At 63.5% G+C, this 228686-nt stretch carries 206 protein-coding genes and 2 tRNA genes (2 of these 208 cut by a window edge); 87 read left to right on the top strand and 121 right to left on the bottom strand.

All coding sequences use genetic code 11. The annotated features are described in order from the left end of the window. Nucleotides 1-323 carry the 3' end of a putative bifunctional diguanylate cyclase/phosphodiesterase gene (locus DKK67_RS16390; protein ID WP_111497576.1) on the top strand. The gene continues 1690 nt to the left of window position 1, outside the view, so only the last 323 of its 2013 coding nucleotides appear in the window; its start codon lies off the left edge, out of view; its stop codon occupies nucleotides 321-323. Here the strand turns inward: DKK67_RS16390 and DKK67_RS16385 are convergent. Together DKK67_RS16385 and DKK67_RS16380 are read right to left on the bottom strand one after the other, a co-directional pair. Continuing rightward, nucleotides 292-2307 carry a metallophosphoesterase family protein gene (locus tag DKK67_RS16385; RefSeq protein ID WP_228160678.1) on the bottom strand — a complete coding sequence of 672 codons (2016 nt, stop codon included), beginning with the start codon at nucleotides 2305-2307 and terminating at the stop codon, nucleotides 292-294. The two genes, DKK67_RS16390 and DKK67_RS16385, sit on opposite strands and share 32 nt — an antisense overlap. Before the next feature lie 84 nt (nucleotides 2308-2391). Then, nucleotides 2392-3171, bottom strand: a complete 780-nt coding sequence (locus DKK67_RS16380) for a pseudouridine synthase (RefSeq protein ID WP_228160677.1) — start codon at nucleotides 3169-3171, stop codon at nucleotides 2392-2394. A gap of 92 nt (nucleotides 3172-3263) precedes the next feature. On the opposite strand from DKK67_RS16380, the gene DKK67_RS16375 reads away from it, so the two are divergent. Further along, nucleotides 3264-5168: a DUF294 nucleotidyltransferase-like domain-containing protein gene (locus tag DKK67_RS16375; RefSeq protein WP_111497575.1), complete on the top strand. Its 1905-nt coding sequence runs from the start codon at nucleotides 3264-3266 to the stop codon at nucleotides 5166-5168. A gap of 9 nt (nucleotides 5169-5177) precedes the next feature. Then, a complete protein-coding gene (locus tag DKK67_RS16370; protein WP_111497574.1) occupies nucleotides 5178-5906 on the top strand; it encodes a 3'-5' exonuclease in 729 nt (242 codons plus the stop codon). Between the two features lie 13 nt (nucleotides 5907-5919). Here the strand turns inward: DKK67_RS16370 and DKK67_RS16365 are convergent, their stop codons facing one another. Then, nucleotides 5920-6321: a thiol-disulfide oxidoreductase DCC family protein gene (locus tag DKK67_RS16365; RefSeq protein ID WP_111497573.1), complete on the bottom strand. Its 402-nt coding sequence runs from the start codon at nucleotides 6319-6321 to the stop codon at nucleotides 5920-5922. Nucleotides 6322-6473: 152 nt separating this feature from the next. Between DKK67_RS16365 and DKK67_RS16360 the strand changes: the two genes are divergently transcribed. Both DKK67_RS16360 and DKK67_RS16355 read left to right on the top strand, forming a co-directional pair. Next, complete coding sequence (locus tag DKK67_RS16360; protein WP_111497572.1) at nucleotides 6474-7409, top strand: alpha/beta fold hydrolase; 936 nt, start codon at nucleotides 6474-6476, stop codon at nucleotides 7407-7409. A 144-nt stretch (nucleotides 7410-7553) separates the two neighbouring features. Further along, nucleotides 7554-9179 carry a methyl-accepting chemotaxis protein gene (locus DKK67_RS16355; protein WP_111497571.1) on the top strand — a complete coding sequence of 542 codons (1626 nt, stop codon included), beginning with the start codon at nucleotides 7554-7556 and terminating at the stop codon, nucleotides 9177-9179. Nucleotides 9180-9231: 52 nt separating this feature from the next. Here the strand turns inward: DKK67_RS16355 and DKK67_RS21635 are convergent, their stop codons facing one another. The 3 genes from DKK67_RS21635 to DKK67_RS16340 all read right to left on the bottom strand — a co-directional run bounded on the left by DKK67_RS21635 (nucleotide 9232) and on the right by DKK67_RS16340 (nucleotide 11296). Then, nucleotides 9232-9399: a hypothetical protein gene (locus DKK67_RS21635; RefSeq protein ID WP_162628855.1), complete on the bottom strand. Its 168-nt coding sequence runs from the start codon at nucleotides 9397-9399 to the stop codon at nucleotides 9232-9234. 219 nt (nucleotides 9400-9618) lie between these two features. Continuing rightward, nucleotides 9619-10059: a cyanase gene (gene cynS, locus DKK67_RS16345; protein ID WP_111497641.1), complete on the bottom strand. Its 441-nt coding sequence runs from the start codon at nucleotides 10057-10059 to the stop codon at nucleotides 9619-9621. Between the two features lie 178 nt (nucleotides 10060-10237). After that, nucleotides 10238-11296: a proline racemase family protein gene (locus DKK67_RS16340; RefSeq protein ID WP_111497569.1), complete on the bottom strand. Its 1059-nt coding sequence runs from the start codon at nucleotides 11294-11296 to the stop codon at nucleotides 10238-10240. A 298-nt stretch (nucleotides 11297-11594) separates the two neighbouring features. On the opposite strand from DKK67_RS16340, the gene DKK67_RS16335 reads away from it, so the two are divergent. Next, the gene (locus tag DKK67_RS16335) at nucleotides 11595-12269 is read left to right on the top strand and encodes a hypothetical protein (RefSeq protein ID WP_111497568.1); all 675 of its coding nucleotides are present in this window, start codon (nucleotides 11595-11597) and stop codon (nucleotides 12267-12269) included. Between the two features lie 40 nt (nucleotides 12270-12309). Here the strand turns inward: DKK67_RS16335 and DKK67_RS16330 are convergent, their stop codons facing one another. From DKK67_RS16330 to DKK67_RS16305, 6 genes are all read right to left on the bottom strand, one after another. Further along, nucleotides 12310-13416: an AI-2E family transporter gene (locus DKK67_RS16330; protein ID WP_111497567.1), complete on the bottom strand. Its 1107-nt coding sequence runs from the start codon at nucleotides 13414-13416 to the stop codon at nucleotides 12310-12312. Nucleotides 13417-13737: 321 nt separating this feature from the next. Continuing rightward, nucleotides 13738-14625 carry a 3-hydroxyisobutyrate dehydrogenase gene (mmsB, locus tag DKK67_RS16325; protein WP_111497566.1) on the bottom strand — a complete coding sequence of 296 codons (888 nt, stop codon included), beginning with the start codon at nucleotides 14623-14625 and terminating at the stop codon, nucleotides 13738-13740. A gap of 160 nt (nucleotides 14626-14785) precedes the next feature. Then, nucleotides 14786-15859, bottom strand: a complete 1074-nt coding sequence (locus DKK67_RS16320) for an enoyl-CoA hydratase/isomerase family protein (protein ID WP_111497565.1) — start codon at nucleotides 15857-15859, stop codon at nucleotides 14786-14788. 14 nt (nucleotides 15860-15873) lie between these two features. Continuing rightward, the gene (locus DKK67_RS16315) at nucleotides 15874-16653 is read right to left on the bottom strand and encodes an enoyl-CoA hydratase (protein WP_111497564.1); all 780 of its coding nucleotides are present in this window, start codon (nucleotides 16651-16653) and stop codon (nucleotides 15874-15876) included. A gap of 14 nt (nucleotides 16654-16667) precedes the next feature. Then, nucleotides 16668-17834 (bottom strand): acyl-CoA dehydrogenase family protein, encoded by a 1167-nt coding sequence (locus tag DKK67_RS16310; RefSeq protein WP_111497563.1) that lies wholly within the window; start codon nucleotides 17832-17834, stop codon nucleotides 16668-16670. A gap of 11 nt (nucleotides 17835-17845) precedes the next feature. Beyond that, nucleotides 17846-19336: a CoA-acylating methylmalonate-semialdehyde dehydrogenase gene (locus tag DKK67_RS16305; RefSeq protein ID WP_111497640.1), complete on the bottom strand. Its 1491-nt coding sequence runs from the start codon at nucleotides 19334-19336 to the stop codon at nucleotides 17846-17848. Between the two features lie 174 nt (nucleotides 19337-19510). Between DKK67_RS16305 and DKK67_RS16300 the strand changes: the two genes are divergently transcribed. Together DKK67_RS16300 and DKK67_RS16295 are read left to right on the top strand one after the other, a co-directional pair. Further along, entirely contained in the window at nucleotides 19511-20386 is an 876-nt protein-coding gene (locus DKK67_RS16300; protein ID WP_111497562.1) for an AraC family transcriptional regulator, read from the top strand. A 111-nt stretch (nucleotides 20387-20497) separates the two neighbouring features. Then, nucleotides 20498-20923 (top strand): SRPBCC family protein, encoded by a 426-nt coding sequence (locus DKK67_RS16295; protein ID WP_111497561.1) that lies wholly within the window; start codon nucleotides 20498-20500, stop codon nucleotides 20921-20923. A 10-nt stretch (nucleotides 20924-20933) separates the two neighbouring features. On the opposite strand, the gene DKK67_RS16290 is transcribed toward DKK67_RS16295, so the two are convergent. Beyond that, nucleotides 20934-22784, bottom strand: a complete 1851-nt coding sequence (locus tag DKK67_RS16290) for a bifunctional sugar phosphate isomerase/epimerase/4-hydroxyphenylpyruvate dioxygenase family protein (protein ID WP_111497560.1) — start codon at nucleotides 22782-22784, stop codon at nucleotides 20934-20936. A gap of 230 nt (nucleotides 22785-23014) precedes the next feature. Between DKK67_RS16290 and pcaQ the strand changes: the two genes are divergently transcribed. From pcaQ to DKK67_RS16260, 6 genes are all read left to right on the top strand, one after another. Continuing rightward, the gene (gene pcaQ / locus DKK67_RS16285; protein ID WP_111497559.1) at nucleotides 23015-23965 is read left to right on the top strand and encodes a pca operon transcription factor PcaQ; all 951 of its coding nucleotides are present in this window, start codon (nucleotides 23015-23017) and stop codon (nucleotides 23963-23965) included. 86 nt (nucleotides 23966-24051) lie between these two features. Next, entirely contained in the window at nucleotides 24052-25239 is a 1188-nt protein-coding gene (gene pcaDC, locus DKK67_RS16280) for a bifunctional 3-oxoadipate enol-lactonase/4-carboxymuconolactone decarboxylase PcaDC (RefSeq protein ID WP_111497558.1), read from the top strand. Further along, nucleotides 25236-25934 carry a protocatechuate 3,4-dioxygenase subunit beta gene (gene pcaH / locus DKK67_RS16275; RefSeq protein ID WP_111497557.1) on the top strand — a complete coding sequence of 233 codons (699 nt, stop codon included), beginning with the start codon at nucleotides 25236-25238 and terminating at the stop codon, nucleotides 25932-25934. The genes pcaDC and pcaH overlap by 4 nt, the downstream gene beginning before the upstream one ends. 4 nt (nucleotides 25935-25938) lie before the next feature. Continuing rightward, nucleotides 25939-26538, top strand: coding sequence for a protocatechuate 3,4-dioxygenase subunit alpha (gene pcaG, locus DKK67_RS16270; RefSeq protein WP_111497556.1), 600 nt, complete (start codon nucleotides 25939-25941; stop codon nucleotides 26536-26538). A gap of 88 nt (nucleotides 26539-26626) precedes the next feature. Continuing rightward, complete coding sequence (locus DKK67_RS16265; protein ID WP_111497555.1) at nucleotides 26627-27952, top strand: class-II fumarase/aspartase family protein; 1326 nt, start codon at nucleotides 26627-26629, stop codon at nucleotides 27950-27952. Between the two features lie 168 nt (nucleotides 27953-28120). Further along, a complete protein-coding gene (locus DKK67_RS16260; protein WP_111497554.1) occupies nucleotides 28121-29056 on the top strand; it encodes an AEC family transporter in 936 nt (311 codons plus the stop codon). Between the two features lie 46 nt (nucleotides 29057-29102). Here DKK67_RS16260 and DKK67_RS16255 read toward each other — a convergent pair whose 3' ends face one another. Then, the gene (locus DKK67_RS16255; RefSeq protein ID WP_111497553.1) at nucleotides 29103-29768 is read right to left on the bottom strand and encodes a GntR family transcriptional regulator; all 666 of its coding nucleotides are present in this window, start codon (nucleotides 29766-29768) and stop codon (nucleotides 29103-29105) included. Between the two features lie 83 nt (nucleotides 29769-29851). Continuing rightward, on the bottom strand, nucleotides 29852-30706 hold the full coding sequence (locus DKK67_RS16250) for a shikimate dehydrogenase family protein (RefSeq protein ID WP_111497552.1): 855 nt from the start codon (nucleotides 30704-30706) through the stop codon (nucleotides 29852-29854). Nucleotides 30707-31371: 665 nt separating this feature from the next. On the opposite strand from DKK67_RS16250, the gene DKK67_RS16245 reads away from it, so the two are divergent. From DKK67_RS16245 to aroQ, 4 genes are all read left to right on the top strand, one after another. Continuing rightward, nucleotides 31372-32397, top strand: coding sequence for a DctP family TRAP transporter solute-binding subunit (locus DKK67_RS16245; protein WP_111497551.1), 1026 nt, complete (start codon nucleotides 31372-31374; stop codon nucleotides 32395-32397). Between the two features lie 75 nt (nucleotides 32398-32472). Continuing rightward, a complete protein-coding gene (locus tag DKK67_RS16240) occupies nucleotides 32473-32943 on the top strand; it encodes a TRAP transporter small permease (protein ID WP_111497550.1) in 471 nt (156 codons plus the stop codon). Nucleotides 32944-32947: 4 nt separating this feature from the next. Further along, nucleotides 32948-34216: a TRAP transporter large permease gene (locus DKK67_RS16235; protein WP_111497549.1), complete on the top strand. Its 1269-nt coding sequence runs from the start codon at nucleotides 32948-32950 to the stop codon at nucleotides 34214-34216. A 27-nt stretch (nucleotides 34217-34243) separates the two neighbouring features. After that, the gene (gene aroQ / locus DKK67_RS16230) at nucleotides 34244-34684 is read left to right on the top strand and encodes a type II 3-dehydroquinate dehydratase (RefSeq protein ID WP_111497548.1); all 441 of its coding nucleotides are present in this window, start codon (nucleotides 34244-34246) and stop codon (nucleotides 34682-34684) included. Between the two features lie 270 nt (nucleotides 34685-34954). Here aroQ and DKK67_RS16225 read toward each other — a convergent pair whose 3' ends face one another. Then, complete coding sequence (locus DKK67_RS16225; protein WP_407657868.1) at nucleotides 34955-35620, bottom strand: class I SAM-dependent methyltransferase; 666 nt, start codon at nucleotides 35618-35620, stop codon at nucleotides 34955-34957. Nucleotides 35621-35830: 210 nt separating this feature from the next. On the opposite strand from DKK67_RS16225, the gene DKK67_RS16220 reads away from it, so the two are divergent. Beyond that, the gene (locus tag DKK67_RS16220; protein ID WP_204355855.1) at nucleotides 35831-36310 is read left to right on the top strand and encodes a MarR family winged helix-turn-helix transcriptional regulator; all 480 of its coding nucleotides are present in this window, start codon (nucleotides 35831-35833) and stop codon (nucleotides 36308-36310) included. Between the two features lie 13 nt (nucleotides 36311-36323). Here the strand turns inward: DKK67_RS16220 and DKK67_RS16215 are convergent, their stop codons facing one another. The 5 genes from DKK67_RS16215 to DKK67_RS16195 form a co-directional block, all read right to left on the bottom strand. Then, a complete protein-coding gene (locus DKK67_RS16215) occupies nucleotides 36324-38291 on the bottom strand; it encodes an FAD-binding monooxygenase (RefSeq protein ID WP_111497546.1) in 1968 nt (655 codons plus the stop codon). Nucleotides 38292-38574: 283 nt separating this feature from the next. Next, nucleotides 38575-39684: a dihydrolipoamide acetyltransferase family protein gene (locus DKK67_RS16210; RefSeq protein ID WP_111497545.1), complete on the bottom strand. Its 1110-nt coding sequence runs from the start codon at nucleotides 39682-39684 to the stop codon at nucleotides 38575-38577. Continuing rightward, nucleotides 39681-40658 (bottom strand): alpha-ketoacid dehydrogenase subunit beta, encoded by a 978-nt coding sequence (locus DKK67_RS16205; RefSeq protein WP_111497544.1) that lies wholly within the window; start codon nucleotides 40656-40658, stop codon nucleotides 39681-39683. Before DKK67_RS16205 ends, DKK67_RS16210 begins: the two co-directional genes overlap by 4 nt. Beyond that, entirely contained in the window at nucleotides 40651-41727 is a 1077-nt protein-coding gene (pdhA, locus tag DKK67_RS16200) for a pyruvate dehydrogenase (acetyl-transferring) E1 component subunit alpha (RefSeq protein ID WP_111497543.1), read from the bottom strand. The genes DKK67_RS16205 and pdhA overlap by 8 nt, the downstream gene beginning before the upstream one ends. A 222-nt stretch (nucleotides 41728-41949) precedes the next feature. Continuing rightward, on the bottom strand, nucleotides 41950-42543 hold the full coding sequence (locus DKK67_RS16195) for a histidine phosphatase family protein (RefSeq protein WP_111497542.1): 594 nt from the start codon (nucleotides 42541-42543) through the stop codon (nucleotides 41950-41952). 125 nt (nucleotides 42544-42668) lie between these two features. Between DKK67_RS16195 and DKK67_RS16190 the strand changes: the two genes are divergently transcribed. Together DKK67_RS16190 and DKK67_RS16185 are read left to right on the top strand one after the other, a co-directional pair. Further along, nucleotides 42669-43118 carry a YaiI/YqxD family protein gene (locus DKK67_RS16190; RefSeq protein WP_111497541.1) on the top strand — a complete coding sequence of 150 codons (450 nt, stop codon included), beginning with the start codon at nucleotides 42669-42671 and terminating at the stop codon, nucleotides 43116-43118. A gap of 138 nt (nucleotides 43119-43256) precedes the next feature. Continuing rightward, on the top strand, nucleotides 43257-45056 hold the full coding sequence (locus DKK67_RS16185) for an ABC transporter ATP-binding protein (protein WP_111497540.1): 1800 nt from the start codon (nucleotides 43257-43259) through the stop codon (nucleotides 45054-45056). On the opposite strand, the gene DKK67_RS16180 is transcribed toward DKK67_RS16185, so the two are convergent. Continuing rightward, nucleotides 45038-45787: a ZIP family metal transporter gene (locus tag DKK67_RS16180; RefSeq protein ID WP_111497539.1), complete on the bottom strand. Its 750-nt coding sequence runs from the start codon at nucleotides 45785-45787 to the stop codon at nucleotides 45038-45040. The two genes, DKK67_RS16185 and DKK67_RS16180, sit on opposite strands and share 19 nt — an antisense overlap. Before the next feature lie 48 nt (nucleotides 45788-45835). Beyond that, a complete protein-coding gene (locus DKK67_RS16175; protein WP_111497538.1) occupies nucleotides 45836-46051 on the bottom strand; it encodes a dodecin in 216 nt (71 codons plus the stop codon). Between the two features lie 177 nt (nucleotides 46052-46228). On the opposite strand from DKK67_RS16175, the gene DKK67_RS16170 reads away from it, so the two are divergent. Next, nucleotides 46229-47374: a PQQ-dependent sugar dehydrogenase gene (locus DKK67_RS16170; RefSeq protein WP_111497537.1), complete on the top strand. Its 1146-nt coding sequence runs from the start codon at nucleotides 46229-46231 to the stop codon at nucleotides 47372-47374. Here DKK67_RS16170 and DKK67_RS16165 read toward each other — a convergent pair. The 6 genes from DKK67_RS16165 to DKK67_RS16140 all read right to left on the bottom strand — a co-directional run bounded on the left by DKK67_RS16165 (nucleotide 47366) and on the right by DKK67_RS16140 (nucleotide 54057). After that, nucleotides 47366-48499 carry a glycerate kinase gene (locus DKK67_RS16165; RefSeq protein ID WP_111497536.1) on the bottom strand — a complete coding sequence of 378 codons (1134 nt, stop codon included), beginning with the start codon at nucleotides 48497-48499 and terminating at the stop codon, nucleotides 47366-47368. The two genes, DKK67_RS16170 and DKK67_RS16165, sit on opposite strands and share 9 nt — an antisense overlap. A gap of 113 nt (nucleotides 48500-48612) precedes the next feature. Next, nucleotides 48613-49725: a lipocalin-like domain-containing protein gene (locus DKK67_RS16160; protein WP_111497535.1), complete on the bottom strand. Its 1113-nt coding sequence runs from the start codon at nucleotides 49723-49725 to the stop codon at nucleotides 48613-48615. Further along, the gene (locus tag DKK67_RS16155) at nucleotides 49722-51956 is read right to left on the bottom strand and encodes an FtsX-like permease family protein (protein ID WP_111497534.1); all 2235 of its coding nucleotides are present in this window, start codon (nucleotides 51954-51956) and stop codon (nucleotides 49722-49724) included. The genes DKK67_RS16160 and DKK67_RS16155 overlap by 4 nt, the downstream gene beginning before the upstream one ends. Continuing rightward, on the bottom strand, nucleotides 51956-52657 hold the full coding sequence (locus DKK67_RS16150) for an ABC transporter ATP-binding protein (RefSeq protein ID WP_111497533.1): 702 nt from the start codon (nucleotides 52655-52657) through the stop codon (nucleotides 51956-51958). The genes DKK67_RS16155 and DKK67_RS16150 overlap by 1 nt, the downstream gene beginning before the upstream one ends. Then, a complete protein-coding gene (locus DKK67_RS16145) occupies nucleotides 52623-53036 on the bottom strand; it encodes a GFA family protein (RefSeq protein ID WP_111497532.1) in 414 nt (137 codons plus the stop codon). Before DKK67_RS16145 ends, DKK67_RS16150 begins: the two co-directional genes overlap by 35 nt. Nucleotides 53037-53073: 37 nt before the next feature. Next, entirely contained in the window at nucleotides 53074-54057 is a 984-nt protein-coding gene (locus tag DKK67_RS16140; RefSeq protein ID WP_111497531.1) for a zinc-dependent alcohol dehydrogenase family protein, read from the bottom strand. A 314-nt stretch (nucleotides 54058-54371) separates the two neighbouring features. Here DKK67_RS16140 and dkgB point away from each other — a divergent pair, with 314 nt between their 5' ends. Then, a complete protein-coding gene (gene dkgB, locus DKK67_RS16135) occupies nucleotides 54372-55181 on the top strand; it encodes a 2,5-didehydrogluconate reductase DkgB (RefSeq protein WP_111497530.1) in 810 nt (269 codons plus the stop codon). Here dkgB and DKK67_RS16130 read toward each other — a convergent pair whose 3' ends face one another. From DKK67_RS16130 to DKK67_RS16120, 3 genes are all read right to left on the bottom strand, one after another. Next, nucleotides 55182-55826: a hypothetical protein gene (locus DKK67_RS16130; RefSeq protein WP_111497529.1), complete on the bottom strand. Its 645-nt coding sequence runs from the start codon at nucleotides 55824-55826 to the stop codon at nucleotides 55182-55184. Beyond that, a complete protein-coding gene (locus tag DKK67_RS16125) occupies nucleotides 55827-56744 on the bottom strand; it encodes an aldo/keto reductase (RefSeq protein WP_111497528.1) in 918 nt (305 codons plus the stop codon). It abuts the gene before it with no gap. A 99-nt stretch (nucleotides 56745-56843) separates the two neighbouring features. After that, on the bottom strand, nucleotides 56844-57614 hold the full coding sequence (locus tag DKK67_RS16120; protein ID WP_111497527.1) for a glutathione S-transferase N-terminal domain-containing protein: 771 nt from the start codon (nucleotides 57612-57614) through the stop codon (nucleotides 56844-56846). Between the two features lie 369 nt (nucleotides 57615-57983). Here DKK67_RS16120 and dacB point away from each other — a divergent pair, with 369 nt between their 5' ends. Next, nucleotides 57984-59516 (top strand): D-alanyl-D-alanine carboxypeptidase/D-alanyl-D-alanine endopeptidase, encoded by a 1533-nt coding sequence (gene dacB, locus DKK67_RS16115; protein ID WP_111497526.1) that lies wholly within the window; start codon nucleotides 57984-57986, stop codon nucleotides 59514-59516. 28 nt (nucleotides 59517-59544) lie between these two features. Here dacB and DKK67_RS16110 read toward each other — a convergent pair whose 3' ends face one another. The 5 genes from DKK67_RS16110 to DKK67_RS16090 all read right to left on the bottom strand — a co-directional run bounded on the left by DKK67_RS16110 (nucleotide 59545) and on the right by DKK67_RS16090 (nucleotide 64235). Continuing rightward, on the bottom strand, nucleotides 59545-60315 hold the full coding sequence (locus tag DKK67_RS16110; protein WP_111497525.1) for an SDR family oxidoreductase: 771 nt from the start codon (nucleotides 60313-60315) through the stop codon (nucleotides 59545-59547). Between the two features lie 80 nt (nucleotides 60316-60395). Further along, on the bottom strand, nucleotides 60396-61085 hold the full coding sequence (locus DKK67_RS16105; RefSeq protein ID WP_111497524.1) for a histidine phosphatase family protein: 690 nt from the start codon (nucleotides 61083-61085) through the stop codon (nucleotides 60396-60398). Continuing rightward, nucleotides 61085-62149 carry a phosphotransferase family protein gene (locus DKK67_RS16100; protein WP_111497523.1) on the bottom strand — a complete coding sequence of 355 codons (1065 nt, stop codon included), beginning with the start codon at nucleotides 62147-62149 and terminating at the stop codon, nucleotides 61085-61087. Before DKK67_RS16100 ends, DKK67_RS16105 begins: the two co-directional genes overlap by 1 nt. A gap of 28 nt (nucleotides 62150-62177) precedes the next feature. Beyond that, the gene (locus DKK67_RS16095) at nucleotides 62178-62993 is read right to left on the bottom strand and encodes an SDR family oxidoreductase (RefSeq protein ID WP_111497522.1); all 816 of its coding nucleotides are present in this window, start codon (nucleotides 62991-62993) and stop codon (nucleotides 62178-62180) included. Between the two features lie 30 nt (nucleotides 62994-63023). Next, nucleotides 63024-64235, bottom strand: coding sequence for an acyl-CoA dehydrogenase family protein (locus DKK67_RS16090; RefSeq protein ID WP_111497521.1), 1212 nt, complete (start codon nucleotides 64233-64235; stop codon nucleotides 63024-63026). A 138-nt stretch (nucleotides 64236-64373) separates the two neighbouring features. On the opposite strand from DKK67_RS16090, the gene DKK67_RS16085 reads away from it, so the two are divergent. Beyond that, nucleotides 64374-65267: a LysR family transcriptional regulator gene (locus tag DKK67_RS16085; RefSeq protein ID WP_111497520.1), complete on the top strand. Its 894-nt coding sequence runs from the start codon at nucleotides 64374-64376 to the stop codon at nucleotides 65265-65267. 24 nt (nucleotides 65268-65291) lie between these two features. Here the strand turns inward: DKK67_RS16085 and DKK67_RS16080 are convergent, their stop codons facing one another. Continuing rightward, entirely contained in the window at nucleotides 65292-65648 is a 357-nt protein-coding gene (locus tag DKK67_RS16080; protein ID WP_111497519.1) for a hypothetical protein, read from the bottom strand. A gap of 161 nt (nucleotides 65649-65809) precedes the next feature. On the opposite strand from DKK67_RS16080, the gene DKK67_RS16075 reads away from it, so the two are divergent. Next, nucleotides 65810-66967, top strand: coding sequence for an isocitrate/isopropylmalate dehydrogenase family protein (locus DKK67_RS16075; protein WP_111497518.1), 1158 nt, complete (start codon nucleotides 65810-65812; stop codon nucleotides 66965-66967). 27 nt (nucleotides 66968-66994) lie between these two features. Here the strand turns inward: DKK67_RS16075 and DKK67_RS16070 are convergent, their stop codons facing one another. Then, entirely contained in the window at nucleotides 66995-67978 is a 984-nt protein-coding gene (locus tag DKK67_RS16070) for a D-2-hydroxyacid dehydrogenase (protein WP_111497517.1), read from the bottom strand. A gap of 328 nt (nucleotides 67979-68306) precedes the next feature. Here DKK67_RS16070 and DKK67_RS16065 point away from each other — a divergent pair, with 328 nt between their 5' ends. After that, nucleotides 68307-69536, top strand: a complete 1230-nt coding sequence (locus tag DKK67_RS16065) for a pyridoxal phosphate-dependent aminotransferase (RefSeq protein WP_111497516.1) — start codon at nucleotides 68307-68309, stop codon at nucleotides 69534-69536. A gap of 45 nt (nucleotides 69537-69581) precedes the next feature. After that, a complete protein-coding gene (locus DKK67_RS16060; RefSeq protein WP_111497515.1) occupies nucleotides 69582-69767 on the top strand; it encodes a CPXCG motif-containing cysteine-rich protein in 186 nt (61 codons plus the stop codon). Between the two features lie 10 nt (nucleotides 69768-69777). Here the strand turns inward: DKK67_RS16060 and DKK67_RS16055 are convergent, their stop codons facing one another. Then, nucleotides 69778-70371 carry an HAD family hydrolase gene (locus tag DKK67_RS16055; RefSeq protein ID WP_228160675.1) on the bottom strand — a complete coding sequence of 198 codons (594 nt, stop codon included), beginning with the start codon at nucleotides 70369-70371 and terminating at the stop codon, nucleotides 69778-69780. 120 nt (nucleotides 70372-70491) lie between these two features. On the opposite strand from DKK67_RS16055, the gene DKK67_RS16050 reads away from it, so the two are divergent. Further along, entirely contained in the window at nucleotides 70492-71058 is a 567-nt protein-coding gene (locus DKK67_RS16050; protein ID WP_111497513.1) for a DUF1439 domain-containing protein, read from the top strand. Next, the gene (locus DKK67_RS16045) at nucleotides 71055-71792 is read left to right on the top strand and encodes a sulfite exporter TauE/SafE family protein (protein ID WP_111497512.1); all 738 of its coding nucleotides are present in this window, start codon (nucleotides 71055-71057) and stop codon (nucleotides 71790-71792) included. Before DKK67_RS16050 ends, DKK67_RS16045 begins: the two co-directional genes overlap by 4 nt. Here DKK67_RS16045 and DKK67_RS16040 read toward each other — a convergent pair. From DKK67_RS16040 to DKK67_RS16020, 5 genes are all read right to left on the bottom strand, one after another. Beyond that, nucleotides 71778-72881 carry a fatty acid desaturase family protein gene (locus tag DKK67_RS16040; RefSeq protein WP_111497511.1) on the bottom strand — a complete coding sequence of 368 codons (1104 nt, stop codon included), beginning with the start codon at nucleotides 72879-72881 and terminating at the stop codon, nucleotides 71778-71780. The two genes, DKK67_RS16045 and DKK67_RS16040, sit on opposite strands and share 15 nt — an antisense overlap. Nucleotides 72882-73328: 447 nt before the next feature. After that, nucleotides 73329-73994 carry a LuxR C-terminal-related transcriptional regulator gene (locus DKK67_RS16035; protein WP_111497510.1) on the bottom strand — a complete coding sequence of 222 codons (666 nt, stop codon included), beginning with the start codon at nucleotides 73992-73994 and terminating at the stop codon, nucleotides 73329-73331. A 239-nt stretch (nucleotides 73995-74233) separates the two neighbouring features. Then, entirely contained in the window at nucleotides 74234-76186 is a 1953-nt protein-coding gene (gene acs / locus DKK67_RS16030) for an acetate--CoA ligase (RefSeq protein WP_111497509.1), read from the bottom strand. 431 nt (nucleotides 76187-76617) lie between these two features. Further along, nucleotides 76618-78144 (bottom strand): fatty acyl-CoA reductase, encoded by a 1527-nt coding sequence (locus tag DKK67_RS16025; RefSeq protein WP_111497508.1) that lies wholly within the window; start codon nucleotides 78142-78144, stop codon nucleotides 76618-76620. 381 nt (nucleotides 78145-78525) lie between these two features. Beyond that, nucleotides 78526-79863 carry a MinD/ParA family ATP-binding protein gene (locus DKK67_RS16020; protein ID WP_111497638.1) on the bottom strand — a complete coding sequence of 446 codons (1338 nt, stop codon included), beginning with the start codon at nucleotides 79861-79863 and terminating at the stop codon, nucleotides 78526-78528. A gap of 276 nt (nucleotides 79864-80139) precedes the next feature. Between DKK67_RS16020 and DKK67_RS16015 the strand changes: the two genes are divergently transcribed. Then, entirely contained in the window at nucleotides 80140-82200 is a 2061-nt protein-coding gene (locus DKK67_RS16015) for an HDOD domain-containing protein (protein WP_111497507.1), read from the top strand. Continuing rightward, complete coding sequence (locus tag DKK67_RS16010) at nucleotides 82197-84371, top strand: putative bifunctional diguanylate cyclase/phosphodiesterase (protein WP_111497506.1); 2175 nt, start codon at nucleotides 82197-82199, stop codon at nucleotides 84369-84371. The genes DKK67_RS16015 and DKK67_RS16010 overlap by 4 nt, the downstream gene beginning before the upstream one ends. Here the strand turns inward: DKK67_RS16010 and DKK67_RS16005 are convergent. After that, a complete protein-coding gene (locus DKK67_RS16005) occupies nucleotides 84333-85163 on the bottom strand; it encodes a substrate-binding periplasmic protein (protein WP_162628854.1) in 831 nt (276 codons plus the stop codon). The genes DKK67_RS16010 and DKK67_RS16005 overlap by 39 nt on opposite strands. A gap of 315 nt (nucleotides 85164-85478) precedes the next feature. Here DKK67_RS16005 and DKK67_RS16000 point away from each other — a divergent pair, with 315 nt between their 5' ends. Both DKK67_RS16000 and DKK67_RS15995 read left to right on the top strand, forming a co-directional pair. After that, nucleotides 85479-86132 carry a class I SAM-dependent methyltransferase gene (locus DKK67_RS16000; RefSeq protein WP_111497504.1) on the top strand — a complete coding sequence of 218 codons (654 nt, stop codon included), beginning with the start codon at nucleotides 85479-85481 and terminating at the stop codon, nucleotides 86130-86132. Nucleotides 86133-86188: 56 nt separating this feature from the next. Beyond that, a complete protein-coding gene (locus DKK67_RS15995) occupies nucleotides 86189-87196 on the top strand; it encodes a DUF2156 domain-containing protein (protein WP_111497503.1) in 1008 nt (335 codons plus the stop codon). On the opposite strand, the gene murI is transcribed toward DKK67_RS15995, so the two are convergent. Together murI and nudC are read right to left on the bottom strand one after the other, a co-directional pair. Then, a complete protein-coding gene (murI, locus tag DKK67_RS15990; protein WP_111497502.1) occupies nucleotides 87193-88008 on the bottom strand; it encodes a glutamate racemase in 816 nt (271 codons plus the stop codon). The genes DKK67_RS15995 and murI overlap by 4 nt on opposite strands. Next, complete coding sequence (gene nudC / locus DKK67_RS15985; protein ID WP_111497501.1) at nucleotides 88005-88811, bottom strand: NAD(+) diphosphatase; 807 nt, start codon at nucleotides 88809-88811, stop codon at nucleotides 88005-88007. The genes murI and nudC overlap by 4 nt, the downstream gene beginning before the upstream one ends. A gap of 169 nt (nucleotides 88812-88980) precedes the next feature. Between nudC and plsB the strand changes: the two genes are divergently transcribed. Beyond that, nucleotides 88981-91446: a glycerol-3-phosphate 1-O-acyltransferase PlsB gene (gene plsB / locus DKK67_RS15980; protein ID WP_111497500.1), complete on the top strand. Its 2466-nt coding sequence runs from the start codon at nucleotides 88981-88983 to the stop codon at nucleotides 91444-91446. Nucleotides 91447-91474: 28 nt separating this feature from the next. Here plsB and DKK67_RS15975 read toward each other — a convergent pair whose 3' ends face one another. The 7 genes from DKK67_RS15975 to ppc form a co-directional block, all read right to left on the bottom strand. Further along, a complete protein-coding gene (locus DKK67_RS15975; protein ID WP_111497499.1) occupies nucleotides 91475-92266 on the bottom strand; it encodes a class I SAM-dependent methyltransferase in 792 nt (263 codons plus the stop codon). A gap of 11 nt (nucleotides 92267-92277) precedes the next feature. Beyond that, complete coding sequence (locus DKK67_RS15970) at nucleotides 92278-92598, bottom strand: UDP pyrophosphate phosphatase (protein ID WP_111497498.1); 321 nt, start codon at nucleotides 92596-92598, stop codon at nucleotides 92278-92280. A 41-nt stretch (nucleotides 92599-92639) separates the two neighbouring features. After that, nucleotides 92640-93437 (bottom strand): undecaprenyl-diphosphate phosphatase, encoded by a 798-nt coding sequence (locus DKK67_RS15965; protein ID WP_111497497.1) that lies wholly within the window; start codon nucleotides 93435-93437, stop codon nucleotides 92640-92642. 175 nt (nucleotides 93438-93612) lie between these two features. Further along, nucleotides 93613-94308, bottom strand: coding sequence for a tRNA (adenosine(37)-N6)-threonylcarbamoyltransferase complex dimerization subunit type 1 TsaB (gene tsaB / locus DKK67_RS15960; protein WP_111497496.1), 696 nt, complete (start codon nucleotides 94306-94308; stop codon nucleotides 93613-93615). A gap of 39 nt (nucleotides 94309-94347) precedes the next feature. After that, nucleotides 94348-95001: an adenylate kinase gene (adk, locus tag DKK67_RS15955; protein WP_111497495.1), complete on the bottom strand. Its 654-nt coding sequence runs from the start codon at nucleotides 94999-95001 to the stop codon at nucleotides 94348-94350. A gap of 415 nt (nucleotides 95002-95416) precedes the next feature. Next, nucleotides 95417-96793: an HDOD domain-containing protein gene (locus DKK67_RS15950; RefSeq protein ID WP_111497494.1), complete on the bottom strand. Its 1377-nt coding sequence runs from the start codon at nucleotides 96791-96793 to the stop codon at nucleotides 95417-95419. A gap of 91 nt (nucleotides 96794-96884) precedes the next feature. Continuing rightward, entirely contained in the window at nucleotides 96885-99527 is a 2643-nt protein-coding gene (gene ppc / locus DKK67_RS15945; RefSeq protein WP_111497493.1) for a phosphoenolpyruvate carboxylase, read from the bottom strand. 210 nt (nucleotides 99528-99737) lie between these two features. Between ppc and DKK67_RS15940 the strand changes: the two genes are divergently transcribed. Continuing rightward, the gene (locus DKK67_RS15940; protein ID WP_111497492.1) at nucleotides 99738-99974 is read left to right on the top strand and encodes a hypothetical protein; all 237 of its coding nucleotides are present in this window, start codon (nucleotides 99738-99740) and stop codon (nucleotides 99972-99974) included. A gap of 126 nt (nucleotides 99975-100100) precedes the next feature. Here DKK67_RS15940 and DKK67_RS15935 read toward each other — a convergent pair whose 3' ends face one another. The 5 genes from DKK67_RS15935 to cysM form a co-directional block, all read right to left on the bottom strand. Continuing rightward, nucleotides 100101-100445, bottom strand: a complete 345-nt coding sequence (locus DKK67_RS15935; protein WP_111497491.1) for a pilin assembly protein — start codon at nucleotides 100443-100445, stop codon at nucleotides 100101-100103. Nucleotides 100446-100657: 212 nt separating this feature from the next. Beyond that, nucleotides 100658-101515 (bottom strand): nucleoside triphosphate pyrophosphohydrolase, encoded by an 858-nt coding sequence (gene mazG, locus DKK67_RS15930; RefSeq protein WP_111497490.1) that lies wholly within the window; start codon nucleotides 101513-101515, stop codon nucleotides 100658-100660. Between the two features lie 30 nt (nucleotides 101516-101545). After that, the gene (gene relA / locus DKK67_RS15925) at nucleotides 101546-103786 is read right to left on the bottom strand and encodes a GTP diphosphokinase (RefSeq protein WP_111497489.1); all 2241 of its coding nucleotides are present in this window, start codon (nucleotides 103784-103786) and stop codon (nucleotides 101546-101548) included. Nucleotides 103787-103909: 123 nt separating this feature from the next. Further along, nucleotides 103910-105256, bottom strand: coding sequence for a 23S rRNA (uracil(1939)-C(5))-methyltransferase RlmD (gene rlmD, locus DKK67_RS15920; protein WP_111497488.1), 1347 nt, complete (start codon nucleotides 105254-105256; stop codon nucleotides 103910-103912). A gap of 66 nt (nucleotides 105257-105322) precedes the next feature. Next, nucleotides 105323-106216 (bottom strand): cysteine synthase CysM, encoded by an 894-nt coding sequence (gene cysM, locus DKK67_RS15915; RefSeq protein WP_111497487.1) that lies wholly within the window; start codon nucleotides 106214-106216, stop codon nucleotides 105323-105325. Nucleotides 106217-106595: 379 nt separating this feature from the next. Between cysM and DKK67_RS15910 the strand changes: the two genes are divergently transcribed. Then, the gene (locus DKK67_RS15910; protein ID WP_111497486.1) at nucleotides 106596-109481 is read left to right on the top strand and encodes a response regulator; all 2886 of its coding nucleotides are present in this window, start codon (nucleotides 106596-106598) and stop codon (nucleotides 109479-109481) included. Between the two features lie 12 nt (nucleotides 109482-109493). On the opposite strand, the gene pdxJ is transcribed toward DKK67_RS15910, so the two are convergent. From pdxJ to rpoE, 13 genes are all read right to left on the bottom strand, one after another. Next, complete coding sequence (gene pdxJ / locus DKK67_RS15905; RefSeq protein ID WP_111497485.1) at nucleotides 109494-110237, bottom strand: pyridoxine 5'-phosphate synthase; 744 nt, start codon at nucleotides 110235-110237, stop codon at nucleotides 109494-109496. Then, on the bottom strand, nucleotides 110227-110955 hold the full coding sequence (gene recO, locus DKK67_RS15900) for a DNA repair protein RecO (protein WP_111497484.1): 729 nt from the start codon (nucleotides 110953-110955) through the stop codon (nucleotides 110227-110229). Before recO ends, pdxJ begins: the two co-directional genes overlap by 11 nt. A 61-nt stretch (nucleotides 110956-111016) precedes the next feature. Beyond that, the gene (era, locus tag DKK67_RS15895) at nucleotides 111017-111934 is read right to left on the bottom strand and encodes a GTPase Era (protein ID WP_111497483.1); all 918 of its coding nucleotides are present in this window, start codon (nucleotides 111932-111934) and stop codon (nucleotides 111017-111019) included. Further along, nucleotides 111934-112605, bottom strand: a complete 672-nt coding sequence (gene rnc, locus DKK67_RS15890; RefSeq protein WP_111497482.1) for a ribonuclease III — start codon at nucleotides 112603-112605, stop codon at nucleotides 111934-111936. The genes era and rnc overlap by 1 nt, the downstream gene beginning before the upstream one ends. A 17-nt stretch (nucleotides 112606-112622) precedes the next feature. After that, on the bottom strand, nucleotides 112623-112988 hold the full coding sequence (locus DKK67_RS15885) for a DUF4845 domain-containing protein (protein WP_111497481.1): 366 nt from the start codon (nucleotides 112986-112988) through the stop codon (nucleotides 112623-112625). A gap of 57 nt (nucleotides 112989-113045) precedes the next feature. Next, entirely contained in the window at nucleotides 113046-113849 is an 804-nt protein-coding gene (gene lepB / locus DKK67_RS15880; RefSeq protein WP_111497480.1) for a signal peptidase I, read from the bottom strand. A 12-nt stretch (nucleotides 113850-113861) separates the two neighbouring features. Further along, on the bottom strand, nucleotides 113862-115661 hold the full coding sequence (lepA, locus tag DKK67_RS15875) for a translation elongation factor 4 (RefSeq protein WP_111497479.1): 1800 nt from the start codon (nucleotides 115659-115661) through the stop codon (nucleotides 113862-113864). Between the two features lie 177 nt (nucleotides 115662-115838). Continuing rightward, entirely contained in the window at nucleotides 115839-118556 is a 2718-nt protein-coding gene (locus tag DKK67_RS15870; protein ID WP_111497478.1) for a bifunctional diguanylate cyclase/phosphodiesterase, read from the bottom strand. A gap of 214 nt (nucleotides 118557-118770) precedes the next feature. Continuing rightward, nucleotides 118771-120180 carry a DegQ family serine endoprotease gene (locus DKK67_RS15865; protein WP_111497477.1) on the bottom strand — a complete coding sequence of 470 codons (1410 nt, stop codon included), beginning with the start codon at nucleotides 120178-120180 and terminating at the stop codon, nucleotides 118771-118773. 105 nt (nucleotides 120181-120285) lie between these two features. Next, nucleotides 120286-120777, bottom strand: coding sequence for a SoxR reducing system RseC family protein (locus DKK67_RS15860; RefSeq protein WP_111497476.1), 492 nt, complete (start codon nucleotides 120775-120777; stop codon nucleotides 120286-120288). A 15-nt stretch (nucleotides 120778-120792) separates the two neighbouring features. Then, nucleotides 120793-121887: a MucB/RseB C-terminal domain-containing protein gene (locus tag DKK67_RS15855; protein WP_111497475.1), complete on the bottom strand. Its 1095-nt coding sequence runs from the start codon at nucleotides 121885-121887 to the stop codon at nucleotides 120793-120795. Nucleotides 121888-121899: 12 nt separating this feature from the next. Continuing rightward, nucleotides 121900-122487 (bottom strand): sigma-E factor negative regulatory protein, encoded by a 588-nt coding sequence (locus DKK67_RS15850; protein ID WP_111497474.1) that lies wholly within the window; start codon nucleotides 122485-122487, stop codon nucleotides 121900-121902. 46 nt (nucleotides 122488-122533) lie between these two features. Beyond that, nucleotides 122534-123271, bottom strand: coding sequence for an RNA polymerase sigma factor RpoE (gene rpoE / locus DKK67_RS15845; protein ID WP_228276823.1), 738 nt, complete (start codon nucleotides 123269-123271; stop codon nucleotides 122534-122536). Between the two features lie 141 nt (nucleotides 123272-123412). On the opposite strand from rpoE, the gene nadB reads away from it, so the two are divergent. The 5 genes from nadB (at nucleotide 123413) to DKK67_RS15820 (ending at nucleotide 127721) form a co-directional block, all read left to right on the top strand. Continuing rightward, nucleotides 123413-125017: an L-aspartate oxidase gene (gene nadB / locus DKK67_RS15840; protein WP_204355854.1), complete on the top strand. Its 1605-nt coding sequence runs from the start codon at nucleotides 123413-123415 to the stop codon at nucleotides 125015-125017. Between the two features lie 30 nt (nucleotides 125018-125047). After that, complete coding sequence (locus DKK67_RS15835) at nucleotides 125048-125299, top strand: FAD assembly factor SdhE (RefSeq protein WP_111497471.1); 252 nt, start codon at nucleotides 125048-125050, stop codon at nucleotides 125297-125299. After that, entirely contained in the window at nucleotides 125283-125747 is a 465-nt protein-coding gene (locus DKK67_RS15830; RefSeq protein WP_111497470.1) for a hypothetical protein, read from the top strand. Before DKK67_RS15835 ends, DKK67_RS15830 begins: the two co-directional genes overlap by 17 nt. A 12-nt stretch (nucleotides 125748-125759) precedes the next feature. Then, entirely contained in the window at nucleotides 125760-126734 is a 975-nt protein-coding gene (gene ygfZ, locus DKK67_RS15825) for a CAF17-like 4Fe-4S cluster assembly/insertion protein YgfZ (RefSeq protein WP_111497469.1), read from the top strand. 153 nt (nucleotides 126735-126887) lie between these two features. Beyond that, nucleotides 126888-127721 (top strand): HDOD domain-containing protein, encoded by an 834-nt coding sequence (locus DKK67_RS15820; RefSeq protein WP_111497468.1) that lies wholly within the window; start codon nucleotides 126888-126890, stop codon nucleotides 127719-127721. A gap of 46 nt (nucleotides 127722-127767) precedes the next feature. On the opposite strand, the gene ung is transcribed toward DKK67_RS15820, so the two are convergent. From ung to ffh, 13 genes are all read right to left on the bottom strand, one after another. Continuing rightward, the gene (gene ung / locus DKK67_RS15815) at nucleotides 127768-128508 is read right to left on the bottom strand and encodes a uracil-DNA glycosylase (RefSeq protein WP_111497637.1); all 741 of its coding nucleotides are present in this window, start codon (nucleotides 128506-128508) and stop codon (nucleotides 127768-127770) included. 12 nt (nucleotides 128509-128520) lie between these two features. Beyond that, entirely contained in the window at nucleotides 128521-130032 is a 1512-nt protein-coding gene (lysS, locus tag DKK67_RS15810; RefSeq protein WP_111497467.1) for a lysine--tRNA ligase, read from the bottom strand. A gap of 64 nt (nucleotides 130033-130096) precedes the next feature. Then, nucleotides 130097-131192, bottom strand: a protein-coding gene (prfB, locus tag DKK67_RS15805) for a peptide chain release factor 2 (protein WP_111497466.1) whose coding sequence is annotated in 2 segments (ribosomal slippage) — nucleotides 130097-131119 and nucleotides 131121-131192 — 1095 coding nt in all. Because the reading frame shifts where the segments join, the coding sequence is not laid out codon by codon here. A 65-nt stretch (nucleotides 131193-131257) separates the two neighbouring features. Then, nucleotides 131258-133009 (bottom strand): single-stranded-DNA-specific exonuclease RecJ, encoded by a 1752-nt coding sequence (gene recJ / locus DKK67_RS15800; RefSeq protein WP_111497465.1) that lies wholly within the window; start codon nucleotides 133007-133009, stop codon nucleotides 131258-131260. A 59-nt stretch (nucleotides 133010-133068) separates the two neighbouring features. Further along, nucleotides 133069-134469 carry a threonine synthase gene (gene thrC, locus DKK67_RS15795; protein WP_111497464.1) on the bottom strand — a complete coding sequence of 467 codons (1401 nt, stop codon included), beginning with the start codon at nucleotides 134467-134469 and terminating at the stop codon, nucleotides 133069-133071. 70 nt (nucleotides 134470-134539) lie between these two features. After that, nucleotides 134540-135841 carry a homoserine dehydrogenase gene (locus DKK67_RS15790; RefSeq protein ID WP_111497636.1) on the bottom strand — a complete coding sequence of 434 codons (1302 nt, stop codon included), beginning with the start codon at nucleotides 135839-135841 and terminating at the stop codon, nucleotides 134540-134542. A 129-nt stretch (nucleotides 135842-135970) separates the two neighbouring features. After that, nucleotides 135971-136726 carry a DsbC family protein gene (locus DKK67_RS15785; protein ID WP_204355853.1) on the bottom strand — a complete coding sequence of 252 codons (756 nt, stop codon included), beginning with the start codon at nucleotides 136724-136726 and terminating at the stop codon, nucleotides 135971-135973. Between the two features lie 92 nt (nucleotides 136727-136818). Continuing rightward, the gene (xerD, locus tag DKK67_RS15780; RefSeq protein WP_111497463.1) at nucleotides 136819-137730 is read right to left on the bottom strand and encodes a site-specific tyrosine recombinase XerD; all 912 of its coding nucleotides are present in this window, start codon (nucleotides 137728-137730) and stop codon (nucleotides 136819-136821) included. A gap of 129 nt (nucleotides 137731-137859) precedes the next feature. After that, entirely contained in the window at nucleotides 137860-138216 is a 357-nt protein-coding gene (gene rplS / locus DKK67_RS15775; RefSeq protein WP_111497462.1) for a 50S ribosomal protein L19, read from the bottom strand. Nucleotides 138217-138241: 25 nt separating this feature from the next. Then, nucleotides 138242-139000, bottom strand: a complete 759-nt coding sequence (trmD, locus tag DKK67_RS15770; protein ID WP_111497634.1) for a tRNA (guanosine(37)-N1)-methyltransferase TrmD — start codon at nucleotides 138998-139000, stop codon at nucleotides 138242-138244. A gap of 3 nt (nucleotides 139001-139003) precedes the next feature. Continuing rightward, nucleotides 139004-139531: a ribosome maturation factor RimM gene (gene rimM, locus DKK67_RS15765; RefSeq protein ID WP_111497461.1), complete on the bottom strand. Its 528-nt coding sequence runs from the start codon at nucleotides 139529-139531 to the stop codon at nucleotides 139004-139006. Between the two features lie 37 nt (nucleotides 139532-139568). Beyond that, on the bottom strand, nucleotides 139569-139814 hold the full coding sequence (rpsP, locus tag DKK67_RS15760; protein ID WP_111497460.1) for a 30S ribosomal protein S16: 246 nt from the start codon (nucleotides 139812-139814) through the stop codon (nucleotides 139569-139571). A gap of 198 nt (nucleotides 139815-140012) precedes the next feature. Beyond that, nucleotides 140013-141395 (bottom strand): signal recognition particle protein, encoded by a 1383-nt coding sequence (gene ffh, locus DKK67_RS15755; RefSeq protein WP_111497459.1) that lies wholly within the window; start codon nucleotides 141393-141395, stop codon nucleotides 140013-140015. Nucleotides 141396-141562: 167 nt separating this feature from the next. On the opposite strand from ffh, the gene DKK67_RS15750 reads away from it, so the two are divergent. From DKK67_RS15750 to DKK67_RS15735, 4 genes are all read left to right on the top strand, one after another. Then, on the top strand, nucleotides 141563-142366 hold the full coding sequence (locus tag DKK67_RS15750) for a cytochrome C assembly family protein (RefSeq protein ID WP_111497458.1): 804 nt from the start codon (nucleotides 141563-141565) through the stop codon (nucleotides 142364-142366). Between the two features lie 105 nt (nucleotides 142367-142471). Beyond that, nucleotides 142472-143755 carry an HlyC/CorC family transporter gene (locus tag DKK67_RS15745; RefSeq protein WP_111497457.1) on the top strand — a complete coding sequence of 428 codons (1284 nt, stop codon included), beginning with the start codon at nucleotides 142472-142474 and terminating at the stop codon, nucleotides 143753-143755. A 747-nt stretch (nucleotides 143756-144502) separates the two neighbouring features. After that, nucleotides 144503-146725: a DUF1631 domain-containing protein gene (locus tag DKK67_RS15740; protein ID WP_111497456.1), complete on the top strand. Its 2223-nt coding sequence runs from the start codon at nucleotides 144503-144505 to the stop codon at nucleotides 146723-146725. A gap of 38 nt (nucleotides 146726-146763) precedes the next feature. Beyond that, nucleotides 146764-147609, top strand: a complete 846-nt coding sequence (locus DKK67_RS15735; protein ID WP_111497455.1) for an energy transducer TonB family protein — start codon at nucleotides 146764-146766, stop codon at nucleotides 147607-147609. Between the two features lie 151 nt (nucleotides 147610-147760). Here DKK67_RS15735 and grxD read toward each other — a convergent pair whose 3' ends face one another. Beyond that, the gene (gene grxD, locus DKK67_RS15730) at nucleotides 147761-148096 is read right to left on the bottom strand and encodes a Grx4 family monothiol glutaredoxin (RefSeq protein WP_111497454.1); all 336 of its coding nucleotides are present in this window, start codon (nucleotides 148094-148096) and stop codon (nucleotides 147761-147763) included. Between the two features lie 318 nt (nucleotides 148097-148414). Here grxD and DKK67_RS15725 point away from each other — a divergent pair, with 318 nt between their 5' ends. The 3 genes from DKK67_RS15725 to DKK67_RS15715 are packed head-to-tail and all read left to right on the top strand — an operon-like array spanning nucleotide 148415 to nucleotide 151653. Next, the gene (locus tag DKK67_RS15725; protein WP_111497453.1) at nucleotides 148415-149641 is read left to right on the top strand and encodes an aspartate aminotransferase family protein; all 1227 of its coding nucleotides are present in this window, start codon (nucleotides 148415-148417) and stop codon (nucleotides 149639-149641) included. 24 nt (nucleotides 149642-149665) lie between these two features. Beyond that, the gene (gene argF / locus DKK67_RS15720; RefSeq protein WP_111497452.1) at nucleotides 149666-150574 is read left to right on the top strand and encodes an ornithine carbamoyltransferase; all 909 of its coding nucleotides are present in this window, start codon (nucleotides 149666-149668) and stop codon (nucleotides 150572-150574) included. Nucleotides 150575-150576: 2 nt separating this feature from the next. Further along, complete coding sequence (locus tag DKK67_RS15715; protein WP_111497451.1) at nucleotides 150577-151653, top strand: ABC transporter ATP-binding protein; 1077 nt, start codon at nucleotides 150577-150579, stop codon at nucleotides 151651-151653. Between the two features lie 246 nt (nucleotides 151654-151899). Here DKK67_RS15715 and DKK67_RS15710 read toward each other — a convergent pair whose 3' ends face one another. Both DKK67_RS15710 and DKK67_RS15705 read right to left on the bottom strand, forming a co-directional pair. Then, entirely contained in the window at nucleotides 151900-153480 is a 1581-nt protein-coding gene (locus DKK67_RS15710) for an ATP-binding protein (protein WP_111497450.1), read from the bottom strand. An 85-nt stretch (nucleotides 153481-153565) separates the two neighbouring features. After that, a complete protein-coding gene (locus DKK67_RS15705) occupies nucleotides 153566-154294 on the bottom strand; it encodes a response regulator (RefSeq protein ID WP_228160674.1) in 729 nt (242 codons plus the stop codon). A 339-nt stretch (nucleotides 154295-154633) separates the two neighbouring features. On the opposite strand from DKK67_RS15705, the gene DKK67_RS15700 reads away from it, so the two are divergent. Continuing rightward, entirely contained in the window at nucleotides 154634-155413 is a 780-nt protein-coding gene (locus tag DKK67_RS15700) for a GNAT family N-acetyltransferase (protein WP_111497448.1), read from the top strand. Then, a complete protein-coding gene (locus DKK67_RS15695; RefSeq protein WP_111497447.1) occupies nucleotides 155407-156225 on the top strand; it encodes a lysophospholipid acyltransferase family protein in 819 nt (272 codons plus the stop codon). The genes DKK67_RS15700 and DKK67_RS15695 overlap by 7 nt, the downstream gene beginning before the upstream one ends. Before the next feature lie 6 nt (nucleotides 156226-156231). Here DKK67_RS15695 and DKK67_RS15690 read toward each other — a convergent pair whose 3' ends face one another. The 4 genes from DKK67_RS15690 to DKK67_RS15675 form a co-directional block, all read right to left on the bottom strand. After that, nucleotides 156232-156693, bottom strand: a complete 462-nt coding sequence (locus DKK67_RS15690) for an FKBP-type peptidyl-prolyl cis-trans isomerase (RefSeq protein ID WP_111497446.1) — start codon at nucleotides 156691-156693, stop codon at nucleotides 156232-156234. Between the two features lie 50 nt (nucleotides 156694-156743). Further along, on the bottom strand, nucleotides 156744-158906 hold the full coding sequence (locus DKK67_RS15685) for an acetyl-CoA hydrolase/transferase C-terminal domain-containing protein (protein WP_111497445.1): 2163 nt from the start codon (nucleotides 158904-158906) through the stop codon (nucleotides 156744-156746). A gap of 118 nt (nucleotides 158907-159024) precedes the next feature. Further along, entirely contained in the window at nucleotides 159025-159339 is a 315-nt protein-coding gene (locus DKK67_RS15680; RefSeq protein WP_111497444.1) for a hypothetical protein, read from the bottom strand. Between the two features lie 275 nt (nucleotides 159340-159614). Next, entirely contained in the window at nucleotides 159615-160652 is a 1038-nt protein-coding gene (locus DKK67_RS15675) for an NADP(H)-dependent aldo-keto reductase (protein ID WP_111497443.1), read from the bottom strand. A gap of 229 nt (nucleotides 160653-160881) precedes the next feature. On the opposite strand from DKK67_RS15675, the gene DKK67_RS15670 reads away from it, so the two are divergent. Next, nucleotides 160882-162090, top strand: coding sequence for a glycosyltransferase family 4 protein (locus tag DKK67_RS15670; RefSeq protein ID WP_111497442.1), 1209 nt, complete (start codon nucleotides 160882-160884; stop codon nucleotides 162088-162090). Next, nucleotides 162059-162619: a phosphatase PAP2 family protein gene (locus tag DKK67_RS15665; RefSeq protein ID WP_111497441.1), complete on the top strand. Its 561-nt coding sequence runs from the start codon at nucleotides 162059-162061 to the stop codon at nucleotides 162617-162619. Before DKK67_RS15670 ends, DKK67_RS15665 begins: the two co-directional genes overlap by 32 nt. 20 nt (nucleotides 162620-162639) lie before the next feature. On the opposite strand, the gene dinB is transcribed toward DKK67_RS15665, so the two are convergent. After that, the gene (gene dinB / locus DKK67_RS15660) at nucleotides 162640-163704 is read right to left on the bottom strand and encodes a DNA polymerase IV (protein WP_111497440.1); all 1065 of its coding nucleotides are present in this window, start codon (nucleotides 163702-163704) and stop codon (nucleotides 162640-162642) included. Between the two features lie 158 nt (nucleotides 163705-163862). Between dinB and DKK67_RS15655 the strand changes: the two genes are divergently transcribed. From DKK67_RS15655 to minE, 5 genes are all read left to right on the top strand, one after another. Continuing rightward, complete coding sequence (locus tag DKK67_RS15655; RefSeq protein ID WP_111497439.1) at nucleotides 163863-164147, top strand: DUF1244 domain-containing protein; 285 nt, start codon at nucleotides 163863-163865, stop codon at nucleotides 164145-164147. After that, entirely contained in the window at nucleotides 164147-164560 is a 414-nt protein-coding gene (locus tag DKK67_RS15650) for a HopJ type III effector protein (protein ID WP_111497438.1), read from the top strand. The genes DKK67_RS15655 and DKK67_RS15650 overlap by 1 nt, the downstream gene beginning before the upstream one ends. Further along, on the top strand, nucleotides 164560-165324 hold the full coding sequence (minC, locus tag DKK67_RS15645) for a septum site-determining protein MinC (RefSeq protein ID WP_111497437.1): 765 nt from the start codon (nucleotides 164560-164562) through the stop codon (nucleotides 165322-165324). Before DKK67_RS15650 ends, minC begins: the two co-directional genes overlap by 1 nt. Before the next feature lie 134 nt (nucleotides 165325-165458). Next, nucleotides 165459-166268 carry a septum site-determining protein MinD gene (minD, locus tag DKK67_RS15640; RefSeq protein ID WP_111497436.1) on the top strand — a complete coding sequence of 270 codons (810 nt, stop codon included), beginning with the start codon at nucleotides 165459-165461 and terminating at the stop codon, nucleotides 166266-166268. A 6-nt stretch (nucleotides 166269-166274) separates the two neighbouring features. Next, nucleotides 166275-166532, top strand: coding sequence for a cell division topological specificity factor MinE (gene minE / locus DKK67_RS15635; RefSeq protein ID WP_111497435.1), 258 nt, complete (start codon nucleotides 166275-166277; stop codon nucleotides 166530-166532). A gap of 33 nt (nucleotides 166533-166565) precedes the next feature. Here minE and DKK67_RS15630 read toward each other — a convergent pair whose 3' ends face one another. Then, nucleotides 166566-167561, bottom strand: a complete 996-nt coding sequence (locus tag DKK67_RS15630; protein ID WP_111497434.1) for a DUF2804 domain-containing protein — start codon at nucleotides 167559-167561, stop codon at nucleotides 166566-166568. Nucleotides 167562-167744: 183 nt separating this feature from the next. Here DKK67_RS15630 and DKK67_RS15625 point away from each other — a divergent pair, with 183 nt between their 5' ends. The 3 genes from DKK67_RS15625 to DKK67_RS15615 all read left to right on the top strand — a co-directional run bounded on the left by DKK67_RS15625 (nucleotide 167745) and on the right by DKK67_RS15615 (nucleotide 170591). Beyond that, a complete protein-coding gene (locus tag DKK67_RS15625) occupies nucleotides 167745-168470 on the top strand; it encodes an START domain-containing protein (protein ID WP_228160673.1) in 726 nt (241 codons plus the stop codon). Nucleotides 168471-168654: 184 nt separating this feature from the next. Continuing rightward, nucleotides 168655-169143, top strand: a complete 489-nt coding sequence (locus DKK67_RS15620) for a CBS domain-containing protein (protein WP_111497433.1) — start codon at nucleotides 168655-168657, stop codon at nucleotides 169141-169143. A gap of 92 nt (nucleotides 169144-169235) precedes the next feature. After that, on the top strand, nucleotides 169236-170591 hold the full coding sequence (locus DKK67_RS15615) for a PhoH family protein (RefSeq protein ID WP_111497432.1): 1356 nt from the start codon (nucleotides 169236-169238) through the stop codon (nucleotides 170589-170591). 229 nt (nucleotides 170592-170820) lie between these two features. Here the strand turns inward: DKK67_RS15615 and DKK67_RS15610 are convergent, their stop codons facing one another. From DKK67_RS15610 to DKK67_RS15590, 5 genes are read right to left on the bottom strand one after another with little or no spacing between them, the layout of a single operon-like run. Then, complete coding sequence (locus tag DKK67_RS15610) at nucleotides 170821-171885, bottom strand: succinylglutamate desuccinylase/aspartoacylase family protein (protein ID WP_111497431.1); 1065 nt, start codon at nucleotides 171883-171885, stop codon at nucleotides 170821-170823. Between the two features lie 2 nt (nucleotides 171886-171887). Next, nucleotides 171888-172796 (bottom strand): 30S ribosomal protein S6--L-glutamate ligase, encoded by a 909-nt coding sequence (gene rimK / locus DKK67_RS15605; protein WP_111497430.1) that lies wholly within the window; start codon nucleotides 172794-172796, stop codon nucleotides 171888-171890. Next, complete coding sequence (locus tag DKK67_RS15600) at nucleotides 172793-173275, bottom strand: ATP-dependent zinc protease family protein (RefSeq protein ID WP_111497429.1); 483 nt, start codon at nucleotides 173273-173275, stop codon at nucleotides 172793-172795. The genes rimK and DKK67_RS15600 overlap by 4 nt, the downstream gene beginning before the upstream one ends. Further along, on the bottom strand, nucleotides 173262-174134 hold the full coding sequence (locus DKK67_RS15595; protein ID WP_111497428.1) for a mechanosensitive ion channel family protein: 873 nt from the start codon (nucleotides 174132-174134) through the stop codon (nucleotides 173262-173264). The genes DKK67_RS15600 and DKK67_RS15595 overlap by 14 nt, the downstream gene beginning before the upstream one ends. Before the next feature lie 39 nt (nucleotides 174135-174173). Further along, the gene (locus tag DKK67_RS15590) at nucleotides 174174-174977 is read right to left on the bottom strand and encodes a hypothetical protein (RefSeq protein WP_111497427.1); all 804 of its coding nucleotides are present in this window, start codon (nucleotides 174975-174977) and stop codon (nucleotides 174174-174176) included. Between the two features lie 225 nt (nucleotides 174978-175202). On the opposite strand from DKK67_RS15590, the gene phrB reads away from it, so the two are divergent. After that, entirely contained in the window at nucleotides 175203-176603 is a 1401-nt protein-coding gene (phrB, locus tag DKK67_RS15585; protein ID WP_111497426.1) for a deoxyribodipyrimidine photo-lyase, read from the top strand. Between the two features lie 3 nt (nucleotides 176604-176606). Here the strand turns inward: phrB and DKK67_RS15580 are convergent, their stop codons facing one another. The 6 genes from DKK67_RS15580 to hemA form a co-directional block, all read right to left on the bottom strand. After that, complete coding sequence (locus DKK67_RS15580) at nucleotides 176607-178322, bottom strand: bifunctional protein-serine/threonine kinase/phosphatase (protein ID WP_111497425.1); 1716 nt, start codon at nucleotides 178320-178322, stop codon at nucleotides 176607-176609. Beyond that, the gene (locus DKK67_RS15575) at nucleotides 178319-179788 is read right to left on the bottom strand and encodes a NarK family nitrate/nitrite MFS transporter (RefSeq protein ID WP_111497424.1); all 1470 of its coding nucleotides are present in this window, start codon (nucleotides 179786-179788) and stop codon (nucleotides 178319-178321) included. The genes DKK67_RS15580 and DKK67_RS15575 overlap by 4 nt, the downstream gene beginning before the upstream one ends. A 311-nt stretch (nucleotides 179789-180099) precedes the next feature. Further along, nucleotides 180100-180870 carry a HesA/MoeB/ThiF family protein gene (locus DKK67_RS15570; RefSeq protein WP_111497423.1) on the bottom strand — a complete coding sequence of 257 codons (771 nt, stop codon included), beginning with the start codon at nucleotides 180868-180870 and terminating at the stop codon, nucleotides 180100-180102. A gap of 24 nt (nucleotides 180871-180894) precedes the next feature. After that, nucleotides 180895-181734 (bottom strand): peptide chain release factor N(5)-glutamine methyltransferase, encoded by an 840-nt coding sequence (prmC, locus tag DKK67_RS15565; protein ID WP_111497422.1) that lies wholly within the window; start codon nucleotides 181732-181734, stop codon nucleotides 180895-180897. Then, complete coding sequence (gene prfA, locus DKK67_RS15560; RefSeq protein ID WP_111497421.1) at nucleotides 181727-182812, bottom strand: peptide chain release factor 1; 1086 nt, start codon at nucleotides 182810-182812, stop codon at nucleotides 181727-181729. The genes prmC and prfA overlap by 8 nt, the downstream gene beginning before the upstream one ends. A 48-nt stretch (nucleotides 182813-182860) precedes the next feature. Then, the gene (gene hemA / locus DKK67_RS15555) at nucleotides 182861-184225 is read right to left on the bottom strand and encodes a glutamyl-tRNA reductase (RefSeq protein ID WP_111497420.1); all 1365 of its coding nucleotides are present in this window, start codon (nucleotides 184223-184225) and stop codon (nucleotides 182861-182863) included. Between the two features lie 418 nt (nucleotides 184226-184643). Between hemA and DKK67_RS15550 the strand changes: the two genes are divergently transcribed. From DKK67_RS15550 to DKK67_RS15480, 14 genes are all read left to right on the top strand, one after another. Then, a complete protein-coding gene (locus DKK67_RS15550; RefSeq protein WP_228160672.1) occupies nucleotides 184644-186410 on the top strand; it encodes a tetratricopeptide repeat protein in 1767 nt (588 codons plus the stop codon). A 35-nt stretch (nucleotides 186411-186445) separates the two neighbouring features. Then, nucleotides 186446-187057 carry a lipoprotein insertase outer membrane protein LolB gene (gene lolB / locus DKK67_RS15545; RefSeq protein WP_111497631.1) on the top strand — a complete coding sequence of 204 codons (612 nt, stop codon included), beginning with the start codon at nucleotides 186446-186448 and terminating at the stop codon, nucleotides 187055-187057. Further along, nucleotides 187054-187908: a 4-(cytidine 5'-diphospho)-2-C-methyl-D-erythritol kinase gene (ispE, locus tag DKK67_RS15540; RefSeq protein WP_111497419.1), complete on the top strand. Its 855-nt coding sequence runs from the start codon at nucleotides 187054-187056 to the stop codon at nucleotides 187906-187908. Before lolB ends, ispE begins: the two co-directional genes overlap by 4 nt. A 19-nt stretch (nucleotides 187909-187927) precedes the next feature. Further along, a tRNA-Gln gene (locus DKK67_RS15535) sits at nucleotides 187928-188002 on the top strand. A gap of 52 nt (nucleotides 188003-188054) precedes the next feature. Beyond that, complete coding sequence (locus DKK67_RS15530) at nucleotides 188055-188999, top strand: ribose-phosphate diphosphokinase (RefSeq protein WP_111497418.1); 945 nt, start codon at nucleotides 188055-188057, stop codon at nucleotides 188997-188999. A 194-nt stretch (nucleotides 189000-189193) separates the two neighbouring features. Then, nucleotides 189194-189841: a 50S ribosomal protein L25/general stress protein Ctc gene (locus DKK67_RS15525; RefSeq protein WP_111497630.1), complete on the top strand. Its 648-nt coding sequence runs from the start codon at nucleotides 189194-189196 to the stop codon at nucleotides 189839-189841. A 21-nt stretch (nucleotides 189842-189862) separates the two neighbouring features. Then, the gene (gene pth / locus DKK67_RS15520) at nucleotides 189863-190453 is read left to right on the top strand and encodes an aminoacyl-tRNA hydrolase (protein ID WP_111497417.1); all 591 of its coding nucleotides are present in this window, start codon (nucleotides 189863-189865) and stop codon (nucleotides 190451-190453) included. Between the two features lie 116 nt (nucleotides 190454-190569). Then, complete coding sequence (ychF, locus tag DKK67_RS15515) at nucleotides 190570-191661, top strand: redox-regulated ATPase YchF (RefSeq protein ID WP_111497416.1); 1092 nt, start codon at nucleotides 190570-190572, stop codon at nucleotides 191659-191661. A gap of 21 nt (nucleotides 191662-191682) precedes the next feature. Beyond that, nucleotides 191683-192417 (top strand): 4'-phosphopantetheinyl transferase family protein, encoded by a 735-nt coding sequence (locus tag DKK67_RS15510; protein WP_111497415.1) that lies wholly within the window; start codon nucleotides 191683-191685, stop codon nucleotides 192415-192417. A gap of 144 nt (nucleotides 192418-192561) precedes the next feature. Next, nucleotides 192562-192638, top strand: a tRNA-Met gene (locus DKK67_RS15505). A gap of 348 nt (nucleotides 192639-192986) precedes the next feature. Beyond that, nucleotides 192987-193268, top strand: coding sequence for a hypothetical protein (locus DKK67_RS15495; RefSeq protein WP_111497413.1), 282 nt, complete (start codon nucleotides 192987-192989; stop codon nucleotides 193266-193268). A 139-nt stretch (nucleotides 193269-193407) separates the two neighbouring features. After that, complete coding sequence (locus DKK67_RS15490) at nucleotides 193408-193860, top strand: protein tyrosine phosphatase family protein (RefSeq protein WP_111497412.1); 453 nt, start codon at nucleotides 193408-193410, stop codon at nucleotides 193858-193860. Between the two features lie 162 nt (nucleotides 193861-194022). Next, nucleotides 194023-195546 carry an arylsulfatase gene (locus DKK67_RS15485; RefSeq protein ID WP_111497411.1) on the top strand — a complete coding sequence of 508 codons (1524 nt, stop codon included), beginning with the start codon at nucleotides 194023-194025 and terminating at the stop codon, nucleotides 195544-195546. 230 nt (nucleotides 195547-195776) lie between these two features. After that, nucleotides 195777-196238, top strand: coding sequence for a PACE efflux transporter (locus DKK67_RS15480; RefSeq protein WP_111497410.1), 462 nt, complete (start codon nucleotides 195777-195779; stop codon nucleotides 196236-196238). A gap of 126 nt (nucleotides 196239-196364) precedes the next feature. Here DKK67_RS15480 and DKK67_RS15475 read toward each other — a convergent pair whose 3' ends face one another. The 9 genes from DKK67_RS15475 to DKK67_RS15435 form a co-directional block, all read right to left on the bottom strand. Continuing rightward, nucleotides 196365-197321, bottom strand: coding sequence for a porin (locus tag DKK67_RS15475; protein ID WP_111497409.1), 957 nt, complete (start codon nucleotides 197319-197321; stop codon nucleotides 196365-196367). Nucleotides 197322-197459: 138 nt separating this feature from the next. Then, complete coding sequence (locus DKK67_RS15470; protein WP_111497629.1) at nucleotides 197460-198404, bottom strand: LysR substrate-binding domain-containing protein; 945 nt, start codon at nucleotides 198402-198404, stop codon at nucleotides 197460-197462. Nucleotides 198405-199105: 701 nt separating this feature from the next. Beyond that, the gene (locus DKK67_RS15465) at nucleotides 199106-200323 is read right to left on the bottom strand and encodes an MFS transporter (RefSeq protein ID WP_111497408.1); all 1218 of its coding nucleotides are present in this window, start codon (nucleotides 200321-200323) and stop codon (nucleotides 199106-199108) included. A gap of 35 nt (nucleotides 200324-200358) precedes the next feature. Then, a complete protein-coding gene (locus DKK67_RS15460; protein ID WP_111497407.1) occupies nucleotides 200359-201885 on the bottom strand; it encodes an aldehyde dehydrogenase (NADP(+)) in 1527 nt (508 codons plus the stop codon). 87 nt (nucleotides 201886-201972) lie between these two features. After that, nucleotides 201973-202500: a carboxymuconolactone decarboxylase gene (locus DKK67_RS15455; protein WP_111497406.1), complete on the bottom strand. Its 528-nt coding sequence runs from the start codon at nucleotides 202498-202500 to the stop codon at nucleotides 201973-201975. A gap of 126 nt (nucleotides 202501-202626) precedes the next feature. After that, complete coding sequence (locus DKK67_RS15450) at nucleotides 202627-204669, bottom strand: tripartite tricarboxylate transporter permease (protein ID WP_111497405.1); 2043 nt, start codon at nucleotides 204667-204669, stop codon at nucleotides 202627-202629. A 133-nt stretch (nucleotides 204670-204802) separates the two neighbouring features. Next, nucleotides 204803-205657 (bottom strand): amidohydrolase family protein, encoded by an 855-nt coding sequence (locus DKK67_RS15445; RefSeq protein ID WP_111497404.1) that lies wholly within the window; start codon nucleotides 205655-205657, stop codon nucleotides 204803-204805. A gap of 133 nt (nucleotides 205658-205790) precedes the next feature. Further along, on the bottom strand, nucleotides 205791-206831 hold the full coding sequence (locus DKK67_RS15440) for a Bug family tripartite tricarboxylate transporter substrate binding protein (protein ID WP_111497403.1): 1041 nt from the start codon (nucleotides 206829-206831) through the stop codon (nucleotides 205791-205793). A gap of 274 nt (nucleotides 206832-207105) precedes the next feature. After that, nucleotides 207106-208098, bottom strand: a complete 993-nt coding sequence (locus DKK67_RS15435; RefSeq protein WP_111497628.1) for a LysR substrate-binding domain-containing protein — start codon at nucleotides 208096-208098, stop codon at nucleotides 207106-207108. A 223-nt stretch (nucleotides 208099-208321) separates the two neighbouring features. On the opposite strand from DKK67_RS15435, the gene DKK67_RS15430 reads away from it, so the two are divergent. The 7 genes from DKK67_RS15430 to DKK67_RS15400 are packed head-to-tail and all read left to right on the top strand — an operon-like array spanning nucleotide 208322 to nucleotide 215893. Beyond that, nucleotides 208322-209287: an ABC transporter substrate-binding protein gene (locus tag DKK67_RS15430; protein WP_111497402.1), complete on the top strand. Its 966-nt coding sequence runs from the start codon at nucleotides 208322-208324 to the stop codon at nucleotides 209285-209287. Between the two features lie 17 nt (nucleotides 209288-209304). Next, complete coding sequence (locus DKK67_RS15425) at nucleotides 209305-210330, top strand: amidohydrolase family protein (protein WP_111497401.1); 1026 nt, start codon at nucleotides 209305-209307, stop codon at nucleotides 210328-210330. A gap of 15 nt (nucleotides 210331-210345) precedes the next feature. After that, nucleotides 210346-211191, top strand: a complete 846-nt coding sequence (locus tag DKK67_RS15420; RefSeq protein WP_111497400.1) for an amidohydrolase family protein — start codon at nucleotides 210346-210348, stop codon at nucleotides 211189-211191. Nucleotides 211192-211227: 36 nt separating this feature from the next. Continuing rightward, the gene (locus DKK67_RS15415) at nucleotides 211228-212085 is read left to right on the top strand and encodes an HpcH/HpaI aldolase family protein (protein WP_111497399.1); all 858 of its coding nucleotides are present in this window, start codon (nucleotides 211228-211230) and stop codon (nucleotides 212083-212085) included. Nucleotides 212086-212088: 3 nt separating this feature from the next. Then, a complete protein-coding gene (locus DKK67_RS15410; RefSeq protein ID WP_111497398.1) occupies nucleotides 212089-213639 on the top strand; it encodes an acetolactate synthase large subunit in 1551 nt (516 codons plus the stop codon). Between the two features lie 29 nt (nucleotides 213640-213668). Then, nucleotides 213669-214547: a substrate-binding domain-containing protein gene (locus DKK67_RS15405; RefSeq protein WP_111497397.1), complete on the top strand. Its 879-nt coding sequence runs from the start codon at nucleotides 213669-213671 to the stop codon at nucleotides 214545-214547. Between the two features lie 14 nt (nucleotides 214548-214561). Continuing rightward, the gene (locus DKK67_RS15400) at nucleotides 214562-215893 is read left to right on the top strand and encodes a LysR family transcriptional regulator (protein ID WP_111497396.1); all 1332 of its coding nucleotides are present in this window, start codon (nucleotides 214562-214564) and stop codon (nucleotides 215891-215893) included. A 40-nt stretch (nucleotides 215894-215933) separates the two neighbouring features. Here DKK67_RS15400 and DKK67_RS15395 read toward each other — a convergent pair whose 3' ends face one another. Then, nucleotides 215934-216956, bottom strand: a complete 1023-nt coding sequence (locus DKK67_RS15395) for an ABC transporter substrate-binding protein (protein WP_111497395.1) — start codon at nucleotides 216954-216956, stop codon at nucleotides 215934-215936. Nucleotides 216957-217276: 320 nt separating this feature from the next. On the opposite strand from DKK67_RS15395, the gene corA reads away from it, so the two are divergent. Beyond that, nucleotides 217277-218233, top strand: coding sequence for a magnesium/cobalt transporter CorA (gene corA / locus DKK67_RS15390; RefSeq protein WP_111497394.1), 957 nt, complete (start codon nucleotides 217277-217279; stop codon nucleotides 218231-218233). Nucleotides 218234-218244: 11 nt separating this feature from the next. Here corA and DKK67_RS15385 read toward each other — a convergent pair whose 3' ends face one another. The 3 genes from DKK67_RS15385 to DKK67_RS15375 form a co-directional block, all read right to left on the bottom strand. After that, complete coding sequence (locus tag DKK67_RS15385) at nucleotides 218245-219297, bottom strand: HAD family hydrolase (protein WP_111497393.1); 1053 nt, start codon at nucleotides 219295-219297, stop codon at nucleotides 218245-218247. A gap of 153 nt (nucleotides 219298-219450) precedes the next feature. Then, a complete protein-coding gene (locus DKK67_RS15380; RefSeq protein WP_111497392.1) occupies nucleotides 219451-220323 on the bottom strand; it encodes an oxygenase MpaB family protein in 873 nt (290 codons plus the stop codon). Nucleotides 220324-220427: 104 nt separating this feature from the next. Beyond that, nucleotides 220428-220781 carry a tRNA-binding protein gene (locus tag DKK67_RS15375; RefSeq protein WP_111497391.1) on the bottom strand — a complete coding sequence of 118 codons (354 nt, stop codon included), beginning with the start codon at nucleotides 220779-220781 and terminating at the stop codon, nucleotides 220428-220430. Between the two features lie 458 nt (nucleotides 220782-221239). Between DKK67_RS15375 and DKK67_RS15370 the strand changes: the two genes are divergently transcribed. Further along, nucleotides 221240-223444 (top strand): TonB-dependent receptor, encoded by a 2205-nt coding sequence (locus DKK67_RS15370; RefSeq protein ID WP_111497390.1) that lies wholly within the window; start codon nucleotides 221240-221242, stop codon nucleotides 223442-223444. A gap of 100 nt (nucleotides 223445-223544) precedes the next feature. On the opposite strand, the gene fhuB is transcribed toward DKK67_RS15370, so the two are convergent. After that, nucleotides 223545-225539, bottom strand: a complete 1995-nt coding sequence (gene fhuB, locus DKK67_RS15365) for a Fe(3+)-hydroxamate ABC transporter permease FhuB (protein ID WP_111497389.1) — start codon at nucleotides 225537-225539, stop codon at nucleotides 223545-223547. Next, nucleotides 225536-226405 (bottom strand): ABC transporter substrate-binding protein, encoded by an 870-nt coding sequence (locus DKK67_RS15360; protein ID WP_111497388.1) that lies wholly within the window; start codon nucleotides 226403-226405, stop codon nucleotides 225536-225538. The genes fhuB and DKK67_RS15360 overlap by 4 nt, the downstream gene beginning before the upstream one ends. Before the next feature lie 269 nt (nucleotides 226406-226674). On the opposite strand from DKK67_RS15360, the gene DKK67_RS15355 reads away from it, so the two are divergent. Together DKK67_RS15355 and DKK67_RS15350 are read left to right on the top strand one after the other, a co-directional pair. Then, a complete protein-coding gene (locus tag DKK67_RS15355; RefSeq protein WP_111497387.1) occupies nucleotides 226675-228036 on the top strand; it encodes a glycine cleavage T C-terminal barrel domain-containing protein in 1362 nt (453 codons plus the stop codon). 30 nt (nucleotides 228037-228066) lie between these two features. After that, nucleotides 228067-228686: the 5' portion of a methylenetetrahydrofolate reductase gene (locus tag DKK67_RS15350; protein ID WP_111497386.1), read on the top strand. Its footprint extends 304 nt past the window's final position; only the first 620 of its 924 coding nucleotides appear in the window; it begins with the start codon at nucleotides 228067-228069; its stop codon lies off the right edge, out of view.

The following is a 228686-nucleotide window of genomic DNA, read 5'->3' as shown; positions in this document are numbered from 1 at the left end:
TGGACGATTTCGGCGCCGGTTATTCCTCCATCGGCCTGCTCGACACCCTGCCCCTGGACGCGGTCAAGCTGGACCGCATCTTCACCATGGACATCGACAAGCCCAGCAAGCGCGCCATCATCAGGGCCATCGTCATGCTCGCCGAGCAGCTGGGGTTGGACGTTATCGCCGAAGGGGTGGAGCTGGAAGAAGACATCGAATACCTGACCGAGCTGGGCTGCTTCGTCATGCAGGGCTTCTACTACAGCAAGCCGCTGAAATCCGACGGCATTCAGGCCTGGACCGACCGCATCAACGCCCGCCACCGTGAACTGAGCGTCTAGCGTCCCCGCTGCTTTCGGCTTCCCGCCGGACGGGCGCCTCGCGCCGGAAGTCGGTTTCCGAGCCGCTGGCGTTCAACTGGGCGATGCGCGTCGGGCGCCCCTGGCGATCCAGCTGCACAAACCCCATCCCCGCCGCATTCCAGAGCCGCTCACCAGCGTCCCGATTCTCCGGATACCAGGGCGACACCCGCATGCGCCGGCGTTTGGTGAACCAGTTCAGCGGCGACCAGGGCGCGTAGAGCCAGCGATTGAGCCGGTCCAGCAGACTGAGCAGGCGGTCGGGAAACTCGTTCTTGATACCGCTGCTGGTGATCTGCCAGATGTCCGGCCCGCCTCGTCGGCGGCGCAGGTGCACGTCGTAGACAAACGAGTAGTGCACATCGCCGGAGAGGATCACGAAGTTCTGCGGCGTGCGCGCATGCCCCAGGATGTTGAGGATGACGCTGGCCGCCCCGCGGTGGGCCATCCAGTTCTCCGCATCCACCAGCAACGGCTTGCCGAACCAGGTGAACAGCGCCTGGATACCCTCGATCAGCTTGACCCCGAACACCGGTGTCGGCGACACGATCACCGCCGCCGGCTCGTGCAGAATCGCCTGCTGGAACTCGGTCAGCGCCTCCCAGTCCATCAGCCCCGATGGCTTGCGCCGGCGCACTTCACTGCGCCAGCGCCGGGTGCGGGTGTCCAGCACGATCACCTTGGGCTGCGTGTCCACGACGTATTCCCAACCCTCGAAGCGTAACAGCCGGGTGATGAACTCATCCTGGCGCTGGCGTGGCAACAGGCCGCCCTCGACGCCCCCGAACAGGTCCCCCGCGCTGTCCAGCAGATCGTGCAACCGCTCCGGCGTGTTGCCCCAGCCCTGGCACAGCAGGTAGGCCACCAGCGCATTGCCGACAATCCGGCGTGAAAACGGATGACCGTAGACCGTCTCTTCCCACAGCGCCGACAGGTTCCAGTCGTCGGTGACGTCGTGATCGTCGAAGATCATGTAGGTGGGCACCTGAGCCATCAGTCGGGCAGCCTGGCCCACCTGGCGTTCGAAAGCATCGATCTGCGCCTGCTCGGCACGGTAGGTGGCGCGGGTGTCGTCGTCCAGATCCGGTTCCGGCAGGCGTTCCAGACGCCAGGGCTGGGGCGACCAGGCCAGCAGGTACATCGCCAGCACTTCCGCCAGGGTAACGGTGTGGTTGCGGGCGTTGGCGGTGGAAAACACCGGTTTGCGCACGCCGCCGAAGAAACGCTCGGTAAGCGCTTCGTTGTAGTGGGTTTCCGGCAGCAGATGCTCACGGCCGTAATAGGTATCGCGGTCCGAGCGCAGTTCTTTGCTGTCGCGGATGCGGGATTCCGCCAGGGTCTCGCCGTAGAGTCCCAACTGATCCATGACCCCGTGGATGGTCCGCAGCATCGGGCCAGCCACATCGTCGGCGTAGATCTGGTCACCGGTCAGCAACAGCAGCGATGGCCGTGCCGCCGCATCGGTCGCACGCTCCGCCAGCCAACTATCGGCCCGCGCCATGCCGTCCCCGGAGGTGTGATGAGGTCGCCGACAGGAACCGTGCAGAAGCTGTCCCAGTTGCCGGCGCAACACGAACGCCGGGCGCGACTGGCCCGGATACAGCAGGTGTGGCGCCCAGTCGGCGATGCCCTGCCCGGCGCTGGCCCCGTCGTCGATCCGCAGGTCGTAGCCGATCAGCGTGTCGAGCGGTATCGCCGCGTCCAGCGCCACGTCGATGCAGTGGATGAACGCGCGCTCGCCGACGGGAATCACCCGACAGGCCTCGGCCGACACGTCCTGCGCCAGGAATGGCGCCGGGGCATCGTCGCCGTACAGCTCAAGCCGCAAGGACAGGGGACGGACCGACACCAGCCAACAGGCGAGACGATCCGCCTTCACCCGGCGCAGGATGGGGCCGGCCAGTACCTCGCTGTCGAGCCCGGCCGGCAGGGGGGCGTGGGGTTGGCGCTCTTGGTCGGACGGCAAACGGTCACCTCGCGGTCGATCGATCCATCCCTACAACATAGCCTGCCCCGGCGCCCACGAACAGCGTGGGCAATGACGATTTTGTCACTGGAAACAGGGATCTGGACGGTCGTATGCGGCCAGTTCAGCGCCCCAACCCAGTGCTTCGGCCACCTCCCGGAAGCTGTTCTCCGGCGGCGCCGACAGGGTCAGGGCCGCGCCGCTGAGCGGATGTTCGAAGGCCAGGCTCAGCGCCGCCAGAAACAACCGAGCCTGGCCGAAGTGGCTGGCGAAAAAGCGGTTATGACGGCCCCGACCGTGATTGGCGTCACCGATGATCGGATGGCTGATGTACTTCATGTGGCGGCGCAGCTGATGTCGCCGGCCGGTCAGCGGCTGCAGCTCGACGAGGGCATAGCGGCTGGTGGGATAACCTTCCACCTCATAGGGCAGCTCCGCCGTGGCCAGGCGGCGGAAGACGGTCTCGGCCTCGCGCACGACCTGGATCTGGCCCTTGAGCCGACGGTCGTCCGGTTCCTCCTTCAGCGGGTGGTCGATGCGTCCCCGCTCCGCCGGCCAGCCCCGCACGATCGCCAGATAGGTCTTGCGCACCCGGTGCGACATCAGCTGTTCCCCCAGGGTCCGGGCAATGTCCGGATCCCGGGCGAACAGCAGCAGGCCGGAGGTGGGCCGGTCCAGGCGGTGCACCGGATAGACGTGGCGCCCGCCGTTCAGGGCGCGGGCGTACTGCAGGGCAAATTCGGTCTCGTGCCGGTCGATCGGGCTGCGGTGAACCAGCAGGCCGGCCGGTTTATGCACCGCCAGCAGGGCGTCGTCCTGGTAGACCAGGTCCAGGGGATTGATGACATTGGAAGGGTGAGTCAAGCGCGTGATCCTGTTAAGAAGAATCCCTGATTTGAGCGGCCGCTCGAAACTCTGCCAGAATATCCATAAACACAGGTCGGAAGCGGAATGCCATGGAAGTCGAGCAGATTGAAATCAGGGATCATATCCGGCGTTTCGCGCCGTTTGACGGTCTGCCGGAAGACACCCTGAACTGGCTGGCCCAACAGGTGGAAGTGGCCTACTACCGGGCCGGTTCGACCATCCTCACCTACGGCCAGCCCCTGTCCGATCTCTACTTCATCCGCAGCGGCGCGGTGGAAGTCTACCGGCGCAACGGCGAACTCTACAACCGCCTGAGCGAGGGCGACCTGTTCGGCCAGCTGGGTCTGATGATGAACAAGAAGACCCGCTACCCGGCCAATGCGCTCGAAGACACGCTGATCTACCTGATTCCCGACGCCGTCTTCCAGGAACTCTGGGAAGCCGGCGAACACTTCGCGGATTTTTTCGACATCGAGGACCAGGGGCGTCTGCGCGCCGCCGTCTCCCGGCAGGAGAAATCCAACCCGCTGATGACCTCACGGGTGCGCAAACTGATTACCCGTACGCCGGTCACGGCCGTCTCCAGCACGTCCATTCAGGACGCCGCCAAAGTGATGACCGACGAGGGCGTTTCGGCCCTGGTGCTGACTCACCCCGGCGCCCGCATCGACCAGGACTGGAAGCCCGGTGACAACCCGATGGTGGCGGGCATCATCACCGACCGTGACCTGCGCACCCGGGCCCTGGCCACGGGACTGGCCTACGACACGCCGGTCAGCGAGATCATGTCCACCGACCTGGTCTACATCCAGTCCGACAAGTACGTGTTCGAAGCCATGCTCACCATGCTGCGCCATAACGTGCACCACCTGCCGGTACTGCACCGGCACAAACCGGTGGGCGTGGTGGCCCTGTCGGACATCGTCAAGTACGAATCCCAGAGCAGCCTCTACCTGGTCAGCAACATCCACCACCAGGTGGACGTACGCGGCCTCAAGCGCCTGAGCAAGGACACCGCCGCCACCTTCGTGCGCATGGTCAACGAGGACGCCAACTCCCATATGATCGGCAGCGCCATGGCGGGCATCGGCCGGGCCATCACCCAGCGCCTGCTGGAACTGGCGGAAGAGAAACTGGGGCCGCCGCCGGTGCCCTACTGTTTCATGGCGATGGGGTCCATGGCGCGGGACGAGCAGCTGATCGTCACCGACCAGGACAACGCCCTGGTGCTGGACGACAGCTTCATACCGGAGCAGCACGACGACTACTTCAAGGCTCTCGCGACCTTCGTCAGCGACGGTCTGGACCAGTGCGGCTACACCTACTGCACCGGTGACATCATGGCCACCAACGAGCAGTGGCGGCAGCCGCTGCATGTGTGGAAGGCGTACTTCACCGACTGGATCGAGAACCCCAACGCCAAATCCCTGCTCAACAGCGCGATCTTCTTCGACCTGGACGGCGTGGCCGGGGAAACCCAGTTCGCCGAAACGCTCAAGGACCTGATTGCGGAAAAGGCCAAGAACACGCCCAAATTCCTGGCTTACCTGGCGCACGCCGCCCTCAACCGCAAACCGCCGCTGGGTTTCTTCCGGGATTTCGTGATGGAGAACGACGGCAAGCACAACAACTCCATCAACCTCAAACGCCGCGGCACGGCGCCGCTGTCCGACCTGATCCGGGTGCATGCCCTGGCCTGCGGCTCCCGCGCCCAGAATACCTTCAACCGCATCAACGCCATCGCCGAAACCCAACTGCTGGCCGACGGCGTGGCCAACAACCTGCGCGACGCGCTGGAGCTGCTCTCGATCACCCGTATCCGCCATCAGGCCCTGGATATCGAGGCCGGCCGCGATCCGGACAACAACATTGAACCGGAAAACATGACCCGATTCGAACGACGCAACCTCAAGGAGGCGTTCCAGGTCATCAGCAGCGCCCAGAAATTCCTGCGCTACCGCTATCACGCCAGCGGCGGCGGCAGCATCAACTAGGGCTCGCCCATGAATCAGCGCACCGCCATGGTGGAACAACCGGCCACACCGGACTGGCCGGCCCGCATGCAGATACTGGCCGAGACGGCCCAGTCACCTGCCCTGCGCGACTATTACGAACACGGGGCGCCGTCCGGAGACACGCCGATGAGCGAGGTGCCCATGGTGGCGCTGGATTTCGAGACCACCGGACTGGACGCCGACACGCACTCGATTGTCAGCATCGGGCTGGTGCCCTTCACCAGCGAGCGCATCCGCTGCCGTGAAGCCCGCCACTGGGTCGTGCGGCCGGTGTTGCCCCTGCACCGGGAATCGGTGACCTACCACGGCATCACCCACTCCGAAATCCGCGAGGCACCGGACCTGCGGGAAGTCCTCGACGACCTGCTGGCGTCCCTGGCCGGGCGCATCGTGGTGGTTCACTTTCGCAACATCGAACGCAGCTTCCTGGACCGGGCCCTGCGCTGGCGGCTGGAGGAAGGCATCGAATTTCCGGTGATCGACACCATGGAGCTGGAGGCGCGCTGGCACCGGCAAAAGAAGCCGGGGCTGTGGGACCGGCTGCGCGGACGCAAACCGGCTTCCATTCGCCTGGCCGACAGCCGCACCCGCTACGGTCTGCCCTACTACGCGCCCCATCACGCCCTGACCGATGCCCTGGCCACGGCGGAACTGCTGCAGGCCCAGTTGCAGCACCATTTCTCCCCGAACACCCCGCTGCGGGATCTCTGGCACTGACGCCCGATACCGCTCAGTCAATAAAGCGCCAGCGATCGGCTTCCGCCGGCAGCGGGCATTGGTCATAGCGCCCGAACACCCGATAGCGGAACCGGCCGACGATGTCGTAGACCGCATCCCGCAGCGGACGCGGTACCCAGCGCAGGCCACGCAGCCAGCACCAGGGCCGGGGCAGTCGACTCACGATGCGCAGGATCGCGTCGCTGCGCAGGTGGGCATCGCCGTCCTGGATCAGCACCACGCTGTCCATCCGCTGCGGATCCACACCGGTCCGGTGGCACAGGGCCTGTCCCGCGGACGATTGCAGGGTTCCCAGCCGGAAACGTCCACTGTGGTCGTGGCGCACCACGAAGCGCGCCCAGAACTGGCACAGCGCGCAGACACCGTCGAACAGGATCACCGGTTCGTCTGTCATCGGCCTTGCTCCTTTCCGCTTTCGCTGCTCCATCTCCCCGCCCTCTCCGAAAGCCCGCCCGGCATGGTCTTAGGCCCCTCCGGCCATCGTATCGCCTTTGACCGGCGGCTACAGTACCCCTGCTATCGAGACCAGGTTGCAGGAGCATCATCATGGCCAGCGAACATCGAATCGAAGGTTGCGGCGTGCAGCTTCAGGTCACCACACGCGGCCCGCAGGACGCCCCGGCCATCGTGCTGGTGCACGGCTACCCGGACAACCAGACAGTCTGGAACGCGGTCGCCGAACACCTCGCCCGGGACTGGTTTGTGGTGACCTACGACGTGCGCGGCGCCGGTCGCTCGCAGCGCCCGCAACGAACCCGCGACTACCGGCTGCCCCTACTGGCCCGGGACCTGGAAGCGGTGGTCGATACCGTGCTGGCAGACCGCGCCTTCCATCTGGTCGGCCACGACTGGGGATCGATCCAGTGCTGGGAGTCGGTGACCGGCGAGCGTCTGAGGGCGCGCATTCGGTCATTCACCTCGATTTCCGGCCCCTGCCTGGACCACGTCGGCCACTGGTTCCGGCACCGCCTTGGCGGCCGCTCGTTACGGGAGCACTGGAAAGTGGCCCGGCAAGCGGCCAGTTCCTGGTACATCGGCGCCTTCCACCTGCCCTGGCTGGCCGCAACGCTGTGGCGTTCCCGACTCGGCGGGCTCTGGCCACAGTACCTGGCCGCCAGCGAAGGCATCCGCCCGGGCGCGGACAACCCCTGGCAGTCCGCAGACGGTCGCGACGGCATTCGCCTGTACCGCGCCAACATGCTGCCGCGGTTGCTCAACCCACGCGTGCGCTACGCCCACTGCCCGGTCCAGGTAATCGTTCCCGAACGGGACCGCTACGTCGGCGCCCAGCTGTTCGACGACCTGCACGAGTGGGTCCCGGCCCTGTTCCGGCGCGAGCTGGACGCCGGTCATTGGGCGCCACTCAGCCATCCGCGGGACCTGGCCTGTGACATCGACGAGTTCGTCGCCAGCATCGAGAGCCAGCACACCACGCCCCGCCTGGAAGCCAGTCGCGTCACCACCCGCGCCGACGCCCGATGAAATCCCGTTATTGGTCCTGGACCGCGACAGTTTCATAAAACTTTAACCTAATCGTCATACAATCCCTCCCCAATTGGGCCCTTCCGGGGGCTCCACCCATTTTTCTGTCTTTACCTCAGACTGGACACTAGAGAGGGTCTACTGATGCAGTGGTATACGCGGAGCATTCTCAACCGGGTGCTGACGATCATCATCGGCGCCAACCTGGTGGTCGCCATTGTGGCCGGCCTCTATTTCAGCCATTCACTGCAGGTCAAGGACGATCTCTACGCACTCGGTTCGGAGGACCTGGGCCAGGCCATGGAGGTTCAGGACGTTCTGAGCCAGTTCAAGACCCAGGTGCAGGAATGGAAGAACGTCCTGCTGCGCGGGCACAACAGGGACGACCGGGACAAGTACTGGCGCCAGTTCCAGGCCCAGGAAGACCGCATCCAGTCAAACCTGGACGACCTGATCCCGCGGCTAGGCAACGCCGACGCCCGTGATTTGCTGGAGCGTTTCCAGGCCGCGCATGAGCAAATGGGCCGGGCTTACCGCCAGGGTTATCAGGATTTCGTCGACGCCGGCTTCGACCACAAGGCCGGTGACGCCGCCGTGCGCGGGATCGACCGCGAGCCCAGCGATCTGATCGAGCAGGCCGCCACCGATATCCGCGCCGACGCCATGGAACGGCTTGAGGCGCTGGATGCCGAGGTGACCGCCCGCGCCCAACTGCTGGGCAGCATCCTGATGCTGGCGATCCTGCTGGGGACGGTAGCCTGCGTGATCGTGCTGCTACGCGCGGTGATCCGCCCCACCCAGAAACTGATCGATAATATCCAGCGCCTGGGCGATGGCGACGTCAGCGAGACGGTCAGCATCCGGCGTAACGACGAGCTGGGCCGTCTGGCCGACGCGGCGCGCAAGCTGCACCAGTTCCTGGTGGACACCAGCGAGCAGCTGTCACGCAACGCCAGCCAGCTGGAAGGCACCCGCGACATCATCCGTGACAACGCCGACGAAGTGTCCAATCGGGCGGACGACGCCCATCAGCGCATCGACCAGATCGCCACCGCCATGAACGAAATGTCCGCCACCGCCCAGGACGTGGCCCAGCATGCGGCGACGGTGGCCAGCGAAGTGCGCGAAACGTCGGAGCAGACCGATACCGCCGACCGTCAGATTGAATCGGCGGTGGAGAGCATGGAACGGCTGGTGTCGCAGATCCGCAGTTCCAGCGAGACAGTGTCGAGCCTGGCCGAGGACGGCCGCAAGGTGGGCAAGGTGATGGAAGTGATCCGGGAAATTGCCGACCAGACCAACCTGCTGGCGCTGAACGCCGCCATTGAAGCCGCCCGGGCCGGCGAGGCCGGACGCGGCTTCGCGGTGGTGGCGGACGAGGTGCGCTCGCTGGCGTCTAAAACACAGGAGGCCACGGTGGAAATCGACAAGATCATCGAAACCATCCACTCGGGCTCGCAGGATGCCATGGAGTACATGCAGGCCAGCGAGATTGTCGGTCAGGAAAGCCGTGAGGCCGTGGGGACGGTCCGCGCCAGCCTGGGCGACATCCAGGGGCGGATGGCGCAGGTCAACGACGCCACCACCCAGGTGGCGACCGCCGCCGAGGAACAGACCAGCGTCTGCGAGGACATCAACCGCAACGTGTCCGGCGTGGCGGAGATTTCCGAAGCCATGAGTCAGGCCGCCCGCAACAATCTGGCGACGGTGCCGGAACTGGAAGCCATGGCCGCCGAAGCCAACCGGCTGGCCGCCCGCATCCGCGCCTGACGAGGGTCATGACGGCCGGCGCCGACGCTTCGGCGCCGGCCGCCTTCCGGCATCAGAGGATGCCGCCTGTGGCAGACAACAATCCCGCCAGGAACGCGACGCCAAGGGCAATCCCTGCCACCTTGAGGCCTTCCAGGATTTCCCGGTCGCGGGGCTCCGCGCCGTCCACGGGGATATCGATCTCCCGGGGCGCATCGTTTCTTCGCAGTACCAGCAGCATGATCCTTCCCCCTTCAGTCGCCTGTACGGTGCCAATGAGCACCGACGTGACGCGTTGCCAGAGCGTGATTCGAAACTCGTTCCAATCAATCGAGACGATACACATTCACAATATGAGAATAATTCTCATTTGTAAACAGCAAAGGTCAGTTCGAGGCGAAGGGCGATCAACAAACGAAAGTTGCCGGTGTCCGATGCCGCCGGGTCAGGACGCCCCGCCCTACCACTTCTTGTAGGGCAGGAATTTCCCACTCATGGTCACCACCACCCGGTCGCCAGCCGGGTTTTCCTCCTTGTCCACCGCCATCTCGAAATCGATGGCGCTCATAATGCCGTCACCGAACTTCTCGTGGATCAGCGCCTTTAGCGTATCGCCATAGACGCCAGTCACTTCGTAGAAGCGGTAGATCAGCGGATCCTGGGGTACGGTCCAGTCCCAGCTTTTGTACGGACAGGCCTGGAGGGCGTCTGCGACCTCCCTGTCCAGCTCCAGCATTTCACACACCGCCAGTGCCTTGTCCTCGGTCAGGCTGTTAGAGCCGAAGCAGGCCGAGGTGGTGAATACCGGCGACATGCCAATGGATTGCGCCATCGCTTCCCAGGTCAGCCCTTTGGCGTTCTTTGCCTCGAGGATGCGTGCGGTCATCAGTTCCTTGTTCATGCTGGACTCCCCATAGTTGATCGCCTGCACCGGCGTGGTGCCGGCGATTGGCGACTGGTTGCGTTCGACGCCGGAACGACGCCGTTTCGGGGAAGTTCAGTGCAAGAGCTGCGCCACGGGCGTTGACGCCAAGCATGCCGGGGCAGGACGCCCCGGCGTGACGGGATTGTCGGTGTTGCTACTCCGGCCGCGTATCCAGGACGCCTTCCAGGTCGGAACTGTCCACCAGCGGATCATCCAGGTCCACTACCACTTCCGAGCGCGCCAGGGTCCAGGCGCGGCCGGTGATGTCACTGTTCATGGCCCGATGCCCGGCGACAGTGGCCTCCCCCAGCACCTTGCCTATAAAGGAGCTGCCGCGGGGCGAGACCGTTTCGATCCACTGGCCATCCTGGATCTCGCCGGCATCGTACATCAGCGCCAGCCGCGCCGAGGTCCCCGTCCCCGTGGGGCTGCGGCAGATCACGCCCGGATGCACGTAGGTGGCGGAGGGCGTGCGATAGCCGTCCGTGCCCACCGGGTCCAGCGGCCCCATGAAATGGGCAAAGGGCAGTGGCCCCACTTCGCCCAACTCCGGATGCTGCCGGGTCACCTGGGGCCGTGCGGCCGTCACCAGGGCGTGGCCGAAGGCGGTCAATGCCGGGATTTCCTCGGCCGTCAGATGGAAGCCGTACTGGGCCGCGTCCACCAGCGCAAAATAGGCGCCGCTCCAGACCAGGTCGAAGCGCACCCGGCCGTAATGCGGCACCTCCACTTCCTGATCCCGCGCTTCCACGTAGGCGGGTTCCCCCTGCGTCGTGATCGACTGGGTGCGGCCGTTCTCGTTATAGGCCTTGATCCGCGCCAGGCCAGCGGGGGATTCCAGCACCAGCGACTGCTCGCCCTCCTCCATGGGCACGATGCCGCTTTGCAGGATCGCGGTGGCCGTGCAGATGGTGTTGGAGCCCGAATACAGCGGGTAGCCCATGGCTTCCATGATGATGTAGCCCGCCTGGGCTTCCGGGTGCGACGGCTCCACGATCAGGTCCAGGGACATGAACGGATCGCCGTAGGGTTCGGACAGCAATAGCCGGCGGAACCCATCGCCGTGTTCCTGGATATAGCGCATCTTCTCCAGCACCGAGGCGCCTGGCAGATGCGCGACGCCGGAGGTGATGATGCGACTCACATCGCCACCCGACTGCATGTCGATCAGGCCAATGGAGCGCATCCGGTGGTGGGCATGATCATCCGGCATAAGTTACTTCCCCCTCTATCACCTTGGGTGTCTGGCACGGCCACTCTGAGCGCGTTACAGCGCGATCAGGCCATGTCGACAGGTTAGGCCATTTTGCCGGTTGCTTCATAGCGTGCGACGACAATCCCGGGCCCGGCGTCGGGCAGCCAGCTCACCCGCGCCATGTTGCCGGCAAAGGCCATCATCAGGACTGGCTCACTTATTGCTGAATCGTCTAACGGATGTGAAAAACCGCGCGCTCGCTGCAAACCTTTGCCGCTTGTCGCCACCCGGCCCAGGCCGTGCCCGGAGAATGATCATGGAAATCAGCAGTTTCTTCAGCAACCCCGATGTCACAACCAGCGCCTCCCCGGCGACGGGCAATGACGAGGACAGCACCGGCGTATCGACGGATTCCTCCAACGCCGGCCAGTTCGACCAGATTTTCTCCGATCTCATGAGCGACGCCGTGGCGGACGGATTAAGCGGCAGCAGCGCCGCTTCGGCTACCGGAGAACTGGCCGACGCCAGCGGCGACCAGGCCATGACCGCCCTCAGCCAGGGCCTGTTCAGCGGCCTGACCGGGGCCATTGGTCCGTTGCTGAGTGCATCCGCCGAAGCCAGCACTGAGGCCGAAACCACGGCACAGACCCTGGCCGGCAGCACCGCCACCGAGAGCGGAGAAGAGGCACTGCCAAGCAGCCCGCGTACCCTGTTCGACGACGGCAACAATGCCTCCTGGAGCGATCTGGTGGATGTGGTGAACCCGCTGCAGCACCTGCCCATGGTAGATGTGCTCTACCAGAAGATGACCGGTGACGAGCAGGGCTACCTGGCCCAGGTGGCGGGAGGCACGCTCTACGGCGGCGCGTTGGGGGCGGCCCTGTCCCTGGCTGGTGCCAGCTTTGACATGGTGACCGGCAAAAGCCCGCTGGAATACACGTCGGACCTGTTTGCCGGCGAAGGCAGCCTCGACAGCATCGGCAAGGGATAAGGCGGCAGGCAATGCCTTGCCGCCCGAACGGCATGTCTGTCTAGCGGGCAATCACCCGGTAAACCGGCCGCAACCGGGGAATCTGCCTGAGCACCACCTGCAGCACGGTCATCAGCGGTACCGCCATCACCACGCCGATCGCACCCCACAACCAGCCCCAGAAGAAGATCGACAGGAAGATCACCACCGGGTTGATCGACATACGGAAGCCGTGAATGTAGGGCTCGATGAAAAAGCCCACCAGTGAGGTGAGCGCGACGTAGCCAAGCGGCGCGATGGCCATCATCCACAGGGTGTCGAGGCTGGTCAGGGACACCACGCCCAGCAGACCGACCGTCACGATCACGCCCAGGTAGGGCACGAAGCGCGCCAGCCCGGCGATCAGTCCCCACACCGCCGGCGACGGCAGGCCCACCGCCCAGCACATGAGGCCAGTCAGCAGCCCTACCAGCAGATTACTGGCGCTGATCACCACCAGGTACTGGGCAATCTGGCTTTGGGAATCCCGCACCACTTTGAGCATGAGTCGACGGTTGGGCTTGCGCAGCTGCTTCACGAAGTTACGTATCAGGCTGTCGCCGCTGACCAGCAGGAAGTAGCTCAACGCCAGGGCGAGCGCCAGACCGCTGACACCGTTGCGCAGCTTGGTGAACATGGTCTGCTGCCACGAATTGGATTCCACGACGACCTGGGTCGGCGCGTCATCGTTGGGCGACAGCTCGTCCATTTTCTTTTCCACCTCGCGGGCGGATTCGGTGACCCGCTCGATACTGGCGGTAATCCCCTGACCGCCCACCAGCAGACGCGAGATGCCTTCCGGCGCTTTCTCCGCCCATTCCAGAATGGGTTTGGACACCGCCCAACCGACGCCCGCCATACCGGCCAACAGCCCCAGGATCAGCACCAGCGCGGTCACCCCACGCGGAATATGCCAGCGCATCCGCGCCGCCCTTACCGCCGGTTCCAGCAGCAGGCTGGCCAGGATCGCCAGAGTGATCGGCAGGATGATCTGGTGCGCAACGTACAGGGTGTAGAGAATTCCCAGAATGAACAGCCCGTAGATGGGGGTGGTCATGTTGGCGGGAATGGCAAGACGTGATGGTTTGTCGCTGCGCGCGCTGTCCGCGGATGGTGGCGTGTCGGCCATTCAGGGTGCTCCGGTCTCGGAATGAGCGTCCAGTCTATGGAACCTGTCGTCAAAGTTCACGTTACACCCAGATTTTCAGAGGGTTGCGATGGCATTTGCGACCTTGTGGGCGAGAATAATTCAGCGGCGTATCAAGGCGGAGATCTCAAGCGAGAAGCGAATGGAAGCCCTTGCCTCCGCCGTAATACACCGCCGTCCCTGACCGGTTATACCGGTCGGGGCATCCCTGCCCCTTCTCCGGCAGAGGCTTCCATCCGCTTCAACCAACCCCGGGGCAATCGCATGAGGCCAGCGATTACCGAGCACCGTCGATAGCGGCGGTCACTCCCCTCGATAGAACCGCTGGATGCTGGAGAAATCCAGCCGCCCGTTGCCTTGCTGGCCGTGCAGCGCGTACATGTTGCGCGCCAGCGCGCCCATGGGAATCGGCGCCTTGTTCTTCACCGCGTTATCGAACGCCAGCCCCAGATCCTTGTTCATCAGGTCCACCAGGAAACCGCCCTGGTAGTCGTTGCCGGCCGGCGCCCCCTCCATCACCCCCGGCCAGGGATTGTAGACGTTCAGGGCCCAGTTGCCGCCCGAACTCTGGCGCATGATTTCCGACAGCACCGCAGGGTCCAGGCCGTTCTTCACCCCCAGGGCCAGGGCCTCACAGGTGCCGTTCATCAGCACCGCCAGCAGCATGTTGTTGCACAGTTTGGCCACCTGCCCGGCGCCGTGAGGGCCGGCGTGAAAGATGTTCCTGCCCATATCCTGCAGGATCGGTTTAGCTTTCTCGAACGCGGCGTCCTCACCGCCGCAGATAAAGGTCAGGGTGCCCGCTTTGGCACCGCCCACACCACCGGACACCGGGGCGTCCAGAAACTCGATGCCCTTCTCCCGCGCCGCGTCGGCAACACCGCGCGACGTCTCCGGCGCAATGGTGGAGGAATCGATCACCAGGGTCGACGTGGACAGGCTGTTGAGCAGACCGTCCTCGCCCAGGTAGACCGCCTCGACGTGCTCGCCGGCGGGCAGCATGGTGATCAGGACCTCCGCGCCCTCGGCCGCCGCGTGGACTGTGTCCGCCGTCCTGGCGCCATCGTCGGTCACCGCCTTGACCGCATCGGCGGACAGGTCGAATACCGTGACCGTGTGTCCGGCCTTGAGCAGATTGTGGGCCATGGGGCCGCCCATGTTGCCCAGTCCGATGAAGGTAATGTTGGCCATGTTTTTTGCTCCTGTTGTTTTTGTTTGGGAATTGGCAGCTACCCCCTCTCCCCAACCCTCTCCCGCAAGGGGAGAGGGAGCTATTCCTCGAGAGTGCCTTCAAGCTCCCCTCTCTCCTCACGGAAGAGGGGTCGGGGGATCCCACGTGATCCAGGTAAACCTACTCGAAAAAACCCGCCACCCAGGCCGGGTCCATACTCTCCAGCGACGGATAACGCCAGCGCGGGTTCTTGTCCTTGTCGATCAGCAGCGCCCGGATGCCTTCGGCGAACTCGCCTTTCTCCAGGCAACGGATCGACAGCTTCAGCTCCTTGTCGAACACCGCTCTCAGGCCGTCCAGCCGCGTCTCCCGCAACTGGCGTTCGAGTATCGCCATGGTGGTGGGCGAGCCGGTCCGCGCGGTTTTGGCCGCCCGCTGGAACCAGGCATCGTCGCCGTCGTAGTCCGCGATGCGTTTGACCTGGCTGGCGAGGCCTTCGACGTCCATCAGCTCGTCGATCGCTTCCCGGCGCGCCTGGACCGCCGAGGTCGGCATGACCGCCACCGACTCCCGCTCGAACGTGCGCAGGACGCCGTTGACGGCCGCCTGCGGCGCCGCCGCCAGGTCATCGGATTGCAGCAGGCCGTCGAGCACGGCGTCCCGGTGTTCATGGGCGATGCGGCGATCCGCCAGCCCCAGGTAGCAGGCATCGGCGGCATTGAGATGCACGCCGGTCAGGCCGATAAACAGCCCCAGGTGTCCCGGCATGTGGTTGAGAAACCAACTGGCTCCGACGTCCGGATAGAGCCCGATGGTGACTTCGGGCATCGCCACCCGCGAGTGCTCGGTCACCACACGGTGGGAGGCGCCTGCCAACAGGCCCACGCCGCCGCCCATCACGAAACCGTTGCCCCAGGCCACGATCGGCTTGGGGAAGGTGTGGATCTGGTAGTCGAGGGCGTATTCCTCGGTGAAGAACTCGACGCCTTCGTCCGGCCCGCTGCTACCTTCGGTCATCGAACGGTACAGTGCGACGATATCGCCACCGGCACAGAACGCCTTGTCCCCGGCGCCTTCCAGCCAGACGGCCGCGATGGCGTCGTCCGCCGCCCAGCGCTCCAGCTGCGCTTCCAGCGCCCGGATCATCGGCAGGGACAGGGAATTGAGCGCCTTGGGCTGGTTCAGGCAAGCCACGCCGACGCGCTTGCCGCCCGCTGCGGGCTTTTCCTCAAACACAATCGCTTGTTCAGACATGCTCACTCCAGGACTTACCGGTTTTTCCACTCGGGCGCGCGCTTTTCCAGGAACGCGTTGACGCCTTCGCGCTGGTCCTCGGTGGAGAAGAGTTCCACGAACAGCTCCCGTTCCATGCGCCAGCCATCGTCGTGGGAACGGCCATCACGGGCGCTCATTACCAGATTCTTGCAGCGGGCAATGGACGACGGGCTCTGCTTGCAGGCCATTTCCGCCAGTTCGATGGCCTTGTCCAGGGACGCGCCCGTCGCCACCACTTCCTCGACCAGGCCAATGGCCAGGGCCTTGTCCGCCTTGACCCGCTCGCCGCACAGGATCATGCGCTTGGCCCAGCCCTCGCCCACCAGCCACGGCAGGTTCTGGGTGCCGCCGGCACAGGGCAGCAGGCCGACGCCGGCTTCCGGCAATGCCATCTGCGCCTGTTCCTCGGCGATGCGGATGTCGCAGGCCAGGGCACACTCCAGGCCACCGCCCATGGCGTAGCCGTTGACCGCGGCGATGGACACCCCGCGGAACCGGCTCAGGGTGGCGAAGGCGTGACCGAACGCCTGGGCCATGCGGTTGGCCCGACCCTCGTCGCCGTCGGCAAAGGTCTTGAGGTCGGCGCCGGCGGAGAAGAACTTCTCGCCCTCACCGGTGATCACCAGGGCGAAGATGTTGCGGTCGGCATTGAGGGACTCGACGATGTCCGCCAGGTCGCCCAGGGACTGCTCGGTCCAGGTGTTCGCCGGTGGGTTGGCGATGGTCAGGACCGCCACATGGCCACGATTTTCCAGCCGGATGAAATCGCTCATCGGTGTTGTTCTCCTTATTGAATGGCTTCGGCAACGCCGGATTCCAGCACCCGGCGCGCGATGATCAGTCGCATGATTTCATTGGTGCCTTCCAGGATCTGGTGCACCCGCAGGTCCCGCACGTAGCGCTCGAGCGGGTATTCACGGATGTAGCCGTAACCGCCGTGCAGCTGCAGCGCCTGGTTGCACACCTCAAAGCAGGCGTCGGTGGCGAAGCGCTTGGCCATGGCGCAGTGCAGCGTGGCCTCCGGATCGCCGTGATCCAGCTTCCAGGCCGCCAGGCGTACCATCTGCCGCGCCGCCACCAGATCGGTGGCCATGTCCGCCAGCTTGAACTGCAGCGCCTGGAACTGGGCCAGGGGCTGGCCGAACTGGCTGCGTTCATGCAGGTAATCCCGCGCCCGCAGCAGCGCCGCCTGGGCACCGCCGAGCGAGCAGGTGGCGATGTTCAGACGCCCGCCGTCCAGCCCCTTCATGGCGAAGCGGAAGCCTTCGCCCTCCTCCCCCAGCCGGTTTTCCAGCGGCACGTGGACGTTGTCGAAACTGACCTGACGGGTGGGCTGACTGTGCCAGCCCATCTTGTCCTCGGATTTGCCGTAGTGAACGCCCTCGGCATCGGCCGGCACCACGAACGCGGAAATACCCCTGGCGCCGCTGTCCGGCGCACCGGTGCGGGCCATCACCAGCAGGATCTGGGTCGCCCCGGCGCCGGAGATGAACACCTTGGAACCGGTCAGGCGATAGCCGTCGCCGTCCCGCACCGCTTTGGTCTGCAGGTTGGCGGCGTCGGAGCCGGCGCCGGGCTCGGTCAGGCAGTAGGACCCCAGGTACTCGCCGCTGGCCATGCGCGGGGCGATGGTGTCGCGCACCGCATCCGATCCGAAGCAGGCCACCATCCAGGTGGCCATGTTGTGGATGGTGATGTAGGCCGCGGTCGACGGACAGGCCGCCGCCAGCTCCTCGACGATGATCGAGGTGTCCAGCCGCGACAGCCCCAGCCCGCCGCTATCCTCGGGGGTGTAGATGCCGCAGAAGCCCAGCTCGCCGGCCTCGCGGATGACGTCAACAGGGAAAGTGTGGTCGATGTCCCAGCCGGCAGCATGCGGGGCCATCGCCTTGTCGGCGAAAGCCCGTGCTGCGTCCCGATAGGCCAGCTGGTCTTCGTTCAGCGCGAAATCCATACCGGCGCTCCTCAGTGCATCCGGATGGAGAAGTTCGGGCCGGCCACCGCGTCACTGGAGAACCAGCGGGCGGTGATGGTCTTGGTCTCGGTGTAGAACTTCACCGCCTGTTTGCCGTAGGCGTGCTGGTCGCCGTAGAACGAGCCCTTCCAGCCGGTGAAGGAGAAGAACGGCAGGGGCACCGGAATCGGGATGTTGATGCCCACCTGCCCCACTTCGATGTCGTGCTGGAAGTGACGCGCGGCGCCGCCGGAGCTGGTGAAGATCGAGGTACCGTTGCCGTAGGGGCTGTTGTTGACCAGCTCGATGGCGTCATCCAGCGAATCCACTTCCATGCAGCTCAGCACCGGGCCGAAGATTTCTTCCTTGTAGATGCTCATCTCCGGGGTCACGCCGGCGAACAGCGTCGGGCCCACCCAGTTGCCGTCCGGCAAGCCGTCGACGGTGCAGCCGCGACCGTCCAGCAGCAGCCGTGCGCCTTCCTGCTCGCCCTGGCCGATAAGCTGCTCAATTCGGTCTTTGGCTTTCGAGCTGATGACCGGGCCGTAGCTGGCACCGGAGTCGTTCCAGGCGCCCGGACGTACCTTCGCCAGCGCCTCTTTCACTTCCGGAATCCACTCCTGGGCCTCGCCCACGAACACCGCCACGGAAATGGCCATGCAGCGCTGGCCGGCGGCGCCGACGGAAGCACCGACCAGGGCGTTGACCACCTGTTCCTTGTCGGCGTCCGGCAGGATCACCATGTGGTTCTTGGCGCCGGCGAAGCTCTGTACCCGCTTCATGTTGCGGGTGCCGGTCTCGTAGATGTAACGGCCCACCGGGACGGAGCCGACGAAGGACACCGCCTTGATGGCGGGATCGGTCAGCAGCGTGTCCACCTGCGGCTTGGCGCCGTGGACCACCTGCAGCACGCCCTTGGGCGCGCCGGCCTCGACGAACAGCTCGGCCAGGCGGGTCGGCGTCAACGGGTCCTGTTCGGAGGGCTTGAGGACAAAGGTATTACCGGCGGCGATGGCCATGGGGAACATCCACAGGGGAATCATGGCCGGGAAGTTGAACGGCGTGATGCCGGCGCAGACGCCCAGGGGCTGGGTGTAGGAGTAGGTGTCGATCTCGCGGGCGACGTTCTCGACGGTCTCGCCCATCATCAGGGATGGGATGTTGGCGGCGTGCTCCACCACCTCGATGCCGCGCCAGACATCGCCCTTGGCGTCCTCGAAGGTCTTGCCGGTTTCCTGGGACAGGATCTCGGCGATCTCGTCGTGGTGCTCCTTGAGCAATGCCTGGTAACGCATCATCAGGCGCGCCCGTTCGGAGACCGGCGTCTCCTTCCAGCTTTTGAAGGCTTCACCGGCGTGAGCGATGGCCCGCTGCATCTCGTCCTCGGTGGCGCAGGGCACCTGGGCGATCACTTCGTTGGTGGCCGGGTTGGTGACGTCGATCCAGTCGTTACCGGCACTCTGGCAGAACTCGCCCTCGATAAAGAGTGGCACTTTTTTCATGGTCATTCCCCTGTTGTTTTTGTAGGCAAGGAACGGCCGCTGATGCGACATGACGCGCTTCAGCGCCGACTTTCCATTGATGCTAGCACAGGGATTCACGCACCAAGATTGACTAAATTTCGCGCGTGATGGATTATTTTTCGAAAACAATGACAAGACCGACAGGACTCAAGCATGAGCCGGACTTCCCAGTGGCCGCTGCCACCCGACAGCGTCCGCTACGTGGTGCCCTCGCGCCTGGTGCGCATGCTGGCCGAACACCCCCTGACCCGCGACCTCTACCCGGTCGCCTTCGGCCATTACCGCCAGGCCGGCGGGCACCACATGCACCGCCAGCACCACGACGACGAACTGTTGATCTACTGCACCGACGGCGTCGCGCACCTGAACGTGGAAGGCGAGGCCCATCGCATTCACGCCGGCGACCTACTGCTGCTGCCACGGGGCGCCGCCCACCGTTACGTCGCCGACACCGATCAGCCCTGGTCCCTGCATTGGGTGCACTACGCCGGCGGCCTGGCCCCCGCGTTCCGAGAACACATGGGCTTTTCGCGCCAGACGCTGGTGCGCCATGTCGGACAGCAGCCGCGCCTGCTGGTGGATTTCAACGGACTGCTGGCGGTACAGCAGACCGGCTTCCGACCGGCGGGACTGATCCACGCCGCCAACCGGCTGCGCCAACTGCTGACCGCCGTCACCCTGTGCACCGAGCCGCTGGCCCACCGCCAGCCGCTGGATCTGGACAGCATCCACAGCTTTATGAAAGAGCGCCTGGACGAGCGCCTGACCCTGGAGAACCTGGCGGAGCTGGCCGGCCTGTCACCGGCCCATTTCGCCACCCGCTACCGCAGCCTGACCGGCGTGGCGCCGATCCAGCAGTTCCTGCACCTGAAGGTGGAGCGGGCCTGCCAGCTGCTGGACAACTCCGACCTGACCTTTCGCCAGATCAGCGACGGGCTGGGCTACGAGGACAGCTATTACTTTTCCAGGCTGTTCAAGAAGGTGATGGGGCTGTCGCCACGGGATTACCGCCACACACGGCGGCACTGAGTGCGGCGCAACGGCTGGCACTTTGCCGGAGCGAGGCCACGGCGATGCGGCCACTTTTGTTCGCGGAAAAAGCTGATACGCTGAGTCCTCATACAACAACAAGGAACCCACATGGCCAGCTACACCATTGAAATACAGGAACAATATGACCTGCCGCGGGAACGCGTATTCAAGCTGTTCGCCGATCACAACCGGATTGGCGGCATCCTGGGGGCGCCGGTCAAACGCATCAAGGACAGCGACCAGGCCGACCCCAACGGTCTGGGATCAGTGCGCAAGGTGGGCATCGGTCCGATCGGACTGGAAGAGACGATCATTGCCTTCGAGCCGGATTCACTGATCGAGTACACGGTCACCAGCATCAGCCCTATCCGCAACCATCTGGGCCGCCTGCGCTTCGACGACCTGAACGGGCAGACGGTGGTCAACTACACCATCCGCTTCGACGACCTGGTGCCGTTCAGCGGCCGCGTTATCAGCGCCGGGCTGGAACAGGCCATTCGCCGCGGCATGAAGAAAGTGCCGCGGCTGGCCTGATCAGGCGCGGTTACTGGTCGGCGGAGTTGCGGTATTCCCGCGCCTGGGAGGCCAGACGGATGTGGGCGTTGGCCTCGCCGTAGCGGCCGTAGCCGTCGATCCGCTGTACCACTTCGAAGAATACGCCGTGCACTTCCCGGGTGTAGGCATGGAAGAACTCGCCGTCGTCGTTGCGATCGTAGAGGATGTTCAGCGCCTGCATCCGCTCCAAAAGCTCCGGGTCCAGCCCGAAGCGGGCGTCCAGGTCGCGGTAGTAGTTGTCGGGAATCGGTAGCAGACTGTCCTCACCGATGGCTTCGGCGGCGGCGAAGATGTCCTCGCAGTCGAACGCAATCTGCTGTACCCCGGAGCCTCGCGAACGGCTGATGAAGCGCTGCGCCGAGGCTTCCCGGGCGGCGCTCATGTTGATCGGGATACGCACCCGACCATTGGGGCTGGTCGCCACCCGGCTCACCACCAGGCCGTACAGGTCCGGCAGGTCGGTGCTGGCTTCCACGTTGAAGTCGAACAGCGACTTGTAGAAGAACGAGGCGGACAGGAAATCGGTGTTGGAAACCGCCTGCCCGACGTGGTCGATGGCGGTCAGGCCGATACCGCCGGTTGAACCGTCATCCACCGGCACGAAGTCCACATCGAAAAAACGCACGCCCTCGCGACGCTCCACCAGATACACCAGGCTGTCGCCGATGCCCCGGATGGCGGGAATATTGAGCTCGCCCGGACCGCTCTGGTTGGCGAAGCGGCGACTGCGGAAACGCTCGGTGCGGCGCAGCATCCGATTGAGGTCGGAGGTCGCGAACGCCAGCGCGCACACCGATACGCCATGGGCTTCGAAGTGCTCGTGGGCCTGGCTCTGCGGCTCACGGTTAAGCACCAGGTTGATGTCGCCCTGGCGCATCAGGCTGACCTGCTTGGAGCGGTGACGATGGGTTTCGCGGAAACCCAGTTTCTGCAGCAGGGCCAGCAGTTCCTCACCGCTGTCGCCGGCTACAGCGAACTCGATGAACTCCACATCGGTGATCTCCGGCACCACCGGCGCTTCTTCCTTCGGAGCCGTCTGCTCTTCCAGCCAGATCAGCGAACGCATGCCGTCCACCGCCTTCTCCAGCGGCGACGACGCGCGGAACTCGTCGTTGAAGATCTCGTGGGACAGGTAGTCGTCGAAGCCCTTGTCGCGCAGGCACTGCACGAACTCGGTCACGGGCATGTCACCCTGACCGGGGAAGCAACGGAAATGGCGGCTGTAGTGCAGCACGTCCATCTGCAGGCTGGGGGCGTCCGCCACCTGGACCAGGGCGATGCGGTCGACGGGGATCTCGTCGCGCAGCAGGTCCAGGGTGTTGCCCCGGGCGAACATGTGGAAGGTGTCGAGAATGATGCCGACGTTGTCGTGGTCGGCGCGTTTGACGATGTCCCAGGCCACGTCGTAGTCGGCCACGTGCCGGCCCCAGGCCAGGGCCTCGTAGCCAATATGAAAGCCTTCCTTCGCCGCCAGTTCGCCCAGTTCGTGCAAGTCATCCGCGGCGCGATTGCGGTCGTCGATGACGTGAGGCGATACGTTGCTGCAGATCAGCAGGCGCGAGGTGCCAAGCTCGTGCATCAGCTCAAACTTGCGGCGCGCCCGATAGAAATTCTGCGAGCGATAGGGCTCGGGCATCGCCTCGAAATCCCGGAACGGCTGCAGGGCGATGATTTCCAGGCCCAGATTCTCCGCCATGCTGCGCACTTCGGCTGGCGTGCCGTCGAACTGGGTCAGATCGTTCTCGAAGATTTCCACACCGTCGTAGCCGGCCCGGGCGGCCGCCTGCAGCTTGTCTTCCAGCGAACCGGAAATGGAAACCGTTGCCAGTGCCTTCTTCATGAATGAGCCCCCAAATCGCTCGTGTCCTGACCGCCTGCCGGGCCAAAGGCCCGGCGGGCGCGCGGCTGATCATTCCACCGTAGAAGCAAAGCCCGACGGTGAACAATGAATAAACGAATGGCCTTTATATCGTTTTCAATATGCAATAATGGAATTCGACGCCCATACTATCCAAAATAGCTATCCGTTCAACCAAATCGAAAATACCCTATATTTTAGGTAAAGCGACCATGCTTGAGAACCGGATCAAGTACCGCCACCTGCAGTGCTTCCTGGAAGTCGCCCGCCAGGGCAGCGTGGGCCGGGCCGCCGACGTGCTGGCCCTGACCCAGCCGGCGGTGTCGAAGAAGCTGAAAGAGCTGGAAGAAATGCTCGACGTGCGCCTGATGGAACGCAGTAAGAAAGGCGTGGAGCTGACCCAGTTCGGCGAGGTCTTCCTGCGTTACGCCGGGGCCAGCGTGGCGGCCCTGCGGGAGGGCACCAACAGCATCGCCCAGGCGCAGCAGCGTGGCCAGACCCAGCTCACCATCGGGGTCCTGCCCACCGTCGCCACCAGCGTGCTGCCACGGGCCGTGCAGCGTTTCCGTCAAGGTGGCGTCGATGCCACACTCAAGCTGGTCTCCGGTCCCAACAAACTGTTGCTCAGCCAGCTCCGCGTGGGCGAACTGGATCTGGTGGTGGGGCGTCTGGCGGAACCGGAACTGATGTCGGGGCTGTCGTTCCAGCACCTGTACTCGGAGCGCGTCGCGTTCGTGGTGCGTCCGGGCCATCCTCTGCTGCGTTCCCGTCCGCTGGACCTCAAGGACATTAGCGCCTACACCGTGCTGTATCCGCCCAAGGATTCGATCATCGCCGCCTCGGTGGAGCGATTTCTGCTGGCTCAGGGCATCGGTGCCCTGCCCGATCGCATCGAAACGATCTCCGACGCCTTCGGCAAGGAATACATCCGCCAGACCGACGCCGTCTGGATCATTTCCCGCGGCGTGGTCGCCCGGGAGATCGCCACCGGTGAGTTCACCGAGCTGGCCCTGGACACCAAGGAAACCCTGGGTCAGGTGGGCCTGACCACCCGCGCCGATACCTTACCGTCGCCGGCACTGCAGCTTTTCATGAACGCTGTCCGGGACAGTTCCGGCAGCGCGGATCGCACGGCCAACCATTCCATACCGAAAACGGTATAACAAAACAACAAAGGCTCATTTTACATAACGGAAAGTCTGTTAAAGAGTAAGAGGACAGCCGTCACCAACAAATAAGGCCAAGATTCATGCAAACGCTTTCCGTCAACGGACAGATCCTCCATTACCAACTGGAAGGCCCCGCTCACCTTCCCCTGCTCGTCTTCTCGAACTCTCTGGGTACGGACCTGCGCGTCTGGGAGCCGCTGCTGCCCCACCTGCGCGACCAGTTCCGTTTCCTGCGCTACGACAAGCGGGGCCACGGCCTGTCCTCCTGCCCGGAAAGCCCCTACCAGCCGGATGATCACATCAACGACCTGATCGGCCTGCTGGACGGCCTGGACCTGAAAGCCGTCAGCCTGTGCGGCCTGTCCGTGGGCGGCCAGATCGCCCAGGGCGTCGCCGCCCGCCGCCCGGACCTGGTCAGCCACCTGATCCTGTGTGACACCGCCCACAAGATTGGCCAGGCCGACATGTGGAACACCCGCATCGATGCCATCCGCGAGAACGGCATCGAAAGCGTCGCCGACGCCATCCTTGAGCGCTGGTTCGGCCCCAGCTTCCGTCAGCAGCAGCCGCAGGCGGTCGAACTCTGGCGCCATATGCTGGTACGCACCCCGAAAGAGGGCTACCTGGGTACCTGCACCGCCCTGCGCGACAGTGACCTGACCGACGAAACCCGCGGCCTGACCCAGCCCACCCTGTGCGTGGTCGGGGCCGACGACGGCTCCACGCCGCCGGAGCTGGTGCGTTCGATGGCCGAGCTGATCGACGGCGCGCGTTTCGAAGTCGTCGCCGACGCCGGCCACCTGCCCTGCGTCGAGCAGCCCAAGGCCCTGGCCGACCTGATTGTCGATTTCCTCGGCCAGCAGGCACCGGAGCCAAGCCGTTTCGACCTGGGCATGAAGGTGCGCCGCTCGGTGCTGGGCAACGCCCACGTGGACCGCGCCGAAGCCAACAAGACCGACTTCGACCTGCCGTTCCAGACATTCATCACCGAAGGCGCCTGGGGCACCGTGTGGAGCCGCCCCTTCCTCAGCAAACGCGACCGCAGCCTGCTGACCATCGCCCTGATGGCGGCACTGGGTCACGAAGAGGAACTCGCCATGCATATCCGTGCCACACAGAACACCGGCGCTACCCTGGAAGAAGTACGCGAAACCCTGTTGCACCTGGGCGTCTACGCGGGCGTTCCAGCCTCGAATACCGCGATCCGCATCGCCAGGGAAACCTACAAGAAACTGGGCATTGCCATTGATGGAGAGACAGAAAAATGAGCAAGATCACCCCTCGTGACTGGGCCAGCCATCCGGCCTATCTGAGCCCCGAGTACAAATCCTCGACCCTGCGCGGCGTGTCCCGCAACCTGGTCGAGATCGATCCGGAAATGGCCGAGCTGACCGGCCCGGCCTACGGCGAGGAAGTTCTCGGCGAGCTGGACAACGACCTGACCCGCAACGGCCGCGTCAACGGCGAACCCCTGGGCGAGCGCATCATCGTCACCGGCCGCGTGCTGGACGAGAACGGCAACCCGGTGCCCAACACGCTGGTGGAAGTGTGGCAGGCCAACGCCGCCGGTCGCTACGTGCACGAGCGGGACCAGCACGACGCGCCACTGGACCCAAACTTCCTGGGCTCCGGCCGCTGCCTGACCAACGACAAGGGCGAGTACCGGTTCATGACCATCAAGCCCGGCGCGTACCCCTGGGGCAACCACCCCAACGCCTGGCGTCCGAACCACATCCATTTCTCGCTGTTCGGCCCGACCGTCGCCACCCGTCTGGTGACCCAGATGTACTTCCCGGGCGATCCGCTGCTGGCGCTGGACCCGATCTTCCAGTCGGTGCCGGAGCAGTCCCGCGATCGTCTGGTCAGCGAATTTTCGATCGACGTCACCGAAGAGAATTACGCCCTGGGCTACGTCTTCGACATTGTTCTGCGTGGCGTGAACGCTACTCCCATGGAGGCCTGACATCATGACTCTGAAACAGACCCCGTCCCAGACCGTCGGCCCCTACTTTGCCTACTGCCTGACGGCCCAGCAGTACCATTATCCGTTCAGCCAGATTGCCAGTGACGTGCTGGTCAACGATGACACCCGCGGTGAGCGCATCCGCATCGTCGGCCGGGTGTTCGACGGCAACGGCGCTCCCATCGACGACGCCATGATCGAAATCTGGCAGGCCAATGCCGAGGGGCGCTTCGACCACCCCAACGACGCCCGCGCGGACCGGCCTCTGGACCCCAATTTCAAGGGATTCGGCCGCTTCGGCACCGGCACCACCGCAGACAACAGCTACCGTTTCGAGACCATCAAGCCGGGATCGTCCCAGGAGGGCGCGGCGCCCTTTATCAGCTTTGTGGTGTTTGCCCGAGGCCTGATGAACCACGCCTACACCCGCCTGTATTTCGCCGATGAGACGAACGCCAACAACGCCGATCCGGTGCTGGAGAAGGTCCCTGCCGACCGTCGCGATACCCTGATCGCCCAGCGCAGCGAGACCGCCACCGGTGTCGAGTACCGCTTCGATATCCACATGCAGGGCGACCAGGAGACCGTTTTCTTCGACTTCTGATCGAGCCCTCCCCGCAACGCCCGCGAACCCGCTATCATGGTCGCGGGCGTTTGTTTTTCCTGCCACTGCAACGGGACGCATTGACGACATGTACCAGGTTTCTCCCTTCGATTCGCAACTCTATGGCCAACTGCTGTCCGATCCGGCCACCGCCGAACGGCTGGGTGACAACGGCCAGCTGCGCGCCATGCTCGCCGTCGAGGGGAAACTGGCCCTGGCCCAGGCGGATGCCGGGCTGATCCCGCAGGACGCCGCGCGGGACATCGCCAATACCGCCGAATCCCTGACGCTGGTCCCCGCCGATCTGGCCGGCGGAGTGGCCTCGGCCGGGGTGCCTGTCCCGGCCCTGGTCAAGGCGCTGAAAGCCGCATTGCCGGAAGACAGCGCCCGCTGGGTGCACTTCGGCGCCACCAGCCAGGACATCGTCGATACCGCGCTGATCCTCAATGTCCGGGAGGTACTGGCTATCCAGGAGGAGCGCCTGCGTCAGGTCGTCGGTGCGCTGGCCGACCTGGCCGAGCAGCACCGCTCGACCCTGATTGCCGGCCGTACCCGCACCCAGCAGGCGGTGCCCATGAGCTTCGGCCTCAAGGTGGCCCAGTGGCTGGCGCCGCTGCTGCATCAGCTGGACCGCCTGGACGAAATGCGTCCGCGCCTGCTGCGCGTGCAACTGGGCGGCGCGGTGGGCACCCTGGCCGCCATGGGTGACCAGGCCGCGGCGATTAATGAGGGGCTGGCCCAGCGCCTGGACCTGACCGCCGGCCCCTGCTGGCACACCCAGCGCGACACCCTGGTGGAGCTGTCCGGCTGGCTCAGCCTGACCACAGGCACGCTGGGCAAGATGGCCCAGGACTGGCTATGGCTGGCGCAATCGGAAGTCGGTGAGCTGCGCTTCACCAACGGCGGCGGCTCCTCCACCATGCCGCAGAAATGCAACCCGGTGGACGCCGAAGTGATCGTCGCCATGGCCCGCACCTGCGCCAGCGCCACCGGCCAGATGCACCAGACCATGCTGCAGGAACACGAGCGCAGTGGCAGCGCCTGGACCCAGGAATGGTTCCAGTTGCCCCAGCAGCTGATGGCGGCCTCCGTCGCCCTGAACCATGCCCGGGAAGGCCTGCGCTTTATCGAAGTCCACGACCAGCGCATGCGCGACAACCTCGACGCCTACAACGGCGTGATCTACGCCGAATCCGCCACCTTCGCCCTGGCGCGCACCATGCCCCGCGACCAGGCCGCGGCACTGGTCAAGGAAAGCGCACAGGAGGCGCTGAATGGCGACCGCCATCTGCTGCAGATCATCCAGGACAAGACCGGCGAAACCATCGATCTGGAGCAGCTGCGCCAGCAACTGGTCGCCGGGGGCGCGACCGATAGGTGGCTAACTGATATCCTGTTTCACGCCCGACCCTGAACCGGCGCCCCGTACACCTTCATGTTTGCGGCGGCATAGCGCCCGCCCCGACACGCGAACACGCCATTTTATGCGCCTGTAACGAGGCTGTGAGACGGTGTGCCGGCTCGGTGGCGAGCGCCGCGAACCGGGCGGCGCCGTTTTTCATGCGACCCCGTAGGAGCGCCTTTGCTGTCCATCCTGTCCACCACCGCCCCCATCTTTATCCTGATCGCCCTGGGTTTCGGGGCGGTCCGGTTGAAACTGTTCCCCGCCAACGCCGTCCACGGCCTGGGCCAGTTCGTCATCTACTTCGCCCTGCCCGCCCTGATCTTCAGCACGGTGTCGCAGATGTCGTTCCACGAGGTCATCGATCCCGATTACCTGCTGGTCTACGGCCTGGGTTCCCTGCTGGCGTTCCTCGGCGGCCTGGCGCTGACCCGGGTGTTCTACAGAGACCCGCTAAGTACCGGCGCCATCAAGGGCATGGGGATGGCCCTGTCCAACAGCGCCTTCGTGGGTTATCCGGTTCTGTTGCTGGCGTTCGACGATCCGCCGACCAACGCCTTTGCCATGAACCTGATCATCGAGAACATGATCATCATGCCCCTGGCCCTGATCGCAATCGAGTACAGCCTGGGACGGCGCAGTGGCGAGCCCCTGGCCAAAGTGGTGCGGCCGCTGGCGCGGCGGATCGCTCGCAACCCGCTGATCATCGCCATTGTGGCGGGCGTACTGGCATCGTTGCTTGAGCTGGAGGTGCCCGACGTATTGCAGGCCAGTCTGGATATGCTCGGCCGCACCTCGGCCACGGTCGCCCTGTTTTTCGTGGGCGCGTCGCTGGTGGGCAGCTCTATCCGGGGCAACATCGGCGAAATCGGGATGGTCGCAGTGGGCAAGCTCACGCTGCACCCGTTGATGATGGTACTTCTGATCTGGCTGCTGCCGGATTTCGACCCGCAGTTGCAGAAAGCGGCCATCCTGCTCGCCGCCATGCCGCTGGCCAGCGTCTACCCCATCATCGGCAGCCTCTATGGCCAGCGCCAGCTCTGCTCCAGCATCCTGCTGGCGTGTACGGTGCTGTCTTTCTTCAGCATCAGCATCGCCCTGGCCGTGCTCTTCTGAGCCGGCGCGACGACTGACAAGGCGGGACAGGAAAAGACAAGACGTCTCAGAGCGGCAGTTCGCGGCCGGCGACGATGTGATGGGTCAACAGGCCGACGGCGCCTTCCACATCGTCCGTCATGATCAGGTCGAGCAGTGCCTGGTGATCGTCGATGCTGGCCTGGCCCCGGAACGGGCGTTTTTCCAGCGCCAGCACCTGGTAGCGCATGAACAGCTCAATGATTGAGGCGTGGTAACGGATCAATTGACGGGAACCGCAGTTGGCGACCAGCGCCAGGTGGAAACTGCGATCGGCCAGCTCCCACTCCTCCACATTCGCCGCCTCGTCTTCCATCATCAGCTGCTCCATGCAGGTCAGCCGGTAATGGCTGCTGAGCAGACCGGATTTCCAGTCCATCAGGCGATCCTTGTCCGCCATGGACTGACGCAGCCCCCGGGTTTCCAGCATCACCCGCAGATCGACCAGCTCTTCCAGGTCGCGTTTGGACACCGGGTTCACCCGGAATCCCTTCTGGTCCTCAAACTTGACGAAGCCGTCGGACACCAGCCGCATGAGGGTTTCACGCAGCGTGTTGATACTGGCGCTGTAACGCTCCTTAAGCTCGTTCAGCTTGAGCTTGTAGCCAGGCTCCAGGCGGCCGGTCACGATGTCATTACGCAGGCTTTCGTAAACGGTTCGGCCTACCAGTTTGCGGTCAACGGCGATATTCATAGCGCTTTCAGGATCACCTCGGTTTCGGACAGGCCCGATTTTACATCAACGGATGCACCCTGTATGCCCGGGCGATCGGCCACTCAGCCGATCAGCTCGCTGGTGATCTCGTAGCGCGCCAGGAAACGCTCGATCACCGGCGCCGGGTCGGTCACCTCGATCCCGGTGAAGATTTCGAAGGCGTCGATGCCCTGGAAGATGAACAGGTCAAAACCGGACACGATGCTCAGCCCCCTGGCATGAGCGGTTTGCAGGAACTCGGTATCGATCGGCGTATAGACCGCATCGAACACCCATTGCTGGGAGCCGATCCAGTCCGCCGGCACCGGCATGCCCGGCGACTTGTAATGGCCCACCGGCGTGCAGTTCACCAGGCCGTCGGCACCACGCACCGCATCTTCCACCTCGATGGGCTCCAGCACTCGGGACGTGCAGCCGGAGGCATTCAGGGCGACAGCCAGCGAGTTCGCGCTGTCGCGATTCAGGTCCGAGATCAACACTTCGGTGGCACCCACCTCAAACAGTGCAAACGCCACTGCGCGGCCCACGCCGCCGGCGCCCACCAGCACCACGCGGCCAGCCGCCCGTTCGCCGTTACGACGGCGGTAGCCCCGGATAAAGCCGGTGTAGTCGGTGTTATAGGCGACGACGCGCTCCCCCAGAGCCAGGGTGTTGGTGGACCCGACCCGCTCCACCGACGGCTTGATAGTATCGACTTCCGCCACGGCCAGCTGCTTATAGGGGAAGGTCACGTTCGTTCCGCGGTAGCCCTGATCCCGCAGCTGCTGCAGGGTGGCCCGGAAGGCCTCCGGCGAACTGTCTTCAGGCTCGTGCAGAACGTAGCTGACCGGCAGGCCGTGAATCTCGCCGAGCATTTCATGCAGTGCCGGCGAGCGGGACTGCGCGATGGATTGGCCAATGAGCCCAAGCTTGAACATGGTGAATCTCCGGATCGGGCGACGGAATCCACCGGCAGACGGCGCCGCCGGAGATCCCGCCCTGCCATCAAACAGGGTGACGGGCAGTCGTGGCTACCCGCTTGCTGGTGACATTGATCATACTCACAGCCAATCGCGAAACTCAATCTGTAGGCTAATAACAAAAGTATAGGATACTTTATTTTTTACCCTTTAAAGTTTGCGTGGTGCCGACATATCTCGCACAGAAATAATTCATAAAAATCTTTTTTTTCAATCTACTACAACACATTCCAGGGCTTTCCGGCAGGCTCGGTACGGGGTCGTTCCGGCCGCTTAACATATTCAATTCGATATACCAAAACGACAAAACCTCATTTTTCATGCCATATGCATTGAGACACAGTGAGGAAAATGCGTAATCCTCCGGATGGCGCGTGGACGGCGTCCGGCAGTCTTTCGGGGGATGACGGATCAACGGGCGGGGCCTTGAGTGGCCAGCGCCAGAATCCGTCCGGGTCAAAATATAGGGTATTTTTGATTTAACCCTATTAGATTGACTCGATTGAATGCCGTTGCTAGCCTCGGCCAACCTCTTAACGCCCGCCACAGGCCTCAGAGGCGGTCGCAGGCTCACAAAAACAATCAACCCGTTAGCGGTTTCGGCCGCGAGGTGGAGTCAAACAATGAAGCTCACGACAACAACAATGGGGCTGGCCCTGTCGTTCGCCCTGTCGATGTTCAGTCTGCCCGGCCACGCGGCCGACACCGAGATCGAACTGTCGTTCGGTCACGTGGACCCCCAGGAATGGACCACCTCCAAGAAGGGAGCCGCGGCCAAGGTCTTCAAGGACATGGTCGAAGGCCAGACCGGTGGTCGCATTGCCGTGAACGTTTACCCCTCCAGCCAGCTCGGCGGCGAGATGGACATGCTGCAGACCGCCCAGGAAGGCGTGCTGAGCATGGTCATGGCCTCCGGCAGCTTCACCCAGCTGTGCCCGGAAGCCTCGGTGCTCAATATTCCCTACCTGTTTCCCTCCGCCCCGGTGGCGTGGGACGTCCTCGACGGCCCCTTTGGCCAGGCACTGAGCGATCACTGCCTGGAGGAAACCGGTCTGCGTATCCTCGCCTACGGCGAGACCGGGTTTCGTAACTTCACCAACTCCAAGCGCCCGGTTGCCGAGCCCAAGGACCTGGACGGCCTGAAAATCCGCGTCATGACCACGCCGCTGTTCGTGGAGATGGTCCGTGCCCTGGGTGCCGAACCCACCCCGATTGCCTGGCCGGAAGTACCGTCCGCCCTGGCCACCGGCGTGGTGGACGGCCAGGAAAACCCTATCGGCACCATCTACAACATGAAGTTCTACCAGATGCAGGATTACCTGACCCTGGACGGCCACGTCTACGGCACGGATTTCCTGGTCATCAACGACGATCTCTTCCAGAGCCTGTCCGCCGAGGACCAGCGCCTGGTGCGCAACGCCGCCAGGACCGCCGGTCTGGTGGGGCGCGCCATCCAGCAGGTGAACTCCGCCGAGGGGCTGGCCCGCTTGTCCGATGAAGGCATGACCATCACCACGCCCACCCGCGAGCAGTTGGGCAAGTTCCAGCAGGCCGCCCAGCCGGCGGTGATCGAGTGGCTGAAGGGTGAGCTGGATCCCGCCTGGATCACCCGGGTGCAGGACGCCGTCGAGCAGGCCACCGCCGACTGACGGCCACTGCGCTGACTCATGCGGGCGTAATGGCGCCCGACACTCATCGTGTATCAGCTACTGGGAAGAGAACTCATGAAACGGCTCTACAAGCAATTGATGGCCTGGCTGACCGGCAGCTCGCTCCTGCTCATTTTCACCGTGGTCCTGGTCAGCAGTCTGATGCGCTACCTGTTCGATGCCCCGCTGCAGTGGAGCGAAGAAGTGGCGCGCTACGGCATGATCTACGGCGCCCTGTTCGGTACGGTGCTGTGCTATCTCGACGACCTGCACATCAAGTTCGAGCTGCTCGAGAACCTGCTGTCCGACGGTGCCAAACGGGTGTGCAAGGTTCTCACCGACCTTTCCGCCCTGGCCTGCGGTCTGGTGCTGACCTGGGCCGGCTTTGGCTTCACCGCCAGCCGTGGTGAGCTGGAAGCCCCCGGCACGGGCCTGCCCATGTCCCTGTTCCAGTCCGCCATGTGGATCGGCGGCATCTGCCTGACCATCGCCGCCCTGTTCAAGTTGGCGGACTACCTGCACACCAACAGCCAGCAGAGCGAATAACAACATGGTTGCCTTTATTGTCCTGATCGTCCTGCTTGCCATCGGTGCGCCGATCGCCTTCGCGATCCTGCTGTCGATGGTGGGCTACCTGACCCAGGTGGATTATCCGCTGAGCCTGATTGCCACACGGATCTTCTCCGGCCTGGATTCGTTCGCCATCCTGGCGATTCCCCTGTTCGTCCTGGCCGGCGAACTGATGAACGAGAGCGGCATCACCGGTCGCATCATCAAGTTTGCCAACGCCCTGGTGGGCCACATGAAAGCCGGCCTGGCGCAGGTCAACATCTGGGCATCGGTGATTTTCGCCGGCCTGTCCGGTTCCGCCGTGGCCGACACCTCGGCCCTGGGCCGCATCTTCATTCCGGAGATGGAGAAAGACGGCTACCCGCGCGACTTCGCCGCCGCCCTGACCGCCGCCTCGTCGGTGATCGGCCCGATGATTCCGCCCAGCATTCCGGTCATCATCTACGCCCTGATCACCGCCGGCTCCTCAGTGCCGGCGCTGTTCCTGGCCGGTGTGGCGCCGGGCATCCTGCTGGCGGCGGGCCTGTCCCTGTACGTGCGTTTCCGCGCCGGACATTACGCCGAGGTGCATCCGAAGAAGACCGTCCGCGAGCGCTTCCAGGCGTTGGGCGAAGCCTGGATTCCGCTGTTCATGCCGGTGTTCATCGTCGGCTCGATCCTGACCGGGATCGTGACGCCCACCGAGGCCGCCGCCCTGGCCGCCGGTTACGCGCTGATCGCCGGCATGTTCGTGATGCGCAGCCTGCACATCAACCAACTGCCCGGCATCTTCGTACGCGCCATGCGCGACTCCTCGGTGATCCTGATCATCATCGGCGTGGTGGCCGCGGCCAACTGGCTGCTGACCTTCGCCCGCGTGCCCCAGAGCCTGAGTGCCCTGGTGCTGGACCAGATCTCCGATCCCTGGGTGTTCCTGCTGCTGGTGAACGTGATCCTGCTGGTGGTGGGCCTGTTCCTGGAAGGCATCGCGGCCATGCTGGTGCTGCTGCCGATCCTGCACCCGATTGCCATGAGCATGGGCATCGATCCGACCCACTTCGGCATCGTGGTGATCTTCAACCTGATGATCGGCCTGGTAACGCCGCCGATGGGCATCTGCCTGTTCGTGTCCAACTCCATCGCCAACGTCGGCATGGGCGCCATTTCACGACGCATCATGCCCCTGTTCCTGGTGGAACTGGCAGTGCTCGCCATCATCACCTTCATCCCGCAGACCGTGACTTTCCTGCCACGGCTCTTCGGCTACTGACCTGAAAGCATTCGTTAAGAGGACCGCATGAGCAGAGTGATTGACGTGCTGAACGGCCCCAACCTCAACCTATTGGGCCAACGCCAGCCAGAGATCTACGGCCACGAGACCCTGGCTGACATCCGCGCCATGCTGGAAAACCGGGCGACCATCTCCGGCATTGAGATCGGTTTTTTCCAGAGCAACCACGAGGGTGCGATCATCGATCGCATCCACGCAGCCCGTGGCAAGGCGGACGGCATCATCATCAACCCTGCGGCTCACACTCACACCTCAGTGGCGATCCTCGACGCCCTGAAGACGTTCGAAGGCCCGGTGGTGGAAGTCCACCTCTCGAACGTCCACCAGCGCGAAGCCTTCCGTCACCACTCCTACGTGTCTCAACGTGCCGACGGCGTGATTGCCGGTCTGGGGACCCTGGGCTACCGGGCCGCCCTGGATTTCCTGATCCAGCGCCTGGAAGCCTGAAACCTCCCCTTACGCCCGGTGTGCCCGCTTCGGTGGCCACCGGGCCTTTTTATTCCCGCGTCCCCCTGCTCAACCCGCGCCGCAGTCACCCGATACCTTTCCAGAGTTACCAGACCACTCCGTCAATGTCGCGGGAGCTTCAGCTTCCGAGCTGGCCGAAGGACCGCCATTAATAGCAGCGCAGGCAAGGGTATCCATTCGCTTCGGACTCGAGATCCCAGTCTTGCGATCAAACAACGAGATCAGGCAAGGCGCCGTTGTGCCGGAAGTTCAGACCACCGCCGGCTTGCGAAACAGCGCCACGTCCTTCACCGGCACGTCCAGCTCCCAGCCGAGGGCGTCGGCCAGCCAGCGCAGCGTCGTCTCCCGGTAGAACACGATGTGGGTCGGATCGCGGCGGTAGTGCCAGTTGGCGAAACGGGCGTCGTCGGTCTGGAAGCAGGTCATCACCCCCAGCCAACCACCCGGCTTGAGCAGGTCGTCCAGTTGGTGGAACACGGCATTGGGATCGTGCAGATGCTCCACCACCTCGGTGCAGGTGATGAAGTCGTAGCGCTGCGCCAGGGTCTCGGGATTGGCCGCGTAGAACGGGTCGTACAGTGACACCTCCATGCCCCGGGCCGCCAGCATCCGCGCCAGGGCCGGGCCCGGCCCGCAGCCGAAATCAAGACCATGGGCTTCGTCCGGCACACGCGCCAGCAGCGGATCGGCCAGTTTGGCCAGGAAACGCTGATAACCGTCGTCTTCCGGGTTGTTGTCGTGCAGGTCGTAGACGCGCTTCTCGGCCTCGGCATCCAGCCAGTGGCTGGATGCCATCAGGGTCGCCTCACACCGCGTGCAGCGCCAGTAGGGAACGTCGCCCACCTTTTCCAGCAGACGCATCTCGCCGGCGTGGCAGACGGAACAACGTGTGGGGGCGATAGCGAGTTCGGACATCACGGCACTCCCTGGGCAAACCGCCGGTCAAGGCAGGCCCGGTTGATGGACGATTCAGAAACAAAGCATTGCGGGGAACGGTCTCAACCGCTGTTGTCGTGCAGTGTCCATGGCGCTCGCGCCGGATGCAATACGTCCAGACCACGATTCAGGCATAATGAGCCCGCAATACCCCCATCGCGTCAACGCGAGCACGAGCAAGGAGGCGAGGTGAAAAAGGCATCCAGACCACTGAGTGAAAGCAGCGTCTTTCCGGGCAACCTGTTGCGCCGCTGCCACCAGATCAGCGTGGCCATCTTCCAGCGGGAAGGCAGGGAAGCGGGACTCACCCAGCTGCAGTACATTGTGCTGTGCGCGCTGGAGGAAAAAGGCACCCTGGACCAGAGCACGCTGGTCGGGCTCACAGCCCTCGACCGCAATACGATTGCCGTCGTGGTGCGCAAGCTGGAAACGAAGCACTGGGTGGCGCGGGAGCGCAATCCGGAAGACCGCCGCTCGGTGCTGGTGACCATCACCGAAGACGGTCTGGCGGTGCGCCAGCAGGCCGAAGCCGCCGCCCTTGCCACCCAGGAGGCGTTGACCGCCCCCCTGGATGACGAGGAACGCGAGACCCTGAGCCGGCTGCTGGGCAAGATCGCCAACGAGAATAACGCCCTCAGTCGCGTGCCCCTCAAGACCGAAGCCGACTAGGAAGCCTCCCTGCCTAGCGGACCTCGACCGGCTGCATGAAACCGGCGAAGAAGTCCGCCAGTGCCTGATGCGCGTCCAGCGGCAAGACGTGAGCCACATGCTGGTCCGGCCGCACGATGACCAGGCAACCTTGCTCGCGATCCACCCCGCGCATGTCGTAGATGTCCTGGCCGTTCTTCAGGTCCGGGCAGAAGGATTTCTCGTGATCCACCAGACCGTAGCGGCCCTTGTGGGGGTGCAGCAGCTCCGGCAGGTCGGACGCGTCCATGTCGCGGTGGGACGCCTGAAACACCGCCCGCACGTCAATCACCGAGTCGATGTCGGTGCCCGCCGGCGTGTAGCGGCGCACCGGCGATTCCGGCGCATCCGCCAGGAAACGGCACAGCTTGTGGATACCGGAGTCCGTCGCAGCCGGGTCCTGAGCGTCGGCAAAGGCAAAGATCCGCCAGCGTCCGTCCGCTTTGACCGTGTGCCCGAGGTGAACCGGCTTGGCGTCGGACATACGGATAACCGGCGCCGAGTGGAACCGGGTGCCGATCTCGAAACCGGTGGCCAGAGCCTGATGCGTCGGCGCGCCGGTGATTGCCGACGGCCGGTACCGGGTCGCGGTGCCCGCGGTGAAGCGGCCGTGCTGGACAAAGTATTTCTGGAACTCGGCTGGATCGACGCCATCGCCCCTGTCTTCCGGCGAGCCCTTGGGCGGGGCGCTGAACATCTTGGCGAACTCGCGATCGAAATCGATCAGTTGCTGGGCCACCGCCTGACGCTCCACGGAATAGGTGTGCAACAGCTCCGGTTCGCTTTGGCCGCGCAGCACCGCCGCCAGCTTCCAGCCCAGGTTGAAGGCATCGCGCACGGACACGTTCATGCCCTGCCCCGCTTTCGGACTGTGGGTGTGACAGGCATCGCCGGCGATGAACACGTGGGGCAGTCGCGCGTCCACGACCTCCGCCGGTACGTCGTCGAACTTGTCGCACAGGCGCTGGCCGATCTCATACACCGACCACCAGGCGATTTCCTTCACGTCCAGCGTGTAGGGATGCAGGATACGCTGGGCCGCCGCCACCAACTGGTCGGACGTGATGTTGCGGTTGGCCACCCGCTCGTCGGCTTTCAGCTTGTCCAGCTCGATGTACAGGCGCACCAGGTAACCGCCCTCGCGCGGGATGATCAGGATATTGCCCTCGTTGGCGGAATGGATCGCCGACTTCATGCGGATGTCCGGAAAATCCGTGTCCGCCAGCACATCCATCACGCCCCAGGCCTGGTTGGCGGAGTCGCCGCGCAGTTCCCGACCCAGGGCTCGCCGCACGTTACTGCGGGCGCCGTCGCAGCCCACCACGTAGCGCGCCCGCACGGTTTCGGTCTGGCCGGCGTGGGCGGCGTCGGTGCGCTCCAGCGTCACCGTGACCGGATGCGCCGCACGCGGGCCCCGGGCCTTTTCGTCGGTCGCCGCCAGCGGCGTCACCTGGAGATCGGCCAGTTTGCGCGAGTAGTAGGGCTCCATGCGGGTCGGCGCGTTGCGCATGGACTCCAGGAAGAAGTCGTGGACCCGCGCCTGGTTGAGGATCACGTGCGGGAACTCGGACAGGCCATCCTCGGTATCCTGGATACGCCCGGAACGCCTGATGCAGTCGCGTCGGGCGTCGTCCGGTTTCCAGAAGGTGGTCTCGTTCACCCAGTAGGCTTCTTTCAGCACCTTTTCGCTGAAGCCGTAGGCCTCGAACATTTCCAGCGTGCGGCAGGCGATCCCGTCCGCCTGCCCGAGTTCCAGGGGCCCGTCCTTCTGCTCGACGATGCAGGTGGTGATATCCGGGAACGCAGCCAGTTGGGCCGCCAGGGTCAGACCGGCCGGGCCACAGCCGACGATCAGAACATCGACGTCGTCGGGCAGTCGGTCCGGTGTGCGCGTAGAGACGGCATCGGCGGCAGGATGGACGGCGGGATCGCCGGTACGAAAACCATTGAGATGGAATTGCATAAGTCACCCTCTCAAGAGCCAGGACGGTGCACTCCCGGTGTCATAAACAGGCGAACGCCGTGCGGCGCATCGCGTCTGTGGCGGGCCTTGTGAGTGCGTGCGGACGACAGACTGGGTCGTCGCTCACCTGGATCTCTTTTTGTTCAATTGTGATTTGCTCAGTATTGTGATCATCACTATTGTGATTGTTTACGTAGCAAACAATACTCCGATCACGCACCGGCGTCCAGCCCACCGTGGCCACTCTCTGTTGATGGCGGCACTGCGCACCCCGGAAACCTTGTCAGGGCTGGGCCAGGGCCTCGATCATGGCCGCCAGGAATCGCGCCGCCTCGCCGCCGGTACAGGCCCGGTGATCGAACGTCAGCGACAGGGGCACCACCCGATGCACCGCCGGTTTGCCATTGAACGGCACCACCTTTTCCCGGATCTGCCCGGCGCCGACAATGGCCACCTGGGGTGGCGTCACCACCGGATTGGCGTACTGCCCAGACAGCGTGCCGAAGTTGGACAGGGTGATGGTCGCTCCCTGCATTTCCTGGGGCGGGATCTTGCGCTCCACCACGGCCTTGCGCAGGTTCTCCAGCCCCTTGCGCAGATCCTTCTGCGGGCGATGGTTGACGTCGCGCAGCACGGGCACGAACAGGCCATCCGGCGTGTCCACGGCGATGCCCACGTGCACTTCGTCCAGCAGCCGGCGGCTCAGGCCGTCGCCGTCGAACCAGGCGTTAAGGGCAGGCGAGGCTTCGCAGGCCGACGCCATGGCCTGCACCAGACGCATGGTGATGTCGGTGCCCTTCTTCCAGCGATGGATGTCGGCGTCCTCGAAGATCGAAACCGGCACCACCTGGGCGTGGGACACCGCCATGTTGCGGGCCATGGTCCGGCGCACGCCGCGCAGGGGCTCGGCATCCCCCAGCGCCTTGTGATGGCTGGCCTTGGCGTGCACGTCGTCGCTGGTGATCAGGCCGCCCGGGCCGCTGCCCTTGAGGGTTTCCAGGTTGACGCCCATGCGCTCAGCCAGGGCGCGCACGCCCGGCGTTGCCTTCTGATGGCGGGCGCTGCGGCTTGAGGCGGCGGCGCCGACGATGAAGTCGTCCTTCGCCTGGCTGTCCCGGGAGCGTTTGAGCTCGCCGACCACCGTCCCGCTGTCTTCGTCCTCGCCTTCGAACGCCAGCAGTGGCTCGCCGGTGTGGATGATGTCGCCGGGCTCGCCGAACAGCTTGGCCACCACCCCGTCGAACGGCGACGGCACTTCGACGATGGCCTTGGCGGTTTCCACCGACACCAGCACCTGATCCACGCTGACGCTGTCGCCGACCTTGACCTGCCACTCCACGATCTCCGCTTCCGGCAGGCCTTCTCCCAGATCCGGTAACTTGAAATGTTTCATAGCGCTATCACCTGTTCCACGGCTTCAACGATGTCCGCCACTTGCGGCAGGTACGCCATCTCGTTGCGGGCGTAGGGCATGATGGTGTCGTAGCCGGTAACCCGGACCACCGGCGCCTGCAGGTCCAGGAACGCCGCCTCGGCGATGCTGGCGGCGACCTCCGCCCCGACGCCGCCGTTGCGGCAGGCTTCGTGGACGATCACACAGCGACCGGTCTTGGCCACCGAGCACAGCAGGGTCTCGCGATCCAGCGGGCTGACGGTGGCCACGTCGATCACTTCCGCCGACACGCCCTGCTCCGCCAGTTGGTCCGCCGCCTCCAGGGTTTCGGCGATGGACGCGCCCCAACTGACCAGGGTGACGTCGTCGCCCTCGCGCAGGGTGAAGCAGGTGTCCAGCGGCAGGGCCTCGCCGTCATCCTCGACGCTCTGGGTCACCGCCCGGTAGATGCGCTTGGGCTCCAGGAACACCACCGGGTCATTGTTGCGGATGGAGGCCAGCAGCAGGCCGTAGGCCCGCTTCGGTGAACTGGGAATCACCACCCGCAGGCCGGGGATGTGGGCAAACAGGGCCTCGGTGCTTTCCGAATGATGCTCCGGGGCGTGGATGCCGCCGCCGAAGGGCGCCCGGAACACCGCCGGGCAGCTCAGCCGGCCGCGGGTGCGGTTACGCATGCGCGCGGCATGGCTGATCATCTGCTCCATGCCGGCGTAGATGAACCCCATGAACTGGAACTCCGCCACCGGGCGCAGCCCCTGGGTGGCCATGCCCACGGCGGTGCCGGCGATCAGATTCTCCGCCAGCGGCGTGTCCATTACCCGCTTGAAGCCAAACCGGTCCTTGAGCCCGACGGTGGCGCGGAAGACACCGCCGTTGGTGGCGATGTCCTCGCCCAGCACCACGACGTTATCGTCGGCGGCCATCTCGTAGGCGAGCGCCATGTTGACCGCTTCCACCAGGGTCACGTCAGCCATGCTTCACCTCCCGGCGCTGCAGGCGCGCGTACTGCTCGGCGAATGCCGCCGGCAGGGTTTCGAACAGATGGTCGAACATGGCCGTCGCCGGCTCGGGCGCCGTGGCCAGGTAATCCTTCACGCCGGCGTCGACCCGGGCCTTGCACTCGTCCTGCAGGGCCTGCTCGCGCTGGGCGTCCCAGAGTCCGGCGCGGTGCAGCCAGTTTTGCAGGCGCTTGATCCCTTCGCGCTCCCAGGCCTGTTTCAGTTCCTCGGCGGAGCGGTAGCGGGTGGCGTCATCGGCCGTGGTGTGGTCGCCCAGCCGGTAGGTGATGGCTTCGATCACGGTACCGCCCTTGCCGCTGTGGGCCCGCTCCAGCGCGTACATCAGAGCATGGCGCACGGCGAAGTAGTCGTTGCCGTCGCAGATGATGCCGGGCAGGCCTCCGCTGATGGCCTTCTGGGCGATGGTTTCGGCGCCGGTCTGCAAGTGGCGCGGTGTGGATATCGCCCATTGGTTGTTGGCCACCAGGAACACCACCGGCAGGTGCCAGGCGCCGGCCAGGTTGACGCTCTCCAGAAAATCCCCCTTGGAGGTGGCGCCGTCGCCCAGCGAACACAGCACCGCCCGCTTTTCCTCGCGGATGCGGAACGCCGCCGCCACACCCACCGCATGGCAGCACTGGGTGGCGATGGGCACGGAGATGGGCAGATCTTCCGGGCAGTTCGCGTAGCGGCTGCCGCGCTCGTCGCCGCCCCAGTAGAGCAGCATCTCGGTCAGGCTCACCCCACGCAGGAACTGGGCGGCGTGGTCGCGATAGTAGGGCACCAGCACGTCCGAAGCTTGCAGCGTCTGGCCGATGGCGGTACCGATGGTTTCGTGACCCAGCACCGATGGGTAGGTGCCGCATTGTCCGGTGCGCTGCAGGGCGATGGTCTTGTTGTCGAAGGTCCGGGTCAGGACCATGTTGCGGTAGGCGTCGAGCAGGGTGTCGTGGTCGTCCGCCCAGTCGGGCAGATCGCCCACGGCGTCGCCTTTGTCGTCGAGGTAGGCGATGCTGTCTACGTGAAAGGCGTAGCGGTCTTTCATGGCTCCACTCTCTCCTTACACCGCCGTGATCCAGTCCCGCTTGTGGCGGGCCTTTTCCGGCCGGCGTTCGGGGAGCCCCGGTGCCGTGGGTGGGCGGATCGGGACTTCCTGGTTTTGGGTGCGCGCCCGTCGCCGGGTAGGCTTGGGACGCAGGAACCTTCACCTTCTTTTTTAGACCCCGATCATTCTTTGCACAAGTCGATTCGTTCGTCGGCGGAACCTTCAGTTCTGCACCGACGGCGGCATCACCTGCGCCAGCACCTCGCTGCCCTCGCCGAGCGGCAACGACAGGATCAGACCCTCCCCGGAACTTGTGTAACTCCCTGTCAAAGCGGAGATATTGACCTGGTGGGAGACCATGACCACGGGCACCCCCGACGGCAGGGCGTTGACGTTGTCGATGGTGGCGGCGGTCTGCTCGGAGCGGTTGCCCTGGCCGCCGAAGAAGGAATTGAGGGAGGCCATCGTGGATACCGCCCCCAGATCCATCAACTCGGCAGTCTCCCGACAGCGGCACCAGGCGCTGCTGAAAACCCGCGCCTGATCAACGCCCTGCTGCGCCAGGAAACGCCCCCAGTCGCGAGCCTGCTGGCGGCCCACGTCGTTCAGGTTGCGCTGGGTGCTGCAGTCGTTGACGTCGAAGTGATCCGGATCGCCGATGCCCGGCGCCAGGGCATGGCGCAGGATCAGCACCGCCTCGCCATCGCGCAGGGCCTGCCAGGCTCCCGCCTCGTCGGCCCAGGCATTGGGTGATGTCAGGAGCGCCCCGACGATAAAGAGACCGGAAACCCGTTGCAGCCATTGCCCCAAACGCATGATGAAACCCTCCGCGGAGATCCTTTCTCCAATCCTACGCCGCCGCGGTCCGGATCGCTCACCGCCCCTGCCCTTCCGCCGTGAATCGCGGTATCCTCGCGGCACGACACACTGGAGAAGTTGCCATGCCCATCTGGGTCGACGCCGATGCCTGTCCCGTTCCCGTTCGCGAGATCCTCTGCCGCGCCGCCAACCGCTGGAAAGTGACGGTGACCTTTGTCGCCAACCAGCGGGTCAACGTGCCGCCGTCGCCGTTCATCCAGACCCGCCAGGTGCCGCAGGGCTTTGACGTGGCGGACAACGAGATCGTCGAGCAACTCAGCAGCGGCGACCTGGTCATCACCCAGGACATCCCCCTCGCCGCCGAGGCCATAGAGCGTGGCGGCGCGGCCCTGAGCCCACGCGGCCAGCCGTTCACCCCGGACAACATCCGCCAACGCCTGGCCATGCGCAATTTCATGGAAGAGCTGCGCAATGCCGGACAGGTGACCGGTGGCCCGTCCGGCTTCTCCCAGACCGACCGCAAGGCCTTCGCCGACCAGCTCGACCGCTGGCTGCAGAAGCACGCGCGATAGCCCGGGCCGGGCCGCCTGACGGCCACCCCGCGCGATAGTGATTCGCTTTCAAGCCCCTGCAAATTCCGCTAGGCTGTGCGCCTTTTCCCCTGCCCGACCCACACCCTCCGGGCACGGCTTCCGCATCGGAGAAATGGCATGTCCAGCACCAACAGTTTCCAGGCCCTGGGGCGACTGCTGCGTTACGCGCGCGGCTATCGGCGCCAGATCATCACGGCCACGTCCTTTTCCATCATCAACAAGCTGTTCGATATCGCGCCGGAGATCCTGATCGGGATCGCCATCGACGTGGTGGTGAACAAGGAAGAAAGCTTCGTCGCCGCCCTCGGCTTCACCACCGCCGAATCCCAGATCATGGTGCTCGGGGCGCTGACGTTCTTCATCTGGGCGGGCGAGTCGCTGTTCGAATACCTGTTCCAGCTGGCCTGGCGAAACCTGGCCCAGCGCCTGCAGTCGGACCTGCGTCAGGACGCTTACGAACACGCCCAGCGGCTGGACATGAACTTCTTCGAGTCCAACAGCTCCGGCCAGCTGGTGGCCACCATGAACGACGACGTCAACCAGTTGGAGCGCTTCCTGGACGGCGGCGCCAACGCCATGATCCAGATCCTGGTGACCGTGGTGGCGGTCGGTGCGGTGTTCTTCGTGATCTCACCTAAGGTGGCGTTGATGGCGTTTACGCCGATCCCGGTGATCATCTGGGGGGCCTTCTACTTCCAGCGCAAGGCCGGCCCGCTCTACGCCGACGTGCGCCAGAAAGTGGGTGACCTGTCCAACCGCCTGGCCAACAACCTGGGCGGCATCGCCACCATCAAGAGCTTTACCGCCGAGGCCCGCGAGGCCGAACGCCTGCGCGAGTCCAGCGAGGCCTACGTGCAGGCCAACCGCCGCGCCATCCGCATCAGCTCGGCGTTCATCCCGCTGATCCGTATGGCGGTTCTGGTGGGCTTCCTGGCCACCTTCACTATCGGCGGCATGATGGCGATCAGCGGTGAGCTGAACGTGGGCGCCTACGGCGTACTGGTGTTCCTGACCCAGCGTCTGCTGTGGCCGGTAACCGGCATGGCCGAGGTGGTGGACCTGTTCGAACGCGCCATGGCCAGCACCCGCCGCATCCTCGACCTGATCGCCGAACCCATCCACGTGCGTGACGAAGGCAGCGGCGAGCTGGCCCAGCCGGTGAAGGGCGCCGTGCAGTTCGACGACGTGCACTTCGAGTACGGCGCCAGCGGCGCCGGCGTCCACGGCATCAGCCTCGACGTGCCCGCCGGCCACACCCTGGCTCTGGTCGGCTCCACCGGTTCCGGCAAGTCCACGCTGATCAAGCTGCTGCTGCGCTTCTACGACGTGCAACAAGGCGCTATCCGCATCGACGGCCAGGCCATCCAGGACGTGAGCCTGCGTTCGATCCGCCAGACCATCGGCCTGGTGAGCCAGGACGTCTACCTGTTCGACGGCAGCATCCGCGACAACATTGCCTATGGCCGCCCGGACGCCTCCGATGAGGACATCATCGACGCCGCCCGAACCGCAGAAGCCTGGGGGTTCATCCAGGCGTTGCCGGAGGGGCTGGATACGGAAGTCGGTGAACGCGGGGTGCGGCTGTCCGGTGGCCAGCGCCAGCGCCTGTCACTGGCCCGGGCCCTGTTGAAGGATCCGCCCATCCTGGTACTGGACGAAGCCACCAGCGCGGTGGACAACGAAACCGAGGCGGCGATCCAGCGCTCGCTGCAGCGCATTGGCCACAACCGCACGGTGATCATGATCGCCCACCGTCTGTCGACCATCGTCCACGCCGACCAGATCGCCGTGGTGCAGGACGGCGAAGTGCTGGAGCGCGGCACCCATCGGGAGCTGATCGACAGGGACGGCAACTACGCGGCCCAGTGGCGAGTGCAGACCGGGGCGATTGAGGCGCTTCAGCCCACCACCGTCTGACCCAGCACCCCGAACAGGAAGCCTATGACGGCGCACAACGAGGGCGCCCAGTGCTTCTCCAGTTTCGCCTGCGGCGCGATGTCCTGGAACACCAGGTAGAGGATACCGCCGGAGGCGAACAGCATGATAAAGCCCAGCACCGCCGCGTGCTGGGCCAGCCACAGATGGCCAACCAGCCCCGCCAAAGGCCCCAGCGGCACCAGGCAACAGAACAGCACCAGCACCATATTGCCCTCCAGGGCCTGGGCCCGGCGCTTGCGGTGCAGCCGTTCCGGCGGCTCGGTCGCCACCAGCTCGCGGTAGGCGTTGAAGCCCTCGGGCAGGTTCTGCACAGCCACCAGCAGCGCCAGCAACACGCCACCGGCGCCGTCCACCGCCAGCAACGCCCCCAGCGCCAGGGATTCGGGCAGGAAGTCCGCCAGCATGGCGAGCAGTTGCGACACCGAACCGCGAAAGCGGGTCAGCAGCGCATCCAGGTAACCGAAGAAAGCTCCGCCGAGGATCATGGCCAGGGCAATCCAGTGCGGCGCCAGCACGGCCATTCCTTCGGGCACCAGGACCAGCGCCACGGCGGAGAGCAGCGCGCCCCCACCGAATGCGATCACCGAATGGCGAAATTCGGAATCAAGCCAGCGGGGGACCAGTTGTTCGGCCCGTCCAAACAGGGCACCGGCCGGCATGGCGGCGCCGGCCAGGGTGGTCAGTACCACCGTCATCCAGATTGACGTCATCGGGTTACGGCGCCCTCACTGCCTGGGTGGGCATCAGACGATGCGTGCTCAACTCCCCTGGATACGGAAGCCGACCTTCATCACCACCTGGTAGTGCCCGACCCGTCCGTTATCGACGTGACCGCGGGTCTCGGTCACCTCGAACCATTCGATATTCTTGATGCTTTTGCTGCATTCTTCCAGCGCATTATTGATGGCATCTTCAATGCTGTCCCTGGACGATCCGACAATCTCGACTTTCTTGTAGATATGATGATCCGACATGGGTCGTCTCCTTCCGTTGTGCAACCAAACGCGGTGGATGGAAAGCGAAATGTGGATGCGGTCAGTATGGCACAGGATGCAAGTGACTCCGGTCATGCATCTGAACCTTTTGCCATGGGGTATATCCAACACCACACTGAAAGCTATCACCGTTAGACGTGCAGGAGGCAGCAAACGATGAGCAATGCGCAACCCCGCCACCCGGTCACACCGGCCCTCGCCCTGGCCGCCAGCCTTTGTCTGGGCAGCCTGGCTGAGGCCGAGACCTTCGAGTCCCGCCATCACAACTACGAGGTGGAGAGCGTCGCCGATGGCCTGGAATACCCCTGGGGCCTGGCGTTCCTGCCGAACGGCGACATCCTGGTTACGGAGAAACCCGGCCGCCTGCGCATTTTGCGCGCCGGGCAGTTGCTGGACGAACCGGTCAGCGGTGTGCCCGAGGTTGCCTACGGCGGCCAGGGCGGGCTGCTGGACATCATCCTGCACCCGGAATTCAAACAGAACCGGCTGCTGTTCCTGAGCTACGCCCACGACGACGCCGGCGGACGTACCACCCGCGTGGCCCGCGCCCGTTACCAGAACGGCGCGCTGAGCGATGTGGAGGTCATCTTCGAGGCCCTGCCCCGTTCCAACACCACCCGCCACTTCGCCGGACGCATGGCGTTCGACCGGGACGGTTACCTCTATGTGCCCGTGGGCGACCGCGGCGACAAACCCCGCGCCCAGGATCTGGGGGACGACGCCGGCGGCGTGCACCGCATCACCGTTGACGGCAAACCGGCACCGGGCAATCCGTTCTTCGACCGCAACGGCGCCAACGCCACCTTCTTCACCTACGGCAACCGCAACATCCAGGGCATGACCACCCACCCGCAGACCGGCGAGATCTGGAGCCACGAGCACGGTCCGCGCGGTGGCGACGAGGTCAACGTCATCCGCGCCGGCACCAACTACGGCTGGCCGGAGATCACCTACGGCATCGGCTACAGCGGCCTGCCGATCACCGACAAGACCCAGGCGCCGGGCATGGCCCAGCCACTGCACTACTGGGATCCTTCCATCGCACCCTCCGGCTTGGCGATCTACGACGGGGAGATGTTTCCCGACTGGCAGGGAGACCTGTTCGTGGGCGCCCTCAAGTTCCAGAAAGTGGTGCGACTGCGGGTCAATGAGCGCGAGCAGGTGGAGGAAGAAGAAGACCTGCTCACCGAGATGGACGCGCGGATTCGCGAGGTCAAGGTCGGGCCGGACGGCGCCCTGTGGCTGCTGACCGACGACTCGGACGGCCAGGTGTTGCGCATCACCACAGCCGGCTCACCCTAGTCCATAAAGCGCGCCCACATTGCGGGCGGTGCGGCGAAGGTTCTGTTCCGCCTGCGCCAGGGCATCCTCCAACGCCATGGGCGTGGGCGTGATGCCGAAGATGGCGCTGATGCCACAGGCCAGCGCCTCTTCATAGTCGTCGCCAAGACTGCCCGCCAGCGCCACCACCGGCACGCCGGCCTGGGCCGCCTCCCGGGCGAGGCCGGCCAGGGTCTTGCCGTGGGCCGTCTGGCCATCGATACGACCCTCGCCGGTCACCACCAGATCGGCTTCCTTGAGATGGGCGCGCAGCCCCACCGCGTCCATCACCACATCCACGCCGGGCTCCAGCCGGCCGCCCAGGAAACCGCAGGCCGCCATGCCAGTGCCACCGGCCGCACCGGCCCCGGGCAGGCTGACCAGCTTGCGACTGACCACCTGTTCCAGCAGCGCCCCGTAGCGGGCCATCCCCTGATCCAGGGCAATCAGCATTTCCGGCGTCGCCCCCTTTTGGGGCCCGAACACGTAGGTCGCCCCGGCGGGGCCGGTCAGCGGATTGTCGACGTCGCAGATCACCCGGAAGCGGGTCGCCGGAATGCGTGTGTCCAGCTCATGCAGGTTGAGGGACGCCACCTCCAGCAGGCCCTGGCCCCCGGCAGCCACCGGCTTGCCGGACGCGTCCAGCGCCTTGACGCCCAGCGCCTGCGCCATGCCCAGCCCGCCGTCGTTGGTGGCGCTGCCACCCAGAGTCAGGATCACCTGCTCGACGCCCAGATCCAGTGCATCCAGGATCAACTCGCCGGTACCCCGGCTGGTGGTTTTCAGCGGATTGCGCCGGGCCAGCGGCAGCTTCTGCAGACCACTGGCCTCGGCCATCTCGATCACCGCGGTCCTGTCGTCATGGATCAGGCCGAAGCGCGCCTTGAGCGAGTTGCCGTCGGGGCCGGTGGCTTCGGTTTCCTCATAGCGCCCGCCGGCGGCGGTGACCAACGCCTCCATGGTGCCTTCGCCGCCGTCCGCCAGGGGCAGTTCGGTATAGCGCGCGGCGGGCAGGACCTCGCTCAGCCCCTCGCGAATCACGCGGGCCGCCTCGGCGGCGGTCAGGCTTTCCTTGAACGAATCGGGGGCAATCAGGATGTGGGGCACGGGCGTTCCTCTCTCGCAGGGCCAAGCACGCAGGACAAAGGCATTCTCACTGGGCAAGGGCGTTTGTTGTTCAGTGACCTGTTGAAAGTAAAGCAACAACCGCGCCTGGGTGCTCAGTCCGCCTCGTAACCGGTCAGTTCCAGGTAGCCGCGTCCGCTGTGGGAGCCGGAGACCGACACCGGGCTTTCCCAATAGGGATACAGCCCGCGGTTCCAGAAGTTACCGGGCATGGCCTCGACGTTCAGGTCCACCGCCTGCGCCGGAATGGTCAGACGCCAGCCCGCCGGCACCGTGCCGGTCGCGAACGCACGCCGCTGGTCGGGCTCCAGGGTAAAATCGTCGCCGGTCAGGGCCTGCACATCGCCGTCCGGACCGATCCAGGTGCCGGACAGGAAGGCTCCGTCCGCTTCCCGCAGTCGAAACGCCATCACCCGGGCGCCGCTGTCCAGCTGCAGCGCCATCCAGTCCCAGCCGCGCTGGTCGGAGCGCAGGAACTGGCTGCTCCACTCGCGATCGAACCAGCCCGCCCCCTCTACCGACTGGGTCACCCCGTCGACCGTCACCTGCCCCTCGATGGCCAGGTCCAAGTAGCTGAAGTACATCGAGCCCTCGCCGCTGGCGGACTTGGCACTGAAACCGTGATCGCCGTGCCGCACGGGCGCGCGGCGGGGACGCAGCGTCAGGTCATAGGACCATTCGTCGGCGGCCACCGACAGCTGCCAGACGCGGCCATTGTCGGTGGTGCGCAGCGACCAGTCGTCCAGCCACACCGCAAACGGCTCGGCGCGGGCGCCGGCATGGCCGATATCGCCCCGGGCCACGCGCTCGCTGAAGTGATGCTCATCGGGGCGTGACAGCGCCGCGTGCGCCATCCACACCGACTGCAATGGCCAGGTCTCCGCCGCCGGCGCGCTGTCCCCGGGAGCCCGAGGCGCCAGGGCCTGGCGGAACTGGGTCCACTGCAGCCCCAGCGGCTGGCCGTCGGCGGTGGTCAGGTTGGCGGTCAGATACCACCATTCGATGCGCACATCGGGATGCGGCCCCAGATCCCGCGGCAGACGGATGCGATCCCCCGCGCGGGGTTGCCGGAAATCGTCCGCCTCGGCACTCGACAGCGCGTCGCCCAGACCGGCAAAGCCCGCCGGCTCGGGCGCCTCGCGTCCGCATCCCGCCAGCACGCCCCCCCAGCCGATCAGCACGACCATCCACACAGTCCGGACACTCATCGGTCGGCTCCCTGCACCTGATGCACGCCCACCGGTTCCGGCGGCCGGTCGCCAACCTGACGCTGGATCAGCCAGCCGACCAGGCCGCCGATCGCGGCCGCCAGCCCCAGGATCTGCAACCAGAACAGCGGGTAGACCGTCATCGGCAGGGACCAGCCAAACGCCGCCGGATTGATCCGCTGCACCAGGGCCCAGGTGAGCAACACGCCCAGCGGCAGCGCCGCGAGCGTGGCCAGCATCGTCAGACCGAGCGACAGTCCGCACAGCCGCCAGCCCAGGGCGCGCCGCCCCAGCCCCCAGACCCGCAGCAGGTGGAAGTACCAGCGCCGCGTGCCGAAGAACACCCAGCCCAGTACCAGCAACGAAACGCCGGCCAGCACCAGGGTCAGCAGGCTGATGGCGCGGGTCAGCACGAACGTCTGGCGAAAGATGCGCTCGGCGAGGCCGCGTACGGTGGCGTTGTCCCGCACCTCGAAGGCGGCCGGCGGCAGTTCGCCGGCGAGCGAGGCGCGCACCGGCGCCACCTGCGCGTCCGGTGCAAGCGTCAGGGTCAGGCTGAGAAAATCGGGACGAAACGCCGGCGGCAAGGCATTCGCGGCCAGCAGGATCTCGCCCCGGGGCCGGCCGTAATCGGCGTAGATCGCCGCGACGGAGGCGTCCCGGCGCTCACCCGCCAGTTGGAAGGCCACTCGGTCACCGGGGTCGATTCCCTCTCGGCGGGCGAGCTGTTCGTTGACCATCACCGCACCATCCGCCAACGCCGCCCAGGGTTCGGGAACGGCTGCGATAAACGTCCAGCGTTGCAGCTGGGGCGTCCCGGCCGGCAGCGCCAGCAGATCGACCGACGGGCCGGACGCCAGCTCGCCCTGACCGCGCCGCACCGGGTACCCGTCGAGCACCGCCGGGTTCCGCTCCAGGGCAACCAATGCCGGCGCCAGATCGGACGGATCGACCAACTGGACAAAGGCATCCCCCTGCAGCCGCTGGTCGAGCCACTGCTGGAAGGTGCTCTCGAAACTGGTTACCAGCGCCTGGATGGCCATCACCGTGGCCGCGGCAAACTGCAGCGCCACCACCGGCAGGGCCAGGCGACGCAGCATCACCGCCAGCTCGCGCAGACTCCACTGGCGCAGCGGTTGGCGCGTGCGCTGCGCGCCGCGATCCAGCAGGCGTGCCAGGAGGGTCGGGGTCAGCAGCCCCGTGCCAAGGAACACCGCCGCGAGGGCCAGGAAGATCACGGACAACCGCTGCCCGGCCAGCAGCCCCACGAGACCGGCGAGCAGCATCAGCACTGCCACACCCAGCCCAACGCGATGGGAGCGACCGGGCGCCTGCCGATCCCCCAGCAGGCCCCAGAGCATGACCATCCCCGTCACCACCAGCACCGGCAGGAAGCGCATCGGTGACAGATCGGCGGCGAACAGGCTGACGTCGAACAGGCCCGCCATGATGCGGCCGAAGCCGCTGGCGAAGCCCGACGCCAGCATCAGCCCCAGCAGCGTGCCCGGCAGGGCGCCGACGACCGCGATCAGCCCCAGTTCCAGCAGGCGCTGGCGTTGCAGCGCTCGCCCGGGCACGCCGTAACGCTGCAGCAGCAGAAAACTGCTGCGTCGCTGCGACAGCCCCAGCAGGTAGACGCTGCGCACCAGCAGACCGGTGATCAACAGCACCAGCACGCACAGGGCATCCAGGTTGAACAGGAAGCTGTCCGCCAGCTCACCGGTCTGCAGGCGCTGTTCCGCCGGCGCCAACCGGTAGCCCGGCGGCAGCGCCGCATCCCCGTTCGGGGTCAGCAAGCGCAGCGCCGCGTCGCGCCCGGCCGCCTCTGTCTGGCGCACCGCCTCGCCGATATCGATAAACGGCCCCTCGCCCGACAGGGCGTCGCCGCGGGTCAGGGACCGGGGAAAGCAACCCATGGCCAGGCCATCGATGCCGATCCGTTGATCGCCCCCGTCGTCGGCCACCGCCAGCCACGGCGCGACGCACACCCCGGCCCGGCGCAGACGCACGAAATCGTCGACGCGCAGCGGCGCGCCGTCATCGCGCTGGATGTCGTGCAGATCGGAAAGCCATTGAGAGGATTGCTGCAGACTGTCGCGGGCCTGGCGGGTCAGGTCCCAGACGCCGCTCCACAGGGCCGTGGACAGCAGGATGATCAGCAACAGGGCGAGCAGTTGACCGGGATGGCGCCGGTAGTGACTGAGCGAGGCTCGCCACAGGGCGCCGCGCATTACGACCCGGCCCCCAGCCGCAGCACCCGGTCGCAGCGTTCCGCCAGCGCCGGATCGTGGGTGGCGAGGATCATCGGACAGCGCTGCTCATGCTGGAAATCGAACAGCACGTCGGCGACGTCATCGGCGGTGTGGCGATCCAGACTGCCGGTGGGTTCGTCCGCCAGCAGCAGTTTCGGCTGCATCGCGAAGGCCATGGCCAGGGCCGCACGCTGGCGCTGGCCGCCGGACACCTGATCCGGATAACGATCGCCCAGTCCATCCAGCCCCAGACGCGCCAGCCAGCCCGCCGCGTCCACCGACGCCTGGCCGGCCAACTGCGCCCGCAGGCGCACGTTTTCCGCCAGGGTCATGGCGGGCATCAGGTTGGCTTCCTGGAAGACCGTGGCGATATGGGCGCGCCGCAGCCCGCTCCAGGCTTCGGCAGAAAGGGCGCCGCCGTTCTGGCCGAACAGACTCAGCTCACCGGCATCAAGTGGCTCCAGACCGCAGAGCAGGTTCAGCAGCGTGCTCTTGCCGGAGCCGGAGCGTCCCATGAGTGCCAGCGATTCGCCGGGCGCCAGCTCCAGGTCGAGGCCGTCGAATACGGGCACCGCCCCGGCCGCCGAACGGAAACGCTTGACCAGCTGCCGGGCGCGCACCACCGGCCCGGCGCCGTCCGGCGAATCAGTGGGGATCGTTGGTCCTGTCGGTCTTCTCATACTGGGGCAGGTCGTCGGTGATGGTGAACCAGTCGGACTTGGAGCCGACGTACACATGGTACGCCGGCGCCTGGTCCAACGGACCATCGAGGGTGCCGACCCGCAAACGCAGGATGCCGGGGATGGCGTCCACACGGCTGTAAAGCGGGCTGCCGCATTCGCGGCAGAAGGCGCGGTACTTGCCCGGGCGGGACTCGAACTCCTTGACCAGGTCCTGGCCCTGGACAATCTCGAAGTGCACTTGCTGCACCGGGCTGTTGGCGGCAAAGGCACTGCCCTGGGCGCGACGGCACTGGCTGCAGTGGCACAGGGCAATCGGTCCCAGCCGCCCCCGGTATTCGAACTTTATGCCACCGCACAGACACTGACCGGTTTTCATGCTGCTTGTCTCCAACGTGACCGGGCGGTGGGCGGCCCTATTCCGGGACAATCAGGATCTTGCCATCCCGCTCACCCGAGGCCGCTGCGGCCACCGCCGCCTTGATTTGGGAGACATCATACTCGCCCGCGACCCGGGCCTGAAGCTGACCGGTCGCAATCCGTTTCGTCAGCTCGCCGAAGACCTGCATCTGTTGCTCGCGGCTGGCCTGCTCGAACCACTTCGCCAGCCAGAAACCCTTGACGGTGACGTTGCGGAAGACGATGTTGCGCGGCGACACCTGACAGGGCTCGCCGCTCATCATGCCGTAGTTGACCAGGGTGCCGCCCTCGTCCAGGCAGTCGGCGATGTGGTCGGTGCTGGCGCCGCCCACCGCGTCGATGGCCAGCTTCACGTGACCGTCGCCGACCGCTTCGCGCACCCGTTTCGCCAGGTCCGGACCGTCCACCACGACCACGTCCGCGCCCTGTTCGCGCACGCCCGCCACGGCGGATTCGCGCCGTACCACGTTGACGGTACGCAGACCACGGAGCCTGGCCAGCTGGATCAGGTAACCGCCCACACCGGAGTTGGCCGCGTTCTGGATCACCCAGTCGCCGTCGCTCAGGTCAACGAACTCCGACAGCATCAGCATCGCGGTGGGCGGGTTGATGGTCATCATCGCCAACTGGCGCGGGTCAGCCTCATTGGGCAGGGGCACCAGTTTGCGCGCGTCCACCACGGCGTGGCTGACCCAGGTGCCGATTCCCACCGGCAGCAGCACGGTCTGGCCGACCTCGGGGCCGTCGGTCTCCGGCCCCAGCGCTTCCACCCGGGCCACGCCCTCGTTGCCGCCAATCGCCGGTAGCGGTGGCAGCATGCCGTACTCACCAGTCAGGGTCAGCACGTCCGACGGATTGATCGGCGCCGCCAGCACCTTGACCAGCGCCTGCCCCGGACCCGGCTCTGGGGTGTCCACCTCGACCGCATCGATCACATCCTGCGGCACCGGGCCGCGACGCTCGTACTTAGCCTGCAACATCGTTGTGTCTCCTTGTGGGTATACGGCCCAGCTTAGGCCGCACCAGGGCGTGGCAACAGGGGGAGATCGGTCAGGACGCTGGTGAATTCCGCCAACATCACCCAGCTCAAAAAAGTTTGCGGCGGGGCGTAAAAAGGACTTGAAGAATGGGGCGAATCCCCCCAACGTAGAAGATAGCCAGAGATCCTCTGGAAGCGTCCCGGCACTCGCGCGGACGCCATCTTTTCCGATTGCCTGTGGGCAGGCGGGCTCTTCCAGAGGCTCCCTGAACCTCACCATCTTTATTTTCGTTTAACGTTACTGAGGGAGTTGCCATGGCACTGGATACCTTGCCGCCCATTGGCATGGGCACGTTTCGACTCAAGGGCGATATCGCGCGCGACGCGGTACGCAGCGCCCTGTCCCTGGGCTACCGGCACATCGACACCGCCCAGATCTACGGGAACGAGGCGGAAGTCGGTGATGGCATCACCTCCAGTGGCATTCCGCGGCGTGATATTTTCCTGACCACCAAGGTCTGGCACGACCGCCTGCGCGCCAGCGATCTGATGAACAGCCTCAAGGACAGCCTGCAACGGCTGAAGACGGATCACGTGGATCTGGCCCTGATCCACTGGCCGTCCCCGGACGACGAAGTGCCCATGGAAGAGTATCTGGGCGCACTGCGCGACGCCCAGCGCGAGGGCCTGGCCCGTCACGTGGGCGTGTCCAACTTCACCAACGCGCAGCTCGACAACGCCCGCGTGATCCTGGGCGACACACCGATCCTCACCAACCAGGTGGAAGTGCACCCCTTCCTGAGCAATCGCAAGGTGGTCAGCCACGTGCAGGAACTGGGCATCAAGGTTACGGGTTACATGCCGCTGGCGGTGGGTCGCGTGATGGACGACGAGACCCTGGCCGGCATTGCCCGCGCCCACAATGCCACGGCGGCCCAGGTCGCCATCGCCTGGGTAGCGTCCCAGGGCATCGTGCCGATCCCTTCCTCCACCCGGCCGGATCACCAGAAATCCAACCTGGGCGCGCTGGACATCGAACTGTCGATCGACGAGATCGACGCCATCGACAAGCTCAACCGCGACGAGCGCATCGCCAATCCGGAGTTCGCCCCGGACTGGGATTGATCAAGTCTCCCGCCGGCGTGTGGGCCACAGGGCGCTGACCAGCAACAGCGCCCCCACCACCGGCGGCACCAGCGACCAGCTTGTCGCCAGCGTCCAGTGGGTGAGGCCGTCAAGGAGCAACCAGACCACGGGCACCGGCAGCAGCAGCCAGCGCCAGATACCGGGCAATGGATGCAGGAGCAGGACCGTCAGGCAGACGGTCGGCGCCGGCGTCAGCCCCGGCCAGCCCCAGGCGGTGATGCCGCCGTAATCCAGTGCCGGTGCCGCGCACAGGGCCAGCACCAGCACAATCCCGCCCATCGTCCAGCGCCAGTCCATTCGCCGTATCGGCGCCGCCAGCCCCGCCGCAACCAGCAGCAGCGCCTGTATCCCGAACGCCCAGGCCATGTACGCCATCGCCCAGTTGATCGGCGCGTAGAAGCGGTGCAGGAACAGCAGCGCCGTCGCGCCCCACCCCAGCGCCAGGATCAGGTAGGCGCCGCGTCGCCAGCCGACACGCCCGGACGCCAGCAGCCAGGGCATCAGCGCCAGCAACAGCAGGGCCAGCAGAGCCCCCGGCCAGAGCAGCTCGTTGAGGCGCACGAACAGGCGCAGGTAGACCTCCGGCGTGAACATCAGGAAATCGCGCAGGTGGTAATCCAGCATTCACAGGGACTCGACGTAATCGATCATCCGTTGCCGCTGTGCCGGATCCGGCAAGCGGCCGTAGAGGGCGCCCATGTTCTCGCGCATGTGCTCTAGCTGCGTGGTGGCCGGGATGGCGCAGGTGACATCCGGATGGGAGACGATGAATTTCAGGAAGAACTCGGCCCAGTTCTGACAACCGGCCTCCGCGGCCCACTCCGGCAGGGGCTCGGACTGGAAGCGGTCGAACAGGCGCCCGCCCTGGAATGGGCGATTGGCGATGATGGCGATACCGCGTTCCCGGGCCAGCGGCAGCAGCTGTTGCTCAGCCTCGCGGTCGAGGATGTTGTAGGTGAGCTGGACGAAATCCAGCGGCTCGCGCTCCATGATGGCCTTAAGCTCGGCGTGGCGGCGGCCGTGGGACGTGGTGATGCCGAGGTAGCGAATGCGCCCCTCCTCCTTCATCGCCTTGAGGTTGGCCAGGTGCCCCTCCCAGCCCAGCAGATTGTGGATCTGCATCAGGTCGAAGGTCTCCACACCCCAGAGGTTGCCGGAAATGCGCACCTCGTCGCGGGTGCTGTCTTCGTCGCCGGTCCAGACCTTGGTGGCGGAGAACAGATCGTTGTAGCGGCCCAGCTTGATCATGGCCTTGCCCACCACCGCTTCGGCGGAACCGTACATGGGCGAGGAGTCCACCACGGCGCCGCCGCGATCGAAAAACAGCTCGAGGATGCGGGTGCGGTCTTCGATCAGCCCCGGATCGGAACCGACGTTGAAGGTGCGCCAGGTGCCCATGCCGATCACCGGCAGGGACTCACCGGTGGCCGGGATCGCCCGTGTGATGGGCGCCGGCTGGGCGAAAGCGCGCGGTAGGCGGGCGCTCACACCCAGAGCCAGCAGGCTTCCCAGAAATCGACGACGGTTCAGCAAAGGTCCCATGAGATCACTCCCGACGTTACCGACCGGCATCGCCAATGACGACGGCGCTGTACATTTCCTGAGCATTGTACGGCACAGACCGCCGAAGTACAGGTCGGGTCAGACGGCGTATTGTTGGTCCAGGTAATCCAGAATGGCAGCGGACTCGAACAGTGCGGCCCCGGTATTCGGGTCTTCCAGGAACGGAACCTGAACCCGTTGGTGCTCCTCGAAGAAGCGGGCCCGCTTGCCGCCGGGAATGGGCTCGTAGGGCCCCGCCTTGATCCGCCGCCTGGCCGGGCCGATTTCCGACCAGTGCTCCTTGCCCAGGTTGTGCAGGCGGTACGGCAGTTCCAACTCACACAGCCGCTCCCGCACCAGCCGGGAATAGGGGCTGCCCTCGAAACTCCACAGGTGCAACGGTTGATCCGCAGCCCGCGCCGGACGCGCCCGCAAGCCCCGCAGCCCCCGCGCCATACTGGCCAGACTGCCAAGCACCGGCTGGTGGGGCCAGGCACGATAGTAAGTGGGAACATCCCGCTGGGCGTAGGTGCTGAACAGGTAGCTGACGATATCGGCGGATTCGTACATCACCCGGTCCGTATTGGGATCCACCAGCAGCGGGAACAATGGCTTTCCGCCAAGCCGCTGGGCTTCCGGGCGATAGCGCGTGCCGCCCCTGGGGCAGGGCCGGATGTCGGCATCCAGGTGCAGCGCCGACAACGCCTCCCGCACCCGGCGGCAATAAGGGCAGCCCTCCATATCGTAAAGGACCAGCGGTTTGGCCGGCGCCCGGGCCGCCTCAACCACCATGCAGCCGCGCCAGGCCGTGAGCGACGAAGTGGCGACCGAACCAAGAACCTTGACGTGGTGTTGCAGGGTCTGGGGCATGTTGTCGTCCTGTGTTGATTGGCAAACGAATGTGAACGGGGTCCGTGCCAGCGCAAACACCGAGGCTGGCCGGAGACTGCCATCATTTCAATGCATTACGCAGACCGCAGCCTTGGCCGTCCCGTCGTAACAACCCTGCGGCGACAGCCAAGCTGGTTACACAGCACTGACAAAACCGCTTTAAAAGATCAACTTACCCTATCCTTTTAACGTTATGTATCAAAATCAGTCATAGGCATTGGGCCGGCTTCTGGGCTATTTTATGGAGGAGTCTGGCCAGCGGGTCCGAAAAGAAACCCGATGCCACGCAGTGTCTCGCCGCCTTCACCTGTGCTGTAACTCGACATCTCTGTTAGAGGATGAACAATCATGTCAGCCACAGCCGCTTTCCGTGGGAAACGTGGTCGGGTCCGCCCTCTGTCTTTTGCTTTCGCCCTGCTCGCCGGCCTCTGGACCGGCCAGACTGTGGCCGATGATACGCCGCGCACGCCCTGGTCCGACAAGATCGTCAAGGCGACGGTCAAGGCCATGGACACCCGTGAGGCCATGGGTGTCGCCGCGGTGCCGCTCAACGGCCCCGGCCTGCCCCAGTACATCAACGCCGACGAACCCATGAGCCCGGGCTCAATCATGAAGCTGGTGACCACCTACGGCGCGCTGGAAATCCTTGGTCCCACCTATCGCTGGCAGACCCGGTTCTCCACCAACGGCCAACTGGTCGGCCGCACCCTGGAAGGCGACCTGTACATCACGCTCGCGGGCGATCCGCACCTGAGTCTGGAACGGCTTTGGAGTGCCTTCTCCGAGCTGCGCGGCATGGGCATCGACACCATCGACGGCGACATCGTGCTCGACGGCAGCGTGTTCAATCTGCCCAACGGTCTGCCCGCGTTCGACGATAACGGCGACAACGACCACGCGCCTTTCCTGGTGCAACCATCGCCCTACCTGACCAACTTCAACCTGCTGCATTTCCAGGTACGCGCCGACGAACGCGGCACGACCGCCTGGGTGACGCCGGCGCTGGACAACATTGTCATCGACAACCGGATCACCGCCCGGCCGGAAGCAGACTGCCCGTCACGCCACCGATTCGACTGGACCTCGGAAACCCGCGAGGACGGCACCATCCGGATGACGGTCACCGGCCAGTTGCCGCGCGGCTGCCGCACCACCAAGTACCTGTCCCTGATGTCCGCCGAAGCCTACACCGCCGCCACCCTGCGTACGGTGTGGACACAGATGGGCGGACTGATTACCGGCGGCCACCGACTGGCGGAAACGCCGGAGGACAATCAACTGCTGGTGACCTCCAACTCGCCGGACCTGGTGACCACCATCCGCGATATCAATAAATGGAGCAACAACGTCATGGCACGCCAGCTGCTGTTGGCGATCGGCGCGGAAAACCGGCAGCCGGCGGACGCCGACGACCGCGAGGCGGGCGTTCGTGAAATGATGAGCTGGCTGAAGCGCAAAGGCGTGGACACCCGCGGGCTGATGATCGACAACGGCTCCGGCCTGTCCCGGGACAGCCGCATCAGCGCGCGCCAGGGCGCCCAGATCCTGCAGGCGGCGTGGCAAAGCCCCTATGCCGCCGACCTGATCGCCTCACTGCCGCTGATCGCGATGGACGGCACCATGCACCGCCGTCTGCGCAACACCGGCATGGCCGGCCTGGGCCGGATCAAGACCGGCTACCTGGAGAACGTGCGCTCCATCGCCGGTTTCACCCGGGACACCAACGACACCACCTGGGCGGTCATCGGCCTGGTCAACCACGCCCCGGCCTGGAACGGCCAGGCGCTGCTGGACAAGGTGCTCTACTCGCTTTACCTGAAACCACCCGTCGGTACAGCCTTTTCAAGCGCCCATGTGGACTCGGGAACGGAGGTTCGCTGACGCGAGCCCCGTTCCGCTGGCGCACCGGTCAGACGGTCAGGTAACCGCCATCCACGTTGAGGCAGCTGCCCGTGGTGTAGCTGGAGGCGTCCGACACCAGATACAGCACCGTACCCGCCATTTCGTCCGGATCGGCCATGCGGTTCATGGGAATGTGCATCAGCGCCTGCTTCTTGATGGCGTCGTTGGTGGTCAGGGCGCTGGCAAACCTGGTGTCGGTCAGCCCCGGCAGCAGCGCGTTCACACGCACGTTCTGCGCGCCCAGCTCCTTGGCGTAGGCCTTGGTCATGGAGATCACCGCCGCCTTGGTGATCGAATAGATCCCCTGAAAATGCCCCGGCGCCACGCCGTTGACCGACGCCACGTTGACGATGGCCCCGCCGCCCCGCTTCTTCATCAGCTTGGCCGCGCCGGCGCACATGAAGAAGTAGCCGCGGATGTTCACGTCCACCGTCTTCTGGAAGGCGGACAGCTCGGTCGTCTCGATCGGCCCGAAGTGGGGGTTGGTGGCGGCGTTGTTGACCAGGACGTCGAGCCGGCCGTGGGTCGCTTCAATGTGGGACCAGAGGCCTTCGATCTGTTCCATCTCGCCAATGTGGCAGGCGTAGGCTTCAGCGTCGCCACCGGCCTCCCGGATGCTTGAAGCCACCGCCTCACAGCCCTCGATCTTGCGGCTGCTGACGATCACCTTCGCGCCCCGGGCCGCCAGCAGGCGCGCCACACTCTCACCGATGCCGCGGCTGGCGCCGGTGACGAGGGCGATCTTGCCGGACAGGTCGAACAGGTCTTTCTGACTCATGGTGTCTCCAGTGTCTGTCTAGTGTTGTTTCTGTCTTGTGTCGTGTCTGTGTGCTTTGAGGGAAGTCGGTACGATCCGGATCAGCGGAATGTCACCAGTTCCGGCGCCCGGTCTTCCAGGTGGGCATAACCGTTGAACCCCGAAAGACTGCGCCGGCCGCCGGAAAACAGGATGCGGGTCACGCTGGTGTTGGCGATCACTTCGTTCAGCGCCAGCGCGCGCCGGTCGTCCAGTCCCAGCAGCTGCTGCATGACCACGGCGATGGGGCCGCCCGAGCTGGCCACCAGCACGTCACCGCCGTTGGCACCGTCGATCGCCGCCTGCAGCGCGGCGCCGACCCGCGCCTGGAACGCCGCCCAGGTTTCCGGATAGTCGGCCTCGTGCTCACCACTCACCCAGCGCTGGACCGCCTCGGCAAACGCCTGCTGGAAGGCCTTGCGCGGCTTGTCGTGGGTCGCCAGGTCCCGGGCCATGGCGTCGCGGTCCGCCCAGGCGGGCTTGAGGGCATGCACCACCGCTTCGTGATCGAACTCGTTGAAGCCCGGGTCGATCTGCAGCTCGGGCAGCGGCTGCCCGTAGCCTTCGCCGATGGCGGTCACGGTCTCGCGGTGGCGTTGCAGGTCGCCGCAGAACAAGGCCGCCGGCGTCACTTTGTCCGCCAGCCAGCGGCCCAGCACGCGCCCCTGCTCCCAGCCGGTGTCGGACAGCTGGTCGTAGTTGGCCTTGCCGAAACTGGCCTGGCCGTGACGGATCAGGTACAGGGTCGCCATTACAGGTCGCTCGCTTCGATCAGACGCTGACAACGCTTCTCCAGGTAGTTGGCAGCGTGGCCAAACATGGCGAAGCGCTTGTCCTGGGTCTGGCCGTTGTAGAAGCGGTAGTAGATCTGCTGGATGATCACCGCCAGCCGGAACAGGCCATAGATCTCGTAGAAATCGAAGCGCCCGGCGCGGTAGCCGGAGCGATCCATGTAGTACTCGACCACCTCGTCCCGGGTAAGCATCCCCGGCCGGTGGGTGGGCTGGCGGCGCAGGATCTGGAACGGCTGCTCGTCATCCGCCTGGATCCAGTAGGCCAGGCTGTTACCCAGGTCCATCAGCGGGTCGCCGATGGTGGCCATCTCCCAGTCCAGCACCCCGGTCACCTCGAACGGGTTGTCCGGGTTGAGCACCACGTTGTCGAAGCGGAAATCGTTGTGGATCACGCACTGGGCGATGTCGTCCGGCATCTTGTCGTCCAGCCAGCTCATCACCGCCTCGAAATCCCCCACGTCGGCGGTGCGGGCCTTGCGGAAGCGGTTACTCCAGCCGCCGATCTGGCGCTGCACGTAGCCGGGACCCTTGCCCAGCTGGTCCAGACCGGTGGCGACGGGATCGACCCGGTGCAGGTCCACCAGTTTGTCGATGACGTTCAGGCACAGACGACGGGTGTCTTCCGCGGACAGGTCGAAATCCCCGGGGAAATCCTGGCGCAGGATGATGCCCTTGAAGCGCTCCATGACGTAGAAGTCGCAGCCCAGCACGTCGTGGTCGTCGCAGATGGCGATGATCTCCGGCACGTCCGGGTAGACCGGCTTGAGCGCGCGCATCACCCGCGCCTCGCGCAGCATGTCATGGGCGGACTTGGCGATCTGTCCGAACGGCGGGCGACGCAGGACGAACGAGCGGTCGCCGTAATCCACCTGATACGTCAGGTTGGAGGCGCCCCCCGGATACTGGCGGATCGCGGGCTCGCCGGACAGCTCCGGAATCGCCTGTTTCATGAAGCGGTCGACGGCGGCGGCGTCCAGTTCCTCGCCGTCACGAATATCGACGGCCTGATCAATCTGCGTCATCAACTTGTCTCCTTGCCGTGGGGACCGCTCAGGCGGCGCCCCCGAATTTACGGATCCAGCGCTTGCTCTCCTGGTGCATCAACCAGTCAAAGGCCCAGGGCGCGTGGCGCTTGAGGATCCACATGCGGCGTTCCTTGGCGTGGGGCAGGACCCAGAATTCCCCTTTCTCTTCAGCACGCACAATGTCGTCGGCGACCTGCTCGGCGGTCATGCCGGAGCGCTTCATCAGCTTCTTGACGTTGGCGTCCATGCCCGGCATTTCCGAACGCATGGAATCGGTGAGGTTGGTGGGGAAGAACGCCGGGCACACGCAGCTCACGCGGACGCCGTGATCGCGCAGCTCCATACTCAGGGTTTCGGACAGGGCGATCACGCCGGCCTTGGACACGTTGTAGCTGCCCATCAGCGGCGCCAGCATCAGTCCCGCCATGGAGGCGATGTTGACGAAAGCGCCCTGCTTCTGCTGCTTGAACAGCGGCGTGAACACCTTGCAGCCGCGCACCACGCCCATCACGTTGATGTCGAGGATCCACTCCCAGTCCGACAGCGTGGTGCCTTCGATGCTGCCGCTGGAGGCCACGCCGGCGTTGTTCACCACCACGTCCACGCCGCCCCAGCGCGCCACCAGCTGCTCCTTCACCTGTTCCAGGTCGGCAATGCGGCGCACGTCGCAGGGCAGGAACAGGCCCTCGCCGCCGGCTTCGCTGATCTCCCGTTCGACGGCTTCGCCCTGCTCCGGCTGGATATCGCCGATGCAGACCCGGGCCCCTTCCCGGGCGTAGCGCAGGGCCATCGCCCGGCCCAGGCCGCTGGCGCCGCCGGTGATAAAAACGCGTTTTGTCATGTGGTTGTCCTGTTGTTATTCGTGAAGCGATTACTGGGCGTATTTCTTCAGTTCCAGCTTGGCTACGGTGCCACGGTGCACCTCATCCGGTCCATCCGCCAGACGCAGCACGCGGGCGTAGGCGAACAGCTGGGTCAGCGGGAAGTCATCGTCGCTGACCCCGGCACCGCCGTGGATCTGGATGGCGTTGTCGACGATGGTCTGCAGCATCTGCGGGATCACCGCCTTGATCATGGCCACCTCGCTCAACGCGCCCATGATGCCCTGGGTGTCCAGCAACCAGGCGCATTTCAGGGTCAGCAGGCGGGCCTGTTCAATGGCCATGCGGGCGTTGGCAATGATGTCCGGGTTGCCGCCCAGTTTGGCCAGGGGCTTGCCGAAGGCTTCGCGGGTCATGGCCCGCTGGATCAGGATTTCCAGGGTCCGCTCGGCGGCGCCAATGGCGCGCATGCAATGGTGCACCCGTCCCGGCCCCAGCCTGCCCTGGGCGATCTCGAAGCCCTTGCCCGGCCCGACGATGATGGCGCTCCTGGGCAGGCGCACGTTGTCGAAGCTGACTTCACCGTGACCGTAGGGTTCGTCGTAGGAGCCAAACACGGGCAACATGCGCTCGACCGTCACGCCCGGCGTGTCCTTGGGCACAAGCACCATGGAATGCTGACGGTGCTTGGGCGCCTCGGGATCGGTCAGGCCCATGAAGATCAGTACTTCGCATTTGGGATGGCCAATGCCGGTGCTCCACCACTTGCGCCCGTTGAGCACCACCTCGTCGCCTTCCACGACTGCGGTGGCGGCCATATTGGTGGCATCGGAGGACGCCACCGCCGGCTCGGTCATACAGAACGCGGAGCGCACCTCGCCGGCCAGCAGCTTGCCCAGCCAGGCGTCTTTCTGCGCCTCGGAGCCGTACTTGATCAGCACTTCCATGTTGCCCGTGTCCGGCGCGTTGCAGTTGAAGATCTCCGGCGCGATAAAGCTGCGGCCGGTTTCCTCGGCGATCATGGCGTAGTCGGCGTTGGTCAGGCCGCAGCCGTATTCCTCATCCGGCAGGAACAGGTTCCACAGCCCCTGTTCGCGGGCCCTGGCCTTGAGCTCAGCGACGATGGGCAGCTCCACCCAGCGGTTGTCCAGCGACGCCATGTCCGCGTAATAGGTGGCTTCGATGGGTTGAATCTCATCGCGGATAAACGCCTTGACGCGATTGAGGTAGTCCAGACCTTTTTCCGAGGGGCTGAAGTCCATAGCGAGTGCTCCGGGCCGAAAATCGTAGACAGCGCGGCGGCCTATCCGTCGCGCTCCAACAGTTCAGGCAGTCTACGTTCGCTCAACCGCATTAGACGACTGAATTATTCTTATCGTTTCATATAAACTGTACTTATTATGAGCCGACTCGACCTGAACCTGCTGCACGTTTTCGACACCATCTACCGGGAGGGCAGCCTGACCCGCGCCGCCCGCGCCCTGCACCTGACCCAGCCGGCGGTGAGCCATTCCCTGTCGCGCCTGCGCGAACACTTTGGCGACCCGCTGTTCACGCGTCAGGGCAACCAGATGGTGCCCACCCCGCTGGCCCGGCGTTTCGCCGAGTCCATGCGCCCGGGCCTGACCCAGATCCAGAGCGCGGTCAACCAGTTCCACGCCTTCGACCCTGCGCGCCAACCCAAGACCTTCTCGCTGGGCCTGAGGGACATTCTGGAATCCACCTTCCTGCCGCAGCTGATGCACAACCTGGAGGCCTATCCGGAGGTGGACGTGGTGAGCCAGCGCATCGCGCGGCGGGAAATGGAGACGCAGCTGGCCTCGGGCAAGATCGATTTCGCGGTGGATGTGCTGTTGCCGGTGAGCAACCAGACGGCCCACGAACTGCTGCGACGGGACCGGCTGGTGGTCGTGGCGGGCCGGCATTACCCCGGCCTGGAGGGAGGATTGACGCTGGACGCGTATCTGGCGGCCCGGCACGTGCTGGTGTCGTCGCGTACCGAGGGGCCCGGCATCGAGGATTTCGAGCTGTCGCGGCTCGGGGTGCACCGGCGCATCGCCCTGCGTTGCCAGCACTATTACGCCGCCTGCCGCGTCGCCGAGCAGACCGACCTGCTGGTGACCATGCCGGAAACCTACGCCCAAATGATCGAGCAGCAGGCGCAGGTACGGGTGATGCCGCTGCCGACCGACATGCAGCCGCTGAACGTACACCTTTACTGGCATTCGGCGTACGAGAAAGAACCGGCGCTGCTCTGGTTCCGGCAGCAGTTGCACCGGGTGGCCGCTATCTAGCGGAGGCCACGCAGCGCCGGAACACTAGAAGGCGCCGACCAGGTTCAGCAGCACCAGCATACCGCCGGCGGACAGTCCCAGGCTGATCACCACGATCAGGAACCCCCAGCCCACGGCGGCGCCGTCGGAGACCGGCACGTCATGGGCCCGTGCGGTCCGATAGAAGGCCCAGGGGCCCAGTACGAAGGCGCCGAACACGGCAAACACGAGCCCCACCGCGACGCCCGCGAAGGTCCAGGTCGCCAGCACCGTGGAACGATCGGCCAGTTGGTCATCAACACCGTGGCGACGCAGGAAGGCCCGCGACTGCCACCAGATCAGGCCATATAGAGCAGCAACCAGCAGGATGCCAACAACCAGAACCACAACGCGATAGATCATCCGACGAGCGTCTCCTGAGCTGCGAAAAACGAAGCTTAGGCTATAAACGCCAACCCGAGCAATCACCCCCCTTACAGCAGCCCTCAGCAAGGCTACACTGGGGGACATTTCCCACGGCTGCGACAGCACGCTCGCCAACAACGGAACAAGGATGGAACACCATGACCTCACCCCATCGAATCGCGATCACCCCCGGCGACGGGATCGGACCGGAAGTCATCGACCAGGCCATTGAGTGCCTGACGCTGCTGCGCGACCGGTTTCAACTGGATCTGGACTGGGAGGTGTTCGGCTGGCCGTCTCACCAGTGGCACAAGACCCATGGCGAAATCATGCCGGAGGACGCGCTGGAACAGCTGCGCGCCTTCGACGCCATCCTGCTGGGCGCGCTGGGTGATCCCGGCCCGCTGAAAGACCCGAACCGCTACCTGTTGCCGGACAGCATCTCCCTGGCGCCCCTGCTGCAGATGCGCAAGGGCTTCGACCAGTGGGTGTGCGAACGCCCCGCGCGCCTGCTGCCCGGTGCCCGGCAATACCTGGCGGACGAGCGCGCCAAAGACATCGACATGCTGGTGATCCGCGAGAACAGCGAAGGCGAGTACGTGGCCCAGGGCGGCCGCTTGCGGCCGGGTTCCGAGGACGAAGTCGCCACCCAGATGGAAGTCTTCACCCGGCGCGCCACCGACCGCATCATCCGTTACGGTTTCGAGCAGGCCCGCTCCAGGGCCAGGGCGCGGGCTGAAGCCGGCCAGACGCGCCAGTTTGAAACCCTCGACGGACGCACCTGCGAAAGCCAGGTGTGCATCATCACCAAACGCAACGCCCTGCGCTACTGGGGCGATCTCTACACCGAGGCTTTTGAGGCCATCGCGGCGGAATACCCGGACGTGGCGACCCACCACGAGCTGGTGGACGCCGCCTGCATGAAGTTCGTGCAGTGCCCGTGGGCGTTCGATGTGGTGGTGGCGAGCAATCTGCAGGGGGACATTCTCACCGATCTGGCGGCGGTGCTGTCCGGCGGCATGGGCGTCGCGCCGTCGTGCAACCTGAACCCGGACGATCCCACGATGCCGTCGATGTTCGAGCCCACCCACGGCAGCGCACCGGATATTGCCGGCCAGGGCCTGGCGGACCCCACCGCCATGCTGTTCACCACCGCGCGGATGCTGCAGTGGCTGGCCCGGGACGGTGACGGCAAACTGCAGTCCGCCGCCGATGCGCTTTATGAGGCGATGGCGGCGGACCTCGCTGAAAATGGCGGTGAGCGCCGCCCCACCCGGGTTGTTGGTGAAGCGGTGCGCAACCGCATCCAGGCCTGATGCGGCGATTCATGGGGCTGCGCCGCCCTACTTCGCAGCGTAGCCCAGCTTTTTGTCGACCCGGTTGAACAGGCTTTCACCCATCTGCCAGCGGTCGAAATTATCCAGGAACTGATCGGTCAGCGCCGCGCGCCAGCCGATGAAATCCCCCGCCATATGCGCGGTGGTCAGCACATTGCCCATGTCCCACAGCGGGTGCTCCGGGGGCAGCGGCTCTTCCTCGAACACGTCCAGACAGGCGCCGGCAATCTCGCCCGCCTGCAGCGACGCCACCAGGTCGTCGGTACGCACGATGGGGCCTCGGCCGATATTGATAAAGCGCGCGCTGCGCTTCATCGCCTGGAACGCCTTGCGATCGAAAAGCCCCTGGGTCTGCGGCGTCAACGGCGCCGCCACCACCACGAAATCCGCCAGGCCCAATTGTTCGACCAGCGCGTCGTTGCTGTGCACAGCCTCGAAATCCGGGTCGTCCTGACGGGCGGTGCGAGCGGTGCCGTGCACGTTGAGACCCACGCCCGCTGCCAACCGCGCAATCTGACGCCCTATGGAACCGGCTCCCACCACCAGCAATCGCTGCCCCTGGGCGCGCTCGGTTTCACGGTGCTTCCACTCATGCACCTGCTGCAACCGGATGGAGTTGGGAAAATCCTTGCAGAACATCAGGATTGAGCAGAGCACGTACTCGGCGATGGTGCGGTCGAAAATGCCCTGGGCGTTGGTGACGGTCACATCGCCGTCGATCAGGGCGGGAAACATCAGGGCATCCACCCCCGCGCTGGTGGCGTGGATCCACTCCAGCTTATCCGCCGTGGGCCAGGCGGCAGCCAGGGCCTCGGTGCGAAAATCGGTCACCATCATCACCCGGGTGCCGGGCAGCGTCTCGCGCAGGCTGGCTTCGTCGGAGGCAAAGCGCACCTCCGCCCGCTGCCGCAAGGCATCCAGCCCCGGCGGCTCCTTTTCGTCCGGAGCAGTGAGGACAGTCACAATCGGCTTGTCTGCGGAAGATGTCATCGTCGGCCTCATCGATTGATACAGAGAATCGCTGGCCGGGCAGATTACACCGCCGCCCGGACCATGCCCCGGAGCCGCATCCAGCGGCTCGTCTTCCCTGAGTGTGTCCGGCGTGTTTGCCGGGGTCAACCAGGCGCGTCATGCGGCGGACAAACCCGCCTCAAGACCTCTTGCCCCGGCATCCTATAAAAACTAATCTGCGGTGGTAGGTCGTCTTTCCGGCAGCGCTGCCTGACCCGGTTGCCAGTGCGTTGCCGACTGCGGAGTCCGGTTCCCGGCGGACCGGGCACATCATTCCATCTTCCCGTTTTTTCAGCAGGAGATGTTTATGGCCGATGGAACACAGCTGAACCAAGCCAGCGACACTGCACCGCGCAAGATCAAGTACCGTAAGACCAAGGCCCGCTGGCATCCGTCGATGCAGGCCATCCCGGTGCCGGGCATCCGGCGCATGGTGAATATGGCCGCGAGCATGAAGGACGTGATTCACCTGTCCATCGGTCAACCGGATCTGCCCACGCCGCCACACGTGATCGACGCGTACATCGACGCCCTCAAGGCCGGCCAGACCGGCTACACCATGGATGCCGGCCTGCCCGAGCTGCTGGTGGCCCTGCGCGACTATTACAGCAAGCGCTACGACCGCAAGCTGACCCGGGACAACATCCTGATCACCTCCGGCGCCACCGAGGCCATGTACCTGGCCCTGTCCGCCACCGCCGCACCGGGCCGGCAGTTCATCGTGACCGATCCGTCGTTTCTGCTGTACGCACCGCTGATCCGCATGAACGGCGGCGAGGTGAAGTTCATCCCGACGCGCATCGAGAACAATCACCAGCTGGATCCGGACGAAGTCATCGCCGCCATGGGGCAGCGCACCTTTGCCGTCGTGCTGAACTCGCCCAACAACCCGACGGGCGCGGTCTACCCTCGCAGCACCATCGAGACGATCGTCGAGGAATGCGCCTACCGCGGCATCCAGATCTTCAGCGACGAGGTCTACGACCACCTGATCCTGGACGACCAGGAGTACGCCAGCGTGCTGCGCTGCAGCGTCGACCTGGACAACATCATGTGCATCAGCAGCTTCTCCAAGACCTTCAGTATGGCGGGTCTGCGCGTGGGCTGGGTGATCTCCAGCCAGGCCACCATCAAGTCGCTGCGGCGCTATCACATGTTCACCACGTCGGTGGCCAACACGCCCTCGCAGTTCGCCGGCGTCGCGGCGCTGACCGGTGACCAGCAGTGCATTCGCGACATGGTGGGCATCTACCGGGAACGGCGCGACCGCATTGTCGATCTGGTGGCGCAGACACCTCACCTGACCGGCTATCAGCCGGGCGGCGCCTTCTTTATATTCCCGGACCTGCCCAAGCACGTGGACGGCTCAGACCTGGCACTGCGCATGCTGAAGGAAACCGGGGTCTGTGTGGTGCCGGGAGACGCCTTCGGGGAGCACACGGCCAACGCCCTGCGTTTCAGTTTCTCGGCGCCGGTGGAGACCATTGAGGAAGCCTTCGACCGGATCATTCCGTGGATGGCCAAACAGCAGTTCTGATCGGGGCGGGTCGTCCTCGGGCGACCCGCGGCCCCGCACGCGACCATGCTTGAACCCGCACACATTCAATGCCCGTATTGCTGGGAGACGCTGGAGATCAGCGTCGACCCCAGCGTGCGCGAGCAGGACTACGTGGAAGACTGCCAGGTCTGCTGCCAGCCGATCCTGATCCACGTGCGCTTCGATGACGATGATGAATTACAGGTGGAGGCGGAAGCCGAGAACGACTGAGCGGCAGTGCTCAGGCCTGTTGAGCGCGCAGCTCGTCGAAGTGCCGCACCACGAAATCCGCCTGATCGACATAGCCGGAATTGCGATGATTGCGGTAGAGGCCGGCGACCATGCCCGCGCGCCGCGCCGTGGTCAGGTCGTCGATGAAATCCCCCACGTAGGCCATACGACCGGCGGCCACACCCAAGGTTTCTGCAATGTGCAGCAGGCCCGCCGGGTCCGGCTTGGGCGGTGCGTCGTCCCGGGTCAGGATCAGCTCGACACCCAGCGACAGCGCCGCGTCGGTGGCCGCCACGGCGGCCCGGCTATTGCGGGTGAGGATCGCCACCGGCACGCCCGCGTCACGCAGATGATCCAGGAGTTCCCGCGCCCCCGGCATCCAGGTCGCGCCCCGGGCGCCTTCCATCTCGAACCGGTGAATCACACGGTGGGCGTGGTCGACGGCCGCCGGGTCGTCGAGAGTGGCGATGTGCTCCAGCAGGCCGATGCCCTCGGGAAACCCCAGGGTGCGGCGGAGGGCGGCGAAGTCCAGCCCCGAGTCAACCAGGGTGCCATCCAGGTCGAAGGCGAGCGCGTCGAATCGTGGTGCCGGTCGTGTCCCCAATGCTTCCCCTCGCTTGTATCGTCTTGTCTGGTCCGCCGCCATGGGGCAGGATGAAAGGCTTCCCGGCCGCCGCCCGTTTCCGTGGCGGTCGTTCCTGTTCTTCGAAACGGAGTACGCCCTATGCGCCTGCCCCCGCTGGCTCGCTTCCTGACGGTTGCCGCCTTTCTCATGACACTGTCCGGCTGCGCCGCGCTGTCGCCCTACTCGGTCAGCGAGAGCACTCTGGAAGGCTACCTGCACGATGCGGTGACAGACTTCGACCGCCAACAGCTGGAAGCGGGATCGCCCCTGAGCGTATCACTGGACCAGGCGGATATCACGCTCGGGCCGGATGGCCGCGAGGTCGCGGTGCTCGACATCCAGGGCCAGGTGGCTGTGAACGCTTTCATGACCAAACTGCCGGTGGACCTGAAGCTCAAACTGGAGGGCGCGCCGGTCTACGACGCGGACCAGCAGGCGATCTTCATTCGCCGCCTGCAGTTGCTGGACAGCTCCGTCGAATCCAGCCTGTTCAAGGGCGATCTCAAGCCGGTAACCGATAACGTGATGCGCCTGGTCGCCCAGTGGCTGGAGACGGTGCCGGTGTACCGGCTCAACCAGGACAGCTTCGCCGAGCGCATGATCGGTATGGCGCCCGTGGACGTGAAGGTGGCCCCGGGCCGGCTGGTGCTGGTGCCCGCTGAATGATCCCCGCCGACCTCACCCTGCTCGACCTGATTCTCGCCAACCTGTTCCTGCTCGCCGGCGCCTGCCTGCAGGGCGTCGCCGGTTACGGTATCGGCACCCTGTCGGCGCCGCTGCTGTTCCTGGTCAGCCCGCTGTTCGTGCCCGGACCGCTGGTGGTGAACGCCGTGGTCCTGGCGATTCTCCTGCTGTTGCGCAATCGCGCCAGCATCCGTTTTCGCGAGGTTCGCTACGCCATCGGCGGCAGTGTCGTCGGAACCACGCTGGCCGGCCTGACCCTGGCGGTTATCACTGGCGCGGCCTTTGACCTGGTCTTCGGTGGGCTGATCCTGTTCGGCGTACTGCTCAGCGTGGCGGGACTCAAGCCGGCGCTGAACCCACGCAACAGCGTTATCGCCGGCGCCGCGAGCGGCTATATGGGCACGGTAGTGGCGGTGGGCGGCCCGCCCATCGCCATGATCTACCAGAACGAAAAAGGCCCGCTGGTGCGGGCCAATATGTCAGCGTTTTTCCTGTTTGCCAGCTGCACCAGCATTGTCGCCCTGTACTTCGCCGGACGCCTGGGCTGGCTGGAGCTGAAACTTTTCGCCCTCACCCTGCCCGGCGTCGTGGCGGGCTTCCTGCTCTCGGCGACGCTGGTCAGGCGGCTGCCGTTCAGCGCCATGCGACCGCTGATCCTGGGGATTGCGGCGGTCGCCGGCATCGGTGCGGTCATCCGCGGCCTAACCGGTAGCTGACCCCTTGTAGGTGGCCGCGCACATGGCTTTCTGCAGCGGCAGCAGGTCTACGGTGCGCTCGGGCCGGTTCGGGTCCACCAGCACCGTGGGCGTCTTGTACACCCGCGGCGTCTTGTAGAGCAGCTTGATCGCCTGCCAATGGGTGGGCGCCACGTAGCGCTCCGGATAATGCGTTTCCAGCCATTCCCGCAGACGCGGCGCCTTGGTGGACGGCATCTTCGGGAAGAAGTGGTGCTCGATGTGGTGGCTGAAGCGGAAGTGCAGCCGATCGAGGACCGGATTCGTCCGCAGGCTCATGGAGTTATCCAGCGGGTTGTTGGTTTCCGTCTGCGGGCGCAGGAAATGGTTGGTCAGGATATAGCCCTGCCCCAGCGCGTTGGCCACCATGAACGGAATCAACACGGTAAAGAGCGCCAGCGGACCGGAAATCACCGCCAGCACCAGCCAGGCCGCCACGCACAGCAGGGACTGGATGATCGCCAGGCGCCGGTTGAACCCCTTGAACTGCTTACGCTTCTTCGCCTGCAGCCAGAGTACGATCTGGGCGTGCATGGAGAACGAATAGGTCAGGAAGAAGAGGCTGTACCAGGTGCCGGATCCCGGCGCCAGCTTGGGAAACTTCTTCTGCTTCGGGTCCGCCTTGTAGCGACGCAGGGTGCCGAAGCTGTCCGGGTCCGTATCGCCCATGTTGGTGTGGGCGTGGTGGATCGAGTTGTGCCACTTGCGCCAGAACTCCGGCGGCGCAATCAGCGGACCGAAGCCCAGCCAGCCAAAGAAATTCTGCCAGCGCCGGCTCATGCCCAGCGCGCCGTGCAGCACCTCATGCGCCAGCAGCGCCTGGCAACCAATGGTATGGCCCATGACCAGCCCCAGTCCCAGATTGGCGTACCAGGGCAGACCGGCCATCAGGATGGTCAGCAGGCAACCCCAGATCACCAGTTGCAGGGGCAGGAACCAGATCACCCGCCAGGTTTCACTCTTGAACGTATCGGCCGGCAGTTCCTTGCGCATGCGATCGCGCAAGGCGCGTTCGTCCTGCTCGCCAAAGCTCTGGCCGGGGATGGATTCGGGTTTTACAGCCGCATTCACGGGAGCACCTCGGAAATTTCAGCGTACATTTGTAAGCTGAAATTACATGAGCCGGTGTGGCAGATCAATGACTGAATCATCACATTTTCATGAAATCGCCCTATAACTGATCCGGATCAAATATTTACCGAGATACTTATTTTCCGAGACCTGACAAGAAAAAGGCACACGCGTACGTTTTTATAAGATAAACAGTAAAAACCGGATGACGAAAGGTTGATTGGGAAGCGAGGCGTAGGGTGGGAGCCTGGCGGCTCCTCCGAAACTAAAGTTTCGGCTACATGCGGGATAGGAAGACAGCTCTCGGAATTTACATCCCGATAGCCACGCGGACAATGTAGCGGGCGCTTTAGCTTCCGGGTCGCTCACAGGGCAACCCGAATCAACGCCGCCAGAAACAGAAAAGCCGCCCCGAATGAGGCGGCTTTCGTAGAGCCGATTTCCGGATCAGCTGCCGGACAACGACGTATCCGACGGATCGATTTCCATCTGCTGGATCGCGATCACCGCCTGGGTGCGGTTGCGCACGCCCAGCTTGCGGAAGACCGCGGTGATGTGCGCCTTGACCGTCGCCTCGGACACGTCCAGATCGTAGGCGATCTGCTTGTTGAGCAGACCTTCCGCCAGCATGCCCAGCACGCGGAACTGCTGGGGCGTGAGGGATGCCAGCTTGTCGGAGAAATCGGTGACGTCCGCCTGCATGCGCTCCAGTTTTTCGGCCACACCGGCCGGCAACCAGACCTCGCCGTCCAGGACATCGCGGATCGCTTCGGTGATCTCCGGCAGCGGCGCAGACTTGGGGATGAAGCCGGAAGCGCCGTAGTCGATGGACCGGCGCATCACCTGCAGCTCCTCGGAACCGGACACCACCATGACCGGCAGGCCCGGGTACTGGCCACGCATGAACACCAGGCCGGAGAAACCGTGCGCCCCAGGCATGTTCAGGTCCAGCAGAACCAGGTCCGCATCCGGATGCTCCTCCACCGCGGCCTGAAGCGTCTTGATACTGTCGACCTCCACCATCTCGGCATCCGGCACGGCTTCGGACACAGCCTGTCGCAGTGCGGCGCGGAAAAGCGGGTGATCATCGGCAATAATAATTTGCTGAACCATCGGGCGATTGGCCTCCTTCAATCTCTCAACCTGTGGGACGCGAACCCCAAGGGCCCGCCTTCCGTCCGTCGCGACTCATGCTGCCCTGGACGCGAGGCAGCTGTTTAGCGAATGATAGCACGCACGGCGCTCATACCCACCCCGCCATCAAACGCAAAAAGCCAGCGGACACCCGAGGCATCCGCTGGCTTTGTGAGTCGACATCAGGGAGCACACCGCTACCTGATATCAGAGCCCGGTCACTTGAGCTCGCGCTGTGCGATCAGCTCATCGACCACACCCGGGTCGGCCAGCGTGGAGGTATCTCCCAACTGGTCGTGCTCGTTGGCTGCGATCTTGCGCAGGATACGGCGCATGATCTTGCCGGAGCGGGTCTTGGGCAGACCGGGCGCCCACTGGATCACGTCCGGGGAGGCGATCGGACCGATCTCCTGACGCACCCACTGAATGAGCTCCTTGCGCAGCTCGTCCGTCGGCTCCTGCCCCTGCACCAGGGTGACGTAGACATAGATCCCCTGCCCCTTGATGTCGTGGGGATAGCCCACCACAGCGGCTTCGGCCACTTTACCGTGAGCCACCAGAGCGCTTTCGACTTCGGCCGTACCCAGGCGGTGGCCGGACACGTTCAGCACGTCGTCCACCCGGCCGGTGATCCAGTAATAGCCATCCTCGTCGCGGCGCACACCGTCACCGGTAAAGTAGCGCCCCTTGTAGGTGCTGAAGTACGTCTGCTTGAAGCGCTCGTGATCGCCGTAGATGGTGCGCATCTGGCCGGGCCAGCTGTCGAGGATCACCAGGTTGCCCTCGGTCTTGCCTTCCAGGATGTTGCCATCGTTGTCGACCACCGCCGGCTGCACGCCGAAGAACGGCAGCGTCGCCGAACCGGGTTTGAGGTCCGTGGCACCGGGCAGCGGCGTGATCAGGATGCCGCCGGTCTCGGTCTGCCACCAGGTGTCGACGATCGGGCATTTGCCGTTACCGATCACACGGTAGTACCACTCCCAGGCTTCCGGGTTGATCGGCTCACCCACCGAGCCCAACAGGCGCAGACTGTCGCGGGTGGTGCCGTCCATGCAGTGATCGCCTTCGGCCATCAGTGCCCGCACGGCGGTCGGCGCGGTGTAGAGAATGGTGACGTTGTGCTTGTCGCAGACCTGGCCGATGCGCGAGGCGTCCGGATAACTGGGCACACCCTCGAACAGCAGAGTCTTGGCGCCGTTGGCCAGCGGTCCATAGAGAATGTAGCTGTGGCCGGTGATCCAGCCGAAGTCGGCGGTACACCAGTAGACGTCGCCGTCCTGGTAGTCGAACACGTACTCATGGGTCATGGACGCGTAGACCAGATAACCGCCGGTGGTGTGCAGCACCCCCTTGGGCGCGCCGGTGGACCCGGAGGTGTACAGCATGAACAGCGGGTCTTCGGCGTTCATGGGCTCCGGCGGGCAGTCCGCCGAAGCACCTTTCATCAGGTCCTCGTAGCGGGCGTCGCGGTCGTTGTTCCAGGGCACCTCGGAGCCGGTGCGGGTCACAACGACAACACGCTCGACATCCGGCACCTTGTCGCTTTCCAGGGCCTTGTCGACGTTCTTCTTGAGCGGAATGGTACGGCCGCCGCGCACACCTTCATCCGCGGTGATCACGAAGCGGGAGTTGCCATTCTGGATCCGCGCCGCCAGCGCTTCCGGCGAAAAGCCGCCGAAGACCACCGAGTGGATGGCGCCGATACGGGCACAGGCCAGCATGGCGACGGCGGTCTCTACGATCATGGGCATGTAGATGGTGACCACGTCGCCCTTGCTCACACCCAGGGTTTTCAGGACGTTGGCAAACTTGCAGGTTTCGGCGTGCAGCTCGCGGTAGGTCACGTTTCGGGAGACAGACGGATCGTCCCCCTCGAAGACGATGGCGGTTTCGTCGCCGCGCGTCTCCAGGTGGCGGTCGAGGCAGTTGGCGGCGGCGTTCAGTTCGCCGTCCTCGAACCACTTGATGGACAGGTTATCGTAGTCGTAGGTAGTGTTCTTGACCTTGGTGTAGGGCTTGATCCAGTCGAGCCGTTTGCCATGCTCTCCCCAGAAGGCTTCCGGGTCCTTGACGGACTGTTCGTACATGGCCTCGTACCTGGCCCGGTCGATCAGGGCGTTCTTCTTGAACGCCTCGGGTACTGGGTATAGCTCTTTGTGTTGTTCTGTCATGGTGCTCCCCTTGATCTATGGATCGGATTTATCGTTATTGGAATCGGTGGAACTCTCAACACACGAATCGGCGCCCCGGATCCGGTAATGCGTTCGACTCAGTTGTGCGAGGCATGGGCCGGTCGAGATGACCGGCCGGCCGCGGGCGACGGGAGCAGGGGGTGTCGCGTCGCCAGACAGGCCCTTCTATCCTTCCCGTAGTTCAACACGCAGCAACAGCCGGATTGAATTAGACTAAGGTCCTATTATTGCTGGACATTTGGACGCCCTGGAAACGGCCCTTCTCGCCGGCCCGCTGGAACATCGCTGCTGTCAGAATAGCGCTGTCCGGCGCGCTGATCCAAGCGCGACAGCAAAAGAAGAGAGGCTGAAACAGAAACGGCCTGCGCCCCGCCTGAAGCCGGGGAGCAGGCTTTGGAAACCACCCGGAATCAGGCGGCCTTGCGTTGCTTGCGCGAGCGCAGGCGATAGAGGGTGCGATCCCCCAGCGCGTACTTGTTGAGTCCGGCCAGGTGAATCTTGCGCAGGTACGTGGCCCAGTCGATGCGACGGGCGTCCACCGGGAACAGGTTGCGGTCCAGTTCTCCCATGCGCTCCGACAGCGACAGCAGTTTGTCGTTCTGGAACACGTAGTCCGGCGCCGTGTAGAAGCCGAAGATCGTGGCCAGCGACAGCGTGGTGTCGATGTTGCGCAACGCCCGCAGCTCACGCTCGCTGCCCATCAGCTTGAGGGCCCGGTTGGCCACCTGAAGCGGCAGGCGAGCTCCGGACATGGCCGCTCCGAACACCTTGCGGTTGATGGCCATGAACGGGCGCCGTGGCTGGCGATAGAAGAGCCGGTCGTAGGCGGCGTAGTTCTCCTTCGCCTCGTCCATCAGGTGATCGATGAACTCACCCAGGCTGATGGGATTGCCGGAGCCACTACAGCACTGGTAAACACGGTGCTTCGGCTTCTCCGACATCGCCTCGGCGACGGAAAGGATGATGCTGTTGGCCACCAGGTCGACGGGAATCACGTCGATAACACCGCTGCGCTTGCCGGGGAAAAGCACCACTTTTTCACGGGCGTACGCGAGGATGATGGCATCCGCCACCTTGACCCCTTCGATCCAGCCCGGGGCCGGTTCCTCCAGCGCACTCTCGATAATGGACGGACGCAGGATGGTCAGGGCGGACGACGGGAGCTCACGCCCCAGAATCTGCTCGCCCATCCACTTGGTAAAGGTGTAGGTATCGCTCCAGCCATAATGGTTGGCTTCGCGAATCCCCAGCTCCACCAGCTTCTTCTCCAGCGTCTGGCCGGAGTAGCGTGCCTTGACGTCGGCGATCTTGTCCTCGAGCAGATGGATCAGCCCGTCCACGTCGAAGTAGCCGTCGGCCCCCTGCTCGATGCCACCACGAGCCGGGCTGACCACGGCCTCCCCGGCCTGGCCGGGATTCATGCCGTTGACGTAGCAGGTGGACACCTGGACCACCGGCAGGTCGCCGCCGGCACGGGACAGGTTGATGATGTTATGCAGGCATTGCGCGTTGATCTGCAGCGCCTTGTCCAGTTCCTCGCGGAAATTGACGCTGGCGGCGGAATTGATGACCACGTCCAGTTGCCCCGCCAGGGTCTGGAACGCCTCTTCGGACAGGCCGAAGCGTGGCGACGTCACCTCGCCGGTCACGCAGTGGATTTTCTCTTCAATAAACAGATCGAAGGCGTCCGGATCTTCCATTTTCAGACGCTCGAACACGGACGAGGATGCGATCTCGCCCATAAAGCGCTCATCGGCGTTCGGGTAACGACGGTTACCGCGGATGAGCAGGTGGATCCCTCCGATATCAGGTACTGTCCGGATCAGCTTTTCCAGTACAACTTTGCCCAGGAAGCCGGTTGTTCCCGTAATCAGCACATGCTTACCCCGCATCGCTTTCAATACGAGGGAACCGTTAGGTTCAACGGTGTACGGCATGACGAAACTCCTTCTCGATGAAGAAACCAGCAACAGACGACTTTGATGAATAATGCATCAACTACGCCAATCCCTGCGTGGTTGACGCCAGGTAAAACCCTGAACAGCCTAACGCTATGATTTTGAAAAGAAGGTCTTCCGCACCCTGCACTCCAACGACGGACGGCGGATGGCCCCCAAAGGTTTCGGAAACGATTTGTCGGGCCATGTTACGGTGCACGGTGTGACAGATTGGTGACCTGGAGCAAGAAAACAAAAAAGTCCGGTTACAAATTAATCGATTTGTGATCGGGTAACAGTGAAGATTCAGACATCTTTCGAATAGCAGCCATCAACCAGGCCGCATGTGGGAAATGGCTGTTACCGACGTTCAACTCGACATCACGAAGAACCGTTGCGATCGCGGGCAATCGACTCCAGCCAGGCGTCCAGGGACAGGTGATCCGGCTGCTCCCGCAGGGCCTGCACCAGTCCGTCCTGACTGCCGAATCGACCTTCATCGTAACGGGGTCCGCCTGCCGCGTCGAGGGCCCGGTCCGGGGCCGGCGGCTGGCCAGGCGGCACGTCGGATGACGGCGCTTCCACCTGCTCTGCCAGATGACGGAGATGCGCTGCGAGCTGATTGCGCTGCTCCGGCGGAAGTCGCTCCCAGGCCATGGATGCCAGGCCGGTCTGGATGATCTCGATGCTGTCCTCGTCCATCGTGCGCCCAAACAGTGCAAAGCAACTGGTCAGGGCCTCGTAACGCTGCAGTGGCGTCGCTTCCGGTGCGTCCAGCAGGGATTCCAGCTCCCGGGTCCAGTCGCGCCAGCGGGCATCGACCTGCCGGGCCGGTGAGGTTTCTGGACGGGGGACAGGCGCGGCCGGCGACGCCCCAGAAACCGGCTGACGGCGCTCGGCCAGGCGATTCCAGTAGGCGGCAAATCCGGCGCGGCGCGGGGCCACCTGGTCGAATCGGACCTTGACCATGTCCGCCAGGGCCCAGAATTGCCGGCAGGCCGGATCGTTTTCCGGCAGCAACGCCACCGGCCGCTGACTGGCGATCGCCCGGCGCAGGGCCTCGTCGCGCCAGATGCCTCCCAGGTAATGGGGGCGAATCTCCAGATGGCGCTGGCAGGCGGCGTAGAAGCGCTGGAAGATGGACTGGGCCTGGCTCGCGCCGCGCGCCATGTTCACCAGTACACTCGGGGTGCGTTTGTAGCCGCGACGTTTAAGGACCTTGAGCAGGGAGAAGGCATCGGTGAGCGACGTCGGGTCCGGCGTCACCACCACGCAGGCCAGCGAGGCACTGGCGATCATGTGCATCACGTTGGCCTGCAGCCCCGCAGCCGTATCAATGAGGATGTAGTCGTAGCGCTTCTCAAACGCGGCCAACCCGCGGAACAGGCTCAGCCGGTCGGACGGGGCGATACCGATGCAGCGCTCAACACCGGACGCTCCCGGCAGGATATGCAGCCCGAACGGCGCCTCGAAAATCGCCTCGCCCAGTGAGCACTCCCCGCCGAAGACGTGTTCGAGCGTGCGCCCGGGATACTGCCCCAACATGATGGTGACGTTGGCCAGATCGGTATCCCCGTCCAGCAACAGCACGCGATGTCCCTGCCGGGCCAGCACCAGTGCCAGGTTCAGGGCCACGGAGGTCTTGCCCACACCGCCCTTGCCACCGGTCACGGCGAGGATACGGGGTGATCGGGTGGTTCCGTCGGAATCTCCAGCCATGAACGGCATCACTCCACTGCCTGCGAAGCGCCCCCGCCGAGTAAGGTCTGCGACATCGGTCCGGGAGCCGGGATAACCCGGGATTGTAACGCCGTTGGCAGGAAGCCGGACAGGTGCAAATCCCGGAGAAGCGGGCACAACGATTAAACTTTACGCAATTTTACAACCAGAACGGGACAAATCCGTTCAAAAGCTGTACATGTTTGCGTTGAATTTATGAAAGGATTGGCTAAGCTCACCTCGACATAACCGAACGTGAAGAAGTCGTCATAATTTATGACTCGGGCTCATAACGAACTTCCTGCTGACAGCGATCTGCCCAGCCTGCCCCATGTGGTGCTGCAGGCTCTGGACGCCTGTCGCGGCAACGGTGATTATCGCGAAATCGGCCGCATTATCAGCGCCGACACCGGTCTGTGCGCACGCGTTCTGGCGCTGGCCAACTCCGCCCTCTATGGCCGCGCCGGTGATATTCAGTCGATCGAACAGGCTCTCTTGCGGCTCGGCATCCAGCAAGTCCAGGCGCTGGTGATCACCGCATCGCTGCGCCAGCTCACGCAGGACCCCGCACCCGATTGCTGGCAGCCGCTGCGTGACTTCTGGCGCCATAGCCTCACCACCGCGCTGACGGCCCGCGCGCTCGGTCGACTCACCGGTTACCCGCACAGCGAAGAAGCCTTCCTGGTGGGCCTGCTGCACAACGTGGGCGAGCTGTGCGCGCTGCGCCATCCCCCCGGCCCGACCCAGCAGGCTCTGCTCGACAACCAGGTGGCCATGGCGGTCCGGCTGGCCAGCCACTGGGGCCTGGATGCCATTGCCGTCGATGCCATTCGCCATCAGCAGGCCCCGGTTGCCGACATCCGCGAGGCCGGGCATCTGGCCAAACTGATCAACCTGTCCTCGCGCCTCGCCCAGGCCGAAGCCGGCGGCGTCGAAGCCGCCGAAACCCTGTTCGGGCTGACCGCCGCCCTGACGCGGGAAATCGGCAGCCGCATCGAACATGAAGTCACCGCGATGGCGCAGAGTCTCGACATTCCCCTGGACGGGCCGGTCGACGGTGCCGGCGTTCATCGCCAACTGGCCAACCGGGTCATCCATTCGGCCCTGGTGGAGCAGTCGTTGGGCGCGATACCTCCGCCATCGTCCCTGCCCGCCTTACTGGGCAGCGCACTCAACAATCTGGCTACCCTCACCGGACGATCCTGCCTCGTGTTCGGCGCCGATAACGGCGAGCTCAGGTTATTGGCCGCCACGCGCACCGCACCGCCGGCCATCACCGTGCCGCTGGACCATCCGCGCAGCCTGGTCAGCCGCGTGGCCACCCGACGCGCCAGCGACATCCTCGACAATAACGACGGCACCATCCTCGACCGACAGCTACTGGGGCTGCTGGATTGCCCCGCCATGGCCGCCGTGCCGGTGAGCAACGGAAAAACCGACTACGGCGTCTTCGTCATCGGCCTCGACCGTGGCGGCGAGCCCCTTAACCTGGTCCCGCTGACCCAACTGTTTGCCGAGCGCATGGGAGCACTGGCCTCGGGCCTGTCGGAACCGGCCCCGAACAGCCGCAACGCCGATCTGGACCAGTTGGCCCGGGAACTCGAGCTGCGCAAGCGCGTGCATGAAGTCAGCAACCCACTGACCATCGTGCGACAGTACATCCACCAGTTGCAGGGTAAGATGCAGACGATTGAAGGCACGGATCAACTGCAGCCTGACCTGCACGTGGTGCGCGAGGAACTGGACCGGGCCGCGGGCCTGCTGGTGCGTATCAGCGATGCCCAGACGGACGCCGGCGCTGACGACGCGGACCATGGCCTGGTGCTGAACGACGAATTGAAGCTGTTGGGCGACCTCTTCGAGGAGGCCCTGTTCGCCCCCAATGGCATCGACTGCGAGACGCAACTGAGCCGGGCGGACACCCGGGTGCAGGCCACACAGGGCCCGGTGCGTCAGGTGGTGATCAATCTGGTGAGAAACGCCGTCGAATGTCAGCCGGCGGGCGGAGCGATCCACATACAGACCATCGCCCCCATCTGGCAGGAGGATCGCGCCTGGGTGGAGCTGAACATTGCGGATTCGGGCCCCGGGCTACCCGCGGCGATCCGGCGTCGCCTGTTCCGCCCCGTCACCAGCGACAAGGGCGAGGGCCACCGCGGCCTGGGCCTGAGCATCGTCAAGCAGTTGGTCGATGAGCTGGGAGGGCTCATCAGTTGCCGGACTGGCGAGGACGGTACCGGATTCCGTATCCTCTTGCCTGCGGCGCAACCCAATGAACATCCGGACGACTCCGGTGAAGAAGAACAACCGCCCTCAAACAACGAGCCCAAGGCATGACGTCGGACCGATTGCACAACACAGGCAGTTCCGAGGCAAAAATACTGGTCGTGGACGATGAGCCACGCATCCTGCGCACCCTGGTGGACCTTCTGGAGCAAGAGGGCTACCAGGCGATTGCCGCACTGGGCGGGCGAGCCGCCTGCGATCTGTTGAGCCGCGACGCCTTCGATCTGGTGATGCTCGATCTGCGCATGCCGGATGTCGACGGTCACCAGGTGATGCAGTTCATCCAGGAGCGCCGGATTGGCACCCCGGTCATCGTGGTCAGTGGCGAGTCGTCCTTTACCGCCGTCAGCCGTGCCCTGCGCCGCGGCGCCCAGGATTACATCAAGAAGCCGTTCGATCCGGAGGAACTGCTCGCCACGCTGCGCAACGTGCTCAGCAAACAGGCCCTGGAATCCGCCCACCGCACGGTGCAACTGCGCCTGCAGAAATCCGAAGAGCTGCACCGCTACATCGTCAACACGTCCCCCGACATCGTCTTCATGCTCGACCGCGAGGGCCGCGTCTGCTTCGTCAACCACAAGGTGGAAGCGCTGCTGGGCTACCGGCCCGCCGAGCTGATCGGCCGCCACTTCCGCCACCTGATCGACGAACAGGACGTCGCCCGGGGCACCTACGCCCTGCAGGATCCCGCCGTCAACGCCCAGAATCCGCGCACGTTCGAGATACGGCTCAAGACCCGTGGCAGCCGCAAGGCCAATCGTCACTTCGAGATCACGGCTTTCCCCATCGGCGACGAGAACAGCCATTTCCTGCCGCACCTGGAACAGACCGGCAGCGGCCCGGCCAGGGAGCCCAGCGTCTACGGCTCGGCGCGGGACATCACCGAGCGCAAGGAAGCGGAAGCCTTCATCAACTTCCAGGCCTACCACGACCTACTCACCCGCCTGCCCAACCGCGCCCTGTTCAAGGATCGCCTGATGCTGGCCATCACCCAGGCCCAGCGCAATCAGCAGAAACTGGCGGTGATGTTCCTCGACCTGGATCGCTTCAAGGTGGTCAACGACACCCTTGGCCACGCCATGGGCGATCGCCTCCTGCAGGCGGTCACCCAGCGGCTGGAAAGCTGCCTGCGCAAGGGCGATACCCTGTCCCGCTTCGGCGGCGATGAGTTCACCCTGTTGCTGCCGGCCATTTCCAGCCACAACGACGCCAGCAAGATCGCCCGCAAGCTGATCAGCGTGCTCAAGGAACCCTTCCAGTTGGGCGAGCATGAAGTGTTCGTCGGTGTCAGCGTGGGGATCGCACTGTTTCCCGAGTGCGGCGAAACCATGGATCAGTTGATCCAGTGCTCGGACATTGCCATGTACCACGTCAAGGCCGGCGGCAAGGACGGCTACCGCTTCTACAGCGATACCATGAGCATCGATACCGCCAATCGACTCAGCCTGGAACGGGACCTGCGCCAGGCCCTGGTCAACGGCGAGCTGTGCGTCCACTACCAGCCGCAGGTGGCCTCGGAAACCGGGGAAGTCGTCGGCCTGGAGGCCCTGGTGCGCTGGCAGCACCCCGAGCGCGGCCTGCTCTACCCGCGGGATTTCCTGCCGCTGGCCGAGGAAACCAAGCTGATCGCCGATCTCAGCGAAGAAGTGCTGAACATCGCCTGCCGGCAAACCAAAGCCTGGATCGAACGCGGCCACCGCAACCTGCGGCTGGCGGTCAACCTGTCACCGCTGCAGGTGGAACACCCCCGCTTCGTGCCCAACCTGATCGCCCAACTCGAACGCCTGGCGTTTCCGCTTCGGAACCTGGAGATCGAGATCACCGAAAACGTGATCATGAACGACCTGGAGCAGATCAGCCGCAAACTGCAGCAACTGGCCCAGCATGGTGTGCGCATCGCCATTGATGACTTCGGCACCGGGTATTCGTCCCTCAACTACCTGCACCGCCTGCCCATCCATACCCTGAAAGTGGACCAGTCGTTCGTGCGCGGCATTCGCAGCGGTGAGGACGGCGCCTGCATCGTCAACGCCATTGTCGCCATGGCGCATGGCCTGAGGCTGGATATTGTCGCGGAAGGCGTGGAAACGGATGTGCAGCTCGCGTACCTGCGCAACCTGGGATGCCAGCAGGTCCAGGGTTTCTTCTACGGCCCCGCGCGCCCGGCGGCGGACATCGACCAGCTACTGGGCGACCGGCCTAAAATCCTGGCCGTCGTCTGAACCCAGATAGTGGGTGGTGATACGGTCGAAAGCGCCGGACTGCTGCAGCGAGCGGATGCGCTCCGCTACGAAAGCGGCGAACTCGGGGGGCCAGTCGCTGTCGACGGTCAGGTACAGTGGAAAATCCGGGATAATGGCGCTGAAGTCAAGCCAGCGCAGACAGGGACCGGCCACCTCGGCGTGCTGCCCGACGTGGAACTGCAGCCGCGACTCCATCTCCACGAAACCATCCGCCCGCCCCAGGCTGACCAACTGGATACCGGCTTCGTAACGATCGATGGGAAGCTGTCGAATCGTGCCTTTGGCGGCAGCCCGGTCCAGCGCGACGTAATCGAAATGACGCAGCGTCAGGATCCTCAGGCCTTCGATCTGGCGGATCGAATCGATACGCGCAGGCAAGTCCTCGCGACAGGTCAGCAGCACGTGATGGGTATTGAGAACCGGTACGTCGACGAACTGGCCGTGCTCGCCGAAGCTGTCCCACTGCGGCGCATCGTAGGCGATCCAGTGATCCAGCTCGTTGTTGGCAATCACCTTGCGCAGGCGGTTGACCGGGAAGACCCGGTGGCGGACGGTGTAGTCCGAGTCCGCGAAAATGGCGTCCACCATGTCTGACACGATGCCGCCGCGACTCTCCCCCTTTTCCACAATCTGGAAGGGCCGCGTCTTGTCCTCCACCACCAGGTAATTCACCACGTTCTCCGCACATGCGTTCGAAGCGAACAGAAGCCCCCACAACGCCAGCAGCAAAACGATGACCGGCTTTTGCACGTCGGAACCCAATCTCATCATCGAGTCTGACCTTACCCCGGTGCCTTTCGGAACATCCATCTACTCATACCGCAAAGACAGGACAGACGCTAGTGTCCCGAACACAGGCCGTTCGGTCATAGCGAGCGCCTAACACACTGTCCGACAATCCTATTAAATTTTTTGACCCCGTTTGCAAAGCGTATCAATGCGTAACGCCATGTATCCGGAATTGGGGATTACGGCACAAAATCCAGCCTGAGGCTTGCCTAAGCTTCCGCAGAACAACAAATGCCCGCAGACGGCTTTTCAGGCTGTCACCGGGCAACCAAAGAAACGGAACAGGCAGCCAGGACCATGCGCGACAAGTATCGGGTGATCGGACCCGCCTACGACTTTCTAAGCCAACTCTACAGTGGCAGGAACATCCACCGCTGCAAAACCGCCATGCTGGACATGACCACCATACGGCCCGGGGCGCGGGTCCTGTTTGCCGGCGCCGGCCATGGCCGTGACGCCATCCGCGCCGCGGAACTGGGGGCCGAGGTGACGGTGGTCGACCTGTCCGCCACCATGCTGCGCAAGTTCGACGATGCCCGGCGCCAGGAAGCGCCGCACCTGACGATCCACACCGTTCACAGCGACATCATGGCGATCGACGCCCCTGGCCGCTACGACATGGTGGTCGCCAACTTTTTCCTCAACGTGTTCGACGAACCCATGATGGAGCGGGTTCTCGGGCACCTGATCGACCTGGCCAGAGCCGGCGGCCAGGTCGTGGTAGGCGACTTCTGCTACCCCACCGGCAACCCCCTGGCCCGATTGTTCAAGAAAGCCTATTGGTACGCCGCCGTCTTCACGTTCTGGCTGTTCGCCAACAATGCCTTCCACCAGATCTACAACTACCCGGAACACATGCAGCGAATGGGCCTGACCATTCGTGACAGGAAGCACTTCAAATTACTGAACATGGATTGCTACTGGTCGATCCTCGGCCAGAAGCCAGCCTGAGACACGGAACGCGGGGCCCACGACCCGTGACGGGCCGCCCCTTTCGGGAGACGATCATGACAGACCAGACCCTTGCCCTGGATCGCCTTGGCGCCGGGGAAGCCGGCCAGTTGACCTTCGCGCAACGCGTGGACTACCTCAAGCGCTTCGGCGTGCACTCCCAGTCCTTCTCCACCCTGCAGCCGAACATGGACTATTTCGATGTCCCCGGCGTCGGTTACATCGCCTACATGCGCAAGTGGGGCCTGACCTTCGTGCTGTCCGACCCGGTTTGCGCCCCGGAGGACTTCCCGGTGATGCTGGAGCGTTTCCACAACCGCCACCCGGATGCCTGTTACATCCAGGTTTCCCGCCCGGTGGTGGATGTCCTGCACCAGCGTTTCGGGCTGTACGGCACCCAGTTCGGCAGCGAGTCGCGCATTGATTTGGGGGGCTGGTCCCTGTCCGGCAAGAAGAAGCAGATCATCCGCACGGCGGTGAACCAGGCCGCGCGCAGCGGCATCACCGTCCGTGAACGCTTCAGCGACGACCACACGCGGCAGATCTCCGAAGCCTGGATTCGCACCCGCAAGGTCAAAAGCAATGAGATTCGCTTCCTGATCCGCCCCATGGACATGACCTATCGCGAGAACGAGCGGCATTTCTACGCCTACCAGAACGGTCAGGCGGTGGGGTTCATTTACTTCGATCCGATTTATCGCAATAACGACATCATCAGCTACGTGCCCAACATCTCGCGGGCCAACGCCGATTTCCGGCAGGGCATTTTCTACACCCTGATGGCTCACGCCATGTCGGTTTTCCAGGCGGAGGGCGTGCCCTATCTGGATCTGGGGCTGATTCCCCTGTCGCTGGACCAGACCACCGAACCCCAGGAGGCCCGACTGCTCAAGCGCATCCTGCACGGGCTCTACGACCGGGGCAATTTCCTATACAACTTCAAGGGGTTGGAATTCACCAAGTCCCGCTTTCGTGGCGAACGCTTCAAGACCTACTGCTGCCACCGGCGCGGGCTACCGGCGCTGGAATTCCTGGCCATGCTCAAGTTGACACGGGTGGTTTAAGGCGGCGTAAAGCCCTCGGGCCAGCCGCCATCCACCCGGCCGGCCAGAAGCCCCAGCCCGTTGAGCACTGTCTCGAATTCCCCTGGAACCGGGCCGGAAAAGCGCGCGTTCATGGGCGACGTCTCGCAGCCGTCGACCAGGCGTTCGGCCTCATCGAGCAGGTAGTGCACGCGGCGGGCAATGGCATCACCGGAGTCGACCCAGTGGCGCACCTCAGGCAGTACCTGCACCAACTCATCCCGGATCAGGGGGTAATGCGTGCAGCCCAGGACCACCGTATCCACCCCCGCGTCCGCCAACGGCCGAACCGCTTCGGCCAGTTCCGCTAGCGGCACCGGCCGCCCGCCGACCTTGGCCTCCGCCCAGCGCACCAGCCCTGGATGGCCGACCCGGACAATCTCACAATCGGCGGCGAAGCGCTGGATCAGGTCCTCGGTGTAAGGGCGACGCACCGTCGCCGGCGTCGCCAGCACGCCCAGGCGGCGATTCTCCGACAGCGCCGCCGCCGGCTTGATCGCCGGCACCACGCCCACCACCGGTACCTGAAGACGCTCGCGCAGGGCCGGCAACACCACGGTACTGGCGGTATTGCAAGCCACCACCACAAGATCCACCGGTTCCTGCGCCATCAACCGCTCGATCAACGCGACACAGCGGGCGATGACCGTTTCTTCGGACTGATCGCCGTAGGGGAAACCGGCCGTATCGGCCAGGTAGGTCAGCGATACAGAGGGCATGGCGGCGTGCAGGCAGGCGGCAATGCTCAGCCCGCCCACGCCGGAATCGAACACCAGTACACGGGGAGTGCTCACGACCCGGCCGGCGCCTCCCGCTCGGCCAGGGCCCGCTCGATCAACCGGCCGGCGATGGTGCCCGACGGCGGCACCGGGGGCAGCTCATCAGGGTGGAACCAGTCGGCGGTGGCCAACTCGTCCTCCTGCAGGCGCAGCTCGCCGCCGGCATAGTCGGCGAAGAAACCCAGCATCAGCTGATGCGGGAACGGCCAGGGCTGGGACGCCTGGTAGCGCACGTTATTTACGGTCAGGCCCGTTTCCTCCATGACTTCGCGCCGCACCGCTTCCTCGGCGCTCTCCCCCGGCTCGATGAAGCCGGCGATGAGGCTGTAGAAGCCGTGAGTATGGCGGGAGGAGCGCGCCAGGAACAAGCGCTCGCCGTCACGGATCAGCACGATCACGCAAGGCGCCAGGCGCGGGTAGAACGGGATCTCGCAGTGGTCACACCATTTGGCCCGTTCGCGGTCATGCATTCGGGTCTCGCCGCCACAGCGACCGCAGAACCGGTGATCCCGCTGCCACTGCAGAACCTGGCAGGCCGTGCTCAGGACGCTGGCCAACTCGGGTTCAGAACCCAGCAGCGCATCGCGCAGGGCGACGGCCTGGTCCTCGGGCGGGCGTTCGGCCAGGGCCACGAACAGGCGTTGGCCATGCAGCTCACCCAGGCATACGGGGGGCGTGCCGGTCAGCGCTGCGGCCGGGGACCGGGCGTCGTGGACCCAACCATCGGGCGCGCGCACCAGGGTCTGTCCCCGAGCCAGAATCAATCCATCACCCGGCGCGGGCGGCGCTTCCGTCCAACCCGGAACCCAACCTGGCATAGGCCTGTCTCTCCTGTTCGTTAAAAGACGCTGCACATGGTATCCAATCTGGCCCAAAGTACCACAATGCGGGTTCTCCAGGACATTTGGCGGGGCCGTGACCGGCGACCTTTGCGCTCTTGGTGGGAGCAAGTAAACTTACGGCACCTGACCGCATAACGGAGTTTGCATGCGATTTTTTCCGGGACTTAGCGCCCTTTTCTTTACGCTTTTACGAAAGATCCTGTTTCTATGGGTCCGCACCGATGTGATGGGCGCAAGCCGGGACCAACTGGAACTGGATCCGGACAAGCCGGTTTGCTACGTCCTCCAGTACAGCTCCCTGTCCAGCCGCCTGGTGCTGGAGCAGGAAATCCTGCGCGCGGGTCTGCCTTCCTCCCAGGCGCCGCTGCCGATCGAAAACGGCCCGCGGCGATCGTTCTTCTTTCTCTACCAGCGCGCCGGCGGACTGTTCAGACGCCGCCATTCGCCGGCGCTGACGCCGCGCATCAAGCAGATCACGTCGTTGGCGCTGCATGATTCCAGCCAGGACATCCAGATCGTGCCGGTGACCCTGTTCTGGGGCCGCTCGCCGGACAAGGAAAAGTCACTGTTCAAGCTGCTGTTGTCCGATACCTGGTCCGTGGCCGGCCGCCTTCAGAAGCTGCTGATCATCCTGGTCCACGGCCGCAACACCTACGTGCAGTTCAACCGCCCCATTTCCATCCAGCACGTGATTAATGAATTCCGTGACAACGAGGAGCGTGCCACCCGCAAGCTGGCCCGCATCCTGCGCACCCACTTCCGGCGCGTGCGTCAGGCCGTTCTCGGTCCCGACCTGTCACACCGCCGCACGCTGGTCGCCTCGCTGGTGCGTACCCCGGCGGTCAAGGAAGCGATCCGGGAAACCGCGCGGGACAAGGACCTGCCACCGGAAAAAGTGCGCGCCAAGGCCCTCAAGTACGGCGACGAAATCGCCGCCAGCATGTCCGTGGTCACCATCCGCTTCCTGGAAGTGGTGCTGTCTTGGCTCTGGAACCGGATCTACAACGGCGTCGCCGTCAACAACATCGAGGTGGCGCAGGATGTCGCCAAGGACAACGCGGTGATCTATGTGCCCTGCCACCGCTCGCACATCGATTACCTGCTGCTGTCCTACGTGCTCTACCGCAACGGCCTGATGCCCCCGCACATCGCCGCCGGCATCAACCTGAACATGCCGGTGGTGGGCCCGATCCTGCGCCGGGGCGGCGCCTTCTTCATGCGTCGCAGCTTCCGCGACAACCCGCTCTACGCCACCGTGTTCAACGAGTACATGCATGTGATGTTCTCGCGCGGCTATTCGGTGGAGTACTTCGTCGAGGGCGGTCGCAGCCGTACCGGTCGCACGCTGCAGCCACGCCCCGGCATGCTGTCGATGACCGTGCGCAGTTACCTGCGCGATCATCGCAAGCCGATCGTATTCGTGCCGGTGTACATCGGCTACGAGAAAGTGATGGAGGGGCGCAGCTACCTGGGCGAACTGCGCGGCAAGAAGAAGCAGAAGGAAAGCATCTTTTCCCTTTTCAAGACCGTCCGCAAGCTGCGCAACTCCTTCGGCGAGGTGGCGGTCAACTTCGGCGACCCGATCCGCCTTAACCGGGTGCTCGACGACGTGCATCCGGAATGGCGTGACGAGGCCTACGACAGCGACTATCGCCCACGCTGGCTCAATACCGCCGTCAGTGCCCTGTCGGACAAGGTGGCCGAGCACATCAACGCCGCGGCTGCAGTGAACCCGATCGGCATGGTGGCCACAGTGCTGCTCTCGGCCCAGAAACTGGCCATGGACGAGCGCCTGCTGGAACGCTTTCTGGACGAGTTCTGCGACCTGATCCGTTCGGCCCCGTATTCCGCCCACATCACCTTTCCCGAGGGCAACGGCCGCGACTGGATCGCCTACTGCGAGAACATGGGCCTGGTCAGCCGCTTCAAGCAGGACCTGGGTGACATCATTGCGCTGGAAGGCAACAACGCCATCCTGATGACCTACTACCGCAACAACATCCAGCACCTGTTCGCGCTGCCGGCGCTGATCGCCTGCCTGTTCGAGAACTTCTCCACCCTCAAACGCGAGCGCGTGGTGTTCCTGGCCGGCTCGGTGTACCCGTACATCCGCTCTGAACTCTTCCTGCAGTACCCGGACGATGCGGTCGAACCGGTCATCGAGCACTGGATCGATGTCCTGGCGGAGCGCGGCCTGCTGACCCGGGACGGCGACAAGGTGTGCCGCCCGGCGGACGGCACCGAAGCCGCCCTGCGCCTGCGCAGCCTGTCCCGTTTCATCATCCAGACCCTGGAGCGCTACCACATTTCCATCGCCATCCTGCGCAAGTACGGTTCAGGCAAGATTTCCGCCAGGGAGTTGGAAGAACAGAGCACGCAGATGGCCCAGCGCATGTCGATCTTGTTCGGTGTCAACGCGCCGGAGTTCTTCGACAAGGCGCTGTTCCGCAACTTCATCGCCAACCTGCAGCGGGACGAGATCCTCACCACCGACGACAACGAGCTGCTGTGCTACACCGAAGGGCTCGACGAGGTGGCGGAGGACGCCCGGCTGGTACTGAACATGGAAATGCGCCAGGCCATCCAGCAGGTGACCATGCTGGGGGCCTGATCTGTTATGGCATCGCGGCAGACGGCGCTCAGGGCAGCGCCTTCAGGGCGTAGATGTCGTAGCGGCTGCTCTTGCCTTCCAGTTGGGTGCTGGGCGCCGGCCCGTCAACGGTCGGCGCCTTGCGCGGGCGCTTCACCACCACCCGGTAGGCCGCCTTGGCCAGGGCCGCTTCCAGCAGCGCCGGGGCATCGTCATCGGCGCCCACGATAGGCCGGAACAGCTCCATCTCTTTCTTGACCCGGGCCGACTTGTCACGATGCGGAAACATCGGGTCCAGGTAGATCACGTCCGCCAGCGGCCCGTCCTGGCTTCGAATCCAGTCGATGCTGTCCCCCGCCTGCAAGCTCATTCGCGCCGCCAGTGGAGCCGCTGCCGGGTCGCCCGCCGCCCGCTCCAGGCCATCCGCCAACAGCGCATGAATGACCGGCGAGCGTTCCAGCAGTGTCAGCCGGCAGCCCAGCCCGGCCAGTACGTAGGCGTCCTGCCCCAGTCCGGCGGTGGCGTCCAGCACGTGCAGTTCGCGGTGGGTTTTCTTGAGGCCGACAGCACGGGCAACAAGTTGCCCGGCCCCGCCGCCATGATCCCGGCGATAGCCCGCCTTGCCGGAAACGAATTCGGCCCGCACCGGGCCGGGAACCTTGCGCCCGGTTTGCTGCAGGGCCAGTCCCTGGTCGTCGAGCCAGAGCAACACCGGGCAGGCATCGACCCGACGCGGGTCGACAACACCAAGAAACGGCAAAGACAGACTCTGCGCCAGGGTCTGGGCAGGTCCGGAATGAACCTGCTCAGCGCAGGCAACGGCAAGGGATGGGGAAGACATGGCGGGAAACGTTATACGCGAATGTCGATGCCCGCAAGCTCGACGTCGTCCCCTTCTTCGCGGGTACTGGCAATGTTGTTGAAAACGTCCAGTGCCTGGGCATTGCGCAGCGGCACGTCGTCGGCCCGGAAACGCTCCAGTTGGGCGTCCTCAGCCGCCTGGCGAGCCTGTACGCGGCGCTCCAGGCGTTCCGGGTCGACCGTGTCGCGGCGTACGCCGGTCTCCGTATCCGGCGTACGGCCGTCCGGTCGGGACGCAGTGTCCCGATCCCGCTGTAGCGGGCTGTCGGCAGGAACGGGGCTAACGCCGTTATAAGGAAGGCCGCGAATCATCGATGGAGCACTATCTGCAGAACGGAATTATTCAAGGTTGCTCAGAATACCATCAACAGAAGCAGCCCGCCTAGCAGTAATCGATAGATCACGTAGGGCATGAATCCGAGCCGCTCCAGAAAACGCAGGAACAGGTGGATACAGATCACCGCGCTGACGAACGACACGCCGGTACCAACGAGGATATCCAGCCACTGGGCCTCACTGCCGGTTTCCGCCAGTTCCAGCGTCTTGAGCAGGCCGGCGGCGAGAATCAGCGGAATGGACAGCAGGAAGGAAAAGCGGGCCGCCGCCTCACGTCGGTAGCCCAGGAACAGGGCCGCGGTCATGGTGATGCCGGAACGGGAGGTCCCGGGAATCAATGCCAGCGCCTGGGCCACACCGATGACTAGGGCATCCCGATAGCCCAGGGCCGCCAGCCCCTTTTCCCGGCGGCCGACGGCGTCGGACCACCAGAGCACCAGGCCGAAGCCGATGGTCGACAGCGCGATGACCAGCGCCGAGCGCAACTGTGACTCGATCACATCCTCGAACAGCAACCCCGCCAGACCGGCGGGTGCGGTACCGAGAATGATCGCCCACGCCAACCGGCTGTCCTCGCTGGTGCGCCGCTGCAGGGTATCGCCAACCCAGGACCGGGTCAGGCGCACCACTTCGGCGCGAAAATACCAGACCACCGCGACCAGCGTGCCGACGTGGACCGCAACGTCAAAGGCGAGGCCCTGGTCGCTCCAGCCAAGGATCTGCGAGGGAAGGATAAGGTGAGCGGAACTGCTGATGGGGAGAAATTCGGTCAGCCCCTGAATAATGGCCAGGGCAATGGTCTGCCAGAGATCCATGAAACGGCTTCCTGCTTCGAGTCGACGGCACCGGAGCCCAGCGTCACCTCCCTGTCACCGAACGGGAACCGCACGCGCCACAGTCGAGGCGTACAGACATCCCCTGCGCCCCGGGAACGGATACGATCCGGGACCGCTCAGTCATCGGCAGTCGGAACGAGTCGGTGACGGGACACTAACGCCCCGGCAGTTTCTTCCAGGTCACTTCGTCCCTGACGTAGACCGGTGCGGCATCCTGGGCCGCTACCGTTTTCCCGTCAGGCCAGTCGGCTACCGCCAGCGTGGCGATATCCGCGGCCAGAGGATACCAGTCCGCATGGGTCAGCAACATTGCATCGCGGACAGGTTGCGGCATCTGCTCCAGCAGGTTCCAACCAGAGCCGGCACCGATCCAGCGCGGCGCCTCTTCGGTGAGAGACACCTGGTCCGGCGGGCAGACACGCTCCTCGGCGGAGGCGGTGACCCTGCCTTCACGAATGCAATAACAGTTCCAGTAGACTTCCCCCATCCGCGCGTCGAAGGCCACGGCCACAGCGTCACCCTCTTGCGCCTCGCCGACACGCAGGGCACGCGAGGCAAGGGCCGCCAGGGAGGACACCGGAATCACCGGTATATCGAGGCCAAAGGCCAGCCCCTGCACCACGCCAGTGGCGATGCGCAGGCCGGTAAACGAACCGGGGCCGCGCCCGAAAGCCAGGGCATCGAGATCCGCCAGCGGGATGCCGCTCTCCGCCACCAGTTCGCGCACCATGGGCAGCAGGTGCTGGGTATGTCCGCGTGGCGAGCGAAGGTCACGCTGATAGAGTTGGCCATCAGACCAGAGGGCCGCCGAGCAGCCCTCCGCCGTGGTATCCAGTGCCAGTAGTTTCATGAAGGTCGCGCAATGGAGGCCGCCGCAGCGGCGCGTTGTTTACTGCAGGTTGGTCAGGATCTGGTCGCGGATATCGTCCATGCTGCCGACGCCGTCGACACGGACGTAGGTGGGCGCCGCCTCGGCATCCGCCTTGGCCCAGTCCTGGTAGTAGCCCACCAGCGGTGCGGTCTGGTCGTGGTAGATCTTGAGACGGTTGCGGACGGTTTCCTCGGAGTCGTCAGCGCGCTGGATCAGCGGCTCGCCGGTCTCGTCGTCCTTGCCCTCGACCTTGGGCGGGTCGTATTTGACGTGGTAAGTGCGGCCGCTGGCCTCGTGGACACGACGGCCGGACAGACGGGTGACGATTTCCTCGTCATCAACGGCGATCTCGACCACATAGTCGATCACCACGCCTTCATTCTTGAGCGCTTCGGCCTGGGGAATAGTGCGCGGGAAGCCGTCCAGCAGGAAGCCGTTGGCGCAGTCGTCCTGTTTGATGCGGTCCTTGATCAGCGCAATGATGGTCTCGTCCGGAACCAGGCCGCCGGTGGCCATGATTTCCTTCACTTCCAGACCCAGCGGAGACTCAGCCTTGACCGCGGCGCGCAGCATATCGCCGGTGGAGATCTGGGGAATCCCGAACTTGCCGGTAATGAACTGGGCCTGGGTCCCCTTGCCTGCGCCCGGTGCGCCCAACAGAATGATTCTCATAGTGGAAATGCTCCCGTTTATCGATGAAATCGTCGTGCGGCTTCGGGAGGTACAACCTGCAACCGATGGAGCCACGCAAGCCGCATCTGCCGGAACCGAGCCGTGACAGATGGGCCGAATGTTTTTATTGGCCGGCCGCTCGTGGCGTTCCGGTCCTGACCTGAGACAGCTTATGGGCCGGGTTGCCGCCGGTACGATCCGTGCGGGCCAACCCGTGCCTGCCGGAGCCCCGGGGCGGATGCTGAGACACCGCTGGGAACATCTGGCTCAAGGGCGGCTGTATTCCGGTTGCCAACGCGATCGTGGGTCGATCACGCCGGGAAAAGCCACCCGAGCGGGTAAAACGATCCGGCATTATACGAAGTCGGGCCGGCCATAGAAAGGGTACCAAGGTCGGAAAATGACCAGCGCGGGTTCAGGCGGCCAGGGACCGGGCCAGGTCATCCAGCTCCCGGGCCACCTCCTCGGTGGTGGTCATCAGGCGCTCGATATCGGCATCGCCAAACTCCAGGGACGCCGCCAGGGTATCGACGTCGTCCGGGTTGAACTCGTCGCCGATGCCCTTGTCCTTGAGCAGTGCGTTGGCCAGCTGGACCATGTGCACGTAGTCCGCGTGGTCGCCTTCATAGGCCATGCGCTGGTGCATACCGGCGGTCTTTACCACCGCGTCCGGGAGCTGCCACAGGCGGTGCAGGATGCCGCCGATGGGGCCATGACCGACCGACAGGAATTCCTGGTCGCCACCGAACACCTGGACCTCCAGCGAGTGCATGCTTTGCTCCGGATTGGACTCGCGCAACCGGTTGAGCTGGTCAAACTCGTTGGGAAACAGGTGGCCGATCAGCAGGATACCGAAGTTGTGCAACAGCCCGCAGAGATAGGCCAGCCCCTTGTCGGCGCCCTTGAGCATGGCCATCTGCTGGCACAGGTAGGCGCAGTAGAGCGAGTGACGCCAGAACGCGTCCATACCCAGCATGCCGTCGCGCGGCACCTCGAAGGCCCGCACCGAGGCGATACCCATGGCCACGTGGGCGACGCGGTCGAAACCAAGCACCCGGGTCACCGCTTCCTGTACGGAATTGATCTGTCCCGGGTAGTTGAACAGTGCGGAACGGGCATAGCGCATGATCTGGGCGGTCAGGCTGGGATCGTACTCGATCAGCTCACCCAGCTCGCGGGCCGTCGCTTCGGTATTGGCCGTCAGACGCAGGATCTTCAGGGCCAGGGCCGGCATCGGCGGCAGCCGGTATAACTTCTGTAAGCGCTGAGCCACTTCCTCCAGCGTGATATCCGACGACTCACCAGGCTCCAGGTCGTGGGCCACGTCGACAATGCTGATACGCGCCTTGCGGCCACCGGCCAGGGCCAGACGCAGGGCCCGGCCATCCAGCCGCAGCAGGCTGTTGTTGCTGCCTGACGCCAGATAGGCCTCGTCCATCTCCAGCACCGGTTCGTCGATCACCACAGGGATATCAAAGGCCGCACCAATAGGGGGATGGAAACCCATCTCGCAGTCGGCGAACAGCCGGTCCGCCTGGCGCGCGGTCAGCAACTGCAGGCGTCGACCCACCACCGCGGAGACCGCGTCCACATCAATGGCCGTCTGATAGTTGTGCACCGCCATGACCACGCCCTTGAGATCGATCAGCAGGGTCGCGCGAATCACCGCATAGTGGTTCAGGCCAGCCCCTGAGACGGCCACGTCAAAGCTGGGGACTTCATCCTGGGCAATAACGTCGTAGGCAATGCCCTTGCGTGATAGAAACGTTTCCAGTCTGGCCGATGCCGCCACGCTTACTTCCTCTGTTCTTGCTGTTGTCGTCAGCTACAGCCTACCCGATTGAGGCAACCCCGGGGTATCCCCGGGGCCGCTACCGGCGGCATTATCCGGTGTTACGCATACCGGCCGCAATGCCGGCCATGGTGACTTTGAGAGCCCGTTCCACCAATTCCGGCACCTTGCCCTGCCCTTCGCTCTCGCGATCGCGGCGCAGCAGTTCCGCCTGCAGGTAGTGCAACGGATCGGTGTAGGGATTCCGTACCCGCAGCGAATGGGCGAACACCGGTTCGTCGAGCAGCAGCTCGTCCTGCTGCTTGAGTGCCTTCACATGTCGGATGCAGCCGGCCAGACGCTCACGCAGGTCCTCCCCCAGATGCCGCAATTCTGGATCCACCAGAATTTCCTCGTAATAGCTGGCGATTCGCAGGTCGGCCTTGGCCAGGACCATCTCCAGCATGTCCACGTAGGTCTGGAAGAAGGGCCAGCGCTCCATCATTTCCCGCAGCAGCGGTTCGTGTCCGGCTTCGGCGGCTTCGCGCAGCGCCACATCGCTGCCCAGCCAGCTGGGCAGCATCATGCGCATCTGGGTCCAGGCGAAGATCCAGGGGATGGCGCGCAGGCTTTCCACACCGCCGGTGGGCTTGCGCCGGGCCGGACGACTGCCCAGGGCGAGCTTGCCCAGCGCCTGCTCCGGCGTGGCCTGGCGGAAATAGGTGACGAAGTCGGGATGTTCGCGGACCACGGCGCGGTAGGCCTTGAGCGAGCGTTCCGTGAGCCAGTCCATCATGTCGCGCCAGCCCTGCTCCGGTGCGGGCGGCGGCGCCAGGGTGGCTTCGATTACCGCGGTGGCGTAGAGCGTCAGACTCTTTTCCGCCAGCTTGGGCAGGCCGAATTTGAAACGGATCATCTCGCCCTGCTCGGTAATCCGGAAACTGCCGTTCACCGAGCCCGGCGGCTGGGACAGGATCGCCCGGTTGGCCGGGCCGCCGCCACGACCGACAGTACCGCCGCGACCATGGAACAGGGTCAGGTGCACGCCGAACTCGCCGGCGACATCGGTCAAGGCTTCCTGGGCCTGATACTGGGCCCAGGCCGCCATCATCTGGCCGGCGTCCTTGGCGGAATCGGAGTAGCCGATCATCACTTCCTGACGGCCACGGCAGTAGTCGCGGTACCATTCCACCTCGAACAGGGCGCGCATGGTGTCCGGTGCGCCGGTGAGGTCGTCAAGGGTTTCGAACAGCGGCACCACCCGCATGGGATTCTGCATGCCGGATTCCCGCAGCAGCAGGATCACGCTGAGCACGTCCGACGGCTGGCTGGCCATGGAAATGACGTAGGAGCCGAGGGCTTCCGGGGTCTGCTGGGCGACCACCTCACAGGTATCGAGCACCTCGCGCACATTGTCCGACGGCTGCCAGTGACGGGGGATCAGCGGACGCCGGCCCTGCAGTTCGCGCAGCAGGAAAGCCTGACGCTCGGTTTCGCTCCACTGCTCATAGTCCCCCAGCCCCAGGTCGCGGACAATCTCACCCACCGCTTCGGCGTGGCGACCGGCTTCCTGACGGATGTCGAGGCGTACCAGCGGCAGCCCGAAACAGTGGGCCCGGCGCAGGGTATCCAGCAGCAGACCGTTGGCGATGTCGCCCAGGCCGCATTCCGCCAGCGAGTCGTAACACAGTCGCAGCGGGCGGATCAGGTCTTCGTTCTCGAACAGGATACCGTTGCTGTCCGCCGGCTCGCCGTTGACGCAGGCCTCGGCCCAGTCCCGGGTGCGCAGCAGGCGCTCACGCAACTGGCCCAGGATGGCGCGGTAAGGCTCGCGGGTATCGCCGGCCTCGGCTTTCACGGCGTCGTTGGCTTCCCACATGGACAGCTCGGCACGCAGTGTCTGGATATCGCGCAGGAACAGGTCCGCCGCCATCCAGCGCCCCAGCCAGAATACCTCGCGGGACACTTCATGGGTGACGTTAGGATTGCCGTCCCGGTCGCCGCCCATCCAGGAGGCAATCTTCATGGGCGCGGCGTCGATCGGCAGCCCCTCCCCGGTGGCATCCAGCAGCGACTGGTCCAGACTGCGCAGGAAGCGCGGCAGGGCCTGCCACAGGCTGTTCTCGATCACGGCGAAGCCCCACTTGGCCTCGTCCACCGCGGTGGGGCGGTTATAGCGAATCTCATCGGTGTGCCAGGCTTCCGCCACCAGTTGCCGAAGCCGCGAGACCACTTCATCGCGTTCCACCGGCAGCAGGTCGTCGTGATCGAGCTGGGCCAGGCCGTTGGAAATCTCGTCGTACTTGAGGATCAGGGTGCGGCGCGTCACCTCAGTGGGATGCGCGGTCAGCACGAACTCGATGCTCAGGTCGGTGACCCGGCGGTGCAGCTCCTCGGGCGAGATATTCCCCGCCGTCAGGCGCTGGAACAGCTCCCCGAGAGACTCCACCATCAGGTCGGCCTGGTGGCCCTGTTTGCGGCGTATGCCGTGGTACTGCTCGGCAATGTTGGCCAGGTTGAGGAACTGGCTGAAGGCGCGGGTCACCGGCAGCATCTGGTCGTCGCTCAGTTGGCTGAGCAGGTTGACCAGCCGCTGGCCGGAGCCGCTTTCCTGGCGCCGATCCGCCTTGGCGGCGGCCCGGATCTCTTCGATCAGGTCGAAGCAGGCCTGGCCCGGATACTTGCGGATGCTGTCACCCAGCAATTCGCCCAGGAGGCGGACATTTTCCCTCAAATCAGGATGCAATTCGGTCATGAAACGCTACCGTCCTTTCGCCATGGGAACCCCGTTCCTGTTCCTGTCGAAGTCGGGGTTCGATGAAAAACCGCTTTCAATATAACAGCCTGTTATCGGCGCATCATCAAAGCGCGCAAAACAACGGACACGAAACTCGGATTGAAATCGATGCGGCAAAGGTGTTTATTTGAAGCGTAACCCGACAGTCGCACAGCGCGAGGAACGAGCATGAAAGTAACCGACCTGCCCAAGCACTGGGAAGGCACAAAAGAAGACAGCGAACAGGCCAAGAGCTACACCCTGCGGCTGCCACTGGAAGACGCCGCCCGCATCGCCGCCCTGGCGGAGCTCTACCCGGATCGCAGCGAGGCGGATATCCTCAACGACATGATCGGCGCCGCTCTGGACGATCTGACGCGCCAGACGCCACTCAAGGGCAAGCTGGAATCGGTGAAGAAAGGCTGAAGCCTTCGGTAGGTAACAGAAAACGGGGAGCGTCGGGCGGACATCGGGTCGCCGGCCGGCGACCCCGGAGAGTCAAAGCCAGCCATTCACCAGGCTGGCTTTTCTTTGCGGGTCGGAAGTAAGGCTTCAGGCGGCGGTTTCGAGCAGCCGCGCCTTGAGATCCTGCATGTGCTTCTGGCTGAGGCTGACGAACCTGGGGGTCAGGCCTTCGTCCTCGTAGATTTCGAAACCATCCTCATCAAAAGCCACGACTTTGGTCCCTTCGACGTACGGAAAACTGGTTTCCAGCTCGTCCAGTGCGGCCGAGACCAGGTCACGGATCAGATCCTGCGGTGACTTCATGGGATACAGTTCGGACAGCCGCTCCAGGCGTGCCAGATGCTGCTCCGACAACCCCGCCTCATAGGCGTCCCGAGTCAGACGACCGCGTGCATGCTTATCCCAGTATTTCACCAGATCCTTGATCTTCATGGTTCAACGCTCCCGCTATATGTGCTCGATCAAGACTGCGCCGGCGCCTCGTGAGCCCCTTTGCAGTGTACTACCACTCCTGAGCGTCGCGTCAGTCATTGCCCCGGCTGACGTAACGAATACTCTGTAAAAAGTTTAGCTTAACGACCTTCTGCTTACTGCATGATATGGTTACGGATTGTACCTATCACGCCCGACGCGGCCTGCCCGGGTCAGTCGTCGTTGGCGGCGTGCTCCACCCCTTTGACCGACTGCCAGATGGCATCCAGCTCTTCCAGACTCTGCTCATCAAACTCGCGCCCCTGTGAGGCAAGTTCCCGCTCGATGGCCCGAAAGCGTGCATCGAATTTGCGGTTGGTGCGACGCAGCGCCTGTTCCGGGTCGACCTTCAGGAAACGTGCCAGATTGACGCACACGAACAGCAGGTCGCCCAGCTCGTCCTCCAGTGCATCCCGGTCGGTGGGGTCGCGCTGCGCCACATCCCAGGCCTCGCGCAGTTCATCGATCTCTTCGTGCAGCTTGGCGAACACCGGCTCGATATCCGGCCAGTCGAAGCCGTGGCGGGCCGCCCGACGCTGGAGTTTCTCGGCGCGGGCCATGCCCGGAAGGCTGGCGGCGATGCCGTCCAGGCGGCTGGGTTCGACGTCGGGCTCCGGCTTGGCGGCCCGCTCCTCCGCCTTGATCCGCTCCCAACTGGCCTTGATCTCGGCGTCGGTAGGCCGGCTGTCCGGGTCGACCCGACTTTCCAGGGTGCCTTCCGGGAACACGTGCGGATGACGGCGCACCAGCTTGCGGACCAGGTGATCGACGATGCCGTCGAACTCGAAGTGGCCAGCCTCGCGCCCCAACTGGCCGTAGAAGATCACCTGGAACAGCAAGTCGCCCAGTTCATCCTTCAGGTGCGGATAGTCCGCCCGCTCGATGGCGTCAGCCACTTCGTAGGCCTCTTCCAGCGTGTGTGGCACGATGCTGCGGAAATCCTGCTTGCAGTCCCAGGGGCAGCCAGTCTCCGGATCGCGCAGGCGCGCCATCAGGTGTTTGAGGTCGTCGATGGTGTAGTGATCAGCCATAGTGCTCTCGTTGCTCCACGGACCAAGCGCTCAGGGTTTGCGCTTGCGCCGTACTTCCATGATGTTCGGGAGGTTCCGGATCTGCGCCAACAGCTTGGCCAGCTGCTCCAGGCTGGAAATTTCCAGGGTCACCGTCATGGTGGCGGAGTTGTCGTCCTGGTTCGACAGCGTGTTGAGCGCCAGCACGTTACAGCGTGAGTTGGCCAGAATGGCGGTGATGTCCCGCAACAGGCCGGACCGGTCGTACGCCTCGATTTCCACATCCACCGGATAGACCGACTCCTGGGTGCCGCCCCAGCTGACTTCGATGATCCGGTTGGGCTCGAATTCGCGCTGGTGCAGGAAGGTCAGGCAGTCCTGGCGATGCACGGTCACGCCACGGCCCACGGTGATGTAGCCGCCGATCGGATCGCCGGGGAGCGGCTTGCAGCACTTGGCCACCTGCGTCTTGAGGTTGCCGACGCCCTGGATCTTGATGTCCGAATCGGCCTCGTACGCCTTCTGCTTGGTGCCCTGCAGCTTCAGGTCCAGCTGCTTGGTGCGCGGCTCCAGCAACTGCTGCGCAATGTTGGCCACGTGCGTCGGCCGCAAATCGCCGGCACCGACGGCGGCAAACATGTCGTCGGCACTCTGGTAGTTCACTTTGCGCGCCAGCTTGACCAGATCCAGATCGTCAATGGACAGGCGCTTGAACTCATCTTCCAGGATCGCCCGGCCGTCGACGATGTTGCGGTCGCGATCCTGCTCCTTGAACCAGTGCGTCACCTTGGCCCGCGCCCGCGAGGTCTGGATGTAACCCAGGCTGGAGTTGAGCCAGTCGCGGCTCGGCGCCGGGTTGTTGGAGGTCAGGATGAACACCTGGTCGCCGGTTTTCAGCGGATAGGTCAGCGGCACGATGCGGCCGTTGACCTTGGCGCCCCGGCAGGCGTGCCCCACTTCGGTGTGGACGCGATAGGCAAAGTCCACCGGCGTCGCCCCCTGGGGCAGGTCCACCACGTGCCCTTCCGGCGTGAACACGTACACCCGGTCCGGCACCACATCGGTTTTCAGCTGGTCGATCAGACCGGACAGGTCACCCAGGTCTTCCTGCCATTCCAGCACCTGGCGCAGCCAGTTGATCTTGGCCTCGTAGCCGGTCGACGGCTTGCCGGTGTCGGTCCCCTTGTAGAGCCAGTGGGCACAGACGCCCAGTTCGGCCTCCTCGTGCATGGCCCGGGTGCGGATCTGCACCTCGATCACCTTCCCTTCGGGACCGATCACGGCGGTGTGCAGGGACTGGTAGCCGTTCTCCTTGGGGCTGGCGATGTAGTCGTCGAATTCGTTGGGGATATGGCGCCACAGGCTGTGCACGATGCCCAGCGCGGAATAGCAATCGCGCAGGGTGGGCACCAGGATGCGGAAGGCGCGCACGTCGTACACCTGACTGAAATCGATGCCCTTGCGGCGCATCTTCCGCCAGATGCTGTAGATATGCTTGGCCCGCCCGGCCAGCTCGGCCTGGATGCCGGCCCGGTCCAGTTCGCCCTGCAACGCCGACAGCACCCGCTTGATGTACTCGTCCCGGTCGAGGCGCTTCTCGTCGAGCAGTTTCGCGATTTTCTTGTAGGCGGATTCGTGCAGGTAGCGGAAGGACAGGTCCTCCAGCTCCCACTTGATGTGGCCGATGCCCAGACGATGGGCCAACGGGGCGTAGATATCGAACACTTCCCGAGCCACGCGCATGCGCTTTTCGGGCGGGGCGCTCTTCACGGCCCGGATGGCACAGGTGCGTTCCGCCAGCTTGATCAGGGCCACGCGCACGTCGTCGATCATCGTGACCAGCATCTTGCGCACGTTGTCGAGCTGGCCCTGGCTCTGGCCCAGCACGTTGCCCTTGAGGGGGTGATGGATCGAGGAGATCGCCGCCATGTGCTGCACGCCGTTGATCAGGCCCGCCACCTCATCGCCGAATTCGGCCTTCACCTCGTCCAGGCCGATACGCTCCTCGCGCACCGCCCGGTACAGGATCGCCGCCACCAGCGAGGCCTGGTCCAGGTGCAGCTCGGCCAGAACCTGGGCCATTTCCACACCGGTGCGGAAACTGCTGGCACCGGGCGCCCACAAACGGTCCTCACGAACCGCCTGCAAATCGATGATGGCGGCCTTCTCGCAGGCCCGCCGGAACTGGTCGACGTCCTCCAGGGTGGTCTGGGATTCGATGTGATGCACCCAGCCCTCGATATCGACCCGACCATCCGTGGTCACGGCGTAATCTTCTCGAACCTTTACCATAGCGGTAGAACTTCCCCTTGTTACTCGCGCCCGCCCGGCCCCTGAGGTCCGGACGCGCGCATCGCCCGTGTTCGCGTTGTCGGTTATTGTTGTGACAACAAGCGATGTTCAGCTCGCGGCGCGTCAGTCAGCGCGCTCGAACAGGGCCATCGATTCCACGTGCGTGGTGTGCGGGAACATATCCATGACGCCCGCTTTCACCAGCCGATATCCTTTCTCCACCAGTACGCCCGCATCCCGCGCCAGTGTGGCCGGGTTGCAGGAGACATAAACAATCCGCCGGGCGCCGAACGCGGTCAGGTATTCACAAACCTCCTGGGCGCCGGAACGCGGCGGGTCGATGAGGATCTTGTCGAAACCCTCGGCGGCCCAGCTTTCGCCGGTAAAATCTCCCTGCAGGTTGGCACCGTGGAAACGCGCGTTGGTCAGACCATTCAGGTCAGCGTTCTCGCGGCCGCGCACGACCATGGCGTCGTCGCCCTCGACACCAACCACTTCGCCGCAACGCCGCGCCAACGGCAGCGTAAAGTTGCCCAGACCGCAGAACAGGTCCAGCACCCGCTCGTCGGACTGCGGCTCCAGCCAGTCCAGGGCCTGATCCACCATGCGCTGGTTGATGTCGGCGTTCACCTGCGTGAAATCCATCGGGTGGAAGCGCATAGTGAGGTCGAACGACGGCAGACGGTAGGTCAGTCGCTCATCATCCCGGCCCGCGCTTTCCGGCCAGATCCGGTGCACGGTATCCGGCCCCTTGGGCTGCAGGTAGATATGCAATTCATGCGCCTGGCCGAAGGCCAGCAGCTTGTCCCGGTCCGCGTCGGACAGCGGGTCCATGTTGCGAACCACCATGGCGGCGACATCATCACCGCAGGCCACCTCGACCTGGGGAATACGGCTGTAGGCCTCCATGCTATAGAGCAGTTCCCGCAGCGGCGTAATGCGCTCGCCAATGCGTGGATCCATCACCACGCAACGGTCAATATCGGTGAGAAAGCTGTTGCGCTTCTCGCGAAAGCCGACCAGCACGGCGTCCCGCTTGGGCACGAAACGCACCCCGAGACGCGCCTTGCGACGATAGCCCAGTCCGTCGGATCGCATGGGCGGCACCCACTGCTCCGGCTCAATGCCCCCGAAGTGGGCAAAATGTTCCCGCAGCGTCGCCTCCTTGAACCCGATCTGGGCATCCGGCGCCACGTGCTGCAGACTGCAGCCGCCACACAGGTCGGCAAAATCGCAGGGTGTTTCCACCCGATCCGGCGACGCTTCGGTCACCTCGGTGGCGCGCAGCTCGTCAAAGCTACGGCGGGTACCGACGTACTTCGCCATGACTTTCTCGCCAGGCAGGGCACCGTCGACAAACTGGATCTTGCCGTCCAGGTGGGCGATTCCGCGGCCGTCGTGGCTCAGTTTTTCGATGTCACAGGGAATCGGGTCGGCGGGTAATGCTTTCTTTCTACGTCTCTTGCTCATCAGGTATTCCGGTCAGGCGAGGAAACCCCGCAGGGCTTCCTTTCTTATATGGGTGTCGGGCGACGGTCACGCCCCGGGGAAGACGCCGGTCGACAGGTACCGGTCGCCCCGGTCACAGATAATGGCGACGATCACCGCGTTCTCAACCTGCTCCGAAAGGCGAAGGGCCGCGGCAATGGCGCCACCGGAGGAAACACCGCAGAAGATGCCCTCTTCGCGGGCCAGGGCGCGCATGGTGTCCTCGGCGTCCTGCTGGTCGACGTCCAGCACCTGATCGACCCGCGCGGCGTCGTAGATCTTGGGAAGGTACTCCTGCGGCCAGCGGCGAATACCAGGGATCGAGGAGCCATCAGAAGGCTGCAGCCCCACGATGCGAATATCCGGGTTACGCTCTTTAAGGTAACGGGACACACCCATAATCGTGCCGGTGGTGCCCATGGAACTGACGAAATGGGTGACCCGCCCCTGGGTCTGCTCCCAGATTTCCGGACCGGTGGTGCGGTAATGGGCCAGCGGGTTGTCCTGGTTGGCGAACTGGTCGAGCACCAGCCCCTTGCCCTCCTCCTGCATTCGGGCCGCCAGGTCGCGGGCACCTTCCATGCCTTCTTCCTTGCTGACCGTGACAATCTCGGCGCCGTACGCGCGCATGGAGGCACGCCGCTCCTCGCTCATGTTGGCGGGCATGATCAGCACCATGCGGTAGCCCTTGATCGCCGCCGCCATGGCCAGGGCAATCCCGGTGTTGCCGCTGGTGGCCTCGATCAGTGTATCGCCCGGCTTGATGTCACCACGGCGCTCCGCTTCCTGGATCATGCTGATGGCCGGGCGATCCTTGACCGATCCGGCCGGGTTGTCGCCTTCCAGCTTGGCCAGGATAACGTTGGAGGTGTCGCCCGGCAGGCGCTGCAGACGCACCAGCGGGGTGTGGCCGACATAGTCTTCAATAGTTGGAAAATGCATGAATTCTCAGACTCCTGACAGCGTTTTTTGACGGGAAAACGGTCGGCCGGTTCCTCCGGCGGTCCTCCCAAGCTGTGTTACACTCTGACGACGCATCATACGCGCATAGCAGGCGCTATCCCAATACAGCTTGTCGCTACCGAAATGACGCCAGGTTCTAACGCCGGGCGCTGATAAAGTCGGTCCGTATAGCGTCTGCCGGCTGTTCCCGATTTCTGTCGGGGTTCACGATTATGATGGTATGGTCGCACCGGTCGGCGAGAGTTACCGGCGCCGCCAATAAGAATCAGGGACGACGTCTCGTACGCTTGGGGCCCGGCCACAAGGCCCTCCAGGGATGAGCCGGTACGGGACAACCGACGGAATCAGGAAGCGCACCATGCGACGCTGGGGCATTCGCAGAAAAGTACTTGTTGTTACGCTGGTACCCACTATACTGACCACGCTCATCCTGGGGATTTTCTTCACCCAGAGCTGGGTAGGCAACATCGAACAGCTCCTGCGCGATCGCGGCGAATCCCTGTCCCGCCAGTTGGCCGCCGCTTCCGAATACGGCATGTTCACCGGCAACCGCAGCCTGCTCAATAATCTTTCCAACGCCCTCCTGGAAGAGCAGGACGTGCGTTCCATCACCTTCTTCAATGCCCAGGGACAGCGTCTGCTGCACACCGGCCCCAGCCTCCGCGAGGAAATCGGCAACGAGAAGCTGACCGAGGCCTCCACCCTGGTGCTCAGATCCGGCTCCAGCTCGGTATTCATTGCCCCGGTCTACCTGCAGGACCTGATGATCGACAGCATGCTCGATCTGGAATCCCGCAACACCGCGCCCAGCGCCGAGGCGCCCATCGGCTGGTCGGCGGTGGAAATGTCCCATGTGCGCACCGACAAGGAACGCTACAAGGCACTGCTGATCAGTCTGCTGCTGATCCTCGGCGGCATCGGCCTGAACGTGCTCATCGCCCTGCGCATGAGCCGCAGCGTCACGGACCCGATCTTCGAACTCAACAGCGCCGTGGCGCGGCTCAAGGGTGGCGACCTGAAGACCCGCGTCTACACCCGCGCCGGCCCCGAGTTCGAGCAGCTGGAATCCGGCCTCAACGACATGGCCCAGGAGCTCAGCGAAGCCCAGGCGGAAATGCAGCAGAACATCGACCAGGCCACCGAGGATCTGCGCGAGACCCTGGAAACCATCGAGATCCAGAACATCGAGCTGGACCTGGCGCGCAAGGAGGCTCTGGAAGCGAGCCGCATCAAATCGGAATTCCTGGCCAACATGTCCCACGAGATCCGCACGCCGCTGAACGGCATCATCGGGTTCACCGAGCTGCTGCTGAAATCGCCGGCCCAGCAACAGCAGCGGGATCACCTCAACACCATCCGCAAGTCCTCTGAAATCCTGCTGACAATCATCAACGACATCCTCGACTTCTCCAAGATCGAGGCCGGCAAGCTGATCCTGGACCGCATCCCCTTCGGCCTGCGCGACACCATCGAGGAGGTCATGGTGATGCTGGCGCCGGCCGCCCACGCCAAGAACCTCGACCTGGTGCCCCTGATCTACAACGACGTACCCGACACCATCATGGGCGACCCGTTACGGGTCAAACAGATCATCACCAACCTGGTGAACAACGCCATCAAGTTCACCCAGACCGGTGAAGTGGTCCTGCGCGCCAGCCTCGACGACGAGGACGAGGAAGGCCACCGCGTGGTACTGCGCTTCAGCGTGACCGATTCCGGCGTGGGCCTGTCCCGGGCGCAGCAACAATCGCTGTTCAACGCGTTCAGCCAGGCGGACGCCTCCACCGCGCGCCAATACGGCGGCACCGGCCTGGGCCTGGTCATCTCCAAGCGCCTAGTGGAGGAAATGGGCGGCGAGATCGGCCTGGAAAGCGAACTCGGCCAGGGCTCCACCTTCTGGTTCACGCTGTCCACCGAGGTGGCGCGCAACACCGAAGCGCCGGCACCGCGGGACGGCCTGCAGAAAGAGCGCATCATCTACCTGGAGCAGCAGAAGACCACCGCGCTGTCGGTCCGGCACATCCTCAGCGACTGGGGGATGACCGTGGATGAAGCCAGCTCCCCCGGCGACCTGCTGGAAAAGGTGGAGCAGGCCCAGTACGACAACCGGGGCTACGCCGCCGCCATGATCGGGGTTACCCGGCACCTGCTGCATTCGAGCCAGTACCGGGAACTGTTCCATACCCTGGAAGTCGAGCGCGACTGTCGCACCCTGATCCTGACCCCGACGCTGGAAGACCACGACGGCCACCTCACCGGCCAGGCCAGCGGACACATCACCAAGCCGGTTTGCCGCGACCGGCTCTATAACCAGCTGTTCGCCCTGATCCACGGCACTCACCTGCCCACCACCCTGGATCACAATGGCGTCAGCGCCCTGCTGCCGGATGCGCGCGCCAGCGACGCGCCAAGAGTCCTGGCGGTGGACGACAACGAAGCCAACCTCAAGCTGGTGTTGACGTTGCTGGCCGACTGCCAGATTCCCGCGGAAGGGGCCTCCAGCGGTTTCGAGGCCCTGAGCAAGGCGCGCCAGACCCAGTTCGACCTGATCTTCATGGACCTGCAGATGCCGGGCATGGACGGCGTGGAAACCACCAGCCGCCTTCGCCACCTGGACGAACGCCCCACGCCGGTGCCCATCCTGGCGCTGACCGCCCACGCCCTGTCGGAAGAAAAAGATCGATTGATGCGCCAGGGGTTCGACGGCTACCTGACCAAACCGGTCAACAGCGAACAGCTGCTGGAGGCCCTGGCCCGCCACACCGGCTACCAGGGATCGACGACGGGCGAAACGCCGCGCGCGGCTCCGACGGCCGACAGCCGGGGTCAGGGCCGAGGTATCCGTCCATCGAGCAAGGAAAAACAGTTGCCCTGCGTGGATGTGGAGGAAAGCATTCGCCTGGCGGCGGGCAAGGCCGATCTCGCGGAGGAGCTATTCAGCATGCTGCTGGAACAGGTCAGCTTCGACCAGAACGGCATCCGCAAACTACTGACCGATAACGACGAGGCCGAGCTGCTGGAACGGGTCCACAAGCTTCACGGCGCCACCCGCTACTGCGGCGTGCCGGAACTGCGCAACCTGTCGGAGCGGCTGGAAACGGCGCTCAAACGCGAGACGCCGGAGCGCACGGCGCTGGCCGAGGCGTTGATGGCGGCCATCGACCGGCTGCTGATCTGGTCGGAGGAAACCGAGTGGCAGGCCATGTTCAGGGACCGCGTCGGCGAGCCCCTGAATCCGTCCTGACGCCCGGATTCCTTATGGGCGCAGGGTAACGGCCCGGTCGAGAATCTCACGCATGTCCCGCACCGCTTCCTTCATGCCGGTGAACAGGGCGCGGGCAATGATGCTGTGGCCGATGTTGAGTTCGTTGATCCCGGGAATCGCCGCCACCCGCTCGGTGTTGTGGTAATGCAGACCGTGGCCGGCGTTGACCACCAGGCCCAGTGAGCGGGCGTAGGCGACGCCGTCGGCCACCTGCCTGAAGGCGGCCTCCACCGCGTCCGGCGTCTCCGCATCGGCATAGTGCCCGGTATGGATCTCGATAACCGGCGCGCCACAACGCGCGGCAGCGTCGATCTGGTCCCGGTCGGCATCGATGAACAGCGACACTTCCGCGTCGACGCGCGCCAGTCGTTCACAGGCCCGGGCGATTTTCTCCTCCTGACCTACCACGTCAAGACCGCCTTCGGTGGTCAGCTCCTCGCGCTTTTCCGGCACCAGGCACAAGCACGGCGGGCGCACCTGCTCAGCGAAGGCCAACATGGCCTCGGTGACCGCCATTTCCAGGTTCATTTTGCTGTTGAGCATGTCGCGCATCATCAGCACGTCGCGGTCCTGGATGTGGCGGCGGTCCTCGCGAGGATGGATGGTAATGCCGTCGGCGCCAGCCTCTTCCGCCAGCAACGCCGCCTGGACCGGGTCCGGATAGCGGGTACCGCGGGCCTGGCGCAGGGTGGCCACGTGGTCGACGTTCACGCCGAGCAACACTCTAGGTTTCATGCTTGTCTCCTCGCCATTGTTGGAACAGGGCGCGACTGTGCAACTCGCGGCCCTGCAGCAGATGATCGATCAGCACGCGCATCATGCGCTTGGCCGTGCGACGCGCCTCGGGGCTGTCCAGGCGTGCATCCGCCAGTTCCAGCAGCACGTCGCCCCGAAGCCCCCGCAGCAGGCTGCCCGGCGATGCCTGTGCCAGGACGCCCTGCTCCGGGTCATAGTAGTAATAAGCGTCCTTCCGCACCGGTTCGCCGGTATCCATGGCCTGGTCCCAGGCAAAGCCGTAGCCCAGGGCATCAATCAGGCACCATTCGAACCGGCGCAGCAGGGGCTCGATGTCGCCGGCCTGCGCCAGGTTCTCAAGGGCTTCAATGTAATGGGCAAACAGCTGCGGAAAGGGTTCAGCAGGTGGCAGCAGGCGCTGCAGCAGCTCGTTGAGGTAGAGCCCGCAGTACAGCCGCTCGGTGCGGCGCAGATCGGGCCCCAGGCGGCTTTCGGCCGCGGTCAGGTTCTTGAGGTCGGAGCGGCCCTGCCAGCCCAGCAGCATGGGCTGGAAGGGTTGCAGCTGGGCCTTGAGGGGACTCTTCGGGCTGTTGGCGCCACGCGCCACCACGGTCAGGCGGCCGTGGTTGAGCGAAAACAGGTCCACCATCAGACTGGTTTCGCGGTAGTTCCGGCGATGGAGGACATAGCCGGGCTCCTGTTCGACCCTGTCGCTCATCGGCTGGCAACTCCTGTGTTGGCCGGCGGCGCGTGCAACATCACGTCGTCACGGGCCGCGATCAGAAGTCGTTCATTCCGAGACTTTTCAGCGCGCGCTCGCTGTCCGCCCAGCCCTTCTTGACCTTGACCCACAGGCGCAGCATCACCTTGCCGTCGAACAGCTTTTCCATATCGATACGCGCTTCCTGACCGATGCGGCGGATGCGCTCGCCCTTGTCGCCGATCAGGATCTTCTTCTGCCCGTCACGTTCAACGAGGATCAGAGCAGCGATGTGCAGGACCTTGCCGTCGTCCTTGAATTCCTCGATCTCAACGGCGGTGGAGTAAGGCAACTCCGCACCCAGTTGGCGGGTGATTTTCTCGCGCACGATTTCCGAGGCCAGGAAGCGCTGGCTGCGGTCGGTCAGTTGGTCGTCCGGGTAGAAATGGATGCTGGCCGGCAGCATCCGATCCACGGCCGCTTCCAGTGGTTCCAGGTTCTGACCGCGCAGGGCGGACAGCGGAATGATCTCGGCGAACTCACGTTTGCGGGCCAGCTCTTCCAGGTGCGGCAGCAGGACCTCACGCTTATCCAGCTTGTCGACCTTGTTCACCGCCAGGATGACCGGGGCTTTGACGTTTTCCAGCTTGCGCAGGACCATCTCGTCCGCGGTGGTCCAGTGGTTCTGGTCCACCACGAAAACCACCACGTCCACGTCCTTCAGTGCCGAGCTCGCCGCCCGGTTCATGTAACGATTCAACGCCCGCGGCTCTTCCTCGTGCATCCCCGGGGTATCCACGTAGATGGCCTGCACGTCGCCGCGGGTCTGGATGCCCAGCACCTGGTGACGGGTCGTCTGCGGTTTGCGCGAGGTGATGCTCAGCTTCTGGCCGAGGATGTGGTTCAGCAGGGTGGACTTGCCCACGTTGGGGCGGCCGACGATCGCGACGAAGCCACAACGGCTGTCGGGATTGTCCGGCTGGGTGGGATCGATCATCAGTTATTCTCCACGCCCAGGGATTTCAGGGCGTTGCGGGCGGCTTGCTGTTCTGCGACACGGCGACTGCCACCGACACCGGTGGTCTTGCGATCCAGCGATGGCAACGCGCACTCGACGTGGAAGGTCTGGGCATGGGCCTCGCCCTCGATGGATATCACGTCGTAGCGTGGCAACGGGTACTGACGCGATTGCAGGTACTCCTGCAGCCGTGTCTTGGGATCTTTCTGGGTGTCCTGCAGATCCAGGCGTTCCAGACGTTCGGTGAACCAGGCCAGCACGCGGGCACGGCAGGTGTGGAAGTCGCTGTCCAGATAGATGGCGCCGATCACCGACTCCACCGCATCCGCCAGGATCGAATCGCGCCGGAATCCGCCACTCTTCAGCTCACCGGAGCCCATGCGCAGGTATTCACCCAGGTGGAACTCGCGGCCAATCTCGGCCAGGGTGACCCCCTTGACCATGCGCGCGCGCAGCCGGCTCAACTGGCCTTCCCGAGCGTTCTCGAAATGGCGGTACAGATGCTCGGCAATGACCATGTTGACAATCGAATCCCCGAGAAACTCAAGACGTTCGTTGTTCTGGTTCCCGTGGCTTCGGTGGGTCAGCGCCAGGGTCAGCAGCTCGGGATCCCGGAACTGGTATCCCAACCGCTTCTGGAGCCGGCCCATTTCAATCTCGCTTACCCTCACTGGCCTCTCATCTCATAGGCGTGGTTAAAGTGGACAACCGCGTCCACATTCTGGAACAGGTCGGTGCGCACCTCGTACTCGAGGGAAACCAGCACCGCATCACCGTCCTTCTTGATCTCGATAAGCTTCTGGTCGAAGCCGTCCACGTTGTTGACGCTCAGACGCTTGCGGATCAGGGTCTGCACGTCGCGAACGCTCAGTTGGCCCAGGTCCTCGGTGTTGTCGAGGCTTTCAATAGCTTCCTGGATGGTCAGGTCATCCAGATAGACGGGCCCGAGCTTGATTACCAGGGTAATCAGGCTGCCGAAAAAGAGGACCGCTATAAGAATACCCAGGGTGGAAGCGCCACGTTGAGTCTTCATGACATACTCTCTTTTTTCTGGTTGTGGAGGCGCCGGCCTTCCTGGCCGGCCGCCGGTTCAGTCGATCAGGCCGACACGGTCGAAACTGGGCAGCCAGGAATCCAGGTGCATCCAGATGGCAAAGGCCTTGCCCACCACCAGGTGCTCGGGCACGGTGCCCCAGTACCGGCTGTCGTTGCTGTTGTCGCGGTTGTCCCCCATGACGAAGTACTGGCCCTGGGGAATGGTCCACTCACCTTCCCCGCCCGGCGCCGTCCGCCCCATGGAGCGCAGGATCTGGTGCTTGACGGTCCCCAGGTCCTCCTCGCGCAATTCCACCGGCGGCAGCGTAGCCACAAAATCGGACGCAACCACCTCGCCGTTGATGGACAGGGTGTGGTCGTGATAGCTGATGGTGTCGCCCGGCAGCCCGATCACCCGCTTAATATAGTTGGTCTCGCCATCCTTGGGGTACTTGAACACCATCACGTCACCCCGCTCCGGCTCACCGATATCGACCACTTTAGTACCGATTACCGGCAGGCGCAGGCCGTAGGAGAACTTGTTGACCAGGATGAAATCCCCGACCTTCAGCGTGGGCAGCATGGAACCGGACGGAATCTGGAAGGGCTCGACCAGGAAGGAGCGCAACACCAGCACGATGGCCAATACCGGAAAGAAGGAGCGGCTCAGCTCCACCAGGTACGGCGCCTTGTCGTCGTCGCTGTCATCTTCCCCCGCATGGCCACCGGCGGCCGTGGCGGTCTGGGTTTCGGTAGCCCGGGCCTCACGGCGACTGCGCAGGAACAGCCAGTCCGCCAGCCAGATCAGACCGGTGGCGAACGTCAGGGTGACAAGGATCAGGGGAAAATCGATATCCATGCAGTTGGAGTCCTAGTTGTCGACGCGCAGTACGGCAAGAAACGCTTCCTGGGGCACCTCGACATTACCAAGCTGCTTCATGCGCTTTTTACCTTCTTTCTGTTTCTGCAGGAGCTTTTTCTTCCGGCTCACGTCACCGCCGTAGCACTTGGCCGTGACGTTCTTGCGCAGCGCCTTGACCGTCTGGCGGGCGATCACGTGCGTGCCGATCGCCGCCTGCAGGGCGATATCAAACATCTGCCTCGGGATCAGTTCCTTCATCTTTTCCAGCACCGCACGACCGCGGTAGTGGGCATGATCCCGATGGACGATCAACGCCAGGGCATCCACCCGGTCGCCGTTGATCAGGATATCCAGACGCACCAGGTCGGCGGTCTGGAAGCGCTTGAAATGATAATCCAGTGACGCGAAACCGCGACTGGCGGACTTGACCCGGTCAAAGAAATCGAGAACCACTTCCGCCATCGGCAGCTCATAGGTCAACTGCACCTGACTGGCGAGGAACAGCATGTTCTTCTGAACACCCCGTTTTTCCTCACACAGGGCGATGACGTTGCCCAAGTGTTCCTGGGGCACGAGGATGTTGGCCTCGACGATCGGCTCGCGCATTTCCTCGATGCTGCCCACGTCCGGCAGGCGGGACGGGTTATCGACGTACAGGGTCTCACCCTGCTTGTTGACCACCTCGAACACCACCGTCGGCGCCGTGGTGATCAGGTCCAGGTCGTATTCCCGCTCCAGCCGCTCCTGGATGATTTCCATGTGCAGCATGCCCAGGAAGCCACAGCGGAAGCCGAAGCCCAGGGCGTCGGAGCTTTCCGGCTCGAAAAACAGGGAAGCGTCGTTCAGGGTCAGCTTGTCCAGCGCCTCACGGAAGTCGTCGTAATCGTCGGAGCTGACCGGGAACAGACCGGCGAACACCTGCGGCTTCACCTTCTGGAAGCCCGGCACCATCGCCGTGTCCGGCGTACTCTGGTGCGTAATGGTATCGCCCACCGGGGCACCCTGGATGTCCTTGATGCCGGCGATCACAAAACCGACCTCGCCGGTACCGAGCACGCCGGTATCGGTGGGCTTGGGCGTAAAGATACCCACCTTGTCCACCTGCCAGGCGCGGCCGGTCGACTTGATCAGGATCTTGTCGCCCTTGCGCAGGCTGCCCTGGCGCACGCGCACCAGCGACACCACGCCCAGGTAGTTATCAAACCAGGAGTCGATGATCAGGGCCTGCAGCGGACCGTCCACGTCGCCCTGGGGCGGCGGCACCAGCCGGATCAGTTCTTCCAGCACGTCCTCGACACCCAGGCCGGTCTTGGCGCTGCAGCGCACCGCTTCGGTGGCTTCGATGCCGATGATGTCCTCGATTTCCTGGGCCACCCGGTCGGGTTCCGCCTGGGGCAGGTCCATCTTGTTCAGGACCGGCACCACTTCCAGCCCCTGCTCGATCGCGGTATAGCAGTTGGCGACCGACTGAGCCTCAACGCCCTGACCGGCATCCACAACCAGCAGGGCGCCTTCGCAGGCGAACAGCGATCGCGATACCTCATAGGAGAAATCCACGTGGCCCGGGGTGTCGATCATGTTGAGCTCGTACTCGATTCCGTCCCGGGCCTTGTAGCGCAGGGTGACACTCTGGGCTTTGATGGTGATCCCGCGCTCACGCTCCAGATCCATGGAGTCGAGTACCTGCTCGGCCATCTCGCGGTCGGTCAGGCCGCCACAGAGCTGGATGAAGCGATCGGCAAGCGTGGATTTTCCGTGATCGATATGGGCGATGATGGAAAAATTGCGGATGTGGCTCAGGTCAGTCACAGAATAGGGTGTCTCACGTCAGAAAAATGTTCGGCGCACCCGGCCCGGACAATGCCCGGGTCGGCGGCAGAATGGCGAACGCTGATTTTACCGGTTAACCGACCCTATTGCCATGTACCCCTGTTAGGATTTGTACAATCGGGCCGGCGTCCCGTCGGATTGATTCGCCGACGGGCGCTAAGTTCCCGAGCGTTCCTGCTGACGCACCAGGAAACCGATCAGGGCATCCTCATCAAGGGGATAGCTGAACAGGTTACCCTGGGCCTGGGCACAGCCGCTGGCGCGCAGGAAATTCAGTTGCTGCGGCGTTTCCACGCCTTCGGCAATCACCGTCAGGTGCAGCTTGTGCGCCAGGGCAATCACCGCCGAGGTCACGTCGGTGGCGGTGGCGTTATAGGGAATGTCGCGGATGAAGACCTGGTCGATCTTCACCGCGTTCAGCGGCAGTCGCTGCATCGCCGCCAGCGAGCAGCTACCGGCGCCGAAATTGTCCAGGATCAGGCACACACCGATATCATGAAGCGCCCGCAACAGCGGGTGCAGGATGTCCGGATCCTCGTTGAGCAACTCGGAAGGCAACTCCACCTCCAGTTGCTCCGGCCGCACGCCGGTCTCGGTGATGACCTGGCGAAACATGCCCATAAAGCCGGGATCGATGACCTGCCGCGCCGACAGGTTGACCGAGATCCGCAGGTCGCCGAATCCGGCCCGCTCCAGTGCCTGGATCTGGATGCAGGCCTGGCGCAGCGCCAGCTCTCCCAGGCGCACGATCAGGCCCGACTCCTCAGCCAGGTGGATGAACTGCTGGGCCGGCACCAGCCCCCGCTCGGGGTGCTGCCAGCGAAGGAAAGCCTCGACCCCCAGCACCTGCTCCCGGGCCAGGTCGAACTTGGGCTGGAAATGCAGCACGAAGCGGTCGCCGTCCAGGGCATTGCTCAACTCTTCCTGCTGCAGCATGCGCCGCGCCGCCTGGATGTTCATGGCCGCGGTAAAAAACTGCACGTTGTTGCGCCCCAGTTCCTTGGCGCGGTACATCGCCAGGTCGGCGTACTTCATCAGCGAGGTGGCGTCGGCGCTGTCGTCGGGGATCATTGCCAGACCGATACTGACCGTCACCCGCACCTCGTGCTCGCCCAACCGGATGCGCTGGCACAGGCGCCGGAGAATGCTTTCGGCCACGCCGGCCGCCGCATCGGAACCGGTCACCTCGGACAAAAGCACCACAAACTCATCGCCCCCGAGCCGCGCCACGGAATCCTCTTCCCGCACACAGTCAATGAGCCAGCCGGCCACGCTCTGCAGCAACTGGTCGCCCACGTCGTGGCCCAGCGTGTCGTTGATGCGCTTGAAACCGTCCAGATCGAGGAACATCAGCGCCGCCGACTGGCCGCTGCGCTTGCAACGGCGGATGACGTGTTCCAGCCGGTCGCGGAACAGCTGGCGGTTGGCCAGCCCGGTGAGCGGATCGTAGAACGCCAGCCGATGCAGCTCCGTCTGGGCCGCCTTGAGCTCGGTCAGGTCCCGCAGACTGACCACTACGCCGTTGACGCCGGGCACGTCCATCATCGCGGTGTAGGAGCCCTCCATATCTCGCCAGTCGCCGCAGGCATCGCGGATGCGCGCGTGGACCACGGGCAGGGCCTTGCCGGGTTCCTCCATGGCCTGCTCGAACACCTGCTGCATCTGCGGCCAGTCATCGGGATGCACCTGGCGCTCCAGCGACAGGTCCGGCACGTTGCGCGGGTCGTAGCCGAGAATGTATTCCGACGAGGGGCTGACGTACTGGGTCTGGCCGCGCTGGTCGAGGATCAGGGTGATGTTGCTGGCCCCCTCGGTGATCGCCCGGTAGCGGCCGGCATTGATCTGCGCCAGCAGGCGCGACCGGATCATGACGAGCGAGAAGGCGAATAACAGCAGGCTGATGATGATCCCGGCGACCAGCACGATCAGCGGCCGCGGATCCGACGCCAGGTAGTCGAAGGCCGGCGTGGTATGGGTCTGCAGCAACCAGGTACGTCCGCCGTGCTCGACCTTCTGGCTCATCGCGAAGGTGTAGTCGTTGTCCAGCGACCCCAGGTTGGAGCCGTACATCAGCGCTTCCTTGACCGCCACGTCGCTGTCGTAGATGCGCACATCCAGGAACGGGGCGATCAGGCCGACGATCCCGTCCATCAGGTTGTTCATACGGAAGGCGCTGAACACGAACCCGCGCAGCCGGTCACGCCGGTCCTCCAGCAGACGGGGCACTTTATCCCCGTCATAGACCGGAAAGTACATCAGGAAGCCGGCCTGCTTGTCGTCCACCTCTTCCTGCACCAGCACCACCTTGCCCGTCATCGTCGCCAGGCCGGAGTCCCGCGCCTCTTCCATGGCCTGACGATGGGTGGGATCGCCAAAAGCGTCATAGCCATAGGCGCGCTTGTTACGCTGGGTGCTGGGCTCAAGGAAGACGATGGGATGGTACTCGGCGCGGACGCCGGCGGGGTTGATCAGGTAATCGGGCAGCCCCTGGTCACGGATGCGGCGCACGAAGTCCCGCACCTCGTCGCCCTCAACCCGGGCGGTGAAGCCGAGCCCCTGGATGCCCGGGTAGTAGCGGTTAATGTCGAGCTTGTTGACGTAGAGCCGCCAGTCCTCGCGCCCCACCAGGTCCGCCACCGCAAACAGCCCGGCGCTGCCGGCCAGCACCTGCTCGTAGTTCAGCAGACGCTCCTCGATCGCCGTCTTCAATTGCAGGGACTGGGTTTCGAAACGCGCCTGGGTGCGATCCTCCACCAGCAGTATGGAAAACTGCCAGGCGCCCGCGGTCAGCGCCAGGGAAATCAGAAGAAGCGCCCAGGCAATACGCGACGGGCGCTGTCGGGCGATCCGCCCCAGAGAAACTTCCTTTGCCATTCATTCAATCCGTTGAGAAAAGGGCGCGAAACCCTTGAAAACCGACGACTCGACCGCTCGACGGGGAGAGCCCGATAATAAAACGGTTGAGTATAGCAAATACTGTCGCTGATTAATCCATAATCAGGAATAACAAAACCCCGGGGCGCTTCCGCACTCCGGGGTCGTTTAGGTCAGGTCAGCATGCACCGGTCCGGGCGACCGGTGGTAGGCATTACTTCTCAGTTTTGACCACCAGGAACGTCGACTGTCCGTCACGCATGACCAGCACCGGGATGGCCTTGCCCTTGGGCAGGTCGGCGGCAATGCGGCGGAAGTCATCGGCCGAGCTGATGGTTTCATTGTTAAGCTTGCGGATCACGTCATTGGGACGGATGCCGGCGTCCAGCGCCGGACCGGAACCGACGTTGCGCACCAGCACGCCGTCCTGGATGTCCAGCTGCTGGCGCTGCTCGGACGTCAGATCGGCCACGCTCAGCCCCAGCGGGCCGCCGCCCACGGATGGTTCGGGCGCATCACTACTGGATGCCTGACGGTCCTCGGGCAACTGGCCGATGGTGACATCCAGCGACACTTCGTCACCGTTGCGCAGCACGGTCAGATCGGCGGTCTCGTCGATCTTGGTGCGACCCACCATCGGCGGCAGATCGGACGACAGGTTCACCGATTCTCCGTTGTATTCGAGAATGATGTCACCCGGTTGCAGGCCGGCTTTTTCGGCGGGGGAATCCGGCAGCACTTCCGCTACCAGCGCGCCGCGCGGACGGTTCAGACCAAACGACTCCGCCAGGTCGCGGTTCACTTCCTGGATCAGCACGCCCAGCCAGCCGCGGGTCACGAAGCCCTGATCGCGAATCTGCTGGAACACGTTCATCGCGACGTCGATGGGAATGGAGAAGGAAACCCCCATGAAGCCGCCTGAGCGGGTATAGATCTGGGAGTTGATGCCAACCACCTCTCCGTCGAGGTTGAACAGCGGGCCGCCGGAGTTGCCCGGGTTGATGGCCACGTCGGTCTGGATGAAAGGCACGTAGTTCTCCGACGGCAGGGAACGGCCGATGGCACTGACGATACCCGCGGTCACCGTGTAGTCGAAGCCGAACGGCGAGCCGATGGCAAACACCCATTCGCCCTGCTCCAGATCCGACGAATGCCCCATTTTCACGACCGGCAGGTCCTCCGCCTTGATCTTGAGCACGGCCAGGTCGGAGCGCGGGTCGGTGCCCACCACACGGGCGTTCAGTTCGCGCCGATCGCTCAGGCGGACAACGATTTCGTCAGCGCCTTCGACCACGTGGTTGTTGGTCAGGATGTAGCCGTCCTTGGAGACGATAAAGCCTGAACCCATGGACTGGAGCGGCTGCTGGCCCTGCTGGCCACCCGGCCCGTTGGGCCCTTCGAAGAAGCGGCGGAAGAACTCCGGCATCTGATCGAGCTGGCGATCGTCAAAACCCGAGCTGCCGCGGGGCTGGGGTTCCTGGGTGGTGCTGATATTCACAACCGCCGACGAGTTTTCCTTCACCAGATCGGTAAAATCGGGCAGTTCGGCGTGGGCGCTGGCGGCCGCCAGCATCAGGAAAGCCAGAATGGGCGCAAACCAGACTCTCAGGCTCTTTTGGGGCATACCTCACTCCAGAATATACTTGGGTTGACAGGATGGACACGTCTATTTTGTAGGCAGTACCAGGCGTTTCAAATTAAGGAAATTTTAACCCGGCCCGGGGACCGGTCAGGGAAACCGGAATGCGTCGGAATCCCGCACGGTTGTGGGCTCCGCATCCACATGATGCAGATCAACGCGCAGCATGACCGGGCTCAGGCGAGCCGTTCGGGAGGCTCCTCCGGCGACGATCCGGACCACCAGAAAACCGCTCGCCAGCCCCAGCAGACCGCCCAGGATGGCCGGCCCGTCGCCGGCTTCCCCCAGTGAGGCTCCGGCCAGTGCGCCCACCAGCAGCGCCAGCAGAGGCAGCGCATAGACCAGCAACGAAGCGGTCAGAAGCTGGCGTTCACCGATGCCCAGGACGACCGGATCACCGACCCGCGCCCCTGCCGTGTTCGCCACCTTCACCTGGTTCGCGCGACCGTCCGACAATCGCGCAAGAGCGCCCTGCCCGCAGCCCTTGCGGGCGTTGCAGGTGCCGCAGGTGCTTTGTCGAATGGTCTGCACCCAGGCCTCATCACCGTTCACGGCCACCACGGTGCCATTCTCTTCAATCATGGTGAGCCCCGTTCGTCATTCGCTGCCCGCCGTTGCCTGCGGACGGGCGGCCATATCGCTACCCGGCTCCGCGCCGACCCGAGCCGGCTCACGGTTTTTCTGGACGAAGACCGAACGTCCCACCTTCATCGCCGTATCGGGCGGAATTTCCCCGACCACCGTCACCAGGTGGCGCTGATCACCGACCACCATCTTGCGCATGAAAATGGTCGTGGCGCCGATGCGGGAGATGCCGGTCGGCATGTCCTTGTTGCCCACAGGCGCAATGAAGACCGAGAAAGACGCCAGTCCATCGGAGAAGGCCACTGCCTGGCCCGTATGCGAGTGCGGCGACGGCGTTTCCTGGAAACCTTCCGGATGCCAGCCCAGGCTCCAGGCGAACTTGGCCGGCTGCGAGGGCTCTGGCGGTGGCGGCGCCGCGGCTATCCTGGCTTCCGCCTTGTCCAGAGAAAGCGCCTGGCGCGGGTCCTCGAAGGGAATCTGGAACTCACTGTCGGGAATGTCGTCGGTCAGCTCCAGCATGGTGAACTGGAAACGCTCAAGCACCGTGTCGTCGTTGGCCAGCACCTGACTCTTGACCAGCAACCCGGACGTCTTTTCCAGCCACAGGCGGTAGCGGTAGCGATGCACGTCCTTGGGGTTGAGGGCAACGACCACCGCCCGGTGTCCGGCCACGCGGTCATCGTCCAGCAACCGCGCCGCGTACCAGCGCCGGAACGGCGGCAGCTTGCTGCTGAACGCTTCGGAAAACGGCCCCGACGGCAACACCGCATCAAGCTGGATGCGGCCGTGGGACGGCAGGATACAGAAGACCCGTCCACCACGGCGGATGATTTCGCCCTGGTCGCCATCCTGGATCACCAGGCGCTCCTGCACCTCGCCGTCATGAAAACGGTGGGCAATGCGCATCGAGCTGACCTGGTCACCGCGGCTGTAAACGAACACGCCTTTGTAACTGGTGGCGTTGAGAGCCGGCCCAAGCTGCTCAAGCCAGTCCTCGGCCGTTTTCGGCGCATCGGCGGCCTGCGCAGACACGGCCAACCAGGTCACGAACAGCCCCAGGAACCACCGCAGACGGTGGTGCGACTGAGATCCCAAACGATCAAACATCAGACAGCGACCCTAGCGAACACCGGTGGACGCACTCGCAACCCGGGCAAAGCCCATCGATCCGTACCCCATACCCACGCTGTTGTGCTGGGCATGTTCCAACAGATAACGACTCATCTGCTCTCGCTGTTCGGCGTCCAGTCCCTGCAGGGCGATCTCCTGTACCGGCTGACTGTCGGCCACGGGGCTCGCGGTATCTGAGGCCGGCCCGGACGCCACGCTGGCCGTCAGTGAACGGGTCGCCCCCTGATCGGCGGTACCCCACTGCGTCCCGGCGCCATAGCCCACCAGGAGCGCCAGGGACACCGCGGCGACGGCGGACCAGCGCATGGACTGACGCGCCGCAATCGGCGAGGAAGGACGCGCCTCCGTCTCGACCGGTTCGTGGTGGTCATCAATGGCCTCACGCACCGCCGCGCTGACGTCCACGCAGGCCAGATCGCGACGCTCGTCATGCATCAGGTTCCGCAACTGCTGCCATCGCTGCCACTGATGCTGAACCTCCGGCTCACCGGCCCGACTGAGCAACCGGCGCACCGCCAGCTCGTCGGCCTGGTCATCCATCATGGCTGACAACGTCTCTCTCAGACGATCATCCATCGCGCTTGCACCTCAAAAAAATCACACATCCAACAAATGGGCCGTTTCAGTCCGCACTCATCATCGGCGCCAGTTCCCGGTCCACGGCGTCCCGGGCCCGGAAGATCCGGGACCGGACCGTACCGATCGGACACTCCAGGATCCTGGCGATGTCTTCATAACTCAGCCCCTCGTACTCGCGCAGCAGCAGTGCGGAGCGCAGCTCTTCCGGCAACGCTGAAATCGCACGCTGCATGGCCTCATACATTTCTTCGCGCTGCATCAGTTTCTCCGGGGTGGCCACATCGCGCAACCAGTCCCCCGAGTCCAGCCGTTCGGCTTCCTCCGCTTCCATACTGCCGCGCGGCCGGCGGCCACGGGATTCCAGGAAGTTCTTGGCGGTGTTGACCGCAATCCGGTAAAGCCAGGTGTAGAAGGCACTGTCTCCCCGGAAACGCTCGATGGCCCGGTAGGCCTTGACGAAAGTTTCCTGGGTCAAATCCAGAATGTCCTGGGAATCATTGGTGTAGCGGCTGATGATCGACGCCACCCGGGACTGGTATTTCAGCACCAACAGGTCGAAGGCCGAACGGTCCCCCCGTTTGACCCGCTGGATGAGCTGCTTGTCCGTCTGGCTCTCGCTGGCAATCTGTGGCGTGCTTTCTGTCACCGGTCTCTTCGCCGTCTGGCTTCCTGCATCCGGGCGCTGCGACAGAGGTGTCACCGTCGCCTTCTCGCGCTTCGTTTCGTGAACCTCTGTCTGACTTGCCTGCAGGGCCGTCGTGGGCATTCTGGAAATCGTCATGCGGCAGTCCCATTTGCACTTGACTTGTCCGGCCACCCCGAGGCCGTTGACTTGTGAGGGGTGACCCTGTGTGGCCAAATAGACAGCAGCCGCAAAGTTTAGTTCAATAGCGCCCTCATTATGGCCCGCGAAACCAAAGAGATGCCACAGTCCCACCAATACGACGTGCTGATCATCGGCAGCGGCGCCGCCGGGCTGACCGTCGCCCTCAACCTGCCCCAGCACCTCAACGTCGCCGTCATCAGCAAGAGCGAACTGGCCAGCGGCTCGACCTTCTGGGCCCAGGGCGGCATTGCCGCGGTACTGGACTCCGAGGACAGCGTCGAGGCGCACATCCGTGACACGCTCAATTCCGGCGCCGGCCTGTGCCACGAGGATGCCGTTCGCTTTACCGTCGAACACAGCCGGGAAAGCATCGAGTGGCTGATCGAAAAGGGCGTGAACTTCACCCGCGACGACGAACAGAACTACCACCTTACCCGGGAGGGCGGCCACAGTCACCGCCGCATTATCCACGCTGCCGACGCCACCGGCCAGGCCGTCTCCTACACGCTGAGCGAGCAGGCACGGCAGCAGGAAAACGTACACATCCTGGAGCAGCGAGTGGCGGTGGACCTGATCACCCACCGCAAGCTGTCCCTGCCGGGAAATCGCTGCGTCGGCGCCTATGTGCTCAATCTTGACGACAGTCATGTCGAGCTGGTCCGGGCCCGCTTCGTGGTCATCGCCACCGGCGGCGCCAGCAAGGCCTACCGCTACACCAGCAACCCGGACGGAGCTTCCGGCGACGGCATCGCCATGGCCTGGCGTGCGGGCTGCCGGGTAGCCAACATGGAGTTCAACCAGTTCCACCCCACCTGCCTGTATCACCCCCACGCCAAGTCGTTCCTGATCAGCGAAGCGGTGCGCGGCGAGGGCGGACGCCTGCTGCTGCCGGACGGCTCCTCCTTCATGGAGCGCTTCGACCAGCGCGCGGAACTGGCGCCGCGGGATGTGGTGGCCCGGGCCATAGACCATGAGATGAAGCGTCTTGGTGCCGATCATCTCTACCTCGACATCAGCCACAAGCCGGCCGATTTCGTGAAGAATCACTTCCCCACAATCTACGAGCGCTGCCGCGAGTTCGGCATCGACATGACCCGCGAGCCCATTCCCGTGGTCCCCGCCGCCCACTACACCTGCGGCGGCATCATGAGCGACCATCGCGCCCGCAGCGACGTCAACCAGCTTTATGTGGTGGGAGAGGCTGCCTTCACCGGTCTGCACGGGGCCAACCGGATGGCCAGCAACTCACTGCTCGAATGTCTGGTCTACGGTCGTGCTGCGGCCGAGGACATCGCCCAGCTCGACGCCAGCATTCCCGAGCCGCCCGACGCGCCGGCCTGGGACGAATCCCAGGTGCGCGACTCCGACGAGGACGTGGTGATCTCACACAACTGGGATGAGCTGCGTCATTTCATGTGGGACTACGTCGGCATCGTTCGCACCACCAAGCGACTGCAGCGCGCCAAGCACCGGGTCGACCTGTTGTCCCGGGAAATCGGCGAGTTCTACAGCAACTACCGCGTGTCCAACGACCTGCTGGAACTGCGCAACCTGGTCACCGTGGCCGACCTGATCATCTGCTCTGCCCTGCAACGCCGCGAGAGTCGGGGACTGCACTACACCCTGGACTATCCGGGGCTGAACCACGAGGCCGGCGACACCGTCCTCACGCCAACCACATTCCGTCCGATCGCGCCCTGAAGCGGTCGGTCCATTACCGAGGTTCTTTCTATGGACGATGTTGAATTCAAGCGTCTTTACTGGCACAGCCGACGCGGCATGCTGGAGCTGGACGTACTGCTGATCCCGTTCCTGGAGGAGGTCTACCGCGATCTGCCCAAAGAGGACCAGGCCCGCTACCACAAGCTGATCGAATGCGAAGACACCCAGATGTTCCAGTGGTTCATGCAGCGCGAAGTGCCGGAAGACGAAGACCTGAAGCGCATCGTCGACATGATCCTGAAGCGTGTACAACCGGATTGAGCTGACACAGTTTCCTTCCCGCGCCCTCGTAGGCGCGACGCTCCTGTTCTGGAGTTCGGCAGCCCTCTGCCTCGTGCTGTTGAGCCTGCAGGGGGCGCCCTGGCCCGCGCTGGCGTTGCTGCCGGCGGGCGTCATGGCCTGGCGCGGCGCCACAGCCGCCGGCCTGGGCAAGGGCCCGCGTCAGCTCCGGGTCAGCAACGGCCAGCTCTATCTCGTGCACGCCGACGGCCATGACGAAGCCGTCCACCCCAGCCCCAACAGCCGCATCTCGGGGCATCTGGCCCTCTTGAAACTGCGCCCTGCCGGCACCATTGTCAGGGAATACAATCTCGTGCTGATCGATGTCCCCGGCTGCCGCAACACCGATCCCGACGCATTCCGGCGCCTTCGGGTCTGGTTGCGTTTTGCGCTGGACACCCGATCCGACACCGTGTCACCCGACGCCTGACTGGAGTCCGATATGACCGATACCGCCGTCGCGGCCGAATCCACCGGCATCGCCGCCGCCCAGCGCCCCGAAAACGCTTGCGCCAGACTGCCGGAATACCGGCTGTACCGGGTCAGCGGTAAGGATCCACACAAATTCCTGCACGGCCAGCTCAGCCAGAGCCTGGACGAGATCAGCGACAGCCACTCGGCACGAGCCGCCGCCTGCACTCCCAAGGGCCGGACCTACGCCCTGACGCTGCTGGCCGGAGACGGCGATGACGTCCTGCTGCGGCTGCCGGAGTCCGTGGCCGATCACATCAGCCAGCAGCTGAACAAATTCCTGATGCTGTTTCGCGGCACCCGGATGGACCGGCTCGAAGACGCGACCGTATTTGGCCTCTGGGGTCAGGACAGTGCCCTCGCGCTCAGTTCGGACGCGGCGTCACTGGCATCGCCGGGCGACTCCCTGTCGCTGGATGACGGCAAGCTGATCCGCGTGGAAGACACCGCCGAAGGCACACAACGCTACGAATTCTGGCGCCTTCAGGGCGACCGGCAACCCGCGGTCGACCTGGCCGGCGCGGCGGACTGGGCCGCTGCGGACATCAGTGCCGGCGTGCCGGAACTGAGCCCGAAAACACTTGAGGAATACGTGCCACAGATGCTCAACCTGCAGCACATTGGCGGCATCCACTTCAAGAAAGGCTGCTACACCGGGCAGGAGGTCGTGGCCCGGATGCACTATCTTGGCCAGCTGAAGAAAAGCGTTTTCCGCCTGGCGGTGGACGGCACTGAGGCGATCGGCGTGGGAACTCCCGTTCTGGCTGGCGACAGCCGGGTCGGGGAAGTGGTCAACAGCGTCCGTTTCGACGATGGCCACCAGGAGGTGCTGGCCGTGATCAAGCATACCGCGCTGGCGAAGGAACCCTGGCAGGTCGAGGGCCACGCCGGTCAGGTCTCGCGGCTGCCGCTTTCCTATGCGGTGCCAGAGCAGGACGCGTCCTGAGCGCAACGCCCTGTCGCAGCTCCGGATACGTTTTGTCACGGCCCGGACTCCGGATATCTGCTATAAAGGACACAGCCGCGCCGGCTACCCGGCCTGACCGCAACCCCCGGCGCGAAGACAACGTTCCAAACACGTCTGACGGAATACCCAAACATGGCGAATATCGCAGAAACCCTCAAACAGGATCTCGTCACGGCCATCGAGAGTGACAAGCTGGTACTCCCCACCCTCCCCGAGGTGGCCCTCCAGGTCAGGGAGATTGCCGAATCCGAGGATTCCTCCATACAGGACCTGGTCAAGGTGATCAGCAACGATACCGCCCTGTCGGCCCGCCTGATCCGAGTCTGCAACAGCCCGCTGTTCCGTGGCGCTCGCCAGATCGAGACCCTGACCATGGCCGTCAGCCGCCTGGGCATGGCCTACACCAGCAACATGGCCATGGGTCTGGCCATGGAACAGATGTTCCAGGCCACCTCCGACATGGTCGACAAGCGCCTGCGTGCGACCTGGCAGACCAGCACCGAAGTGGCGGGCATCTGCCACGTACTGGCGCAACACTACACCAAGCTGAAAGCCGACCAGGCCACGCTGGCGGGTCTGGTGCACCTGATCGGGGTCCTGCCCATTCTGCGCTACGTGGAAGACAACGAGATCCAGATCAGCAGCATCATGCTGGATAACATCATCGACGAACTGCACGCGGACATCGGCGAGCGCATCCTGAAGAAATGGGACTTCTCCGAGGACCTGCAGCAGGTACCGCGCGGTTTCACCGACTTCCAGCGCGTGGTTCCAAAAGCGGATTACGCCGATCTGGTGATGATCGCCAACCTGCAACTGGTGGCCGGCACCGAACACCGCTTCAACGAGATGGACTGGAACCAGATCGCGGCCTTCGAACGCCTGGGCCTGGACCCGAATGTCGATATGAGCCAGGAAGAAGACCTGAACGCGGAAATGGAAGCCGCGATGGCGCTGCTCCAGTAAACCCGCCCGGGGTTGAGCTCCACCAGATACAAGAAAGGCCGGTGATTCACCGGCCTTTCTTGTATTGGGCGATCAGCGTGTCCTGATCCGGCAATTGCCAATCGATGGGCGGGCGCCCTTTCTGAACGAGCCAATCATTGGTTTGCTGGAAGTGGCCGCAGCCGAAAAAGCCCCGATGAGCACTCAGCGGAGACGGGTGCGGCCCCTGCAGCACCCGATGGCGGCTACGGTCGATGATGCGCCCTTTCTTCTGTGCGTAACTGCCCCAGAGCAGGAACACCACGTTTTCACGCTCGGCGTTGATGTGCTCGATCACCCGGTCGGTAAAGTGCTCCCAGCCTTTGCCCTGGTGGGCGCCGGCCTGCCCCTGAACCACCGTCAGCACCGCGTTGAGCAGCAACACGCCCTGCTCCGCCCAGGGTTGCAGGCAGCCGTGACCCGGCGCCGGGATACCCAGCTCCGCATCGATCTCCTTGAAGATATTGACCAGAGACGGCGGTGTCTTCACGCCCGGCCGCACACTGAAACACAGTCCATGGGCCTGCCCCGGCCCGTGGTAGGGGTCCTGCCCCAGAATAACCACGGACACGTCGTCGAATGGCGTCGAGTTGAGGGCATTGAAGCAATGCTGCCTGGCCGGGAACAATGTTTTCCCGGCCTGCTCCTCTTCCGCCAGGAAGGCGGCGAGTGACTGCATGTAGGGCTGCTCGAACTCGCCACTGAGACGTTCGAGCCAGCCCCGTCCGGGCTTGAGCTGTTCGCGCAGCGCTGCGGCGGCCGGATGCATCGACATCGACGATCAGCCCTTTTCCGGACGCATGGCCGGGAACAGGATCACGTCGCGAATCGACGGCGAGTCCGTCAGCAGCATGGCAAGACGGTCGATGCCGATGCCTTCGCCGGCGGTCGGCGGCAGACCGTATTCCAGCGCCGTGACGTAGTCTTCGTCGAAGAACATGGCCTCGTCATCGCCAGCCTCTTTCTCGGCCACCTGCTCGCGGAAACGCTCCGCCTGATCCTCGGCGTCGTTCAGCTCCGAGAAGCCGTTGGCAATCTCACGGCCACCGACGAAGAACTCAAACCGCTCGGTGACGAACGGATCGGCGTCCTTACGGCGCGCCAACGGGGAGACTTCAGTCGGGTACTCGACAATAAAGGTCGGCTGCATCAGGCGATGCTCGACGGTCTTCTCGAAGATCTCGATCTGTACCTTGCCCAGGCCCCAGTTGTTCTTCAGCGGAATGCCCAGATCCTTCGCGATGTCACGCGCCGCATCGGCGTCGGCCAGCGCCTCCGCCTTGATGTCCGGGTTGTAGTGCAGGATGGAATCGAACACGCTCAGGCGCGCGAACGGCTGGCCAAAGTCGTATTCGACCGTTTCGGTGTCGCCGTTGGCCAGGGCGCGGGTATTGGTCACCACCGTGGTCCCCAGCACCTTCTGCGCGGTTTCCCGCAGCATGGTCTCGGTGTGGTCCATCAGGTCGTTGTAGTCCGCGTACGCCTGGTAGAACTCCAGCATGGTGAATTCCGGGTTGTGCCGGGTGGACAAGCCCTCGTTACGGAAGTTGCGGTTGATCTCGAACACCCGCTCGAAACCGCCGACCACCAGGCGCTTGAGATACAGTTCCGGCGCGATGCGCAGGTACATCTCCAGGTCCAGGGCATTGTGATGGGTGACGAACGGACGCGCCGTCGCCCCGCCCGGAATCGCCTGCAGCATCGGCGTTTCCACTTCGATGAAGTCACGCTCGGTGAAATAGCTGCGGATACTGTTGATGATCTTGGAACGCGCGGCAAAAACCCGGCGCGAATCCTCGTTGACCATCAGGTCGACGTAGCGCTGGCGATACCGCATCTCGGTGTCGGTCAGCCCCTTGTGCTTCTCCGGCAGCGGTCGCAGCGACTTGGTCAGCAGCTTGTACTCGTCCATCATGACGTACAGATCGCCCTTGCCGGATTTGCACAGTTTGCCGCGCACACCGATCACGTCGCCCAGATCCCAGTGTTTGGTATCTTTCTGCACGTCCTTGGAGGCGTAGACCTGGATACGACCGCTCACGTCCTGCACCACCTTGAACGCCTTGCGATCCAGCATCAGGCGGCCGGCAATGGCCACTTCCAGACCCAGCTCCTCCAGCTCTTCCTTCGATTTGTCGCCGTAGGCCTTCTGCAGTTCGGCAGCGGTGCTGTCGCGACGGAAATCGTTGGGGAAGGCGTTGCCCTGCTCGCGCAGTTCGGCCAGCTTGGCACGACGCTCGGCGATGAGCTTGTTGTCGTCCTGCGTAACGGCGTTGGGAGTCTGGTCTGTCATGATATCTCGCTAGCGTGTTCAGGCCCGGTGGATGACGCCACCGGGCCTGCGGTTGATTGGCAGTTTAGAGGGCCATTTTCAGGCTGGCTTCGATGAACTTGTCGATGTCACCGTCCAGCACGGCCTGGGTGTTGCTGGTTTCCACCTTGGTGCGCAGGTCCTTGACCCGGCTGTCGTCGAGGACGTAGGAGCGGATCTGGCTGCCCCAGCCGATGTCGGACTTGGCGTCTTCCTGCTTCTGCTTCTCGGCGTTGCGCTTCTGCATCTCCAGCTCGAACAGTTTGGCCTTGAGCTGTTTCATGGCCTGATCCTTGTTCTGATGCTGGCTGCGCCCGGCCTGACAGGCCACGACCGTGTTGGTCGGCAGGTGCGTCAGTCGAACCGCGGATTCGGTCCGGTTGACGTGCTGACCACCGGCGCCGGACGCGCGGTAGACGTCCACCCGCAGATCCGCCGGGTTGATCTCGATCTCGAAGCTGTCGTCCACTTCCGGCGATACGAACACCGACGAGAAGGACGTGTGCCGGCGATTGCCGGAATCGAACGGCGACTTGCGCACCAGGCGGTGCACGCCGGTTTCCGTGCGCAGCCAGCCGTAGGCGTACTCGCCCTCGATGTGGATGGTGGCACTCTTGATACCGGCCACTTCCCCTTCCTGCAGCTCGACGATCTGGGCCTTGAAGCCACGACGCTCGGCCCAGCGCAGGAACATGCGCAGCAGCATGTTGGCCCAGTCCTGGGCCTCGGTGCCGCCGGAGCCGGCCTGGATGTCCAGGTAGGCGTTGTTCTCGTCCATTTCGCCGGAGAACATGCGACGGAACTCGAGCTTTTCCAGATCCTTGTCCAGCTCATCCAGGTCCGACTGGACGTCAGCCCCGGCCTGCTCGTCCTCTTCCTCGGCCGCCATCTGGATCAGGTCCTCGGCGTCGGACAGGCCGTTGGTGAGCTTGTCGATCGTCTTGACGATCAGCTCCAGGTTGGCGCGTTCCTTACCCAGGCCCTGGGCCCGCTCCGGGTCTTCCCAGACGCTCGGGTCTTCCAGTTCGCGCTCTACTTCGACCAGACGTTCACTACGCTGATCGTAGTCAAAGATACCCCCTAAGCGCTTCAGTACGCTCCCGGAGATCCTTGATTGAATTCAGAATGGGATTGATTTCCATGTGGTATCCATCTAACGGTGAAAAAACTTGGAAACACGGCCGGATCGCCCGGCAGGCGACGCATTTTACCGGAGATCCGCCCCGAAATCAGCCGGCTCGATGTAGTCCACCAGCAGCTGCAGCTGGGTCCGCCCGCGGAAGGTGTTGGCGTCCGGCTTGTAGACGATCCGCGCGCCGGTGCGGGTGAAATCCGGGACCTCGGCGCCGGTATTGAAGGCAATGCCATCAAGCACGTCACCCCCATGGCGCGGGCGCAGCACCAGTTTGAGATGGCGTTCGCCCACGATGCGCTGGTTGATCACCTCAAACTCGCCGTCGAAGGCTGGCTCCGGGAAATGCTGCCCCCAGGGACCCGAGCGCTTCAGCGTGTACGCCGTATCCAGCGTCAATTCGTGCGGCGCCAGCGGGCCATCGGTGGTGATGGAGGCCTCCAGCGCCTCCTCGGTGATGGCTTCCCTGACCGCCGCGTCGAACGCCGCGCTGAACGCCTCCAGCGCGGCGGCGTCGATGGTCATGCCGGCCGCCATGGCGTGACCGCCGAACTTTTTCAGCAGGCCGGGGTTGCGGGCGTCCACCGCCGCCAACACGTCGCGGATGTGCAGGCCGGGGATGGATCGGGCCGAGCCCTTGAGCAGCTCGCCGCCCTCGTCCGGGGCGAAGGCGATTACCGGGCGATGGGTCTGTTCGCGGATGCGCGCCGCCAGGATGCCGATCACGCCCTGGTGCCAGTCCGGATCGTACAGCGCCAGCCCCCACGGCAGCCCGGCGATGTCCAGCGACAGGGAGGCCAGCAGTTCCTGGGCCTGCTCCTTCATGCCGGTTTCGATGCTGCGCCGGTCACGGTTCATCTGGTCAAGCTCGGTCGCCAGCCGCCGTGCTTCATCGGGACTGTCCGCCAGCAGACAGGCGATGCCCAGGCTCATATCGTCCAGCCGGCCGGCGGCGTTGAGGCGTGGCCCCACGACAAAACCCAGGTCGGTGGCGCTGATCTGGGCATGCTCGCGCCCGGCCACTTCGAGCAATGCCAGGATGCCGGGCCGGGCCTCGCCCTGACGGATCCGGCGCAGCCCCTGCTCGACGAAGATACGGTTGTTCTGGTCCAGGGGCACCACGTCGGCCACCGTGCCCAGCGCCACCAGATCCAGCAGACAACCCAGGTTGGGGCCGCGTCCGTCCAGCATGCCTTTCTCGCTCATGTAGCGGCGCAGGGCCGTGAGCACGTAGAACATCACACCAACCCCGGCGGCGTTCTTGCTCAGGAACGGACAGCCCACCTGATTGGGATTGACAATAGCGTCGGCCGGCGGCAGTTCGTCACCCGGCAGGTGGTGGTCGGTGACCACCACGCGCATGCCCTTTTTAAGGGCCGCCGCGACGCCATCGACCGCGGCAATGCCGTTGTCCACGGTGATCAGCAGGTCAGGCAAGGCGCCTTCCTGCTCCAGTCGGTCGATGATGCCCGGTGTCAGGCCGTAACCATCCGAAAAACGGCTCGGCACCCGGAAGTCCACGGCCTGCGCGCCCATCATCTGCAGCCCCAGGATGGCTACGGTGGTGCTGGTGGCGCCGTCGGCGTCAAAGTCCCCCAGCACCAGGATGCGCTGCTGCCCGGCGATCGCCTCGGCGATCAACTCCACGGCGCGATCGATACCGCGCAAGTCGAACGGGGATGCCAGCGCTTTCAGGGTGTAGTTGAGCTCGGCGTCGGAGCGCACACCCCGAGCCTGATACAGGCGCTTGAGCAGCGGCGGCAGTTGGAGTCCCCAGTCGGCGGACGCATCGGGCACGGGGCGTCGGATGATTTTCTTCGGCGTCATGGCGTTTGGTTTTTCTGGCGTTCAGAAGCAGCGCGGCCCCGGAAGGGGCCGCGTGGTGATCAGGCGTGTTTCCAGTGCGACCCGATAAAGTCCTGGACGGCCTTGAGGTCGTCTTCGAGCACACTGTAGCGCTCTTCCCGCTCGAACAGGTCGGCGAGATGCTGGGGCAGCTCCGGCTTCACGCCAACGCCCGACTGCTCGACCGCGTCCGGGAACTTGGCGGGGTGCGCGGTTCCCAAGGTGATCATCGGCACGGACGCATCGCGACGACACTCGCGCGCGGCCTTGACGCCGATCGCGGTGTGCGGATCCAGCAGGTATTCGTTGTCCTCGAACACCGAGCGGATGGTGTCGCAGGTGGCGGCGTCATCCACGGCGGCGCTATCGAACAACTTGCGCGCCCCTTTCCAGCGGTAGTCCTCAATGCTGACCGGCCCCTGTTGCGCCCGCTCCAGCAGGTCGCGGGTGGCAGCACCATCGCGGCCGTGCAGGTCAAACAGCAGGCGCTCGAAGTTGGAGGACACCATGATGTCCATGCTCGGCGACAGGGTGTGCTCCAGGGTTTGCTGCTCGTAACGGTTGCCGCTCATGAACCGGTGCAGGATGTCGTTGCGGTTGGTGGCAATCACCAGCTGACTGATCGGCAGCCCCATTTCCCGCGCCAGGTAACCGGCGAAGATGTCGCCGAAATTACCGGTGGGCACCGAGAACGCCATGCTGCGATCGGGCCCGCCCAGCGCCAGTGACGCATGGAAGTAGTAGACGATCTGGGCCATGATCCGCGCCCAGTTGATGGAGTTGACCGCCACCAGCTGGGTCTTGCCGTTGAGGAAGACCTGGTCGCCGAAGCTGGCCTTGACCATCCGCTGGCAATCGTCGAAGTTGCCCTTCACCGCGATGTTGTGGATGTTGTCGCCGGTGACGGTGGTCATCTGGCGGCGCTGCACTTCCGACACCCGCTGGTGGGGATGCAGGATGAAGATATCCACGTGTTCGCAGCGGCGGCAGCCTTCGATGGCGGCCGAGCCGGTATCGCCGGAGGTGGCGCCCATGATCACCACGTGCTGCTTGCGCTTCTCCAGCACGTAGTCCAGCAGACGCCCCAGCAGTTGCAGGGCGAAGTCCTTGAACGCCAGCGTGGGGCCGCGGAACAACTCCATGACCCACTCGTTGCTGTCGAGCTGGACCAGTGGTGCGGTGGCCTTGTGAGCAAAGCCGGCGTAGGTTTCATCGAGCATGGCGCGGAAATCGTCGGCGCCGATGGCGTCCTCGACAAACGGGTACATGACCTTGAAGGCCAGCTCGCTGTAGGAAAGCCCGCGCCAGCTGCGGATCTCTTCCAGGCTGAATTTGGGCAGTGACTCCGGTACGTACAGTCCGCCGTCCGTTGCCAGGCCGGTCAGCAGAACGTCCTCGAATCCCAGGGCCGGTGCGTCGCCCCGTGTGCTGATATATCTCACGATCCAATCCCGTCTGGGGCGACCCCACCGGAGTCGCCCGGATTCAAACCACGGGCAGCGAAGGGCTGCCTCAGTTAAAGTTTTCCGCGCGGATGCGTACAACCTTCTCCTGGACGTCGGACAGCGCTTCCAGGTCCTCGATCGCACGGTTGATCTGCCGCTCCTGGACCGTATGGGTCAGGATGATCACCGGAATGCGGCCGTCTTCCAGCTCGGATTCCTTCTGCATGATCGACTCGATATTGATGCCGTGCTCGCTGAGGATCGACGCCACCTTGGCCAGCACGCCCGGGCGATCCAGGGCGTTGATGCGCAGGTAGTAGGCGGACTGGACGTCTTCCATGGGCAGCACGTCCAGGTCTTCCAGCGCGTCCGGCTCGAAGCCCAGGTAAGGCACACGCTGCTGGCTCTCGTGGGAGACGCTGCGGGCGACGTCGACGATATCGGCGATGACCGCCGACGCCGTGGCTTCGTCACCGGCACCGGGGCCGTAGTACATGGTCTGACCCACGGCATCGCCGTCCACCAGCACCGCGTTGAGAACGCCATCCACCTGGGCGATCAGGTGGCTACGCGGCACCAGCGTGGGATGGACCCGCAGCTCGATGCCATTCTCACGGCGCCGGGCGATACCCAGGTGTTTGATGCGGTAGCCCAGCAGTTCGGCGTGGGCGATGTCGTAGGGCGTGATGTTGGAGATGCCCTCGGTGTAGGCCCGCTCAAACTGGAGCGGCACCCCGAAGCCGGAGGACGCCAGGATGGTCAGCTTGTGGGCAGCGTCAATGCCTTCCACGTCGAAAGTCGGATCCGCCTCGGCGTAGCCTTTGTCCTGAGCCTCTTTGAGCACTTCACCGAACTCGCGACCGGCGCGCATCTCGGTGAGAATGTAGTTGCCGGTGCCGTTGATGATGCCGGCGATCCAGTCGATGCGGTTGGCGGCCATGCCCTCACGGATGGACTTGATCACCGGGATGCCGCCAGCGACGCCGGCCTCATAGGCGACGATCACGCCGCGCCTGGCCGCCGCCTCGAAAATTTCATTACCATGGACGGCGATCAGCGCCTTGTTGGCGGTGACCACGTGCTTGCCATTCTCGATGGCGGCCAGCACCAGTTCGCGGGCCGCGTCGTAGCCACCGATCAACTCGACCACCACATCCACGTCGTCCGCCTTGACCAGTTCGAACACGTCGGTGCTGAAGGGAATCTCGCCCAGGTCAAAATCATCGCGCTGGCGGCGTGACGCCACCCGGCTAATTCGGATCGGACAGCCTGCCCGGCCTGCAATCAATTCCGCATTCCGCGTCAGTACGTTGAACGTACCACCACCGACAGTTCCCAATCCGCAGATTCCGACTCTGACCTCTTTCAAGCTCATACCCCTGAATACCAATGAATGACGCTGGAGCCGGCCTGCAAAGCCAGTCTCCAGCGCGGCAGTTTATAACGATTGGCGCCCGAAAAAAATGTTCCGGCGGTTATCGATTAATCAAAAGCAGTTCTAGAGAACACCCAGCCCCCGAGCAAGCTTGTCGGCCGGAACGTAGCCCCGCACCATCTGCCCATCTTCCAGGACGATCGCCGGTGTGCCCGTCACGCCGACTTCCCCTCCCAGCCGGAACTGATCCTGAACCGGATTCTCGCAGCTGGCTTCAGGCACGGACTGCCCGGCCTTGGCCGCGTCCATCGCCGCCTGGGGATCGTCGGAACACCACACCGACACGTACTTGCGGAAGGACGGCGTGTTGGGACCGCTGCGGGGGTATCCCAGGTAATTCACCTCGATGCCCAGCTCGTTGAGGCGTGGCACATCCTTGTGGAGCTTGCGGCAGTAGGGACAATCGATGTCGGTGAACACATAGATCTTCGACTTGATCTTGCCATCGGGCTCGAAGCGGATCATGTCGTCGGGATCCACCTGGGCCAGCAGCTCGGCACGCTGCTCCGCGCGGGAGGATTCGGTAACGTTGCTCACCCCGGCGTCACTGACCTGGTACAGGTCGCCGACAAAGAAATAACCGCCGTCGGCCGTGGCATAGATCATGTCGGGATTATTCGTTGCGACCTCGTAGAAACCATCGATGTCAGACGGTGTGACGCCCTGCACCTTGAGACCGGGAATCGCACCTTCCAGGCGCTCGGATATGGCCTTTTCCACCTCTCCGGAAACCGACTCGGCCGCCATCAGGCCAACCGAAACCATGGTCAAGAGCGAAAACAGCAGGCCCCTAAACAGGCCTTGGCGAACGTGAGTCATGCAACCTCTTCTCGTATCTCAGGGTGAGTCAGTGGGACAACGATACCCGGCCCGAGTTCAGCGCACCAGCACTGCAACCCCATCCGTCTGGATCAACCACGCGGATGGTGGGCGCCGTGCAGCTCCTGCAGACGCTGACGCGCCACATGGGTGTAGATCTGGGTGGTGGACAGATCGGCATGACCGAGCAGCATCTGCACCACTCGCAGATCCGCGCCGTGATTCAGCAGATGGGTGGCGAACGCGTGCCGCAGGGTGTGGGGTGACAGCTTCTTGTTGATACCGGCCCGGCGCGCGTAGAGCTTGATGCGGTGCCAAAATGTCTGGCGCGTCATGGGCTGGGCCCGGCTGCCAGGAAACAGGGCATCGGCGACACGCTGCCTGAGCACTTCGCCCCGGGCCTCGCCCATGTAACGGGTGAGCCAGTCCAGCGCCTCCTCCCCCATGGGGACCAGGCGCTCCTTATTGCCCTTACCGATGATCCGGACAACCCCCTGGCGCAGGTTAACCTGATCGACGGTCAGGTTGACCAGCTCCGACACCCGCAGGCCGCATCCGTATAGAATCTCCAGCATCGCCCGGTCGCGCAATTCGATCGCCACGGCAGGATCGGGTTCTTCCAGCAGGGCATCCACGTCCTGCTCGGAGAGCGTGTCGGGCAGGCGACGGGGCTGGTTGGGGCTATCGATCCGCAGAGTCGGGTCTTCGCTGATCATCCCCTCGCGCAGCAGGAACCGGAAAAAGCGGCGCAACCCCGACAGCCGCCGAGCGGCGGTGGACGCCTTGGTGCCGGCGGCCATACCCTCGGAGATCCAGGCCAGCAGATTTACCCGCGACGCATCCCGCAGCAGAGGTTTGCCGGGCTGCTTTTCCAGCCAGCAGGACAGCCGCACCAGGTCGCCGCGGTAGGACGCCCGCGTGCGTTCGCTCAGGCCAAACTCCAGCCAGAGCGCATCGTCGAAGCGCTGCAACAGCCCCTGATCCTCTACCCGACATTCAGCCATCGCGACTCAACTCCCGCTCGCCAACCGACGCTTGCACCCGCGGCACCCCGCCTGCCCCAAACGCAAAAGGGCAGCCCGAGGGCTGCCCTTTCAGAAAACGCTGTTCCAGCAATGCCTGACGGCCTTTGCTTAGTTCAGCTTTTCCTTGATACGTGCTGCCTTACCGGACAGGTCACGCAGGTAGTACAGCTTGGCCTGACGCACGTCACCGCGACGCTTCACGGAAACGCTGTCGATCAGCCGGCTGAAGGTCTGGAAGGTACGCTCAACGCCCACACCGTAAGACACTTTGCGCACGGTGAAAGACGAATTCAGACCGCGGTTGCGCTTGCCGATAACCACGCCTTCAAACGCCTGCAGACGCTCACGGTTACCCTCGGTAACACGCACCTGGACCACAACGGTATCGCCCGGACCAAACTCCGGTACTTCCCGGGTCATCTGCTCCGCTTCGATCTGACTGATGATGTTGTTCTTGCCGCTCATCGTTAACTCCTGAATACCCAATCTATCAATGCCCTGATGACCCAGAGGCACCCCGTTCATTCAAAACCTGGTCAAGCAGCTCGCGCTCTTCGTCGGAAAGCGGCCGCCTGTCCAGCAAATCGGGGCGCCGCTCCCAGGTCCGCTGCAGCGACTGTTTCAGCCGCCAGCGCCGGATCTGCTCGTGATGCCCACCCAAAAGGACCTCCGGCACCCGCTGCCCCTCATAGACTTCGGGGCGGGTGTAATGCGGACAGTCCAACAGTCCGTCAGCAAACGAGTCCTGCTCCGCTGACTGTGCATGGCCCAGCGCCCCCGGAATAAATCGGGTGACCGCGTCTACCACGGCCATCGCAGCCAGCTCTCCCCCGGACAGGACGAAATCCCCCAGGGACACTTCCCGATCGACCTCCGCGGAGATCAACCGCTCGTCTACCCCTTCGTAGCGCCCGGCAACAAGAATCAGCCGTTCCGCGCTCGCCAGCTCCTGAACCACTGTCTGGTTGAGCGGCTCTCCCTGGGGAGACATGTAAACCACCGTGGCGTCGCCATCCGCAGCCGCCCTGGCCGCATGAATGGCATCCCGCAATGGCTGGATCTTCATCAGCATGCCGGGGCCGCCGCCGTAGGGGCGATCGTCCACCGTACGATGCCGGTCGTGGGTGAAGTCCCGCGGGTTCCAGCGTTCGACGGTCAGCAGACCCTCACGAACCGCCCTACCGGTCACACCGTACTCAAGCACGGCGTCAAACATGTCCGGAAACAGGCTAACGGCGCCAATCCACACCAATCAGAACTCCGGATCCCAATCGACCACAATGCGTCGGGCATCGAGATCGATCTGCTGAATGACGTCATCCGGCAGATAGGGAATCAGACGCTCACGCTTGTCGATGGACGTCGATGTCGCCCTGACGACCAGGACATCGTTGGCCCCGGTTTCCATCAGATGCTTGACCCGCCCCAGGTTGTCGCCCCGAGACGTCTCGACCAGCAGGCCTTCCAGCTGAAACCAGTAGTACTCGCCCTCGGGCAAGTCCGGCAGTTCCCCGGTCGGCACACTGACATCCAGTCCACAGTAGGACCGCGCTACATCCCGGTCGGACACGCCTTTCAGGCGGACAACAATGCCCGGCCCGTGACGCTTGCCTTCAACCACTTCGAGGGGAACCGGCTTACCGCCCTGACTGACCTGCCAGTGACGATATTCCAGGATACCCTCCATGGGGTCGGTGTAGGAATAGACCTTGACCCATCCCTTAACCCCAAAAACCGAGGTGATGCGGCCGATCACAGTTTCCTGCGATTTATCTGCCATACATGCGCCCCGGTTCGTACAATCTCGGCAACAGCGATTACTTTGCTGCCGCTTCCTTCAGCAGCTTGGCCACGCGATCGCTGGCCTGCGCGCCGTTGCTCAGCCAGTGCTGCACGCGCTCCTGATCAACACGCAGACGCTCTTCACCGCCGCGGGCAATCGGGTTAAAGAAACCGACGCGCTCAATGAAACGGCCGTTACGGGCGTTGCGGCTGTCGGTGACTGTCAGATGGTAGAACGGGCGCTTCTTGGAGCCGCCACGAGCCAAACGGATTGTTACCATTTCGACCAATATCCTGTTCTGTGAATACGAACTTTGTCCTGCTCGCGCCGGCTGAAAACCGTCACGGCGCGAGGACCCTATACTCGAAAGGGGCGCTATTCTATGCTAAATCCCTGCCGATGAAAACAGCTAATAGCAGCTTTTCTTACTGCGCCGGATAGCGGTTTTCACGGAGCCGATTTACGCGGCGAGCTCGGCCTAGCGACCAAACGGCGGCATACCTCCGCCTCCGCCGGGCGGCATCATGCCCTGCATGCCCCGCATCATATTGGCCATTCCGCCCTTCTTACCCATTTTCTTCATCATCTTGGACATCTGCTTGTGCTGCTTGAGCAGGCGATTGACGTCCTGAATCTGGGTACCCGAGCCAGTGGCGATACGACGCTTGCGGGAGTTGTTGATGACGTCCGGGTGGCGACGCTCTTTCGTGGTCATGGAGCAAATAATGGCTTCCAGCTGCCCCAGACTCTTGTCATTGACCTGCTCCTGGGCGGCCTGGGCCATCTGCCCCATACCCGGCAGCTTGTCCAGCAGACCGCCAACACCACCCATGTTCTTCATCTGCTGCAGCTGATCGCGGAAGTCCTCGAGATCAAAGCTCTTACCCTTCTTGATCTTCTTGGTAAGGCGATCCGCCTTCTGCTTATCAATCTTGCGTTCGGCTTCCTCAATCAGCGACAGCACATCGCCCATGCCCAGGATGCGTGAAGCCACACGATCCGGGTGGAAGGACTCCAGCGCCTCGGTCTTCTCACCCACGCCCAGGAACTTGACCGGCTTTCCGGTAATGTGGCGCACGGACAGTGCCGCCCCGCCCCGAGCATCGCCGTCGGTCTTGGTGAGCACGACACCGGTCAGCTCCAGCGCGTCGTTGAACGCCTTGGCGGTGTTCGCCGCATCCTGCCCGGTCATGGCATCGACCGTGAACAGGGTCTCGACCGGCTTCACCGCTTTCTGCAGGCGACCGATCTCATCCATCATGCCCTCGTCGACATGCAGGCGACCGGCGGTATCGAGGATCACTACGTCGATGTGCTTCTTGCGCGCCGCGTCGATGGCCCCCTCAGCGATGGCGACCGGATCCTGGTCAGTGGAGCTGGGGAAGAAGGTGGCTTCCACCTCGCCCGCCAGGGTTTCCAACTGGTTGATCGCCGCCGGGCGGTAGACGTCGGCACTGACCACCATGACCGACTTTTTACGACGCTCCTGGAGATAGCGCGCCAGCTTGGCCACGGTGGTGGTCTTACCGGCACCCTGAAGGCCGGCCATCATAATCACCGCCGGCGGCTGGGTGGCGAGATTGAGGTCTTCATTGGCCTCGCCCATCACCTTGACCAACTCGTCCTGAACCACCTTGATGAAGACCTGACCCGGCGTCAGGCTACGCTTCACTTCGGTGCCCACGGCGCGCTTGCGCACCTGCGCGATGAACTCCTTGACGACCGGAAGCGCCACATCCGCCTCCAGGAGGGCCTTGCGGACGTCGCGCAGGGTATCCTTTATATTGTCGTCGGTCAGTTTGGCCTGGCCGGAAATCTTGCGCAGACTCCCCGACAGGCGATCGGTAAGATTATCAAACATGGTGATTCAGCATTCTCTGTCAGTGACGCATGAATACGTTTCAGGGCGATCGCCGATTGCCTCGCCAACCCTGAAAGATTGATTCCGGTTGCACAATCGGCACATTATAACCAGACTGTCGCTTTCAAACGAACCGGTCAACGATTAACGGACTAACCACACACTTCATGGGCACGCTCATCCTCGCGGTCACCACACTCTTCCTTTATAGTGTTGGCACTGCGTTCCAAACCCTGATTTTTCGCGGCAGGATCAAAGCCAACTCAAACCTGACATCGCTGATCGGCGTCCTGGCACTGGCGAGTCACGGCGCACTGATCTGGGACCGCATCCCCCAGACCAGCATGATCAACATGGGCTTTTTTCCGGCTTCCCTGCTGATTTCCTGGTTCGTTGTCCTGCTCCTGCTCATCCTGAACAGCCGCAAGCCGCTCCAGATCCTGTTCCTGGCCGCCTACCCATTGGCCGCACTGACGGTCGTATTTGTACTGATATTCCACTCGCCGCCGCATTACGTCTCCCAGAGCAACTGGGGCATGCTGGCCCACATCGCGCTGGCCATTACCGCCTATAGCCTGTTCACCCTGGCCGCGGTACAGGCTTTCCTGGTCAACCTGCAGAACCGCCAACTCAAGCGCAACTACAACAGCCTGCTGATCCGCAATCTGCCGCCGCTGCAGACCATGGAGTCGCTGCTTTTCGAATTGCTCTGGGCGGGGGTTATCGTACTGACCCTGGCCATTATCACCGGATCGATATTCGTACACGACCTGTTCGACCAGAACCTGGCTCACAAGAGCCTGTTTTCCATTCTGTCGTGGTTCGTATTCTCCGGTCTGCTGATCGGTCATTACACCCAGGGCTGGCGCGGCCAGACCGCCAGCCGCTGGACCCTGGCCGGCTGCGCACTGCTGATGATCAGTTACTACGGCAGCAAGTTCGCCCTGGAATTCATTTTCCACCCGGGCTAGTCCCGTCGCCCAACCGGCGACAACGCGGCGCACGTGCTTGACACCCCGCGTTGCGACACCCTATTTTCACTCTTCTTATCGTCAGCAATAAAAGGATCCCCCTGCTTGAACGAGGCACCGCTTTCGGCGCTGTTCATTGTCCTCGCCGCTCTTATTGTCATGTCCGCGTTTTTCTCCAGCTCGGAAACCGGCATGATGACCCTCAACCGCTATCGCCTGAAACATCTGGCCAAGACCGGCCATCGAGGCGCCAAACTCGCCAACAAGCTGCTGCAACGCACGGACCAGCTGATCGGCGTCATCCTGATTGGCAACAACTTCGTCAACATCCTGGCATCGTCCATCGCCACGGTGATTGCGATCCGTCTCTGGGGGGATGCCGGCATCGCCATCGCCACGATCCTGCTGACGGTGGTCATCCTGATTTTCGCCGAAGTCACCCCAAAGACGCTGGCCGCCCTGTTCCCGGAGCGCATCGCTTTCCCGGCCAGCTTCGTCCTGCAGCCGCTGCTCAAGATTCTCTACCCCATCGTCTGGCTGGTAAATCTGTTCACCGGAATGATCCTCAAGCTGCTGCGCATCTCCGCCGAAGACGCCTCGTCGGACCACCTCAGCCGGGAAGAACTGCGTACACTGGTGAACGAGGCCGGTGCACTGATCCCGCGCCGGCACAAGGACATGCTGGTCAGCATCCTTGACCTGGAAAAGGTCACCGTCAACGACATCATGGTGCCCCGCAACGAAGTCTCCGGCATCGACCTGGACGACGACATGGAAACCATCCTGCGCCAGATGCGAACCAGTCAGCACACGCGCCTGCCGGTCTTCAAGGGCGACATCAACAATGTCCAGGGCATGCTGCACCTGCGCAATATTTCCAAACTGCTGATGGAAGAAGAGCTCAACAAGGCCAAGATCATGCAGCTGTGCCGGGAACCCTATTTCATCCCCGAAAGCACGCCACTGCACCTGCAGCTGATCAACTTCCAGACCGCCAAGCGCCGTATCGGCGTGGTAGTCGACGAATACGGCGACGTGCTGGGGATAGCCACTCTGGAGGACATCCTTGAGGAGATCGTGGGCGATTTCACCACGGACTACGCGGCCACCAGCCCGGACATGATCCCCCAGGACGACGGCACCTACATCATCGACGGTTCCGCCCACATCCGTACCATCAACAAGACACTGGGCTGGAAATTACCGACGGATGGCCCCAAAACGCTCAACGGGCTGATCACCGAGACGCTGGAAACCATTCCCGAAAACAACGTCTGCGTCACTGTTGGCGGCGTTCGCATCGAGGTCCTGCAAATCAAGGACAACGTCGTCAAGGCCGCCAACGTCCATCCCCCCCTGCGCCGCCAGCGGTTACGTACCGGCACCTGAACGGCCAGTCTCGCGCAGCTGGAATACTATGGTTATAAAAGCCGTCGCACTTAAAAGATCAAAATTTAAGCGACGGCTTGACCGCCACCACTCCGCACGCCAAAACTGCGATCATGGAATGACGGTGCATTAACAGTCACATCCCGGCAAAGAACCGCGCCCGGAGTCCGGTCGGACAGTGGCTAAACGGACAGACGGACGCGTCACTCCCGCCCTACCCGCCTGACGAGAAATTGCTATACTGGTGAAAATATAAACAGACCGCCGCCCCGTCCGATTGCTAAAACAACCGGCGAAAGACCGGCGAGACGGGCGACCCGAGGGGCACCTCGATAATTCATTGCAAGCGCGGACGCCGGAGAAGTCTGCGTGTATGAAGCAGGGAACCCGTAAAAGGGTGCGGCACGCAAGCGGCGTGCTCGGGCAATTGCAAGATGATCCCGGGCGGCCCCTGACCAGCGGCGGCCCTTTCCGCGTGACGATGTTATATTTTGTTAATGTCTCAGGCGGTCCGTACACATTAGAGGCGTTTCTGTTTAAGCTCGACGAACACAGTAAATTGGATCGATTTCGATTCCACTCGGTCCACGAAACCGCCCGATAACGATAAGGCAAATAGCCGCAAGGTTAGCCGTCACAAAAAATAAAGGCATCGCTAAAGACGACGCCAACAAAGACTGTGCTGATAAGGATAAAGAGAGTACCGCTCGGTCATGTATCCGGTTGAGGCGTTTTGAGGAGTTGGCCATGAACAAGCAGTCCGGCATACATTATCTCCACGAGCACAAGGGCCTGGGGAGCGCTGGCAGCTTGCCCAAAGAAATCAGCAAGATCCGGGATACCGTTGTGGCCGGTCTGGGCGACCTCCTGCAGGGCGCCTTCGACGCCGTCGACGACTCCCTGTTCGAGCTGGCCAACAATGCACGGAGCAACAACGAGCAGAACCGCTATTTCGAGGCGATGCGGGAAATCCGCATCAAACGCAAGGGCGTGGAAAAGCACTTCCAGTCCGCGGTAGCCCAGCTGTTCGTCGCACCGCCGCAGACCACCGCACCCGAAGTGGTCGATCACAGCGCCACCACGGCCGATACCCTGTCCCTGGTCCAGAACGACGAACTCGAGGAACAGGTTGCCCTCAATGCCATGATCACCAAGTCCCGGGCGCATTTTCAGGGACCGTTGATCCAGCTCCAGGCTCGCTTCACCAGCGTCTATCCCAACGCCACCGAGGAAGAGCCAGTCAATCCGATGGCGCCGGAACACCTGTGCAGTGCCTTTGTTGAGGCGGCACAGGCGCTGGAAATCCAGATCCGCGAGCGCCTGATCGTTCTCAAACAGTTCGACCGGTACGTCGTATCCAACCTGGGCATGCTGCTGGACGAAGCCAACCGCATCCTGATCCAGGCGGGCGTCATTCCCAACTTCCGTTTTCACGGCAAGACCGACAAGAGCGCGCCCGCGGCGACCGGCAGCAAGTCCGCGGCCGGCGAAACACTCCGCCCGGAAGAACCGACCGCCAACGACGGCGTCGACCGTAGCGACGCCCTGTTCGAGCAAATCCGCGAGATGCTGGCTCAGCAACGCGCCAGTGGCGGCATGCCCCGCTCCGCCAACCCCAATCTGCATATCATCGGCGGTGCCGAACTGTTCCAGATACTGGCCAACATTCCCCAGAACGACGGTCTGCAGGGCACGGAAAACCTGAGCCAGGGTGAGCCGGTCGTCGTCGACCTGCACGAAGTGGTGCAACACCTGCTGACACAGCAGAAGACCAGCGACGGCAAGCCGGCCGCCCTGAACGAATCCGACGAAGACCTGATCAACCTGGTATCGATGCTGTTCGAGTTCATTCTCGACGACTACAACCTTTCGGCGCCCATCCAGGTACTGATCAGCCGCCTCCAGATCCCCATCCTCAAGGTGGTGATCAAGGACAAGAGCTTCTTCAGTCGCGCCACCCATCCGGCCCGCAAACTGCTCAATGCCCTGGCCCGCGCCGGCATTGGCTGGAGCGAGAGCAACGAAAAAACGCGCGACAAGCTGTACGAGCAGATCCACAACATCGTGGCGCGGATCCTGAACGAGTTCGACGGTGACATCAGCCTGTTCGAACAGCTCAACGACGAGTTCGACCAGTTCCTGGCGAAAGAGAACCGCAAAGCGACCCTGGTGGAGCAGCGCACCCGCGAATCCGAACGCGGCCGCATCAAGTCCCAGAAGGCGCAGGAAACCGTGGACGAACTGCTCCAGGCGCGCCTGCGCAAGCATCGCATTCCCGATACCATCCGCAACATCCTGGTCAACGGCTGGAGCCGCGTCATGTTCCTGGCGTACCTGCGGGATGATGTGGAGCACCGCTGGAACCAGACGGTTCGCGTGGTGGACGACCTGATCTGGTGCCTGCACCCCCACCTGGACGACGAGGAACGCGACCAGTGGGTCCGCGTGGTGCCGGGCCTGCTCAAGAGCCTGCGCGCCGGCCTTGAGGAAGTGTCCTACAACTCCACGGGCCTCGACGCCATGATGAGCGACCTCAAGCACGAGCTCACCGAAGCGTTCCGTGCCCACGCCCTGGCTGAAGCGCAGACCGACTCTCCGGCGGCCGAATCACCGGAGCCGATGCCGGAGGATGACACCGACGACACACCCACCGCCATCCAGCGCCAGCAGGAAATCGAGGACGCCGCCACCGCCGAGTACATCGACAAGATCGACGCCATCGGCGTGGGCCACTGGGTGGAGTTCAACCTGGTCAACGGGGCCCGCTTCCGCTGCAAGCTGTCCGCCATCATCGAAGAGGCCGACTGCTTCGTCTTCGTCAACCGGATGGGGCTGAAAGTCATCGAGAAAACCCGCACCGAACTGGCCCATGAAATGCGTCGTGGCCGGCTGACGGTGCTGGAACAGGGCGCATTAATTGACAGGGCTCTCGATGCGGTGATGGGAAGCTTGCGACGCAACTCGGGATAGACTAGCTTCCGAGCAGTCCTTTTTCGTACAGGCCTGCTATGCCGCTGCCCGGTCCCTCGAACGCGCAGCCGGTCCACTTCCGGCTCGCCATCGCCCTTCTGCTGGCGTTGCTCGTCCATTCCGCGGGCCTGATTGCGCTTGTCCACAGCTTGCAGCATTTGACCAAGCCATTTCCCGCCACAGCCATTCACCTGCGGCTGACCGCTCCCTCCCATCAGGAAAGCCAGCACAGCGCCACCAGCGCCGAGCAACCAGCCGCATCGCCACCGTCTCCCGCACAGCCCCGGCAACCCGATCAGCCTGCGCCTACGACGACTCCGGAACCAGTCGTCACCTCAAACCCAAGCGACACGGCAGTGCCGCCACACTCCCAACCGGAACACGCGCCATCACGCTCGGCGGAGGCAGCGACGTCAACCCGGCACCCTGCTGAAACGCCCGAACCGTCGGCAAAAACTCTGGCACGGAGTGCCGAGGCGTCACCCAGCTCCACGGCCAGTCAGGCACAAGAGGCCGGCACTCCCGTTGAAGCGCCGCCAACCACCACCGAAAACAGACCCGCGCAGACCCACGCCGATCCGGTTGCCAAAGATCCTTACGTCGCCCTGCTCTGGCAGCGCATCAGCACCGCCCTATCCAGGCGCCCGGTCCATTCGATCAGCGAACTGCAACAGGTGCGGGTGGTTCGGCTGGAGCTGCAACTGATGGACAACGGCACGCTGATCCAACTGCAGACTCTGGAAAGCTCCGGCGACCCGGCGCTCGACCGCGCCGCCCGTCAGGGGGCACTCGCTGCCAGCCCCTATCCGGTACCGCCGTCCTCGGCGCGGGATCAGGACTATCGCTATCAGGTGGAGCTTCGCTTCACGCCACGCCGTTCATAATCGGCAATCACGGGGCGAAGAAACGGGTAGGCAATCGAGGAGAAAGGAAAGGAAGTGGAAGGAATCAGAGAAACGGGAAGACAGGCGGGGGTCGAACGGCAGGCCCGGCACGCCACCCTGTCCAGTGACGTGCCGACGGCCGCCAGAGCGGTCAGCCTTCGGCGTTTTCCTGATTCGCCGCCGCGGCCTTGACCATTTCGGCCAGCTCGCCGGATTCGGACATTTCCAGCACGATATCGCAACCGCCCACCAGCTCACCGTTGATGTAAAGCTGCGGGTAGGTCGGCCAGTTGCTGTACACCTTCAGGGACTCGCGCAGTTCCTGGTTATCCAGGATATTCACGTAGGCGAAGCGCTCGCCGCACGCCATCAGCGCCTGCACGGTACGAGCCGAGAAACCGCACTGCGGCTGCTGCGGAGAACCCTTCATGTACAGGATAATCGGGTTGTCCTGAAGTTGGCTCTTGATGGTTTCGTTGATATCCATAGAAAAATCTACCTCGTCTTGAAGCCGGGAAGGCCCGGCCTGTCGCCACTTGCGGATGTGTGTCATTGTACACGGCTGCCGGAGACCTGGCCATGAGCCCCGGCACAGGCGGGATATCGGTTCGCGGCGGCACATTGTCAACATCCGGAATTACCGATACTATGTTTTGCCTGCTTTCAAGCAGGCTCTCTGACCAGCTCCCGAATTCAAGACTCCGGTGCGGAAAACGCCGCTGGCCGGGGCTTTGCTATTTTCCGGGAGCCCGGATTATCCGGCGTCAGCGGGCCCTAATCGAGGCCATCCTCAAAGGGAGACCCTATGGCGGATCAACCGCTGCTTAATACGTACGGACGCCTGCCGATCGTGTTTGATCGCGGCGAAGGGCCCTGGCTCTACGACGTCGACGGCAACCGCTACCTCGACAGCTTCAGCGGCATCGCGGTCTGCGGGCTCGGTCATGCCCACCCGACGGTGACCCGCGCCATCCAGGAGCAATCCGCGCGCCTGGTGCACTGCTCCAACCTGTTTCACACCCGCATCCAGCAGACCCTGGCCGACAAGCTGTGCCAGGTGTCCGGCATGGACGGCGTCTTCCTCGCCAACTCCGGCGCGGAAGCTAACGAGGCCGCCCTCAAGCTGGCCCGGCTTTACGGTCATCAGCGCGGCATTCACTCGCCGGCCGTGATCGTCATGGATCAGTCGTTCCACGGCCGCACCCTGGCTACGCTGACGGCGACCGGCAACCGCAAAGTCCAGGCCGGTTTCGAACCGCTGGTGAGTGGTTTTATCCGCGCCCCGTTCAACGACCTGGACGCCATCGCAGCCATCGCCCGCGCCAATCCCAACGTGGTGGCGGTGCTGGCGGAACCGGTCCAGGGCGAAGGCGGCGTTAACGTCGCCGACCCCGCCTGGCTGCAGGGCATCCGCGAAATCTGCGACCACCAGGGCTGGCTGATGATGCTGGACGAAGTCCAGACCGGGAATGGCCGCTGCGGCGCCTGTTTCGCGTACCAGGCCTACGGCGTCGAACCGGACGTGGTCACCACCGCCAAGGGGCTGGGCAACGGTTTCCCGATCGGCGCCTGCCTGGCCCGCGGCGAGGCCGCACAGGTATTCCAGCCCGGACACCATGGTTCCACCTTTGGCGGTAACGCCCTGGCCTGCGCCGCCGCCAGCGCGGTGATCGATACCATTGAGCAGGACAACCTGCTGGAGCGCGCACGCACGCTCGGCGCCCGCATGCGCGCCCGACTGCAGGCTGCGTTCGAGGACGCCCCCTACGTCCGTGATATTCGCGGCCTGGGTCTGATGATCGGCATCGAGATGAACGCCCCCTGCGCCGAACTGGTGCCACTGGCCAAGACCCAGGGCCTGCTGCTCAACGTCACGGCCGAGCGCGTGGTTCGCCTGCTACCCCAATTGACTCTCAGCGACGGGGAAGCCGACGACATGGTCGATCGGGTGGTACGCATCCTCCGACTTCACGCCGCCGACGACCGTCAGGCACCGCGTTCGCCGCGGCCCGACGCCCCTCAAACTCCCTGATTTCCCAAGTACGGAATAGCACGCATGGCTGTTAGACATTTTCTCACCCTACTCGACCTCTCTCCGGCGGAACTGGATCAGCTGATCGACCGCGCCATCGACCTGAAGAAAAGCTGGCGCTCGGGAGAGGTCCGCGACTCCCTCAAGAACCGCGTGTTGGCGATGATCTTCGAGAAATCATCCACACGCACCCGGGTGTCGTTCGAAGCGGGCATGACCCAGCTCGGCGGGGCCGCCCTGTTCCTGTCCCCGCGCGACACCCAACTGGGCCGGGGCGAGCCGATCGAGGATTCCTCGCGGGTCATCTCCAGCATGGCCGACGCGGTGATGATCCGCACGTTCGAGCATGAGAAAGTCGAGCGCTTTGCCAGCGTGTCGTCGGCACCGGTCATCAACGCCCTGACCGATGAGTTCCATCCCTGCCAGTTGCTGGCCGACATGCAGGCCTTCCGCGAAGCCCGCGGCCGCATTCAGGGCGCTACCGTGACCTGGATCGGCGATGGCAACAACATGTGCGCGTCCTACATCAACGCCGCCCGCCAGTTCGACTTCAACCTGCGCATCGCCTGCCCGGAGGGCTATGAGCCCGACACCGCCCTGGTCGACGCCAACCGCGACCGGGTCAGCGTCCTGCGGGATCCGGCCGAAGCCGTCCGGGGTGCGCACCTGCTGGTCACTGACGTTTGGGCCTCGATGGGCCAGGAAGAGGAACAGAAGGCCCGTGCCGCAGCGTTCACACCCTATCAGGTCAATCCGCAACTGATGGATCTGGCCGACAAGGATGCCGTGTTCATGCATTGCCTGCCGGCCCACCGCGGGGAAGAAATCTCCGAGGACATGCTCGAGCACCCCGGCTCAGTGGTGTGGAACGAGGCGGAAAACCGCCTGCACGCCCAGAAGGCGTTGCTTGAGTTCCTGATTCTCGGGGCCTGAGCATGCAGCAACCGGCAGCGCCGACGGTGTTCAACGACTGGCTACTGGAGGTCGAGGAACTGGCCTGCGGCTACAACGGCACCCGGGTGGTTGAGAACATCAGCCTGTCCCTGGGACGCGGCGACATCGGCTGTCTGCTGGGGCCCAGCGGCTGCGGCAAGAGCACCATCCTGCGTGCCATCGCCGGCTTCCTCAACCTGCAGGCAGGCGAGATCCGCCTGGCCGGCCAGCCCCTGAGCGTACCGGGCAAGGCGGTGCCGCCGGAAAAACGCCGGATTGGCATGGTGTTCCAGGATTACGCCCTGTTCCCGCACCTGACGGTGGCGGAGAACATCGGCTTCGGCCTGCACCAGCTCGACCGCGAGCAGCGACACCAGAAGGTAACCGAGCTGCTTGACCTGGTCCACCTGCAGGACCTGGCGGACGAGCATCCCCACAGCCTGTCCGGCGGCCAGCAGCAGCGCGTGGCCCTGGCCCGGGCGCTGGCCCCGGAACCCACTCTGATCCTGCTGGACGAACCCTTCTCCAATCTGGACGCCGACCTTCGTCGCCGGCTCAGCCTGGATGTGCGCGACATCCTCAAGACCCTGGGCATCAGTGCCATTCTGGTTACCCACGATCAGCAGGAAGCCTTCGCCATGTGCGATCAGGTGGCCGTGCTCAAGGATGGCCAAATCCAGCAGTGGGATGTGCCCTATAACCTCTATCACGAGCCGGTGAACCGGTTTGTGGCCGGCTTTGTCGGTCAGGGCGGGTTCATCAAGGGCCGGGCCCTGGGGGTGGACAGCATCGAGTCGGAGTTGGGCGTAATCCGCAGCAAGCGTCATTCGGGATGGGTTCCCGGTGCCCTGCTGGATGTCCTGATCCGACCGGACGACATCGTCTACGATGCGAATTCCAGCCTCAAACCGAAGGTGATCGAGAAAACCTTTGCCGGCACCTCGACGCTCTACCGCTTCCAGCTGTCGCCGGAAACCGAGTTCGAGGCCCTGTTCCGAAGCCATCTGGATTTCCGCCTGGGGGAGCAGGTTCCCATCCGGGTCGAGGCCGAGCATCTGATCGCCTTTGAACGCGTCTGAGCGCCTCTCGGCGTCAAGGCCCTGGTGCCGGAGCGGCGCTCCAGGCACAAAAATCCGGACACAAAAAAAGGGGCCGAATAACGGCCCCTCGAAATATGACGAATGAAACAAGGAAAGTTCGTAAGAACTACAACCTCAAGTAGTCATCCCTTACGATCTTGATTATGGGGTGTGTGCACCAACCCGTCAGTGGAGCTTGTGTAGCGGATTGTTACAATGCGTGAGACGCGTCGGCCTTTGTCCAAGTCACTCCGCGGGAGCCGGCGCTCCCTCATGCCGGCGCGGCCAGACCAGGCTGAAAGCCGCTCCGCCCAGTGCCCGGCTGCGTCCCACGAAAGCCTGACCACCGTGCCAATAGAGAATACGGCGCACAATGGATAGCCCCAGGCCGTAGCCGCCGGATGTCCGGGTACGACTGTCATCCAGTCGGGCGAACGCCGTAAACACCTTCTCCCAGTCACTTTCGGGGATGCCCGGCCCGTCGTCCTCAACGTCGACCCGACAGGTTTGCGTATCAAACTGGCAGCGCACCCGAACCGTGCTATTGGCGTAACGGCGGGCATTGCCCACCAGGTTCTGCACCGCCCGGTGAATGTATCGCGGCTCCACGTCGGACAGTCCCCAGGTATCGCTGTCGCCGACAAACTCGGCCTCAATCGACATCTCAGGCGCCAGCTTCTGCTGCTCTTCGACGACCTGGCGCACCAGATCCGCCACATTCGCCTCGCGCAGGCTCATGATCGGCCCGCCCTGCTCAAGCCGCGCGTAGGTGAGGATTTCGTCGATCAGCTCGTCCAGCTCCTGGATGTCGTTGTCGATGCCCGCCAATTGCTTTTCACGGGCCTCATCGGTGGCGCAATCCTCGATCATCTGGACCCCGAAGCGGATCCGCGCCACCGGTGTGCGCAACTCGTGGGAGACCGCGTGAATCATCTCGCGCTGAACTTCCACCAGCCGCTGGATCTGATCCGCCATGCTGTTGAATGAGTGCCCCAACCGCCGCACCAGCCCGCCGCGACGAGTATCGACACGGGCATGGAGCTCGCCGCGAGCGATGCGGACGGCCACCGACTCCACCGATCGCAGGTTGCGATCCACACCGCGCAACAGCAGATACAGGAAAAAACCGGCAATCGTCGCGGCCACCAGGAACACCAGCAGGATCACCGACCAGGCCAACGGCTGGAATGGACTCGGCATGCCCACCTGAACGACGGCGCCGTCCGCCAGCCGCAGATAGACCCGAGCGGAGGCGTTCTTGTCCAGCTGCACGAACGCCAGCCCCCGCTCTACCAGCCGCTCAAGCGTGGCCGGATCGATGCGCTCGGAGTCGTCCGTCACCGGCGCCACCGACACTTCCAACGACTCCGAAAGATTCGACATGATTGCCGGACGCTCCTGGAGCGGGCTGCCGTTGAGATGGGTCAGCACCAGAAGGGCCGTGGCCTCGCACACATCGCGGTACAGATCACGCAAGGTGACGTCGATGATGGCGCCGTCATTGGTCAAACGGCGCAGGCGCACGCCCAGCCCTTCGGTGGACGCGATCACCTGGCCATAGGACAGTCGCTCTTCCGCGATGTCCGACAGGGTCGATTCATCAGCCGGCCGGATCGTCAGGCCGTACAGGCGGTCCAGCCAGGGGTAGGTGACCTGTGGATGGGGCGCAACGGCGAGCCAGTCCATCAGCGGCGTCGCGAAGCGCTCTTTCCAGTCGCGCTCGCGAACGGCATTGAGCCCGGAAAAAAGCCCGGCGGAAAAGGCGAGGATAATCACAGCCACCAGCAGAAGGCGGCCAAACATTTTCAGGAAGGGAACTAGGGGCATAGGGCCTTTCCGTAGCTCGCAATACCCCGCCCGGCAGGCGCCGGGCTTGATCGGGCATTACGTGGAATCAGACAGCGACGTCCCGTCAGGCTTCCTTGACGAACAGATAGCCCTTGCTGCGCACCGTCTTGATGCGACGCGGATGTACCGGGTCGTCGCCGATTTTCGGACGGATCCGGGAGACTCGCACGTCGATCGAACGATCCTGCCCGTCGTATTCGATACCGCGCAGGGCCGTAAAGATTTCTTCGCGGCTCAGCACGCGGCCGGCGCTGGATGCCAGCAGCCACAGCAGGTCGAATTCGGCGCTGGTCAGATCGATACTTTCATTGTTCAGCCAGGCCTCGCGCATGGAGCGATCCACCACCAGGTCATTGAATTCAAGCCGCACCGGCTCCTCAGCGGGCTTGGATTCGGTTGCCACTTCGCCGGTGTCGGTCACCCGCCGCAGCAGGGCGCGAATCCGCGCCAGCAGCACGCGCGGGCGCACGGGTTTGGAAATGTAGTCGTCGGCCCCCATTTCCAGGCCGAGTACCTGGTCCAGATCATCGGTGCGGGCCGTCAGCATCAGGATCGGCCCCGCATAGAAGGGACGCACCCGCCGGCAAATGGACAGTCCATCCTCGCCGGGCAGCATCAGGTCGAGCACGACAATATCCGGCTTCTCGCGGCGGATGCGCTCCACCGCATTGGCACCGTTCCCTTCCACAGAAACGGTCAGGCCGTTGCTTTCCAGATATTCCCGAGTCAGATCCGCCAGGCGTTCATCGTCTTCGACGATGAGAACCCTACATGTCTCGATTGCTTGTTCCACGCCGTCCATCTCTGATTTTGTTTTTCCATTTACAGCCATCTATTCGTGGCCTGCCCAACTGAATTGCATCCTGCGTCAACTCCCTGACGACTCCCCCAAGGGGCCGACCTATTGGCCCCGTTCCGACGCAACCAGCTGATTAATCGATAGACAGGCTACGCCATGTAACACCAATTATACATGTTGTTCGGAAAAATACAGGGAATGACAGCACAGTAACAAGGCGTGACAGGCTTCACCACCCTCGACCATTGTCATGTTGACGTCACGCCCGGTTCATTCAACTGCAATCCTCGATTCATAGGCTCGACGGGAAACGGTCATAAAGAGAAAACTGTCATGCCTGCAGAACAAGCCCGTTCCCTGACCAGCGCCCGTCGCCTGCGTGCGGCCATCACCCGCGACCCACAGCTCGTGGAGGCCGCCCAGCGCCTGCGCTACGATGTATTTTCAGAGGAATATGGATCTGATCTCGGCGCCACAATCCCCGGCATCGACCAGGATGCCTACGACGCTCACTGCGACCACCTGATCGTGACCGACAACCAGACCGGCGCCCTGGTCGCCACCTCACGTGTGCTGCACCAGCGCGACGCCGAGGCCGCCGGCGGGTTCTATTCCGAAGGCGAATTCGACCTGACCGCCCTGCGCGAGATGCCGGGTCATCTGGCCGAGCTGGGGCGTACCTGCGTCCATCCCGATTTCCGCACCGGCGCCACCATCAGCCTGCTGTGGTCATCGCTGGCGGAATACCTGGTCGCCGAGAACGTTGATTACCTGATCGGCTGCGCCAGCATCGGCATGGCCGACGGCGGCCACAAGGCGTGGCGCATCACCCAGTTGCTGCAAAAGCGCTACATGACCGACCTCGATCGTCGCGTCACCCCGCACCGCGCCCTGCCCCACCTCACCAACGTGGCGGCCCAGACCGAGAACCCGTCGGAAGTACCGCCGCTGATCCGCGCCTATATGCGTCTCGGCGCACGGGTCTGCGGCGAACCCTGCTGGGACCCGGAATTCCGCTGCGCGGATCTGTTGGTGCTGCTGGAAGTCGGCAAACTGGCCAGCCGCTACAGCCGCCACTTCATGCGCCCGGCGACGGAGTCCGCGCCATGCTGATGCGGACGCTGCGTCTGGGGGGCCGACTCGGCCTGTTCGCGATCGTCCTGCTGCTGTGCTCGCTGCTGGCGGTCGCCGTATCGCTTACCGAGTGGACGATTCGCCGGCCTATCGACAGGACACCCTTCGCCCGGGCCTGTTTCCAGCTGGCCTCCCGCTGCCTCGGTTTCCAGGTGAACGTGCGCGGCCAACGCCCCGATGGTCCGGTCATGCTGGTCTGCAACCACATTTCCTGGTCCGACATCCCCATCCTGGGGAGCATTGTGCCGCTGCGTTTCCTGTCCAAGGCCGAGGTGCGCAACTGGCCGGTGATCGGCTGGCTGGCCAAGCAGGCCGGCACGTTATTTATCCGTCGCGGCAGTGGCCAGGCCGCGGCCGCCCGGGAAGACATTGCCCGGACCCTGCGGGAGCGCCAGTCGGTGCTGGTCTTCCCCGAAGGCACCACCAGTGTCGGTATTACCGTGCTGCCGTTCCATGGCCGCCTGCTGTCAGCGGCGGCAGAAGCCGGCGTGCCAATCCTGCCCATGACCATCGGGTACCGACGCGACAACCACCCCGACCCGCTCGCACCGTTCATCGGCGACGACAGCTTTGACCGTCATCTGGTGCGCCTGCTAAGGCAACCGGCGGTGACGGTGGATGTGGTCCTGCACGAACCGGTCAGCGTCGCAGCGAATGACGACTTCCAGGTCCTGGCCAGGCAACTGCGCGCCACGGTGGAGGACGGTTTGCAGACCATCCACAACTGCCCGGACAAGCCCGGCGCCACACCGGACTATCCCGCATCACGCCCACGTCTTGGCGGCGCCTGATGGCGCTCAGACCTCCAGCGGCCGGCCGGCGGCCACTTCGTCGTCGGTCGCCTGCCGCTTATCGATGATCTCGAGGTCGAAATACAGGGTAAATCCCGCCAACGGATGGTTGGCATCGACCTTGACCAGGTTGCCGTCGATCGCCACCACCTGCACGATCTGGGCGTCCTCGCCGCTGTTGGTCTGGAACTTCATGCCCGGCTTGAGATCCTCGACGCCGGCGAAAGCCGACCGGGGCACCTTGCGCACCAGTTCCGGATTGGTATCACCGTAGGCCATCTCCGGCGGCACGGTGACTTCCAGGCAATCGCCGATACCACGGTCCTTGACCGCTTCCTCGATGCCCTTGATGACGTTGCCGGCGCCCCACAGGAACTGCAGGGGTTCGGCGCCTTCGGAGGTGTCCACCACTTCGCCGGCGCGGTTCTTGAGCCGGTAGTGGACCGTGTAAACGTATGAGGTCTGCATAACTCTTACCTGTTGCGCCTGCGCAGCCGAACGCAATCGGCGACGCAGGCCTATTGTCTCAGGGCGTGTACCAGCAGCCGCTGGTCCAGCCGTTCTTTCCACGTTGCCGGCACGTCCAGGTCCATGCGTTTGAGCAACGGCGCCAGATCGTCCCCCGCCGGATCACCCCGCAGTGCCTGCCACAGGGTTTTCAGGGTGCCACGGCGGGATGCGGTTGCACTCCGCAGCCGCTGGAGCGCCCCCATCAGGGTCAGCTCATCCTCGGTGAAATCGCAACCGAACGGGAATGTGGGGAAGGCGTCCGGACCGGCCGCCTCCAGTGCCGCTCGCACCGCTTCCGGGGTATTGTGCCGCCAGGACGCCGGCAGCTTGAACGAGGCGTGCACCTTACCGGCTTTTTGCGCCTGTTTCAGCAACTGCGGCTGGAAGCGGGCATCGGCAATTCGGATCAGCGCCAGGTAGACGTCCTCGTCGCACTTGCCGCGCAGGTCCGCAATGCCGTATTCGGTAATCACAATGTCCCGCAGGTGGCGGGGAATCGTGCAGTGGCCGTAACTGAAAACGATGTTCGACTGCAGCCCGCCACTGCCATTGCGGGTACTGCGCAGGGTCAGGATGGAGCGGGCTCGGGGCAGCTCGTGGGCCATGGCGACAAAGTTGTACTGGCCGCCGACGCCACTGACAACCCGGCCATCCTCCAGCCCATCGGAAACCACCTCACCGTCCAGCGTGCACATCATCGCCGAGTTGATGAAGCGGCTCTCGCGCCGCTGCGCCGCCTTCAGGCGCTGGTTGCCGAAACGGTGATCGTACAGGTGGTTGATGAAGTTCACGCTGGTCATACAAATGCTCGCCGCCTGCTCCGGCGACAGCTCGCGCAACTGCTGGTAGAAATCCGCCGGGCCGATGTAGAACCCGCCGTGCAGCACGGTTCCACCATCGAGCCGATCCCCCAGCAGAGTGGCCAGTTGCTCGCGGGCCGCCTCATCGTCCAGATCGGGCTCCAGGCTCAGATCCCCAACGACCAGGCGCCCGCCCTTGAGATCCACCGAGTCGCGGATGATGCCAAAGCGCTGCAGCCACTGGACATCCCGGGCCCGCAACGGCGAATCGATCAGTTCCGCTGCGCGCAGGCGATCCAGGGTTTGCAGTGAGATATCGGGACCGATCTCGCCGGCGTTGATCCGCTCCTGGAGGTCGGCATCGGCATACACCTGGCGGGTGAGAATGCCGGCCTTCATCAGCTGCAGGAACCCGTCCACCATCATTTCACTGCAGCCGTAGAGACCGGTCTCGAAAGGTTCGGTGCCGCCCCACCGCGCCACCATCGGGAAGCGGTCCGCCACTTTCAGATGCTCGAACACCCGGTGCCAGGCGGCGTTCTCCCGGTGTCGCAGGCAGGTGGCGTGAACCACAGCCGCCCCCAGCGAGCCAATCCCGACCTGCAGCGTGCCGCCGTCCTCGATCAGGGTGCTGGCGTAAAAGCCGATCATGTGATCCGCCGGTTTGACCGGCTGCTGGGGAACGGGGAACAACGGGTAATCGTCGGCGGCGTTGTCGTAGAGGACATCGAACACATGGGCCGGTACTTCGGCATCGTTGCCCAGGTACGGCAGAGTGCGATTGACCTCCCCCACCACAGCCACCGGGCGCTCGGCGCTCTCCCGCTCGCGCATCAGCGGAATCAGGTCCAGGGACAGGTCCGGATTGCAGCTCAGACTGACACGGTCGTACTCGCCATCCCCGGGAGACGCCACCATCTGTGCCACCACATTGATATCGAGCGCGAGCAGGTCTCGCACCGCATGCGTGTAATTGGTGCACACGTAGTTCTGCTGCTGGACCGGGTTGTTCAGGCAACTGCCCGCCTGGAAGAAAAACTCCGAGACCCGGACGTTCGACGGCAATCGGCCGGCCTCCACATCGCGCGCATAGGCCAGCTCCGGAATGCGGCCGTACAGGCGCTCGGCAAAGGGCTCGATGAACCGTTTTTCCAGGGAGGATTTACCGCCCGGAGCGAGCGGGGAAATGGCGGTGACAATGTGCAGGCGCAATCCGGTATCGCCCTGGGCCCGCCGGTAGAGGGCGTTGACCAGGTGCACCGGTTTTCCCAGGCCCAGCGGCAGGCCCAACGTAATATCCCGCCCCACCCGTTCGATCAGGGCGTCGACGCATTCTTCAATCCGTGAGGAAACCTGGGGGGTTCGCGCCATAGCCTTGCTCTCCTTGACCATTTTCCGGGCAATGATCACACGAGCCGGGCGGGGTAACAACGGCCAAACGGGGCAAAATCAGTCGGTATGGGTGACAGTATGGAAAGGGAGACAGGCGTCAGAATTCCCACTTCAGGTCGAGACAGGCGCCTTCGTTGACCAGGGCAATGCCATGGTCGGCGTGGATACTGTCATAGGCATAGCGCTTGCCGTCGCTATCGCTCTCGAAAAGACGCAGCCGCAGCAGACGGGAACCGATCTCGGTCAGGGCATCCATGCGAATCTCTTCCTCATCTTCGGTCGGCCGATCATGTTGGGCCGACATGGCTTCGAACTGAGCGTTCGTCAGCGCGTCGTTTTCCGCGGCATCGGCCTTGACCACAAAGGCCAGGGAGTTCAATACCAGCAGGATGATGAAGATTCGAAAAACCATGGCTAACCGCCCGATGAATGCCTGAATTTTGCCCAAAACGTTTAGACATTAGTCTAGCAATGACAGATTTGTAAAACGTGATTTAACGCAAACTTCGACGTATTTACGTCAGGAAGTAAGCAATTATTTGTCAACAAACGGTCAAGCGGTGTAACGGACGATTGCAGCCATCGCCAAGCTGCAACGCGGGGCGAATCGGGACAGGTGGGCTGACACGGACCGGCGAGGGAACCGGTAACCGGCCGGGATCGCTTGGGACCCCGGCCGGAGCAGGGTTACGGGCAGGGATAGGTGAACTCGGTGTGGACCGATTCGATGTCGGACAGGGCCTGCTCGGACAGGGTTACCTGCTCGGAGGCCACATTCTCGCGCAACTGATCCATGGTGGTGGCGCCGATGATGTTGCTGGTCACGAAACCACGGCTGTTAACGTACGCCAGTGCCATCTGGGCCAGGCTCAGACCATGGGCGGCGGCGACGTCAGCGTAGGCCTGGGTGGCGGCATCCGCCCGTTCGCCGTTGTAGCGCTGGAACCGCTCGAACAGGGTCAGGCGCGCACCTTCCGGCTGCTTGCCACCGAGGTATTTGCCGGACAGCACCCCGAACGCCAGCGGCGAGTACGCCAGCAGCCCCACGTCTTCGCGATGGGCGATCTCGCCCAGGCCCACCTCGAACGAGCGGTTGAGCAGGCTGTACGGGTTCTGGATGCTCACCGGGCGCGGCCAGCCGTTCTGCTCCGCCAGCTGCAGGTAGCGCATGGTGCCCCAGGCGGTCTCGTTGGACAGGCCGATGTGGCGGATCTTGCCCTCTTTCACCAGCTCATCGAGCGCCTGCAGGGTCTCCTCGATGGGCGTGGCGTCCTCGTCCGGGTTGTGGGTGTAGCCCAGGCGACCGAAGAAGTTGGTGCTGCGGTCCGGCCAGTGGATCTGGTACAGGTCGATGTAGTCGGTCTGCAGGCGTTTGAGGCTGTCTTCCACGGCGGCGCGGATGTGCGGTCGGGTCAGGCGCGGGCCGTCGCGCAGGTAGTCCAGGCCATTACCGGGGCCGGCCACCTTGGAGGCAATCACCAGATCGTCACGGCGACCGCGCTGTTTGAGCCAGTTGCCCAGGCAGGTTTCGGTGGCACCCTGGGTCTCGGCGCGCGGCGGAACCGGGTACATCTCCGCCGCGTCGATGAAGTTGATGCCATTGGCGGTGGCATAGTCCAGCTGTTCAAAGGCTTCCGCCTCGCTGTTCTGCTCACCCCAGGTCATGGTACCGAGGCAGATCAGGCTGACGTCCAGGTCAGTACGTCCTAACTGACGTTTCTGCATGTGTGCATCTCTCCAATCGGTGGGTTGTTCAGGAATCCGATGTATTGTTCAACGGAATGTCACGGGTCTGTCGCCGAACTGTCATTTGACCTTTCCATAGTGACAGCAACGGGGAACGCCCATTTGACGGGCCTTCCCGGTCGTTCACCCGGACTCGCAGGCTGGACAGAGTAAACCCTACCAACCAACGCATCCAGCCCGCCGCAGTCGCAGTCATGACGGAGCGCACTTGATCCAGCGTCAACGGCACATAGCCATCGTCACCGAGACCTTTCCGCCGGAGATCAACGGGGTGGCGCACACCCTCGGGCAGCTTTGCCAGGGCCTGCGCGCACGCGGCCATCGGCTCTCGGTGGTTCGGCCACGCCAGAAGCAGGAACGCGGAAGCACCGGGACGACCACAGAGTCGGCGAGCCCGGCGTTGGCGGACACCACCCTGACTCTGCCAGGCCTGCCGTTGCCGGGCTATCCGGAGTTGCAATTCGGCCTCGCCAGCGCCCGCCGCCTGGCCCGCAACTGGAAAGCCAGCCGCCCCGACGCCATCTACGTGGCCACCGAAGGGCCCCTGGGCCTGGCCGCCCTGAGCGCGGCGCGGCGGCTGCAGATCCCGGTGTGTTCGGGGTTCCACACCAATTTTCACAGCTACAGTCGGCACTACGGCGCCGGTTTCCTGGAGAAGATGATCGCATCCTACCTGCGCTGGTTCCACAACCGTACACAGCTGACCCTGGTGCCTACCCGACGCATGCAGCAGTCGCTGCACGATCTGGGCATCAGCCCGGTGGGCATCTGGAGCCGCGGCGTGGACTGCGACCGTTTCTCCCCCAGCCGGCGCGACCGCGCCCTGCGAGAACAGTGGGGCGTGAACGAGCGGGACCTGGCGGTGATCCATGTAGGGCGCCTGGCGGCGGAAAAGAACCTGTCCCTGGCGGTGTCCACCTTCGAGCGCATGCGCCATATCCACCCCCGGGCCAAGCTGATCCTGGTGGGGGACGGTCCCATGCGCAAACGGCTGGCCGAGCGCCATCCCGACTACATCTTCTGCGGTATGCAACGCGGCGACGAACTGGCCCGGCACTACGCCTCCGCCGATCTGTTCCTGTTTCCCAGCAAGACGGAAACCTTCGGCAACGTGGTCACCGAAGCCATGGCCAGCGGCCTGGCGTTGGTGGCCTTCGACGACGCTGCCGCCAGCGAGCACATCCGCCACGAGGACAACGGTATGAAAGTGGCGCTGGACGACACCAAAGGCTTCGTCGACGCCGCCCTGCGACTGGCCGACCAGCCGTCGCTGATGAGCCGGCTGCGCAGTCAGGCCCGGCTCGATGCTCTGGACATCCACTGGCCCGGACTGATCGAACAGTTCGAGGCCATTCTCCTCAATCTCCGTTATAAGGAGAGCCGTCATGCCGGCAAGCAAAGCATCTCGATTCTTTGAGCGCGTCGACCAACGGGAATTCCTGCTTTGCCAGAGCATCAACCGCTGCCTGCGCTATCGCTGCGTCCTGCCCTACTTCCGGGTGGTCAGCCGACTCGGCGACGGCTGGTTCTGGTACGCGCTGATCCTCTCGCTGCCGCTGCTGCACCCGGAAGCCGGACTGGCCCTGGCGCTGCTGATGGCGGCCACCGGCCTGGTCTGCACCCTGACCTACAAGAGCCTGAAGAAAACCCTGATCCGCGAACGGCCGTTCATCTCCTTCCCGGCGATCCACTGCGGCACGCCGCCGCTGGACCGCTACAGTTTTCCGTCCGGCCACACCCTGCACGCCGTCTGCTTTAATACACTGCTGGCGCTGACGCTGCCGACACTGGCCCTGGTGATCCTGCCGTTTACCCTGAGCGTGGCGGCGTCCCGGGTGGTGCTGGGGTTGCACTACCCCAGCGACGTGTTGGCCGGTGCGGTCATCGGCAGCGTGATGGGGGCGCTGGCGGTGGAGTTGTTGCCGCTGTTCATGCCGATGGCCTGAGTCCCTGGCCAGGAAAGCCCTTACTCGAACAACCGCAACTGCTGCGTCGGCGCCGACTCCTCGCGGAACCGAACGCCCATCCCCAACAGCCGCACCGGCCGCTCGGCATCGGTGTAGAGCTCATCCAGCAACGGCATGAAGTCGTCCACCGCCGGCGAGGCGATGTTGTCCCGCACCCGTTCCAGCGTGTGGGTGGAAAAATCGCTGTAGCGCAGCTTCACGAACAGCTTGTGGATCGGGCGCGGCTCGGACTTGCGGCCCAGACGCCGCTCCAGGTCGTCTACCAGTGACGCCATGACCCGGTGACAGGCCTCGCGGTTGGGCAGGTCCTGGGAAAAGGTCCGCTCCACCGACACCGACTTGGCGATGCGGGTGACCGCCACCGGCCGGTTATCCTCGCCCCGGGCCATGTGGTACAGGCGCATGCCATGACGGCCGAAACGGTCCACCAGCTCATCCCGGGAAAAGCGCTGCAGCTCGCCGCAGGTGGTCGCTCCCATGGCGTGCAGCTTGCCGGCCGTGACCTTACCCACGCCAAACAGTTTCTCCACGGGCAGATGCAGGACAAAGTCGTCGATGTCCTGTGGGCGGACGACGAACAGACCATCGGGCTTCTGCCAGTCGCTGGCGATCTTGGCCAGGAACTTGTTGGGCGCTACGCCGGCGGACACCGTAATACCCACCTCCTGACGCACCCGTTCGCGCAGATGGCGCGCCATCAGCGTGGCGCTGCCCTTGTGGGCATCGATGCCGGTGACGTCGAGAAAGGCTTCGTCCAGAGACAGGGGTTCGATCAGATCGGTGAGTTCGCGAAAAATGCCCATTACCTGTCGCGACACCGAACGGTAGCGGGCCATATCCACCGGTACGGTGACCAGATCCGGACAGCGTCGCCGCGCCTCGGCCCCGGGCATGGCCGAGCGAACGCCGTATTCGCGGGCCAGGTAGTTGCAGGTGGACACCACCCCGCGCGGGCCGCCACCGCCCACCGCCAGCGGCACCCCGCGCAGGGACGGATCATCGCGCATTTCCACTGCGGCGTAGAAACAGTCGCAGTCCAGGTGAATGATTTTCCGTTCCGCCATACCGACCGTGCTGTCACTCCTGCCCGGAGAGCGTCGTCGACACTCCGCGAGCGCTTGACCCTGCGGCCTCGCCGCCCACAAACTGTACATTCATACAGACTTGTATCTTACCGCTACTTGCCGAGAATGTCAGGATTCAGGAACAGGAGAGCAACACCATGGCCGACCGGTCCCCGGACACCACCGAGATTGAAGCCGCCACGTTCCGCCGACTGGTGGAGCACCTGCGCACCCACACCGAAGTGCAGAACATCGACCTGATGAACCTGGCCGGCTTCTGCCGCAACTGCCTGTCCAAATGGTATCGTGCCGAAGCCGAGGCCCGTGGCGAGGAGCTGTCCGACGCCGCCGCCCGGGAAATCATCTACGGCATGCCCTACGATGAATGGAAAACCAGGTACCAGACCGGCGACAAACAAGCCCACAACAAATCGGACGGCTGATGGACTTCCAGAACGCCCTGCGCATCCACCTGGCCGCTCTCGACGCCGGCCGCTCCGACTTCGAGGACAGCCTTGAGCTGATCGAACGCTTCTTCGAATTCATGCCCACCGCCTTCGACAATGGCCCGGTGCACAACGCCGCCGGCTCGAACAACGGGTCCTGCCGCATCTTCGCCCTGGGCCAGTTGGCCGGGCTGGGGGAGCAGGCGACCCTGGACTGTTTCGGCCGCCATTACCGCTCGGTAATGGCAGATCCGTCCGGTAGCGATCACGCTAATATCCGACAATTCATGAGTACGGGCTGGTCCGGCATTCGTTTCGACGGCCGACCGCTGGTCTTCCGCGCTGAGACGGAAGCCGGCCATACCTCCGACCCGATCCCTTCACCGACCAACAACGGAGAATCTCGCTGATGCCGGACGCGGATGCGATGCAAGCGAGCCAGTGCTTCCAGCTCAAGAGCGCCAACGTCTCGCTGACCGCCCTGGAGCTGCTGTTTTTTGAACCCGACGCCTTTGAAGAAACCCTGCGCGACAAGATCCGGCAGGCGCCGGGCTTCTTCCGGGACATTCCGCTGGTGGTCAACCTGGAAAAATACGAAGGCCCCACCAGCGAGCTGGATTTCTTTCAGCTGATCGGCATCTGCCGTCGCCACAACATCCACGTGGTCGCGGTGCGCGGAGGCGACGACGACCAGCGCCGCCTGGCCCGCAACGCAGCCCTGGCCCTGCTGCCGGCGACACCCCAGCGCCAGGCCGCGCCGGAACCGGCCGAGGCCGACGAACCGGCGCCCGAGCCGGTCGCCACGCCGGACGCCGAATTGCGCAACAGCCACCCGGCACCGGGGGCGGCTCGGATCGTGACCCAGCCGGTGCGGTCCGGCCAGCAGGTGTATTCGCCGGACGGCGACCTGATCATCCTGGCGCCGGTCCAGGCCGGGGCCGAAGTGTTGGCGGCGGGCAACATCCACGTCTACGGACCGCTGCGCGGGCGCGCCCTGGCGGGCGTCCACGGGCTGGCCGGAGCGCGGGTTTTCTGCCAATCGCTGGAGGCGGAGCTTGTGTCCATTGCGGGACACTATAAAATTTCGGAAGATCTGCAGGAGCAGGGTTGGAAGAAAGCAGTTCAGCTACAGCTGAAGGACGATTTGCTGGTGGCCACACCCCTCGACAAATAACGAAAAACGCGCCCGGCCGGCGACAGGGCTCTGTCATCCCGAGAAAGGCCCGAGGCGCACAGGACAGTCCCGGCCCTGCAAGGCAGACTATAAAACCATGACACTTTTCACTTTCAGCAAACAGGACTGCAACCTTGGCTAAAATAATCGTCGTTACCTCAGGTAAGGGTGGCGTGGGCAAGACCACGACCAGCGCCTCGATCAGCACCGGACTGGCCCGTCGTGGCAACAAGACCGTGGTCATCGACTTCGATGTGGGCCTGCGCAACCTCGACCTCATCATGAATTGCGAGCGGCGGGTGGTGTACGACTTCGTCAACGTGATCCAGGGCGAAGCCTCCCTCAACCAGGCGCTGATCAAGGACAAGCGCGTGGACACGCTCTACATCCTGCCGGCGTCCCAGACCCGCGAAAAAGAGGCGCTGACCCGCGAAGGCGTGGAGAAGGTGCTCAACGAGCTGTCCGAAACCTTCGACTACATCGTCTGCGATTCCCCCGCTGGTATTGAGCACGGCGCCCAGATGGCGCTGTACTACGCCGACGAAGCCATCGTCGTGACCAACCCGGAGGTGTCCTCCGTGCGGGATTCCGACCGCATACTGGGCATTCTGCAAAGCAAGTCCCGCCGTGCCGAGATGGGTCTGGACGCGGTCAAGGAGCACCTGCTGCTGACCCGTTACAACCCGGATCGGGTGGACAAGGGCGACATGCTGTCCGTCGCCGACGTGGAAGAGATTCTTGCCATTCCCCTGCTGGGCGTGATCCCGGAGTCCCAGGTGGTGCTGAACGCCTCCAACCAGGGCGTACCAGTCATCCTGGAGGACGACAGCGACGCCGGTCAGGCCTATGAAGACGCCGTCGGCCGCCTGCTGGGCGAAGAGCGCGAGCACCGCTTCCTGACTGCGGCCAAAAAGGGATTCTTCTCACGCATGTTCAAGGGGTAAGGCGGCATGAGTTTTCTCGATTACTTCCGCAGTCGCAAAAAGAACACGGCCAGTGTCGCCAAGGAGCGCCTGCAGATCATCGTCGCCCACGAGCGCGGCATGCGTGACCAGCCGGATTACCTGCCGCAGTTGCAACAGGAGCTGGTGGCGGTGATCCGCAAGTACGTGCAGATCGACGACGACATGGTGCAGGTGGAGCTGGACCGCACCGACGAGTGTTCGGTGCTGGAACTCAACGTGACGCTGCCCGAACATCAGCAGTAATTCGCGGCCGGCTGCGGCCGGTCCGATGCCCGCTCACCAGCGGGCGTAGTGATCCTCCACCAGTCCGGGCAGGCCGGACACCTCGACCGGCCGGTCCGCGGGATCGCGGACCGTGCCTTCGAAATGCCCCACGTACTGACGAAAGTTGGACGCCAGCCAGAAGGCATTGATCCGCTCACGCCGCACGCCTTGAGGCCGAAACACCAGATCGACCCGCCCGTCGCTCGTGCTCACTCGCCAGGCCGCCTCCGGCTGGTAGCGATCAAACTCGAACCGCGCCAGGTCCAGCTTGATGCGCTCGCCGTCCAGCCAGAGGGCGTTTTCCGTCACCCCCGTTTCGTTCACCCCCGCCGCCAGATTCAGCCCCAGGCTGCGCCCGTCCGCTGTGCGCCCGGCGATACAGGCCCAGTTCCACGCCGTGTCCCGGCGCATGAACCCGCCGCTCCAGTCGATCGAGCCGCGCATCGATGCGTCGGTCTGGTAACGCCGCGGCCCCCACTCCACCGAACCGCTTACCGCCAGCCCGGCCGACTTGCGGGTAAAGACCCAGCCGTCGTAACCGGCGCGGCTGCAGACCCGCAGGGGCGCGTTGTCGCCGCTTAAGGTGAGATCCAGGTGCATGTCTCCCGCCATCCCCCGCAAGTGCCGGCGACGGCCCTCGCCCTGGATGGTCAGGCGAACGCCGGGACGGGCAAAGCGGTCGCAACCGATCTCGGGATAGGGTTCGCAGGCGCTCCCCCAGCCCAGCGGGTTAAGCCAGCTGCGCTCGACCAGCTCGCGCGAACCAAAATCGTAGAGGTAGCAGAAGGCATTGGCGACCCGCCCCAGATCCACCAGCGCCAGCCCCAGCACCCACTCTGGCCCCTGCACGCTGATGAACTGGAAATGGTTGTAGCGCCGCTGTCGGGCCCGACGGGACAAGGGCCGGTCCATCACCGATCGCAGGTCGTGGTCGAGGTAGTTGATGCGCTCGACGGGCTGGTCCAGCTCGCCCCAGAGCGGCTGGCCGCGGGCATTGATGAGGTCCATGGTGTGGTCTGTCCTTGATCGCGTTATCGTTGTTGTATCGGCGCACCGGGCGGCGATGCCAGGCCGATCAGGCCAATCCGGGCGGACCGGCCGCGATGCGCCAAAGTGCCGCACAGGTGGCATTTCCGCCTTCCGGCGGTTGTTACACTAGCGTCCGTGTCCCTGGAAAAGAAGGCCTTCATCGTGCGACTGACGCCCCGAGCATGCCCGTCCCTCCTGTTCGCCGCCCTGCTTGGTTGCCCGGGCCTGAGCGCGGACGCCCTGCCCGGCCCCGACGCCAACTGGCAGCTGCGCGAGGAGAGCGACGGCATCCGGATCTACACCACGGCGGTGCCAGGGTCGGATTTCGAGGCGTTCCGGGCCGTGGCGGACCTGGACGCCTCGACCAGCCGGTTGATGGCGGTGCTGGTCAATCCCGCATCCTGTACCGAATGGGTCCACAACTGCGTGGAATCGGAGGCATTCGGCAGCGGCGGTTTCGGCGACCGTTACGCCTACTCGGTCAACGACATGCCCTGGCCCGTGCAGGACCGGGACTACGTGATCCGCATCCGCACCCACGGCGAGCAGGCTTCGGGCGTGGTGGACATGTACCTCAGTGCCGTGCCCGGTGCGCGCCCGGAACGGGACGACTACATCCGCGTCGACCAGTCCGACACCCATTACCGCTTCGAACCGCTGGGACCGGAGCGCACCCGCCTGACCTGGGTCCAGCACACCGAGCCCAACGGCAGCATCCCCAGCTGGCTGGTGAACTCGCTGGTGGTGGACATCCCGGTAAAATCCATCCGCAACCTTGAGCGGGTTGCGCGCTCGCCCCGCTACGCCGGTTACGAGCTGGTATTTGATGACGCCGGCAAGCTGGTGGACGTGGTTCGATCCAGTCAATCGGAGGGTGACGCGCCCTGAAAGAGCGTATAAGCTTTGCGGTAAGAATTCCCGTTTTCCAACGCGGGGATGCAGGCAAAGGTGCCGCCAGAGCACCGCGTCTGTCGGTACAACCGAGGGCCACCTGCAGTCCGGGACCGGACAGGACTCCGGGCTACCGGACACAAAGGTTTGCGGGCCCCAGCGTCAGAGCAGGATAGCGACAATGACGGTTCTCGCACGCGAGATCATGACACCCAGCGTAAAAGCCGTTCCCCAGTCCTGGACGATGGACCAGTTCACCCGGTTCCTCACCGACCACGAGATCACCGGCAGCCCGGTCAGCGACGACCACGGTCGCATCATCGGTATCGCCACCCTCAAGGACGTCGCCGAATTCCGCTGGTCTTCCTCCCGGCCGTCCGACGCCGAACAGCAGCTCACCCCTGAAGAAGCCCGGGAAGCGCGCCGGCTGCGCATGTTCATTTTCGAGGAGATGAGCAAGCTGCCGGTGGAAGTCCGGGACATCATGACGCCCATCGTGGTCTCGGTCGCCGAAGACACCCCGGTGCGCGAGATCGCCGAGCTGATGATGGAGGAGCACCTGCACCGCATCTTTGTCACCCACGAAGGAGAAGTCACCGGCATCATAACCACCTACGACATGCTGAAGCTGATCTCCGACGACGCCCTGGCCCGGCGCTGCCTCGCATGACGGCGAGCGCCGAAGCCACCGCGGAGACCGATCAAAATAGCCATTGCGAGGTATCGAGCCCTATGCCCTCAGCACCGCAAGAGCGGAAAAAGATGTACGTCCTCGACACCAACGTCCTGATCCACGACCCCAACGCCCTGCTCAACTTCGAAGAACACGATGTGATTATCCCCATGACCGTCCTGGAGGAGCTGGACAGCCTCAAGTCCGGCAAGCAGGCGGTCGCTGCCGACTGCCGCCAGGCCATCCGCAACATCGACAAGCTGCTGGGCGATGCCAGCCCCAAAGACATCGAGCGGGGCGTCCCCATTGTGCGGGCACGCAAGGCCGAACCGCTGGGGACGCTGTCGATCCTGATGAGCACCGAGCACACCGGCAATCACGCGCTGCCCGAGCACCTCAACGACAACAAGATCATCAACACCCTGGCCGCGCTGCAGGTACGCAACCCCGAGCAGGACATCATCCTGGTCAGCAAGGACATCAACATGCGCCTCAAGGCGCGCGGCTTCGGCGTGGAAGCCCAGGACTACCACAACGACCAGCTACTGGACGACATCGACCTGCTGCCCAAGGGTTACCGGCAGTTCCCCAACTCCTTCTGGGACACCATCAACAAGGTGGAGACGATTCAGCGCGAGGGGGTGACCGAGCACATCCTGCGGCGCGAAGGTGAGCTGCAGAAGCTCAACATCAACGAATTCGTGCTGGACGAGCAGGGCTTCGTGGGCAAGGTGGTGGACATCGAGGACGACCGTCTGGTGCTACAGGACCTGCACCAGCACGACCTGATGAACAAGGAAGTCTGGGGCCTGATGCCGCGGGACATCTACCAGGGCATCGCCCTGAACCTGCTGATGGACCCGGACGTGCACCTGGTCAACCTGACCGGGTCGGCCGGTTCGGGCAAGACCATCCTGGCCCTGGCCGCGTGCATCGAGATGACCGTCGCCAGCAAGACTTACAAGCGCATCATCGCCACCCGCAGCACCCAGGGGCTGGACGAGGACATCGGCTTCCTGCCCGGCACCGAGGCGGAGAAGATGGAGCCCTGGCTGGGCGCGATCGTGGACAACCTCGAAGCCCTCCACGAGGACGACGAGAACATGACCGCCAGCGTCGACTACATCCTGTCCAAGGTGCCGCTGCACTTCAAATCCCTGAATTACATCCGCGGGCGCAGTTTCCAGCACAGCCTGATCATCATCGACGAGTCCCAGAACCTGACACCGCACCAGATCAAGACGATCATCACGCGGGCGGGCAACGGCTCCAAGGTGATCTGTCTGGGCAACCTGGCGCAGATCGACACGCCCTACCTGAGCGGCCTGAGTTCCGGTCTGACCTACATGACCGAGCGCTTCAAGGGCTTCCGCCACGGTGGGCACATCCACCTGCAGGGAGTGCCGAGATCGGCCCTGGCGGAGTTTGCGGAAGCGAACCTGTAGGGAAACGTTTCAGGGAGCAGGCAAGACTCCAGGACCAGCCTGCTCCCCACTCGCGGCTCCCACGTTATGTAGCCGAAACGTCAGTTTCGGTGGGCCTGCTAGGACCCTTTCTTTTCAGGCAACCGATCACTTCTCTGTCGGGTGCTCATGACGCCTCCGAAACTGACGTTTCGGCTACATGTGACGCCTTCAATCCGCCACCCGATGCACCAACCACCTCGCCGCCGTCTTACCGCTCCTGATCGTCCCAGGGATGCATCGGCATCACGGCCTCGGTCACCTCGGGGTCGAACTTGGAGCGGAAATAATCCATCGCCTTCTCGGCCTCGGCCAGTTCGTCGAAGCGGGCGATGTGGTAGATCGCCTCCCCCTCGTTCACCAGCGGCAGGTTGTTCATGCCGATGACGATGCCGGACACGGACGCCAGCAGCGCGGTTTCGGTTTCGCCGAAGGGGTCGGCGATGATCGCCAGCTTCTGGCCCTTGCGCACCCGCGCACCGAGTCGCACGATGGGGCGCATGATGCCGTCGATGTCGGCCCGCACCCACATGGAGTTGGCGGCGATCTCCGAACGCTTCTTCACCTTGATGCGTGAGGCCTTCTCGGGAAGCATGTCCAGCGCACGCATCACGCGGATGATGCCTCGCACGCCGCTGGAGATGACCACGTCGTCAAAACGCAGCGCCTCGCCCCCCTCGAAGGTCACCACCGGGATATCCAGCGAATCGGCATACTCACGCAGCGTGCCCTCCCGCAGGCTGGCGTTGAGGATCACCGGCGCGCCGAACGCCTCGGCGATGCGGATGGTCTCCGGGTTCTTCAGCTCGGCGCGGATCTGCGGCAGGTTGAAGCGATGAATGGCCCCGGTGTGCAGGTCAATGATGTGGCTGACCTGTTCCATGATCTGGGTGCGGAACAGGTAGGCGATGCGTCCGCCCAGCGAACCGGTCTCCGAGCCCGGGAAGCACCGATTCAGATCGCGACGGTCCGGCAGGTAGCGGGTGCGCTGCACGAAACCGAACACGTTGACGATGGGCACCGCCACCAGGGTTCCGCGCAGATGACGCAGCGCCCCATAACGCAGCACCCGGCGGATGATCTCCACGCCGTTGATCTCGTCGCCGTGGATCGCCGCACAGACCAGCAGCACCGGCCCGTCGCGACGACCGTGCACCACTTCCACCGGAATGTGCAGGGGCGTGTGGGTGTACAGCTTGGCCACCGGCACTTCCACGGTCTTGCGGGTGCCTGCCGGAATCTCCTCGCCGGCAATCACGAATGGGGCTCGCGCCATGATCAGCCTCTCCCACCTTTTGTTCTTGTCTTCCAGGGTTTCTGGTTCTTCTCGGTCCAGTCGATGATCATGCCCGCCACGTTCTTGCTGGTGGCGGTTTCAATGCCTTCCAGGCCCGGTGACGAATTCACCTCCATCACCAGCGGCCCACGCGACGAGCGCAGCAGATCCACCCCGGCCACATTCAGGCCCATGGCCTTGGCGGCGGCAATGGCGGTACGGCGCTCTTCCGGGGAAATGCGCACCAGCGAGGCAGTACCGCCCCGATGCAGGTTGGAGCGGAACTCACCCTCCCCGGCCTGGCGTTTCATGGCGGCAATCACCTTGTCGCCGATCACGAAGCAGCGAATGTCAGCGCCGCCGGCCTCCTTGATGAACTCCTGCACCAGGATGTCCGCCTTCAGGCCCATGAACGCCTCGATCACGCTCTCGGCCGCCTTGCGGGTTTCCGCCAGCACCACGCCGATGCCCTGGGTACCCTGCAGCAACTTGATCACCACCGGCGAGCCGCCCACCATGCGGATCAGCTCGGGCACGTCGTCCGGCTTGTTGGCAAACCCGGTGACCGGCATGCCCACGCCCTTGCGCGCCAGCAGTTGCAGCGAGCGCAGCTTGTCCCGGGAGCGGCTGATGGCCACCGACTCATTGACCGGAAACACGCCCATCATCTCGAACTGGCGCAGCACCGCCGTGCCGTAGAAGGTCACCGACGCACCGATGCGCGGGATCACCACATCGAAGTCGTCCAGGATCTCCTTGCGGTAATGGATCTCCGGATTGGCGGAGGTGATGTTCATATAGCAGTGCAGGCAGTCGATCACCCGCACGTCATGGCCCCGGTTCAGCCCCTCTTCCACCAGGCGGCGGGTGGAATAGAGCGATTTGTTGCGGGACAGGACAGCAATCTTCATGAAGTACTCCCTGCGGCCGGATCACCGGCCAGATAAGAATGTTGGGGATCCACCAGCGCCTTGCCGGCCATGGCCGTGCGCCCGAGGAGCATCCGGAAGCGCATGGTGTCGCGATTGGTCAGTGTCATTTCGATGGGCCAGCTGACGGCACCCACCTGGACCGACGTCAGGATCACCAGGCGCTGCTCGCGGTGGCCGCCGGAGTCGGACACGAGCCGCTCGTCCAGTACCGCGGCATCGCACTCGATCACCTTGTGCAGGTTGTTCTGTTCCGGATGGACCCAGAAGCGCACGCGACGTTCCTCACCTTCGGTGTAGGTTTCCATGCGAAACGTGTGCAGGCACGAGGTGCGCGCCCCGGTGTCGATCTTGGCCTTGATCCGCTCGATGCCCAGGTCCGGCAAAGCCAGCCATTCACGCCAGCCCAGTGCCACCCGCTGATCGCCCGTTTGTGTTGCCTTCGTCTTATCGCTCGTCATCGGTTACTTCCTGTCGGTTGTCATCCCTGATCAGCTCAATCCGGAAAGGTTGCGACGCACTTCCGGCGTAGACACTGGTGTGCGGAAACGGAATCTCCACCTGCTCCCGGTCGAGCAGGGCCTTGACCGCCTCCATCATGGTGCTGCGTCCTTCCAGCACCTTGTCCGCGGGCACCCAGAAGGAGAATTGCAGGTCCACCGACGAGGGCCCGAACGCCGTGGTCAGCACGAACGGCTTGGGCTCCTCCAGACAAACCGTGCTCTCCTCGGCCAGCGAAAGCAACAACTGCTGCACCCGACGAATATCCTCGCGATAGGCGATCCCGACGGTCAGGTCGAGCCGCCGGATCGGGAAGCGCGAGCGGTTGATCACCCGGGTCTTGATCAGCGTCTCGTTGGGGATGCGCACGTACAGATTGTCCGCCGTACGCAGTTTAACGCTGAGCATGTCGATGCCGATCACCTCGCCAATGGTGCCGTCCACCTCGATGAAGTTGCCAATTTCGAACGGCTTCTCCACCAGCAGAAACAAACCGCTGATCATGTTGGACGCCGAGGTCTGCGAGGCAAAGCCGATCGCCACCGTCAGGATGCCCGCCGCGCCGAGCAGCACGTCCGGCGCGAACCCCGCCTCGCGCAGCGCCGCGATGATAAAGATGACGAAGATCGCGTAGAACACCACACGGCCGAACAGCACGGTCACATGCCGCGACGAGCGGCTGCCCAGCAACCGGGCCATCCCGCGGGACGCCGCGGTGGCGAGAACGAACCCCAGAGCCAGCAGCACCACAACCCGCAGCCAGGCGCCCCAGTCTATCGACCCCAGCTCCGCCGCCAGTGCGCCGCCTATATCATCCATTTCATCCCGCTCCTCGTTAAGCCCCTGTCGCGGCTCAGATTACCCAAAAATCCGGTCCAGCGCCTTGGTCAGCACGCCGCGGTCGTGCCAGGAGCGGGCCTCCGCCAGCTTCTCGCACTCACCGGCCTCCGCCGGCAGGCGACGAGCCACCCGCAGGGACGCCTGCGCCATCTCCGTCTCGCACACCACCGTTACCTGGGGCGTCCACAGTTGGTCGCGCTCATTTCGGTACAGCGGCAAAGACGGTGTCGGCAGGCTGAACCGCTCCAGCAGCAGAGGCTCCTGACGGCGGTTACAGATTCGCACCGGACTGATCGCCCGCCAGGGCCGCTTGGGTACCGCATCCAGCACCAGCCGCGCATAGGTGGGCGCGGTGTAGCACAGCTCGCCATCCATGGTGGTACGCCCGACCCAGGTCAGCGAGGGTTCCGCCAGGGGCAGTTCCATCAACTGGGTGCGGGTTCGCCCCACCAGGATCCGCAGCCACACCAGGGTAGCCACGTAGATGGTGCACTCCCGACCGGCCGGGATGGTCAGCGGCTGGTAGGGCCGGATCATGGTCGGTCGATCCGCCATGGCCGGCATGAACAGCAGGTCGCCGTCCTCGTCCGGGCGGATGAAGCGATGCTGTTTGACCTCGCTACCGGGCAACACATGGCTGACCTGTTGACGCCACTCCGTGCGATCGGTCTCGCCGGCGTTGCGCTCCCAGCGCACCTGCCACTCGTTGTCGAGCAGGGTCACCCAGAAACGGGTCTCGCTCAGTTCGTGTTTCTGGGTCTGGCCGGACGCCAGGTTGTAGGTGTGATTCCACGCGCCGGATTCGTTGGGCACCGTTTCCATGGTCTGCTATCAAACTCGCTGATGGGGACGGCGCAGGCCGCCCGCGGTCAATAAGGCGCTCTATTTAGACCGTAACCCGGTCCGGCTCAAGTACGCACTACTGCGGACAGGCCCGGTGCGCCTTGAACACCTATAAAATTCAATAATTTCATTTAACTATAATCCAATCACCGGCATCCCGCGAATACATGGGAGTAACGGATTCAAAACAGGACACCGAACTTCATGCCCCAACTCGTCTGGTTCCGCAACGATCTCCGCGTCGCCGACAACCCGGCTCTGGTGGCCGCCTGTCAGAGCGGCGAGGCCGTGGAGGCCTGCTTTTTCGTCACGCCCGACCAGTGGCAGTCGCACGATCTGTCACCGGCGCGGGCAGCCCTGATGCTGGATCATGTCGAGGCCCTGGGGCAACGCCTCGCCGGTTTGGGCATCCCGCTGCACATCGTCGAGGTGGCGGACTTCGAAGCCAGTCTGTCGACACTGGAAACGCTGGTACGGGATCAATCTATCAACACGGTCCACATCAACGAGGAATATGGCGTCAACGAACGCCGGCGAGACAAAGCCGCCCACCAGAGGCTGCAGGCCTCGGGCGTCACGCTCCACAAATACCGCGACCAGACCGTGGCGCCGGTCGGCGCGGTGCTGACCGGACAGGACCAGCCCTACTCGGTCTTTACCCCCTTCTCCCGTCGCTGGTGGGACTGGGTCGAACAGAACCACCCGCAAACCCTGGCCATTCCCGCCCCGCACAACGCCAGGCTGGCCGCACCGCCGCGACCGGCCACGCCGAACGGGTTCGGGGACGCGCCGCCCGCGCTCGTACGAACCGGTGAGGACGCGGCCCACGATGCCCTGCAGGCCTTCCTGGAAGAACGTGGCGCACGCTATAAGGAGGATCGGGACTTTCCCGCAGTGGACGGCACCAGCCTGCTGTCGCCCTACCTGGCCAGCGGCATCCTGTCCGGTCGCCAGTGCCTGCAGGCGGGGCTGGACGCCTTGAGACAGCAACCGGACGCCACCGGCATCCGCACCTGGCTCAACGAGATCTGCTGGCGCGACTTCTACGTCAACATCCTCTACCACTTCCCCCGGGTCAGCATGCACCGGGCGTTCAAGCCGGAAACCGAGGCGCTGACCTGGAACGATGCCGGCGAGACCCTGACCGCCTGGCAGGAAGGCCGCACCGGTATTCCCATCGTCGACGCCGCCATGCGCCAGTTGCGGCAGACCGGCTGGATGCACAACCGCCTGCGCATGGTGGCGGCCATGTTCCTGTCGAAGAACCTGTTCCTGGACTGGCGTTTGGGGGAGGCCTGGTTCATGCGCAACCTGGCGGACGGGTATCTGGCATCGAACAACGGCGGCTGGCAGTGGAGCGCCTCCACGGGCACCGACGCGGCGCCCTACTTTCGGGTCTTCAACCCGGCCACCCAGAGCGAGCGCTTCGATCCACGCGGCGATTTTATCCGGCAGTACGTGCCGGAGCTGCGTGACCTGGACAACAAGCGCATCCACAACCCGGCCGCCGGCGGCACGGTGCCGAAGGGCTACGTGCGCCCGATCGTGGACCTGAAAAGCTCACGCAAGGAGGCCATTGCCCGCTTCCAGGCACTCAAGGATTAGTGCTCAAGAGTTCGAGTGCACCAGAATCCAGAGCAGCAGCGCGGCGTTGAGCAATAGGGACGTCACGGCGATCACCGGCCAGCGTTCGGCGGGCACCCGCTCCATGAGCGGCGGGTTGGCATCCGGCAGCAGCTTGGGGTTCGGATGTGCCAAGTCCTGCAGGAATTCCGACAGCGCCGGATAGCGCTCTTCCGGCCGAAAAGCCACGGCCTTCTCCAGGCAGGCGTCGAGCCACACCGGCAGGTCCGGACAGACCTCGCGGGCGCTGCGATACCGCAGCCGCGATCGGGCCGACGATTTCGGCGGGCGGGCGTAGGGCAGCCGTCCGGTCAGCATCTCGTAGGCGATCACGCCCAGCGCGTAGCGGTCGGACGCCGGCGTGGGGCGATCGCCGTCCAGGCACTCCGGCGGCGCGTAGCGTTCGGTGCCCAGGTAGCCGTCCTCGTTCCAGGGCACGTCGATCTGCTCGATACCGCGAATGCGCACCGCGCCCAGATCGATCAGCTTCACCGTGCCGTCGCGGTCGATCACGATGTTTTCCGGCTTCAGATCCTGATGCACCATTTCCAGCCGGTGCAGCGCCCGCACGCCGGCGGCGATCTGGCGCACGATGCCACGCACCTCCGCCGGCGACGGCCGCGGGTGGTCGTTCATCCATTCCCGCAGCGTGGGGCCATCCACGTACTCGGTCAGGCAATACAGGCATTGGCGCTGCTGCGGTGGTTCGATCGAGCGCACCACATGGGGGCTGCTGACCCGACGCGCCACCCAGGCCTCGGTGAGGAAACGGTCGATGTAAGCGGGATCATCCTGGAAATTGGGGGACGGGGTTTTCATGATCACCAGCGGCCGGCCGTCGTCCGGCGACGCCAGGTAAACGTGGGTGCGTCGGCTGGCGTGGATCTCGCGGATGATGCGGTAGCCGTCCAGGGACTGGCCCGGCCGCAACGGCGGCGGGAACGGGAGTTCGCTGAGCCGCTCGTAGTGGGCGTCCAGATCCTGGGCCGGCAGGTGATCCACAGCCACCACCTGGGCGCTGAGGTTGTCGTTGCTGCCCGCTTCCAGTGCGTGGGTCACCAGCCACTCGGCGCCGGTTTCGGGATCGTCGATGGACGCGCCCTCGATCAGCTCCGCTCGCTGCAACACGCCATGCACGCCGTCGGTGGTGAGGATCAGCCGGTCCCCCGGCTCCAGCGTCAACCGGCGCGCGTCGATCTCCACGTTCAGCTCCACGCCCATGGCGCGGGACAGCGCCTGGCGCGACGTACCCATCACCACATGATGGTCCTGGGTGAGACATTCCAGATCGCCACCGCGCAGCAGGTACACGCGGCTGTCGCCGACGTGGAACACGTAGGCCCGGTTGTTCTTGATCACCAGGCCGCTGAAGGTGCAGACCATGGCGCTGCCGCTGCCGTGACGCGCCTGGCCGCGGCCATGCAACCAGCGGTTGAGGGCGCCCAGCACACGGCTGGCGGAGGTTTCCACGCTCCAGGAATCCGGCGTGCTGTAGTAATCGTGCAGGAAGCCTTTGACGCAGGCTTCCGCCGCCTCGCGGCCGGCACTGGAGGCACTGACGCCGTCGGCGATCACCGCCGCCACGCCCTTCAGCGCCAGCGCCTCGCCTTCCGGGTAGCGGGCGCCCAGGCTGTCCTGGTTTTCCGGCTTGCGCCCGGCCGCGCTGTGCTGGCCCAGGCGCACCTGCAGTCGTCCGCTCATGGCACTTCGATCATCCGCACCGAGCCGTCAGGCATGACTTCGCTGGTCTGCGGACTGGGCTCGTCCATGAACACCGCCACCAGCACCAGGATCGCCAGGGCCACGGCGCCCAGCACGAAGAAGAACACGGCCGGCGACACCTGCGCCAACACCACCAGGAAGATCACGCCACCGACGTTGCCGTAGGCACCGGCCATGCCGGCCACCTGCCCGGTGAGGCGTCGCTTGACCAGGGGCACCGAGGCGTAGACCGCCCCGCAGCCGCCCTGCACGAATACCGAGCAGAACAGCACCAGCAGCACCGCGAGCGGCAGCGGCCAGGCGCCGTCGATCTGCCCCATCAACAGGTAGCCCACGCTGATCCCGGCGAGCATCACCAGGGTGATCAGCTTGCGGCCGAAACGGTCCGCCAGGTAGCCGCCACCAGGACGCCCGATCAGGTTCATCAGGGCGAAGCTACCGCCCAGCATGCCCGCCAGCACCGGTGAAATATCGAACGTGTCGAGGAAGTACAGTGGCAGCATGGATACCACCGCCAGCTCGGAACCGAAACTGGCCATATAGACCAGGTCCAGCAACGCCACCTGCTTGAAGGCGTAGCGGTCGAATGCCGGCACCGGCTTGTGGAAGACGTGACCGTTGATCTGCCAGATGCGCACCAACTGGAACACCAGCATGATGGCAATCACCCCGTAGATCAGATTGGTGGTGGTCGCCCCCACCAGGCCGAGCTTGGCCGGCCCCAACTGCCAGGCAATCAGGCCCATGGCCAGGAACAGCGGCAGGTTCATCAACACGTAGAGAACGAAATCGCCCTTGCTGGTGACTTCCATGGCGCCGCCACGCTTGGGCTTGAAGTAGGTGGAGCCTTCCGGCGTGTCCTTGACCATGATGAAGAAGACCACGGCGTAGAGCATGGCGATCACGCCGGTGGTGCCAACGGCCCAACGCCAGCCGTCATCGCCACCGAAGAACAGCGCCACCGCTGGCATGGACAGGCCGGCAAAAGCCGCCCCGAAGTTGCCCCAACCGCCGTAGATGCCTTCCGCCAGACCCAGCTCCCGGGCCGGGTACCATTCGCTGATCAGGCGGATGCCCACCACAAAACCGGCGCCCACGAAGCCCAGCAAGAAGCGGGTCAGCGCCAGCTGCTCGAAGGATTCCGCCAGGGCAAAGCCCAGACAGAACACGCCGGATAACGCCAGCACCAGTGCATAGACCCGACGCGGGCCCAGGGTATCCACCAGCATGCCGATCAGGATGCGGGCAGGAATGGTCAGCGCCACGTTCAGCAGCAGGATGGTGTTCACTTCACTGGTGGTCAGGTTGAACTGCTCGCGGATGGTGACCATCAGCGGGGCGTGGTTGAACCAGACCAGGAAACTGATAAAGAACGCGACCCAACTGAGATGCAGGATCCGGGTCTTACCCCGGAACGCGAAAAACTGGAAGGATTGTTCCGACATAACGCTGCCTTGAACCACAAACGTGAATGGCCTCGGGCAGGCTGCCTGTCTGCAGGAAGGGAGTGGGGAAAAGCGGGCCAGCGCGGAGCGCCGTCCTCGGGACCGACTGTCCTCATAAAGGACATCACTCACCTTCCAAGCAGTGACGCCCTTGCCAACAGCCTTTCCCGGAGTGGAGATACAGCGGAAGAGAAAGCAAGCCACATACCAGTTGCGCCAAATCGGCGCAGGGACGGGTTCAGCGGTTTGTTATTGCCCGCCTGGACCCGCGCGTTCCGCACCAGCGGAACGCACAAAGCCGTGTCTCTGCCTTATTCGAGTGCGCCGCCGCTGCGGGCCGGCCCACAGATGGGGCACGCCGGGTCCCGCACCAGCTTCATCTCGCGCCATTCCATGCGCCAGGCGTCCAGCAGCAGCAGGCGACCGGTCAGGGATTCTCCCACGCCGGCGATGACCTTGATGGCTTCCATCGCCTGGCAGGCGCCAATCAGGCCGACCAGCGGGCCGATCACACCCGCCTCGGAACAGCGCAGGTCCTCGTCGCCGCTGTCCGGGTACAGGCACTGGTAGCAGGGACGATCCGGCGAGCGGCTATCAAACACGCTGACCTGCCCCTCCCCGCGAATCGCCGCGCCGGACACCAGCGGTACGCCAGCCTCGACGCAGGCACGGTTGATGGCAAAACGGGTGTCGAAGTTATCGGTGCAGTCGACCACCAGAGTCGCGGACGCCACCTGTTGCGCCAGGGCCTCACCGGACAGCCGCTCGGCCACGGCGTCTACCTGAATGTCCGGATTCATCCCGCGGATCTGCCGCGCGAGGCTCTCCGCCTTGGACGCGCCAATGTCCGACTGGCGGAAAGCCACCTGACGCTGCAGGTTGGCGATTTCCACCCGGTCGTCGTCCGCCAGCACCAGATGGCCGACGCCCGCGCCGCCCAGATACAGGGCCACCGGGCAGCCCAGGCCACCGGCACCGACCACCAGCACCCGGCTCTGTTTGAGGCGGATCTGGCCGGCCACATCCAGCTGCGGCAGCAGCAACTGGCGGCTGTAGCGCATGAGTTCGTCGTCAGTCAGCATCACGTTTGTCCTGTTTCCTGTCGGCTATGACCAGCGCCCCAGGCTGAACCGGTCGTTGCCGCCATAGTCCCGCCCGGTGGCCACATCTGCAAACCCTCTTTCGCTCAGCAGCGCGCGGACCGCCTCCCCCTGGTTGTAGCCGTGCTCCAGCACCAACCAGCCGCCGGTGTGCAGCCAGTCCGGCGCCTGCCGGACGATCGTGCGGATATCGTCCAGGCCATCGTCTCCCGCCACCAGTGCCGAGGCCGGCTCGAAGCGCACATCACCTTCCTCCAGATGACGGTCGTCCGCCTCGATGTACGGCGGATTGCTGACGATCAGGTGAAAGCGCGCAGGGGCGAGATCCTCGAACCAGCGGCTCTGGTAAACGGTCACGGGCAGCGCCAGCTCGCGGGCGTTGTCGGTCGCCAGGGCCACTGCATCGGGCACCACGTCGGTCGCACTCACCTGCCAGCCGGGCCGCTCGGTGGCCAGAGCCAGGGCAATGGCGCCGGTCCCGGTGCCCAGATCGATCACCGCGGCGTCCACCGGCAACGTCAGGGCCAGCGCGGCTTCAACCAGGCATTCGGTGTCGGGACGGGGGATCAGGGTGTGTTCACTGACCTGCAGGGTCAGGGACCAGAAGCCCTGGTGACCCAGCAGATGCGCCACCGGATGGCCGGCAACGCGCCGGTCGACCAGCGCGTCGAAGCGGGCCACATCGGCGGGCCCGACCGGGTGCTCCGGCCAGGTGCGAAACCAGGTGGGCGTGCGGTCCAGCACCGCTTCCAGCAACAGCGCCGCGTCCAGTTGCGGCGAGTCGCCGCCGATGCGCGCGGCGGCATTGCTCAGCAGCGAGGCGACCGTGGCCGGCTGGTCATTCATCGGCCTGGCTGGCCAGCAGTTCCGCCTGACGCTCCTGCTGCAGCGGTCCGATCACCGGGGAGAGATCGCCGGCGATGACTTCGTCCAGCTTGTAGAGGGTCAGGTTGATGCGGTGATCGGTGACCCGGCCCTGGGGAAAATTGTAGGTGCGGATGCGCTCGGAGCGGTCGCCGCTGCCCACCAGGCTCTTGCGCTGGGCGGCCTCGGACTGCTGCTGGCGCTCGGTCTCGGCATCCTGCAAACGCGCCGACAGCAGGCTCATGGCCTTGGCGCGGTTCTTGTGCTGGGAACGCTCGTCCTGACACTCCACCACGATGCCGGTGGGCAGGTGGGTGATGCGGATCGCCGAGTCGGTCTTGTTGACGTGCTGACCGCCAGCACCGGACGCGCGGAAGGTGTCCACCCGCAGGTCCGCCTTGTTGATCTCGATGGCGTCCGCCTCGTCCGCTTCCGGCATCACCGCCACGGTGCAGGCGGAGGTATGGATGCGGCCCTGGGATTCGGTTTCCGGCACCCGCTGCACCCGATGGGCGCCCGACTCGAACTTGAGCGCGCCGTAGACCTGGTCGCCGGCGACGCGGGTGATGATCTCTTTATAACCGCCGTGTTCGCCCGGGCTTTCGCTGATCACTTCCACTTTCCAGCCGCGGGTCTCGGCAAAGCGGCTGTACATGCGGAACAGGTCGCCGGCGAACAGGGCCGCCTCGTCGCCGCCGGTGCCGGCGCGGATCTCCAGGAAGGCGTTTTTACCGTCGTCCGGATCACGCGGCATCATCAGCCGTTGCAGTTCCTGGTCCAGTTCCTCAACCCGGGCACCCGCGCTGGCCAGCTCTTCCTCGGCCATCTCGCGCATGTCGGCGTCGCCATCGCGGATCAACTCACGAGCCTCCGCCACGTCGTCATTGGCACGCTGGTAGGCCTTGTAGCATTCGACCACCGGCTCGATTTCGGCGAACTCCTTGGACAGGTCGCGGAACAGGTCCTGATTGGTGATCACGGATTGGTCACTGAGCAATGCGCTCACTTCCTCGAACCGGTCGACGAGCCGGTCGAGTTTGGTCTGAATCGAAGGTTTCATGAAGCGTCCAGATCAGCGGACCCTGGGCGGGCCCGGAAAAAATCGTGATCAGATCTTATCATTGAATGGGGTGTGAGACGCAGTATCAGGCTCGGCGGCGCGCTTGTCCGTCGGCACCGGCTTGAGCGACACGCGCGGTTCGACCGGCTTGCCGTCTTCAGAGCGCCCCAGTTGATGCAGCTCACGCAGCCAGTGGGTAATTTCCGGGCGCCCCTCGGCCGCCGCGCGGCGCACCTGCACCGACGGCTCGTGCAGCAGTTTGTTGGTCAGACCGCGGCCCAGGCTGCGCAACAGGGTCTCGGGGTCGCCGCCATTGCGCAGCGCCTTGAGGGCCCGTTCCACCTCGCGATCCCGCAGGTCCTCGGCGTGCTGGCGGTACTGCTTGAGGGTGGACACCGCATCCAGCGCCCGCAACTGGTACTGGAATTCCTCGACGCCGGACTCGATCAGACGCTCCGCTTCGCGGGCGGCGCCCTCGCGGGAACGCAGGTTCTCCTCGATCACCTGACGCAAGTCATCGACGGTGTAGAGATAGACGTCGTCGAGCTGGCTCACTTCCGGCTCGATGTCTCTGGGTACAGCAATATCCACCATGAAATAGGGTCTGTGTTTGCGTACTTTCAGCGCCCGCTCGACCGCCCCTTTACCAAGCACCGGCAACTGGCTCGCGGTCGAGGCGATCACGATGTCCACGCCGGGCAGGTGCTCTGGAATGTCGGAAAGCAGGATGCCGTGCCCGTCGTATTCACTGGCCACCGCCTGCGCGCGCTCCAGGGTGCGGTTGGCGACGATGATGTCCGGTACGCCCGCCTCACGCAGATGTCGGGCCACCAGCTCGATGGTCTGGCCGGCGCCGATGAGCAGGGCCTTGTTCTTGCGCAGGTCGGAAAAGATGTGGCGCGACAGGCTCACCGCCGCGTAGGCCACGGAGACCGGGTTTTCGCCGATGGAGGTCTCGGTGCGCACGCGCTTGGCCACCGAGAAGCTCTGCTCGAACAGCCGCGACAGCAGCGAACCACTGGCGCTGTGGGCGCGGGCGGTGGCGTAGGCGTCCTTGAGCTGGCCCAGGATCTGGGGCTCGCCCAGCACCATGGAGTCCAGGCCGCAGGCGACGCGCATCATATGGCGCACGGCGTCGCCGTTGGCGTGTATATAGAAGGCTTCCGCCAGATCGGCCGGGTCCATGTCATGGAATCCCGCCAGCCACTGGATCACGGTATCGGCGCAGTCGTCCTCGGCAGCCAGGTAAAGCTCGGTGCGGTTACAGGTGGAGAGGATCGCGGCTTCCTTGACGCCAACCGCCACCGTCAACGCCGAGAAGGCCTCCGCCATGGTCTCGGGAGTAAAGGCGACTCGCTCCCGCAATTCCAGCGGAGCCGTCCGATGATTGATGCCCAGCGTCAGTAATGCCATGAATCCGCGATAAACCTGTAGCCTTCCAAGAAGATTCGGGTATAAAAAACAACCTGCCGATCATTCTAGCGACGGCAAATCGGCAGCGCCACCCGCCGCCTTCCGCAATATCACCTATCTATCCGATCCAGTTTATCTATCCACGTTTTCTATCCATGCTTCCTGACCATGGATCCGATGCGTGTCAGGCGATGCTTGCGCTCCGGGGCCGGGGCCGACTCGGGCACCCTTTACCCACACACGACGAGACCGACCCAGGCGTATGAGAAAACGGTCATTGGGCAAGCCAAGACCCTTATGCCATTATAACCGGCACAGCTCGGCAGGTCGTTCGGCGAAGTTCTACCGAACTTTTTCAGGGACTTGCTGACAGACCTCTCTTCAAAGGATCGTACTCAATCAGAGGTTCCCCAAGCCAATGGCCACCGGACACATCCCCAAGACACGCGTATTCCCTGTTGCTGCCCTGATGCTGGCACTGGGGCTGGCCGGCTGTGCCAGCCTGTCCGACAGCGAACAAGCGGAAGACAGTATGGCGGCGCAGGATGCGGCCGCCCCGGCCGAAGAGCCCCCCATCGACTACGCCGATTTCGACCAGGACACTCTCTATAGCCTGCTGGCCGCCGAAGTGGCCGCCCAGCGTGGCCGCTACGACGTGACCCTGGTCAACTATGTGGAGGCCGCCAAGTCTTCCCGCGATCTGGGCGTCATCAAGCGGGCCATGCGCATCGCCCAGTCACTCAACAGCGACAACGCCCAGCTCGAACTGGCCAACCTGTGGCTGGACGTTGAACCGGACAGCCTCGACGCCCATCGCGTGGCCGCCATCCAGTACGTGCGCCACAAGGACTTCGACCTGGCGCTCTACCACATGGAGCAGATACTGGCCCAGGGCGAGGACGCGGACTTCGACGATCTGGCCGCGATTTCCGCCCGCCTGCCGGCCGAGGACCAGGCCGAACTGCTGCGACTCTACCGCGACCTGGAAACCCGCCACCCGGATAATGAAGAAATCCAGTACGGCATCGCCCTGCTCCTGAAGAACCAGGGTCAGTTCGATGCCGCACTCACCAAACTGGAACCGCTGCTGGACGAATCCGACGGCGAGCCTTTCCAGCCGGCGATCATCCTGCGCGGCGACCTGCTCTACCAGACCGGCCAGTCCCAGGAAGCGCTGGACTACCTGCGTCACCAGTCCCGCCGCTATCCGGACAACCGCAAACTGGGCACCCTCTATGGCCGCATGCTGATCGAGGAACAGCAGATGCAGGCCGCCGAGGACCAGTTCGAAGCACTGACCAACCGCTTCCCGGGCGAGCCCAGCCTGCGCCTGTCCTATGCCCTGGTGGCGCTGGAGAACGGCCACGTCAAACCGGCCCGGGCATCGCTGCAGCAACTGGTTGAAGACGGCGAGCATCTGGACGAGGCCCACTACTACCTGGGCCGCATCGCCGACGAGCATAACAACGTGGATGAAGCCATCGCCCAGTACCAGCAGGTGGGCGAAGGCCCGCATTTCCTGCCGGCACTGTCCCGCGCCACCCACCTGCGCGGCGCCAACGACGACCTGGACGGCGCCTTGCGTGATCTGCGGACCTTGCGCGAGCAGATGCCGGATGCCGCCGAAAGTCTCTGGCTGATTGAAGTGAACACCCTGCTGGACCTGGAGCAGAACGCCGATGCTCTGGGAGCCGCCACAGAAGCGCTGCAGACGTTCCCGGACAACAGTCGCATCCGCTACGCCCGCGCCATGCTGTTCGACGAAATGAACCGCACCGAGGAAGCCGAGGCTGACCTGCGCCAGATCCTGGACAACGAACCGGAGAACGCTGTCGCCCTCAACGCCCTGGGCTACATTCTCACCGTGCGCACCGAACGCTATGCGGAGGCCCGCCAACTGCTGGAGAAAGCCCTGAAACTGGAGCCGGATAACCCGGCCATTCTCGACAGCATGGGCTGGGTGCACTTCAAGCTGGGCAACATCGCGCAGGCAATCGACTACCTGCGCCAGGCCTACCTCGCCTTCCCCGATCCGGAAGTGGCCGCCCACTACGGCGAGGCGCTCTATGTCAACGGCGAGCAGGAGCAGGCCCGGGTGATCTGGCGCCGCGCCCTGGACGAACATCCCGACGACACGCAGATCCCGGCCACCATGGAGCGCCTGGGTGAGGAGCAATCACTCTGATGTCGTTGTTCCGCACAGCCCGATGTTTTTCCGGTATGGCCCTGACCCTGCTGCTGGCCGCCTGCGCCAGCGTTCCCCGGGAACCCTTGCCGGATGGCCTGACCCGCCAGCCACCGGCGGACTGGGCCCAGCGCAGCGAGACGCTGACCGGCTTCAGCCGCTGGGAATTACAGGGCAAGCTCGCGGTGCGCCAGCCGGAGGACAGCGGTTCCGCCGTGATCAATCAGTGGCGCCAGGTGGACGAGCAGTACCACCTGCTGCTGTCCTCCGCGTTTCTCGGTATGGGGCGCACCGAACTGCAGGGCATGCCCGGTTTCCTGACCCTGACCACCTCCGACGGCGAGATCTATCGGTCGTCGGATCCCCAGTCACTGGTGGAGGCCGCCACCGGCTGGCAGTTCCCGCTGGACAGCCTGACCTGGTGGATTCGCGGCCTGCCGGCGCCGGAGGGTGACTTCGAACTGCTGTTCGACCAGCAGGACCAGCTCGCCGCCATCCGCCAACAGGGCTGGGACATCCGCTTCGATCGTTGGAACCAATTCATCGACGACTACCCGGAATTGCCGGCGCGGATCACCGCACTCAAGGGCGAGCGCCGCATCCGTCTGGTGATCACCCAGTGGCAGCCACTGGGAACAGCGCGATGAGCTTTTCCCTGCCAGCACCGGCCAAGCTGAACCTGTTCCTGCACATCACTGGACGACGGGACGACGGCTACCACGAGCTGGAAACCGTGTTCCAGTTTCTTGAGTACGGGGACGAGCTGGCGTTCGGGCCCGCCGACGGACACGACGTTATCCTGTCCCCGGCCCTGCCCGGCGTGCCGGACGAACACAACCTGATCCTGCGCGCCGCGCGGAAGCTGCAGGCCGAGGCGGGCCGTAACCTGCCCGGCGTGCACATCCAGTTGACCAAGCGACTGCCAATGGGCGGCGGCATCGGTGGCGGCAGCTCGGACGCCGCCACCGCCCTGCTCGGCCTCAACCATTTCTGGGGCCTGGCGCTGTCCATCGACCGCCTGGCGGAGATTGGCCTGCAACTGGGCGCCGACGTGCCCGTTTTCGTGCGCGGATTCGCCGCCTTCGCCCAGGGCGTGGGGGAAAAGCTGAGCCCGGTTCATCCCCCGGAAGACTGGTTCGTGGTGGCCAAACCGGACTGCGAGATCAACACCGGCAAGATTTTTTCGCAGGAAGGGTTGACACGTAACACGCCCCCGAGCACAATACGCCCCGCTTTTGAGGGAGACGCCTCGAGGTACCGAAACGACTGTGAGGATACAGTCTGTAAACTGTATCCCGAGGTTAGGAAAAGTCTGGACTGGCTTTCACAATTCGGACCTGCAAGATTAACCGGAACCGGGGCTTGCATTTTTGGACGTTTCCCAACAGAATCCAAAGCCCTCGAAGTTTGGGCTAGCAGACCCTCCGGCATCACCGGGTTCGTCACAAGAGGGGTGAACGCTTCACCGCTTCACACAAAGCTGACAGAGCTGGAATGATGCCGAAAAAGCACGATACTGGGGTGTCGCCAAGTGGTAAGGCAACGGGTTTTGATCCCGTCATGCGCAGGTTCGAATCCTGCCACCCCAGCCACCTTTCTCCCGCTTCTTCTGAACACAACGCTGAAACTGAGAAGGACTCCGTCGTGTCCAAGTTAATGATCTTCGCCGGTAATGCCCATCCGGAACTCGCCCGTAATATCGCCCAGAAGTTGCACATCCCGTTGGGAGAAGCGACCGTCGGCAAATTCAGCGATGGCGAAACCACCGTTGAAATCAACGAAAATGTCCGCGGTCATGATGTCTTCATCATCCAGCCGACCTGCTACCCGACCAACGACAACCTGATGGAGCTGATGGTCATGACCGACGCTCTGCGTCGAGCATCCGCCACGCGCATCACAGCCGTCGTTCCCTATTATGGCTACGCCCGACAGGATCGCCGCGTGCGCTCCACCCGGGTGTCGATCAGCGCCAAGGTCGTCGCGGACATGATCACCAGCATCGGCATCGACCGGGTCCTGACCGTCGACCTGCACGCCGATCAGATCCAGGGTTTCTTCGACATTCCGGTCGACAACATCTACGCCACTCCGGTCCTGCTCGACGACATCGAACGTCAGCGCTTCGACAACTTCATCGTTGTCTCACCGGACGTCGGCGGCGTGGTTCGCGCCCGGGCCGTGGCCAAGCGCCTGAACGACGCCGACCTGGCCATCATCGACAAACGTCGCCCGAAGGCGAACGTATCCCAGGTGATGCACATCATCGGTGACGTGCAGGACAAGACCTGCATCCTGGTGGACGACATCGTCGATACCGCCGGTACCCTGTGCAAGGCCGCCAACGCGCTCAAAGAGCACGGCGCCTCCCGGGTCGTGGCCTACATCACCCACCCGGTTCTGTCCGGCCCGGCGATTGAGAACATCAACGCCTCGCAACTGGACGAACTCGTGGTTTGTGACACCATCCCGCTGGATGAAAAAGTGCGCAAGTGTGATAGAATCCGCCCGCTTGGAATGGCGGGACTGCTCGCCGAGTCGATCCGTCGCGTGAGCAACGAAGAATCGATCAGCGCGCTGTTCGAGTAATCACTCGGGTAAGCCCGCGTTTTAAAAGGCTTTCCAAGACAGAAAGCCGACAGGATTCAAGCATGGGGCCGTTATCGGCTCCTTGTTTGTTTAAGCACCCGGAAAATGGTTACGGCTGACTTCCGGGAATCATTGAAACCACCCTGCCGGACTTGGTCGCGAGTCGGCAACGGTGAATACTGAGGTTTATGACCATGGCCCAAGATTTTGTTCTCGAAGCATTCCTTCGTGACGACCAGGGGAAAGGTGCGAGCCGCCGCCTGCGTCGCGAAGAACGTAAAATTCCGGCTGTCGTTTACGGCGGTGACAAGGACGCGCAGTCCATCTCCCTGTGGCACAACGATCTGAAGAAGGCGCTGGAAAACGAAGCGTTCTTCTCTCACATCCTGACCCTGGAAGTGGATGGCAAGAAAGAAAGCGTCATCCTGAAGGATCTGCAGCGTCACCCGTACAAGCCGATCCTGACCCACGCTGACTTCCTGCGCGTCGACAAGGACCACGAGATCCACGTCAACGTACCGCTGCACTTCATCAACGAAGACACCGCACCGGTCGTCAAGCTGCAGGGTGGCGCGGTCAACCACCAGCTGAACGAAGTGGAAGTGATCTGTCTGCCGCAGAACCTGCCTGAGTTCATCGAAGTCGACATGACCGACGTCCAGATGGACCAGACGCTGCACCTGAGCGATCTGAAGCTGCCGAAAGGCGTCCAGGTTGCCGCTCTGCTGCAGGGCGAAGACCACGACCAGGCGGTTGTATCCGTTCACCTGCCCAAGGGCACCAAGGCTGACGAAGCCGAGGACGCCGAAGGCGAAGGTGAAGAAGGCGAAGGTCAGGAGTAATTACTCCCGGGGCGCTGGCACATGTCGCAGTCAATTGTCATGGTGGTGGGTCTGGGTAATCCCGGTGCGGATTACGAGAACACCCGTCACAACGCCGGCGCCCTCTTCGTGGAAGCTCTGGCCCGTGAAGCGGGCCAGAGTCTTCGTCCGGAAAAGAAGTACCACGGGCTGTACGCCCGCGTTCAGTGGCAGGGTCTCGACCTGCACCTGCTGAACCCCACCACCTTCATGAACCGCAGCGGCCAATCCGTTAAGGCCCTGGCGGACTTCTTCAAGATCAAGCCCGAACAGATCCTCGTCGCCCACGACGAACTGGACCTGCCGCCCGGCACCGCCAAGCTCAAGAAAGACGGCGGCCACGGCGGTCACAACGGTCTTCGTGACATCATCGCCCACCTGGGCACCAAAGAATTTCACCGACTGCGCATCGGCATCGGCCATCCCGGCGACAGCCGCCGCGTGACCGGTTACGTGCTCGGCCGGCTGACCAAGTCCGACGCCACGCACCTGGACAACATCAGCCACGAGATCATGCGGGTCCTACCGGACGCGCTCAACGGGCAGATGCCCAAGGCCATGAACGCGCTTCACAGCGTTCGTCCGGACGCCTGATTCCACCCGCAACCACCGTCGAAGCGTGCGCCGCGCGGAGTCGCACCCGTGCCACCACATCGGTATAATTCGACGTTTTCAACGATTCCACATTTTCACATCCAGCAGAGGCTTTCATGGGTTTCAACTGCGGCATCGTCGGCCTGCCCAACGTCGGCAAATCCACCCTGTTCAACGCGCTGACCAAAGCCGGGATCGGGGCTGAAAACTTCCCGTTCTGCACCATCGAGCCCAACGCGGGCGTGGTGGGCATGCCGGACCCGCGCCTGAACAAACTGGCGGAAATCGTTAAACCCCAGAACGTCATCCCCACCACCATGGAGTTCGTGGACATCGCGGGCCTGGTGGCCGGTGCCTCCAAAGGGGAAGGCCTGGGCAACCAGTTCCTGGCCAACATCCGCCAGACCGACGCCATCGCCCAGGTGGTGCGCTGCTTCGAGGACGACAACGTCATCCACGTCGCCAATAAAGTGGACCCGGCGGCGGACATCGAGATCATCAACACCGAGTTGGCGCTGGCCGACCTGGAAACGGTCGAAAAAGGCGTCAAGCGCGTCGAGCGCGTGGCCAAGAGCGGTGACAAGACCGCCAAGGCCCAGCTGGAAGTCTTCCAGTCCCTGCTGCCGGTACTGAACGAAGGCAAACCGGTCCGCAGCATGAACCTGGACGCCGACACCATGGCGCTGATCCGCGAGCTGTGCCTGCTGACCGTGAAGCCGATCATGTACATCGCCAACGTCAACGAGGACGGCTTCGAGAACAACCCGCACCTGGACGCGGTCCGCAAGATCGCCGAGGAAGAGAACGCCGTGGTCGTCCCCATCTGCAACAAGATGGAAGCGGAAATCGCCGAGCTGGAAGAGGACGAAAAGAGCGTCTTCCTGGAAGAAATGGGCATGGAAGAACCAGGCCTGGATCGCGTGATCCGCGCCGGTTACGACCTGCTGGGTCTGCAGACCTACTTCACCGCCGGCGTGAAGGAAGTCCGCGCCTGGACCGTCAAGGTCGGCGCCACCGCCCCGCAGGCGGCTGGCGTGATCCACACCGACTTCGAGAAAGGGTTCATCCGCGCCGAAGTGGTGGCCTACGACGACTTCGTCGGGAACAACGGCGAACAGGGCGCCAAGGAAGCCGGCAAATGGCGCCTGGAAGGCAAGGACTACATCGTTCAGGACGGCGATGTCATTCACTTCCGCTTTAACGTATAAGCCGGCACAGGGATGTCCGTGATGACTTCCCTGCCCGCCTGCTGCCGCCCCGGAGACGACCGCTGGCCCTGGTGCCAACGGTTGCCGGGGCTGGCTTTCACCACCCTCTCCTTCAACCCGGACGCCCTGAGCGACGACGACTTCGAGCGCTGCGGCATCGAGCCCCCCGAGAACGTCCGCACCGCCGCCGCCAAGCGCCGCACGGAATACCTGGCCGGCCGCCTCTGCGCCCGTCACGTGCTGCAACAGGTCACCGGCATCGCCAGCGTGCCCGCCACCGGCGCCGACCGCGCCCCACAGTGGCCCGATGCCTGCGTTGGCTCCATCACCCACAGCCACGGCTACGCCGCCGTTGTCGCCGGACACCGCGATGCCTATCAGGGCCTGGGGCTAGACGCCGAAATGCCCATGGGCGACCGCCGCGCACAACGCCTGGCGCGGGAAATCCTCACCCCGGACGAACAGCGGCGATTCGGGCGCGAGCTGGCCGACACACCCGGCCACTGCCTCACTCTGGCCTTTTCCCTCAAGGAAAGCCTGTTCAAGGCTCTCAACCCGATCACCGGCCAGCGCTTCTACTTTCACGATGCCGAGCTTGTGAGCCTGTCCGGGGACGGCTCCAGCCAACTGCGATTGCTCAAGACCCTATCGAACGAATGGCGCGCAGGCGCCGAGCTGGAGGGCCTGTACAGCGAGCATGATGGCATTATCCTGAGCCTGATTGCCGTTGCACCGAACGGCGCTGCAAGCCGCTGACAGCCCGCAATCCGGGCAAATTTTGAGCAAGCAAAACAGCGTTGCCACATCGCTCCGCCAATTCCCGGAAAAGGGGTTGACAGCCCGCCGCAAAATCCCGAGAATACGCGCCTCGTTGAGAGCGGTTTGCGCTACCAACGGGATGGCAAGGTAGCTCAGCTGGTTAGAGCACGGCACTCATAATGCCGGGGTCGGCGGTTCGACTCCGCCCCTTGCTACCAGAATTGCAAAAAAGGATCCTCGTGAAAGCGTGGATCCTTTTTTTTGCCTGCTACGAAGGGGCGAAGGCGATCCGACCGGAGCACGCGCAGCGTTCGGAGGGATGTTGGAACGAACGCGACGACAGCCAGCCCTCCCCACCTCAACTCCGCAAACTCCGACCGCTGACTGACCTATTATCCGCCCTACTGTCCGACTGCGCCGACCTTTGCAGCAACGGGCCCATCGACGCCGGTGCATCCCAGGACAACGCCCTCAAAGCCAGTTAACCTACACAATGAAGTGGATGGCGTTACGATCTCAGTCGACCGCTGAGTCGTTTTTGCCCGAAAGTATTTAAGGAGCGTTCATTGGAAGAATTGGCGGATGGAGCCGCAAAGAGTGTTCTGCGTCTGGTCAGTTGGGTTGTCCGGTTTGTCATCTGGCTGATCTGGGAGCTGTTTTTCGAGGTGCTGGCCTGGTACGTCGGCTGGGGCGTCATCCGCGTTCTGACCCTGGGCACCTATCCTCGCGTCTCAATAAACGACCATGATCAGGCCAGTGCCTTGTCGCAATTTCTGGTTTCATCGACAGGCCTGGTGTGCCTGATCGGTTTGGCGACGTTGCTGGCGAGATTGACGGGGTCCGGCTGACCCTTGACGGCTTACCACCGCCAAACTCGAACAGACCTTTCGTCCAGGAACTTCCGCCGTTCCCGGGGCTCGAGCAACGGCGCGCTTCTTTCCATTTGAGGAACCATCGGAAAACGCCATCACAGAAGGACGCCACCCGGTGAGCATTCACGACATCCCCAACGTTATCCCGGTCTCCACAGCACTGACCACCGCCGGCCAGCCCTCCGAAGACCAACTGGGCGCCGCCGCCCGCGATGTCTTTGAGGTCGTCATCAACCTCGGCCTGCTCGATCCCCGCTACTGCCTGCCCGACGAAGCCGGTCTGGTTCATCAGCTCGGCATGCGCTACGTCCATATTCCGGTGGATTTCCAGACCCCGTCGCCGAACGATCTCCAGCGCTTCTTCGACGCCCTGGAAGCAGCCGGAGATCGCAAGGTGCTGGTTCACTGCGCCGCCAATAAGCGTGTGTCGAGCTTTGTCGCGCTCTACGGCGAAGCCCGCCTCGGCTGGTCGCGCCAGCAAGCGGACGATTTTCTGCACCGTATCTGGGAGCCGAATCCCGACTGGTCGGCGTTTATCGAACGCGCGCGAAACGACCTATACCTATAACAGGCAACAAACCGGGCATTCCAGCCTCCCCCCACCATCCGCATAGCCCGGCAATAGCTATCCGTTGTTTTACAACAGAACGACTTGACCTTGGGCAATGGCCCTGAATATTCATCGTCTACACTGATAATGCCTACCAACCGGCAACCAGGGACGATAACCATGAAAGTGCTTTCAGCTGTACTGGCAATACTCTGTTTACTGTCCGGCACGACAGCCTCGGCCGCCACCGAAAAACCCAACCTGCTGATCATCTGGGGGGACGATGTCGGCATGTGGAACATCAGCGCCTATCACCGCGGAATGATGGGTAACGAAACCCCCAACATCGATCGCATCGCCGACGAAGGCATGCTGTTCATGGATCACTACGCCCAGGCCTCGTGCACCGCCGGGCGTGCGGCGTTCATTACCGGGCAGTACCCGATTCGCACGGGGCTTTCCACCGTTGGCCTGCCTGGCTCGCCCATCGGCCTGCAGAAGGAAGATCCCACGCTGGCCGAGTTCCTCAAGCCTCTGGGCTACGCCACCGGCCAGTTCGGCAAGAACCATCTGGGCGACCTGGATGAGCACTTGCCCACCAACCACGGTTTCGATGAGTTCTACGGTATCCTCTATCACCTCAACGCGGGTGAGTACGTGGAGCAGGACGACTACCCAGAGGATGCCATGGAGAAAGCCGGCTTCGCTCAGCGTGGCATCATTCACTCCAAGGCCACGGCCGACGGCGGGCAGACCATCGAGGATCTGGGCAACTTCGGCCGGGAACGTCAGCGCACGCTGGATCAGGAAGTGCTGGAGGAATCCAAGCGATTCATCCGCGATGCGGTGGCCGCCGACAAGCCGTTCTTCGTCTGGCACAACACCACACGCATGCATTACCGCACCAACCTGAGCGAGGAATACGACGGCGCTACGGGCCAGGGCCTCTACGCGGACGGCATGAAGGAAATGGATGACGACGTCGGCGAACTGCTGGACCTGCTCGACGAACTCGGGGTGGCGGACAACACCATCGTCATGTTCTCCACCGACAACGGCGCCGCCTCCAACAGTTGGCCGGACGGCGGGAATCAGCCCTTCCGCGGCGAGAAAGGCGTAGGCGGTTACGAAGGCGGCTTCAAGGTACCGATGATGGTCAAGTGGCCGGGCCTGATTCCGCAGGACACCACCACCGGCGAGCTGATGACCATGGAAGACTGGCTGCCGACCTTTATGGCGCAGTTGGGGCAGCCGGACCTGAAAGAAAAACTGCTGGACGGTCTCGACGTCGACGGCACGACCTACAACGTGCATCTCGACGGCTACGACCAGACACCGATACTGACACAATCCGGCCCCAGCAATCGCAAGGAGTTTTTCTTCCTGACCGAGACCACGTTCCACGGCCTGCGCTTCGGCGAGTGGAAGTTCCTGTTTACCGCGCAGGACAAGTGGTTCAACGGCGTTCAGAACCGCCTCGTCACACCGCTGATCACGCGCCTAGACATGGACCCGTTCGAACGCTTCCACGACGCCCGGGGTTTTGACGAATGGCAGGAAAATCGCTCCTGGGCACTCGGTCCGGCCGTTGCCGTCACCCAGACCTTTTTCGATTCCTTCAAGGAGTACCCACCCCGCCAGACCAGTTTCGACCTGGACGTGGACAAGATTATGAGCTCAATGATGGAGGCCAATGCACGCTGAAGAACGCCGTCTTCAGCTTGCGACCGGGCGGGAAACCGATCCCCGCCCGGTCGCCAATTTAGGGCGTCTCCAAACCCTGCGTTTGTCGGCGCTGGAAGACATCGCGGTAAAACTACGCATTCACCTTTTGCCCGCAACCCTCTAAAAAGACACCTACCCAATCCCCTGAGGACGACCTCACCCTTCCCGGGAAGTGTACGCGGGACGACCCGCCTTTTCGGAGACGCATTATGCGAACCACCGGAGATCGTATCCGCCAAGCGATCAGTTTCGAGGCCATTGGGCTGGTGCTGATCATTCCCCTGATTGCCTACGCCTTCCACCTGCCGCTGGACGACACCGGCGTACTGGGCCTGATCGGCGCTACCATGGCGACGCTCTGGAACTATGTCTTCAACCTGGGCTTCGATCACACCCTCAAGCGCCTGACCGGCTCCACCCGCAAGTCCCTGAAACTGCGCGTACTGCACGCCATCAGTTTTGAACTGGGGCTGCTGCTGGCCTTCCTGCCGGTGGTGATGTGGTGGCTCGGAATCGGTCTGGTCGAGGCGCTGGTGATGGACCTGACTTTCGTCGTCTTCTACCTGATCTACGCCTTCGTGTTCACCTGGGCCTACGACACGGTCTTCCCGGACAGGGACAACGTACCGCCCGCCGCCAACGGGAACTGGCAGGCGGAATCCGGTCGCTAATATCGCGTACGCTGTTACGTGGCGGTATCGATCTAGCGATCCTATGTCGAACGTGCGACCATGCAATCTATCCTTGCAGGCAACGGCGCTCGCGCCATCGCCTGCAAGGTCTTATCCCACGTTCGCCTAAAAGTCGTAGCGAAACCCGACAGCGCCCCAGCTTTCGTCGATTGCATTAATTTCAGTACGGCTACTGTTCGTATACTCGAAATACACGAGCATTTGCCTGGCAAGCCGATAGGAAACGCCCCCCAAATACTGGATATCGCTCTGGTCTAGCGAGTCATTCTCCATGTAACTGGCATTGCTATAGATTTCGCCCTGTGAATAGTCGAACACGGTAGCCACCCCGTAATGGCGCATATCTCCCTGGTGTTCATACAATCCTCTCAAGCTGAGTTCCGGCAGCACGTCGTAGGTTATGCTCGCCCCGAACAATGAGTCATCGTCGTCTTCGGCCTGGTCATAGCCGGCAGACAGTCGCACCTTCCCCACTTGGTATGACAAGTAACCCATGGTGTTACCTGCGTCGGCTTCATCGTCTTCTTCGTTATTAAACTTATGGGCAACGCCGAAGCGAAAGCCGGAAAAATCCGATGAGTCGAAGGATATTGAGTTCCCGGCGGCGCGGGTGGTCGTTTTGGCAAATGCCCGCCAGGGGATGCTTTGCCTGACATTGATCACCTTTGAGAGGTTCGTATAGTAGATGGAGCTAAAGTTACCGGCCTTAACGTCCCCGATATCCTTTATGTGCATCCCCAGATAGGTATTGCGGATGTCGCTTATCACATTGGGTTTGGCCTCATTACGGTCATTCGCTACAAACCGGAATTCAGCGCGCGCATAGCCCACCACCTTGTCGTTGATCTCGCGCCTCGCATTAATGCCGATTCGCGACTGGGACTGGCTCATATAGGTTTCGCCATCGACATCATTCATCGTCAGATGTATGCGCCCATATAAATCAAGACGTGTGTCGTCGTCCTGATATACAGGAAGTGCCTGAGCAGCGCCGGCACCTGATAACCCCAAGGTCAGGACGAGGGCCGAAACTCTGTGCGTTTTCTTTTTAGATACAAACATCGTTACTCCTTCTTGTTATTGTCGATATCGGGCTGCTGGCCACAGAACTCGACTCGAAAGCCCAAGCAATGGCACAGCAAACGCGTCGTCGTCAGCGTCCCTTCCAAGTCCTCTCCTTATTGCTTTTCACAAGACCAGCTAGTCGTCCAATCCCGCCTGCAAACGTCGGGAGGCCTCCTCCAGGCAATCAACCATGCGTTGTGCACTCGGTGTCAGGCCGCGATTGCGGTTCCACAAAACACCGACCGATCGGAGTAGGCGGGGCAGACTTAAGGGGAGCGTATGAAAAGGTTGCCTGGCATCGTCCGCAAGCGTTCCGGCCACCGCAGCGATAAAATCCGAGTCCTGCAGGTGTGCGCGCACAACGTGGATCGACAATGTCTCGATGTAGTTGTTGGTTAGCGGCACATCATGAGCTTCGAGTGCCCGCTCGAGGGGATCGCGCAATATTGAGCCGACCGGAGGAAGGATCCACGGATAAAGGCAAAGGTCCGCCCAGGTCAGGCTTTGTTTCCCAACCAGCGGATGGTGAGGGCCCGTTACCAGCGCCACCGGTTCTTCCAGCAACTCTTTTTCCTGAAAGCTTCCAAGAGTGTCCGGTGCCGGCAAACGGCCAACCACGAAGTCGATCCGTCCCTGCCAGAGTTCGGGCAACAGCGAATCCGTGGTTCCCTCTACAACCATCACATTGGTACCCGGCGAGTGCTCTTTCAGGATGCTCAGTGCCTGTGGCAGAAGCACCGAAGCAGACGTTGGTAACATACCGATGTGAACTTTTCCTTCGGTGCCCGAGCTGAGTGCCTTCAACTCATCACGAGCCTTGTGCAGGGTCGCCATCATTGCCCGCGCATGCCGAACAATGCATTCACCGTAAGGAGTGGGCATCACCCCTTGAGCAGTTCGTGAAAATAGCGGTAGCCCAAGCCCTCTCTCGAGTTCGGCCAGGGACTTCGAAACAGCGGGTACGGTGACGTGGGTGACTTCCGCCACATGGGTCAGATTGCGGTATGTATCGATTGCTACGAGCAAACGCAGATGCCGCGCCTTCAGGTTGACCTGCAGATACCAGTCAAGCTCTTTCAATTGATGTACCTCGATCCCCTGACCTACCATCGCGAACTGTGAAAAAGCCATCGCTGCAATGGCACATCTCGTTGTCTTTGTTCTACGAGTGACCGTACCTCCATTCTGTCAACGGGCTCTGACGGCATCTATTGAGTAAAAATGCCTCCCGCTTAAGCAAATGGTTAATCAGGCGTTGCAGCTCCGGGACTGACGGTCGCGCCAGACATAATTGTGAATACCTTTGAGGAGGAAGCGGGGCGGAATCTCGGCGTGGAGCGTTTCAGTAGGGATGTCTGCACGAATACAGGCACCGGTTGATGTCATCCGGCTGAACAGGCTTTAAGGCAGGAAAAAGGACCATGGTCCCCTCCGACAGGGAAGGGCCATGGCCACAGGGCCAGGGTCTAAAGGGGCAAGGATTTAAACGAGCGTCGGATCAGGGCGATACTATAAAAGAACGTACTTTTTCGAGGATCTTCTCGGGCGTGGAGTAGAACTTCGATACCATAGACTCAAGTTGCTCAGCATCTTGAGGCTTGGCTATCAGGTTTTTGTCGAGCATTGCAGACACAAAATCAGGATCCTCCCGCGTGGCGTCAAACGCTTCACGCAACGCTTTCACCCGGTCTAGTGGCGTGGCGTGCCGGGCGGAACCGCAAAAGGGCGCCCCACCGAACTTGAGGAAGGCACAGGCAGAACGATCAAGGGGATCTCAGTCTTCAGGCAGGGTCGTTCATTTTCGCCACCGCAGCGCGAATGAATGGGACGGACATGAGGAACAAAAGGATCAGCACACCCGAGGACAACTCGACGGTGAGACTGAGCCCAATACGATCGGCCGCGAAGCCGATGATCAAGGCACCAAGCGCCGGGCTCCCACGTGCGATCAGGCCATGCACGCTGAGCACCCTTCCACGTAGCGCATCAGGGGTGGCCAACTGCACGAAGGTTTGAGTGAGCACAAGACTGCGCGTCGCCGTAAAGCCGATAATCACCGAGGCGATGATCGCAATCGTCGCACTCTCGGTTTGAGTCACGATGATGGCGCCCAACGCCCCTATCCCCCACCACACTTGTACGCGGTAGAGTACACGCGCCGTGCTGCCGGATCGGATCGTCAGGCCCGAAACCACGGCACCGAATGCCGCTGCGCCAGTGAGCGCGGCCAACCCAGCGGCATTCTCGGTAAACGTTCCGGCGGCTATGGCGGGCATCAATTCAATCATTGCCCGCACCATCGAGCCACCGCAAAGCATCACCAGCAGGATCAGCCACAGAGGTTGGGTTTGCAGAATGTGAGCAAAGCCCTCAGTCATCTCACCAAAGAAAGTGCGAGTGCGCGGACGCCTCACATAGGTGCCGAGATTTAACCGGGTCAATACGAGCACGAAGATCAAGGTGAACAATGCATTCAAGGCAAACGTCCACGTCACATCCAGGTACAGGATCATCGCTCCCGCTACGGCCGGTCCAAGTATGCGCGCGAGGTTCACGCATACCGAATTGAGCGCAACGGCGGTCCCCAAATCCTCTAGCGGAACCATTTGCTGAACCATCGCCATCCTGGCTGGCTGGATGGCAGCCTGCAGCATGCCCTGCAGCGTTATTAGAATCACCAGGCCAATCAGGCCGAGGTGATCCATCGCGATCAACACGGCCGTCAGTAACGCCAGCAGAGCAGAGGCAGACTGCGCCAGGATATTCAGTCTCAGCCGGTTCCAGCGGTCGGCGACTACCCCGGCAAAGGGGCCAATGGCAAAACCCGGGAGCAGATCCCCGGCGGACACGACCCCCACCCAGAAAGCGGAGTGCGTCCACTCCCAGACCAGCCAACTGCAGGCAATGCGCTGCATCCAGGTACCAATAAGCGACAGACTGTTACCCGCAAAGAACAGACCGAATTGACTGCCGACGAGCACTCGGAGTGGGGCCGGCATACGGCGGGTCGAGGACTTGCTCCTCCCCCCCTCAGTCAAAGCAGGTCCCGCGGTAATACGCTATCGGGCATATCCTGATAGCAAACGGGGCGGAGCCAGCGGCGAATAGATAACGTGCCGACCGACGTAGCACCAAAGTTCGTCGAAGCGGGATAAGGACCGCCATGAACCATGGCGTCGCAGACTTCCACCCCCGTCGGAAACCCGTTGGCAAGCACCCGGCCAGCCTTGCGTTCAAGTATAGGCAGCAATTCGCGCACCGGTTTGGAATCGACCTCTTCCATATGGATGGTTGCCGTCAGTTGTCCCTGGAGGGAACGAGCGACATCGCGCATCTCATCCAGGCTATCCACCGTTACAACCAGACCGAGCGGACCAAAGGCCTCCTCAGCGAGCGCCTCGTCCCTGAACCAATCCTGCGCGCTGACCTGTAACAGATCCGGCGCGGTATTTCGTAGATCGCAGGTCGACGTCAGTAAAGACCGCACACCCGTGCCGGCCGCAATACGGTCGCGTCCAGCGCGGTATGCCGAAGCGATACCTTCGGTGAGCATAACCTGAGACTCGATCTTCCCAAGCTCGCGGCGAGCAGCTTCAACAAAGGCCTCACCGTCAGGACCGCGCATGACAACCGCTATCCCCGGGTTGGTACAGAACTGCCCCGCGCCCATGGTCAAAGAAGCCGCCCAGCCAGCACCAATGGCCTCGCCGCGCTCGGCCAGGGCTCCAGGTAACAGAAACATCGGATTGACCGAACCCAATTCGCCGAAAAACGGAATCGGATCGCGCCGCGCGGCACAGAGGTCAAACAGTGCCCGCCCCCCGCTTATTGAGCCGGTAAAGCCAACCGCCCGGATCAACGGATGCTGGACCAGTGCCGTCCCCACATCGCGCCGCCCACCCTGTATGAGCGAGAAAACACCGGGGTGTAGGCCGCAGCGACGGACGGCCGCAAATATCGCCTCCGCGACAATTTCTGAAGTGCCGGGATGCGCGGAATGCCCTTTGACCACCACCGGACACCCCGCCGCCAACGCGGAAGCGGTATCGCCTCCGGCGACGGAGAACGCAAGAGGAAAATTGGACGCGCCAAAAACGGCAACCGGCCCAATGGGGCGCTGCATAACCCGAAGATCCGGGCGCGGCGCCGGCTTACGTTCAGGCTGACTTGGGTCGTGGCGACGATCCAGATAGTCACCTCGACGAATATGGTCGGCAAAGAGCTGAAGTTGCGTAACGGTCCGACCGCGCTCGCCAACGAGGCGAGTTGCAGGCAGGCCGGTCTCCTGAGTGCCGATTTCAGTGATAGACTCCGCGCGGGCTTCAATTTCTTCCACAATCGTCTCGAGGAACACTGCTCGATCCTCACGCCAGCTGTGCCCAAAGGACCGGAATGCCTCCTCAGCTGCCTGGCAGGCGTCTTCGACAAGCGCCGGCGTACCTACCGAAAAGGTATGCGCCGGGCCATCGGCTGGCGCCGATTGGAAATGGGTCTGCCCCTCGATCCGTTCACCGGCGATAAAATGTCGGCCATGGGGAATAAATGGAAGATCATTACTCATGAGGCCTCCTCTGACCTGTTCTCAATGGCAGAAATAAGAGTGTGCGGCCGTTGGCACGCATAATCGGGTAAGCGTATGGCTCCGACGTCAGTCCTTCGGTTCAAGAGCATGCAAATTCATACCGAGCGAAACAGCACTGAAATAGCCAACAACGACCAGCAGTTCGGCGATGACCGAGCGGCCCAGTTCAGTTTCAAACCGCGCAAATCGGGTATCGTCGATGACGCCTCCGGCCAGAATGCTGCAAACGGCATCACAGATAAGGCCCAAGCGCCCGTCCCCGGCCTCTGGCCGACGCTTATCTAGGATGTCGTTGACCACCACCTCCGGGACACCGGCTTTCAATGCATGCCGACGATGGTTGGCCGTGACGTAGGAAGCGTTCCAGAAAACCGCCGTCGATAGGATGGCAACCTCGCTTTCCTCTTTACTCAGTATCGGAGAGCCGCCAATATGGGTGCCGATGGTCTCCATACCGTCGGCCAGACGCGGGTTGTGCAGCCAGATATTGAAGGGTGTGGGGATACGCCCCCGCCCTTTTCCCAAGCGCTCAATCACCGCTTGCTGTTCATACGAAGCGTTCTCCGAATCAATATGCTTAAGCCGACTCGCCATCTGCTTACCTCCTTCGATGAAAAAATGCTGGAACAGAGTCCCGCATTGGAGGAGAGCCAATGCCCCCCCCCAAGGTATAGAGTTTTGCGTTTTCCAATGTGATGTCCTGTGCCCGGAACGAGATGTTCAGCCCCCGCCGACTGCCAGCATGGCCAGCCACTTACCCATGAGGTTGCTTGGCCAGTCGATGTGAAGGAGCTGATCGAAGACACCATAGACAAGCGCTGTTACACAGCCCGCAAGAATTAGGCTGAGACGCCAGGATTCTCGTCCTTCGATGCGCATGAAGGCCACCATCGTCAATGGCACCGTCGCGATCATGCCGATCACCGACGTACCGGCGAGGAAAACCAGGAACCAGCCAAAGAATGTCGCGGCCCGCATCAGAACCAGACGTGTTGGCAGGGCCGCATCGCGATCGCTGGTCACATCCATGTGAATGCCAGCGCGGCCTGTCGCCCCGACGTCATTAGGGAGAACGAAGATTTTGTATGCGAGACTGAACGCCCCGGCGACAACGAGAGCGCCGGACACCACGATCGGCCCGATCTTGGCCATGAAGAACCAGTCCTGCGCCGTAACCAGCGCGTAAAGTCCAAGCCCGATGAAGAACACGTACGCGAGGTCCTGGGGTTCGACCCGAACCGTCCGGATCGGTTTCAAACGCCCCAGCCCCCCCTGGCGCAACAACCGGAGCAAAGGGGTGACAAAGACCAGCGCTGAGAGACTGAGCAGGACCAGGACACCGGGGCGCATCAGCCAGTCGACGCCGTAGCGCATAAAGGAAATCGACATGTAGCGCTCAATCAGAGTCCCCAGTACAAGACCAAGGATAAGCGGCGGACGGGCCCAGTTCAGGCGTTTCATTCCCCACCCGATCAACCCGAACACCAGCAGCACGACCATGTCGCCCCAGCTCCGCGACCCCTGGAAGGCACCGACAAAAACAATGGGCATGATGACCGGCAAGATCAGCGTATAACGTAGCGTCGCAATCTTGGCGAATTGACTGCTAAACAAAAAACACAGCCCCGCGCCGAAGATGTTGGCGACCGCGAGCGACCACACCATGGAGTAGGTCAGGTCAAGATGCTTGGTCAGCATGTCCGGCCCGGCGGTAAATCCGTGCACCATCATCGCGCCGAGTAGAATAGCCGTCGCCGCGCCGCCTGGTATGCCAAACGCCAGCATCGGCACCAGCATGCCGCCTTCCCGAGCGTTGTTGGCCGATTCCGGAGCAATCACGCCGCGCACATCACCCTTGGTAAAGGAATCCTTGGCGCCCTTGGAGGTTTGCATAGCGTGGCCGTAGGCGATCCAGTCCGTAACCGCACCGGTGATCCCTGGGATGATTCCCAAAAATGCCCCCAAACCGCCACAGCGAAGGACCATGAACCAGTTGCGGAGAGTATCAATTACGCCGCGACGCATTCCGGCACGCCCATCGATCGATGCGCGTCCGGCGATCGCGGTACGCTGGATTGCCAACTCACAGAGCTCGGGCAGTGCAAAGATACCCAGTATGACCGGCACAATGGGGAGACCGTCCTGAAGATAGAGAAGATCGCCCGTCCAACGCAGTTGCCCCGTCTGGACATTGGTACCGATCATCCCCACGAGAATGCCGAAACAGGCGGCTGCGATGCCACGGAGCGGCGCTTTCCCCGACAGGCTCGATACCATCGCAATCCCGAAGATCGTAAGCGCCAGCATTTCAGGTGTTGAAATGGAAAGCACAAGAGGCCTTACCAGCGGCAACGACACAGCAAGCACGACCGCACCAACCAGGCCACCCAGCAGCGACGATGTGAAGCAGGCGCTCAATGCCCGCGACGCCTCACCGCGCTTGGCCATTGGCAGACCGTCGAGTACGGTTGCCTGGGAAGCGGCCGTGCCCGGCACACCAAAAAGCACCGCCGGAATCACGTCCGACGTCGTGGTTACCGTATGCATGCCAAGCAACATCGCGAAGGCTGCGTACGGGTCCATCGTATAGGTAAACGGGGCCAGCAAGGCGAACCCGGTCAAGCCCCCGATTCCGGGCAACAGGCCGAGAGACAGGCCAACCAGAACCCCAAGGACCAGAAAGGACAGACGGTCGAGTGACAATACCATCGACAGCGCATGTCCGGCGGCCGACAGTGTTGATGAGTCGCTGAGAAAATCCATGATAAATCCTGCTAAGAAGCCGGGCTCCTACAACGAGCCCGCCATACTTGAAGACGAGTACCCCCGTTGCCGTGCATCACGGCCCGGCAACGTTGTGCTTCGATGATCAGCGCCGCTTCGGCACTCCTGTCGCCTAATCGGCAAGCATCGGGTAAAGAGTTTTCGCCGTACGTCCCCAAATCCACACACGTTCGTCCTCGCTCAGGGAAGTGAAACAGGCGTGCCCCTGATCGATCAGATTTTTAAGGTTTCCCTCCGATGCCGGATAGTTCGAGCCAAACGCCAGGTGGTCAGCCCCGAATACGCTGACCAGGTGCGGAAAGAAAGCCTCTGCTCCACCAGGTGCCGCCTGGGCAAGATCGAAAGTCTTCGGCGTAATCTTGAGATAGACGTTATCGAAACGCGCCAGCTCAAACAGCTTTTGGCAGGCGGTGTAGGGAGGGCCGTCTTCCAGTACCGGGCGGCCACAATGATCCAGCGCAATCCGGACCTTCGGAAACCGCTCGGCCAGTTCCGCCACCATGTCCAGGCCAGCCGGCGTGGTTTGGATCACCATCGTCATCCCAAGCTCGGCACAGCGTTCCCAGACCGGGAAAGTCGCCGGATTGACCAGCCAGCTCCCGTCGGTCTGATGGGTGGCTCCTCCAGTAAACAGACGAATGCCCCCCATTCCGCGCGCGCGCCAGTATTCCATGGTTTCCAGTGCGTCAGGGGCAAGTAAGTCAAAGGAGTAGACACCGGCAAACCGGTTGGGCTGCCTTGCCACGCAGTCAGCCACGTAGGCATTGTTATGGCCGTAGGTCGTTGACGAATGCACGATGGCAGCCTTTGCCACCCCCGCCTCATCCATCTCGGAAACCAGCTGTTCAAACGTGGCCGGGCGCTTGGTCGACCACTTCGAGCGATGCCCATGCTGAGGAGCAATAGGGTAGCGATCGGTGTCCGTCGAAATGATATGAGGGTGAATATCGATGATTTCCGGCGTCATGTTGATCGAGCCTCTTGGCGATTGGCTGCCATTCCCCCGTATGGGTTCACTACAGCACGTTTCTTGTTTATTTCAGCTAGACTCGGAGGAGTTCGATCCTTAGCCTCAGGCAACGCCTCCCCCGGCGTATTTTTCAGAATGGGCTGGAGTTCCTGGCCTGGCGCGCCTTTTCCAGCACCCCATCCGGCGTTGCGTAGAGTTTCTTCACGATCAGCTCAACCGAATGTCCGTCGATCGGATCAACCGGCGCCCCCAGATCCGCCATGGCGGCGATAAATCCGGGGTCAGCGACCGCCTTGGAAAACGCTTTGCGCAGCGCGTCCAACCGGTCTTCAGGCACTCCCCTGGGCACAGCAACTGGCCGGCCAGCCTCAAACGGGGACAGGAAGAAGTCGAACAGTGCCTTGACATCCGGCTCGGTGACGACGTCACTCAGGTTGGGGACATCGGCGTAGTCCGAATGACTATTCCACCCCATATTGAGCAATACCCGCATCTTGCCTTCAGCCAGCATCTTCGCCGGCTCACCTTTTTCCAGGCCCTCAATGGTCGATGCCCAGCCGTCGACTTCACCGCGCTGCATCGCGAGATAAACCTCACCACGCCCGGTATAGCCCGGCACGATGTTCAACTTCGTGCCGGCATAGTCATTGAGCAGCGCTGGCAGTATCCGGTTCTCGTTGGAGAACCCCGTTGCACCGATAATCAGCTTCTTTTTTGAGAGATCGTCCGCCGAAAGCACCCCGGATCGGCTCATAGCAACCAGGGCATAACTAACCTTGTCGAGACTGCCGAGCCACCTCACCTCTCTGGGGTCAAAGCTGCTCTGGCTTGGCGCGAGTAGTGACGTGTAGAGATTGTTACGCTGCAGGAAGCCCACAACGGTGCCGTCATCCGGCTGCTTGGTCTGGAGCGAGGCGGCTGCCACCATCCCCCCGGCACCGGCAACGTTCATGACAATCGCATCCGGCTGGCCGGGCAGGTACTTGACGAAATACGGGGCAAACTGGCGCACAAGCGTATCGGTCAGAGTGCCCGCGTCTGCACTGACGACAAGCGTTATGGACTTGCCGCGATAGAAATCATCGACGGACTGACCAAAAGCCGGCCCGCAAAATATGGCCGCAACGACGAGTGCGACACTGTGAAAAAACGCTCTGCGCATGATGCCCATATGCGACTGTCTCCCGATATTTGTTTTTGTGAGTGAGTACGCCGAATGATGCGTCGCACCTCGTCAAAGAGTCCATTGAGAAAAAAGGCTCGTGAGTTGAGCAACTGGTTAATCCAGGCTTACTGACAGGCCTGCCGGGCAGGAGAAAGCAAAGATTCGCGGTCAGCCCATGGGTGACGGCAAGAAGGTTAGCGACGATCTCTAAAGCCAGCCGCTCAGTGGTAGCGGTCGAGCGTCCCGTCCCGACCGACGAAAGGCCCGATGCCGCCACGCCCTATCGGGCATCCGTAGCCTCGCGGCGGGCCGTTGGCTCTTCTAGCGGCTCAGCATCACGACCTCTCTGCTGATTCCCGGCGACCTCTTCCAGGCACGACACCATCAATTGCGAACTGGGCGTCAGCCCACTGTTGCGGTTCCAACGGACACCGACCGGACGGAGAAGACGAGGGAGACCTAACGGAAGGACATGCAGGGGCTGGGTTGCATCATCGGCGACCGCCCCGGCCATCACGGCAATAGCATCCGACACCTGCAGGTGCGCTCGCGACACATGAATCGAAAGGGTTTCGATGTAGTTGTCGGTTAACGGTACCTCGTGCGCCTCGAGCGCACGCTCCAGCGGATCGCGCAGTATCGAACCGGGTGGCGGCAGTATCCAGGGGTAGGGACACAGATCAGACCATTCCAGGGTTTTCCTACGCGCGAGTGGATGATGACGCCCAGTCATAAGCCTCACCGGCTCTTCCAGCAACTCCTTCTCCTCAAAGCTGCCAAGGGTGTCTGGCGGTGGCAAACGCCCGACCAACAGGTCGAGGCGCCCCTGCCAGAGTTCAGGCAACAACGAATCCGTTGTACCTTCCACCACCATCACGTTGGTTCCAGGCGATCGCGTCTTCAGGAGATTTAGCGCCTGCGGCAGCAAAGCCGAGGCAGAAGCCGGCAACATACCAACATGAACCTTGCCTTCCGTACCTGAACTCAAGGCTTTCAGCTCATCACGTGCCTTGTGCAGTGTCGCCAGCATCGATTTCGCGTGGCGGATAAGACAGTCACCATAAGGGGTCGGTATCAGCCCCTGCGTCGTGCGCGAGAAAAGCGGGAACCCAAGCCCTCGCTCAAGTTCCGTCAGCGACTTCGACACAGCAGGCACGGTCACATGGGTGACCTCCGCCACTTGAGTCAGATTGCGGTATGTATCAATCGCCACAAGCAGACGCAACTGCCGCGCCTTTAGGTTGACCTGCAAATACCAGTCGAGCTGTGACATCCCGATCACCCCAAGGCCTTAACCGTTTATTCAAGCCTAAGGCAATTTTACTCAATCGACTAGAGCCACACCTGCAGGCAACATCCTGTCATGCACGTGTTTCATACCGAAGGGAACCAATTTCATCCGCAAGGGAGCCGGCCTAGCGATTGCATCGCCCCCCCCTGCAGATCCGCAAATCCAAGAACAACTGCAAGAGATAGGCACTAATCAGGAGAGAGATATGTCAGGTAAAGTTCATCTCAAGATCGCCATTGCCGATCACCCCAACACGGCGGCCATCCGCAGCGGCGCCATTCCCATCGAAGGCGTGGATGCCGAGTTTGTCACTGTAAAGCCGCAGATCGCCGCCTTCCGCCGCATGGTGCGCGACGTCGAGTTCGACGTCTGCGAGATCGCCCCGACCACCTACATCATCGCCCGCGCCTATGGCGCGCCGTTCGTGGCCCTGCCCATTTTTGTCGTGCGCCGTTTCCACCATGGGGGACTGCTGGTCCGCCCGGACGCTGGCATCAAGGAACCGAAGGACCTGGAGGGTAAGAAGGTGGGTGTGCGCGCCTACTCGGTGACCACGGGTGTCTGGACACGTCAGGTGCTGATCGACGAGTTCGGTCTGGACTCAAGCAAGGTCACCTGGGTTGTCGACGATGAGGAACACGTAACGGAGCTGGAGCTGCCGCCTAACGTGGTTCACGCCACCCGGCCGCTGGCTAATATGATGGCCGATGGCGAGCTGGCAGCCGGTTTTGGCGGGAACGCCGGCGTCGGCCGGACAGGCAACCCGACAGATGGCTGGAAGGAAGTAAAAGCCGATTACCCGGATCTCCTCCCGAACGCGACCGAACTGGAAACCGAATATTACGCGCGCACCGGCGTCTATCCCATGCACGGTACCGTCGTCGTGAAAGACTCCATCCTTGCCGAGCATCCCTGGGTAGCCAAATCCCTGTACGACGCCTTCGAGAAAGCAAAGCTGGATTACCTCGAAAAACTCGATGCCGGAGAAGTCAACGACAAAACCGACCAGAAGCACCAGGAACTTCGCAAGATCGTCGGCCATGACCCGCTGCCCTACGGCATTGAGGCCAATCGCAAGACCATCGAGGCCCTAGAGGCAACTGCCTTCAAGCAGGGCCTGACACCTCGCCGCATGTCGATGAACGAGCTGTTCGTTGATCCCCAGGCCTGAAATTGACGGAGAACACCATGATCATCGATTGCCACGGCCATTTCACCACCGTACCTAAATCATTCCGCGCTTGGCGCGCCAAGCAGATCGAATCGGCTAACGACCCGGCCAACGCTCCGGCGCTCTCCGGCGCCCACGTCACCGACGACGAGATCCGCGAAGGTGTCGGCAATGGCCAGTTGCGACTGCAGCAGGAACGCGGCGGCGACCTCACCCTGTTCTCACCGATTGCCGGGTTGATGAGCCATCACCTCGGCAACGAGCGTACCAGCCTGGAATGGGCAGAAGTGTCCAATAACCTCGTCCGTCGCGTCTGCGACATCTACCCCGACAATTTTGTACCGGTTTGCCAGCTGCCACAGTCACCCATGGCGCCTCCCAAGAACTCGGTTCCCGAGCTGCGCCGATGCGTCGAGGAAATGGGCTTCGTGGGCTGCAACCTGAATCCCGACCCGAGCGGCGGGTACTGGACCGGCAAGCCGATGACAGACCGCGAGTGGTACCCGCTGTACGAGGCCCTATGCGACCTCGACGTGCCGGCCATGATCCACGTCGCAGCCTCCTGCAATCCATGCCATCACGGTACGGGTGCTCACTACCTCAATGCGGACACGTCCGTATTTATGCAATTGCTGCAGAGCGATCTGTTCAAGGACTTCCCAACATTACGCCTGGTCATTCCGCATGGCGGTGGCGCCGTCCCCTACCACTGGGGCCGGTACCGCGGCATGTCGCTGGAAATGGCCAAGCGTCCTCTGGAAGGACTGCTGGATAACATTTTCTTCGACACCTGTGTTTACCACCACCCTGGCGTTGAGTTGCTGACCAAAGTGGTTCCGTCAAGCAACGTGCTGTTTGGCTCCGAAATGATTGGTGCCGTAAGGGGCACCGACCCGGATACCGGTCATTACTTCGACGACACCAAGCGCTACATCGATGCCTGCGAAGCACTGTCCGATACGGACCGACACGCCATATTCGAAGGCAACGCACGACGCGTCTATCCACGTCTCGACCAGCACCTGAAAAGCAAAGGCCTGTGAGCAAGGAGGCATTGCATGACTATCATCGACATCCATCCTCACATCATTTCGGACGATCCAGAGCGTTATCCACCGGCCCCGCTGTTTGGCAAGCGCTCTGACTGGTCGCAGGAACGTCCCAGTACCGCCGAGGCGTTGATCAAGGCCATGGACGACGCCGGCGTCGCCAAGGCGGCCGTGGTTCATTCGTCCACGACCTACGGCTTCGACAACAGCTACGTCATCGACAGCTGCAACCGCTACAAGGATCGGCTGGTCGCCGTCGGCTCCGTGGATATGCCCGACGACAACGCACCGGCGGTCATCAAGAACTGGGTCGAGAAGAACCTCGCCGGGTTGCGCATCTTTACCGGAGGCTCAACCAAGGCATTCGACCCTAGTGAGTTGGAAAACCCCAAGGCCTTCAAAGCCTGGGAGATGGTGGAGGAACTGAACTTGCCGGTATGCATTCAGACCGGCCCGGTCGGCCTCCCCCAAGTGCGTATGCTCGCTGAGAAGTTTCCCCGCGCGAACATCATCCTCGACCACCTGGGCCGCCCCGATATTCTCGACGGCCCACCGTACGACAACGCCGCCAGTCTGTTCGGGATGGCGGATCTGCCAAATATCTACCTGAAGCTCACTCCTCGGATTTTCGGGGACGTGAATAAAGAGAAGGCCAGCGCAGAGACCTTCTTCCCCCGTGTGGTCGAAGCGTTCGGCGCACAGCGCATGGCCTGGGGTTCCAACTTCCCCAATTCGCAAGGAACCCTCAAGGAAATCCTGGAGACGGCCGAGAGGGGTCTGGCCTGCCTAAACGACGAGGATCGCGCCTGGATCTTCGGCAAGACCGCGCAAAAGCTTTACCCGTCATTGCGCTGACGCTGAATCAACCGCGAACCGCGAGAGGAATTGATCATGAGTAACACACGACTGAATGGCATCATCCAAGCCTTCGAGTCCGGTAACCCGGCCTACATGGCCTTCGCCAAGCTGGACAAGCAGATCGCCATCGAAATGAGCGACTCGCCCTACGACGGCATCGTCTACGAAATGGAACACAACCCATACGATGTCAGCGCGCTGGGTGACGCTCTGCAATACATGCTCAGCCGCAAACAGATCGCTGAGTCGGGCTCCGTGGCTCCCAAAGTGACACCGATCGCCCGCATCCCCGCCAACGGCGCCGAGATGAATCAGAGCTTCGCCAAGCAGGTTCTTGACCGTGGATGCTACGGCGTGATCTGGCCGCATGTCGCCACCGTCGAGCAAGCCTACAACGCCGTCGCCTCGTGCCGCTATGCCCGCCCGAAGAACGCGCCGCTTTACGAGCCTAAAGGTGTGCGCGGCGATGGTCCGGCAAACGCCTCTCGCTACTGGGGGCTGAGCATGCAGGAATACTACGCCAAAGCGGACGTATGGCCACTGGCCCCTCAGGGCGAGATTCTAGTGGGTCTGATGTGCGAGAGCCCCGAAGCGATCGACAACCTGGACGATATCCTCGCCAACGTGCCGGGCATCGGCTTCATCCTGATTGGCGAGGGCGACCTGAGCCAGGCGCTCGGCTTCCCTCGCCAGTACGAGCATCCGGAAGTGCAGGATGCCATGCGCCGTATCGTGGAAACCTGCCACAAGCACAACGTCATAGTCGGCAACCCACATGCCACCGCCAAGAACCATCGGCGGCTGCTAGATGAAGGGTACCGCCTGATGCTTTCAGCACCACGGCGCAGTTACGGCGTCGTTGGCCAGTCCGTCGAGACAGCGGGGTACTGAGCCATGAATGGTGCGGAAAGTTTAGTTGCTACCCTGGTCGACCAGGACGTTGACATTTGTTTTGCCAATCCGGGCACCTCGGAGATGCATTTTCTGGCGGCGCTGGGTGGAAACCCTGAGATGCGCAGCGTTCTGTGTCTGTTCGAGGGCGTGGCCACCGGTGCCGCCGACGGCTGGTATCGCATGAAGGACAAGCCGGCCTCGACACTTCTACATCTCGGGCCCGGCCTGGCCAACGGCCTCGCCAATATTCACAATGCCAAGCGAGCCTCGTCTGGCATGGTTAATATTGTCGGAGAGCACTCGGCATCACACCTCAAATACGACCCGCCGCTGACCTCCGACATCGAGGGCCTGGCGAGACCACTCAGTCACTGGGTGCGCCGTGCCGAATCGTCGGACACCATTGCCTGGGATACCGCACAGGCCGTGGCCAAGGCGAGTGAACACCCAGGGCAGATCGCCACCCTGGTCATGCCCGGTGATACCTCCTGGCAGCCAACCACAGTCGCTCCCGTACTGCCGCCGCTGGCAACGCCCGAGCGCAAAAGGCCGAACGCCGCGCGCGTCGAGCAGGTGGCCAAGGTGTTGCGTTCAGGCGAACCCACACTCATCATCCTGGCCAACAAGGCCACACGTGGAGCCGCACTCGAAAAGGCGGGACGCGTGGCTGCCGCCACCGAAACCCGGCTGGGTTCCCAGTTTTTCACATCCCGTATAGAACGCGGCGCGGGGCGAGTCCCCATAGAGCGCATTCCCTATGCCGTCGCACAGGCAACAGAGTTCCTCAAGGACTTCAGGCACATTGTCACGGTCGAAACCACTGAGCCGGTGGCTTTCTTCTCTTACCCTGACAAGCCCAGCCAGCTTAAAGCTGAGGGGACCCAGGTGCACGCACTCGCCGAGGCCGACGAGGACAGCGAGTTGGCCCTCGACATGTTGCTGCAGGAGCTGGGTGCCACTAACGTCAGCCCGATCATCCAGGAGCGTATCGAGACAGCCGTGCCAACCGGCGCCCTCAACCCCAAGAGCGTCGCCCACGCCTTGGCCGCAGCCCTGCCCGAGCATTGCATCGTCGTCGATGAGTCGCTGACAACCGGGCGCGAGTCCATGGGACTGACCATGGGAGCCCTGCCACACGACCTGATCAACAACATGGGCGGTTCAATCGGATACGCCACACCCGTCGCCACGGGCGCGGCACTGGCCTGCCCGGACCGCCGGGTGTTCTGCATGGTGGGCGATGGCAGCGCCATGTACACGATCCAGTCCCTGTGGACCCAGGCTCGTGAGAACCTGAATGTCACAACGATCATTTTCGCGAATAACAGCTACGCCATTCTCAAGGCCGAGTACGCCAATATGGGCGCCGGGACTCCCGGAGAGCGCGCAATGTCGATGATCGATATCGACCGCCCCAGTATCGACTGGCTCGCCATGGCCAAGAGCATGGGTGTACCCGGCGTCGCCGTGGACACGGCCGAAGCCTTCTACGAGGCCATGGTCAATTCGACTCTGGAACCAGGCCCCAGCCTGATCGAAGTCAGGCTCTGAACTTCCCCCGGCATCCCAAGGAGATCCTCATGGCACTTACACTGCCCACCAACCTCGCCGACTATCCGGTTACCAAAGCAATGAAGGACGGACGCATCACGTCCGACATCGTCGAACTCGATTACTGCGGCCCCAGCCCGGCTCATAACGGCTTCAAGGCCATGGTTCGGGAGAATCTGTTCGACGCCGGCGAACTCGCCATCGTCACCTATCTGCAGGCGAGAGCCTACGGTAAACCCTACGTGTTGCTGCCAGCGCCCATCTCGGGCCGATTCCAGCACCATTGTGCTGGTTTCAACATTGACTTCGGCCACCTTGACCCCAAAGACATCGAGGGCAAGAAAGTCGGCGTTCGCACCTACGCGCAGACCACCGGCCTGTGGATCCGTGGCGTCCTACGTCACGAATACGGCGTGGACCTCGACAAAGTGACCTGGATGACGCTCGGAGACGGGCATCTTGCCGAATACAGCGATCCGAAGAACTGCGTCCGCCTGCCGGCCGGCTCGGACATTCCGCAAATGATGCTCAACGGCGACCTCGATGCGGCCCTGCTCGGCGTCGACATGCCCAAAGATCCACGTGTCCGCACACTCGTCCCCGATGCCCATAACGCCGCCAAGGCCTGGTATGAGCGGGAAGGCTTTGTGCCAATCAACCACATGTTCGTCGTCCACCAGGATATCTCGAGGAAACACCCCGAAGCCGTACGTGAGATCTACCGAATGATCGCCGAAAGCCGTGAACTAACCGAAGGAGGCGCCCCAGAAGTGTTCCCGCCCCTGGGTCTGGAAGCCAACCGCAAGGGGCTGCAGACGGCCATCGATTGGGCCCTCGATCAGAAGATCATTCCCCGTGCCATGTCAGTCGATGAACTTTTCGACGACGTCACCGGCAACCTCGGCTGAACACTACCGTTGCCATGCCTGCTGATGACGGGCAAGCGGCGTTCAAGTACCCGGACGACCGCATGCCCCCATTTCTCAAAGCGCCGAATCTACGCCATCTGCGGATGGTACAGATCGTCGGCAAACTGGGCGGGGTCAGTCGCGCATCGCGGGAACTGCACTCGTCTCAACCAACGGTTACCCAAGCGGTCGCCAACCATGAGATTGATGTTGGTGTAAAGCTATTCGATCGCTGCGTCACCGGTACCTACCCCACCACCGGGGGGCAACAATATCTCCGGAGGCTCGACCGTTTCTTCGACATTCTCGATACGGCGATCGAGCAGATCATGGCGCCCTCTGGCAGCGAACCATCTCTTCGAATACTACCCGTGGAAAGACTGGTGACAGGCACGCAGCTGCGCGCTCTCATAGCCGCGAGCCATCAGTCTCAGCTGCGTGCGACCGCCCGAAGCCTGGGCCGATCACCAACGTCGCTGTTCCGCTCCGCCCGCACACTCGAACGCACGCTTAACAAGCCGTTGTTCGAGCGAACACTGCAGGGGCCTGTCCTCAACAGAACCGGCCAATGCCTGGCACTGGCGTTTCAACGGGCGTTACGCGAAATTGAACTGGCCCGCGGAGAAATTCACATTACGAAGACTCGCGGTGGTCTCGAACTGATCGTTGGAACTTTGCCAATGGCCGGCTCGCATACGCTCGCCGAAGCCGCGCGTCGTTTCGTCACCGCTTATCCCGCCGTCACCTTGCGGCTCGTCTCGGGGGGATACCACAAGCTGATCACAGACCTGACACAGAGCCGGATAGACATGATTTTCGGCCGGCTGGGCAAACCTGACTGGGCACAACAAATCCAGGAAGAAGCCCTCTTCCGGGACAACTATTGCCTGCTTGCACGGCCAGATCACCCTCTCGCAGGGAAAAACCAGGTAACGATCGCTGAGTTGGCATACTTCCAGTGGGTTGTACCGCCCCGGGGAACGCCCAGACGCGCCCGTATCGAAGCCATCTTCGCAGGCACAGGGACATCTCCGCGCTTTCATATCGAGGCGTCGTCGCCAACCATCAGTCGAACACTGCTGCTCGATTCAGACACAATCACCCTCATGCCCCAGTCCGAAGTGAGACAGGACATCGACCTCGGCACCCTGGTTCAACTTCGGTGCACCAACGTCGATCACGTTCTAAGCTGCCACACGCCGTATAAAGGGGTGACCACCCGCAGCGATTGGTTGCCAACCGAAGCGCATACCGCCTTCGTCGATAGCTTACGCCAGGTCACAGCACAATTCGGGCTAGTCCGCCCCCTCGCCCGAGCACGACGCCGCAAGAATGCTGGACACTAGTGAATACCGCCTCGGCAGCCCTGGCAATGCCCGCGCAGCTTCACGCAAGCAGCTTGGCCGCAGCTATCGACGCCGACATATCGGCCACCGCGCCAATCGACTGCTTGCGATTCAGACTCCCCAAGCCGATGTACATGTCCTGCCGGTAGCCAATATCTCTATCGGTCAGCGACAGGTCCGTGGAATACGGTTGCTGGACCTGAATAAAATCCCAGACGGCCTGCGCAGAGCCCCTGTCGAAGCGCTTCTGAGCGCGCTTGCGAGCGTCGAAGAAAGCGTCGTGAGCGGCCGGTGACATCAGGTAACGATAGAGAGCACCGTATGCCGCCATGACCCGGACCAGCCCGTCATGGTTGTCCCTGATCGCAGACTCGGACGCATAAGCGGTCTGAAAAACATACTCCGGTAGCGCGCTCCACATGTCCCCCTCGTCAACCTTCACAACACCATCCTTGTCATTCACATGCGAAACGCTCGAACAACAGGCATCGGCTTCGCCGTTGACCACGGCGCGATAGCAATCGGCGTTGCTTCCCTTGTTAACAAAATTCACCGTCGACGCATCGATTCCTTTTTCTTTCAGAAGTTGCAGCATCAGCGCATGCAAGAGCCCCAGGGGGGCGCCGACGGCTACGGATTTGCCTTCCAGGTCCGAGAGCGTTTTAATCCCGTTGTTCCCGGCATAAACGGTCAGCGACGTTTTCTTCTTGCCGGCACCCACAATCTTGACCCGGGCGCCCTGTTCAATGCGCGATAAGACCCGGTTATACCCCGAAACCATGCAGACATCCGCCTTCCCAGCGACGATGGCGTCAAAGGGACCAGAGGCGCCATGGGTCTCGACGATCTGTGCATCCACACCGAATTGCCCGAAATAGCTCTGTTGGAGCATCAGTGCGTTCAACGTTGCGTTTTCCAGCCCGGGATTGCTGGCAATCCGGATTCGCGGAGCGCCGGCCCTGGCGATCAGCGGTGCAGCGATTCCTCCGGCGGCGAGACTCATTCCGAGAACGCCACTGTTGCACAGGAACTGTCGGCGGTTGTAATTGAACTTCCTGGTCATCGGCACTCTTCTCCAGTTTGTTGTTTTAGTGCCCTCCGAAGAGGCCAGACTGAAAAACAACTCTTTTCGGCCTCTATGAATGAACAGAGGGGATACTAAAGGCTATACACTCGCCGCCGCCCACTACCAATAGGAAAGCCTGCACATACCATCGCCTTTCAGTCGCATGGCTATTCAACAGCCTCAAACCGCGATACGACATCTCTTTATCCACGGCGCTTGCCCCGCACCGTTGATTTTCAAAGCCTGTCACGCTAGTGGTCTAATGTGCCCAGTCACCTCTGGACGTATTTTCCCGACAGCGAAAGGATGGCGTGCCCATGCTCAGACTCTTCCGGATCGATAACGGCCTGATCAAGGAAATGGATGTCTCCCCGGATACCCTGGCGACTGACCTGGACCGGGCCGACTGGATTGACGCCCACGAGCCGGAGGAGGACGAGCGCCCCCTGCTGGAGAAGCTGCTGAGCACCGACGTGCCGGAGCTGGACGAGATGGAGGAAATCGAGGCCTCCGCCCGTTGCTTCGTGGACCAGGCGGGCATTCATGTGCACTCACTGTTCCTGACTCAGTCCGAGGGCCGCCACGTCACCATCTCCGTGGCCTGCATCCTGCAACGGGGCCGGCTGATCACCATCCGCGAGGACGACGTGGCGGACTTCCGGCTGATGCGCATGCGCGCCCGGCGCGGCCAGGTGGAAGCCGGTTCACCGTCGGATTTGCTGGTCACCCTGTTCGAGCAGAAGATGGAGAATCACGCCGACACCCTGGAAGACCTGCACCGGGAGCTGGAGCAGGTCAGCCACCGGGTTCTGGAAGGCGATGACGGGGACGATCTCTACACCGCCATCAGTGACCTGGCGAATCTGGAGGACAGCAACGGCAAGATGCGCCTGTGCCTGATGGACTCCCAGCGGGACATTTCCTTCCTGCTGCGTCACATGCGCCCGACGCCGGAACAGTCCGACACCCTGCGCGAGATCATGCGGGATATCGAAACCCTGATGTCCCACACCACCTTCCTGTTCGACAAGGTGAACTTCCTGATGGATTCCACCCAGGGGTTCATCAACATCCGCCAGAACCAGATTATCAAGATCTTCTCGATTGCCGCCGTGGTGTTCCTGCCGCCGACACTGGTCGCCAGCATCTACGGCATGAACTTCAAGGTGATGCCGGAAATGGACTGGGCCCTGGGCTACCCCATGGCCATCGGGCTGATGATCATGGCGGGGCTGGCGCCCTATCTGTATTTCAAGAAGAAGGGCTGGCTGTAACAACGGCGCTGTTACTCAGGAAAGACCCGACGCCAGTCCTGCTTCATATCGATCACCACCCAGCCCCGCTCGGGCGCTTCATCCAGCGCCTGGTCGAGCTTGCCAATGGACGACTGGCGATCGTAGGCCCACTCCCGCTCGGCGTCGGTATGATGCAACAGCACGCCCAGACGTGGTGTTGTATCCGTGTCGCTGCGGGGAATGGTGGTGTACTGCAGCATTTCCAGGTCGCCGTCGGAGTTGCCCACGGCCATGATCGGGCGACGGCCGATCTGACGATAGATGCCCACCGGCTTGCCCGCCTTGTCGTCCACCAGGACGATGTCGCCGGTCTTGATGATCGTGGGAATGCCGTCGCGCATCTCGAATGTGGCGTCGCCGGTGGTGCCCATCACCTGTTCCGGCGGTATGCCGTAGACGTCCTCGGCGAAGACACGGATAAAGTCGATCCCCCCACCGGACACGATAAAGGTCTTGAAACCATTGGCGCGCAGGTAGTCCATCAACTCCAGCATGGGCTGATAGATCAGGTCTGTGTAGGCTGTGCCTTTTGTCGGGTGTTTGCTGGTCGCCAGCCACTGCGCCACCGAGTCGGTGAACGCCTCGCCCGTCACGTCGGAATGGGTGGCGAGCAACACTTTCATGACGCCTTCCATGCCGCTGGCCATCAAGCCTTTCACATCGCCGTCGATCGCGCTCTTGAACGGCTCGGTGTCGTGCCACTCCGGATGCTCCGGCGCCAGGTCACGAACCCGGTCCAGGGCGTAGATGGCCTGGAAATACAGGGGCTGTTCAGCCCAGAGCGTGCCGTCGTTGTCGAAGGTGGCAATGCGCCCGGCGGGGGACACGTAATCGGCAGATTCCTCGTTGGTAACTTTCTGGACAAAGCCAATGATCGCCGATCGGGCCTGACCGTCGTTCCAGGACGGCAACGGGTCATCGCCCGCCGATTGCGCGACGGCCACCGCGCAGAACGGAAACAGGATGAGTGCATGAACGAGCCGGAGGCAAAGCCCCTGCAATGGCCGCCCATGTGCTGATAGGCCTGCTGATCGAGGTGTCATGGAAAGTCTCCCTGGGACGTTAGGCCGCCAACCTGCTGGACATTCGTCAGCGATGACTTCGCGCTATCGCCGCCGTCACTGGCAGCATCGACTTTTCAGTCTAGTCGGAAATCAACAAGGCAGGAGGCGTACCCGGGCAGGAAGGATGATTCGTTAACCCGCCAGCGCCATGCGCCGCCGCGCCCGGTGGGAGGCACCGTTCTGCAAGGCCCAGCGCAAGGTTCCGGCCAACGGTTTCATGCTCCGCTCCACCAGTTTCCTCTGCAGCGTGCTGCGCTGCAGCCCCGCCCGGGCGCGGGCCCAGTCCGGCAGCAGGTCGATTCCCGCCTGCACCATCAATCGGCCCACCGGACGGGTGGTCAGGTTGGGCGCCGGCGCGGTGCGCAGCAACTGCAATACCTCGGCCGTGCGCTCGTCGAAAACGAGCTCAGGCGCCATATTTTCCAGATAAGTTTCCACCGCCTGCCGGGACCGGGGCACATCGTGCGCCCCCAGAGCCTCGGCGATACGCGCCACCTCATCGAAATAGCGATCCTGGTCGGCCCGGCTCAAATCCGGATTGCGGTAACGCAGATAGGCTTCCAGGAAGCTGCGCATTTCCGCCACATGCACCCAGACCAGCAGTTCAGGATCGCTGGCCGCGTAGGGGCGACCGTCCGGCGCGACGCCGGTGATGCCCGCGTGAATCCGGCGCACCCGTTCGATCAGGCGTTCGGCGTCGGCGGTCGCGGCGAACGTGGTGCCGGCAATGAACTGGCTGGTGCGGCGCAGACGGCCCAACATGTCCTCACGGAAGTTGGAGTGGTCCCACACGCCGGCCAGGGCGAGCGGGTGCATCATCTGCAGCATCAGGGCGCCGATGCCGCCGCAGAGCATGGATGGGAAGTCCGCGTGCACTTGCCAGCAAACGCTGCCAGGGCCGAATAATCCCGGATCTCCCGGCGGCTGCTCGTAGTCGATGCCGCCCAGAGATAGCCCGGAAAGGGCCATGATCTGCTGTTCGACGCGCGCTCTCAATATGTCCATCGCCTTGTGTCCAGCCACTTCCCATCAACGTCAGGTAGCGGGCCCGATCCGCCCTACGGTTCTGTACGAGCGGCGGGCCGGATCGTCCCAGTGCGCCGGCGCCTTCAGAACAGGCGAACCCCGTTCTCCACCGGCTGATCCGGCGACACCAGCACCACGGCGCCGTCGCGATCGGGGACGCCGGTCACCAGACACTCGGAGCGCATCGGGCCAATCTGTTTGGGCGGGAAGTTGGTCACCGCCAGGACCTGTCGGCCCACCAGTTCCTCGCGGCTGTAGTGATCCGTGATCTGGGCGCTGGATTTACGCACGCCGATTTCCGGCCCGAAGTCCACCTGCAGCTTGTAGGCCGGGCGCCGGGCTTCAGGAAATTCCAGCACCTCGACGATGGTGCCGACGCGCAGTTCGACTTTCTCGAAATCATTCCAGCTGATGGTGTCTGCTTCCTGTTGCGACATGGCTTCACTCCCTAATGGCAAAATTCACAGGCTGCCGGCTATCCCGTCAGGTTCATTCGCTGACCGACGGTTTATCGTTGGCGGCTCTGGCCAAGGCGTCACCCCGACTTGCTCTCATGGCGTTCATGGCGTTCATGGGACTCAATAGATCAGTGACTTAACCAGACGGGACACTAGCTTACACGCTGTCCGAGGATTCTGCCTGCGGTGGGCGTCATGATACAGCGCCGGACATCGCATCGATCAACAACGCAAATGCAAATCTTTCTCACTTTTATGTAGAATCACGCACGCGTTCGACATCATGGATGATGGGCGGTTTCCCTTTACCAGGCATCGACTGAAGGCATTGACCAAACCCGGCAGCCGGAGCTGCCCGGATTCCGCCCGCCCTCAAACCCCGGAAGCTTTCAGCACGTGCCGCGACGCGGCACCCATCACTGCATAAGGCTGTACCCATGCACCCCAATCCGATCCAATTTTCACGCCGGTCGCTGGCCACCGCCATCGCCACCGCGTCTTTCCTTGCCCCCTTTGCCGTACAGGCGCAGGACAACAGCGAAGCCACCGCCCTCGACACCATCGTTGTCAGCGACGAACAGAAAGCCGAGGGCGACACCCCGGCGCCGGCCTTTGCCGGCGGCCAGGTCGCCGCCGGTGCCCGCGCCGGTCTGCTGGGCGAACAGGACGCCGCCGACCTGCCTTTCAACGTGGTGAGCTACACCGAAAAGCTGGTGGAAAACCAGCAGGCCGACACCCTGGCGGACGTGCTGGTAAACGACGCCTCCGTCCAGAGCGGCTTTGGTTACGGTAACTACGCGGAGAAGTTCTACATTCGCGGCTTCGAGCTGAACGGCGAGGACATCGCCTACGGCGGCCTGTACGGCGTACTGCCGCGTCAGGTGATCGACATGAGCCTGGCCGGGCGCATTGAGATCTTCAAGGGCGCCAACGCCTTCACCAACGGTATCGCCCCGGGCTCCAGCGGCATCGGCGGCATCGTCAACATCGAGCCCAAGCGCGCCGGCGACGAGCCGCTGACCCGCGTGACCACCGGCTTCGAATCCGACGGTTACGGTGAAGTCGGCCTGGACGTCGCCCGCCGCTTCGGCGACCAAAACCAGTGGGGGACCCGCGTCAGCGCCAAGGCCGGTGACGGCGACACGGCCATCGACGACGAGTCCCGCAGCGTCAGTGCCGCGGCAGCCGGCCTGGACTATCGTGGCGACCGTTTCCGCGCCTCCCTGGATCTGGGCTACCAGAAACAGGAAATCGAAGGCGGCCGCTCCATCGTCTACATCGACGACAGCCTGACCGAAATTCCGGACGCTCCGGACGCCGATACCAACTACGCCCCCGACTGGGCCGGCAGCACCCTGGAAACCACCTTCGCCATGCTGCGCGGCGAGTACGACCTGAACAGCGCCTGGACGGCCTACGCCGCTGTCGGCGGAAACAACACCCACGAATCCGGTGACTACGCCTCGCCCACCGTCACCGACACCGACGGCAGCGCCACCGTATCCCGCCTGACCGTCCCCTACGACGCCAAGAGCATCGGCAGCCAGGCCGGACTGCGCGGGGAGCTGGCCACCGGGCCGGTAAGCCATCAGATCAACCTGGGGTACTCAGGGGTCTACCGCCGCACCAGTTCCGCCTATACCATGTCGCTGACCCCGGCCGATACCAACATCTACAATCCGGCCGATGTCGCCTACCCAGCCACGGAATGGTCCGACGGTGACATGAACGACCCCAACGTGCGCAGCCGGACCCGCACCAACGGCGTGGCCCTGGCCGACACCCTCGGCTTCATCGACGATCGCGTCCTGCTGACCCTGGGTACGCGCTACCAGGAAGTGGAGGTCACGAACTACGACTACCAGGGCGCGTTCAGCGACCGCGCCGCCGACTACACCATGACCCCGGCCTACGGCCTGGTCGTGAAGCCGTTCGAAGGCGTCTCCCTGTACGCCAACCACATGGAATCGCTGCTGCCGGGCGAACAGGCGCCCTCAGGCACCTACGTCAACGGCAGTTATGTCGCCATCAGCAACGCCGGTCACGTCCTCGGCGTGGTTGAAGCCAAGCAGACCGAGGTCGGCGCCAAGTTTGACTACGGCACCATCGGTGGCTCGGTCAGCGCCTTCCAGATCGAGAAGCCGGTGGCCGCGGTCAGCAGCGACGACAGCACTTACGAGTACTACGGCGAGCAGCGCAACCGGGGCGTGGAAGTCAACGTCTACGGCCAGCCTCTCGACAACGTTCGCCTGCTGGCCAGCGCGGTCTGGCTGGACCCGGAAATCACCAACTCGGTCGATGAAAACCTGGAAGGCAAAGATGCCATCGGCGTGCCGGAATACCGCTACGTCCTGGGCGGCGAGTGGGATATGCCCTTCCTGCGCCACCTGACGGCACTGGGCAAGGTCGTGCATAACGGGCCGCAGTACGCCGACAGCGAGAACGAGCTGGAGGTCGACGCCTGGACCCGTGTCGATCTGGGCCTGCGCTACGAAATGCCGGTGAACAGCACCAACATTGTCTGGCGCTTCAATGTGGAGAACGTCGCCAACGAGAACTACTGGGCGTCCGCATCCTCCAGCGGTTACCTGACCCAGGGCGATCCGCGCACCTACAAGGTATCGGCGGAATTCAACTTCTAGGCCGGCCTCTGGCACCGCCCGGGCGGGCGGTGCCCTTCCGCTTTTATTGCCCTGCCCCTGACACAGTCCTGCCCCATCGCGCCGCCGGCGCCCATTCCGCTTACAGCTTGCGCAAACGCCACAGGAAGAAGCCGCCGCCAATCAGCGCGGACACCAGACCCGCCGGCAGTTCCTCGGGAAACAACACCTGCCGCCCCAGCCAGTCGGCACCAACCATCAGCACCGCGCCCAGCAGGGCCGCACCGATCACCTGCTCACGGGCGCGGGCAAACCCCAGCAGTCGCGCCAGATGCGGCGCCAACAGGCCGACGAAACTCAGCGGCCCGACGATCAGCGTTGCACAGGCGGTGAGGAAAGCGACGAGACCCAGCAGCGCGAGACGCGCCCGGTCCACGTTCACCCCCAGGGCCCGGGCCGAGGTGGCGCCCAGCGGCAACAACTCCAGCCAGCGCCGCAACTGCGGCAGGATCAGCGCCATCACAATCGCCAGGATCACCACCGGTATCGCTCCGGAGAGGGTGACGTAATAGGTGGAACCGGACATCCAGGCGGTCAGTTGCTGGCCGCGCGGATCGCCGTTGGCCAGGATCAGGGTGCGCAGGGGTTCGAACAACGCGGTGATGGCGATGCCGGTCAGCAGCATGCGATCCGGCTGGAAACCGCTGCGCCGGTTCAGGAACAGCAGCACCGCCAGGGTCGCCAGGGCGCTGAGAAAGCCGGCCACCACCAGCGTCGGCATGCCCACGCCGGGGACCGTCATAATCACCACGATCAAACCGATGGCGGTGCCGCCGCTGATGCCCAGGACCTCGGGACTGGCCATGGGATTGGCCGACACCCGCTGTACCAGCGTGCCGGCCAGCGCCAGCAGGGTGCCAGCCCCGGCGGCCGCCAAAACCCGCGGCAGGCGCCACTGCTGAATGGCATCCCACTGGGTCCAGGCCGCAAGCTGCCAGCCGTCCATGCCCCGGTTCAACACCAGCGCCATGATCGTGGCCAGCACCAACAGGACGCCGACGTGCCACAGCCGAACGCGTCCGCCCAGACCGGCGCCGACGCTCTGTTTTTCCGTGCTCGGTACGCGACCGGTGCCATGGGTCAGACGACGAATCAGCCACAGCAGTATCGGCGCTCCCAGGGCACCGGTCATGGCGCCGGTGGGGATCAAGGTCGGCAAGGTGTCGGCCAGGTTGAGCAACAACAGGTCCGTGGCCAGGAGCAGCAACGCCCCCAGAACCGGCGCCCAGAACAGCCGCTGGCCCAGGGTGCGCGCGCCGAGCAGGCGCACGATGGCCGGCGCCGCCAGACCGACGAAGCCGATAATGCCGACCGTGCCCACCACGCAACCGGTGATGAATACCGCCAGCCCCAGCCCGAAGAACCGCAGCTTGCGCAGGGACACACCCAGGCTCTGCGCCTGGGTCGCGCCCACATCCAGCACCGCCAGCGGACGCACCAGCATCGCGGCGAGGAGGCCGGACACCACCAGTTCCGGCAGCAGCCCGATCACGCCGTCCCAGTCATTCTGGGACAGGGAGCCGGCGGCCCACACCATCACACCCTGCAGGGCATCCGGATGAAACAGGACCAGCGTGGTGGACAGTGCGCCCAGGTACAGGTTGATCACCAGTCCCGCCAGCACCACCACCAGCGGCGCCAGACCGCTGCGCCAGGACAGCGCAAACACCAGCAGCAGCGCAAGACCGCCGCCGGCCATGGCGACCCATTGCGAGCCCAGGGCCATCAGGCCCGGCGCGTAGAGCGTCGCCAGCAGCATCGCCAACTGCGCCCCACTGGCCACGCCGAGGGTGGTGGGCGACGCCAGCGGGTTGCGCAGGGTCTGTTGCATCAGGGTACCGGCCAGCCCCAGGGCCGCTCCGGCCAGCAACGCAATCGACAACCGCGGCAGCCAGCTGTAGTGAACCAGGGTCAGGCGGATGCTGTCGGCACTGTTGGAAAGCAGCGTGGCGGGCCAGGCCATGGGTGAAACTGACGGCAACTGGTGCGCCAGCGAGAAGCCGGCCAGCACCAGGCAGGCCAGCGCCAGCAGCCCACAGGCCCGCCCCGGCGTCCATCGCAACACAGCCGCCGTCATTGGTCTTCCTCCAGCAGGGCGTTCGCCAGCAGGTCGGCGAAACGAGCCGCGGACGACGGCCCGCCGAAACTCCACACCGCCGGCAGGGTCAGCACGCCGTGGGCCTGGACCGCTGGCAGACGCCGCCAGACCGGGCTGTCCGACAGGGCCTCGGCGGCGCCTTGAGGTACGGGTTCGACCACCACCAGTTGGGCCTCGTTTACCGTCGCCAGGGCTTCCACGCCCACGTTGGCGAAGCCCCAGTGATTGGTCTGGCCGGGCCAGGCGTTGGCGATGCCCAGCCGCTGCAGCACCATGTCGAACAGGCTGTTGTCGCCATAGACCCGCACGTGACGATCGTCGATCAGTTGCACCACCAGCAGCGGGCGCTGTTGGGTTCGATCGAACGCGTTGCGCAGTTGATCCAGACGGTGATCGAGCCCCGCCAGCAACGTCCGCGCCTGCGTCCCTCGCCCGACGCGCCTGCCAAGCCGAAGGGTGATGTCCTGCATCCGCTGCCACAGGTCGCCGCCCGGGCCGTACATGGTCATGGATTCCACCGGGCCAATCTGCGACACCACCGGCTCCAGCGCGCCGTAGAGCGGTGAGATCAGGATGAAGTCCAGGTTCAGGCCGGCCAGCAGTTCCCGGTTGGGCTGGGAACGCAGACCGATGTCGATCACCTCCGGCGGCAGCGCGGGCGCCTCCACCCAGCGGCGATAGCCGTCGGTCTCAGCCACGCCAACAGGGGTGACGCCCAGGGCCAGCAGGGTTTCGGTGAGGGTCCAGTCCACGGTGGCAATACGGGGCGCATCGCTGGCATGGGCCGTCGCGGACAGCATCAGCACCAGAACGGCGAAAAGTGGACGCAGGAAACATCGAAACATCGGGAAGCCTTGTCATCAGTGCCGGGACGTCGGCGGACCGGGGTCGTGATCGGGAGTCAACTCGCGCGGGCGCCGCGCGCCGGCGCTCCAAGATACCGGAATCGCCCGGGATTTCAATGATAGTGATTCTCAGTTGCGGACCTGGATCAAGTACCGACAACCCGCCCGGTGCCGTTTTCAGTCTTTTCCATGTCGCGCCTGTCCATACTGGCAACGACAATACAGCCCACATTAGAGCCATCTGAAACCGCAACAGCTAGGAGGCGGCGATGGCGATCCAGTTCGAACAGGCACTGCAGGACTACCCTCACCAGCGCGCCGGTGCCGCGCGCCAGCCCGACGGTGTCGACCAGTCCGACCGGCGGGTTCCGATCAACCTGCGCCAGTCCGGGCCGACACCGGTGGAAATGCTGATTTCCACCCGGGTGCGCAAGTCCCCCTACTGGCATCTGTCCTACGAGGCCGGCTGCTGGCGTGCGACGGTGTACAACCGCATGTACCACCCGCGCGGCTACGTCCACCCGGAAGACGGTGGCGCCATGGTCGAATACGACTCGCTGGTGCACGACGTCACCCTCTGGAACGTGGCGGTGGAGCGCCAGATCCAGGTCAAGGGGCCGGACGCGGAAGCCTTCGTGAATTACGTGATCACGCGCGACGCCACCAGGATCAAGCCCATGCGCGGCAAGTACGTGATCCTCTGCAACGAGGACGGCGGCATCCTCAACGACCCGGTACTGCTGCGCATCGCCGAGGACGAGTTCTGGTTCTCCCTGTCCGACAGCGACCTGGAACTGTGGCTACGGGGCGTGAACCTGGGCAAACGTTTCGACGTCAGCATCGCCGAGATCGACGTGGCACCGGTGCAGATCCAGGGCCCCAAGTCGGAAGCTCTGATGGTGGACCTGTTCGGCGACGAGGTGCGCCAGCTCCCCTACTACGGCCTGATGGCGGGCCAGGTGGCCGGGCATGACGTGATCGTCTCCCAGACCGGCTTCACTGGTGAGAAGGGCTACGAGATCTATCTGCGTGACGCCACGCTCCACGCCGAGGATCTCTGGTACACCGTGCTGCGTGCTGGTGAACCGCACAACCTGCGGGTGATCGCGCCCGCGCATCATCGCCGGATCGCCGCGGGCATCCTCTCCTGGGGACAGGACATCGACCAGGAAACCCTGCCCTTCCAGTGCAACCTGGCCTACCAGGTACCGCGCAACAAGGAAGCGGACTACATCGGCAAGGCGCATCTGGAAGCGGTACGCGCCCAGATCGAGGCGGGTCAGCCGCCGTTCCGGCAGATCATGGTGGGCCTGGCCTTCGGCGGCACACCGGTGACCGACTACGCCAACGATTTCTGGCTGATCAGCGAGTCACCCGGCGCCGACGCAGTGGGCTACGTGACCTCGCCCTGGTACTCGCCGGAGCTGCAAAGCAACATCGCGCTGGGCTACGTGCCTTACGAGTTGCGCCATCTGGGCACCGCGGTAACCGTGAAGCTACCGCCGGAATACGCGGCCCCCGATGGCTCGCTGGAAGTGGCGGCGACGGTCGTGGAAGTGCCCTTCCGGCCCTCGGTGAACCCGAACGCCCGTGAGCGCGCCCGGTCCAAGGGCATCGACTTCGCCGACTGACGCGGTGCGACCGCAAGGGGTGATTGCGTGATGGAACTGGTGCACGAACAGCAACCCGATCCGGCCACCGCCAGCGCCTGCGACCAGGTGCTGGCCACTCTGGCGCGCGGCGCCTCCATCGAGCTGACGCCGCGCCAGATCCAGGCCACGGATGATCTGCAGGACTGGCTGTCGCCGGGCACGTCGGTCTACGTGCCCTTCCTGCCCAACGCCGACTACGGCGCCAGCATCGAGGCCTGCCAGCGACTGGTGAACCTGGGCCTGGTGCCGGTGCCCCACTTCCCGGCACGGGCGATCGAAAGCCACCTGCAGGCGCAGGAATGGCTGGACCGGCTGGATCTGGCCGGCGTGCGCCACCTGATGGTGATCGCCGGCGACCGTCCCAGCCCGGCCGGCCCGTTCGCCGACTCGCTGGCGCTGCTGACCGCCGGGGTGCTGCGGGACAAACCCTTCGCCCTGGGGGTGGCCGGTCACCCGGACGGCCACCCGGTGGCGGGGCACCCGGAGCTGATGGAGGCGCTGCGCATCAAGCGGGATTACGCAGCCGCTACCGACACGGCCATGTGGGTGGTCACCCAGTTCACGTTCGAGGCGGACATCTGCATCGACTGGCTGGAAGCGGCGGAACAGTATCTCTCGCCCCTGCCGGT

The sequence above is a fragment of the Marinobacter bohaiensis genome (assembly GCF_003258515.1).
Lineage (GTDB): Bacteria > Pseudomonadota > Gammaproteobacteria > Pseudomonadales > Oleiphilaceae > Marinobacter_A > Marinobacter_A bohaiensis.
This window is presented reverse-complemented; position numbering and strand designations above follow the sequence as displayed.

What these genes read in the sequence shown, in the direction of transcription:
- DKK67_RS16375 (WP_111497575.1), top strand. Translation starts at nt 3,264, where the DNA reads ATGGAAGTCGAGCAGATTGAAATCAGGGATCATATCCGGCGTTTCGCG.
- DKK67_RS16370 (WP_111497574.1), top strand. Translation starts at nt 5,178, where the DNA reads ATGAATCAGCGCACCGCCATGGTGGAACAACCGGCCACACCGGACTGG.
- DKK67_RS16365 (WP_111497573.1), bottom strand. Translation starts at nt 6,321, where the DNA reads ATGACAGACGAACCGGTGATCCTGTTCGACGGTGTCTGCGCGCTGTGC.
- DKK67_RS16360 (WP_111497572.1), top strand. Translation starts at nt 6,474, where the DNA reads ATGGCCAGCGAACATCGAATCGAAGGTTGCGGCGTGCAGCTTCAGGTC.
- DKK67_RS16355 (WP_111497571.1), top strand. Translation starts at nt 7,554, where the DNA reads ATGCAGTGGTATACGCGGAGCATTCTCAACCGGGTGCTGACGATCATC.
- DKK67_RS21635 (WP_162628855.1), bottom strand. Translation starts at nt 9,399, where the DNA reads ATGCTGCTGGTACTGCGAAGAAACGATGCGCCCCGGGAGATCGATATC.
- cynS (WP_111497641.1), bottom strand. Translation starts at nt 10,059, where the DNA reads ATGAACAAGGAACTGATGACCGCACGCATCCTCGAGGCAAAGAACGCC.
- DKK67_RS16340 (WP_111497569.1), bottom strand. Translation starts at nt 11,296, where the DNA reads ATGCCGGATGATCATGCCCACCACCGGATGCGCTCCATTGGCCTGATC.
- DKK67_RS16335 (WP_111497568.1), top strand. Translation starts at nt 11,595, where the DNA reads ATGGAAATCAGCAGTTTCTTCAGCAACCCCGATGTCACAACCAGCGCC.
- DKK67_RS16330 (WP_111497567.1), bottom strand. Translation starts at nt 13,416, where the DNA reads ATGGCCGACACGCCACCATCCGCGGACAGCGCGCGCAGCGACAAACCA.
- mmsB (WP_111497566.1), bottom strand. Translation starts at nt 14,625, where the DNA reads ATGGCCAACATTACCTTCATCGGACTGGGCAACATGGGCGGCCCCATG.
- DKK67_RS16320 (WP_111497565.1), bottom strand. Translation starts at nt 15,859, where the DNA reads ATGTCTGAACAAGCGATTGTGTTTGAGGAAAAGCCCGCAGCGGGCGGC.
- DKK67_RS16315 (WP_111497564.1), bottom strand. Translation starts at nt 16,653, where the DNA reads ATGAGCGATTTCATCCGGCTGGAAAATCGTGGCCATGTGGCGGTCCTG.
- DKK67_RS16310 (WP_111497563.1), bottom strand. Translation starts at nt 17,834, where the DNA reads ATGGATTTCGCGCTGAACGAAGACCAGCTGGCCTATCGGGACGCAGCA.
- DKK67_RS16305 (WP_111497640.1), bottom strand. Translation starts at nt 19,336, where the DNA reads ATGAAAAAAGTGCCACTCTTTATCGAGGGCGAGTTCTGCCAGAGTGCC.
- DKK67_RS16300 (WP_111497562.1), top strand. Translation starts at nt 19,511, where the DNA reads ATGAGCCGGACTTCCCAGTGGCCGCTGCCACCCGACAGCGTCCGCTAC.
- DKK67_RS16295 (WP_111497561.1), top strand. Translation starts at nt 20,498, where the DNA reads ATGGCCAGCTACACCATTGAAATACAGGAACAATATGACCTGCCGCGG.
- DKK67_RS16290 (WP_111497560.1), bottom strand. Translation starts at nt 22,784, where the DNA reads ATGAAGAAGGCACTGGCAACGGTTTCCATTTCCGGTTCGCTGGAAGAC.
- pcaQ (WP_111497559.1), top strand. Translation starts at nt 23,015, where the DNA reads ATGCTTGAGAACCGGATCAAGTACCGCCACCTGCAGTGCTTCCTGGAA.
- pcaDC (WP_111497558.1), top strand. Translation starts at nt 24,052, where the DNA reads ATGCAAACGCTTTCCGTCAACGGACAGATCCTCCATTACCAACTGGAA.
- pcaH (WP_111497557.1), top strand. Translation starts at nt 25,236, where the DNA reads ATGAGCAAGATCACCCCTCGTGACTGGGCCAGCCATCCGGCCTATCTG.
- pcaG (WP_111497556.1), top strand. Translation starts at nt 25,939, where the DNA reads ATGACTCTGAAACAGACCCCGTCCCAGACCGTCGGCCCCTACTTTGCC.
- DKK67_RS16265 (WP_111497555.1), top strand. Translation starts at nt 26,627, where the DNA reads ATGTACCAGGTTTCTCCCTTCGATTCGCAACTCTATGGCCAACTGCTG.
- DKK67_RS16255 (WP_111497553.1), bottom strand. Translation starts at nt 29,768, where the DNA reads ATGAATATCGCCGTTGACCGCAAACTGGTAGGCCGAACCGTTTACGAA.
- DKK67_RS16250 (WP_111497552.1), bottom strand. Translation starts at nt 30,706, where the DNA reads ATGTTCAAGCTTGGGCTCATTGGCCAATCCATCGCGCAGTCCCGCTCG.
- DKK67_RS16245 (WP_111497551.1), top strand. Translation starts at nt 31,372, where the DNA reads ATGAAGCTCACGACAACAACAATGGGGCTGGCCCTGTCGTTCGCCCTG.
- DKK67_RS16240 (WP_111497550.1), top strand. Translation starts at nt 32,473, where the DNA reads ATGAAACGGCTCTACAAGCAATTGATGGCCTGGCTGACCGGCAGCTCG.
- DKK67_RS16235 (WP_111497549.1), top strand. Translation starts at nt 32,948, where the DNA reads ATGGTTGCCTTTATTGTCCTGATCGTCCTGCTTGCCATCGGTGCGCCG.
- aroQ (WP_111497548.1), top strand. Translation starts at nt 34,244, where the DNA reads ATGAGCAGAGTGATTGACGTGCTGAACGGCCCCAACCTCAACCTATTG.
- DKK67_RS16225 (WP_407657868.1), bottom strand. Translation starts at nt 35,620, where the DNA reads ATGTCCGAACTCGCTATCGCCCCCACACGTTGTTCCGTCTGCCACGCC.
- DKK67_RS16215 (WP_111497546.1), bottom strand. Translation starts at nt 38,291, where the DNA reads ATGCAATTCCATCTCAATGGTTTTCGTACCGGCGATCCCGCCGTCCAT.
- DKK67_RS16210 (WP_111497545.1), bottom strand. Translation starts at nt 39,684, where the DNA reads ATGAAACATTTCAAGTTACCGGATCTGGGAGAAGGCCTGCCGGAAGCG.
- DKK67_RS16205 (WP_111497544.1), bottom strand. Translation starts at nt 40,658, where the DNA reads ATGGCTGACGTGACCCTGGTGGAAGCGGTCAACATGGCGCTCGCCTAC.
- pdhA (WP_111497543.1), bottom strand. Translation starts at nt 41,727, where the DNA reads ATGAAAGACCGCTACGCCTTTCACGTAGACAGCATCGCCTACCTCGAC.
- DKK67_RS16195 (WP_111497542.1), bottom strand. Translation starts at nt 42,543, where the DNA reads ATGCGTTTGGGGCAATGGCTGCAACGGGTTTCCGGTCTCTTTATCGTC.
- DKK67_RS16190 (WP_111497541.1), top strand. Translation starts at nt 42,669, where the DNA reads ATGCCCATCTGGGTCGACGCCGATGCCTGTCCCGTTCCCGTTCGCGAG.
- DKK67_RS16185 (WP_111497540.1), top strand. Translation starts at nt 43,257, where the DNA reads ATGTCCAGCACCAACAGTTTCCAGGCCCTGGGGCGACTGCTGCGTTAC.
- DKK67_RS16180 (WP_111497539.1), bottom strand. Translation starts at nt 45,787, where the DNA reads ATGACGTCAATCTGGATGACGGTGGTACTGACCACCCTGGCCGGCGCC.
- DKK67_RS16175 (WP_111497538.1), bottom strand. Translation starts at nt 46,051, where the DNA reads ATGTCGGATCATCATATCTACAAGAAAGTCGAGATTGTCGGATCGTCC.
- DKK67_RS16170 (WP_111497537.1), top strand. Translation starts at nt 46,229, where the DNA reads ATGAGCAATGCGCAACCCCGCCACCCGGTCACACCGGCCCTCGCCCTG.
- DKK67_RS16160 (WP_111497535.1), bottom strand. Translation starts at nt 49,725, where the DNA reads ATGAGTGTCCGGACTGTGTGGATGGTCGTGCTGATCGGCTGGGGGGGC.
- DKK67_RS16155 (WP_111497534.1), bottom strand. Translation starts at nt 51,956, where the DNA reads ATGCGCGGCGCCCTGTGGCGAGCCTCGCTCAGTCACTACCGGCGCCAT.
- DKK67_RS16150 (WP_111497533.1), bottom strand. Translation starts at nt 52,657, where the DNA reads ATGAGAAGACCGACAGGACCAACGATCCCCACTGATTCGCCGGACGGC.
- DKK67_RS16145 (WP_111497532.1), bottom strand. Translation starts at nt 53,036, where the DNA reads ATGAAAACCGGTCAGTGTCTGTGCGGTGGCATAAAGTTCGAATACCGG.
- DKK67_RS16140 (WP_111497531.1), bottom strand. Translation starts at nt 54,057, where the DNA reads ATGTTGCAGGCTAAGTACGAGCGTCGCGGCCCGGTGCCGCAGGATGTG.
- dkgB (WP_111497530.1), top strand. Translation starts at nt 54,372, where the DNA reads ATGGCACTGGATACCTTGCCGCCCATTGGCATGGGCACGTTTCGACTC.
- DKK67_RS16130 (WP_111497529.1), bottom strand. Translation starts at nt 55,826, where the DNA reads ATGCTGGATTACCACCTGCGCGATTTCCTGATGTTCACGCCGGAGGTC.
- DKK67_RS16125 (WP_111497528.1), bottom strand. Translation starts at nt 56,744, where the DNA reads ATGGGACCTTTGCTGAACCGTCGTCGATTTCTGGGAAGCCTGCTGGCT.
- DKK67_RS16120 (WP_111497527.1), bottom strand. Translation starts at nt 57,614, where the DNA reads ATGCCCCAGACCCTGCAACACCACGTCAAGGTTCTTGGTTCGGTCGCC.
- dacB (WP_111497526.1), top strand. Translation starts at nt 57,984, where the DNA reads ATGTCAGCCACAGCCGCTTTCCGTGGGAAACGTGGTCGGGTCCGCCCT.
- DKK67_RS16110 (WP_111497525.1), bottom strand. Translation starts at nt 60,315, where the DNA reads ATGAGTCAGAAAGACCTGTTCGACCTGTCCGGCAAGATCGCCCTCGTC.
- DKK67_RS16105 (WP_111497524.1), bottom strand. Translation starts at nt 61,085, where the DNA reads ATGGCGACCCTGTACCTGATCCGTCACGGCCAGGCCAGTTTCGGCAAG.
- DKK67_RS16100 (WP_111497523.1), bottom strand. Translation starts at nt 62,149, where the DNA reads ATGACGCAGATTGATCAGGCCGTCGATATTCGTGACGGCGAGGAACTG.
- DKK67_RS16095 (WP_111497522.1), bottom strand. Translation starts at nt 62,993, where the DNA reads ATGACAAAACGCGTTTTTATCACCGGCGGCGCCAGCGGCCTGGGCCGG.
- DKK67_RS16090 (WP_111497521.1), bottom strand. Translation starts at nt 64,235, where the DNA reads ATGGACTTCAGCCCCTCGGAAAAAGGTCTGGACTACCTCAATCGCGTC.
- DKK67_RS16085 (WP_111497520.1), top strand. Translation starts at nt 64,374, where the DNA reads ATGAGCCGACTCGACCTGAACCTGCTGCACGTTTTCGACACCATCTAC.
- DKK67_RS16080 (WP_111497519.1), bottom strand. Translation starts at nt 65,648, where the DNA reads ATGATCTATCGCGTTGTGGTTCTGGTTGTTGGCATCCTGCTGGTTGCT.
- DKK67_RS16075 (WP_111497518.1), top strand. Translation starts at nt 65,810, where the DNA reads ATGACCTCACCCCATCGAATCGCGATCACCCCCGGCGACGGGATCGGA.
- DKK67_RS16070 (WP_111497517.1), bottom strand. Translation starts at nt 67,978, where the DNA reads ATGACATCTTCCGCAGACAAGCCGATTGTGACTGTCCTCACTGCTCCG.
- DKK67_RS16065 (WP_111497516.1), top strand. Translation starts at nt 68,307, where the DNA reads ATGGCCGATGGAACACAGCTGAACCAAGCCAGCGACACTGCACCGCGC.
- DKK67_RS16060 (WP_111497515.1), top strand. Translation starts at nt 69,582, where the DNA reads ATGCTTGAACCCGCACACATTCAATGCCCGTATTGCTGGGAGACGCTG.
- DKK67_RS16050 (WP_111497513.1), top strand. Translation starts at nt 70,492, where the DNA reads ATGCGCCTGCCCCCGCTGGCTCGCTTCCTGACGGTTGCCGCCTTTCTC.
- DKK67_RS16045 (WP_111497512.1), top strand. Translation starts at nt 71,055, where the DNA reads ATGATCCCCGCCGACCTCACCCTGCTCGACCTGATTCTCGCCAACCTG.
- DKK67_RS16035 (WP_111497510.1), bottom strand. Translation starts at nt 73,994, where the DNA reads ATGGTTCAGCAAATTATTATTGCCGATGATCACCCGCTTTTCCGCGCC.
- acs (WP_111497509.1), bottom strand. Translation starts at nt 76,186, where the DNA reads ATGACAGAACAACACAAAGAGCTATACCCAGTACCCGAGGCGTTCAAG.
- DKK67_RS16025 (WP_111497508.1), bottom strand. Translation starts at nt 78,144, where the DNA reads ATGCCGTACACCGTTGAACCTAACGGTTCCCTCGTATTGAAAGCGATG.
- DKK67_RS16020 (WP_111497638.1), bottom strand. Translation starts at nt 79,863, where the DNA reads ATGGCTGGAGATTCCGACGGAACCACCCGATCACCCCGTATCCTCGCC.
- DKK67_RS16015 (WP_111497507.1), top strand. Translation starts at nt 80,140, where the DNA reads ATGACTCGGGCTCATAACGAACTTCCTGCTGACAGCGATCTGCCCAGC.
- DKK67_RS16010 (WP_111497506.1), top strand. Translation starts at nt 82,197, where the DNA reads ATGACGTCGGACCGATTGCACAACACAGGCAGTTCCGAGGCAAAAATA.
- DKK67_RS16005 (WP_162628854.1), bottom strand. Translation starts at nt 85,163, where the DNA reads ATGATGAGATTGGGTTCCGACGTGCAAAAGCCGGTCATCGTTTTGCTG.
- DKK67_RS16000 (WP_111497504.1), top strand. Translation starts at nt 85,479, where the DNA reads ATGCGCGACAAGTATCGGGTGATCGGACCCGCCTACGACTTTCTAAGC.
- DKK67_RS15995 (WP_111497503.1), top strand. Translation starts at nt 86,189, where the DNA reads ATGACAGACCAGACCCTTGCCCTGGATCGCCTTGGCGCCGGGGAAGCC.
- nudC (WP_111497501.1), bottom strand. Translation starts at nt 88,811, where the DNA reads ATGCCAGGTTGGGTTCCGGGTTGGACGGAAGCGCCGCCCGCGCCGGGT.
- plsB (WP_111497500.1), top strand. Translation starts at nt 88,981, where the DNA reads ATGCGATTTTTTCCGGGACTTAGCGCCCTTTTCTTTACGCTTTTACGA.
- DKK67_RS15975 (WP_111497499.1), bottom strand. Translation starts at nt 92,266, where the DNA reads ATGTCTTCCCCATCCCTTGCCGTTGCCTGCGCTGAGCAGGTTCATTCC.
- DKK67_RS15970 (WP_111497498.1), bottom strand. Translation starts at nt 92,598, where the DNA reads ATGATTCGCGGCCTTCCTTATAACGGCGTTAGCCCCGTTCCTGCCGAC.
- DKK67_RS15965 (WP_111497497.1), bottom strand. Translation starts at nt 93,437, where the DNA reads ATGGATCTCTGGCAGACCATTGCCCTGGCCATTATTCAGGGGCTGACC.
- tsaB (WP_111497496.1), bottom strand. Translation starts at nt 94,308, where the DNA reads ATGAAACTACTGGCACTGGATACCACGGCGGAGGGCTGCTCGGCGGCC.
- adk (WP_111497495.1), bottom strand. Translation starts at nt 95,001, where the DNA reads ATGAGAATCATTCTGTTGGGCGCACCGGGCGCAGGCAAGGGGACCCAG.
- ppc (WP_111497493.1), bottom strand. Translation starts at nt 99,527, where the DNA reads ATGACCGAATTGCATCCTGATTTGAGGGAAAATGTCCGCCTCCTGGGC.
- DKK67_RS15940 (WP_111497492.1), top strand. Translation starts at nt 99,738, where the DNA reads ATGAAAGTAACCGACCTGCCCAAGCACTGGGAAGGCACAAAAGAAGAC.
- DKK67_RS15935 (WP_111497491.1), bottom strand. Translation starts at nt 100,445, where the DNA reads ATGAAGATCAAGGATCTGGTGAAATACTGGGATAAGCATGCACGCGGT.
- mazG (WP_111497490.1), bottom strand. Translation starts at nt 101,515, where the DNA reads ATGGCTGATCACTACACCATCGACGACCTCAAACACCTGATGGCGCGC.
- relA (WP_111497489.1), bottom strand. Translation starts at nt 103,786, where the DNA reads ATGGTAAAGGTTCGAGAAGATTACGCCGTGACCACGGATGGTCGGGTC.
- rlmD (WP_111497488.1), bottom strand. Translation starts at nt 105,256, where the DNA reads ATGAGCAAGAGACGTAGAAAGAAAGCATTACCCGCCGACCCGATTCCC.
- cysM (WP_111497487.1), bottom strand. Translation starts at nt 106,216, where the DNA reads ATGCATTTTCCAACTATTGAAGACTATGTCGGCCACACCCCGCTGGTG.
- DKK67_RS15910 (WP_111497486.1), top strand. Translation starts at nt 106,596, where the DNA reads ATGCGACGCTGGGGCATTCGCAGAAAAGTACTTGTTGTTACGCTGGTA.
- pdxJ (WP_111497485.1), bottom strand. Translation starts at nt 110,237, where the DNA reads ATGAAACCTAGAGTGTTGCTCGGCGTGAACGTCGACCACGTGGCCACC.
- recO (WP_111497484.1), bottom strand. Translation starts at nt 110,955, where the DNA reads ATGAGCGACAGGGTCGAACAGGAGCCCGGCTATGTCCTCCATCGCCGG.
- era (WP_111497483.1), bottom strand. Translation starts at nt 111,934, where the DNA reads ATGATCGATCCCACCCAGCCGGACAATCCCGACAGCCGTTGTGGCTTC.
- rnc (WP_111497482.1), bottom strand. Translation starts at nt 112,605, where the DNA reads ATGGGCCGGCTCCAGAAGCGGTTGGGATACCAGTTCCGGGATCCCGAG.
- DKK67_RS15885 (WP_111497481.1), bottom strand. Translation starts at nt 112,988, where the DNA reads ATGAAGACTCAACGTGGCGCTTCCACCCTGGGTATTCTTATAGCGGTC.
- lepB (WP_111497480.1), bottom strand. Translation starts at nt 113,849, where the DNA reads ATGGATATCGATTTTCCCCTGATCCTTGTCACCCTGACGTTCGCCACC.
- DKK67_RS15870 (WP_111497478.1), bottom strand. Translation starts at nt 118,556, where the DNA reads ATGGCAAAGGAAGTTTCTCTGGGGCGGATCGCCCGACAGCGCCCGTCG.
- DKK67_RS15865 (WP_111497477.1), bottom strand. Translation starts at nt 120,180, where the DNA reads ATGCCCCAAAAGAGCCTGAGAGTCTGGTTTGCGCCCATTCTGGCTTTC.
- DKK67_RS15860 (WP_111497476.1), bottom strand. Translation starts at nt 120,777, where the DNA reads ATGATTGAAGAGAATGGCACCGTGGTGGCCGTGAACGGTGATGAGGCC.
- DKK67_RS15855 (WP_111497475.1), bottom strand. Translation starts at nt 121,887, where the DNA reads ATGTTTGATCGTTTGGGATCTCAGTCGCACCACCGTCTGCGGTGGTTC.
- DKK67_RS15850 (WP_111497474.1), bottom strand. Translation starts at nt 122,487, where the DNA reads ATGGATGATCGTCTGAGAGAGACGTTGTCAGCCATGATGGATGACCAG.
- rpoE (WP_228276823.1), bottom strand. Translation starts at nt 123,271, where the DNA reads ATGACGATTTCCAGAATGCCCACGACGGCCCTGCAGGCAAGTCAGACA.
- nadB (WP_204355854.1), top strand. Translation starts at nt 123,413, where the DNA reads ATGCCACAGTCCCACCAATACGACGTGCTGATCATCGGCAGCGGCGCC.
- DKK67_RS15835 (WP_111497471.1), top strand. Translation starts at nt 125,048, where the DNA reads ATGGACGATGTTGAATTCAAGCGTCTTTACTGGCACAGCCGACGCGGC.
- ygfZ (WP_111497469.1), top strand. Translation starts at nt 125,760, where the DNA reads ATGACCGATACCGCCGTCGCGGCCGAATCCACCGGCATCGCCGCCGCC.
- DKK67_RS15820 (WP_111497468.1), top strand. Translation starts at nt 126,888, where the DNA reads ATGGCGAATATCGCAGAAACCCTCAAACAGGATCTCGTCACGGCCATC.
- ung (WP_111497637.1), bottom strand. Translation starts at nt 128,508, where the DNA reads ATGCATCCGGCCGCCGCAGCGCTGCGCGAACAGCTCAAGCCCGGACGG.
- lysS (WP_111497467.1), bottom strand. Translation starts at nt 130,032, where the DNA reads ATGACAGACCAGACTCCCAACGCCGTTACGCAGGACGACAACAAGCTC.
- recJ (WP_111497465.1), bottom strand. Translation starts at nt 133,009, where the DNA reads ATGACGCCGAAGAAAATCATCCGACGCCCCGTGCCCGATGCGTCCGCC.
- DKK67_RS15785 (WP_204355853.1), bottom strand. Translation starts at nt 136,726, where the DNA reads ATGACTCACGTTCGCCAAGGCCTGTTTAGGGGCCTGCTGTTTTCGCTC.
- xerD (WP_111497463.1), bottom strand. Translation starts at nt 137,730, where the DNA reads ATGGCTGAATGTCGGGTAGAGGATCAGGGGCTGTTGCAGCGCTTCGAC.
- rplS (WP_111497462.1), bottom strand. Translation starts at nt 138,216, where the DNA reads ATGAGCGGCAAGAACAACATCATCAGTCAGATCGAAGCGGAGCAGATG.
- rimM (WP_111497461.1), bottom strand. Translation starts at nt 139,531, where the DNA reads ATGGCAGATAAATCGCAGGAAACTGTGATCGGCCGCATCACCTCGGTT.
- rpsP (WP_111497460.1), bottom strand. Translation starts at nt 139,814, where the DNA reads ATGGTAACAATCCGTTTGGCTCGTGGCGGCTCCAAGAAGCGCCCGTTC.
- ffh (WP_111497459.1), bottom strand. Translation starts at nt 141,395, where the DNA reads ATGTTTGATAATCTTACCGATCGCCTGTCGGGGAGTCTGCGCAAGATT.
- DKK67_RS15750 (WP_111497458.1), top strand. Translation starts at nt 141,563, where the DNA reads ATGGGCACGCTCATCCTCGCGGTCACCACACTCTTCCTTTATAGTGTT.
- DKK67_RS15740 (WP_111497456.1), top strand. Translation starts at nt 144,503, where the DNA reads ATGAACAAGCAGTCCGGCATACATTATCTCCACGAGCACAAGGGCCTG.
- DKK67_RS15735 (WP_111497455.1), top strand. Translation starts at nt 146,764, where the DNA reads ATGCCGCTGCCCGGTCCCTCGAACGCGCAGCCGGTCCACTTCCGGCTC.
- grxD (WP_111497454.1), bottom strand. Translation starts at nt 148,096, where the DNA reads ATGGATATCAACGAAACCATCAAGAGCCAACTTCAGGACAACCCGATT.
- DKK67_RS15725 (WP_111497453.1), top strand. Translation starts at nt 148,415, where the DNA reads ATGGCGGATCAACCGCTGCTTAATACGTACGGACGCCTGCCGATCGTG.
- argF (WP_111497452.1), top strand. Translation starts at nt 149,666, where the DNA reads ATGGCTGTTAGACATTTTCTCACCCTACTCGACCTCTCTCCGGCGGAA.
- DKK67_RS15715 (WP_111497451.1), top strand. Translation starts at nt 150,577, where the DNA reads ATGCAGCAACCGGCAGCGCCGACGGTGTTCAACGACTGGCTACTGGAG.
- DKK67_RS15710 (WP_111497450.1), bottom strand. Translation starts at nt 153,480, where the DNA reads ATGCCCCTAGTTCCCTTCCTGAAAATGTTTGGCCGCCTTCTGCTGGTG.
- DKK67_RS15700 (WP_111497448.1), top strand. Translation starts at nt 154,634, where the DNA reads ATGCCTGCAGAACAAGCCCGTTCCCTGACCAGCGCCCGTCGCCTGCGT.
- DKK67_RS15695 (WP_111497447.1), top strand. Translation starts at nt 155,407, where the DNA reads ATGCTGATGCGGACGCTGCGTCTGGGGGGCCGACTCGGCCTGTTCGCG.
- DKK67_RS15690 (WP_111497446.1), bottom strand. Translation starts at nt 156,693, where the DNA reads ATGCAGACCTCATACGTTTACACGGTCCACTACCGGCTCAAGAACCGC.
- DKK67_RS15685 (WP_111497445.1), bottom strand. Translation starts at nt 158,906, where the DNA reads ATGGCGCGAACCCCCCAGGTTTCCTCACGGATTGAAGAATGCGTCGAC.
- DKK67_RS15680 (WP_111497444.1), bottom strand. Translation starts at nt 159,339, where the DNA reads ATGGTTTTTCGAATCTTCATCATCCTGCTGGTATTGAACTCCCTGGCC.
- DKK67_RS15675 (WP_111497443.1), bottom strand. Translation starts at nt 160,652, where the DNA reads ATGCAGAAACGTCAGTTAGGACGTACTGACCTGGACGTCAGCCTGATC.
- DKK67_RS15665 (WP_111497441.1), top strand. Translation starts at nt 162,059, where the DNA reads ATGCCGGCAAGCAAAGCATCTCGATTCTTTGAGCGCGTCGACCAACGG.
- dinB (WP_111497440.1), bottom strand. Translation starts at nt 163,704, where the DNA reads ATGGCGGAACGGAAAATCATTCACCTGGACTGCGACTGTTTCTACGCC.
- DKK67_RS15655 (WP_111497439.1), top strand. Translation starts at nt 163,863, where the DNA reads ATGGCCGACCGGTCCCCGGACACCACCGAGATTGAAGCCGCCACGTTC.
- DKK67_RS15650 (WP_111497438.1), top strand. Translation starts at nt 164,147, where the DNA reads ATGGACTTCCAGAACGCCCTGCGCATCCACCTGGCCGCTCTCGACGCC.
- minC (WP_111497437.1), top strand. Translation starts at nt 164,560, where the DNA reads ATGCCGGACGCGGATGCGATGCAAGCGAGCCAGTGCTTCCAGCTCAAG.
- minE (WP_111497435.1), top strand. Translation starts at nt 166,275, where the DNA reads ATGAGTTTTCTCGATTACTTCCGCAGTCGCAAAAAGAACACGGCCAGT.
- DKK67_RS15630 (WP_111497434.1), bottom strand. Translation starts at nt 167,561, where the DNA reads ATGGACCTCATCAATGCCCGCGGCCAGCCGCTCTGGGGCGAGCTGGAC.
- DKK67_RS15620 (WP_111497433.1), top strand. Translation starts at nt 168,655, where the DNA reads ATGACGGTTCTCGCACGCGAGATCATGACACCCAGCGTAAAAGCCGTT.
- DKK67_RS15615 (WP_111497432.1), top strand. Translation starts at nt 169,236, where the DNA reads ATGTACGTCCTCGACACCAACGTCCTGATCCACGACCCCAACGCCCTG.
- DKK67_RS15610 (WP_111497431.1), bottom strand. Translation starts at nt 171,885, where the DNA reads ATGGCGCGAGCCCCATTCGTGATTGCCGGCGAGGAGATTCCGGCAGGC.
- rimK (WP_111497430.1), bottom strand. Translation starts at nt 172,796, where the DNA reads ATGAAGATTGCTGTCCTGTCCCGCAACAAATCGCTCTATTCCACCCGC.
- DKK67_RS15600 (WP_111497429.1), bottom strand. Translation starts at nt 173,275, where the DNA reads ATGACGAGCGATAAGACGAAGGCAACACAAACGGGCGATCAGCGGGTG.
- DKK67_RS15595 (WP_111497428.1), bottom strand. Translation starts at nt 174,134, where the DNA reads ATGGATGATATAGGCGGCGCACTGGCGGCGGAGCTGGGGTCGATAGAC.
- DKK67_RS15590 (WP_111497427.1), bottom strand. Translation starts at nt 174,977, where the DNA reads ATGGAAACGGTGCCCAACGAATCCGGCGCGTGGAATCACACCTACAAC.
- phrB (WP_111497426.1), top strand. Translation starts at nt 175,203, where the DNA reads ATGCCCCAACTCGTCTGGTTCCGCAACGATCTCCGCGTCGCCGACAAC.
- DKK67_RS15580 (WP_111497425.1), bottom strand. Translation starts at nt 178,322, where the DNA reads ATGAGCGGACGACTGCAGGTGCGCCTGGGCCAGCACAGCGCGGCCGGG.
- DKK67_RS15575 (WP_111497424.1), bottom strand. Translation starts at nt 179,788, where the DNA reads ATGTCGGAACAATCCTTCCAGTTTTTCGCGTTCCGGGGTAAGACCCGG.
- DKK67_RS15570 (WP_111497423.1), bottom strand. Translation starts at nt 180,870, where the DNA reads ATGCTGACTGACGACGAACTCATGCGCTACAGCCGCCAGTTGCTGCTG.
- prmC (WP_111497422.1), bottom strand. Translation starts at nt 181,734, where the DNA reads ATGAATGACCAGCCGGCCACGGTCGCCTCGCTGCTGAGCAATGCCGCC.
- prfA (WP_111497421.1), bottom strand. Translation starts at nt 182,812, where the DNA reads ATGAAACCTTCGATTCAGACCAAACTCGACCGGCTCGTCGACCGGTTC.
- hemA (WP_111497420.1), bottom strand. Translation starts at nt 184,225, where the DNA reads ATGGCATTACTGACGCTGGGCATCAATCATCGGACGGCTCCGCTGGAA.
- DKK67_RS15550 (WP_228160672.1), top strand. Translation starts at nt 184,644, where the DNA reads ATGGCCACCGGACACATCCCCAAGACACGCGTATTCCCTGTTGCTGCC.
- lolB (WP_111497631.1), top strand. Translation starts at nt 186,446, where the DNA reads ATGGCCCTGACCCTGCTGCTGGCCGCCTGCGCCAGCGTTCCCCGGGAA.
- ispE (WP_111497419.1), top strand. Translation starts at nt 187,054, where the DNA reads ATGAGCTTTTCCCTGCCAGCACCGGCCAAGCTGAACCTGTTCCTGCAC.
- DKK67_RS15525 (WP_111497630.1), top strand. Translation starts at nt 189,194, where the DNA reads ATGGCCCAAGATTTTGTTCTCGAAGCATTCCTTCGTGACGACCAGGGG.
- pth (WP_111497417.1), top strand. Translation starts at nt 189,863, where the DNA reads ATGTCGCAGTCAATTGTCATGGTGGTGGGTCTGGGTAATCCCGGTGCG.
- ychF (WP_111497416.1), top strand. Translation starts at nt 190,570, where the DNA reads ATGGGTTTCAACTGCGGCATCGTCGGCCTGCCCAACGTCGGCAAATCC.
- DKK67_RS15510 (WP_111497415.1), top strand. Translation starts at nt 191,683, where the DNA reads ATGACTTCCCTGCCCGCCTGCTGCCGCCCCGGAGACGACCGCTGGCCC.
- DKK67_RS15485 (WP_111497411.1), top strand. Translation starts at nt 194,023, where the DNA reads ATGAAAGTGCTTTCAGCTGTACTGGCAATACTCTGTTTACTGTCCGGC.
- DKK67_RS15480 (WP_111497410.1), top strand. Translation starts at nt 195,777, where the DNA reads ATGCGAACCACCGGAGATCGTATCCGCCAAGCGATCAGTTTCGAGGCC.
- DKK67_RS15475 (WP_111497409.1), bottom strand. Translation starts at nt 197,321, where the DNA reads ATGTTTGTATCTAAAAAGAAAACGCACAGAGTTTCGGCCCTCGTCCTG.
- DKK67_RS15465 (WP_111497408.1), bottom strand. Translation starts at nt 200,323, where the DNA reads ATGCCGGCCCCACTCCGAGTGCTCGTCGGCAGTCAATTCGGTCTGTTC.
- DKK67_RS15460 (WP_111497407.1), bottom strand. Translation starts at nt 201,885, where the DNA reads ATGAGTAATGATCTTCCATTTATTCCCCATGGCCGACATTTTATCGCC.
- DKK67_RS15455 (WP_111497406.1), bottom strand. Translation starts at nt 202,500, where the DNA reads ATGGCGAGTCGGCTTAAGCATATTGATTCGGAGAACGCTTCGTATGAA.
- DKK67_RS15450 (WP_111497405.1), bottom strand. Translation starts at nt 204,669, where the DNA reads ATGGATTTTCTCAGCGACTCATCAACACTGTCGGCCGCCGGACATGCG.
- DKK67_RS15445 (WP_111497404.1), bottom strand. Translation starts at nt 205,657, where the DNA reads ATGACGCCGGAAATCATCGATATTCACCCTCATATCATTTCGACGGAC.
- DKK67_RS15440 (WP_111497403.1), bottom strand. Translation starts at nt 206,831, where the DNA reads ATGGGCATCATGCGCAGAGCGTTTTTTCACAGTGTCGCACTCGTCGTT.
- DKK67_RS15435 (WP_111497628.1), bottom strand. Translation starts at nt 208,098, where the DNA reads ATGTCACAGCTCGACTGGTATTTGCAGGTCAACCTAAAGGCGCGGCAG.
- DKK67_RS15430 (WP_111497402.1), top strand. Translation starts at nt 208,322, where the DNA reads ATGTCAGGTAAAGTTCATCTCAAGATCGCCATTGCCGATCACCCCAAC.
- DKK67_RS15425 (WP_111497401.1), top strand. Translation starts at nt 209,305, where the DNA reads ATGATCATCGATTGCCACGGCCATTTCACCACCGTACCTAAATCATTC.
- DKK67_RS15420 (WP_111497400.1), top strand. Translation starts at nt 210,346, where the DNA reads ATGACTATCATCGACATCCATCCTCACATCATTTCGGACGATCCAGAG.
- DKK67_RS15415 (WP_111497399.1), top strand. Translation starts at nt 211,228, where the DNA reads ATGAGTAACACACGACTGAATGGCATCATCCAAGCCTTCGAGTCCGGT.
- DKK67_RS15410 (WP_111497398.1), top strand. Translation starts at nt 212,089, where the DNA reads ATGAATGGTGCGGAAAGTTTAGTTGCTACCCTGGTCGACCAGGACGTT.
- DKK67_RS15405 (WP_111497397.1), top strand. Translation starts at nt 213,669, where the DNA reads ATGGCACTTACACTGCCCACCAACCTCGCCGACTATCCGGTTACCAAA.
- DKK67_RS15400 (WP_111497396.1), top strand. Translation starts at nt 214,562, where the DNA reads ATGCCTGCTGATGACGGGCAAGCGGCGTTCAAGTACCCGGACGACCGC.
- DKK67_RS15395 (WP_111497395.1), bottom strand. Translation starts at nt 216,956, where the DNA reads ATGACCAGGAAGTTCAATTACAACCGCCGACAGTTCCTGTGCAACAGT.
- corA (WP_111497394.1), top strand. Translation starts at nt 217,277, where the DNA reads ATGCTCAGACTCTTCCGGATCGATAACGGCCTGATCAAGGAAATGGAT.
- DKK67_RS15385 (WP_111497393.1), bottom strand. Translation starts at nt 219,297, where the DNA reads ATGACACCTCGATCAGCAGGCCTATCAGCACATGGGCGGCCATTGCAG.
- DKK67_RS15380 (WP_111497392.1), bottom strand. Translation starts at nt 220,323, where the DNA reads ATGGACATATTGAGAGCGCGCGTCGAACAGCAGATCATGGCCCTTTCC.
- DKK67_RS15375 (WP_111497391.1), bottom strand. Translation starts at nt 220,781, where the DNA reads ATGTCGCAACAGGAAGCAGACACCATCAGCTGGAATGATTTCGAGAAA.
- DKK67_RS15370 (WP_111497390.1), top strand. Translation starts at nt 221,240, where the DNA reads ATGCACCCCAATCCGATCCAATTTTCACGCCGGTCGCTGGCCACCGCC.
- fhuB (WP_111497389.1), bottom strand. Translation starts at nt 225,539, where the DNA reads ATGACGGCGGCTGTGTTGCGATGGACGCCGGGGCGGGCCTGTGGGCTG.
- DKK67_RS15360 (WP_111497388.1), bottom strand. Translation starts at nt 226,405, where the DNA reads ATGTTTCGATGTTTCCTGCGTCCACTTTTCGCCGTTCTGGTGCTGATG.
- DKK67_RS15355 (WP_111497387.1), top strand. Translation starts at nt 226,675, where the DNA reads ATGGCGATCCAGTTCGAACAGGCACTGCAGGACTACCCTCACCAGCGC.